The organism is Paenarthrobacter sp. AT5, from assembly GCF_032764245.1.
In the GTDB taxonomy this organism is placed as follows: domain Bacteria; phylum Actinomycetota; class Actinomycetes; order Actinomycetales; family Micrococcaceae; genus Arthrobacter; species Arthrobacter ureafaciens.
Genome location: NZ_CP136441.1, coordinates 4,298,292 through 4,527,394 on the forward strand (window position 1 = coordinate 4,298,292; position 229,103 = coordinate 4,527,394).

Below are 229,103 nucleotides of genomic sequence, written 5' to 3' on the forward strand. Positions count from 1 at the left end.
CAACCAGCGCAGACCTGGGCCGGGTGATCGCAGCAAACCTCATCATCACTTACGACGCTGAATCACACCTCTCCGTGCAGGCAGAAAACCCACTGCGGGTTGCGGCGGCCGCGCGTGCCCGCGGGTTCAATGGGGACAACACGCTCGACATCTTTGCCAGGGACGGCTCCGGTCGCCTGATTCTCTACCCAACCGACGGTAGAGGAAACTGGCAAGCGCCCCAAGTCATCGGCTGGGGATGGAACATCTTCAACTTACTGATGTCCCCCGGCGATTTTGACGGTGACGGAACCGTGGACGTCCTGGCGCGGGACGGCCAAGGCCGCCTCTTCCTCTATCAAGGCAACGGATCCGGCGGCTGGAAGAGAGCACTGCAGGTGGGCCAGGGCTGGGACGTCTTCAAGGAACTTACCACGGCCGGAGACTTCAACGGCGACGGTACCAACGATGTGCTGGCAAAGGACGCGAGCGGCTCCATGTTCCTGTATCCGGGTAACGGTCGGGGCGGGTGGCTGACGCCAGTGCGCATTGGTCAGGGCTGGCAGGACTTGGAGACCGCAGGCGCGGGCCACTTCTTCGGCGACCATAACGTCGTCGTGCTCTCCAAAGACTGGACCGGCTACTTACAGGCACGCAACGGGATCCGGAACGGATGGTTTAACGACTACGGAATCCCCGGAAGCTTTGCAGGTAACATCGGCTGGGGATGGGAAACGGTTGCCCGCTTTGGCAGCGTAGGCGATTTCAATGGCGACGGCGACTACGACGTTTACGGAATTGACCGCAGCGGCAAACTCACGATGTATCTCGGCGACCCGTCCAACGTTCAACGTCGCGGCACTCTTGGTTACCGCTGGAAGGGTTCCGCCGTCGTCGGTTGGGGCTGGGGTGGCTTTACGGCCGTCTTCTAGGCGCTTGCCTGTCCGCCCCTGACTCTCCTGCCCCCTTCACTCTCCCACCGACCACCCCGGTCCTTAGTTCCTGAGGAAATCTTGAAATCTTTCATTTTCGCGGGCCCACGGCGCCGCCGGCTCTCGATGCTCGTTGCCGCCTCCGCCCTTGCCTGCAGTCTCCTGGTTTCCGGCGTGCCTGCCCAGGCTGCCGTGCCTTCCGCGGCCGTACCTACCCGTTACGTCTATGTCTCCACCGCACCGAGACTCGTAGGGGATCCAACGGTAGGCGGGCTCCTGAAAGTCGATATCAAGGCGACGTTCGCCTACGTGTCGCCGGCAGGCGGAACACCCGCCATTTCCTACTTCTGGACCCGGGACGGCGTGGTCATCCCGGGGGCCAACGGCATCACGTACCGGGCTACGGCCGCCGACTTGGGACGAGTGGTCGCCGCCAACCTGACAGTGACTTACGACGCCGAGTCGTCCTTAACTGTTCAAGCCTCCCATCCGCTCCGGGTCGCGGCAGCGCCACGGGCCAGGGGATTCAACGGCGATGGCACACTGGACATATTTGCGCGCGATTCCTTCGGCCGTTTGTTGCTGTACCCCACCGACGGACACGGCAACTGGCAGGCACCCCAAGTCATCGGCTGGGGTTGGAACGGCTTTGACCTTCTGGTCTCACCCGGCGACTTTGACGGTGACGGAACCGTGGACGTTTTAGCGAGGGATGGGCAGGGGCGTCTCTTCCTCTATCAGGGCAACGGATCCGGCGGCTGGAAGAAGGCACTGCAGGTGGGCCAGGGCTGGCAAGGTTTCAAGGAAATTAGCGCCGCCGGCGACTTCAACGGCGATGGAAGCAATGACATCCTCGCGGTGGACTCTGCAGGCAGTCTCTTCCTGTACCCGGGCAATGGCCACGGGGGCTGGCTCCCGCCCCGCTGGATAGGTCAAGGGTGGCAAGACATGGACTCCGTGGGAGCCGGCCACTTCTTTGACTATTCGAGCGTGGTGACTTTGTCGAGGACGTTTTGGGGAGACCTGCAAGCCCGGACGTCGAACCGCAACGGATACTTCGAAGAGTATGGTCTGCCTGGAAGTTACGCGGGCACAATCGGCCGTGGGTGGGATTCGGTGGTGCGATTCGGAATGGCCGGAGACTTCAACGGCGACGGGGATTCGGACATTTACGGAATCGACCGCAGCGGAAGGCTCACGATGTACTTCGGCGACACATCCGACTTCAGCCACTGGGGTATTGCCGGCTTCCGCTGGAAGGGTTCCACCGTGGTCGGTTGGGGATGGGGTGGCTTCACGGCTGTTTTCTAGGCCACGCTCTTGATTTTCACTACAAAGACGGCCCCCAAGAGCCCGATCACTGCTGCGGCCACGTACAGCGAGACATAGCCGCCAAGGTTCTTGACGAAAAGATAGGCGATTGCCGGCGCCAGTACCTGCGGCAGTGAGTTGGCAATATTGACGACGCCAAGGTCCTTTCCGCGGTCGAGGGCTGCGGGGAGGACCTGGGTGATCAGCGCGAAGTCGACTGCCAGGTAGGCTCCAAAGCCGATCCCCAGCACCAAGGCGCCGGAAATCGCCCCGACCCACGTAGGTGCGAAAGCGAGGATCAGCGAGGCCATTGCGATGATGGCTGATGAAGCAATCACCAAAGGCTTCCGCTTGCCCATCCTGTCACTGAGCCTTCCGCCCACAACACTGGTAATGATCACGGTGACCGCATACAGGCCCGTAACCACAAGAACACCGACTTCGGGTTCGATGCCTTCGGTCTCCTTCAGGCGTACTGCGTCCCCCAGGAAGAAGAGCAGGTAGATCGTCACCATGTGATTGCCTGTGCTCACCAGGAACCTGGTCAGCCAAGCCCATGCGAAGTCCGGGTAGCGTTTGGGCGAGACCCAGAAGCCCCGGAGGAATCCCAGCAGCCTGAACGAGGGACGCTCGCCGGCAGGCAGGGGCTGATCGTCGCTCTTGAAGAGATAGAGAACAATGCCGGCCAGCAGCGACGCGGCGCACACCCAGTATCCTGCGGCAAAGTTACCGGCAACGACGGCGGCAATCACCGCGCCGACCAGAATGCCGACCGTCTGGCCCATAGCGGCCAAACCGCCCACCGTTCCCCGCTGTGGAACGGGAACCCTGTCCGGGACAGCTGCAAAAATCGCAGCGTACATGGCGTTCGCCCCCGCCTGCACGAGGCACCACAGCAAGGTCATGACGGCAACATTGGGGGCACCGGCCAAGGCGACCAAAGCCGCAGCGGCAAGGACCGCCCCCATCAGGACCCAGGGAACACGGCGGCCGTAGCGGGAGGTTGTCCGGTCACTGAAGGCGCCGAAGAGCGGGTTGGCAACCAAGGAAACCGCGGCGCCGCATCCGGTTACCAACGCCAGGATTGCTTCCTTCTCCGCAGCGTTGAAATGCTCCGCCTGTTGCCCCAGCAGAACCTGGAGAGGACCGAAGAAAGCGGCGTTGATGCCAAGGTTGACCAGCACCACCCCGGTGACCCACAGTCCCCGGACGCGTTCCACGGGTTCGGCGAGTGCCGTCGTCGTTCTCGATGCTCCGATCAAAGGGTCGGGGACCGGCCCCGGAAGGTCGGACAAACTCATGGCAGGTTCCCCCCTGTTTTAAATGTTTGGATTCAGCCTAGCGCGGGCGGAGGGCGCCAAACCCTGTGCGTCGGCTATATCCACATAGATCCAGTCAACCGTGCCGTCCGCGCGATTCCAGCGTTAGTGTGGCATCACACCCAGAAGGAGAAACCTTGAGCGAGCATCTGAACACGGCCGATCTCTACGACGAGCGCGGCGAGGACCTGGAGTCCATCTCTGTACAGTTTCAAAACTTCGGCGGTGAATCGCACTTCAGCGGACCGGCCCGGACTATCCGGTGCTTTGAGGACAATGCACTCGTCAAGTCCGTGCTTGCTACTCCCGGTGAAGGCGCCGTCCTGGTTGTCGACGGCCAAGGTTCATTGCGTACCGCCCTCATGGGAGACCTGATTGCGGCGAGCGCCGTGGCCAACGGATGGGCCGGCGTCATCATCAACGGGGCAGTCAGGGACCGTGAAGCGCTGGCAACTTTGTCCCTTGGCATCAAGGCCTTGGGGAGCAACCCCAAAAAGAGCGCCAAGACCGGCGTAGGAGAAGTCGACGTTGAGATCGTCATCGACCATGTCCGGATCCAGCCCGGCGTCATGGTGTACAGCGATCCCGACGGCATCCTGGTGGAGCGCTAAGGATTCACGGTTCCGTCCGGCAGTTCTTTCGGGAATCAAACAGGGATTAGGATAGTTACTGAAAGCAACTATCTGTCGCTTCCCGATTTCCTTCTGCTTCCTTGGAGAACCACATGTCCAAATCCGCCTCAGCCAGGGCCGCCGGCGAGGTGCTGACCCACCGTCAGACCCTCACCGTCATGGTGGGACTCATGCTCGGCCTGTTCCTGTCCTCGCTGGATCAGACCATTGTGTCGACGTCCATCTACACCATCGCCAACGATCTTGATGGACTGTCCCTCCAAGCGTGGGCAACTACCGCCTACCTCATCACGTCCACCGTCAGCACTCCCCTGTACGGCAAACTCAGCGACATCTTTGGCCGACGCCCGCTGTATCTGGTTGCCATTGCGATCTTCCTGACAGGGTCGCTGTATGCGGGTTCGGTCCATTCCATGACTGAGCTCGCAATGGCCCGGGGCGTGCAAGGCCTTGGAGCAGGCGGCCTCATGGCCCTGGCTCTCACGATCATCGGAGACATCGTTGCTCTGAAGGACCGGGCCAAGTACCAGGGCTACTTCATGTCCGTATTCGGCATTTCCTCGGTCCTGGGGCCGGTGATCGGCGGCGCCCTGGCCGGTGCAAGCAACATCCTCGGTTTTGACGGTTGGCGCTGGGTCTTTTTCATCAACCTCCCCATCGGCCTTGCCGCGCTGGTTGTGGTCTACATGTTCCTGCACCTGCCGGCCCGGCATGTGAAGCAGAAGATCGACTACTGGGGTGCTGCCACCATCACCCTGGGAATCGTGCCGTTGCTTCTGGTCGCCGAGCAAGGCCGCACCTGGGGTTGGGCCTCGGGCGCCTCCTGGCTCTGCTACGGACTCGGCGTGGTGGGCATCGGAGCCTTCCTGTTCGTCGAAAAGAAGGCCGGCGACTACGCACTCATCCCGCTCCGACTGTTCAGCAACGCCACCTTCGGGCTCTCCTCGCTGCTGAACTTCATCATTGGCATCGGAATGTTCGGTGCCATCGCGATGCTCCCCATGTACCTGCAGCTGGTCAAGGGCCTCACCCCCACCGAAGCCGGTCTCATGATGATCACTTTCACCGTCGGCATCCTGTTCGGGTCCATCAGTGCCGGCCGTACCATCTCGTCCTCCGGCGTCTACCGGGTCTTCCCCATCATGGGGACGGCCATCCTGGCAGGCGCCGCCCTGGCCATGGGCCTGGTCCTGGGCGTCGACACCGGACTCTGGGTACCGGGCCTGATCGCCGTGTTCTTCGGCGTCGGTCTGGGCTTTTGCATGCAGCCCCTGACACTCGCCATGCAGGTCTCCGTGCCACCAAAGGACATGGGCGTGGGAACCTCCACCGCAGCATTCTTCCGCTCCATGGGCGGAGCCGTCGGCACTGCCGTCTTCATCTCCCTGCTCTTCAGCCTGGCCGCCGACAAGATCGCCGATGGCATGAAGACCGCGGTCTCCAACCCCGATTACCAAGCCGTGATGAATGACCCTGCCGTTGCCGGCGACCCCGCCAACGCCAAGCTGTTCGATTTCTTCAAGAACGGCGCAAGCAACGACTCCCTCAATGACACCAGTTGGGTCCACGCCGCCAACAGCACCCTCACCAGGCCCATCACTGAGGGGTTCGCGCAAGCAATTGACGTCGTCATGCTGACGGCGGCGGGCCTGATGGTCATCGCGTTCCTGATCAGCTTCGCCCTGCCCAACAAGAAGCTCACCGACCCCAAGTCGGCCGCCAAGGAAGCAGCCCCGGCTCACTAGGCCTACTTCTTCGATTCATGGGCCCGACCACTCCTTGTGTTCATTTCATTGACGCAAGTAGGGTCAAAAGCCCACTTCAGAGGGGGAATTAACGCCTGAAGACCCAAAAAGGATGACATGTATTCACTTAGTGAATGCATGTCATCCTTTCCTTGTGACTGGAACTTGCCCGATATGACGTGCCACACTGTGTAGCGCGTGTGCACCGGCGTCCCCGTCGGTCAAGCCGATGACGACTGCACCGTGAATCCCAACCACAAGTCCCAAGGGAGAACCATGTCCAACTCCAGCGCTGAAGGCACCCCGCCAGTCTCCCGAAAGGTGGTCGGCCTCGCGGTCGCGGGAGCTGTCGGCGGATTCCTGTTCGGCTTCGACTCGTCCGTTGTGAACGGCGCCGTCGATGCCATGAAGGATGAGTTCGTTCTGACCGAGGCCGTGACCGGTTTTGCGGTTGCCATCGCCCTGCTTGGATGCGCCTTGGGTGCTTATCTGGCCGGCAAAGTCGCCGACCGCTATGGCCGCATCCCGGCCATGAAGATCGGCGCCATCCTCTTCCTGGTGAGCTCCCTTGGAACGGGCCTGGCGTTCAGCGTCTGGGACCTTATCTTCTGGCGCCTCGTGGGCGGGCTCGGCATCGGCCTGGCATCGGTGATCGCCCCCGCTTACATTTCGGAGATCTCGCCCCGCCACGTACGTGGCCGTCTGGCCTCACTCCAACAGCTGGCCATCACCACCGGCATCTTCGCCGCGCTCCTGTCCGACGCACTGCTGGCCAACTCCGCGGGCAGCGCCGCCAACGACTTCTGGCTGGGCATCGAGGCTTGGCGATGGATGTTCATTGCCTGCGCTCTTCCGGCCGCCGTCTATGGCCTGATCGCCTACCGCTTGCCCGAGTCCCCGCGATTCCTTGTGCTGAACGGCAAGGACAAGGAAGCCCGCAAAGTCTTCGACGCCATCATGCCCGGCGAGGACATCGAGCGCCACATCCGCGAGATCCGCGAGGGAATCCAGGAAGACGAACTCTCCAGCAAGAAGGGCTCCCTGCGCGGCAGGGCGTTCGGATTGCAGCCCGTGGTCTGGATCGGCATCATCTTGTCCGTGTTGCAGCAGTTCGTGGGCATCAACGTGATCTTCTACTACTCCACCACGCTGTGGAAGGCTGTCGGCTTCCAGGAGAAGGACTCGCTGACCATCTCAGTGGCAACTTCGGTCACCAACATCCTGGTCACCTTGGTGGCCATCGCCTTGGTGGACCGCGTGGGCCGTCGTCCGATCCTGCTGACGGGCTCCATTGGCATGGCCGTGTCCCTTGGCGTCATGGCGGTCGCGTTTTCCTCTGCAACCGGCACCGGCACGGCCATTTCCCTACCGGGTGGCTGGGGTCCGGCTGCCCTGGTGGCAGCCAACGTCTTCGTGATCAGCTTCGGAGCTTCCTGGGGTCCCTTGGTGTGGGTCCTGCTGGGCGAGATCTTCCCTTCACGCATCCGCGCACGCGCCCTTGGCCTGGCCGCGGCAGCGCAGTGGATTGCCAACTTCGCCATCACGCTGAGTTTTCCTGTCATGGCGGCAGCCTCGCTTCCGCTGACGTACGCCATGTACGCAGCGTTCGCTGCGGCGTCGTTCTTCTTTGTCATGTTCAAGGTGCCGGAGACCAACGGCATGTCCCTTGAGCAGGCGGAAACGCTCTTCGTGCCCAAGGGCGTCCCCGTAACACCGCTGCCCACGGCCGACCAGCCCAAGTAGGTCGCAAAAGTGCGCGTTTTGACGGCTCAAAACGCGCACTGCTGCTACTTAGTTGGGTGCTGGACCAGGTGGGGTTCGTGGGCCTTCAGGTATTTGCGCCCGCCGAACGCCACCAGGATGGCGAACACCATGGCCACGGCGCCGGCGAAGAACGGCACCTGGGGACCGAAATGTTCGCCGAGCTGCGCGGCCGCGAACGGCGCCAGTGCGCCGCCCATCCAGCGGACAAAGTTGTACCCGGCGGAGGCAACGGGTCGCGGTGAATCGGAAACACCCATGGCCAGTTCGGTGTAGATCGTATTGTTGACGCCCAGCAGGGCGCCGGCAGCGATGACAAGCACGACGACGGCCGGCGCCGAGTGCCCCGCGGCCAGTCCCAGCCCGATCAGGTCGAGCATGAGGAAGAACAGCGTTCCGCTGAGGACCTTGACCGCACCGAGGCGATTCTGCAGGACCGGGGCCACAAAAACCGAGAACACTGCAACAGCAACGCCCCAGCCGAAGAACACTCCCCCGATGCCGTACGCGTCCATGCCAAGGATGAACGGGGTGAAGGCCAGGATGGTGAAGAAGCCGTAGTTGTAGAACAGCGCACTGGCGGCGGTGGTGCTGAGACCCTTATGACCGAGCGCAAGGAGCGGATCCCGCAGCCGCGCTTTCTTGGCAGGGGCAGGGGTCTTGGGCAGCAAAGCGATCAGGGCGATGAAAGCGGCAGCCATCAAGACCGCGGTGCCAAAGAAGGGGGCACGCCACTGCCAGCCACCCAACAAGGCACCCAGCAGTGGTCCGAGCGAGATGCCCAGGCCCAGGGCTGCCTCGTAGAGGATGATCGCCGTTCCGGTTCCACCGCTGGCAACGCCAACGATCACCGCCAACGCCGTGGCCACGAACAACGCATTACCCAGTCCCCAGCCGGCACGGAAGCCCACCAGCTGCTCCACACTGCCGGAGAGTCCGGACAGGGAAGCGAACGCCACGATCACCGCGAGGCCAATCAGCAGCGTTTTCTTGCCGCCGATCCGCGAGGACACGTAGCCGCTAATGAGCATGGCCACGGCCGTCACCAGGAAGTAGCTGGTGAACAGAAGGGACACTTCGCTGGTGGAGGCGTCCAGGTTTTCGGCGATCGCGGGAAGAATGGGGTCAACAAGGCCGATACCCATGAAGGCGAATACTGCGGCGAGGGCCGTTGCCCACACTGCCTTGGGCTGTTTGAGGAAAGAAACCTTCTCGGCTTCCAAAGTGTTTTCGGCGCTCGTTGAGGCGTCAGCCAACTGGCGTGACATGTGGTGTGCCCCTTTCGGATTAGTTCTGGAAAGCGTTGTTGATCTTCGTGATCACGGGCAGTGCCGCCGTCAGGTGCCCAAGTTCGTCGTCGCTGAGTTCCTGCAACAGCGTGGCTACCAGCTCGTTCCTGCGCTGGTTGGCAGAGTCGACGGCGGTCATGCCGGCCTGGGTGATGGCGACCTGCACGGCCCGGGAGTCATCGGGGTCCGGCTGCCTGCTGACGAGGCCTGCGCGCTCAAGCTTGATGATTTGTTCGGTGGCGCTGGGGACCTTGATTCCAAGGTTCCGGGCGACGTCTCCGACGCGGAGGCCGCCGTCGGAAATCATGGCCAGCAGGCTGAGCTGCGCAGCCGTGAGCTCCCCTTCAGGGTCCAGCCGGCGGAACATGTATACGCCCAGGCGCAGGGTCTCACGGAATTCCTGCGCCAAGTCGAGGAGCGCGGGATCGAAAGCTTTCGTCATATTTAGGTACCCTAATAGTTAGGATACCTAAATGTCAACAGTGTCCCAACCGGGTCGCAGCTGAGCGCGTTTTCAGCCGTGAGAACGCGCACTAATGCGACCTGGTTGGGTGGGCTAAAGAAGCTTGCCGCGGGTCGCAACTAAGTATTGCTAAGTACCGCTACTCAGTCTTACTATGTACTGGTAGCTAGTAACACTGAGTAGCGAGAGGTCTCCCATGGGAAAGCAAATGACGGAGATGCTCAAGGGGACGCTGGAAGGCATCGTTCTGGCCCTCCTCACCGGACAAGCCGCGTACGGATACGAAATAACCACCAAATTGCGGGCCCGGGGCTTCACCGATATCGCCGAAGGCACTGTGTATGCCTTACTGGTCCGGATCGAACAGAAAGGCCTGGTGGACGTCGAGAAGCGTCCGTCGGAAAAAGGTCCGCCCCGCAAGGTGTACACGCTCAACACCAAGGGCGAGAACGAACTCAAGGAATTTTGGAACACGTGGAGCTTCTTGTCCGAACGGCTCGAAGAACTCCGCAAGGGAGGGAACTGACATGACGGCGAAATGGATCGAAACGGTCACCGGATCACTCGAACAGAAGAAGCAGTACAAGCAGGCGAAATCCCGAATGGACGCGCTTCCCGAGCCGTACCGGACCGTGGCCGCGGCATACAACCGGTACCTGATGTACTACGGCGGCGTGACCGAGGGCGGGACCATGGTCCAGATGTTCACGGACCTCGCCGATCTCTGGGAACGTGCAGCGATCGACGGCGCACCCATCGGCGGGATTGTCGGGGAGGACCCCATCGAGTTCGCTGAAACCTTCGCCCAGGCATACGGGGGGAAGCGCTGGATCGACAAGGAACGCGAGCGGCTCACCAAGGCCGTGGAAGACGCCAGGAAGAAGGAGGCGGAGTCATGACCACACCAGCCCCTGCAATCGTCGTCAAGAATGTCCGGAAGTCCTTCAAGGACACCGATGTTCTTCGAGGCGTCGATTTCGACGTTCCACGCGGGAGCATCTTCGCGTTGTTGGGCTCCAATGGAGCAGGGAAGACCACGCTGGTGAGGATCTTGTCCACGCTGCTCGCAGCGGACGGCGGGAAAGCCGCCGTCGAGGGCTTCGACGTCGGCGCCCAGCCTCATAAGGTTCGCGAAGTCATCAGCCTGACCGGACAGTTCGCTGCCGTCGACGAGATCCTCACAGGCAGGGAGAACCTGGTGCTGGTGGCAAGGTTGCGGCATCTGGAGCACCCGCAACAAGCCGCAGACCAGTTGCTTGCGCGGTTCGGACTCACGGACGCGGGGGCGCGGAAGGTCGCAACCTACTCAGGCGGCATGCGCCGTCGGCTGGATATTGCCATGAGCCTGGTCGGCGAACCTCGGGTCATCTTCCTCGATGAGCCCACCACGGGGCTCGATCCCGAGGCCAGGCTGGAAGTGTGGGACATCGTCAGGAACCTCGCCAGCCAAGGCACTACCGTGCTCCTCACCACCCAGTACCTTGACGAGGCGGAGAACCTCGCGGACAGAATCGCCATCCTGCACGGCGGCCGGATCATCGCCAATGGAACGTTGGCGGAACTCAAGCGCCTCCTTCCGCCGGCCACGGTGGAGTATGTCGAAAAGCAACCCAGCCTCGAGGACATCTTCCTTACGCTGGTGGGACATGGCGAATCAGTGAAGGACAGGTCATGAGCACGCATTTTGTGATGGACACCGCGGTACTGACCGGCCGTTCCATGCGGCACATCTTCCGAAGCATGGACACCATCATCACCACCGCGATCACACCGATCGCTTTGATGCTGCTGTTCGTCTACGTTTTTGGGGGCGCCATCCGCACCGGGACTTCCAACTATGTGAACTACCTCCTGCCCGGCATCATGCTGATCGCCATCGCCTCGGGCATTGCCTACACGGCGGTCCGCCTCTTCACCGATTTGCAGGGCGGAATTTTCGAGCGGTTCCGGTCAATGCCGGTGTCACGGTCGTCGGTACTCTGGGCGCACGTCCTGACGTCCCTCGCGGCGAACGGCCTATCCTTGGTGATCATTGTTGGCGTTGCGCTTCTCATGGGGTTCCGGACATCGGCCACCATCCTTGACTGGCTCGCCGTGGCCGGCATCCTGGCACTTTTCACGCTTGCCCTTACCTGGATCGCCATCATCGCCGGGCTCTCCGCAAAGTCGGTGGACGGTGCGGGGGGATTCTCCTACCCGTTGATCTTCCTGCCCTTCATCAGCTCGGCTTTCGTCCCCACGGACACCATGCCGGGACCTGTCCGCTGGTTCGCGGAAAACCAGCCGGTCACGTCGATCGTCAACACCCTCCAGAACCTGTTCGCGCAGAAGCCCGTGGGATCGGACATTTGGGTGGCACTGGCGTGGTGCCTCGGCATCCTCGCGGTGGCGTACGCCGCTGCTAACGGTATCTACCGACGGAAAAACGGTTAGGGAGGCGAGGGCGTGGTGCTGCCCAAGCGCCACGCCCGCGCTCGATTAAGCCGCCACGACATCCGCCAACCGACCGATTGGTCAATTGCCCACACTTGGCTATAGCTTGGTCAAGCAGATTTGTAACGGCCGTCACCTTTGTGACGGTTCTTCCGAAGGGTTCTTGAACAAACATGTCAGACCAAACAACCACGGGGCAGCGCGCTGCCTCCAGCCGGGACAGCGAACCGCACCTGTCACGCGCGCTCAGCAACCGCCACATTCAGCTCCTCGCTATCGGCGGCGCAATCGGAACCGGCCTGTTCATGGGTTCGGGCAAGACCATCTCCGTAGCCGGCCCTTCCGTCATCTTTGTCTACATGATCATCGGCTTCATGCTCTTCTTCGTGATGCGCGCCATGGGCCAACTCCTGCTGTCCAACCTCAACTACAAGTCCTTCAGCGACTTCGCGGGCGACCTCCTGGGACCCTGGGCGGGCTTCTTCACGGGCTGGACATACTGGTTCTGCTGGGTAGTAACGGGCGTCGCGGACGTCATCGCGATCGCCGGTTACGCCAACGAGCTCTGGCCGGGCATCCAATTGTGGATCCCGGGCCTGGCCACCATCCTCATCCTGCTGCTCCTGAACCTGCCCACTGTCAAAGCTTTCGGCGAGACGGAATTCTGGTTCGCGCTGATCAAGATCGTGGCAATCGTTGCCCTGATCGTTGTTGGCCTCGTGATGATCTTCACCGGCTTCCAGTCGAACGCCGGCACGGCCAGCTTCACCAACCTGTGGAGCCACGGCGGTTTCTTCCCCAAGGAATTCATGGGCTTCGTGGCAGGCTTCCAGATAGCTGTCTTCGCGTTCGTGGGTATCGAACTGGTTGGCACGGCGGCAGCTGAAACCAAGAACCCGGAGCACAACCTCCCCCGCGCCATCAACGCCATTCCGTTGCGCGTCATGCTCTTTTACGTAGGCGCCCTCATCATCCTCATGTCCGTTACCCCGTGGACCGAGTTCAAGGCCGGGCACAGCCCCTTCATCGCGATGTTCTCCTTGGCCGGCCTCGGCATGGCCGCTACCGTGGTGAACCTGGTGGTGCTGACTTCTGCAATGTCCTCGGCCAACTCCGGTATCTACTCAACCTCCCGGATGGTCTTCGGCCTAGCGAACGACGGCGACGCGCCCAAGCTTTTCGGCCACCTCTCCCGCCGCAAAGTACCCCAGAACGCCCTGTTCCTGTCCTGCGTCCTGCTGCTGGCCGGCGTCGTTCTCCTCTACGCCGGCAAGGACGTTGGCGCCGCGTTCGACATGGTGACTACGGTATCCGCGGTCTGCTTCATGTTCGTTTGGTCCATCATCCTGGCCAGCTACCTCGTCTACCGCAAACGCCGCCCCGAGCAGCACGCGGCCTCCCCGTTCAAGATGCCCGGCGGCATCCCCATGGTCTGGGTGGTGTTCGCATTCTTCGCGTTCCTGGTCTGGGCCCTGACGACGCAGCCGGACACGCTCACTGCACTGCTCGTCACGCCGATCTGGTTCGCCGTCCTCGGCATCGCGTACGCCGTCGTCCGCCGGTCACCGCTCCACCAGGCCCGCGTGGCCGAGTGGAAGGCAATGGCTGAGAGGGAAACCGCGGCAGCGCGCTAAGCACTCACGCAATAAAAGCCCGACGTCGGACACCCAGCCGGGGTGCCCGACGTCGGGCTTTGCGCTTTCCCCCTGCTACCGCCGCTCTCTCACATCCCGACGCGTTTTTCGGTTTGCTCTCCCACATCCCGACGCCTTTTCCGGATTGCTCTCCCACATCCCGACGCGTTTCGGGCGATCCTCCCGCACCATGCAGAGTGATGGTGGTTAGCGGGGCTGGGCCGGATTGGTGGGGTCACCCTGCGACGGCGGGTTAACCGGAGGGCCCGACGTCGCAGGGCTCACCGGCGAGCCTGTGCTCGACTGGCTCACCTCGGGCGCGGTGGTTCCGCTTGGCTCCGTTCCACCCTTGAGCGCGTTGAGCCGGCTTTCGAGAATCTGGATGACCGGGAGGCGGTTGCCGTGGGCGCGCTCGTAGTCGAGAAGGAGTTGGATGCCCTCCTGGTCAAGGCCGGAAATCCGCGACGTCAGGGTGCCGTTGGGGATGTGAGAGAGCGTCCCGCCAAACGCGGCGGGAGGTGATAGAGGAACCGCCAAAAACCCGCGGGAGGTGATAGAGCGTGTGGGCCGAGCGCCTCTTGACCAAGAGAAGAGCCCGACGCCGGCACAGGTGAGTGACGGGTCGGGCTCTTCTGTTGGTGATAGAGGAACCGGCGGAAACCGGCGGGAGGTGATAGAGGAACCGGCGGAAACCGGCGGGAAGTGATAGAGGATCAGCGGGCTTGGCGGTCCTCGACGAGTTTCTGCACGGCGGGGAACAGCGGATGCGACGGCTGAAGTTCCGTGACCCGTTCGACGACGGCGGCCGCGTCCAGTTCGGACAGCAGCTTGGCGAGCTCCACGGCTTCGTCGTCCGAGGGTTCGTCGAATCGAAGAGCTGCCGACATCGCCTCGAGCAACGCCAAGGGTGTCACGCCGCGTTCGGCCAGCTCCGCAGCGGGTCCAACGAACCGTTCGTGCCGTCCGAGCTTCCGCAAGGGTGCACGACCAACCCGGACCACGGTATCCGGCAGGTGGGGGTTGGTGAAGCGGGACAGGATCTTCTGCACATACGCTTCCTGCTCCGCTTCCGCAAAGCCGTGCTTGGCCACCAGGAGTTCCTTGGTTTCCTCCAGCACGGCCCGCACCTTTGCCGCGACGGAAGGATCGGCCATGGCATCGGAAATCTTCTCCAGCCCTGCCTGGTACCCGAAGTATGCAGCCGAGGCGTGCCCCGTGTTCACCGTGAAGAGCTTGCGCTCGATGTAGGGACCCAGCTCGTCCACGAAGGTCGCTCCCGGGATGACCGGTGCGTTGCCGCCGAAGGGAGTCCGGTCGATGACCCACTCATAGAAGGTCTCCACGGTGACGTCCAGGCCCTGGCCCGGCGCCTGGTTGGGGACGATCCGGTCCACTGCGGTGTTGGCGAAGACAGCCACGGCGTCCAGGCTGCCTGCGGACTCGTCCCACGCGGAGCGGACCTCCTGCTGCAGGATGTCCGTGGCGTTGATCGCGTTTTCGCAAGCCATCACCTGGAGCGGGGGCATCCCTGCGGGGCGGGCAGCCAGGCCGCGGGCGATCACGGGTGCCACGAACTTGAGGATGTGCGGCCCCACGGCGGTGGTGACCACATCCGCCGTCGAGATTTCCTCCACGACGGCAGCTTCCTCGGTTGCCGAGTTCAGTGCGCGGAAGCCGTCCACGGTCTTGACCGCGGCGTGCTCGCCCACTTCATGCACGTCGTAGCTGTCCGCGCCGGCCAACTGGCTGATGAGCGCGTCCGCGACATCCGCGAACACCACTTCGTAGCCGGCCTCGTGCAGCAAAAGCCCCACGAATCCCCGTCCAATGTTGCCTGCCCCAAAATGGACTGCCTTCACTATGCGTTGACCTTTCCGAACAGCTCCAGGACTTCCTCAACCGTGGTTGCTTCCTCCAAGCGGGCCACCTGGGCCTTGTTGGTGAAGATCTTCGCGATTGAGGACAGGATGTGGAGGTGTTCATTGTTGAGGCCGGCCACACCGACCACGAACTTCACTTGCTTGCCGCCCCAGTCGATGCCTTCGGGGTAGCGGACGATCGAAACAGCCGAGTGCTTGATGTGGTCCTTGGCGTCGTTGGTGCCGTGCGGGATGGCCAGGAAGCTGCCCATGTAGGTGGACACTGATTCCTCGCGTTCGTGCATGGCGTGGACGTAGCTGACATCCACGGCGTCGCGGTCCAGGAGGAGCTGGCCGGCCTCGTCGATGGCAGAGTCACGGTCCTGCGCGGAGCCGTTCAGCTTCACGCTTTCGGCAAGCAGGACGCCCTTACCTTCGACGGCGGTGGCCGGTTCCGCGGCATGCGCACCATGGCTGGTACCCGGAGCAGCGGGAGTGGCAGCTGCGGCAGGCCGGGCACCTGCGGTGGTTTCCGGCGTCGTGCTCTCTGCGACGGCGGCACCGCCTGCCTCTGCGTCGTTGCTGGTCCGCACCAGTTCAACGATCTCGTCATACTTTGGGCTGTTCATGAAGTTGTCCACCGAGTAGTGCACGGCGGATGAGGTCCGCGGCTGTGCCCGTTCGGTGAGGTCCTGGTGCGTGACCACAACGTCGTAAGTGTCGCTCAAGTTGGCGATTGCGGAGTTGGTGACCTTGACGTCCGGGAAGCCGGCTGCCTTGATCTTGTTCCGCAGCACCGAGGCACCCATGGCGCTGGAACCCATGCCGGCGTCGCAAGCGAAGACAATGTTCCGGACGGGACGGGTGAGGACAGTGCCTTCACCGCGGCCGGCGGCGGATTCATCGCCCACCAAGGCGGAGGAAACGGAGCTCTTCTTGCCCTTCATGGCTTCCATGCGGGACGTGGCGGCGCTGAGGTCGTCTTCGCCCTTGTTCTTGGAGGTCCGAAGGATGAGCGATGCGATCAGGAAGGAAACTGCCGTTGCGAGGACCACAGCCAGGATGACGCCCACATAGCTGTCGCGGGAGGTCTGGGCCAGTACGGCAATGATGGAACCCGGAGCTGCGGGAGCAACGAGGCCGGAGTTGGTGATGGCCAGGGTTGCGATGCCGGTCATGCCGCCGCCGATGGCAGCGAGGATCAGGATCGGCTTCATCAGGACGTACGGGAAGTAGATCTCGTGGATACCGCCGAGGAAGTGAATGACGGCAGCACCGGGAGCCGAAGCCTTCGCGGCGCCGCGGCCGAAGAACATGTAAGCCAGCAGGATGCCGAAGCCGGGGCCGGGGTTGGCCTCAAGCAGGAAGAGGATGGACTTGCCCTGGTCCAGGGACTGCTGGATGCCCAAAGGTGTGAGGACACCGTGGTTGATGGCGTTGTTGAGGAAGAGGACCTTGGCCGGCTCGATGAAGATGCTGGTCAGGGGAAGCAGGCCGTTGTTGACGAGGAAGCCCACAACGGCGCCCGCACCTTCAGTGAAGCGCTGGACCACCCAGGACAGACCATAGAAACCGCCGAGGGCCAACGCTGCGCCCCAGATGCCTGCCGAGAAGTTGTTCACCAGCATTTCGAAGCCCGGGCGGATCTTCCCGTCCCACAGGCGGTCGATCTGCTTCATGGTCCAACCGCCCAGCGGGCCCATGATCATGGCACCGATGAACATTGGCGAGTCGGTTCCTGCGATGACACCCATGGTTGCGATGGCACCAACCACACCGCCGCGGACGTCATAGACCATCCGCCCGCCGGTGTAAGCGATCAGGATCGGAAGGAGGTAGGTGACCATCGGGCCGACGATGCCCCCGTTGGGCTCACCCTCGGCGTTGGTGCCGAACCCGCCCAACTCGGCAACGGGGAACCAGCCCTTTTCGATGAACAGGGCCGTGATGAGGCCCCACGCGATGAAGGCTCCGATGTTGGGCATGATCATGCCGGACAGGAAGGTTCCGAATTTTTGGACACCAACGCGAACGCTGGTGCGGGGCTTCGCAACGGTCTCTGTTGCCATGTGAAATCCTAACGTGTTTCCCGCGGCGGCGCGGGGTCAGTCGATATAGATCGAGAGGACAGCTTTAGGAGCTGCTGGAGATGCGGTGAAGCCATTCCAGGAAAAGCTTCAATTCAGAACTGGACAGTTGGTCAGAATGCGAGGCCTGCAGTGCCGCATTCAGGGCGATTGCCGCAACAACCACGGAGGACTTACCGGAGTCCTCCGCTGCGGCGCCACGGGCGGTATCCGTGGAGACGGCGAAGATCATGGAATCCCGGGTCATTGTTGATAGCTCCAGGTTCCGGTCTTCGGCCGGTTCGGCGATAAGCATGAGCGTGACGCCCACATTGGCCGCGAGGATGCTGCGCGCCGCTTCGCGGGGCGGCACATTGATCTGTCCTGAGATGGCGGCCTTGTTCAGCATCTCCTCCAGGAGGGCTTCCGCGTCGGCCACGATGGCCGGGCGGCTCTCCGGGCGAATATTGCCGAACATCACCAAGTACAGATGGGGCTGGGAGAGTCCGAACCTGACGTGGTTGTCCCACATCCGCCTGACGTCCTCCAGTGGTTCCCCGGACGGTGCAAAGTCGCGCTCCTTGGCCACGTACTCTTCGAAACCGGCCGACACGACAGCGTCGAACAAGCCCTCTTTGGTTCCGAAGTGGTGGTAGAGCGTAGGCGCCGTGACACCGGCAAGCTTGGTGATTTGGCGCGTAGAGACCGCTGACCCTTCCGAATTCGCCAGCAATTCGGCAGCTGCGCGAAGCAACCGAATTTTAGGCGGAAGCTGGTCATCGAAACTCATAGCCGCTACCCTAGCACCTATAGCGTTGCTATATGAAGTGGCTCACAGCACAATTTTGTAAGCTCGACTTCAAGGCTCGTGGTGCCGATGCCGCAGGGTCAGATCCAACCAGCAGGAACAGAGGATTCAGTGCAGAATTTCCAAGGAGTAGGGGTAAGCCCTGGACGCATCATTGGTTCCGTTCGGCAGATGCCCAAGCCGGTCAGCGAACCGCCCGCGGGCGAACGGCTCGCAGCGGACGCCAGCGCGGAAGACGCCGTCGCCGGTTTGAAGGCAGCAGCCCAAACCGTCCATGACGAGCTCAAGCGCCGGGCAGACACCGCCAGCGGCGACGGCAAGGCCGTCCTCGAAGCGACGGCACTGATGGCCAAGGACACCATGTTGCTGAAATCGGCCACCAAGCTGATCAATGCAGGAACCTCCCCCGAACGTGCCATCTGGGAAGCCGGCGCCTCCGTCTCCGAAATGCTGCATAATCTGGGCGGCTACATGGCCGAACGCGCCACCGACGTCCTGGATGTCCGTGCCCGCATCGTCGCCGAACTCCGCGGCGTTCCCGCGCCCGGCATCCCCTCCTCGGCAACCCCCTTCATCCTCGTCGCCGAAGACCTCGCCCCCGCCGACACCGCCACACTGGACCCCTCCACAGTGCTGGCCCTGGTCACCTCCGGCGGCGGACCGCAGTCACACACCGCGATTATTGCCCGCTCCCTCGGCCTCCCTGCCGTGGTGGCGGCCCACGGCGTCGACTCCGTACCCGACGGAACCGAAATCTACGTTGACGGCGCCGCGGGCCTCGTCTCCCTGGAACCCTCCGATGAACAGCGCACCGCCGCAATGGCCTGGGCGGAAACCTCGGCAACGCTCGCTTCCTTCGACGGAAACGGCACGACGGCGGACGGACACCTGGTGCCGCTGCTCGCCAACGTCGGAGGTGCCAAGGACGCGGTTGCCGCCGCGGGGCTGGGCGCCCAGGGCGTTGGCCTGTTCCGCACCGAGTTCTGTTTCCTCGAACGCGACACCGAGCCCTCCGTGGACGAACAGGCCGCGGCCTACAAGGCAGTGTTTGACGCGTTCCCCGGCAAGAAGGTTGTGCTTCGCACCCTGGACGCCGGCGCGGACAAGCCCCTGCCCTTCCTCACCGATGCCACGGAACCCAACCCCGCGCTGGGCGTCCGCGGCTACCGGACCGACTTCACCACCCCCGGCGTGCTGGAACGCCAACTCTCCGCAATCGCACAGGCCGCCTCCGAATCAGAAGCCGATGTGTGGGTCATGGCGCCGATGATCTCCACCGCAGCCGAAGCCGGCCGCTTCGCCTCGCTCTGCGCCGCAGCCGGACTGAAAACACCGGGCGTAATGGTGGAAGTGCCCTCGGCAGCGCTCACCGCGGCCACAGTGCTCAGGGAGGTCGCTTTCGCCTCACTCGGCACCAACGACCTCACCCAGTACGCCATGGCAGCCGACCGCCAGCTGGGCCCCTTGGCCGAACTGAACACTCCGTGGCAGCCCGCAGTTCTCCGGTTGGTGCAGCTCACCGTGGAAGGCTCGGCCGCCGAAGCATCCGGCCGGGAAGGCGATCCCAAGCCTGTCGGCGTGTGTGGCGAGGCGGCCGCGGACCCTGCGCTCGCCGTCGTACTCACCGGCCTTGGCGTCAGCACACTGTCCATGACCGCGCGCTCGCTGGCCGCCGTCGGGACTGTCCTGAAGACCGTCACACTGGAACAGGCGCAGGAGCTGGCCCGGCTGGCCCTGTCCGCACCAAGTGCGACGGAAGCCCGCGAGTGGGTGCGCGCCAAGCTCCCGGTACTCGAAGACCTCGGGCTGTAAGTCCAGCCCGACCCGCCGCATCCAGCAAGTTCCGCAAGTTCCCAACCGCAAGGAGAAACCCATGCCCGAACGCACAGCTACCATCGCCAGCAAGTCCGGCCTCCACGCGCGTCCCGCGGCGCTCTTTGCCGAGGCCGCCGGTGAACAGCCCGTGGACGTCACCATCGCCATGCAGGGAGAACCCGCCGAAGACGCCCTCGACGCCGCCAGCATCCTGTCCCTGATGACGCTTGGCGCGGCCAAGGGCGATGTGGTGGTGCTCCGGGCAGAGGGTGAAGGTGCTGACGAGGCACTGGATGCCTTGGTGAAACTGTTGGAAACGGACCTGGACGCCGTCTGACTCTTGGCTTGCCGCCCGATTCGATGGCTCGCTGCGTGTTAGACGGTAGGAAACGTCTAACACGCAGCTAATCGTCGAAACGGGCGAACCGGCATGCAACACCGCCTTGGGGTGCAGCCGCGCTAGGCTTCTGCCATGGCATTGATAGCTCCCCGCGTTACGGCCGGCCTTCCCGCCGATGACGCCCGGAACCTGGCACGCTCGCTCCAGGACAGCAACGACATCACTGTGTTCGTCGATGGCACCGTCCACCGCCTGCCCGATCAGGCGAAGGACGCCGTCGTCGACCTCCTCGCGCGGCTCAGCCGGGGCGAAACCGTGACCGTCAGCAGTGTCGAGGAAATGCTCACCACCTCCCAGGCAGCTGAGCTTGCCGGGATTTCGCACACCTATCTGCGGAATATGACCGACCGCGGCGAAATCCCCGTGGAGTACCGGGGAACCCATCGCCGTATCCGGCAGGCTGCCATCATGGCCTGGCTGGAAAAGCAGAAGCGCAAGGAAGCCGCCGCCAATGCGGCAGAGGAAGCCGCAGGACCTGACGACACGCCGTAGACAGGGCGTGGTGATAAGGATCAAGCAACGATCCCGGCCAAGAGGCGGAGTGCCGCAAACGCCGGGGTTACGCTTATTTGGTGGGAAATTTCAAGGGGTGGCATATCGTGACCGGCGCGGCCGCCATGGCTGTTGCCGCACCCCTTGGCTCGGCCATGGGATTGAACTTCGTGGCCACGTTCATGTTCGCGTGCGTTGTGTTCGTCGCCGTCGCGATGTGGACGGAATCAAAGATCGCCCGACGCCGGGAAGCGGCCAACGCTGCCGACGTTCACCAGAGCGCGGATGAATCAGCCGGGTCTGACGACCCTGCGCGGGAGTAGAACCGGGTGCGAGGACGATTGACACGCCGCACGCCCCTGCGCTCGGAAGACGTCGAAGCCGGCGGGCTTAAGGGTCGCATCCTTTGGACGAACGGAACCCCGCCACCCGGCTCGCAGCCATCGCCCGGCTCCCCGGACAGCCCCGTGTACATCCTGATTCACGGCATCGGCGTCTCACACCGTTACCTTGCGCGTCTCCACGCCGTTCTTGCCGCAGGTTCACCGACGTACTCGTTCGACCTGCCGGGTTTTGCGGGCACGCCCACACCGGACCATCAAGTCACGGCCGAGGAATACGGGGCCTTCATTGCGGAGACGCTGAAAGCGAAAGGCATTACCTCCTACGTGCTGGTGGGCCACTCCATGGGTGTGCAGTTCGCCATCGAGGCTGCGCTTCATGCACCGGAGCAGGCCTCGCACGTGGTTCTGATGGGTCCCGTGGTGGATTCGAAGCACAAGAACGTACGGCGGCAATCGCTGGCCCTCTTCCTGGATGGGCTCCTTCGCGAAAGTCCGTCCTCCAACTGGATCGTCGTCTCCGACTACTTCCTGTGCGGCCCTCGCTGGTACCTCACCGAGCTGCCCGTGATGATGGAGTACCCCACCGAGAAACGACTCGGCCTTGTTGGGAGCCCCGTGCTGATCCTGCGCGGCAGCCGCGACCACGTGGCAGGACCCGAATGGTCGCTGCGGCTCTCCCGCGCTGTTCCCCAGGGCAGGCTGGTGGAGATTCCGGGGGTGGGACATGTGGCCCAACACATGAGGCCGAAGACCGTTGCGGACGCCATCCGGAGCTTCGTCGCCGCAACGTAGGACCGTACGCAGGCATAGCCTCACGACGGCGGCACGCCCCTTGTTGCGTTGGACGGGACACGGTTAGGCTGGCAGGGCAAGCCAAATAGTAAGTTTGCTTAGAAAGGGGTTTGACCATGACCAGCTATGACCCGGAAGACGATCCGCAGACCTTCGGAGTGTCCGGCGCGGCCGAGCCCGACAGCATCCACGAGGACCCGGACATGAGGCAGGACGAAGACCGCGATCCCGCCGCATCAGCGAACCCGGATCCGGACAACGGCAACGTCACAGGGCTTGAACCCGGCGGCGGAGTACCCCCGGGAGAAACGCCTCCAGCGGAAGACAGCATGAGCATGGACCAAGGGCACGAGGAATAGAGCTCCCCTAGTGCAGCTTGAGGATCTCGCCGAGGTTATAGTCGGCCGGCTCCTCCAGCTGTGAGTACGTGCAGCTTTCAGGAGTCCGGTCCGGCCGCCACCTGCGGAATTGCGTGGTGTGCCGGAACCGGTCTCCTTCCATGTAGTCGTACGCCACTTCGATCACCAGCTCGGGCCGCAGAGGAACAAAAGAAAAGTCCTTGCCGGCACTCCAGCGGCTTTGGGCCCCCGGCATCCTCGAACCAACCGCCGCTCCGGTTTCCTGGCTGGCCCACTCTCCCCAGGGGTGGTCCGCGATCTCCACCTGGTACGGTTCCAACTCGGCCACCAGCGCCTTCCGCTTCGCCATGGGGAAGGCGGCCACCACTCCAACGTGGTGGAGTTTGCCGGAATCGTCATAGAGCCCCAGCAGCATCGACCCCACGACGTCCGCCGTCTTGTGCCAACGGAAACCGGCCACCACGCAGTCCGCCGTCCGTTCATGCTTGGTCTTGAACATCACCCGCTTGTTCGGCTGGTAGGTACCGTCGAGCGGTTTGGACAGCACGCCGTCGAGCCCTGCTCCCTCAAGCTGCACGAACCATTCCTGTGCCCGCTCAAGGTCGGTGACCGCAGGCGTCACGTACACGGGCGGCTCGGCATCGGCGAGCGCCTTTTCCAGCGCAGCACGGCGCTCGGAGAACGGCCGGGCAGTGAGGTCTTCGTCCCCGAGGGCCAGGAGGTCGAACCCGACGAAGGAGGACGGCGTCTTCTCTGCAAGCATCCGGACGCGGCTGTCGGCGGGGTGGATGCGCTGCTGCAGTCCTTCGAAGTCGAGCCGGTTGCCGGAAATAAGGATGATCTCGCCATCCACCACGCATTTCTCCGGCAGGTTCTTCTTCAACGCCTCCACCAGCTCAGGGAAGTACCGGGTCATGGGTTTCTCGTTCCGGCTGCCCAGGATGACGTCATCCCCGTCCCTGAAGACGATGGTCCGGAACCCGTCCCATTTGGGTTCGTAGTGCCCAACCTCAGGAATGTTGGGCACGGATTTGGCGAGCATGGGCGAAACGGGTGGCATCACGGGTAGGTCCATAGCTCATGTCTACCGACCGGTAGACGCCGAAAGCTAGTGCTCACCAGGGATATGTGGACGGTGTGTGGCGCGTCCGTCCGTCAGCGCGGGCGCTGCCGGCCCTCATGTACCGTCCGTTACATTAATGTGACTTTACTTCCCTGCTGCTGTAACTTCGTAGGGCGACCCGTATCTCCGCTGGGCCGCTTCCGGGCTGACGCCGAGCTCTGCCGCATCCCGGAATCCCGCCAGACCCGCGGCAGAGACGGGGGACCCAGAGTTCCCGGGCCTGTTCCCCGCAGGCCCTTGGGGTGAAGCCGCCACGTGCGGCCGGACGGCCTCGTCCGAACCCGACAGCTAACCTCGCAGGCGTTGAGAGGCAAACACCATGTCCCCAACCATGGATCAGCCGCGCCGTGCCCAAGGGGACGGCCAGCCCACCAAGCCAACCGGACGCCGTCGGGCCCAGCCCAGCGGTCCGGCCACCGAAATGGAAAGCACGACGGCGGCACCCGCCACCGCAACCGACCCCACCGCTGCGCCCATGACACGAGCGCAGCGTCGGGCGATGGAACGCGAGCGCGCGGCCCAGGCAGTCGTGGCTCCGGAAGCTGCACCGAGTGCAGAGTCCGTCTCCAAAACCCCCGCTGAATCCCCCACCGAAGAGCCGCGCACCGAAGCCATCCCGGTAGTTGCCGCTCCTCCGCGCTCGGAGTCCACTACGCCCGGGCCGCCCACGGCTGCCATCCCCGTGGTGAAGGCCACGCCGGCGGAGCCTGCCGCTGAGGCCGAGCCCGCGACTGCCGCTATTCCGGTGGTTTCGGCGCACGTTGCCGCCGAGGCCGGGACCGCCCAGCCCAAGACGCCGGCCCGGATCGCCGCTGACGCTACAGCCGCCGCCGGACTGGCCAGTCGCAAGACCGCCCGGGGCCAGCACGACGGCGCACGCCCTGCGGCAGGACGAGCCGCTGCAGGACGCAATGCTGCGAAGTCGGCCTTTGGTTCCTTTGCTTCCTCATCCTTCACCAAGGAACCCCACGCCGTCCTGACCAAGGCAGCGTCCGTGAAGACCATGAGCCAGCGCATGGCGGTGGTCGCCGGAGCACTGGGCCTGGTCCTCACGGTGGGAACGGTAAGCCAAGCCATGGACCTGCCGATCTTCGGCCAGGACACCCAAAACCAGGCCAGTGGCGCTAACAATTCCGGCGAAGGCCGGGCAACGGGCTCGGCCACTCCTGGCCCGACGCCGTCCTACTCCACCGCGTCCTCGACGTCGGCCGCTACGACGGATACCGGGCAGTCCGCAGTCGAAGCAGCCTCTCCGGCAGCGGCAGCACCGCCGTCGTCCACTCCGACGCCGCAGGTTTCGTTGGCCGACCCCAAGTGGGTTCCGTCCAACGCCCCTTCGGCCGTGGTTCCGGTACCGGGCGTGACGTCGCCCGTTCCGAGTCAGCCGGCACCGCCGTCGGACAACATCACGGCGCCTTCGCCCAGCACGACGCCTTCAACGACGACGACGCCAACCACCACCCCAACGCCCACGCCGACGACGACGCAGACTTCCAAGCCGCGGCCCAGCGACTCCCCGAAGCCGGGCTCCGACCCTAAGTCCAGCGCACCGACGGAGGCTCCGAGCTTGGACGTGGACGGCCTGCTCGACGCAGCCAAGGGGGTCCTCAAGTGAGCACCCGCATGCCCCGCACCACTACCCACATCGGCTGGCACGGCCGGTACTGCTGCAGCAGCCGGACGGCCACTTTCCGCCATCGGATGGGCCGCTGGAGCCACCAGCGGTTGCGCCGTTTCTGACGGGCGCCGCAAAAAAGCCAAGAAGGCAGGGACCCGGCAAGGGTTCCTGCCTTCTGTTCTGCCACCTGACTGTTCTGCCACCCGGCTCTTCTGCCACCCGGCTCTTCCGCCCCCGGGTCACGTGATTCGCTACCCCAAGAGCCAGGCGACCACCAGCAAGGCCCCCACGCAGAGCAGTGTGGTCAGGAGGATGACGTCGCGCGCAACAACAGTGCCGCGGCCGTACGGGGAAGCGAAAAGGAACACATTCTGTGCCGTGGGAAGCGCACCCATGATGACCAACGCCAGGAGGTGCTGCCCTTCGAGCCCGAAGACGAACCGCCCCAGCGCCCAGACCACCAAGGGCATCCCCACGAGTTTCAGGAGCGTCGCCACCACGGTTTCCACCCGGCCGTCGCCCTTCTGCAGCGGAGCGCGGCCCGCCAAGGACATCCCGAAGGCGAGCAGCACCATGGGAACGGCAGCTCCGGCCAACATATCGATGGGCCGCTGGACCAGTTCCGGAACCTCCCACCGGGTCAACGCCACCACCACACCCAGCGCTGACGCGATGATCATGGGATTCCCCAACGGCTGCAGCACCACCCGCTTCCAGGGAACTTTCGCCCCTCCGACCACACCAAGGATGGTGACATAGAAGGGCGCCAGGACCAGGAGTTGCACCAGCAGGACCGGGGCAACGTGCTGGGCCGTTCCCACCGCGTAGAGGGAAACGGGGATCCCGATGTTGTTGGCATTGGCATAGCTGCTGGCCATGGCTCCCACGGCCGTTTCGGCAACGGGCCGTCGGAAAAAGAGGAAACTCAGCAGGCAGTACAGGAGGCCCATCGCGGCAGCAGACAGAAGGGCCAGCGGGGCGTCGACGCCGAGCGCGGCCCGTATGTCGCTCCCGGCCACCACGGTGAAGAGCAGCGCCGGGTTGGTGATGTAGAAGGCGGTGCGGGTCAGAGCAGCCTGCACTTCCGGGGCGAGCAGTTTGCACCGGACGGCCAGGTAGCCCACGGCAATGACTGCCGAAATGATGAGGATGCCGGAGACGACGCCGCCCACCCCGCCCCCTTTCGCATTGGTAACAGGTCCCGCTTGGAACGGTTTCCCTAGTTACTAATCCTGTGAGAAACCGCTTTCTAACCCTAAGCGTACGGGCAGGGGCTGTCCATCGGAGTTCATCCTGTGGCGCCTTTAGATTCGTGGCCTGAGCGCCCAGCGCCGGGCCTTCAGCGCGGCGTGAAGCTCCAGCCGGATGGCACCACTGAGGGGATCGGCTCCAATGAGTTGGCGGATCCTGCCGAGCCGGTTGTAAATGCTGCTGCGATGCAGATGGAGTTTGGCGGCGACATCCTGCACCGAACCGTCGTTGTCGTAGAGGAGCTCCAGGACGGGCAGGAGCTCACCGTTTCGATCCTGCCCTTCAAGGGTGCTGTAGTGGACGGATCCCGTATCGTCCCAACCGCCGGGCGCCTGCAGGCGGTCGAAGAGTTGATAGACCCCCACCGACCGGCTGTCCACCAGCTCTCCCAGCGACGGTTCGACAGCCGCAGCCTGGGCAGCCACCTTCGACTGCCGGTACGCTCCCGCAAGCTGCCGGATCACCTGTATTGGTTCGCTGATGCCTAGGATGATGCGGTCCACCGAACGGCCGGCACGCTTGGCCAACTCCAGTTGGTAATGCACCAGCACTTGCGCATGAACGGCCCGGCCGCCCGATTCACGGAAGAGGACCACCGAATGCGTCTCGGTCCCGGCGCTGAAGAGGGCAACATCGACGCCGATGGTGGACTGAAGCGCCGCGGAACGGTGGGTCAAGGTAGCGTCCAAAGGATCGACGCCGGACCCGGCACCACCGGCGTCCAGGATGGTCACCACCTGCCAGGGGCCCTTGCCCTGGATCTCCTTCCACCCGGCCACCGCAGCCACCGCGTTGGATTCCCCTCCACAGGCGGAGAGGAACTCTTGCTCCCTCCGGCGGCGGAACTCTGACTCCGCCGTGTTCGAGTCCAGCAGCAAGGCCGCAAGCAGGTCCAACTCGTCACGAACGCCGGGCAGTTGGGTGAGGATCGCCGTCGCACTTTGCTCCTCAAGGTCCTGCTGCACCCACAGGTAACCGACGCGGAAGCCGCGCACCAACAGCGGTACGCAAACGCGCCCCAGCATGCCCAAGTCAGGGTTGGCCGGAATCACAACGGGACGGACCGCCGTCGCGATACCGTGCGAAAGCTGCCAGGCGCTGACGTCGCTGGGCACACGCTTGCTGAGCAGGAAATTCACCCGGACGCGGTCCGCGTGGGACTGGTTGGAACTGTATGCAAGGAGGACACCGTCAAGGTCCTCAAGGGACAATCCCCTGCCCAGCTTTAGCGCTACGCGTTCGACGAGTTGTTCAACGTCCTGCTGCATCAAGAAAGCGTACCAACAGCAGGCGACACTTGACGCTCCGCTTCTCGACAAATGTCGAGCGCAGCCCTTGGTATTCCGCGGAATCCGCAGCCGGATCCACACCAGTCCATGTCACCTGCCTCACAGCCGGACCTATTCTGGAAGCACAGCCCACAGCACGAAATACCGGCCTTAAGAGGCCGCTGACGATGGAGCCCCAGATGATCATTGGCGTCCCCAAGGAAATCAAGAACAACGAATTCCGCGTAGCCATCACGGCCGCCGGCGTGCACGAGTTCCGCACCCACGGCCACACCGTCCTCGTAGAGCGCGGTGCAGGCCTCGGCTCCGGCATCACCGACGAGGAATACTCGATCGCCGGCGCGGAAATCGTCAACGACGCCGACGATGTGTGGGCCCGCGCGGACATGGTCATGAAGGTCAAGGAACCCATCAAGGCGGAATACCACCGCTTCCGCAAGGGCCTGATCCTCTTCACCTACCTGCACCTGGCCGCCGAGCCCGAGCTCACGGCCGAGCTCATCAACTCCGGCGTCACCGCAATCGCCTACGAAACCGTGCAGGAAGGCCGCACCCTCCCGCTGCTCGCCCCGATGTCCGAAGTTGCAGGCCGCCTCTCCGTGGTGGTTGGTGCTTCTTCCCTCATGGCCCCCGCCGGCGGCAAGGGCATCCTCATGGGCGGCGTCCCGGGCGTCCGCCCGGCCAAGGTTGTTGTCCTCGGCGCAGGCGTTGCGGGAACCAACGCCGCTGCCATGGCATTGGGACTTGGTGCTGATGTGACCATCATGGACATCAACATCAACCGGCTGCGTGAACTGGACGCCCTCTATCAGGGCCGCCTGAAGACCGTTGCCTCCAATGCCTACGAGATCGAGAAGTCAGTTGTCGACGCAGATCTGGTCATCGGTTCCGTCCTGATCCCGGGCGCCAAGGCTCCCAAGCTGGTCACCAACGAACTCGTGTCCCGAATGAAGCCGGGCTCGGTTCTGGTGGACATCGCCGTGGACCAGGGCGGTTGCTTCGAGGACACGCACCCCACCACCCACCAGGAACCGACGTACAAGGTCCACAACTCGATCTTCTACTGCGTTGCCAACATGCCTGGCGCTGTTCCGAACACCTCCACGTACGCACTGACCAACGTCACCCTGCGCTACGCAGTTGCCCTGGCCAACCTGGGCGTCAAGGCCGCCTTCGACCGCGACCCCGCCCTCGCAGCCGGCCTCAACATCGCCGCCGGCCACGTGGCTCACCACTCCGTCTCCGAGGCGCACAACCTGCCCCTCGTTGAGGACTGGCACACCCTGGTCTCCGCCTAACGGCTGAGCAAACCCGGGCAAGAAAAACGGCGGGGTGCTGCTTCTACGGAAGCAGTACCCCGCCGTCGTCTGTTCACCCCGCTGCGCCCCTACCGAGATGGCAGTTAATGCCAATGTTTGAGGGGAACATTGGCATTAATTGTCATCTCGCGGGGGGGGGGCTACTTCGCAGGGTTGGGGGCTACTTGGCGGGGTTGGCCGGAGCCTTGGGGACCTCCGGAACAACATGCGTGGGAACCGGCACCGGGATGTCGGACGGTTCAACCTTCGGTGGATCCAGCTTGGGGAGGTTTTCCGGGCTGACGGGCGGGGCGGGTAGCGGGAGTGCATTTCCCGGAACTGCCGGACGGGCGGGTTCCTTGGCCTGTTCGTTGCCGTTGGGTTTCCCGGGTCCGGATGAGGGCGCTGCTGGGGGCGTGGCTCCGCCTCCCGGAACGGTGCCGGCCGATTCTCCGGGGACGCCCGATGCGGGTTGCGGCGAGTGTGAGTCCTGAACGGGGACGCCTGCCGGCTCTTCCTCGTGGGGCGCCTCGGCAGGAGCCTGAGCGGGCGCAAACTGGTCCACTACCGAGCCAATGGCCGCACCCCAGTGCTGGAATGTTCCCGCGATTCCGCCCTCTTGTGCAGCGGCGGCCGTGGCGCCGCCTGCCAGCGAAACCGCCACGGCAAGTCCCGTGAAGGCTGCACGGCGCTTACGACGGCGGAAGGCCAGTTCGTCGCGGACAGCCGGTCTTGGGGTCGTGCCCGGTTCCGTTGCTGCTGCCGCCGACGCATCCGGTGAAGTGTCGACTGCGGTGAGTACCGCCGTCGTGGTTTCCCGCGCGCCTGCACTGCCGGTCATCAGCGCGCGCACAGCGTCCGACGGCGCCGGATTGGTGGCCGCGAGCGAACGAAGCTCCAGCAGTTCGGTGCGGATGTCCGCAGCATCGTCGACGCCGGAATCTGCCAGGAAGCGGTCAACGGAGGCCTCCGGGCGTTGCCGCTGAGGATGGTTGTTCATGCGTGCTCGTTCCTTTGCGGTGTCCGCTGCGCCAATGCTTGTTTCCTCAACGCGGTCAGTGCCCTGCGTTGCAGTTGCTTGATGGCCCCTTGGGACTTGTCCATGATGGACGCTGTTTCTTCGACGGACAGGTCGGCTACCACGCGGAGTGCCAGGACTTCGCGGTAATCGTCGGGGAGTCCTTCCAAGAGGTGGATAGCCCCGAGGCCGCCGACAGCCTGTTCCTCGGCCGAAGGTGCGCTGCGGTGGTCAAGGTCGGCATCGTAGGGGGCCGCGTCAGGGGTGCGCTCCCGCCGGCGGTAGTGATCCACCATCCGCGCATGGGCCATGGAGAACAACAACGACTTTGCCCCTTGCAGGCCGCCCTGAAGCGTGGGGATCCTGGGGTACAGGGCCAGGAACACATCCTGCGTCACGGCCTCCGCATCCTCCACACCCCGGGCCCGAAGGTATCCGAGGACGGGTCCGGAAAAGGTGTTGTAGGCAGCAGTAAAGAGCAGGCCAGGATCGTCCTGGTCTGCCTGGGCATTCTCTTCAACCAAAGGGTTCAGCACCCGCGGATGCCTCCATCCTGCGCAGCGCAGCGACGCGTTACAGCCCCCAAACCGTTGCGGCTGCCGTCCGTTACGTGGCGGGGCTCCGTGCCTGATCGCTCGGATCCGGCAAGAAGCCCCGCCCTTAAACCGTAGCTGCCTGGTGCTTAGCGGACAGAATCGAGGGCTGCACCGGGGCCTGCCGGCAGGTCCGTGGGAACCTGGGAAGGCAGCGCCGGAGCTGCGGGAACCGCAGGCGTGGCGGGAACTGCAGGAGTTGCCGGAACGGACGGCGTGCCGGGAACTGCCGGGGTAGCCGGAACGGCCGGGACTACAGCCGAAACGGAAGCATCGGCGTCGGCGTTTGCTGTGGCGTCAGCCTTCAGTCCCGCGGCCTTGCCGGCGTCCACAACAGCGGCACAGTGGGCCTCAACCTTGGCTTCGCCACCGGCGTCGATGACCAACGATTCGTAGCCGGGGATCTTGGTGTCCGGCTTCAGCCCGCCGTTGACGAACGCGGTGCACAGGCCAAATGCTTCCGGGGTGGCGGCGACGGCGTCGTTCGCAGCGGACTTGGCGGCAGCTACTGCGTCTGCGGCCTTGTCCTGACCGGCGGCCTTCGCCTCTTCGGCCGTAGCCTTGGCGGTCTCGACGGCGTCAGTCGCCTTGGCAGCAGCGGCTTCCGTTGCGTCGGTGGCCTGCTGGGTTGCCTGGCTTGCGGCGGGGGCAGGGGCGCCAACGAGCTCGTGGGCGCTCTGCTGGAGCGCGGTGGGGAGCGCGCCGTTGGCTGCAGCGACGCCGGTTCCACCGGCGGCTACGGCTCCGGCGGCCAGGACGCTCGCGGCGACTTTGCTCGAGGCGATGACAGAGAACAAGGACATTGAAGACCCTCCGAAAGTTTGGGAGATTGCCCCGGCAGCGACGTGTCCGCAGCCGGATGATCAAGGTGCGGACGCGGCCCGCACACCCTCTACATCGCTACGGACCCCGGCGAGGTTACGCATGGGTGAAAAACTTTTTGACGGAGAAGGAAACCCACAGGAGAGAACTGCCCATCGCGCGCCCCTCTGCCGACGGCTAGGCTCGGAGAACGGCCTTGCTGAACTCCTTGTCTGCGGCCGGATAACTTTCAACGCAGGGGGAGCTGTTGTGGGACAAGGTTTGATTGGCGCCGACGTCGCGGATCTTCGGCGGCTGTCCCAAGTGATGGACGCCGAGGCGGACAAGATGGCAGCACTTCAACGGCAACTAACGTCGTTGGTCCATGACGGCCACTACTGGCGCGGGCAGGACGCCGACCGCTTCCGAAGCCAGTGGAACAGCGAGCTCTCCCGGCGCCTTGCAGCGGCCGCCGCGTGCTTGAGGGCCAATGCCAGGACCCTCCGGACGAACGCCACCCAACAGGAGCTGGCCTCACGCGGGGACGCGTTCGTCGCCAGCAGCAGTTACTCCAACTCCAACGGCTTCACCGTTGACCCCGTCACCGTGGGCCCCTTGACGGTCGGCGCGGAGGGGTCTACCGGCGTGGAAGGCAGCAGCGAAGCACATGGCTCGCTCGGTCCCGCCGGAGTGGAATTCGGGGTGTCCGCGGACGGATCGGCAGGCAGTCGGTTCGTCATAACAGGCAGCGGGGAGTTCGGGCCCGTCAAGACCGTAACCACCAACGAAACGTTCGCCGGTGCGCGCGGGAACGGCAGCATCACCGGACACATCCCGTTCGGCTTCAACTTCCTGGATGGCCCGGCCCTTAAGGCCACCGGCGAGGCCTTCGTCGGCATCGAGAACATCACCACCACCAAGAGCGAATTCTTCGACGGCTGGGTCAACAACACCTCCACCGTCCGGGCCATGACAGGCGCCGAGGCCAGCGCGCACGCCAACGCCGGCCCGTTCCTTTTCGGAGGCGGCGGCGAGGCCTTCGCCGGCCAGAAGGTGACCATGACCAATGAGACTGAGTTTGCCGGAGGCCTCTTCGGGGTAGGCCAAGGCGGGGAAATCCGGGGCGGCGCGTGGGCAAGTGCCGGTAGCGCCGAAGTCAGCAGCAGCAAGGCCGACGGCGTTACAGGCTCGGCCGCGAGCGCAGGCGTCGGCGCCGAGTTGACCCAGTCGCAGTACGTGGAGTTCCTGGGGCAGCGGCTCTCAACCTCCGGGACTGTTGCCGCCGGCGCCGGGGAGGGCTACACCTTCAAGGCTTCCATGGACGAAGACGGCTTCACGTTGGGCGTCGGTGCCAAGGTGACCGCGGAACTGGGCCTCGGAGCCGGGGCCGAAGTGAAGATCAGCCCGTCCGGCTTCAAGGATTCAGTCACCGGATTCGTCGAGTTCCTGTCCAAGTAACCACTTCCCAGCGCGAAGGGCACCCATGCCGTCCACACAGCTTTTCCCGTCAACAGCCTTCCCGGCATTCCCTTCCATCGCGGTGGATCCCCCGGAAGGCTGGATGCCCCGGGTGGTGCCTGACGCCGTCGGGGCTTTGATGGGCCCGGCGGTCCCCGGCAGCTACGTCCCGAATGTGGTGATCACGGTGTCCCGCCGCACCCCGGACTATGGATTGAAGGACATCGCAAACTCCGTGGATGCTTTCCTTTCCACCCTCCCGGACGCTGTCCTGCTGGGCACCGAGCCCGTGGTGATCAACGGCAGGGACTGGCACATCAGGGAGGCCCGGTACACACATCCCGATGCCGGTTCCCTGACCCAGTTCACGGCGGTGACAGTGGTTCAGCAGGATGTGGCAACCGACGTCGTCCAACTCACAGGCAGCTGCCGGGCGTCGGATGACAATCAGGACCTCAAAGCGATCTACGCCTTGGTCGCAAGCGCCGAGGTTGGCTAAACGGCCATCTCCCTCGCCTGCTCGATCAACTTCAGCACCTCTACGGAGCCAGCCGGATCCACCGGCGGGGGAAGCACGGAGGCCGCACCGCCGTCGTCGATCTTCTCCGCAAGCAGGCGGTAAAACTCAGGGTAGGCGCCGCGCTCGGTGGGAACAGGAGTTCTTTTGCCGTTGACTTCCAGCGTTCCGTGTTTCGCGGAATCTTCGACGCCGTAGTCAGCGTCCGTGGGCAGGCCGCCTCCCAGCAGGAAGGGTTCCTGCGGGTCGGTTCCGAACTTCACGAAGCCGCCGTCCGTGCCCAGGATACGGAAGCGCGGGCCGTGGAGGTGGCTGTTGAGGTTCAGCGTCACGTGGGTCACGACGCCGGACTCATGGCGGAGGACCAGGAAAACGTCATCGTCCGCCCGTTCCTGCGGCCTGCGGGCCGTGATCTCCGCGTAGTCGACCCGGGCGGGACCAAAGAACTGGACGGCGAGGTCCAGGACATGGGTGCCAAGGTCGAACAGGACGCCTCCCCCGTCTTCCGCCGTGGCGCCGGCTTTCCAGGCCTTGGAGATCTCCGGGGCCCAGCGCTCCATCCCCACCTCGAACCGGGTCACTGAACCCAGCGTCCCGGCGTCGAGCAGTTTCCGCACGGTGAGCGCGTCGCCATCCCAGCGGCGGTTCTGGTACACGGTGAGGACCCGGCCCGCTGTGCGGGCAAGGTCAATGAGTTCCTCGCCTTCGGCGCTGCGCACCGTGAAAGGCTTGTCGACGACGACGTCGAGGCCGGCTTCCAGCGCTGCTTTCGCGAGTGGAAAGTGCGTTGCGGGCGGTGTGCCCAGGACGATGAGGTCCAGATGCCCGGCCGCGTCGAGGATGTCCTGCGGTGTTTGGACCACCGTTGCCTGCGGGTACCTCGTGTGCGCCAGCGCTTGGCGGCCGGGGTCCGACGTGGAAATCATGCTCAGCCGATAAGCAGGGTGGGCCTCGATGAACGGGGCATGGAAGACGCTGCCGGACAACCCAAAGCCGGCAACAGCGGTACGGATCGGTGAGGAAGCCATGTGCCTAGGCTACCGATCCTCTTTCACTTCCCGCCCCCTCCCGGGCCTTCCTCTATCACTTCCCCACCCCTCCCGACGGACGCTCTATCACTTCCCCACCCCTCCCGACGGACGCTCTATCACTTCCCCACCCCTCCCGACGGACGCTCTATCACTTCCCCACCCCTCCCGACGGACGCTCTATCACTTCCCCACCCCTCCTCAGCGACGCTCTATCTGGGCGGGCGCTATCCGGGGAGTCGGTGGGACATCGGGGAGCCGTACACGTTGATGGGCAACGCCGTGCCGGGCAGTTCAGTACGCCTCAAGCCGGTGCGCTGACCGGAAGACAACAACCAGCTCGCTGTCCTCTATTTCGCAAATCACTCGGGGGTCGCGGATCGTCCCGAAGGTCGGAAATGCCCAGCAGACGTCGTCGCCTGATAGCCGGGTCGAGCTTACGGATCTGCTTAGCAGCTGCTGCGGTGAACTCGATTCGATAGACGGTCAACGGTTAGTGCCGTTCTCCTTCAGCATCTCGTCAAGACCGATTCGAGTGCCGTCGTGCTTGGAGAGCCCGCAGGTCCGCCTCATCTTCGGGTAGTTCAAGTCGTTTCAGATCTTGGGCGCCGATCAAAACGGCCGCAACCTTGCCACGACGTGCGACGCTGATGCGCTCGTGCCCGTAGGCAGCGCGGTTGATGGTGTCCGAGATGTACATGATGTACAAAACGCCTTTCCACCCCGGAGCGGGAGCACGTCCTGTGAGGGGATGTGAGAGAAGGATGCCCAAAACGCGGCGGGATGTGGGAGAGCGATCGGTGAAAGGGGGTGGGATGTGAGAGAAGGATGCCCAAAACGCGACGGGATGTGAGAGAGCGATCGGTGAAAGGGGGTGGGATGTGAGAGAGGAACGCATGGGGAAGGCCGGGACTCCTCCGCGGGCCGTGGCACACACCAGCGGCTGCGGGAAATCCCGGCCTTCTTCAGGTCAAGCAGATCGTTCAGATCCTGTCAGATCAAGCAGATCGTTCAGATCCTGTCGAAACTGTCAGATCAAGCAGATCAGTCAGATCAGGCTTGACGGGCTACTTCTTGGCGCCCTTTTCCCAACCGATGGTGGTCCAGTCCGGAACGTTGGACAGGCTCTTGAACAGGGACGGACCGTAGTTGGCCAGGCCCGTACGAACGAACTGGATCTCCGGGCCGTTCAGGACGGTACCCATGGAGAAGTACTTCTCCATGTGCTTCTTCTCTACCTCCATGGCGGCCTTGTTGCGCTCGGCGTCGTCGGCAATGGTTGCAAGACGCTTGATTTCGGCGTCCAGCTCGGCGTCGCCCAGACCGTTCTCGTTGGTGGCGGAGTCGTAGTACTGCTTGACTGCGTCCGTGGCATCCGGGCCAACGGTGTAGCCGGAGATGGTCACATCGAACTCGCGACCGCCAACAACCTTGCCGAAGTCGGCGTCACCGCGCTGGTCGATGGAAACGTCCATGCCCGCAGCCTGGAGCTGCTTCTGCAGGGTCTGCGAAGTGGCGGCGGTGGTGGGGTCGTCACCGAAGTTGGTGATGCTGAAGGCAACCGGAACGCCGTCCTTGGCCATGATGCCCTTGTCGTTCGGGGCGTAACCGGCGTCGGTCAGGACCTTCTTGGCCTGCTCGGCGCCGCCTTCCTTCACGGGGTAGTTGTCCTGGTAGTACTCGGAGAACGGCATGAGCATCATGGAGCCCGAGCTCTCTTCGGACCAGTTCAGGCCGTTGAAGCGGACATCGCGGATGGCCTTGCGGTCGACGGCGGTGAAGATCGCCTTGCGTACTGCGACGTCGGTGAGGGCCGGACGCTTGGCGTTGAGGTTCAGGCCACCTGCGAAGAGGCGCTGGCCACGGCGGACCTCGGAATCCTTGGTGCCTTCGAGCTGCTTGTAACGGCCGAGGGTACGGCCGCTGGTTGCGTCGATTTCGCCGTTCTTGAAAGCTGCGATGGTGGCGCTGGGTTCCATCTGGCGCCAAACGATCTTCTCGAGAACAGGCTTCTGGCCCCACCACTTGTCGTTCGGAACCATGGTGACGGTCTTGGCGGTGGTGTCGTAGTTTTCAACCTTGAACGGGCCGGCCATCCACTCGGGGTGCATCTCACCGGCGAAGCCCTTGTTGAAGATGTCCGGGGTGTTGATGGCCGGGTGGATCAGGCCGAAGAACAGGCCTTCCAGCGGGTAGACCGGCTGGGTGGTGGTGACGATGACTTCCTTGTCATTGGCTCCGGCCTTGACCGAGTCAACAAACGCATAAGCACCGGCGCTTACGATGTCGATCGACGTGTCCTCGCCCTTGAGCATGTTCCACGTGTTCTCGAACGTCTTGACGTCGATCGGCGTGCCGTCGTTCCACGTAGCCTTGTCGTTGATCTTGATGGTGATGGTCTGCTTGCCATCCTTGACTTCGCTCTTGACCTCTTCGCAGAAGTCCTTGTTCGGCTCTGCCTTGCCGTCGAAGTCGAGCTTCCAGCAACCGCCGATGCCGCCACTGTTAATGGAGGCCGTGTTCACCGGGGTCATGAGTGCGGACGTGTCCGCGCTGTTGCCCACGTTGGAGAAGCCGTTGAAATCCGGGCCGATGCTGCCCACGGCCAGGGTGACCGTGCCGCCCTGCTCCAGGTCCTTGGCTTCCTTGGCGTTGACGCTGATCAGCTTGCTGATGTCGCCGCCTGCTTCTTCGGCCTTCTGGGAGGCCGGACCCGACGGCGTTCCCCCGCCGCAGGCGGTCAGCATCAGCGCTGTTGCCAGTGCTACGCCGCCGATCGTCGTGTACTTCTTCATGGTGTGCCCTTCATGTTTACGACTGGAAAATCATTGCGAGTTGAGACCAGGGATTTTTTCAATGCGTCATGTGTCGTCAGGCATGCACCACCAGCATGTCGGCATCTATTTCTCCATCCGGGAAGAAGCATGCAAACTCCTGTTGCCCTTCTGAGGCCAAGGGCGGCTCCAGATTAAGGCACTTCTCCTGTTTGGACGGTGGAAGCGCTGCAAATACGGGGCAGCGAGTCGCAAAATTACATCCCTTGGGGGCGTCCAGGGGGCTGGGCAGGTCACCTTCGAGGATGATGCGTTCGCGGGTGCGTTCCACTTCCGGATCCGGCACGGGAATCGCGGACAGCAGGGCCCTTGTGTACGGGTGCCGGGGGTTGTCGAAGACGTCGTCCACGTCGCCGGTCTCCACGATCTTCCCCAAGTACATGACGGCCACCCGGTTGGAGATGTGCCGGACCACGGAGAGATCGTGTGCCACCATCAGGTAGCTCAGGCCGAGTTCGGCGCGGAGCTGGTCCAGGAGGTTGATCACGCCGGCTTGCACGGAGACATCCAGCGCGGACACCGGCTCGTCCAGGACAACGAGCTTCGGATTGACCGCGAGCGCCCGGGCGATGCCGATGCGCTGCCGCTGGCCACCGGAGAACTGGTTGGGGAACCGGTTCACGTGGTCCGGTTGCAGCCCCACCAGGCGCATGAGTTCCATGATCCGTTTCTTGACCGCCGCCTTGGGCATGCCCAGGTTCTCGAGCGGTTCGGCCAGCACCTCGTACACGGTGAACCGCGGATCCAGGGCTCCGGTGGGATCCTGGAAGACCATCTGCATTTCCTTGCGCATGGCCATCTTGGTCTTGTTGTCCGTGGCGGACTTGTTGCTGACGCCGCCGATCACCACCTCGCCCGTTTGCTCGGGGTGGAACTCCATGATTTCCAGGAGGGTGGTGGTCTTGCCGCAGCCCGATTCCCCCACGATAGAGAGACATTCACCTTCGCGGATGTCGAAGCTCAAGCCGTCCACGGCTTTGACCGTGCCGATCCGGCGCTTGATGAGGGCACCTTTGAGCAGCGGGAAGTGCTTTTTGACGTCCTTGAGTTCCAGGACCTTTTCCCGCTCGACGCGGGGAACGCCGTCGAACTTCGATACCGGAAGCGGGGGCGCCTTGAAGATGCGGTGCGCGTCGGCGTCTCCGGCCAGTTTCTCGGACTTGATGCAGGCTGCCTGGTGGCCCTGGACAACTGCGCCATCGGGCGCCGTCACCGGCCACAGGGTTGGTTCGCCGTCCAGGCATTCCTCGCTGGCCAGCGGGCAGCGGGGGGCGAAGGAGCAACCGGTGACGGGCAACGTGAGGTTGGGCGGCGTCCCTTCGATGGGCACCAGCGACTGTTTGGTGGCGGTATCCACCCGGGGCACTGCCCCCAGGAGACCCAGCGTGTAGGGCATCCGGGGGTTGTAGTAGATGTCCTCCACGGTGCCGGTTTCCACCGGCTTACCCGCGTACATGACCATGATGTCGTCGGCCATGCCCGCTACGACGCCGAGGTCGTGCGTGATCATGACGACGGCGGCCCCGGTTTCCTCTTGCGCGGTGTGAAGGACTTCCAGCACCTGCGCCTGAATGGTGACGTCCAACGCCGTCGTGGGTTCATCGGCGATGAGCACCCGCGGATCGTTGGCGATCGCAATGGCGATCATGACGCGCTGGCGCATACCGCCCGAGAATTCGTGCGGGAAGGCTTTGAGCCGGTCCTTGGGACTCGGGATGCCCACCATCCGCAAAAGTTCGACGGCGCGGGCTTCTTTGGCCTGTTTGCTCATGGTGGGGTTGTGGACCGTGAGCGCCTCGATGATCTGGTTGCCGACCGTGTAGACGGGCGTCAGCGAGGAGAGCGGATCCTGGAACACCATAGCGATGTCATTGCCGCGGTGCTTGCACATGGCTTTGTCGCTCAGGCCCAGGAGTTCCTTGCCTTTGAATCGGACTGACCCGGTGATGTCCGCCGTTTCCGGCAGGAGGCCCATGATCGCCATGGAGGTGACGGACTTGCCCGAACCGGATTCGCCCACGATGCCCAGGGTCTTGCCGGGCATCAGGTCGAAATCAACGCCGCGGACAGCGTGGACAACACCGTTTTCCGAGTTGAAGCGGACGTTCAGGTCGCGGACGCTGAGGACCGCGTCGCCGGGAGCGTAGAGGCCTGCATCGTGGAGCCGTTCCGCGGGACTCTGGGAAATGTTGGTGCTCATTTGCTGGCTCCCTTTGAGCTCTGTGCAGCTTCGACTGCTTTGCCGGAGTTTCGCTTGGTCCGGCCGATGGAACTGGAACTGGGGTCGAAAGCGTCACGGAGGCCGTCGTTCATCATGGCCAGCGAACCCGTCAGGAGGAACATGACCACCAACGGAACCCAGAACATCCACGGGAAGGAGGACACCTGGCCTGTTGCCTGGCCGATCAGGACACCCAGGCTGACGTCCGGGAGCTTGATGCCGATGCCGATGAAGGAGAAAGCTACTTCTGCCAGGACTGCTCCGGTGATGCCACGCGTGAAGTCGAGCACCAGGAGGGAGCCAATGTTGGGGACGAGGTGCCGCCACACAATCCTGCGGGAAGGGACGCCCATGTACCTGGCGGCCTTGACGTAGTCGCGCTGCATGAGGGACATGGACAAGGACCGCACCAAGCGGGCGGTGCCCATCCAGCTGAAGAACAGCAGGACGATGATCAGCAGCAGCCAACTGGGCAGGTTCTTGAGTCCGCCACCGCCGTTGGTGGCGACGGCGACAACCAGGATGGCGGGCATCATGATCAACGCTTCGAGGATGAACAGCATGGTGGCGTCCACTTTGCCCCCGAAGAACGCCATGGTGCAGCCGTAGACGGCGGAGATCAGCACGGAAAGGCCACCAACGATCAATCCGATGAAGATCGAGGTCCTGGTGCCGTCCACGATCAGGGCCAGGAGGTCGATGCCTGCCTGGGTGGTGCCGAAGAAGTGCTCGGGCGACGGCCCCATTCCGATGTTGAGGGGATCGATGGTGTCCTTGTCCCACGGGGTCAGGAACCCGCCAAACAGGGAGAAGAGGAACAGCGCCAGGAAGATCACGAGGCCGGCCACGGCAGTTTTGTTCCGCATGAAACGACGGAAGATGATGCGCGACTTGCCGATCACCACGTCCTGGTCTGCAACGCGGGACTCGTCGATTTCGGCGATGGGATCAATGATGTTGCTCATTACTGGACCCTCACTCGTGGATCGACCAGTGTGGTGGCGAAGTCGGCCAGGATGGCGCCGATCGCGAAGATCACCGACCCGTAGGCCAGGGTTGCCGTGGCGACGTTAACGTCCTGGAGGCCGATCGCCTGGATGCTCCACAGCCCGATGCCGGGCCACGCGAAGATCGCTTCGGCGAAGAAACCGCCCGTGAAGATGGCCGGGATGGTGAACGCGATGCTCTGCGCTACCGGAATGAAGGACACCCGCAACGCGTGTTTGCGGATTGCCTGGTTGCGGGTGAGGCCCTTGGCGCGGGCTGTCCGCACGAAGTCGGCATTGACGTTGTCCAGCAGGTATTGCCGCTGCGCAATCTGGTATCCCGCCCAACCGAAGATGGTCATCGCGAAGGTGGGCACGGCGTAGTGGGCCACAAGGTCAACGAAAGCCGGCCAGCCTGGGTCTATTCCCGGCGTCGAAATTCCCGTCACGAAGAAGATGCGCTCCCCCACCGCCTCGTTGACGCTGATGGCACCCAGCTGCACCAGGAAGTAGGCGATCGGCGCAGGGAGAATGTGGACCAAGTAGCTGTAGGAGGTGATGACCCTGTCCGGGAACTTGTACTGCCGGGCTGCCGAGTAGACGCCCAGCGCAACACCGATGATGAGGGTCAGGATGATGGAGGCGATGAAGAGCCGGGTGGAGACCATCACGCGGTCCGCGAACTCGGCGTTGACGTACGCCCCGTTCGGGCTGCGGCCCCAATCCCAGCGTGTGATGATGCCGCCGAGCCAGTCCACGTAGCGCTGCCACGGGTTGGCATCCGGGTCCAATCCCAGGCCCCTGAACGACGCCGACACCTGTTCCGGAGTGGGCCGCGGAATCCTTTCCTGCTCGAGGAGCGCCGGCTTGAGCGTAGAGACAGCCAGGAAGTATCCCGCGCTGGTGGTCAGGAAGATCATGATCAGGTAGATTCCCGACCGCTTCAGCAGATATTTCAGCATGTCGGGCGGCTGCCCTTGATCGTGGCAAAGCTCAAAGCTGGTCCTTCCGCGGTTACCGGCGGTGGCCGGTGTCAGCTACGAATTGGCGCAGGGATGTGTACCCCCAAACCCCTTCAGTGATCACCGGCCATGTATGGCATGGGTCACATTCACAAGGAAACTACCACAATAACTGCTTCATATTTGGCCCGTTGCGCCCCGTCTTCACGCCTGCAGCCAGATCGTTATGAGCAGACTGCGTCATAAATGGAGGTGCTATGCCACTTACCGGCCCTGCCTTACCGCAGCCGACAGGGCGCGTTCCCTCGCTGAACGTGCCCGGATGCAGCCGTCAGGCTGACGGGACGAGACGGCGGACCAGCTCACCCCAGGAATCGGTGAGCCGCTTGGGCGAGATGCCGTGAACACGCACGTCATTGACGATCCGGTCAGGGTCCAGGGCCGCAATCAAGGCCATCGCCATCACCCAGGGATCGGGAATGCCCGCCTCCCGCAGCAGCATCTCCACGTGCCGGTGCGCGAGGGCGGTGGGTGGAGCTTCGAAACGGTTCCGGGTGGAAGCACCCGCGGCCTTCCACAGGTCACCGTTCTCCAGAATGAAATAAATCCGACCCTCACCGAAGGCAACCAGGCGGTCCCGCGGCGGCGCGCCGGGGCCCAGCGGCGGCGGCCCGAACATGAAGCCGCGCTGGAATTCGGATTCGGAGTCGCTCAGCAAGGTCATCATAAGTCCGGCCCGGCTGCCGAAGCGCCGGAACACCGTCCCTTTGCCCACTTTGGCTTTGCAGGCCAGCGCATCCATGGTGAGCGCTTCAGCGCCAAACTCATCTACCAGCTCGCGTGCGGCGCTCAGCAGGCGCTCCCGGTTGCGCGCGGCGTCTCGCCGTTCGTGCGGCGATTCAGAAGGCACGTCGGGCCGGAGTGGGATGAAGCTCACATGAGTCATTCTAGACCCCGGGAATAGAAAGCGGACCGTGGTCCGTTTAGTATCGGTGAAGGCCCAAAACCTACCAAGGAGACCACAATGACCAAGAGCACCGTCCTCACCCTCGTCGGCAGCCTCCGTGCTGATTCCCACAACAAGAAGCTCGCCGAGGCCATCGCGCTGAACGCTCCGGAGAACGTTGACGTCCAGATCCACGGCTCGCTGGGCAACATCCCGTTCTACAACGAGGACATCGACGTCGAAGGCCAGGTTCCGGCCGAAGCCGCCGCCCTCCGCGAGGCTGCAGCCAATGCTGACACCCTCCTCCTAGTCACCCCCGAGCACAACGGCACCGTCCCCGCATCCCTCAAGAACGCCATCGACTGGCTGTCCCGCCCGTTCGGCGCCGGCGCTCTCGCAGGCAAGCCGACCGCCGTCGTCGGAACCGCTTTTGGCCAGTACGGCGGCGTCTGGGCGCAGGACGAAGCCCGCAAGGCCGTCGGCATCGCCGGCGCCAAGGTCCTCGAAGACGTCAAGCTCGCCGTGCCGGGATCCATGGTCCGCTTCGCCGAACTGCACCCGAAGGACGACGCCGAGGTCGTGGAACAGATCAAGGGCATCTTCGAGCCGCTGACCGCCGTTCAGGATGACGAAGCAGCCGCAGCCTAGTCACTCTTCCTGGTGCCCCCGTTCCGTCCACATCTACCGGACAGGACGGGGGCACTTTGCGTTTAGCGGCACCGTTTTCCACACCGTTCCCGCCCCGCGTGACCGAGTCTTGTCCGAACCGTCACCGTACCGGCATGTTGCCCACCTGCAAGGCGGCCTAACGTTTAAGGACAGGTGAACGGACAGGAGTGTGGGGCTGTCATGCGTGCCGGGCTGGGGCTGCAGAGTACGACGGCGATCGCAGCCGCCTGCCTGTTGTTCAGTACGTGGGTGGCCGGCTGCACGGCGTCGCCTGAGGCGGTTTCGCCTTCCTCCACGCCATTCGTTTCCGCAGCAGGTTCTACCGGTCCGCAGAACCCGGACGAACCCATCAGCAACAGCCTGGCCCCGCCAGTTTCGTCTGCCACACCGCAGCCGGATACCACCCCCAGGAACCTGCCTCCTTCTGGTGATCCCGGCCAGCCCTCAGCCCCCGGCCCGCTTCCGGGATCGGGCGGGGCTGTGTCCAGCGGGGCCGCTACGAGCGGGGCCGGAACGGGCGGCGGCGCGTCGGGCGGGGGCGGAACGGACGCGGTCCCAGGTCCTTCGACCCCGACCGACACCAGCCAAGGCGCCAGCAGCCCGGCCGACCCGGGCACCGCCGTCGAGCCTTCCCCGGGACCATCAGCCAGCCCCTCAGCGGGCGGCGAGGCCGCGCGGGCAGCGGTAGTGCCCCCGCAGGTGGAGCCCGGCCCTGCCGTTTACTACGTGGCCATCAACGACGGCGGTTCCCGCGGTGTGCGGTTCGGCTGCAATGACAGCCTTGTCCCAGTCCGCGGTCCGGCGTCATCCGGCGATCCTTTGACCGTGGCCCTCGGCCGCTTGTTGGGCGCAGGGTTGCCCGTGGACAACGACGCCGCACTCTACGATTCCCTCGCGGCCTCCTCCCTGCACTTCGTCTCCGGTTATGTCAGCGGTTCCACGGTGGTGGTGAACCTGGGCGGGTCCATCCGGCCGGGCGGCGTGTGCGACGTCCCCCGGATCGAAGCGCAGCTCACGCACACCGTGGTGGCTGCCAGCGGTGCAACGCGTGCCGAAATCTACGTCAACGGCATGACCTTGGACGTCGCACTGAGCCTGCGGTGACGTGGGCGGCGGTCATCCGGTGGCAATGGCCAGGACCCGACGGAGCGCCCACGCGACCCTGAGCAACGCCAGCGCGGAAGCGAAGGCAAAGACGAAAACCACGGCTTCCGGGATCCAGAGCCCCCTCGATTCGTCACCTTCGAGGACCACAGTGATAAGGGAAGCGATCAGGAGCAGTCCGAGCCCGGGGATCGCGAACAGGAACACCTCACCGATTTGGCGTCGGTGCGTGGGGGTGAGCTTCTCCAACGGCAGTTCACGTTGGCCGGGCGCTGATTTCTTCCCGAGGACGTTGATCAGCATGGAGACGCTGGTTAGCGTGAGGCCGGCTGTGGCACCGGCCATCGTCGCTAGGGTCTGGAACAGCGTCCGGCGGGCACCGGGTCCGACGCCCTCCAGGATCAGAGGCTGCCGGAACAGCAAAGCAGCAGCCATCCACAGGAGCACCAATATCAAGGCCCAGAGGTAGTCAGCCCTCGGATGGAGGAGGAACCACCGCCACAGGGTTCGACGCCTTCCGCGCCGCTCCACATCAACCTCGTACAAGCTCATGCCCGGCACCCCCTTCCCGGGAATCCGCCGTGACGCTTGGCGTCGACACACCAGCACTGGCGGCTTCTTTCGCAGCCATGGCCTCGCGCACCGCAGCCATCCCACCTGCGATCAGGTCCGGCACCAGGGCAGTGTCAGGCGAGCCCTGGACCTCGGGCAAAGTCCGTGCGAAGAATTCCTCGTTGTCCCGCGCTTGCTTGTTAAGTATGGAAACCGCCTGGGCAACGGATTTGGCGGGATCATTGAAGGCATCCGCATCCACCTCAACGTGCGAGATGAACCGTTCCTTGAGCAGATCGACAACCTCACGATCGCCCGACAGTGAATCTTTGCCCTCGGCCACCACGTAATCGAAATGTTCCACGGATCCCGCGTGCCGGAACTGCTCGATCAATTGATGGATCCGTTCGCGGATGCGCTGTTTGTCTGCGGCCTTGCCGGACCGGCCGACGCTCAGCGAGATCCGGAACGTGCCCTCGGTCATCAGCCTCGACGCGCTGTCCAGGACATCGGCCCACTCGCCTTCCATGAGCTTTCCGGATAAACGCTCGGCCGGCAGCGCGAACTCAAAACGGCTTACTTCCAGCCGGCTGAGAATCTCCTCGACGTCCTCGCGCACCACCGGAACCAGACCGGGATCCAAGCCCAGCATCCCTTCCAGGTACTCCCCCATCCGCGAAGCGCGGGGGCCGTTGCCGCTCGTCAGCACGGCCACGACGTTTCGCTTCAAGAAAGCGAAATAGGTGGTTTCCAGGAGGTGGTCCCCCGGGGCCAACGGCAACGGCTTGCGGCGGCCCGATGGATCCCCGACGCTGGGCAGGTTGGTGTCCCGCACCCGGTCAAGCAGCAGGACCGGATGCGGCGTAAAGGCGACAGCCTGGGCTACCAGGACGGTTCCATCCGGGGACACGTAGTGCCGGTCCGTGCCCGCGTGACGAGCCTGCTGAAGCACTTCAGCCAGCCGGCGCGCCGGAAACGGACGGCTGAGGTCATCGCCGTTCACCTGCGCAATGCGCCAAAACTGGACGCTTCGCCTCGCCATCCATCCTCCTGGTTGCCCGCTATCCGAGCCCGGTTACCGGCTCCTTCTCTTGTTCCAAGCTATTGGTGGGGTCTGACATTAAAGGCGCGTGCCGCCGTCGTTCGCTTGCACTGGCGACGCCCGCATCAGGGCACGTACTTCGGGCCCGCCGCGAACAGCGCGTCCATTTCGTCATGGCTGCGGGTGCCCGCCAGGCAGGACCAGTTGCCGTCGCCCAGAACTTCTGTGGCGACGCGGGCCACCTTGGCATAAGCGGCCTTCGCTGTGTTGCCGCCTATGCTCACGCGCCGTACGCCGGCGTCGTGCAATTCCATGGGCGAAGGCGCGCCGAGCCCGCCCAACGCGTTCAGCGGCGCGGCAATACCTGCGGAAAGCTGGTGCAAAGTGTGGAGATCCAGCACGCCGGGGACGAAGATGCCGTCGGCGCCCGCCTGCAGGTATGACGCCGCGCGTGCGAGCGTCTCCTCGTAAGCGGCATCGGGATAGGCCCCGGACAAGTACGTATCAGTGCGCGCGTTGATGTAGAGCGGGATCCCGCGTTCATCCGCCGCGGCCCGGATCAGGGCGATGCGGCGGGATTGTTCCGCTATATCCGCGAGCGGTTCGGTTCCGGAGTCCTCGATGTTGATTCCGACGGCGCCGGCGTCCAGTACCGCGTTGATGGTGGCGCGGAGTTCGTCGTCAGAACGTCCGTAGCCCGTTTCGATGTCCGCGGTGACCGGCAGGCTTGTCGCCGCCACGACGCGCCCCAGGACCGCCATCGCCAGGCCCCACGGCACGTGGTCGCCGTCCCGGTAGCCCAGACTCCAGGAGATGGCGGAGCTTGAGGTGGCGATCGCCGTCGCACCCGCTTCCTGCACCACCTTGGCCGAGGCTGCGTCCCAGACGTTCACCAAAATCAGCGGCGCGGGACCCGCCTGGTGAAGTTTATGGAACTGCTCGGCCTTGGTCACGGATGCTTGGTGCGAAGTCATGAGTACATTCCAGCCGTTCGGGTTGACTCCGTAAAGCCCCGGCCAGCCGATTGGTTGAAAACAAACGTTGCACTATTGACAACCTTCGGGAGTATCCTGTCAGTGTGACCCACGAAACATTGAATGCCGACACCACTCTTCCCGCCGAAGCAATCGATGCCATTGAACGGGCAGCCACTGCGGCCCATCCGCACGAGGGACTGTTTTCAGCCCGCGCAGCCAACATCAAGCAGTCAGCGGTTCGCGACGTCTTCGACATCTCCATGCAGCCCGGATTGGTCTCCCTCGCCGGCGGCAACCCGTACCTGCAATCGCTTCCGCTGGAAAAGCTGGGACAGACGGCGGCCCGGATCATTTCCGAGGAAGGAATGACCGCACTGCAATACGGCGGCGGGCAAGGCACCGAAGAGCTCCGCCAACAAATCTGCGAAGTCATGGCCGCAGAGGGCATCAACGATGCCCGGCCGGAAAACGTGGTGGTCACCGCCGGTTCACAGTCTGCGCAGGACGTCGCCACCAAAGTGTTCTGCAATCCCGGCGATGTGGTGCTCGTTGAGAATCCGACGTACGTCGGCGCGCTGAACACGTTCGAGGCTTACCAGGTGCAGGTGGAACCGATCGAAATGGACGACGACGGCCTGGTCCCCGAGGTGCTCGAGGCCAGGATCGCTTCGCTTCAGGCTGAGGGCAAGAGCATCAAGTTCCTCTACACCATCCCCAACTTCAACAACCCCTCAGGCATTACGCTGGCCGCAGAGCGGCGCCAGCGGATCGTCGAAATATGCCGCGCGGCGAATATATTGGTTCTCGAGGACAACCCCTATGGCCTGCTCCGCTTTGACGGCCACCCCATCGCACCCATGCGGGCGGCGAACCCGGATGACGTGATCTACCTGGGCTCCTTCTCCAAGATCTTTGCCCCCGGCTTGCGCATCGGCTGGGCCTTGGTCCCCGCCCACCTGCAGCGACGCTTCTACTTGGCTTCCGAGGCCGTCACCCTTTGCCCGCCGCCCCTCAACCAGATGCTCGTTTCCTCCTACATCCGCGAGTTCGACTGGCGCGGCCAGATCGAAACCTACCGGGCGTTGTACGCGGAGCGCTGCCGGGCCCTGCTTTCTGCTTTGGACGAGCACATGCCCGAAGGCCTTACCTGGACCAGGCCTGACGGTGGCTTCTTCGTTTGGGTGACCCTGCCGGAGGGTGTGGACACTTATCCCCTCCTCGGAAAAGCCATCGACGCCGGTGTTGTCTTCATCCCCGGCGCGGCCTTTTCACCCGCGGACGGCCCGTCCAACAAGTTGCGCCTGGCCTTCAGTGCCGTGCCCCCGGATACGATTGCCGAAGGCGTACGCCGTCTGGCACCTGTGCTTGCAGAGGCCATCCAAGCCAGCAATGAAGGAGCAGCGCTATGACCGGAGTAGTCATTGTAGGAGTTGACGGCAGCGAGACCGCCTTGAGGGCGGCGAAAGCGGCCCAGCAGCTGGCCATCGGGCTCGGCGCCAACCTGCGCGTCGTCAGCGCCTTTGACACCAACCGGACCGAGGTTGTGGAAATCGGAACCGATCGATGGATCGTCTCCGACGCCGCCGAAGCCGAGGCAGTAGCCCGGGCCGTGGCCGAGCAACTTGCCGACGACCGGCTGGAAGTAACCTACTCCTCTGCCCGCGGTAAGCCGGGGGAGGCCTTGGTCAAAGAAGCCGAGATCCACGATGCGCGGCTCATTGTGGTGGGCAACCGACGCATGCAGGGCATCGGAAGGGTCCTGGGCAGCGTGGCAAACACGGTGGCGCACACGGCACCGTGTGACGTCTACATCGCCAAGACAGACGCACCGTAAAGCGAGCAGGATCACGCCGCCGGGTGGGCAGTCTCACCCGGCTTTTGGCGTCTTTTGAGGCCGGCGAAAGTTGCAACCGTTATAAAATCGAGATGCCCCCAATGATGTGAGCCACCACTATTCTTTCGATTCCAGGGGATATTCTTGCTTACTTTGCAGCCTCGTCAGCGCGTTGGACACGACATCCTGCTGGCCCGCCACGGCAACAACATCAGCACCATGCATTTCGACCGCAGCAATGACCGCATCATTGCCCTGCTGGACGACGGCTCCTGGGACAGCGCCCCCAACATGATCGCCCCGCAGCTGGACATGCCCGAGACCATCGGCAGCGTCTTCCGCAATGACTGGCGCTTTCTGTCCGTGGCCTGCATCGCCATGCTCACCATCGCGGCCGCTGCCATGGGCGTGAGTATTGAGCTCTCCAACCACATGTCCTCTTCGGACCTTCAAGCATTGCTGGTCAACTACCCGGCGTTCTAAAACCGCAGCACAGACCGTAAAGAGGGCCGGAGGCTTCCCGGGTCCGCTACGCTCCGGAGTATGCCTTCTTCCTGGACTGTCCTGATTGCTGTGCACGCAGTGGCCGCCAGCTATGCACTCATATTTGGAGCCGTCAATCTGCTGCGTCGAACCAAAGGCGGCAGTCTCCATAGGATTGTGGGGCGAATCTGGGTTGTTGCCATGTACATCGTGGTGTTGACCTCATTCGGAATCCGAACCATAGACGGCGGATTCAACTGGCTCCATGCACTCTCAGCTCTGACGTTTGGCACTCTGACCGCAGGGTTGTGGGCTGTAAGAACAGGGAATATTCGGGCCCACCGCAGCTTCATGACGGGTAGCTACTTCGGTCTGATCGGCGCGTTCGTAGGCGTGCTGGCTGTGCCCTCGCGCCGAATCCCCCAGCTTGCCATCCATGAGCTTCCTCTGCTGGGATTGCTGATCCTGGTTCTGCTCGGCACAGCAGCCATGACGGTGCTGGGGCTCGCCCGGCTTCGCAAAGCGCAAAGGCCTCTCGGCGCCGGGTAATCGGGCGCGGGTTCACTAGGGTGGAGGAAAGCCCTCAGGGAGGAACCCGCATGGAAGCTGCTGCCGCCGATCGGCACTATGACCTGGTCATCATCGGCACCGGGTCCGGGAACTCCATCCCGGGTCCGGAGTTCGAAGACCTGTCGATTGCGATCATCGAAGAAGCTTCATTCGGCGGCACCTGCCTCAATGCCGGCTGCATCCCGTCCAAAATGTACGTTCACGTTGCAGACACGGCCCTGGAAATTGCTGAGTCCGGGCGGTTGGGCGTCCTGGCTACGGTCAACTCAGTCGACTGGCCGGGCATCGTAAGCCGTATCTTCCAGACCCGCATCGATCCCATCGCCGCCGCTGGTGAGGAATATCGCCGCGGCCCCAGGACGCCAAACATCGACGTCTATGACCAACACGCCGTCTTCATTGGAGAGCGCACACTGCGCACAGGCCAAGGAACACACGGGAAAACCATCTCCGGTGACCGGATCGTCGTCGCCGCCGGCTCCCGGCCCTCAGTCCCGGAAGTCATCGCCGCCTCGGGCGTGCGCTACCACACCAGCGAAGACATCATGCGGCTGCCCGCACAGCCCAGGTCCGTGGTGATCATCGGCGGGGGTTCCATCGCCATGGAGTTCGCCCACGTCTTCGATGCCCTGGGCACCGACGTCACGATCATCGCCCGCTCGACGCTCCTGCGCCACCTCGACCAGGACCTCCACGACCGTTTCAACTCCTTGGCCGCAGAACGCTTCGACGTCAGGGCGGGGAGAACCACCGTGGGCGTCGAAGAGACAGACCACGGCGTAAAGGTCCGGCTCGACGACGGCTCGACCGCCACCGGGGAGGTACTGCTGGTAGCCACTGGACGGATCCCCAACGGGGACCGGCTGGACCTGTCTTTCGGCGGGATCGAGATGACAGAAGACGGACGCATCAAGGTGGACGAATACGGCCGCTCGACGTCGGCGCCAGGCGTCTGGGCCCTCGGCGACGTTTCGTCCCCCTACATGCTCAAACACGTAGCCAACGCCGAAATGCGCTCAGTCCGGCACAACCTGCTGAACCCCGGAAACCTGAGGAAGCTGCCGCACGACCACGTCCCCGCCGCCACGTTCACCCATCCCCAGATCGCCACCGTCGGCATGACCGAGGACCAGGCCCGCGAACACGGGCACAACGTGACAACCAAAGTCCAGCACTACGGGGACGTCGCCTACGGGTGGGCACTGGAAGACACCACCGGGATCTGCAAACTCATCGCGGACCGCAGCACCGGAAAACTCCTCGGCGCGCACTACATGGGCCCGCAAGCTTCCACCTTGATCCAACAGATGATCACAGTGCTCAGCTTCGACCTCGACGTGCGCGACTTCGCCTCCAAGCAATACTGGATCCACCCTGCGCTGCCCGAAGTCACCGAAAACGCCCTGCTCGGCCTCGAGTTCGACTAACCGGAATATTTTCGTGCCGGGCAAGCCCGGGACGTAGACTGCGACTATGCAGCTTTCAGGTCTTGCCCCAGATAATCTTGTCCGCCTGGATGCACCCCTACAGGATGGTGTGAAGCTGTGAGCGGGGGTCTGATTGCGCTGCTGGATGACGTCGCTGCACTGGCCCGCTTAGCCGCCGCCTCTGTAGATGATGTCGCCGCCGGCGCCGCGAAGGCCGGGGCGAAGGCCGCCGGCGTCGTCATTGACGATGCGGCCGTGACACCGCAGTACGTGTCCGGGGTGGACCCGTCCCGGGAACTGCCCATGATCCGCAGGATCTTCTGGGGGTCGCTGCGAAACAAACTGCTGATCATCCTGCCGGCCCTGCTGCTGATCAGCGCCTTCATACCGGGAATCATTCCTGTGATCCTCCTGCTCGGCGGCACCTACCTCTGCTACGAGGGCGCCGAGAAGGTCTGGCACAAGGTGCGGGGACATGCCGAAGCCGCCGACGCTCCGGCCCCGGACCGCGGGCCGGAAGCCGAGGCCAAAGTCACCCGTGGCGCCATCACCACCGACTTCATCCTTTCCTGCGAAATCATGGTCATCGCCCTGAACGAGGTCGCCGTCGAATCCCTCTGGGTTCGCGCCTTTATTTTGGTCGTCGTGGCCATCATCATCACCGTGGCCGTGTACGGGGCAGTGGCCCTCATCGTCAAAATGGACGACATCGGCCTCCACTTGACCAAGAGAGATGCCCCGGCCACCCAGCGAACCGGGCACCTGCTGGTCGCCGCAATGCCGAAAGTCCTCACCGTGATCACGGTGGTCGGAACGATCGCCATGCTCTGGGTTGGCGGACATATCTTGCTGCAAGCCAGCTACGACCTCGGCTGGCACCTGCCCTATGACCTGGTCCATAAACTCGAATCGCCCGTGGCTGAAATCCCCGCGATAGGCGGCGCCCTTGCGTGGCTGATCAATACTCTGTGTTCGGCGATCCTGGGCATCCTCTGGGGTTCCGGCGTCATGGTCCTGGTGCAGGCCGTCCGGCGTGTATTGCCGTTCGGAAAGAAGAAAAGCACTTCCCACTAAGGACGGAAGCCGTAAGATCAGGCTGTGGCGGCACCTGTGGATGTTCTCGGCCCGATCCTGGAAATGATGACCTGGGTGGGCTTCGTTCCCGGCGTGCCCCTTCTCATCGCGGCGTGGATCATTGCCAAACGCCGGTGCCAGTGGGACTCGGTGGAAGCGACGACGTTCAGCGCCGGAGGATTCACCGGACTCCGCTGGAACCGCCCGGATGGGAGCGAACGGCAGGTGCTTCTTGAAGCCGTCCTGCCTGTGGACGGGCGGAACCCTGTCCAGGTTCACTACGACACCTGCCATCCGACCCGCTGGTCCCTGACCCCTCCCCGGCCCGACCGGACCGTCCTGCTCCTGGGGCTGGTTCTCACTGCCGTTGGTTTGTTGAGCACGATTGGCGGCTTTGTGCTGCTGTTCTTCTAGATTTCGGAGAGCCTGCCGACGCCCGCTCGCATGTGGGGTGGTCGACCGGTACCGGCGAGTCGCATAATCGGTCCATGGGTGAGCGGCTGACCGTGGAACTGGAGGATATCGGGAGTACGTCCTGGTGGGCCGGGATCCTGACGGTCCTGACATCGCAGTACGGCAGCAGACTCCTCCGCTTTGTGGCCCGGTCCAATGGACGCTCCCTTTATACAAGCGACACGTTCACCTCACCGCGCTCCTACCGGGATGGTCCGCCGGAGGAGACATACTCGCCCGGCATGCGACAAGCCCTGGACCGGCTCCTCGAAGACCTCGCAAGGGACGGCTGGGAGCAAACAGGCAAAGGAGAGCATCCGTGGTCTCTTGTCTTCGAGCGGGGCCAAAGGCAGGGCCTGTGACGAAGGCTGGTGACGCACCCGTGGGCTTCCTCCCGCGGTGGATCATCATGGTGGCGGCAGGGGAAGCACTCGGATTCCTGATTCCAGCGAGCATGGGCGCTTGGCTGGGGTTGACCGGAGCCCCGGACACCGTGGTCTACCCGGCCATGATCGCCGCCGGCGCCTGTGAGGGTGCCTTGCTGGGGTACGGGCAGTGGCTGGGCTTCGGCCGCGGGGTGGTTTCGCGGGTTCCTTGGATCGTGGCCACCTCTGCCGGCGCCGCTGTTGCGTGGTCCCTTGGCATGCTCCCGGGCATCCAAGGGGGCTTGGACATCTCCTCACCGCCAACTCTCGCTCTGGTCACCGGTGGTGCGATGCTGTTGCTGGTGACAATTCCATCGCTGCAGTGGCTGGTTCTGCGCCGCGGCGGATCGCAAACCTTGCGCTGGATCCCGGTGAACGCCGGCGCCTGGGCAGCAGGCCTCCTCTGGACAATCGCACCATCGCCGATCGTGGATGAGCGTACGCCCGCCCCGCTCATGATCTCTGTGTACGCAGTGGCCGGGCTCCTCATGGCGGTCACCGTCGCAGCACTCACCGGACCAACGGCACGACGAATCGCGACAGGCCTGGCGCGGTAGAGATGTGCCGCCTATCGAGGGCAATGGACACGCGCGCGGCGCCGACCTCGCTTAAACAAAGCCGGCTGCACCGTTGCCTATGGCAAGTGTGCAGCCGGTTTGCATTCAAGGTCCTGCTTAGTCGAGCAGCAGCGCCGGTTCTTCCAGGATCGCTGCGACGTCAGCCATGAAGCGGGCCGACAAATCGCCGTCCACAACGCGGTGGTCGAACGAACCGCCCAGAGTGGTGATCCAGCGGGGGATCACCTCACCGTCCAGTACCCACGGCTTCTGCTTGATGGTTCCGAAAGCAATGATGGCAACCTCGCCCGGGTTGATGATCGGGGTTCCCGTATCAATACCCAGCGCTCCGATGTTGGTGATGGTCAGGCTTCCGCCCTGCATTTCCGCTGGCTGGGTCTTGCCGGCACGTGCTTTGGTGGCCAGTTCGTTGAGCGCCAAGGCCAGTTCCTTGAGGGAGAGGTCCTGGGCGTCCTTGATGTTGGGCACCATGAGACCACGCGGGGTCGCTGCAGCGATGCCCAGGTTCATGAAGTGCTTGATCTGGATCTCGGCGCCGCCCTTGCCGTCAGCGTCGTCAACCCATGCCGCGTTCACGCTCGGGTTCCGGGCCGCTGCCCAGATGACGGCCTTGGCCAGGATGAGCAGCGGTGAAACCTTGATGCCCTCGAAGTCGCGGGAGGCCTTGAGCCGCTTCACGAACTCCATGGTCCGGCTGGCGTCGACATCCACAAAAATGCTCACATGCGGGGCAGAGAACGCTGAGTCCACCATCGCTTTGGCGGTTGCCTTGCGTACGCCCTTGACGGGTACGCGTTCGATTCTCTGCTCCTGCGGCTTCTTCGAGGCGCCCCAGAACGAATCGGCACCATCCAGCTCGGCATCGCGCTGTGCCTGGTAGCTGACCAAATCCTCCCTGGTCACTTCCCCGCGCTGGCCGGTGGCCACGACGTCGGCAAGGTCGATCCCCAGATCACGGGCGAATTTACGGACCGGCGGCTTCGCCAAGACCCTGTTCACCAGCCCCGTGATGGTTCCGCCGATCACGGCACCGCGCGAGGCCGCCGTTGGGGTTGTTCCCTGAACCGGAGCCGCTTGCTGGGAGGCCGGAGCAGCGGAAGGCACGACGGCGGGGGCCGGGTGCGGCCGCTGCGGCACCGACGGTACGGCTGCTTGGGCGGCGAGGGCAGTCTGGTGGTCCTGGACGGTTCCTTCCGGGCTCTCCGCGACGGGAACAGCCGCCGTTACCGAACGCTTGCGGGGACGGCGCTTGACGGCGTCCGCCTTCGGTCCGGAGCCAACCAAGGGGCCGCCTGCCGGTGCATCACCGCTGTCCGCCGGAAGCTTCCCGTACATGGGTCCGGCGTCCTGTACCGCGGACTGACCTGCGGATGGCTGGCTCTGGTTTGTTGAAGAGGCCGTTTCCCCACCCGCAGCAGGGGCTTGGGGCTGGGGAACTGCTTCGCCGGATTGGCCCTCGGAGACGGCCACGATGGGGGTCCCAACCTCCACGGTGATCCCTTCTTCCACCAAGAGCTCGGTGACCGTGCCGGCGTATGGAGAAGGCAGCTCAACGAGGGACTTGGCCGTCTCGATCTCGCAAAGGACATCGTTGATTGCCACAGTGTCGCCCGGCTTAACCTTCCACGCCACGACCTCGGCCTCGGTGAGGCCCTCGCCAACGTCCGGCAGGTTGAATTTCTTTACAGTCACAGTGGTCCTCGGTTTCCGTGCGCCCTCAGGAGGGGCTGGATCAGTGCAGGGTTAGTAGGCCAGGGAGCGGTCGAGCGCTTCGAGGATCTTGTCGATGTCCGGCAAGTAGTCCTCCTCAACCTTCGCCACCGGGTAGGGCATGTGGAATCCGCCCACGCGAATCACCGGGGCCTCCAGGTGCAGGAACGCCCGCTCGCTGATGCGGGCAGCGATCTCCCCGCCAATGCCGCCGAACGTCGGCGCTTCATGGGCCACGATGAGCCGGCCGGTCTTCTTGACGGAAGCCTCCACCGTGTCAAAGTCCACCGGGGAAATCGAACGCAGGTCCACTACCTCGATGCTTCGGCCATCCTCGGCTGCGGCGTTGGCGGCAGCCAGGGCAACGGGAACCAAGGGCCCGTACGCAACAATCGTGGCGTCCGTTCCCTCCCGGACTACGTGCGCCTTGAAGGGATCCTCCGACAGTCCGGCATCCTCCACATCAACGTCACCCTTGAGCCAGTAGCGGCGCTTCGGCTCGAAGAAAATCACCGGGTCCTGGCATTGGATCGCCTTCTGGATCATCCAGTAGGCGTCGTGCGGGTTGGACGGGGTAATGATGCGCAGGCCTGCAGTGTGCGCAAACAACGCTTCCGGAGACTCGGAGTGGTGCTCAATCGACCCGATTCCTCCGCCGTACGGGATCCGGATAACCACGGGCACCCTCAGCTTTCCCAAGCTGCGGGAATGGATCTTGGCCAACTGCGTGGTGATCTGGTTGAAGGCCGGGAAGACAAAGCCATCGAACTGGATCTCACACACTGGTGAGTAGCCGCGGAGTGCAAGTCCAATAGCTGTGCCCACGATTCCGGACTCGGCAAGCGGGCTGTCCACCACACGGTCCTCGCCGAATTCCTTGATGAGGCCGTCGGTAACCCGGTAGACGCCGCCCAGGTGTCCGATGTCCTCTCCCATGAGCAAGGACTTCGGATTGCTCTTCAGCGATGCGCGGAGGCCTTCGTTGATGGCCTTGGCGATGGTCATTGTTGCCATCAGTTGGATGCCTCCTCTTCGCTTTCAAACCCTGCCGAATACTCTTCGAACCACGCCAGTTCCTCCGCGATCAGCGGGTGCTGCTCTGCGTAGACGTTGGCGAAGGCGTCACGGATATCCGGAACCTCGAGGCCGTGGGTGGTGCTGCGGACGTACTTGGCAAGTTCGTCGCCGTCGGCTTTGACCTGTTCGAAGAAGGCGTCATCCGCGAGCCCTTCCGCGCGGAGGTACTTCTCCAGCCGCTCCAGCGGGTCCTTCTCCCGCCAGGCTGCTTCCTCGGCGGATTCCCGGTATTTGGTGGGATCGTCAGCGGTGGTGTGAGCGCCGACCCGATAGGTGTAGGCCTCGATCAGCACGGGGCCCCGGCCCTCTCTTGCATGTTCCAGCGCCCATTCAGTAACAGCGTGGACCGCAATCACGTCATTGCCGTCAACGCGTATGCCCGGGAAGCCGTATCCCTTGGCCCGGTTGGCGAGGGGAACTTTGGTCTGCACTTCAGTGGGCACCGAGATGGCCCAGTGGTTGTTTTGGCAGAAGAACACCACCGGGGCGTTATAGGAGGCTGCAAAAACCATGGATTCGTGGACGTCGCCCTCGGAGCTGGCGCCGTCACCGAAGTAGGCGATGACTGCCGCTTTGGGGTCAGACGAATCGTGCGCTGCCTTCTGGTCCCGCTGGATGCCCATGGCGTAGCCAACGGCATGCAGGGTCTGGGCGGCGAGAACCAAGGTGTAGAGATGGAAGTTGTTTTCGCGGGGATCCCAACCTCCATTGGAGACACCGCGGAACTGCCTGAGCAGCTCGGAGAGATCGACATTCCGGACCAGCGCGACACCGTGTTCGCGGTACGTGGGAAAAATGTAGTCCTGCGGCTGGCTCGCATGGCCCGAGCCGATCTGGGCAGCTTCCTGGCCCGTGAGCGGAACCCACAAAGCCAATTCACCTTGCCTTTGGAGGGCGGTGGCTTCCTGGTCGAAGCGACGGATCCGTGCCATGTCTGTGTAGAAGACGCGAAGCTTTTCCGGATCTATCCGCTTGGCGTAGTCCGAGAAGATGGAATCGGTGCCGAGCTGTCCGTCCGGGCCCAACAGCTGGACCATGTCTACAGCTTCTTCCGGCGCGACTGCCGCCGACGCCGCCGCCAGAGTCTGGTCAGCCCCGGAGGGCAGTTGTGTCGAGCCCATACAGTCTCCTTGCTAGCCCCCGCCGTTCGCAGTGGCAATTCTGTCGCTGGGATATATGCCCATTCAGGAATGCATTCCTGAATGGGCATATATTTTGGCTTTCGGTCCTTACTTTATAGGCAGTAGGTAGCGGTGGGACATTCGTTAACCGCTAGGAACCCTCCGGCGCCTTTGTATAACCTGCACAGAGCTGGAGGAATCTGCTGTTCGCTTCAACCTCGCCAATGCTTACCCGGACCCCCTCATCTCCGAAGGCGCGCACGGACAACGCCTGTTCCGCAGCCAACGCCGCAAACTCGCCACTGTTCGAGCCCAGGTTCAGCCACACGAAGTTCCCTTGGGCATCCGGAACGAACCATCCGAGCTCCCTGAGCCCGTTGACAACGCGTTCACGTTCATCGACGAGGCTTTGTACCCTTTCCACAACCTGGTCGAAATTCTCCAAGGATGTGACCGCAGCGCGTTCCGCAATTTGCGAGACAGCAAAGGGAGTCGCCGTGACGCGCAGGTGTTGCGTCAGCAGCGGACCGGAAACGCTGTACCCGACGCGCAGACCGGCCAAACCGTGAGCCTTGGAGAACGTCCTCAGCACCACCACATTCGGGTATTTTCGGTAAAGCTTGATGCCGTCGACAGCTTCGGGGTCCCTGACGAACTCCTGATACGCCTCGTCGATGACCACCACGACGTTTGGCGGGACGGACTTGATGAATTGTTCCGTTTCCTCGGCGGTGAGGATCGGTCCCGTGGGATTGTTCGGCGTGCAGAGCAGAATGACTTTCGTGCGGACAGTAACAGCAGCAGCCATTGTCTCCAGGTCATGCCGCCCGTCCTTCAACAAAGGGATCTGGACGCTGGCCGCTCCCGCGAGGCCAACACAGATGGGGTAGGCCTCAAAGGAGCGCCACGCGTAGATCACTTCATCAGGCTTGCCATCGTCGTTTTGACCGGCGAAGGTGGCGAGGATCTGGTTGAGGGCGCCAAGACTGCCTGCCCCTGTGACGACGTCGTCAGCGGGTATGTCGAGGAACTTCGCCAGCGCATTGCGCAGCTTGGTGGCCAGCGGATCCGGGTAGCGGTTGATGTCCGACTGGTCCGCGATTGCCTGCAACACTGCAGGAATTGGGGGCAGCGGGTTTTCATTGGACGACAATTTGTAGCTGGTGAGGCCCTCAATCGCGGCAGGAGGTTTACCCGCCGCGTATTTGGGAAGCCTGCCCACGACCGGTCGAGGGAGTACGCCCTCCGGTACGTTGTCAGAATTAGTCATGGCTTCAAGCCTACTTGCAGGTCATCGACGGTGAAGCGCGATAAGCATTGGTTATTTATTGCCCGCAGCAGTGTCAACACAACGCGGTATGGAAGCATTAGGTGCATGGGTTCCTTCATTGTTCGAGTCATCATCAACGGACTGGCCCTGTGGGTTGCCAGTTGGCTTTTGACAGGCCTGGAGATTTCCACGGCAGCAACGGAGAAGGCGGCAGCAAATGCCGGACTTACCAATAGTGCCGACACGGTGGGAATCGTCCTCGCTTATCTCTTCATAGGACTGATTTTCGGCGTTGTGAATGCCGTGGTCAGGCCGTTGGTCAAGCTCCTGTCCCTCCCGGTGACGATCCTGACTCTCGGTCTCTTCACGATCGTGATCAACGCGGCGATGCTTTACCTCACCGCATGGCTCAGCAGTTTTACGCCGGTGCATCTGACCATCGATTCCTTCTTCTGGACAGCTATCCTCGCCTCGATCATCATCAGCGTGGTGAGCTTGGTTGCCGGTTTGATCCCCGGAACCCGCAACCGATAGAGCATTTCAGGGAAGGCCTATCGAGGCCCGGATCCGGATCTTGACTCCGGGAGATGCGGGATCCGCAGGGCGGACCGTCCGTCAGGGGCAGGAACGGCGACCGGCGCGGGAGCCCGGACCAGCTTGAACCTGGAGACGGCCGCACCTGCACCGGAGCCAACTGCACCGGCAAATACAGCAGTAGACGCCACCAAGGACGGATCTTGACTGGCGGCTGCCAACTCGGCGCCTTCCGCATAATTGTCCAGGTCATGCCCCGGACCCAAGCCGGGGTCCTCTCCTTCAGGCACCCCAACGGGCTTTGTGAGCGTCACCGTAGTTCTGTCCCTTGTCTCGGGATTCGCCTTCCCTTCGCTGCCCGGCACCCAATCCTGGGCGTGCTCGAAGTGAAGCACCGTGATTCCCGGCTCGGGAATTATTTCCCCTGTGGGTGAGCCGGCCGTCAGCACGTACTTGAGGTCGAACTCCGCAAGAAATGCTTTGTTCTGGCTGAGGTTCATGGCATGGACTCCACCCTGGCTGTGCCCGACGGCCACAACGTGGTCTCCACGTGATGCTCCCGCTTCCCGAAGGGCCTCGGCAATGGCCGGCACCACGTATTGGGAGTCATACCCTATGGCCTCAGCAATGCCGGCCTCATCCAATGGGTTAGACCCGCCCATGTTCTCCTGTTCGGGTTCGGTGCCTGGGATCATCACCATCCACGACGGCGCGCCACCGTTGTCCGTCCGGATGACCTCGATTTCGCCGTCCCCACGGGCGTGAATCTCCTGAATCCGCCGGAGCGCCCACGCCATGGACGGATCCACGGACAGCGTCTCCTGGCTAACCGGCTCAATGCCGACAGTCCTGGGCTGCAGAGCTGGAAACATCTTGGGATTCAAGGTCTCGCGCACCGATTCCCTGGCGGTATGCCCCTCGGGGACCACCCTGTTGACTATCTCCTCCGTCACGTCGCGCCCCAACGGCCAGGACCACGTAAATTCGTCGACGCCGACGAAATGGGGCCGTGCCTGCCGTTCTTCCGCGGCTTCGTAGTCGCGGGCGCTGGCACGGACGTCGGCGCTGACTTCCACCAGTTGGCGGCGTACCCGTCCGACGTGTTGCCGGCCGGCTGCCACAGCATCCACGGCAGCGGAGCCGGTGGCAAGTGAATCGTAGAGATACGGCTCCAGCGCTTCTTGGATCCGCTGCGTTTCGTCCTCGATGCCGATCAGCTGTTGCACCAGTCCGTCCATCACCGCGACGCCGCTCAGAAGTTCTTCGAGCTGAAAAGAGATACCTCCGATTCCACCCCTGATTTTGAGGTATCCGTCCTGGGCCGGAGGAGTTGGCTGCGGTGCTGAACCGGCGCCGACAGGTGCTGCATCCGCCACTACTGATCCGCTTTCCGGGAGACACTGGCGCTTTGGGAGTGGCGAAGGATGGCAGCGGCAGCTGCCTCCAGGGACTCCCGCGCACGCTGGAGCTCCGAGGCATGAACTGCCACGGTTGCCCTGTAGGCGCGCCCCGCCGGTGATTGCCAGTCTTCCAACTGGGCCCGGCGCAGGGCGGCAAGTACAGTATCAGCCTGATCCACGCACGCGTTGGCCCGCCAAGCGAGCCTCTGGACTTCATGGCCGCGCGACGCGCACTCCAAGGGATCAAAGGCAGGCGGGGTGGCAGGAGGCATCAAGCCGACGCTCATAGTCCGTTACTCCATTTTGTTGTGGTGGTGATCTGTGGACTTGACGCTACGGAGCCGCTGCGGGGGTCCGGAAGCGGAAACAAGGGCTATGTGGAAAACGCCGTGGGCTTCCACATAGGCGGTGTCACCAACTCGGGACCTCCCGCAGAACATGAAAGAATGGGCACCATGGCTGAATCCCCCCGCGTGTCCCTCGCTTCCGAACCCCTCGCCCTTGGTGCCCTTGATGGCCGCTACCGTGCCGCCGTCGCGCCCCTCGTCGATTACCTGTCCGAGGCGGCCCTGAACCGCGACCGCGTTCACGTCGAAGTTGAGTGGCTCATCCACCTCACCAGCCAGTCGGTACTCCCCGGCGCCGGACCCCTCTCCGACGAGCAGGTAGCCAAGCTCCGGGCCATCGTCACCGGTTTCAATGCCGCATCCGTCAACGAGCTGGCAGAGATCGAAGCCGTCACCGTGCACGACGTCAAGGCGGTCGAGTACTACATTGGCCGGCGCCTTCCCGAAATCGGGATTGAAAACCTTACCGCGATGGTGCACTTCGGTTGCACGTCCGAGGACATCAACAACCTCTCCTACGCTGTAGGCATCAAGGGTGCCGTGGAGGACGTCTGGCTTCCCAATGCCAAGGCTCTGGTGGAGCAGATCCAAGCCATGGCGGAAGCGAACCGTGAGGTTCCCATGCTGTCCCGCACGCATGGCCAGCCTGCCACGCCGACCACCCTCGGCAAGGAACTGGCCGTCATAGCGCACCGCCTGAACCGCCAGCTTGAGCGGATCGCCAAGACCCACTACCTGGGCAAGATCAACGGCGCCACGGGCACGTACGCTGCGCACGTCGCCTCCGTGCCCGGTGCTGACTGGGAAGCAGTCGCGAAGTCGTTCGTGGAGGGCCTGGGACTCACCTGGAACCCCTTGACCACGCAGATCGAAAGCCACGACTGGCAGGCCGAACTCTACGCGGATATTGCACGCTTCAACCGCATTCTCCACAACGTCTGCACGGACATCTGGAGCTACATCTCCATCGGATACTTCCGTCAGATTCCGGTTGCGGGAGCCACCGGCTCTTCAACGATGCCGCACAAGGTCAACCCGATCCGCTTCGAAAACGCAGAAGCCAACTTGGAGATCTCCAACGGCCTCCTTGACACCCTCGGGGCCACCTTGGTGACTTCCCGCTGGCAGCGCGACCTAACCGATTCCTCCTCGCAGCGCAACATCGGCGTCGCTTTCGGCCACTCCCTGCTCGCCATTTCCAACGTAGCCAAGGGCTTGAAGGCGCTTGACGTGGCAGAGGATGTGCTCGCTGCAGACCTGGACACAAACTGGGAAGTCCTGGGCGAAGCGATCCAGATGGTGATGCGCGCAGAAGCCATCGCCGGCGTTGAGGGCATGGAGAACCCGTACGAGCGTCTCAAGGACCTCACCCGCGGCCAGCGCGTGGATGCGGCGCGGATGCAGGAATTTGTTCAGGGCCTGGGGCTCTCTCCCGAGGCCGAAGCCCGTTTGCTGGCTCTCACCCCGGGCAAGTACACGGGTATCGCCAACAAGCTGGTGGATCACCTGAAGTAACTGGCAGTCAGGCGCCGAAGACGGCAGGGCCCGCGCCCCGTCGTCTTCGGTCCTAACGGCACCGAACACCGACACCTACACGTAAGGAGCGGAGCACCATGAAGCTCCTGTTGATCAGGCACGGACAAACCCCAGGCAACGTGGCAGGCCAGCTGGATACTGCGTTCCCGGGACCAGGGCTGACTGAACTCGGTGAACGGCAGGCCGCCGCGCTTCCCCAGGCCCTCAAGGACGAGTCCCTCGAGGGCCTGTATGTTTCCACCCTCCGGCGGACACAGCGCACGGCAGGAGAACTTGCCAGGAACACCGGCCTGGACCCGGAGATGCTGGATGGCGTGCACGAGATCGAAGCCGGCGCCTTGGAAACGAACACGGACCATGAGTCCCACCTGCGGTACATGGGTACGGTCTTTGCCTGGTCCGGCGGTGATCTGGACCTTCGGATGCCCGGCGCCTACACCGGGCACGACTTCTTTGCCCGGTTCGACGCTTCGGTCGAAAAAGTGCTGGCCAACGGACACTCGACGGCGGCAATCGTCAGTCACGGCGCCGCGATCCGTTGCTGGGCCGCTCGCAGGGCCGTGGACATCGACACCAATTTCGCTGAGAGGCATCCCCTGCCCAACACCGGGATCGTTGCGCTCGAAGGCGACCTGAAGACCGGCTGGCGTGTCCTGCACTGGGATCAAATGCCGGTGGGCGGACAGGCTCTCGCGGACAGGACCGCTGAGGATCCCACGGGCGAGGCGCTCTAACGCCCGGCTGAGCAAGCTCAAACCAGCTGGCATTAGTTGTTGTTCTGAGCCCTCCTGGCAACCACAAATGCGAGCTACTTGGGTAGCAGCAGTTCTCCCGGAACTAACGCGGAGGAAACACCGCGGTAACCACTCCTTCCTAGGATTAAGTCGCATCACCACCTCAGCGAAACGCAGCAAAGTGAGGCACACATGCAGACTAATCCCCGGCTCAACATCCGGCAGGTTGCCTGGTCGAACCCCGTTGGCGCCGACCTGCGGGCAGCACAACAAGCAGAATTGGATGCGCGTTTCGGAAGCACGGACCACGAGCCCGGCCCTCCGCCGTCGGAAGCCGACACCGCAGTGTTCGTGGTGGCGTACGAGAAATGTTCCGGCCAGCCCCTCGGCTGCGGTGGACTCAGGATGCTGGATGACACCACGGCCGAAATCAAGCGGCTGTATGTAGTCCCGTACGCCCGGGGATCGAGGGTTGCCAGCTCCATCCTGGCTGCATTGGAAGCGCAGGCACACTCGAGGGGATTCAGCGTCATCACGGCCGAAGCCGGTTCTGCCCAGTCGGATGGGCGAAGTTTCTATGCAAGTTCCGGTTTTGAAGAGATCCCCAACTTCGGCCCCTACGTCGGCGCGGAGGAGTCGCACTGCTATTCCAAACGGATCGACTCCCACAGCGCCTCCCACACGGCCATGGCTTGAGCCGGGGGCCCGGCCAGGCTGCCAAGCCAGACCACGCCCAAAGGAACAGCTCAGGGAACGCAACATCCAGCGTTCGATGCCGCTCTTCGATAATCTCGCTTTATGGAAAAAGCAGACATCACCTTCCGGACCCGCAAATGGGTTCGGCCCGAGGACCTCAACGCCAATGGCACGCTCTTTGGTGGCAGCCTGCTGAAGTGGATCGACGAAGAGGCCGCGATCTACGCCATTCTCCAGCTGGGCAATGGCCGGGCGGTCACCAAGTACATCTCGGAAATCAACTTTGTAAGTTCAGCTGTCCAAGGTGACCTGATCGAAATGGGCCTGACCGCCAAACGCTTCGGCCGGACCTCGCTGACCATGCGTGCTGAAGTGCGCAACATGATCACCCGCCAGAGCATCCTCACGATTGAGGAAATTGTGTTCGTCAACCTGGGACCGGACGGCCGCCCGCAGCCCCACGGCTACACCGAGATCACGTATGACCGCGACCGTATTCCCACCCACCACCTGACCAAGACCCTCGAAGAGGACTGAACCAGCCGCCGTCGAGCGTGAAGACCACTGGCTTAAACGGGTGCCGGCGGCCGCAGAAGTGCGGCCGCCGGCCTATATTTTCCGGCGACGGGAGTGAGTGCCGCCGGAACCTGTGGGGCGCCTTATGGGGGCGCCGGATGACAACGCCGGGTGTCAGCGCCGATCGAAGGTAAGGCCGCCGGGAACCTGGAAGGTTGGCATGAGTTCGAGCATGCCGACGTTGACGTGGCGCGGAGTTTCGATGGCGTAGTCCAGTGCGTTCACGATGTCGTCCGTGGTGAGCGATTCATAGCCTTCGTAGTAGGTCTTCCAGGCTTCTTCCATGGCCTCGGGAGTGCCGCCCATGTTCCGGCCGAAGATCTCGGTTTCCACCCGGCCGGGGCAGATCTCGGTGACGCGGATGCGCTTGCCCACGGTGTCGTTGCGGAGCTGGCGGGAGATCTGGTGCACCGCGGCTTTGGTGGCGTGGTAGACCGTGTGGCCGTAGAAGTTGTACACGCCGGCGATCGAGCTGATGTTGATCACGTGGCCGAGGTCGCGTTCCACCATGCCCGGCAGCACAAGTCGCGTGAGCTGGAGCAGTCCTCGCAGGTTCACGTCCACCAGTTCGTCAATGTCCTGCTCAGATGAGTCCAGGATGTTACCCGGGCGGGACACCCCGGCGCAGTTGACCAGGACATCCACGTTGAGGCCGCTGACAACGTCGGTGAGCGCGGCCGTGTCGGTCAGGTCCAGCACGTGCGGGACGGCTCCGGTGCGGTCGGCCAGTTCAGTCAGGCGGGCTTCGTTGCGGGCAACCGCGTGGACCGTCAGGCCGCGCTTGGCCAGGCGCTCGGCGATCGCCGCACCCATGCCGGTGGAAGCGCCGGTGACAAGGGCGGTGGTGTAGTCAGAAAAGGACATTGGTTCTCCAAAGGTGGGAAGGGGCGGACGCCGCCGTAGGGGCGACCGCCGAGGGGGTAGGGCCGTTTCCGGGCCCTACCCGGCGGAAAGAGGACTGCGCCTAGGCGTCGCGCAGGGGTTCGTGGGCGCGGTCCTTGACCGTGCTGACGGCGATGAGCGTGCCCAAGGCCGTGACCACTGCGTAGAAGGCCGGCATGTAGATGTTGTTCGTGCTGCTGATCAGCCACGTCATCAGCAGCGGTGCGGTGCCGCCGAACAGTGCCGAGGAAATGTTGTAACCCACGCCGTAGGCGGAGTAGCGGACCCGGGTGGGGAACAGTTCGACCAGCAGGATATGGATGACTGCGGTGTGTCCGGCAAAGATGACGGCCATAATGCAGGCACCGAGGATGGCCAGGCCCATCTCACCGGTGGCGATCAGTGCGTAGGACGGGATGCCCAGCACTGCCATGCCGATTGCCGAGCCCGCGATGACCTTCTTGCGGCCGAGCCTGTCGGACAGGGCACCCATGAACGGAATCGCGATGCAGATGACCACCAGGCTGCAGGCCGTGACGAGCAGAGCCTCGCCGATGGTGAAGTTCAACTGCTTACCCTTCAGGAACGTGGGCATGTAGGAGAAGAGGACGTAGTAGCCGGAGCCGTTCATCAGCGGAATGAAGAGGGCCAACAGCATGGCGCGGCGGTGGACCGGGCTGGCGAGGGCTTCCTTGAGGGGGTTCTTGGACAGACCGCCCTCTTCCTTGAGCTTCTCGAAGTTGGGGGTGTCGTTGATGGCCTTGCGGATGTACCAGCCGATGATGCCCATGGGGATGGCGACAAGGAAGGGGATTCGCCACGCGAAGGAACCAAAGCCGCCGCCGTCGATGGCTGCCTGGGTAAGCCACGGCGACATTGCGTAGGCAACCAGGGTGCCGGTGAGGAGTGCGGCGAATGAGGCGATCTGGGCGTATGACGTGATGACGCCGCGCTTGCCTTCAGGAGCGTGCTCAGCGAGGAAGGTCATGGCGCCGGCAGCTTCGCCGCCCACGGAGAAGCCCTGCACCAGGCGCAACAGCACCAACAAGATGGGCGCAGCGATGCCGATCGCTGCATACGGCGGCAGCAAACCAATACCGGCCGTGGCCACGCTGATCAGCATGATCACAAAGACAAGCAGCTTTTGCCTGCCGATCCTGTCCCCGAGGTAGCCGCAAACAATCGCGCCGAGCGGCCGGACGAAGAAGGACACGGCGTAGCCGGCGAACACGAACAACAGCGCATTGTCCGGGTTTCCGGGGGCGAGGAATACCAGGGCCAGTGTTCCCGCCATGAAGGCGAAAATGCCGTTGTCGTACAGTTCCACGAAGATGCCAACACAGCCTGCGGTGACAACCTTGCGGGTTTGGCGGCTGGTGAGCCGCTCACGCTGCCCGGGGGCAGCATTGGTGCTTGCGGTCATGACTTTTCCTTACTGAAATGAGCGTAGCAACGCCTTTGGGGTATTACGACAGGTTCTTTAGCTGCATGCCGCAACTGGTAGGTCCTGCCACTGGGGACGGCATCCGATGCCAAGGAGTCCGAAGACGGTGTTGACGGATTCGCGGAGGGTTTCCAGCTGTGCCCGCGAGCGTCGATGGGCGGCAGTTGCCTCCGCCACTGTGGTTTTCCGGAAGCGGACCTTGTCCCCCGGACGCGCCTGGGCCAGGACATCCAGTCCGGTGCTGGTGACCACGGCGAGCACTGGGTACCCGGCGGTCACGCCGCGCCCCCGGTGCAGGACCAGCAGTTCCTCCCGTGAAGGAACCTCGACGGCGCCAACCGGCACACCGCGGGAAAGCACCTCGCTGTTGGAGGTTCTTTCGGGAAGTTCCCCGCCAAGCCGCAGGCCGATGTGGTTGCTGCGTCCGCTGACGGTGTACTCGGAGGAGAAGAGCAGTTCGCCGGATTCACCGAACTCGGCAACGTCCGGCCCGTCGGTCACGTCGACCGCCAAGTCTGACCCCATGCCGGGCTTTTCAAGACCCAACCTGAAGAGGGGAAGGTCGAAGTAGGGTTGGCGGATGGGGCGTACGCTCCGCCGGGCAGCCAGGCTGCTCCCCTCTTTCAACTGCAGGCCGAAACCAACCACGGTATCCGGTGCCGCGCTCCCGAGCAGGGTTTCCGCCTCGACCGAGCCGTGGATCGCCATGTACGCCCGGAGGCCCCGATGGATTCCGCGGATGGAAACCGATTCGCCGGCGAGGACCGAAACGGGTTCCCATTGGCTCGCGGGTCGGCCGCCGACGGTCAGTGTCAGGGGTGCGCCCGTGACGGCGACCAACAGATCCGTGGTGGCCCTCATGCGGAAGTCCAATGCGGTGATCTCGATCAACGGCGCGTTATCAAGGTTTCCGGCCAGAATGTTGGCAGCACGGGCCGAGTACTGGTCCAAAGCGCCGTTGACCGGCAGGCCATAGCGGGGACCGCGTGTCCGGCCGAGGTCCGTGACAACGGAATTGCCCGGTTGCTGGATGAGAATCTCACCGCTCATGGCTGTGCCTCCCGTGCCAGCGGTTGCAGTTCCTGGCCGGCAAGGAGGGAAAACTCCTCGATGCCGATGCGGCGAAAGCGCAAGACGTCGCCAGGGGTGTAGGGAACCAGGGGCTCACGGCGGATGTTGAGGACTGACAGAGGAGTTTGGCCGATGACGCACCAGCCGCCAGGGGCGACCGCTGGAGCGATGACCGCTTGACGGCCGGCAACTGAGACAGCGCCTGCAGGTACGCTCAGCCGGGGATCCTTCAAACGGGGAACCGGCTTAGGGAAAGCCGGACCGTCCATCATGGGGGAACCTGCGGGCGCTCCCAAGCAGCGGATGGTGTAGGTCTTTTCGATGTGGAGCCGGATGACGTCCTCCGTGGAGATGCCCTGATGCTCGGCAACCTTCTCCAGGTCCGGGCCGAACTCACCGCCGTAAACCACGGGAACATCGAATTCCCGCGGGGCCGCAGTGGACCCGGCAGCGCGTGCCAGTTCACCCAGGCCGAGCCTGACGAAGGCGCGCATCTGGCCAGCGGTTACCATCACGGGATCGAACTCCACCAGGACGGAATCATAGGTGGGCACGGCGGCACGCAGCCCTTCCGCTCCGCAGTCTTCCAGCCAGTCAGCGAGGCGGTGGACGGTCAGCCAGTTGTCGTCGCTGGTTCCGGAAATCGCCACTACACGGAGCGCGGAGTCCCCTGATTCGTAGATCTCCGTGGGAGCCACCGTCAGGACCGCCATGTCAGGCTGCCTTCCGCTTGGCGTCCATGACCTCAGCCAAGGGAGCAATTTGGACACCGGCTGCGACGAGCTCGGAACGAATCAAGCGGGCAAGTTCAACGGCGCCGGGGTTGTCGCCGTGCAGGAGGACGGTGTCAACGTTGATGTCCATGTCCACACCGCTGGCGCAGCGAAGCTTGCCTTCAACCACCATGCGGATGGTTCGATCAACAATCTCGCTGGGGTCGTGGAGTACCGCGCCGGGCTGGCTGCGGGGAACCAGCGTCCCGTCTTCCTGGTATGCGCGATCCACGATGCCGACGATCGCCACGTCCAGGCCGGCCGAACGTGCAGCTGATGCCAGTTCACCTTCCTGGGCAACCACAATCAGTTCGTTGTCCACTTGGGCTGCAGCCTCTGCCACGGCCGATGCATAGTCGGCACGGACAGCCACGAGGTTCCCCAGACGGCCGTGTGGTGCGATGTGGGTGACTTTGGTTCCGTTGAAAGCGGCAAACCCGTTCAAGGCACCCAATTGGTAGAGGACGTCGTTCTGGACTTCGTGGGCGCTGAGTCCCATGTCCCGGCGGCCAAAACCCCTCAGGTCGGGAAAGCTGGGGTGCGCACCGATACCCACCCCGCGGCGGACGCATTCAGCAACGGTGGCTGCCATGATGTCAGGATCACCGGCATGGAACCCGCAAGCGATGTTGGCGCTTGAAACGATCTCCAGGAGTTCGGAATCGTCGCCAATGATATACGCGCCAAATCCTTCTCCGAGATCCGCAACAAGATCAATCATCGGGTTCACGTGGTTCTCTTTCCGTGGGTATAACTTACGAATTTCCGAAAAAGGACAAAAACCCATAAGGGCTCATATTGCATTTCCGGGGAGCGTGGCTGACTTTCGGGTAATCCGAAACCTTTGCCAGAAGTTCTACCAAAAGTCTCGCACCCAGCCACAGCCCCGCACAAAGACCTAATAGCTATCCCGTAATAGCTCTGCGTTATGACGTGTAACACCCGGTCCTGTGACGCGGCTCCCGGCAGTTGCCGGGCGCGGGTGTGGATATATTTGAACGACCAGAAAGGTGGATCCATGGACACGCGGAAGCTCTCATACTTCGTCCAGATTGTTGACTCGGGGAGCATCACCAAGGCTGCGGCGGCCCTCCATGTAGCCCAGCCGGCCCTCAGCCAGCAGGTATCGTCCCTCGAGAATGAGCTGAAGCAGCGCCTGCTGATCCGCAGCAAACAGGGCGTGCAGCCGACCGCCGCGGGCCATACCCTGTACCGCCATGCGCAGTCCATCCTTCGCCTGGTGGAACAGGCGCGGCAAGATGTGGCTACATCGGGCGCAGCTCCCTCAGGCCGGGTGTCCATCGCGATCGCCCCCTACAGCATGGCGTCCAGCCTGACTCCCCGGATCATCAGCGAGGTCAGCCGCCGGTACCCGGACATCGTGGTTCACCTGACCGAAATCTTCGGTGGTGTCCTGAGCGAAGCCATTAAGAACGGGCGCCTGGACATGGCGTTGATCTACGAACCGGGCAAGATCCGCGGCGTCCAGTTCACCACCATGATCGTCGAGGACCTCCACCTGGTGGTGCATCCGGATGTGGACGTCAGCCAGGGCCGGGACACCGTGACGCTAGCAGAGGCGAGCACTGTGGGGCTCTTCCTCCCGGAGAAGAACCACACCCTTCGTCAACTGATCGAGAAGGGCCTGGCTGAACAGGACCTGCCGTTGAAGCTGGTGGGAGAGGTTGAATCCGTTCCGTCGTTGACCAGGCTCATCCAAGCCAATTTGGGAGGCACAGTCCTGCCGAAGTCTGCTGCCGATGCGCTCTTCCCCGATCAGGACTTCCAAGTGCTGCGCATCGTGGAGCCGGCCTTGCAGAGCAAGATCGCGCTGTGCACACCGGACCACGAGCCCCTGTCCGAGGCCGCCTCCGCAGTGCTGCTGGTAGTCAAGGAAATGCTCCACCAACAGCTGATCTCCAAGTACGGGACAGACCCCGTCCAACTGCCCGGGCATCCATAAAAAAGCCTTATCCAGCCAGACATCTTTGGTCTTATTCAAATCCGTTTCAAGTTCCTAACATCGAATTAAGAACAAATTCGATACCAGCCCGGGCTACCGGGCACATTCAAAGGATAAAACGGTGAAAAAGATCAGCACCCTGGGATGGGTATCCAATCCAACGCACGGAGCAGCCACAGCCCGCACCGGATTCCACTGCCCTCGAAATGGTTTCTGGCGCCCGGTGGGCGGAATCGGTGAACCTCTGTTTGTCTTTGAGGGCAGCCTGATGCCCCCGCACGGCGGCAACAGCATCGAATGGCACCTTGTGGACACCCGTCCCGGCCACTCCGGACTCGACTAGAGCCCAGGCGGCCGGCACGCAGGGCACAGACGGCAGGCAACTACGGCGCCACGACCCGCAACTATGCGGGCGGGCGCCTTTCTGCTGCCCGGCACCTCGCGCACCCAAACCGGCCGCCCGCCGTCGTACATCCAACGACGAAAGGACCGGCCGCTTCCAAGGAATGCGGCCGGTCCGTTGCGCTGAGGCGACCAGTGCTGTGGCGACTAGCGCTGAGGCGACTAGTCCTCCACAAGAAGGCCCTTCTGCTTGAGCTTCTCGGTGAGACCGCAGAGCTCAATGGTGTTGCCGCCGTCGTGGTAAAGCTTGATGAGCTCACGCTCGTGGTCATCACGGGCCTGGGACAGGGCGATGACTTCCTCGGCCTCTTCCCGGCGGACCACCACCACGCCGTCGGCGTCACCGCGCAGGATGTCGCCGGGGTATATGATTTCGTCGCCGAAAACCAGCGGGTGGTTGATGGGACCGAGCGTCTCCTTCACGGTGCCCTTGATGCAGACGCTACCGGAGAACACCGGCAAACCAAGTTCGATCAGGTCCTGGGTGTCACGGACGCCGGAGTCGGTGACCATGGCCGCGATGCCCTTGGCCTTCATGGCATTGCCAAGCACATCACCGAACGTGCCCGCCTCGGCCATCTCCTGTGCGCCGACCAGCACGACGTCCCCTGCCTGGGCGTAGTGGATGGCCACTTGCAGCATCAGGTTGTCCTGCGGAGCGCACGCGACAGTGACGGCCGGGCCGCAGAAGGACATGGAGCGGTCGATCGGTTTGATGCGGGAGCTCAGCGCACCGCGGCGGCCCTGTGCCTCGTGGATGGTCGCCGACGAGAACTTGGCCAGGCGGGCTACGACGTCCGCTTCGGGACGCTCGAACTTGGTTTTGACGTGGATCATGGTGTGTTCCTTAGTTTCTAGTTCAGTGCGTTCACGGCGTCGCGGATGGAGTCCACGCCCGCGTTGATGGTCTCCAGCGAGGTGGCGAAGGAGATCCGGAAGTAGGGGCCCAGGCCGTAAGACGAGCCTTGGATCACCGCCACGCGCGCGGCGTCCAGCAGGTAGAGGGTGAAGTCCTGGTCGTTGGCGATCACGCGGCCGTCAGGGGCGGTCTTGCCGATCACCCCGGCGCAGTTCACGTAGGCGTAGAAAGCGCCCTCCGCGGGAGCGACGGACAAGCCGTTGATGGCATTCAAACCCTCGACGGCGGCATCGCGGCGTTTGCGGTAGACCTCCACGCTGTCCCGGACGAAGGACTGGTCCCCGTTCAATGCGGCGGCCGCGGCCGCCTGGCTGATGGACGACGGGCAGGAAGAGGTCTGCGACTGGAGTTTGTTCATCGCTGCGATCAGCGGCGCAGGGCCAACACCGTAGCCGAGGCGCCAGCCGGTCATGGCATAGGCCTTGGAAACGCCGTTCACCAGCAGGATGCGGTCTTTCAAAGCCGGCGCAGCCGTGACCAGGCTGGTGACCCGGCCTTGACCGAAGTAGACCTCATCGTAGATCTCGTCGGTGAGGACGAAGACGTGCGGGTTCTCTTCGAGGACCGCGCCGATGGCCTGGAGTTCCTCACGGGAGTAGACAGCGCCGGTCGGGTTGGACGGAGCGTTGAGGATGAGCCACTTGGTCTTGGGCGTGATTGCCTTGGCGAGCGCCCCCGGAGTGAGCTTGAAGCCTTCTTCCTCCGTGGTCTCGACGATGACCGGGGTGCCGTCGTTGGCAAGGACCATATCCGGGTAGGACACCCAGTACGGCGCCGGGACGATGACCTCGTCACCCGCGTTGAGGGAAGCCATCAGCGCGACATACAGAACCTGCTTGGCGCCGCCACCGATCGTCAGCTGGTTGGCCCCGTACGAGTGGCTGGTGTCCCGCTCGATTTTGCCGAGGATCGCCGCCTGCAATTCGGGGGTGCCGGTAACCGAGGTGTACTTGGTTTCGCCCCTGTTGATGGCTTCAACGGCGGCAGCCTTGATGTGGTCCGGGGTGTCGAAATCCGGCTCACCTACCGTGAGGTCGATGATCTGGACGCCTTCGGCTTTCAGTTCGCGCACACGGGCGGCCGCAGCGACGCTGGCTGAGGCCTTGATGCGGGTAACCCTCGACGCCGGCAGGAACTCGGACATGTCTCCTCCAGGAATGTGGAACTCAGGACGCGCGGATTCGCGTATCTCCTGTTTCGAGACTAGGTACTCGCGGGGTTCTCTGGATAAGACCTAATGTGCGTGGATTCATAAGGGGGACTTATGACGGTCTCCTCGAAGACGCGTGTTTCGGTGCCTGTTCCGGCGGTACGGGCTTCTTCCATGCGCTTTGCTTATGGGTTCACTTGGTATTGGTATTTCCGCGCACCCAGCATCCCTGCCTACATTCGACAGGTCACCGGAGCCCACCCGTCGCAAGGAGAACCCTCATGCCGACCCCGACCATGGCCGGACAGCCGCGCCGCGCCGACCAGCAGGTCAAAGGCCGTTCAGCAACGGGACGGTACACGTACCGCGCAGGCTCCCCCGCGCGAACATCGTCGAACGCCAATGCCGGGCACGCCAAACTGGTTCACGCACTCGGAGTCCACCGCCAGCTCCTCTCCCACGCCGCCAGTTCCATCAGGACACTGACCTCTGCAAGGAATGAGTTGATTGCCCAGGCCGTGGAGGACGGAATATCAATTGCCACTATTGCTGCGGTCATCAGGGAGAACGCCAGGTCTGTCCGTACCATCGCTTTGGCCTATGACGACCTCCACCTGAGCGGGGTCCCCCGCAAACTACAGCTGGAAGCCTTGAAGGCAAAGAACGACGCCCTCAAGGAAGCCGAGCGGCACCGGGACGTTATCCTGGAACGCCGGGAAGCACTGATCTCCATCGCCCTGCGCACCCAGGCCTGCGACGAGTTGGAGCTTGCGTCCCTGACAGGCCTGACGCCGGACCACATTCGCCGTTCCGGCCGCAGCGTAGGACGCCCTGCCTGACCCGGAGGCGTTGAACACCGGGCGTGCGGCGGGTAGAACGGATGAATGAGCGACGTGAATTCATGGATGGACCTGTACCTACGTGCCTGGAGCTCCAACGAGCCCGATGACATCCGGGCCCTTTTCACCGAGGACGCCATCTACAACACCCGCCCGCACGACACCAGCGCCTGGCGGGGACATGATGCGATCGTCAGGGAATGGTCCGGCGACTCATCTGACAAGCCCGAAGACTGGACCTTCGAATGGACGCTCCTTGGCCGCGACGGAGACACCGCCTTCGTCCAAGGCGTCACCACCTACCTCAACGGCGACCCGACCTACGACAACCTGTGGGTCCTCCGTTTCGCCAAGGACGGAAGGGTCCGCGAGTTCACGGAGTGGTACATGGCACGCAAATCCGGCTAGCTAGACGCGCAGGTGCAGATTTTGCTGCATCATTCGCATGGTCATTGTTGAAACCGCGTCAAACACGGGGCCGCTTTCCGCGGGAACGAGGATGATCCAGCAAAAAGTGTTCATCTTGGGCGCAGCCTCCCGTAGGGTACCGGCATGGACATCATCCTGGTTCCCGGTTTCTGGTTGGACGCATCGTCGTGGGATGAGGTGATCCCCGCCCTCGAGGACGCCGGCCACACCGTCCACGCCCTCACGCTTCCTGGCTTGGAATCGGCCGATGCACCTCGCGCGAACATCGGCCTGCGGACCCACATCGACGCCGTCATCCGGACCGTAGACTCCCTGGACGGCAAGGTGGTCCTGGTGGGGCACTCCGGGGGCGGCGCCATCATCCACGCCGTGGTGGACGCAAGGCCCGACCGTGTTGCCCGCGCAATCTACGTGGACAGCGGGCCTCTGGGCGAAGGCGGAGTCATCAACGACGACTTGCCTGCCGAAGGCGACGACATTCCGCTCCCGCCCTGGGAAGGGTTCGAAGAAGCTGACTTGACCGATCTGGACGAAGACCTCCGTACAGCGTTCCGGGCGCGCGCCATTCCCCAACCAAAGGGGGTCGCAATCGAACAGCAGCACCTGCATGACGTGCGTCGTTACGAGGTTCCTGCCACGGTCATCGCCTGCGAGTTTCCATCATCCCTGCTCAACGAGATGATGGATGCAGGGCATCCGTTCACGGAGGAGCTCGCCCGCATAAAGCACGTGGAACTCATCGACCTGCCCACCGGGCACTGGCCCCAATTCACCAAGCCGGCCGAACTGGGGAAGGCGATCCTCACAGCGGTTGAGCGGGCAGCCTAAGCGATCAGGGCTTCGGCCGGGTGTTGGTTGCAGGTCCCTCGGGTGCTGCGCCGCCTTCGTCCGTCCAGTCGCTTCCGGTGGTGTCATCGAGCGCTGGATCGGAGACGACGTCACCTTTGACCGTTGACGTCGTAGCAGGACGGTCCTCCGCACCGTTTGCTTCGTCACCCTTTCCGTCCCGGGTGCCGGGCAGGAAGGCCTCGGCCTTTTCCACCAGTTTCTTTCCCGTCGCGTAGAGGTTGTCCACGATCTCCGGAACAGATTCTTGGACCGTCTCGGCCACATGGTGCACGTTTTCCTGGACCTCGGGGTTCTTCAGTACCTTCTCCGAACCGCCACGAAGGCGACGGTACACCTCCGGCCAGGACTTTGATCCCCAGATGTACCCCACCGCGACACCAGCGGCGAACATTACTTTCCCTTTCATGGGTCCACTCCTTTCGACGTGCAATTTCCTATGACACTAGCGGGTGTGTATCTGCAGTGTCACGCCGGTTTCCGTTGCAGAACCCGGGGAGTGGAGTTAATGGCCATTTGCTGAATTGAAACATTCGACTAAACTTTGTTGCCAACCAGCGGAATCACCGCAGGCAATGAAACATCGCAACCCGAGGAGTTAAAACCATGGGACTGGATGACAAGATCAAGAACGCCGCCGAAAACCTGGGGGGCAAGGCCAAGGAAAAGACCGGCGAGGCAACCGGAGACCGGGACCTCCAGGCCGAGGGTGCAGGCGACCAGGCCTCTGCCAACATCAAGCAGGCGGGCGAGAAGTTGAAGGACGCGGCCAGGGACGCCTTCGGCAAGAAATAGGCTGTCACACCCCGGGAACCGGGGCTTCACCGTCCACTGCCGGACCGCAGAGACCATGCACCACGGGGCTTCGCAACAAAATAGTCAGGTTACTTGCTGTTTTTTCCGGGAGCGGCTAGCGTTGCAAGTGTAGTCCCGTGGTGGACCAGTCGACAGGAGTGCTCTTTGGTTGGGTTTCTAGATTTACAGTAATTCTCACGCCACTCCATTCCCCCATATGTCCGGGGTGAGAAGGAGGCATTTCTTCCACGCCCGGATGTTTGATTTCCCGACCCGATGAACTGAACCGCTTCACAGAGTTCATGGAATCTCCATCAACAAGAAAGTAGGAGCAAAAATGGGTTTCTTTGGTTTTCTTCTCCTAGGCCTTTTGGCAGGCGCAATTGCCAAGCTTATTCTTCCCGGACGCCAAGGCGGCGGCTGGCTGGTGACCCTCCTCTTGGGCGTAGTTGGCGCCCTGTTGGGCGGCTGGATCGGCGGCCTGATCTTCGGTGAGGGACTCACCGAATTCTTCGCCATCCGCACATGGCTTCTGGCTATCGGCGGCTCGATCCTCGTGCTGCTGGTCTACGGCCTGGTAACCGGACGTCGCACGCACCGGACGCACCATGGCTAACGGAACCACACCGAGCTCCGACCCGGAAGACATGGAAGGCCAGTACTCGGAGGGTAACTACGGGGACGCGGGAGCATCACCCGAAGCCCTCAAAGAGGACGCCGGCGGCGACTACACGACTGGTGATTACGCGGAAAAGACCGTCCCGTCTGCGGATGCGGAGCTTGACGAGCGGAACACCGAAGACACCCCGGAGGATCGCCCCTTCTCCTCCGAGCCGGATGACGAAGCTGCAGGCACGGGTCACCCCTAGCGCTGCCCCTGACAAAAACTGAATAAGCAAGAACCCGGACGCACCAGGGGAGCGTCCGGGTTCTTGCTGTGCCTGACATTTTCGGGCACGGATAGTCGGGACGGAGCCCCAACCGGCGCCGTAGGGTGATTTTCGGAATGGAGGATCCCATGCACGAATGGAACAGGGCTATCGAGCTCATCGAGCAGGACTTGGCTGCCGCCGTCGATATGAAGGCTGTGGCGAGGACCGCCCTCACATCCGAGTATCACTTCAGGCGGATGTTCGCGTCCTTGGCCGGGATGCCCGTCTCGGAATACGTGCGCCGACGGCGCCTGACTGCTGCCACCGCTGAAATCATCGCGGGCGCCGGTGTGCTCGATGTTGCCGTCCGGTACGGTTACGGATCCGCCGAGGCATTCAGCCGCGCCTTCAAGGCGTACCACGGGTTGACGCCTTCGGACGCCCGGCGTCCCAACGCCGTCCTCCGTTCCCAACCTCAATTGAGGTTCCACCTGCGTATCGAAGGGAACATAGACATGAAGCACCGCATAGTGAACAAAGCCGCTTTCCGGCTGGTCGGCCGGAAGACCAGGGTTCCGCTCGTCCATGAAGGGCCCAATCCGGCCATCATTGAATTCCAGCGCAGCATCGACCCTGCCGTCACCAAGCGTCTGCTGGAACTGGTGGACACTGAGCCGACAGGCCCGGTCTCCGTGACAGTCAACATCGAGGAGTCCCGCAGCGAAGGCAGTGAACTGGACTATTGGCATGCCGTGGCCACCACGGGGCCGGCACCCGAGGGGTTTGACGTACTCGAGGTACCGGCCGGGCAGTGGGTTGTTTTCGAAACCGAGGGAAAATTTCCCGAAGTCCTGCAGCGCATGTGGGCCGACGCAGCAACGGAATGGTTCCCTGCCAACCCGTACCGATGGGCCCCGGGTCCGGAGCTCTTGAGCGTCAAGGCCCAGCCCGGCGGTACCCATGGCAGCGGGCAGTTGTGGATCCCCGTGGAACCGGAAGGGCAGCCCGCCTAGAACAACGCGAGGACTTCCTCCAAGGGAAGCACCCGCTGCCTGTACTCCCGCGTGAGAATCCGCAACACGGCTTCGGCGGCTTCGGCGTTCTCCGTGGCGATGGCATCTGCGGCATAGATGACGCGGATGTTGTGGGCAAAGGCGTCGGCCGCCGTCTGCGCGATGCAGTTATGCGCGGAAACTCCCGCCAGGACCACGGTGTCCACCTCCCAGTTCCGCAGGCGCATCCACAGGTCTGTTCCCATGAAGGCGCTGTCGCGGGTCTTGACCATCTGGGGGAAGTCGGTTGTGAGCAGGCCGGGAACAAACTCGGCCTGCTCACTGCCCCGGAAAATAAAGCCCTGATCGTCGTCGAGCATGTTCAGGCTCCACGTCGATTTGTCCCGCTCATGCTCGGTTCCAATGAGGAGAACTTTGGCTCCCGCCTCCCGCGCCCCGCTGGTCAGTGAGTTACAGGCAGCCACAACTTCCTCGCGTCTCTGCTTGAGGGCAGGGTCCTCGAAGAAGGCGTTCTGCATGTCAATTACCAGAACAGCGATCATCAGCGCAGTGGCACCTCTCTTGTCGTGGAGTTAAAGGCCCTTGCCGCCCGTGATGGGAAGCACGGCACCTGAAATGTAGGAACCCTCGTCGGAAGCGAGCAGAACGTATGCCGGGGCAAGCTCAGCGGGTTGGCCCGCGCGGCCCAGCGGGGTGTCCTGCCCGAACGACGGGAGCTTGTCCGGCCACTCGGTCGCCGGGATCAAAGGCGTCCAGATGGGACCCGGGGCAACAGCGTTGACGCGGATTCCCTTGGGGCCGAGTTCCTGTGCCATCGCTTTGGTGAAGGCCACCTGCGCCGCCTTGGTCATGGCGTAGTCCACCAGCTGAGCAGACGGGTTAAAGGCCTGGATGGAGGCGGTGACGATGATCGAGTCCCCCGGACGCAGATGCGGAATGGCCGCCTGCGCGGTCCACATCAGGGAGTAAAGGTTGGTCTTGAAGACCCTGTCGAACTCCTCCGTCGGTATGGTCTCAAGCCCCTCGCGGTTCTTCTGGTAGGCCGCGTTAAGGACCACGATGTTGAGCCCGCCGAATTCCTGGACTGTACGTTCCACGATCTCGGTTGCGAATCCTTCGTCACGCGAATCTCCGGGGAGCAGGAGTGCCCGCGCGCCGCACTCACGGATCCATTCCGCCGTCGAACGCGCATCTTCTTCCTCTTCCGGAAGGTAACTGATGGCGACGTTGGCACCCTCTCGCGCGTAGGCGATGGCCACCGCCGCGCCAATGCCGGAATCGCCGCCGGTGATCAACGCCGTCTTGCCTTCAAGCCGGCCGTGGCCGACGTAGCTGGACTCACCGTGATCGGGCTGGGGCTCCAGGGGTTTGGTCAGGCCCGGTTGCTTCTGCTCCTGCTGCGGAAACTCCCCGGAGTGATACCCGCTGCGAGGGTCCTTCGGCGGAGCCGTGAGCTTGTGGTTTCCCTGCTGTTCCGGATCGCTTTGTGTCATGGTCCTGCCCCTTCAGAATCGGTTCACTGGTGCGCGACGCTTAACGTCCCACCCGGCTTGTACCCAGGGTGCCGCACTATGAAACTGCGGCTAGGTCCTCATGGTCTTTGACTTGACCATGAGGAACAGGCCATACGCAATCAGGCCCGCGGCCACGGCGGCAAGGAGGTACGGTCCGTAGGGCTGTTCCTTGAGGGCCTTAAGGCTGCCGTCCAACCCCGTTGACTGCTCGGGCCGGGCGGTAACAGTAGCGATGACCACAAGCAGTCCCACAAGAAGGAGCGCGAACCCCTTGGCGACGTATCCCACCGTTCCCACGGCTACTTGGAATTTCCGTGGTCCTTCGTGCGGCGAAAGGACAAGGTCCTTCTTGAACGACCTCGTGAAACCACGCACCGCGAACACAATGCCGGTGACCATGACGCCGGCTCCCGCAGCTATCAGAAACGCGACGCCCCAGGGAGATTGCATGAGGGTGGCGGTGAGGTCACTGCTGGATTGACGGCTGTTGCGCGCCTGCCCAACGACGAAGGACATGATGGTCACGGCCACAAAAGCGAAGACCGCCGCTTGGCCTGCCTCGGAAAGGCGCTTGGAGAGCTTGGGATGGGACTGGTTGCGGTGGCCGAAGATAGCGTTGGACAACTGCCATAGAGCCAGGGCCGCGCAGGCAGCGAAACAGACCCAGAGCAGCAACGGGCCGAAGGGTTGGGCGGCCAATTCGGCGATGGCACCGGAAACATCCGCTTCGCCGCTGCTTCCAAAGGCCAAGCGCGCGGCGATGACACCGATCAGCACGTGAAGCAACCCGCTCACAGCGAATCCGGACCGCGCCGCAATTTCAAAGGGCCGCGAGTTCGAGGCTTCCTCGGCTGCGTCTGCGGCCTTCCGCATCTCTTCTTTGATGACAAGCCTCCTGATGACTTAGGACTTGAACACCATGGTGCCACCGGAAGCGTGCCGGGGCCACGTGAGTGCTGGCTAGTAGCCGCAGACCGACTGGGGCCAAATGCTCCGGAGGCCGACGCCCAGGGGATTGAACTGCTCGCGGATCGAGGTGACTGCGCGATCTTGACCGTCCACTGGGGCGTGCGTTCCGCCGGCAAGCTGTGCGGCATCCGTGCTTGATGAAGTGACGGTGATCTGGTCGGGCATTTCGGCAGTCCTTCCGGCAGGTTCCGCCAGCTCCTCGGCTGACACTTCAACCATCGGACGGGGTCCTCAAGAACGACGCCGGGTCATCTCAAGATTCGCTCAAGATCGTGGAAGGCCCGACGGCGACCGGCCGCCTGGGTGCGCGGCCGCCGTCGAGCCTCACTCACCGGCTACCACATCGCGTTGTGAAGCGGCGTGACGGTGAGGCTTTCGAGTCGGGCAGTCCCTCCCTCCGAAAACAGGGACAATGTGTTCGCGCCCGCTGCCGGAAACACTTGGTCGGTCAGCGTAGCCAGACCGTCCTGCGCGAAGACCTCCACGGAGGCCCTGTCCACATAGAGCCGCAGCCGAAGCCTGCCGTTGATCAGCTGGACGGGTACGTCATCCACAGAGGCGAAGGCCGGATGGAAACCTTCGTTGCCGGAGGCCGTCCTGTCGATGAAAACGCGACCCGAACTTGTTGCGTAACCAACCTTGGTGGCCTCAGTTGAATTACCCAGGACCTTCAGCCCGAACGCCGATGCCGTCCCCGGGGAGAACTCCGCATCCACCTGCACCACGTCCCCTGAAACGGGAAGGGTGCTGGTCCCCGGAGCGATGTCCTGCGCGGATGCGGTGTAGGCGGCACCTGTGTTCCTTAACGCGTCCACCTCCTGGACCACCTTCTGCGTGAGTCGCGGTCCCTGGGCGGTTTGGGTGAGCTGGACTTCGCGGGGCAACGCCATGGTTCCCCGCCACGTGCTTGTTGGCGTGGACTGCCCGTAGTCCCAGTTGTTCATCCAGCCCACCATGATCCGTTTGCCGTCGGGGGCGTTACTGAAGGAAACGGCTGCGTAGTAGTCCCGGCCCCAGTCCAACCAGTCGTGCTGTTCCGGCCGCGTGATGTCAGAGGCTACGAACTCGTCCGCGAGGATGTGGCCCCAACCGCCACGGTTGTTGTCGACGATCCGGATGGTTGCCTCGCTTCCTTTGTAGGCGCTGACGTCCCAGGCCTTCCATTCCAGATGTTCGGAATTGGAACCGGTGGTGGTTCGAACGGCCTGTCCGTTGACCATGAGATTTACGGTGGTTTCACTGCTTCGCGGTTTTGCCGGCTCCGAACCGAGGACCATGTTGTCCAACGTCAGGTGGCCCCATGCCCCTGTGGCGTTGTCCACAATCCGGATGCGGGCTATTTGACCGTAGTACGGGGTTACATCCCAGTTCTTCCAGTTCATGTCACCCGAATTGCTGCCCGTGGTGCTTCGCACGGGCACGCCGTTGACCAGGAGTTCCACTTGGAGTTGGCCGTCCGTCCGGTTGCCGCCGCCCAGGAGGAACCCGATATTGGTGTTGGTGAGGTAGAACTCCGGGGACGTGATTGTTCCGGTGTTGTTGTCAGCGTTGGGGCCGCCCTCGAACGTGTTGATGCGTTTGCCGATCGCGTACTCACCGCCAACGGTTGACGGGTTTCTGGCTGCCTCAAAGTCTCCGGTCAGCTGCCAACCGGCCGCACTCAGGGTTCCCGGGTAATCGAAGCCGTCGAACAGGAGGTACCCGGGGGGTGGCGTGTTGCCGGGTTGCTCCCCTGCCTGCCGCGGGTGGTTTCCACCACCGGCAAGGAAATTGATGTAGTCCTTGCTGATCGTGAACGGATCGGATTCCAAGGTGCCCGTTGGGACATCTCCCCCGTTGAAGCCGTTCACCAGGCCGGCACCGATCGACCCGGTAACTGTTTGCTGACCTGCCAGAGTTCCGCCGGGCGGGGCTGTCCCCCACGGACCGCCGGGATTGGCGGGATCGTTGCTCACGTTCCATCCGCTGTAGCTTCCTCCGTTGAACCCCGCGAGCAGGGTTCCCGGTGGGGCCACATCCACTGGATCAGTGGTTTCGGAGGTGAATGTTGTGCCGTCGAAGCTGCCTACGAAGTACTGCCCCCCGCTGCCACCAGCCACGGATCCCGGGTTGATGTTGACCACCAGCACCCACTTGATGTTGTTCGGGTTCCCATCCACCGCGAGAGGGAAGAGGTCCGGACACTCCCACTGCCCACCCGTCGCGTTGGCTGGTTCGAAGTCATCCAAGTACGTCCAGCTCTTAAGGTCTGTGCTCTTGTAGAACAAAACCCTGTGCTCGTTGGCTTCCACGGCGGACATCACCCAGTACGAGCCAGCTGCCCCTTGGTACCAGAACACTTTGGGGTCCCGGAAGTCCGTGGTGTTCCTGTTGAGGACAGGATTGCCCGAGTATTTGGTCCAGGTTTGGCCGCTGTCCGTGCTGTAGGCCAGGGACTGGGCCTGCTTGCCGGCCAGCGTGGGGTGGTTGCCGGTGAAGTTGCTGGTGTACACAGCCACCATCGGCGGATTCTGCAACGTCCCGAATCCACTGGTGTTCTGTGAATCAACCACGATTGAACCGGAAAAGATGTCCTCCGTAGCCTGTCCGCTGCCGTTGAAGGTTTGCGGGATTGCGAGTGGCTGCTCGGTCCAGTGCAGCAAATCCGTGGACGTCGCGTGCCCCCAACTCATGTTGCCCCACGTGGTTCCGTAAGGGTTGTACTGGTAGTACATGTGGTAGGTGCCGTTGTAGTAGACCAACCCGTTGGGATCGTTCATCCAGTTCTTGACCGGTGTGTAGTGCAAATAGGGACGGTACTGCTGGGTGGCGGGGTCGGGATCGCTGGCATGCGCCGGGGCGGGCGCGGCAGTCGCGGCCACCACCAAGGTGAATGAAGCAACGACGGCGGCCGCCGCCAACGCCGGCAGTCCACGTTTGGTGCGTCTTGTCATCATTGACAGACCTTCCTTCTCAGCGACGGGTCAGGGGGTTGCCCGGAATGAGTAGGAACTCGTGTAATGCACAAACTCACCCGCACCGCCGCTATCCAGCACCTTGGTCCCGGTGGTGGATCCGTCCAGCACTACCGTGTTCGCCGCTACCGAGGAGATGGTGTTATTGGCAGCGATGTAGTTGTTGGCGCCCGAGGCCACCAGGATGATGGTCGGTTTCTGACCTGAGGGAGTCACCGACCCGGAGGGTACGTCGTAGCTGAAATGGTTCCCTGTGACGGTATTCCCGCTCCCGGCAACATGGACCAGGCCGAACAGGTCATCCAATCCGTTGTTGTAGGGCTTCAGCGGATCAAAAGGCTCCACCTGCCGCAGGAAATGGTTGGCACCAATGAGGTTCTCAGTGCAATTGCCTTCAAAGTTCACCATCCCCGGGTAGAACGCGTGAAACCTGTTGGCCGTGATGGACGAACGAGTGCAGTCCTTGAAATGGACACTGCTCTTCCCGCGGGGAAATACGTTGTTGGCACTGACCAGAAGGCCTATATGGCCCTCGGCGAAAATGGAGAAGCCCACATAGCCGGCGCCGATGAGGTTGTCAGTCACTTTGGATGCCTGCCCCGAGCCCGTGAGTTCGATGCAGCTCCCGCATTCAGCCAGGAAGTTGCCACTGACACTAAGGGCGTCCGTGTCCCGCACCACCAGCCCGTGCTCCAGGTAGACCATTCCCATTCCTTCAACCCGGCAGGAATCATTGGCCGAATCGAAGCGGATACCCGTTTTGCCGTTCACGTACGAGTTCTGGTTCGTACTGAAGGACACACCGTCGAGGCAAAAATTCTGAAAGACAATGGAACTGAGGCGCGGGTCGCCGGTTCGGTAAACCCTGAAAGCTTCAGTGTTGCCGTCCGTGTTTTCGACACGGATTCGGCTGCCGCCGGGGAAGATTTCGTGCCAGCTGGAGGTGTTGCCGGCGTTGTATCGGATGCTGCTGGACGTGAATCCGTGCCCTGAGCCGCGGATGGTGAGGAAGCTGATGTCCACGTTGACACGGGTTTTCAAGGAGTAGTCTCCCGGCGGGATGTAAACCACGGCGCCGGGTTTGGAGGCCTGATTGGTCTGCTGGGACTTCACGTCCGCGATGATGCTGTTGATGATGAGCCCGATGTCGTTATAGGGCGTGGCCGACGGATTCCCGGGGACCGACCAGGTGGTGACGTCGTAGACAGTGGTCATAGCGTGTTCTCCTCACATCGTTGGGGGTACTGCTTTATGGCCGTGCGTTGACTGCTTGTGCGTTGCTTCTGTTGCCTTGATGCCGGGTTTTACAGCATTCCGATAATGGCCCGATGCCCTTGTGCGGCTTGGGTGCTTCCTTGGCTTTGATGCGGATTTGGCGTGTCCGGCTTGTTCTTGGCCAAGGCCTCCTTCGCTGAAAGTACGACGGCGGTTGCGGACAGTGCCGCTGCCGGGAACAACCGGAGGATGCTCCTTCGGCTGAGGGGCTCGGATGGGTTCATGATTCTCCTTTGAACTTGTCGGTTGACTGGGCTTTGTACTGGGACAAGAGGGAGTTAACTGGGCTTGGCGCAACTGTTCGTGGGAAGCAGTGCACCCCTTTACGCCAAGCGCACCCGTTCGTGGAAAGTGCCGCACCACTTCGCGCCAAGCGCTCCCCGGAGTTTGGGTGCACCCGGCGGGTACGGGTGCGCCCCCGGGTAGAGGTGCGCCCCCGGGTAGAGGTGCGCCCCCGGGTAGAGGTGCGTCCAGCGGGTACGGGTGCACACCCCGCCAAAAGTGCAGCCCCGACGCCCCCAGAGCCCAGCCAAAACAGCGGCCGAGCCAGCCAAAATATGCCAAAACGATTTGTCGAGTGGCGTCGATCACTTTATGGCTTAGGAATCCAGGCCGTCAAGTGCCCCGAATTGTTTCGAAGAAGGCTGTTGACACATCGGCGCAACTAGCTCTAATGTCGGTGCCAAGTCGTTTTGGCAAAACGATTTTTCAAGCCAACATCAGCTCCACCATCTCTCTGCAATTTCCGTTCAAGAGAAAGTGAGTCGACAGCGATGTCCACTCGAAAGACCATTTCCAAGCTCGTCTCCCTCGGCGGGCTGTGCACCGCCGTCGCACTCGTTGCCACCGGTTGTGGCGCTGGCGGTGCCGCACCATCGTCCGGCGGATCGGGCGGCTCCAGCACTGTCAACGTGCTGGTGGAAGCCGGCGGCCACGCTGAGCTCACCGGCGTGGCAGAGCAATGCAAGAAGGACGCCGGCGTGGACGTGAACTTCGTCGAACTCCCCTACGACGGCATGTTCAACCGCCTCTCCAGCGAGTTCTCCTCCGGCAATGTCTCCTTCGACGTAGCTGCACTGGACTCCGTGTGGCTCCCCAGCTTCAAGGACGCCGTCCAGCCCATCGATGAGCTCTTCACCGACGAGGCAAAGAAGGACATTTTCCCGGCGCTTGTGAAGGAAGCGAACGTGGACGGCCACTTCATCGGCATGCCGGCCTGGACCAATGCCGAGATCATTCTGTACCGCAAGGACTTGTTCGAGGACGCCAAGAACAAGGCGGATTTCCAAGCCAAGTACGGCTATGAACTGGCAGCACCCAAGACTTGGAAGCAGTACCAGGACATTTCCGAGTTCTTCACCAAGGACGGCATGTTCGGCACGGACGTGAAGGGTGCCGTGGAAACCGAATGGCTGGCACACGTGCTCCAGGCCGGGTCTCCCATGGTGCTGGACGAGAACAACAACGTGGTCATCGACAACGCCGCCCACAAGGAAGCCCTGGACTTCTACGTGAGCCTCACCAAGTCCGCCCCGACCGGTGCTGCACAGGTTGACTGGGCGGCAGCGCAGAACCTGTTCAACCAGGGCAAGACCGCCATGACCCGCTTCTGGGCCCACGCCTACCGCCAGATCCCCGCGGATTCTCCCGTGGCAGGCAAGGTGGGTGCAGCTGCGATGATCGGTGGCAGCGCCGGCGTCGCGGGTGTCCCGGGACCGTGGTACCTGTCGGTTCCCAAGGCCACCAAGAACGCCGAGGCAGCTAAGAAGTTCGTCAAGTGCGCCTACGACTACAACAGCATGGGTATCGACTCCAAGCTGGGCCTGGCAGCACGAATCAGCGCCTTCGAGAAGTACCAGGACCAGCCGGGCTATGAGAGCTTCAAGCCGCTGATCGAGACCCTCAACGCCCCCGCCACGGCAACCCGTCCGGCAACGGCAAAGTGGCAGCAGATCGTGGACACCGTCCTGATTCCGTTGCTGCAGAAGGCCGTGGCCGGAGGCGACACCTCCGCCCTCCTGGCCGACGCCAAGAAGCAGGTCCAGGACCTCCTGAAGTAAAGACTCCGCGGCCGGCACCACAAAGACCGTGCCGGCCGCGGCTCCAACCAGCAGAAAACAACCAGCAGAAAAGAAAACCGTGCGTATCTCCGATCGCCGCTTTGCCCTCTTCCTGATGACGCCCGCGGCCCTGTTCCTGGCCGTGTTCGTCGCCTACCCGCTGTTTCGCCTGGTGGCAGACAGCTTCTTCAAGATCTCGCCGATCGCCGGCGGTCCCCGCGAGTTCGTGGGTTTCCAGAACTACGTCACCGCCTTCGCGTCCGAGGCCTTCACCAGTGCAGGCTGGCGGACCCTCGCCTACACCCTGGTGGTGGTGACCCTCGAGTTCGCGCTCGGGCTCGGCATGGCCTTGCTCTTCACAACGCTCGGCAAGAAGTCACAGATCTGGCGGACCGTCTTCCTTTACCCGTTGATGATCGCGCCGATCGTGGCCGGCCTTCTGTGGAAGTTCCTGATGATCGACAACTTCGGCCTGATCGGAACCCTCCTCCACCAAGCCGGACTCCTGGAAAATCCCAACCAGATCGGCTGGTTGTCCGACCCCAACATCGTCTTGTTTTCGGTAGCGATCCCGGACATCTGGCTCACCACATCGTTCATGTGCCTCGTGCTGTTTGCGGGCCTGCAGAACATACCCGGTGACCTGATCGAAGCCGCCCGCCTCGACGGCGCACGCGCCCCGGCCCTCCTGTTCCGGATCATCATCCCGCTGCTGCGTCCCGTGATCGCCGTGGCACTGGTTGTCCGCGGAATCGACGCCGCCCGGGCTTTCGACACCATCCTCATCCAAACCAACGGCGGCCCGCAGTCGGCCTCCGAAACCATGAGCCTCCTGATCTACCGGACCATGATCCGCTTCGGCGATCCGGGCCTTGCGAGCGCCATGGGCACCATCTACCTCATCGCGATGCTCGCCGTCGCCTTCTTCGCGGTGGCCACCATCTGGCGGCCGGGAAAGGACACCTGATGACCATGGTGAGCGCACCAAGCAAAGCCAGCCCGCCGACGTCGAACCTTCCGGCTTCCCAGCCTCCGCGCAGGCGCCGCGGGGTCAACCGTGAAGGCCTCGAAGCAGGCCGCCGCAGCACCAGGACCATCCTGTGGATACTGCTTGCGGCAGCCATGGTGCTTTACGGTTTCCCGTTCCTCTACTTGTTGTTCACGTCATTCAAGACGCCGATCGACACTATTGCAGTTCCGCCCACCATCCTCCCCAAGGAATGGACGCTGGAGAACTACGTCAATGCTTTGGGCCGTGGCGGTGTGGTGGCGTCGTTCATCAACAGCATCCAGACCGCGGTAATCAGCACCTTGCTTTCACTGGTGCTGGCCATTCCTGCGGCTTACGGCATCACGCGGTACAAAACCCCGAGCGGCCGGGTGTTCATCATGGCCGCCCTGGTGACGCGCATGGTTCCGCCGGTGGCGATCGGCATCCCGTTGGCGTCGATGATGGCCTCGGTGGGACTGGCTGACACTCCCATTGCACTGTCCATTGCGCACACCACCATTTCCCTGCCGCTCTCCATCTGGCTCATGTCCAGCTTCTTCGAAGCCGTGCCGCGGGACCTGGAGGAAGCAGCAACGGTTGACGGCTGCAGCCGGCTGGGTGCGTTGTGGCGGGTGGTGATCCCGGTAGTATCAGGCGGCATTGCAGTGACCGCGATCTTCGCCTTCCTGGCCTCATGGAACGAGTTTCTGTTTGCACTCCTGATGACCGCCATCCGTTCACAAACCACACCGGTAGTGATCGCGAACTTCCAAACCCAGTTCGGGCTCGACTGGGGATCCATGACTGCACTCGCGGCGGTGTACTCGATCCCGGTGATCCTGCTGACACTGTTGCTGCAACGGAAGATCGTCGCGGGCATGACGCTCGGCGCCGTCAAGGGCTGACGCAGTAGCCTACTGATAGCCCCCCCCCAGGGCAAACCGACCATAAGGACGTGGGAGACAGATGAGCAACAAGAACGTGGGCATCAAGGATGTGGCCGTCGCCGCCGGCGTGTCCGTCACGACTGTTTCCCACGTCCTCAACGAGGTTTCCTACGCCAGGGTCAGCCCCGAAACCAGGGACAAGGTGAGGAGCGTTGCCGAAGAGCTCGGCTACGGTCCCAACCGCCTGGCACAAGCGCTTCGCACGCAGCGGACCGGCATGCTTGGCCTGGTGAGTGAGGAAATCGCCACCACCCCGCACGCCGGCCGGATCATCCTCGGTGCGGATGAAGCCGCGAAGGCCCGCGGGTACAACCTGATGATCATCAACACGCCGGGCTCAGCCAGCCTCGAATCGCGGCAAGCCGACGTCCAGGCGTTGTTGGAGCGACGGGTGGACGGCATCCTGTACGCCACCATGTACCACCGCAACGTGGAACTGCCGTCCAACCTCGGCAGCGTCCCGTCGGTCCTGGTTGACTCGGTGGCGACCGCCGGGAACATCGCGGCTGTGATCCCGGACGAAGACGGAGGCGCCCGTGCCGCCGTCGGCGCCCTGTTGGAAGCCGGCCACACGCAGATCGGTTTCATCAACAACACCGATGATGTCCCCGCCACCCGCGAGCGCCTCCATGCCTTCCGTGCCACGCTCAACGAAGCAGGGCTCGACGGCGATGGGGCACCTGTTGAGTCCGAACTCTCCGAAGTGCAGGGCGGCTACGAAGCGACCCTCCGCATCTTGTCGGGCCAAGACAGGCCGACGGCCCTGTTCTGCTACAACGACCGCATGGCGATGGGCGCCTACCGTGCCGCCGCGGAGTTGGGCCTCACCATCCCTGCCGACCTTTCCGTGGTGGGTTTCGACGACCAGGAACTCATCGCCGCCAACCTCTACCCGGGGCTCACAACTGTGGCCCTGCCGCATTACGAGATGGGTGCTTGGGCTGCCGAGCACCTGATTGACGCTATTGAAGGCAAGGCGGACCTCGATCCGCTGGCCCTCCACCCGACCATCCTGGGTTGCCCTCTGGTCCGCCGCGACTCGATCGCGGCTCCCCGGTAAGCCGCCCTTTCCACGTACTTCCAAGAGGAACGCCACACATGTCCACTAGCCTTGATGCCGCACGCCCGGAGACAGCTCCGGACAAAGATTCCGGGTTCCGGCCTGCCATCCATTTCACGGCAAAGGACACTTGGCTCAATGACCCCAACGGCCTGGTTTTCCACGACGGCCTGTACCACCTCTTCTTCCAGAACAATCCCTCCGGCAACGTGTGGGGCAATATGTCCTGGGGGCACGCCACGTCCACGGATCTCCTGCATTGGACGGAGCTTCCGGTGGCTATCGCCTGCGATGAGCGCGAAGACATCTTCTCCGGCAGCGTTGTGGTGGACCACGGCAACACGTCCGGTTTCGGCACGGCTGACGCGCCCGCTTTGGTTGCGATCTATACAAGCGCCTTCAAGCCGGGAACCGAATACAGCGGCACTCAGGCGCAGTCCCTGGCCTACAGCACCGATTCGGGTTTAACCTGGCAAAAGTACGGCGGAAATCCCGTGCTCACCCGCGGCTCAGCCCACTTCCGGGACCCCAAAGTCTTCCGTTACGAAGGCGGGGGTGACGCCTATTGGGTGATGGTCGCCGTCGAAGCCCAACAGCAGAAGGTGGTCCTGTACCGCTCTGACGACCTCACATCATGGGATTTCCTCAGTGAGTTCGGCCCGGCCAATGCCGATGAGGGCGAGTGGGAATGTCCTGACCTCTTTCCGCTGGCACTGGACGGGGACCCGGCGGACACCAGGTGGGTGCTGATCGTCAACGTGAACCCCGGCGCGGTGGCCGGAGGGTCGGGCGGCCAGTACTTTGTGGGACAGTTCGACGGCGTCCGTTTCGTTCCGGACGCAGCTGCCCTCGCCGCCCCTGCCGGGCTGTCCGCCCTGCCCGATGCGGAGGCACGCACCGAGGCGCTGCAGCACTGCCTCTGGTTGGACTGGGGACGCGACTGCTACGCGTCTGTCTCCTTCAGCAATGTTCCGGGAGGCCGGCGCATCATCATCGGATGGATGAGCAACTGGGACTACGCCAACGAGTTGCCCACTTCTCCGTGGCGTTCGGCCATGACACTCCCCCGCGAGCTTCGGCTCGTCACGGTCGAAGGCTCGCCCCGTTTGGTCCAGGAACCAGTCCTGCCCGAACTGCCGGCTGGCAGCGACCTTGAACCCGGGGATCCTCCCTTTAGCCTGCCGGACGCAGAACCGGGAAGCGCGCAGGTGATCGACGCCGAAATGCGGCTCGAAGGCGAAGGCCTGGTGGAGTTTCTGCTGTTCGGCAGCCGAGACGGCGCGCAAGGCACGTACCTTCGTTACGATCCAACCACTGCCCGGCTCACGCTGGACCGCAGGAATTCCGGAAACACCGGCTTCCACCAGAAGTTCCCGTCCGTTGAATCAGCGCCCCTTGAACTGGAAGACGGTCTGCTCAAGTTGCTCATCGTGGCCGATCACTGCTCAGTGGAAGTGTTCGCCCAAGATGGCCGCGTTGTCCTGACGGACCTCGTCTTCCCGGACGTTCGCAGCCTGGAGAACCGGCTCACCCTGACGGACAGCCGGGCAACCCTGCTCAAACTCGCCGTTTCGAAGCTCGCTTAAGGAGGACTCCCGATGCAAAGTACCCGGCCAACCTCTGACCCCAGGAACCCGCTGGAAGTCCTGGTGGTGGGCGAAGCGATCATGGACATCGTTGTTTCAGCCCAAGGGTCCGTGGAACATCCCGGAGGATCACCAACCAATGTTGCCTACGGCTTAGGCCGGTTGGGGGTTGAAACCGCGCTTTTGACGTCGATTGGCGACGACCCCCGGGCGGCTGCCATCGAACAGCACCTCAGCGGTGCCGGCGTGACCCTCCTGCCGGGCTCCCGGCGCCCGGGCCGGACCGCGACGGCAACGGCCACGCTCGCTGACGACGGCTCAGCACACTACGACTTTGATATCCGCTGGACCCTTCCCGGAACGGCTCCGGCCACTTTGCCCAAGATCCTGCACACGGGATCGATTGCCACCTTCCTGGCCCCCGGAGCAGCGGCCGTGAAGGAGTTGCTGCTCCAATCCCATGAGCGCTGCCTGGTGACATATGACCCGAACATCCGCCCGGCCCTCTTGGGAAGCCACGCTGAGGCCAGGAGCATCTTCGAAGAGCTGGTCCCGCTCACCGACGTGGTCAAGCTCAGCGACGAGGATGCGCAGTGGTTGTACCCGGGGGTGCACCTGGACGACGTCCCCGGGCACATCCTCGGACTCGGCGCACGGCTGGTGGCCATCACCGCCGGGTCCCGGGGTTCAGTGCTTGCTACCGCGCAGGCCCACGCTGTGGTTCCCGCTGTCGGGTCCAAAGTGGCAGATACCATCGGCGCGGGCGATTCCTATATGTCGGCTTTGATCCATGGCCTCTTGCATCGCGGAAGCGAAGGTCTCTCAGCGTCAGTGCTGGCTTCGTTGGGTCGGACTGCGGCCAAAGCTGCCGCCATCACAGTCCGCCGGGCGGGCGCCAACCCGCCGACTTTGGCCGAGCTGCACATGGACCTGCCGGAACAGGAAGCGTTGGTCCCGTGATCCACAAAGGCCCAGGAATGACCACGCTCCCAACCCACCACCCCGAGGGGATTCACACCATGTCCAGCAACAACTACTACGACGTCACCACGTGGCCTGTTGGCAACCCTTTCGAGGACGTCGGAGAAGTCATCAACAGCATCATCGCCGACATCAAGCAGCGGCAAACCGCCGCGGACGTGAACGACGGCGGTAAGCCGGGTGCGGTGATCTACCTTCCGCCCGGTGATTATCGCCTGCGCACACAGGTACTGATCGACATAAGCTTCCTCAGGATCCAAGGTTCAGGGCATGGCTTCACGTCATCGAGCATCCGGTTCAACGTGCCGCAGGAAGAATGGTCCGGTTTGCACGAACTGTGGCCCGGGGGCAGCCGGATCCTGGTGGACCTCGCTGCGGGCGACTCTGCGGACGAATCAGAGGGGGCCGCTTTCCTCGTCAAGCGTGAGGGCAGCCCCCGGATCAGTTCCGTTGAGTTCACCGACTTCTGCATCGATGGCCTGCACTTCTCACCGGACGGCTCCGCGCTCCCTGCGGAGAACACGTACGTCAACGGCAAGACCGGCATTCACGTTGCCAGCGCCAATGACTCCTTCCGTGTCAATGGCATGGGGTTCATCTACCTGGAGCATGCCCTTGCCATCCACAAAGCAGATGCGCTTTCCATCCACGACAACTTCATTGCCGAATGCGGGAACTGCATCGAACTGCGGGGGTGGGGACAGGCATCCAAGATCACCAACAACCTGATCGGCGCAGGCTTCAAAGGCCATTCGATCTACGCGGAGAACCATGGCGGCCTCCTGATAACGGCCAACAACGTGTTCCCCCGGGGCGCCAGCAGCGTCCACCTTTCCGGGGTCACCCGCTCAAGCGTCACTAACAACCGCCTGCACTCGTTCTACCCCGGGATGGTGATCCTTGCCGAGGGCAGTTCGGAGAACCTCGTGGCCACCAACCACTTCCTCCGCGATCATGAACCTTGGACGCCCTTCTTCGGGATCGACAACGGCTTGGACGATGACTTTGGACTGCTTAGCGTCCACGGCAACGACAACTCGATCTTCGCGAACCACTTCTCCTTGATCGTGGATTCGGAGAGCATCCGGCCCTCCGGAACAGCCCCCGTGATCATCAAACTCGCCGAGGGTGCGGGCAACATGGTCTCCACCAACCACGTGGCGGCCAAGGATGTCCAGGCCACATCGAGCGAATCCTGCTTTGAAGCGCAGGTGGACGCACTGCTGGCAAGCCGGGCTACGGAAGGACTGCAAGTGACCACCGTCCTGGTCGAATCCGCCTCTGTCCACAACACCGTCCTGGACTCCGGCAGCGAAGCACAGGTGGTGGCCGACCGGACCACCAACGCGGTGAGGGCCACGCCGGGCATCCAATTGACGGCTACACCCGGCATGTAACTGGCAGTAGGGGTTGTTCCCAGCGCTGGGAACAACCCCTACTGCCAGTCAGATGGAGTATTGGCCTTTGATCACAAAGAACGATCCCCGGATCTCTCCTGCCAGCTTGGACTTCTGCCGTGCGAACTTGAAGGTGCCGGCCAGTTCCGCCGGGATCTCCATGCCTTGGGAAAGCTTGAAGCCAACAGCCCGCTTGGATCCCTCCTCAAGTCCGTACAGGACGTTGATGGACAGGCCGGATTCGTAGAAAACGTAGGTCCAGCGAGTGCCCTCCACCTCAAAGAACGTGACCTCCAGGGGCCGCGACTCAATGACAAGGTCCCTTTCTTTGAGGACCCGGTTCACGTAGTCGACGATCTCCGGTGATTCCTCCGCCAGGACCGTGGTGAAGACGTGGTTGTACTTGTTCTTGAAGTACCGCGCTTCGTTGGCCCGCAGCCCTGCGAGCGCTTCCGCGACAGGGGAAGACTCAAGCCCCGCGGTGGAGACGTTCTGGAAGTCGACGGTGTAAGGCATGGCTCCTCCTTCGTGGGTTCCTGTTTGTTGGTTCACCTTATGCCGGTGGTGGCGGGCCTTGCTTCTCCGATCCTGCTCAGCAGCCTCTTGGGTATCATCAGCAGGTAATCCTAAAGAAGCTTGGGGGCCGTATTGATGACGGGTGCACAGGGGCAGCTGGCGTTCACCGATGAAGCCGGCAGGGACACCACCCTGCGTGATACGGACTGGACCCGTCCCTCGATTCGCCGCTCCTGCCCAATGCCGCAGTGGCCGGCGCCCTCCAAAACCTGGTGCGCCTGGCCACCGAACTGTGCGGTGTTCCGTTCGGGGTAGTCAACATCATCAGCGCGGACTCCCAGCACCAGATTGGCGCGTGGGGTGTGGACCGCCGCATCTGCTCGCGCGAAGACTCCATGTGCGCGAAGGTCTTCCACTCGCGGGAGAGGACCGTTGTTCCCGACGCGAGGCAGGATGAGCGGTTCACGGACAATCCCTTCGTCACCGGCGACATCGGTGCGGTGCGGTTCTACGCATCCATTCCACTCGAGACGGAATCCGGCTTTGTGCCCGGCACTCTCTGTGTCTTCTCCGACGAACCCCGGGACCTGACCCCGGATCAACTGCGCATCCTGGACGTGCTGGCAAAGCAGGTGGTGGAACTTCTGGAGTTGCAGCACCGGACCACCCAGCTGGACAGGGCCTATGCCGAGTTGAAGGAGAGCAATGCCAAGCTGGCAAGCTTCGCCGGCCGCGTCAGCCACGACCTCCGCATACCGTTGACCACCATCCTCGGTTACGTGGAACTGGTGGAAGACGACCCCCTGCTCCAATCCGCCGGCTCTGCCGCAAAGTACCTGGAAAGGATCGGAGCCAGTGGCCACCGCATGCTTACGATGCTTGAGGACGTGCTCAGTTATTCGCGGGTGGGCGGCGGAATCCGCCCCGAATACACCCGGCTCTCCGACGTTGCCTGGGACGTCGCCCGTGATTTGAGCATTGACCACCGCGGCATCCTGGAGATAGAAGACGCTGCGGTCTACGCCGATCCCGGACAATTGCGCACGTTGCTCCAAAACCTCCTGAGTAACGCGATGAATTATCGGCGCCCGGACCGCGATCTGCGGATCCGGGTGAGTGGAGTCTCGAACTACCACGGGGCCACGGTTTTTGTTGCGGACAACGGCAAGGGCATCGCCCCGGAGGACCGGGCAAAGGTCTTGGAGCCGCTGGTTCGCCTGCGCCGTCCAGGGGACGGCGCAGGCACCGGACTGGGTTTGGCCACCTGCAGCAGCATCGCAAAAGCGCACGGTGGTGAACTGACCCTCAGCGAAACCCCGGGCGGCGGTACCACGGTGATCGTCAGTTTCCCGGCCGGCTCCTGACACCGGGGAATGGTGAGAGGAACGGTCGCGTGCCGGCCCAGCGAGGAACTAGCTGCGCAGGACCGTACCGAGTGGCTCAGCTGCTGATGTGCCTATGCTGACGCGTGGGTCGAATGCAATTGCTCCCGGCTCGACCGCAATGAGTCCGCCATCCACCGGAATCGTAGCTGCGTTGACGTATGACGCTTGGCTGGAGAGCAGCCAAGCAATGGCATTGGCAATTTCGGCGGATGTTGCCGGCCGTCGACTGGGCACGAAGGCGGTGGCAAGGCCGTACGCTTCTTCACGGTCAACGCCGATTTGCCCGGCGAATTCACCCATTTCCATGTCTGCCATTTCCGTCCGTGTCCAGCCTGGGCAGACGGCGTTTGCCCGGATGCCGAGGGGACCGTAGTCGACGGCTACGGATTGCATCAGCATGGCCAGACCGGCTTTCGTGGCGTCATAGCCTGCGATCCCGGCCGTTGCCCGGAGCGCGGCGGCCGATGCCACTCCAACGATGGCGCCGGCGGAATTGATCAGGTGGGGCAATGCGGCCCTAACCAGGAAGAACGGTCCTGTCAGGTTGGTGCTGACCATGGCATCCCAGTCCTCGGTGGAGAGTTCGCCTGCACCTCCGGGACGCACAATTCCGGCGTTCAAAACGACGCCGTTCAAGCTTCCAAACCGTTCCACAGTTTCTGCCACAAGAGTCTCCATGTCTGTGGCAGATGCGACGTCCGCGGTAACGGCGTGGGCGCCCGTCGCTCCGGCGACCTGGGTGAGAACGTCGCTGCGTCGGCCGCAGATTACTACGTCCCAGCCTTGGCTCCGCAGCGCTGCTGCGGAGGCGGCCCCAATTCCTGTGCCACCGCCGGTGACGATAGCGACGTTGCCCGTCATGATGTCCTCCCGAGGGTGGCTTTGGGATGTTCTTCCCGGAGAAACACGGTTTCCCCTTCAAAGACAGTGCGCCGAACTTCGGTGCTTCCTATGTCACTGGTGTCGAGTGTGAAGATGTCGCGGTCAAGGACGATGAAGTCAGCGGATTTTCCGACTTCCAGTGAGCCGCGCCGCTTGTCCTGGTTGACCGCGCGGGCGCCGCTGAGGGTCATGGCTTCGATCGCGGTGTCCAAGTCGATGGATTCTGCGCCGTGTTGGAGCATGCCTTGGAGCGCCGGGAACAGGTTAGGGTCCGGAGTGATGATCCAGTCGGATCCGACGGTCATGTGGGCCTGGTGCTTGAGGACTGTACTGAAGTGGTAGTAGTCCATGAGGCCGTATTCGGGCACATGCCAGATTGCAGGTGACATTTCGGCGACTACATTGTTCTTCTCCAGCCGGCCATAGTCGTTCGCATCGATGAAACCGGCGTGGGCGATTTCATGTCGTGGGCCGTCGGGTCCGTTGGTTTGGCGGACCAAAGCGATGGTGTCCAGGGCGCGCTTGGTAGAGCCTTCCCCTGCGCAGTGGATTTTCACGGTCAGTCCTGCGGCGTCGAACTCTGTGAGCCGGCTCAGGAACTCGTCTTGTGGGACCAGAATGTTTGACTCGTCCACCGTTCCGTCCTCTGCCAGGTCTGCCTGGGTGAAGTGCGGCGGGAGGGGCGCCCCGTCGAGCCATACCTTCACGAAGTTCGTGTCAACATGTTTGGATGCCCAGTCGGCGCGTGATTCGATCGTGGATTCCAGAACGTCGAGTTTGGCCATGCCAAAACCTTCGTCACGCCAGACGAGGTGGGCGGCGATGTGGATTTTCAAGGCATCGGCATCTTCTAAGGCCTTGAATGCTTTGAGTGCCTGGGGTGAGGCTGATGCTTCCTGGACTGAAGTGATCCCGAATTTGTGGCAGACGGAAATAGCCCAGGCTATGGCGTCGGCGTTGATGGCGGCTGCGTAGTCAGGGATTGCCCTGAGAACGGGCCAACGTGCGTGTTCGACCATTTCACCGGTGAGTGTCCCGGTAGTTTCGTCGCGGATGTAGCGCCCGCCTGGTGGGTCGGTGATGTCCTCTGTGATTCCGGCCAGTTCCAGCGCTTTCGAGTTGGCCAGGCCGTGGTGGATTGTGTAGTCGTAGAGGAAGACCGGCTGGTCGGGGAAGGCTTCATCCAGGAAGGCTTTGTTAACCCCTTCCGGCCCGAAGTCGGGTGGGAAGAAGTCTCCGCCCAGAATCCAGGTGTTCCCGGCGCCATCGCCGGGTCCGCTGCAGTTGCAGGACTTGATGTCCTCGATGGCACGCCGTTGGTTCCCGCCGGGGCTCAGGTGCGGTTCGAATTTGAACTTCAGGCCGCTGAACAGCAGGTGCAGGTGAGCGTCGTGGATTCCAGGCATGACCAGCCGGCCTTCGAGGTCCACAACCTGAGCATCTTTGCTCAGTCGCTGGCGTACTTCGTCGTCTGTTCCTACTGCTTTTATCATCCCGGCCTCAACCAGGATGGCTTGAGCCCAGGGCTGCGCGGAGTTGACCGTGTAGATCTTTCCGTTCACATATGCGGTATCCAAAGATGCTTCCTTCGTTTCATTTGCGATCCCAAGGAGGACACGCAAGGGGGACATACCAATGGTGTTGGGAAGGCCAGTCGGTGTGGTGCACCGACCGGAAGAGTCAGGGCTGTCGCCCGAGAAGACCGTTCGTTGCCGTCCGCCGTGACTGATAGCGGGCAGGGCAGGATCTATACGGCCTCTTTGGCGTAGTCGATGGTTCGTTTCGTTGTGCCGAATACCAGACCCGCAACCATCAGGACGGGAATGAGAATGAGAAGCCACTTCGCTGCGGCGTTGTCGGGTCCGATGAGTGAGTCGTAGTTCTCGATGGTTACGTACCCGATGTAGGAGAGGGCCAACGTTGAAAGGGCGGGTGCGATCCTGGTTGCCCAAAGACTGGAGTTGTCTTTGGCGCGGACGAAAAAGACAACAATGGCTATGGACGTCACGATGAGGATGGTGATGAAGGCCGCTGTTGCCAAGGCACTGAACCAGGCGAACACCACGGTGATCGGGTCCGCGCCGAAGAGCAGGAAGGCGACGACGACGATTCCCACTGCGATGCCGTTGGTTAGGGCTGCGGAGGAGGGGCTTCCGGCCTTGGAGACAGCGGCCAGTCGGGTGGGCAGGACTCCGGCGCGGCTGAGGGCGAAGAGGTAGCGTGCGAACATGTTCATCAGGCCCAGCAGCATGGCGAGGTAACTGGTGACGACAAGGACCTGCATAGCCATGCTCAGGACGTTGCCGCCGCTGTCGGTGGCGAGGTTGAAGATGAACCCGGCCGGGTCATCTGTCGCTGTCTGCTGCACGTTGTCGACGCCGATGGCTCCGCCGATGACCCAAATGGAAAGCGTGTAGAAGATACCTACGAAGGCGATCACGGCATATAGGGCCCGCGGGATGGTCTTGCGGGGGTTGACTGCTTCTTCGGAGAACACGACGGTTGCTTCGAAACTGGTGAAGCACAGGAAAGCGAACAGCAATGCGATGCCGAGGCCGGGGCTGAACAGGTTGTCAGCGGTGAACCCGCTGACAGAGAAGACTTTGGGTCCCTTACTGGCCACCAGCGCGATGACCAGCGCAGCGACAACGAGGGTTTCGCCGATGATGAGAACTGCCAAAAGCCGGATGCTGGCATCGATCCCTCGCATCGTGAGCGCTGTTGTAATGACGAGCAACACGACGATCCACACCAGCGGAGGTACGGAAAGACCTGTGATGCTTTCAAGCAGTTGGCCGGCGAAAACACCGAACTGTGACCAGAGCCCAATCTGCAGGCTCAGGTACATGAGAACCGCCAGTCCGGCACCCGCTGTGGCCCAGGGCGTGCCGAGACCTTTCGCGATGTAGGCAACGAAGCCACCCGCGTTGACGACAAACCGGCTCATGCGCAGGTACCCGACCGAGAATAAAGCGATCAGGAGCGCGGCGATGGCGTAAATAAGTGGGGCGGCGCCCCCTACGGAGGCGAAGACGACCGGCCCGGTACCCACCACGGCCGCCATCGGTGCCGCGGCAGCGATGACGAAAAAGGCGATGGCGAAGACGCCGAGCTTGTTGGAGCGAAGGTGGCCTGGTTGCGATGCGGGAGCGTTGGACGGCGTCGTTGCCGGCAACTCGCTGACGTTATCAATCATGGGATTTCTCTTTCACAAAAGGTGGCCGGAGCCGTTGCCTTGGGTTCCTCAGACGAGGAGCCGGGTTTGGAGTTTCTGGGTAAGTGACCGGGTGATCCCCAGGCCATCTTCCAGATAGGAGTGACGCGATCCCCAGGTGCTTTCGACGCTGTGCCAGGCAGCGTCGAGATAGCTGGGTCGGGCTTCCAACAGCGGTGTGAGGATGGTACGCAGGTGCTTGTCAAGGGGTGGGACATCACCTGCGGCATTTCTGATGAGGTACTGGTTTTCGGGCAGAGAACTCTGGGTATAGTCATTGCGGATTACGGAATCAGGGACACCCAGGGCGGTCAGGAGCATGGCAATGGCCCAGCCGGTCCTGTCTTTTCCTGCAGAACAGTGGACGACCACAGGCAAGCTGCCAGTGGCCAAGGAGTCCAGTAAGTCAGCAAAGACCCCAGGGTTTGCCGCGATGTCGTTTGCGTAGAGTCGATGCATCGCGTCTTCGGCCTCGTCAGCGGTCAAGGTGTCGGCGAGCTCGGCCAGCCGACCTTCCCGGACCGCCGACCAGAGCCCGGCGTCCCTTCCATCGTGCGTTTGGAGGGGCGTCTGGACGCCGTTCCAGACGGGAACATTGCGGTCTTCAACAGCTGCTTCCCAGTCGTTGCGTAGATCAATAAAGCGCAGGCACGCCGCCCGCAGCAGCTGGCGGTCCTGGGTCGTCGCAGACCCAAAGTGTCCGCTCCTGTAAACGAGGCCGTCCGCGACGCGGGATCCGCCACCAGCCCGCAGACCTCCGATGCTCCGGAAATTCCGGACCATCTGCAGGGGCATGCGAGGCTCCGAGCCGCCTGTGACCTGTTTCATACGGCAAAGCTAGACCCTGAATGCATCGTTCGGCAATAGAACATGTTAAATCGATGTTAAACCTCTAGTTCAAAATCTGCACATGATGTTCAATGTTCTTGTGAGTATGGAGGGTGGCTCGGACTACTACTCCAAAGTCTGCACACACTGTTCACTTTTCGAAGTGAGTGTGTAATGATGTGAAGAAGATCACCTTATCCATCCACACTAAGGACGAAAATGAGCGCCGCTGACAAGCCCCTGTCGCTCCGGGAACGGAATCGCATCAGAACCCGTGGAGACATCCTGGACACCACTGCGGAACTTCTGGGTTCGGAAGGCTACGGTGCGACTGCCTTGGAGGTCCTCAGCCAACGGGCGGGAATTTCACGGGGAACGATTTACGCCCACTTCCCGGGGGGACGGGACGAGATTGTCCGCGAGGTCTATCTCCGGATTGCTGATGGAGTCTATGTGCGGGGTATCAGCCTGCGCGATTCCCTCACCGATCCTGCCCAGAGGATCACCGCCTTGGCCTTCGCGTTGGTCGAGGCAACGAAGGAACCCGCGGGCCGTTTCTACGGCGTCATGGGACCCGATCTGGTCGGGGCCCTCTCAGGCGTGCTGGGTTCAACGTCACGCTCATTCGAGGAGCTGATTGCACAGGACTTGAAGCTCGCCCAGGAGGAAGGCACGTTGCCGCAGGACGCACCCACCGGAGCGTTGGCTGCCACCATTACCGGGGCAATCCGGGCCGCCGGGGCGACTGCAGCCGGCAAACCGGAGAACGCCGAGCAGGCTGTGGAGGCTGTCCGGCTGCTCATTGATGGACTTCTCGTACGAGCTACTGTCTGACCCCACGGGGTCGAAAACACCAACGGAGGAACTTGTGTCTGAACAACATTACGATGTCATCGTCATTGGATTGGGCCCCTGGGGCTCATCGGCGGCATGGCATCTGGCGGCCCGCGGCAAGAACGTGCTGGGCCTGGATCGCTTTGCGCCTCCGCACATGCACGGCTCCCACGGCGGGGCGACAAGGCTGGCACGTCAGTCCAGCAGCGCAGGCGCGCAATACACGACGTTTACGAAACGGACCTTTGAACTGTGGGACGAGCTGGCCGCGAAGACCGGGGCACGGCTGCTGGAACGGTCCGGAACGGTGTTCGTCGGCGAACCCGGATCAATGTGGTTCGACAAAACCGTCGCTTCCCTGAGTGCTTCTGACTTCGAATACGACGTCTTGGACGCTGAGACCGCACGCCAGCGGTTCTCTTGGGCCCGCATCAGCGACGATGAAGTCGCTGTGTGGGAGCCAAACGGCACCGTCGCCCTCGTCCAGCCTGCCATCAAGGCACTCCAGTCCGAGGCGCGGCGGTTAGGCGCAATCCTGCGGACAGGGGAGTCCGTTCTGGGCTGGGACGAGACAGCGGCGGGCGTCGTGGTGGACACCGAACGGGGGAAGTACACCGCCGACAAAGTTGTCGTCACCGTCGGCGCCCGGGCGAACCACCTGATGCAGCTGGACCTGCCCTACAAAGTGGACCGTCAAGTGCTCGCCAACTTCCGCCAGGACGGGCCGCCAAAGCCGGCCATCTACTTCGCCAAGCCACCAGGATCGGAGGAAGCACCCTCCTACGGTTGCTCCGAGCCCAACGGCGACTGGAAGTTCTCCGTCCCGGGAAAGGGAAACTGGATCGACCCCGAGGACCTCAGCCAGGACCTTCATCCCGGAGATATCGAACGGATACAGGACATTCTCCGCGACAGACTTCCGGAAATTGCCCCGGACCCGGTGTCCACCACAGTGTGCATGTGGTCCGAAGTCGAGGACGGGCATTGGGTCATCGGCGAGCACCCCCAGTCATCGAATGTCGTGATTGGTACCGGCGATATGGGCCGGGGATTCCGTTACGCAGCGGCCGTCGGTGAAATGCTGGCCGACCACGTGGAAGGCATCGCCCGCCCGGAAACCAACCTCTTCCTGCCCTCACGGTTCGCCACAGCAAAGGCATGAGGAGTGGCCCCCGTTGATGTCCTGACCGCACCGTTACAGAGCTTGTGGGAGCTCGTAGAACAGTGCGAACAGTGCAGCCAGGACGGTCCCCGACAACAACACAGTGCACCTGCATTCCATAATCAAAGGACATCCAACTCTAATGACCATCGTCCCTGATACCGAAATCACCAGCATAGAGGCGGTGCTTTCATCCTCCCCGGAATGGGGCGGCTGCCATATCACTGCCCGTTCCCTCTCCGGCGGCCAAGCACACAAGAACTATCTGGTACAGGCTGGGCAGCGCTGCTGCGTTGTCAAGCTCTGGAACAACTATTGGGAAACAGTAGGCGTTCTTCCGGCAGCGCATGTCGTGCTGGAAAACACGAAGATCGCCGCTGACATCGGCGTCGGCGCGCCGGTGATCACGGTCTCCGCCGAACCTCCGGCGTTGGCTCTGGACTTCGTCGCCGGCGGCCACCCCCGGCTCAACGCTGACGAAGACTCCATAGCCCGCCTTGTACCAGCGCTCCACCGGCTGCACCATTCAGGCCGTCGATTCCTCAACGACATCAATCCCTTCAAACTAGCGAAACAAAGGATGGCGGCGGCAGAAAAACAAGGCATCGACCTGCCCCCGGGAGCCGCTGCCGTTCAAGAGTTGATGGATCGTGTCGAGGCAGCTCTCGCCCTGAACCCTGCCCAATTCGTTCCCTGTCATCTCGACATCTGGGACGCGAACATCATCAAGCAGACCAGCTCCTTGACGTACAACATCATCGACTGGGACCTCGCCGGAAACTCGGACCCCTGCTATGAAATCGGCTTCATTGCCGCTCAAAACGGGTTCGACGACGAAAAAGCACACGCCCTGTTCCAGGCCTACTTCGGAACCAACGATCCCGCGAAAATCGCCCGCGCCCGACTCTTCATGGCGGTGGCCCACTGGTCCAACAGCGGACTATGGATCACCGCCATGGGAAATGCCGAGCCTAACGACGACGCCGACTATGCCGGCGAACTGCGTACCAGCTGGGAAGGACTGATCAAGGAAATCACCGCCCCCGGCTTCCCCGAACTGATCAAGACAGCCGCCACGCCGGCAGCGCTCGTATAAACAACCAAACACCCCATCCGTAACAGCGGCTGATTCCCCATCAGCCTCAACAACTACGCCCAAAAACGGACCCAACCTCAACAGGAGCAATCCATGAGCGACATCACTGAAGAACAAGCACGACAGGTACTCGAAGCAGCGCGGGAAGCCGCACAATCCTCCGAGACCCTGATGAACATCGCCGTCGTGGACGCCGGCGGAAACCTCAAAGCCTTTGCCCGCATGGACGGGGCCTGGCTCGGAAGCATCGACATCGCCATCAAGAAGGCGCGCACGGCCCGGTACTTCGACATGCCCACCGGCAACATCGGTGCCATCTCCCAGCCTGCCGGCCCTCTGTTCAACATCGAAGTCTCCAACGGCGGCCTGATTACCTTTCCAGGCGGCATCCCTTTGACGAAGAACGGTGCCATCATCGGAGCGATCGGCGTCAGCGGCAGCACTGTCGAGAACGATCACCTGGTTGCCACCGCCGGCGTCAACGCCCTCTAGACCGTTGCCGGGTCAGGCCATCGACCGTCCGGCCCGGCAACGCCCCAACCCTTCCGATTCGAATCCGCACCAACGGCCAAGGACAGCAATGACACTCGACACAGCTATAGAAACGGCCCCCGAGGCCATCCTCGAGAAGAGCCTCATGGGACGCCGCGAACGCACCATCGGACGTCACTCGCCCTTGTTCTACGCCACGCCTCTGGAAGTTGTGGCCGGTGAGGGAGTGTGGGTCGAGGACGCCGACGGCAAGCGGTACCTGGACGTCTACAACAACGTTCCCCACGTCGGGCACTCCAACCCCGCTGTCCGGGAAGCAATCACCCACCAGCTCCAGACCGTCAATCTTCACACCCGCTATCTCAACTCCGCCGTGGTTGAGTACGCCGAAAAACTCCTCTCACTTTTCGATCAGCCACTGGAGCGCGTGTTTTTCACCAACAGCGGCTCGGAAGCGAACGAGTTGGCTTTGAGGATCGCAAGGCAGCACACCGGTAACACGGGCATCCTCATTTCAGACCACAGCTACCACGGCAACACCACCACCCTGGCCGAGCTAACCACTGGACTGCACGTCAAAGAACCCCTCGGCGCCCACGTACGCGCCATCCGCATTCCCGACACGGCCGGGCTCACGGCTGCTAAACGAAAGCGTGTCCTGACGGAGGCGCTGCGGGAAGTAGATGCAGCAATAGCCTCCCTCCAAGCAGAAGGCTACGGCGTCTCCGCCATCCTCTACGATCCGCTGTTCTCCACCGAAGGACTGCTCAAAACCCCCGACGGCTACGTCGAAGGGGTCACTGACCGGGTCCGTGCTGCCGGGGGCCTGGTCATCGCTGACGAAGTCCAATCAGGCTTCGGGCGCATCGGCACTCACATGTGGGGCCACCAAGCCTTCGGGACCACGCCCGATCTGGTCACTCTCGGGAAGCCAATGGGCAACGGACATCCCGTAGGCGGCGTCATCACCACGGCGGCCCTGATGGAGGAATTCGGTGAAAACAACACCTACTTCAACACCTTCGCAGGAAATCCCGTCTCCTCGGCAGCAGGCCTTGCCGTCCTTCGCGTCATGGAAGAACGAAGCCTGCTGGAAAACGCCCACCAGCTCGGCAAATACATCGCCGACGAACTCGCTGCTGTAGCCAAGGGAAACCAACGGATCAAAACGGTCCGCGGCAGTGGGCTGTTCTTCGGACTGGAGCTTGTGAACCCTCAGGACTCAACACCGGACCCCGCCAGTACCAAGGCGCTCACTGAAGAGATGCGCTCCCGGGGGGTTCTCATCGGAAAGATCGGTCGCCACGAAAACGTCCTCAAAATGCGTCCGCCGATGGTGTTCGAACGCGAACATGCCGAGTACATGATCGAACAGCTCCGCCTGGCCTTGGAAACCATCGACGGGCTTACTGCATGAATGGATCTCCCGTACAAGCACCGTAACCCAGGACCCAGGAAGGCCTTGGAACACGTTCAGCCAGCAAACAGAAAAACATCCAATCATCTCCACAATTTTTGCATCAGGAGGAACCATGAACACCAACACCCTGCTCACCTCAACATCCGCCCCCACCCTGACCAGCCTTGATCCGGCAACCGGCGAAACCGTAGGAGAAGCACCGGTCCACACCGTCGAGGACCTCCAGCGCGCCATCGACGAGGCCACCGCAGCCCAACCGGCTTGGGCTGCCCTCGGCCACGAGGCCCGCTCGGCGGCGTTGCTGAAGGCGGCCGACGCCGTTGAAGCCAACGCCGAGGAACTGGCCCGGCTCCTATCGCGCGAGCAGGGAAAGCCGCTGAATGGACCGAACGCGCGCTTTGAGGTCGGCGCCTGTGCTGCTTGGCTGCGAGCTGCGGCGGAAACCCCGCTCGAGGTCGAAACCGTCGTGGACGACGGTGAAACCCGCGCCGAACTGCACTACCGTCCCATCGGCGTCGTCGGTGCCATCGGTCCTTGGAACTGGCCGATGATGATCACCGTCTGGCAGATCGCCCCCGCCCTACGGATGGGCAACGCCGTCGTCGTCAAGCCTTCCGAATACACTCCGCTCTCAGTGCTGGCACTGGTCGAAACCATCAACACGGCCCTGCCCGAGAACCTCGTCCCGGTCGTCTCCGGAGGTCGGGACGTCGGCGAAGCCCTGGCATCCCACCCTGCTATCGGCAAGGTCATGTTCACCGGGTCCACCGCAACGGGTAAGGCGATCATCCGGTCCTCCGCAGACACTGTCAAACGCCTCACTCTTGAACTCGGCGGTAACGACGCGGGCATTGTACTCCCCGACGCGGACCCCAAGGCCATCGCCGAAGGCCTCTTCTGGGGAGCCTTCATCAACACCGGCCAAACCTGCGCCGCGCTGAAACGGCTCTACGTGCACGAGGACATCTACGACGCCGTCTGTGACGAGCTGACCAACGTCGCCCAAGCCATGCCCATGGGCGTCGGGTTGGACGAAAACAACGTCCTGGGCCCGCTGCAGAACCGCCAGCAATACGACATCGTTGCCCGGCTGGTGGACGCAGCGAAGGACTCCGGCGCCCGCGTGCTGATCGGCGGTAACCCAGAGACCGGGCAGGCCGGCAATTTCTACCCCACCACCCTCGTGGCAGACATCGACAACGACAACCCACTGGTCGCCGAGGAACAGTTCGGACCCGCCCTCCCGATCATCCGCTACAGCACCATCGACGAAGCAGTGGAAAAGGCCAATGCCCTCGAAGTAGGCCTGGGTGCTTCGGTCTGGTCCTCGGACCTGACCGCGGCCCGCGAAGTCGCATCACGAATCCAGGCCGGCACTGTGTGGATCAACAAGCACGGTGCCGTGGACCCCCGCGTCCCCTTCGGCGGTGCGAAGCAGTCAGGTTACGGACTGGAATTCGGCGTCGAAGGTCTCAAAGCCCTCGGCGTCCCGCAAATCATCAACGGCTAAGCATCAATGCGCTCGGTTGGCGCGGCAGCCTACGCGGCCGCTGCGCCAGCCTCAGCCGCGTCCGCGGCAATGCCGACGCAGCATCTCACTCGCATCAGCCAATTGAATCCCCACGAGGAGGTGGTGAAGAACCCATGAAACACGGCAAGCACCAAGTGGAAGTGACGGATTGGTCAGTTCTGCAGCCCGGCGAGATGGTCGCAGTGACAGGTGATCCGTTCACCCAAGACACGCTCTGCATAGAAGAAACAGCGCCGGAACTCGGCGTGATTTGGGTCCGCAGGAAGACGAGCGGCGACCGGAAGGTACTGAATGCTGGTGATTACCGGATCTGGCGCCTGACCTAAGAGAAATATGACTGGCTCCCGGCACAACCAACGATCCGTCCTGAGTGCAGCAATCGCAGTGTTCAGTCAGCGCGGCTACGACGCCGCCACCATGGACGACATCGCGGACTTCGCCGGCCTTTCACGGCCGGCGCTTTACCACCATGCACCTTCCAAACAAGAGCTGTTGCGCCTTGCCCTCGAACCGCTTCTCTCAGCACTTGAAAGCATCAGACTCCAGCAGCAAGCCCCCCACGGTCCGGCGATCACCCGGCTTGAAGCCGTAGTGCACCAAATGATCAAGATACTCACCGCGCAGGCTCCTTGCGTCACCCTCCTGCTTCACCTGCGAGGCAACACGGACGTGGAACGTGCTGCTGTTTCCCGCCGCGGCGCCATAGACAACCAGCTCGCAGAATTGGTGTCTGAAGCTTGGAACGAAAACTCAATCCGAAGCGAAGTCGAACCTTTTACGGCAGCAAGACTTCTCATTGGCATGATCAACTCCACCGCAGATGGTTATAGGCCCAGCAATGGACCCACCCCACAACATATGGCCGATGAGATCCTCCGGCTCGCCCTCCACGGAATGAGGTCAAGCCACTGACAACCGCAACCAAAGGGGTGCGGCGAGCGCTTGTACGCACCATCTACCACGCCTGGCCAGCTTCCGGAGCCGTCGTCCTGGTCAGGGCCGGAGGTTGCCGGGCAGCGTCTCTGGGTAACGCCGCCCGGGCCCCCGGCGGGACCCGATGCATGCCGCGGCCCCATCCCACAAGGGGAACTGGAGAACCGGGCATCCGTGCGGTCCTGCCGTCATTAGTAAATATGCTTACCTTCACTCGGCACACGAGTAGTTGGTACTCATATTTCCGGCGGACGCGACCTTCAACTACGCGCCCGCCAACAGGCAATCCGCTCCTGAACTGCGCCGATACTTCGGCTTACCCAAGGAAGGAGAGGGGGCTGCTACTTCCCTTCCTTGCCCTTACCGGAATTGGTCTTGTTCTTGCCGCCGCTCTTGACCTCGGCGATGACCTGGCCGTCCAGGGTGGACTCGGGGGCCTTCTTAACCTTCGGGGCCTGCGCCGGGGCTGGTTCTTGCGGTACGTTTGCCGGCGCGGGCTGGACCTGCCCGGTGACAACCTGGGCTTCCTCAGCAACCGGGACCACAACAGCTGCCGGAACAGTGTTGTCCGGGCTGGTGTTGGCCGCTTCCACGGGCACGCTGGTTTGGCGTTCATTCGTTGAGGTGCCGGGATCGGCGGGCCCCGAAGGATCAGCCGAGGTACCGGCAATCGAGCCGCCCTGCAGGAACAGGACCACGGCCAGCGGAATGGCCGCAACACCGGCCGCAACGCCACCAAGGAGCTTCCTTCTAAGCTTGCTGGTGGGCCTCAGGTTTTCCTGCCCACGTCGCGCCGCGGACACTCGCGCCGCGCGGCGTGCCGAAGGAACGCGCGGGGCGGAAGGAACGTGCGGGGTCCGCGCGGCTACCGGCGCACTGGATGCAACCGGCGCAGTCGTCGGAGCGACGGGCGGCAGGACAGCGGTCGCTGCCATGGCGGACAACCGTCGCGGGCTGGTTAGGGCCTGCTCGACGGCGTCTGCCGAGGGCCGCCGCTCCGGGTCCATGTCCGTCATGGCCTCAAGGAGGCTGATAACGGGAGCGGGCAAGTCCTCGGGGACCTGGGGCCTGCGATGCAGCCGGGCCGCCGCGGTTTCCACCGGAGTGCCCGGATATTCGGCTTTACCCGTCAGGCATTCCAGCAGCACCAGGCCCAGAGAGTAGATGTCGCTGGCCGGGGTCAGGTGCAGGCCTTGGGCCTGCTCGGGGCTGAGGTACTGCGCGGTGCCCACCGTGAAGCCGGTGGCGGTGAGCCGGTTGTCCGACATGACCAGGGCTACGCCGAAGTCCGCCAATTTCACCGACTTCGCGTCGCCTGATTCGTCCGAGACCAGGATGTTCGCAGGTTTGATGTCGCGGTGGATCACTCCGTGCTCATGCACCTGTGCCAGGGCGCCGGCCAAGCGCGCACCAATGGCCGCCGTGTCTTCAACGCTGAGCGGAGCGTCGCTGAGCACTGCCCTCAGGTCGCGGCCTTCGGCGAGCTCCATGACGAGGTAGGCCCGTTCTTCATCATTGCGGGTGTCAACGCCGGCGTCGTAAGCCTGAACCAGTCCCGGGTGATCGAATGCGGCCAGGAGCCGCATCTCCGTCTGCTGACGGAGCTTGAACGACTCGTCGCCGGAGCCCGGGAGGAACAGCTTAAGGGCAACTTCCCTGCCAAGCCGAAGATCCTTGGCCCGGTACACCGTGGACATGGCTCCCCTGCCGAGCACGGATCCCAACTCGTAACGGTCATCAACGATGCCACCACTTGATTCGGCCGATTCGGTGCCGCGGGTATCCACGGTCTCGTCTCTCTTGCCCACCAATTGTCACGCCCTTCAGGCGTTCCCGTGCGCGATGGACCCTCAATGTCCATCACCTACCAGGTAACGCCGTCGATCAAACTTTCACGGTAGCCGCGCGGTCCGCTGTGTGGAGCGAATTCCTTGCGGCTCGAGCAACCCTGCATCTGAACAGCATCATCCGGTTCACCAGATTAGTCATCAGGATACTTACTACCTCGGCAAAGGGGCAACCCGGCACATGAATCCGTGTGGCGTACTGAACTGCGGAGCGCCGGGACTTCAGGGCAGAATGGGACGCATGACCCTCACGACTTTCGCCCTCGTACGCCATGGCCAAACCGACTGGAATGCCGAGCGCAGGCTTCAGGGCGCCACGGATATTCCGCTGAATGACGTGGGGCGACAGCAGGCCCGGGACGCCGTCAATGTGCTGTCCGCTTATGAGTGGGACACCATCGTCTCTTCGCCGCTGAGCCGCGCCGCCGAAACCGCGGACTTGATCGCAGAGGGGCTTGGACTGAACATTGCGCGCCGCGTACCGAAACTCATCGAACGCAGCTTTGGCCCCGCAGAGGGGCTTCAGGCCGGGCCGGAACTCGAAGCATTGCGGATCCCGGGAGGATTCCGCGGGGGCGAAAGCGATGACGATGCAGCAGCCCGCGGAATTGACGCACTGAACGATCTCGCCGAGGAATTCGCCGGGCAGCGCGTGTTGGTGGTCAGCCATGGGACATTGATCCGGCTGACCCTCAGCCGTGCCATCGGCCGGAAGCTGGACAGTGTCCACAACGCTGTCTTGAACCTGGCCCACCACCACGCCGTGGACGGCTGGCAGCTGGACTACTACAACGGCGAGCGCCTCGTCGAAGTGGTGGAAAGCTGATTTCCTCCGCGAAATAGACCCCCAGGTTATTGACATAGGCCATGCAGGTTTTTATATGCTCGTGCCAGTCAAGAAGTTGGCCGTCCAAAGTCCAGTGCGCTGGAGGTCTCCTTGGCACCCCTTCTGGCCGATTCCCGTGCAGATAAGCATGCCGCTTCCCACGGGAGCCAAACCCCGCCTCTTGATGAGGTGCGGCCCGGCAGCGCCATCCGGACACTCACGGCCATCGTGACGTTGGCCGCCGATGGATGGTTCGAACTCAGCGTCCTTCAGATACCCGGACTGGTGGTGCACGCGAGCAGGCTCGACCGGGCACCGGAGGCCGTCCGCAAGGCTGCATGCCAATCAACCGGCAGGGCAGCCTGGGAGTTCGACGTCCACGTCCAATGGTGATGGCCGCAGGAGCCAGCAACCTGGGTGGTCACTGTATTTAATGGCAGGTATGCAGCTCTTCACCGTAGGCCACGGCACCACACCCCGAGCCGACTTCGTCGAGCTTCTGCGGTGGGCGGGGGTGGAGTCGCTGGTTGATGTACGGATCGGTCCGGGCAGCCGGAAGCATCCGCACTTTGGCAAGGATTCGATGGAGGCCTGGCTCCCGGAGGCAGGCATCGCCTACCGCTGGGAGAAGGAACTGGGCGGCTTCCGCAAACTCCTCCCGGATTCTCCGGACACCTCGCTCCGCAACGATTCCTTCCGCGCTTACGCCGGATACATGCGGACGCCGGAATTCGAGGCCGCCCTGAAGCAACTCCTGACAGAAGCCGACCGGCAGCGTACCGCCATCATGTGCAGCGAGACAGTGTGGTGGCGCTGCCACCGGCGCCTCATCTCAGATCACTGCACCCTGCTGCACGGGGTGCACGTACGGCACCTCATGCCAGGGCCAAAGCTGGTGGATCACGCGGTCACGTCCGGCGGCCGGGTACTGGACGGACAGCTGAGGTACGACGCCCCCACCGGCTGAGAACGCGGGCTACTTGGCTGCGAGGCGGGCGCGCAACTGTTCGGCGAAGTCCTCGTATGCAGCGGCGATCTCTTCCAAGTCGACCGTGAGGGGGAAGTCGATGACCGGTTGCCGCTCGGCCAGCAGTTCGGCGGTCTCCTCAACCACGGCCTGCTGCTCGAAATCGCCCAGGCCCACCTCGGTAAGGAAATCCGGATTTACCCGGACCACCGATTCGCCGTTCTGCCCCTCCGAGGCCCAGCGCACCAAGTACTCGTCCTCATTCACGCGTTCGAATTCGAATGTCTTCTCCATAAAGAGCAGCCTAGCGGTCACAGCGCACGACGGCGGGGCTGCCGCCGTCGTGCGCTGTTGACCTTCGGCGAGGTCAGACTTCCGGGCGCCTCTCCACAATGGTCTCCGGGGCCGTGCGCCGTTCCACCACCGTGTGGCGTGTCCGGTTGGACATGATGATGGAAATGATGAGGCCCAGCACGCCTACCACCATCAGGATGTAGCCGATCAGCACCTGGTCCATGAAGGGAATCAGCCCCGGTGCCAGGGCGAAGGCCAGGATGGCTCCTATGGCGATCAATGCAATGGAAGAACCTATTCTCATGACGTGCTCCTTCCGCGTCCGGTCGGGCACAGGGGGTAATCCCGACCGTTGGATATAGTCAGAGTACTGATCAATTCCGCTGACGGCTAGGGTTTTGTGTCCTTCTTTGTCCCACGCAGAAACGCCGTGCCGGACCAGGCGAACGGTCCGCCGCACTCGCCCTGTTCCCGGCAAGCGGGTACGGTCAGGCTAAGTCCTGTCCCCGGGAAAGCAAGGAGCCGCCCTATGCCGAAGATCGAGGATTACGCACTGATCGGAGACCTCCATACGGCCGCCTTGGTGGGCCGCAACGGCTCCATCGATTGGATGTGCCTGCCCCGGTTCGACTCGCCGGCCTGCTTCGCCGCTCTGCTGGCGGACAGTGACGCCGGCCGGTGGCTCCTGGCCCCCGCCAACCCGGCCCCAGGCAGTGACGGCAACTGCACGCGCCGCCGGTACCGCGAAGACACGCTGATCCTGGAAACGGAATGGGATGTGGACGGCGGCAGCGTCCGGGTCACGGACTTCATGCCGGTGCGCGACGACGCCGTGGACCTGGTCCGGATTGTCGAGGGCCTCAGCGGCGAAGTGGCCATGACCATGGAACTCGTGCTCCGCTTCGACTACGGACGCGTGGTGCCGTGGGTGCGGAGGCATGGCCAGGGAATCAGCGCCGTAGCGGGTCCGGATTCGGCCTACCTCACCACGCATGCCCCGCTTCGAGGCCACGACAAGCGAACCGTCAGCGAGTTCACCGTCCGGGCCGGGGAACGGATTCCTTTTGTGCTGCGGTGGGCGCCAAGCCACGAACCCGAGCCCCGCCGGATCAATCCCTCCCGGGCCCTGGACACCACCTGTTCGTTCTGGCGCGACTGGATCGACCGGAGCGAGATCACGGGCAAATACAAGGAACCAGTGGAGCGCTCGCTGATTACCTTGAAAGCACTCACTTATGCACCGACGGGCGGGATCGTGGCCGCTGCAACCACGTCCCTTCCCGAACAGCTGGGCGGCTCCCGGAACTGGGACTACCGCTACTGCTGGCTGCGCGACGCTTCCCTGACGTTGCAGTCACTGCTGGCCGCCGGGTACACGGAAGAAGCGGCAGCATGGCGGGACTGGCTGCTCCGCGCGGTGGCCGGGGACCCGGCCGACCTCCAGATTGTCTACGGGCTCGACGGCGCCAGGCGGCTTCCCGAATTCGACCTGCCTTGGCTGCCCGGTTACGAAGGTTCAGCCCCCGTTCGCATCGGCAATGCCGCGGCACCGCAGCTGCAGCTGGACGTCTGGGGCGAGGTCCTGGATGGCCTGGCCCTCACCAGGGCAGCCTCCCCGGCGGGATCGGGGGACAGCTCCTGGGATATCCAGATCGCTTTGATGGAATTCCTCGAAGGAGCCTGGGACCAGCCGGATAACGGGTTATGGGAGATGCGGGGCCCGCGCCGCCACTTCACGCATTCGAAGGTCATGGCATGGGTGGCCGCCGACCGCATGGTCAAGGGCGTCAGGAAGTCCGGGCTGCCCGGACCCGCTGACCGCTGGGCTGCGCTCAGGTCCACCATCCACAAGGAAGTCATGACCGATGGCTTCAATCAGGAGCTGAACACGTTCGTGCAGTCTTACGGCAGCACGGAACTGGACGCGAGCCTGCTTCTCATTCCCCGCGTGGGGTTCCTGCCGCACAACCACCCCCGGGTCGCGGGCACTGTGAAGGCGATCCAGGAACGGCTCACCGAGGACGGCCTGGTGCTGCGCTACAGGACAGAATCCGGGCACGACGGTTTGGAAGGCCACGAAGGCGTGTTCCTGGCGTGCTCGTTCTGGATGGTGGATGCCTTGCTGGGCATCGATCGGAAGGACGAGGCAACGCAGATGTTCGAACGGCTCCTGGACCTGCGCAACGACGTCGGCCTGCTGAGCGAAGAATGGGACCCGCGGACCCAGCGGCATTTGGGAAACACCCCGCAAGCGTTCAGCCACTTCCCGCTCATCCACTCGGCCCTGCAACTACACCATGGCCAGGCCCACGACAGCGACACTCCGTTCACGGAACGGAAGCACGGCCAGCAGGAGTCAATGCCCAAGAACCCGGAACCGTCCAAGGGAAAGAAGTAGCTCCTCACTGATGGCGCAGCGTCAGCTCTCGGTCTTCTGCTCGTCGGGGTCCGGGAGTTCGGCCTTGTGCCTGGCCTCCTCAAGGTGCTGATCCAGCTTCCGCTCCGCATCACGCCGGCGCTGGCCGACGGCCCGCATCTGCTGGGTGGTGGGCGAACCGACGTCGTCACCAGTACCGTAGCCGCGTTCCTCCGAAGGTGCGGCGGGGCGGGACTTCTCCTGGTCATCCATAGGGACATCGTCCCACTGTCAGCCCCGCAGCGACACCACGGGTACCGGGCCTAGCGGACTTCCGGCCACCCCGTGTAGGACTCGGCGAGGTATGCCTTTCCGTGTTCGGAGGAGACCACCGAGCGGAGTTCACCAAGCTGGCGGGCACGATCAAAGTCGTCGGCGCCAGGGACGGTGTGCAGCATCGAGGTCATCCAGTAGGAGAAGTGCTGGGCCTTCCAAACCCTGTCCAGCGCTCGGTCGCTGTAGGAATCCAGCAGTACCGAAGAACCCTTCGAGTAGAAGGAATCGAGGCCTTCAAAGAGCACCTTGACGTCGTTGATGGCCAGGTTGAGTCCCTTGGCACCGGTCGGCGGAACGGTGTGCGCGGCATCGCCGGCCAGGAACAGGTTGCCGTAGCGCATGGGGGTGTGCACGAAGCTGCGGAAAGGCAGGACCATCTTGTCCAGGACAGGGCCTTCCTTGAGCTCAAAGCCGTTGCCGTTGACGCGCTTTCGGAATTCGGACCAGATGCGTTCGTCGTCCCAGTCGGCCACGTTTTCTTTGGGGTCGCACTGGAAGTACATGCGCTGGACGGTTTCCGTGCGCTGCGAGATGAGCGCGAATCCGTGCTCCGAGTTGGCATAGATAAGCTCGTCCGAGCTGCGCGGGGCTTCGGCAAGAATTCCGAACCACGCAAAAGGGTACTCGTGGAAGAACCATTTGCGGTTGGCCTCCGGGATCTGGAAGCGGCAGTGGCTGCGCGAGCCGTCGGCACCCACCAGGAAGTCAGCCTGGATTTCGAACTCCTGGCCATCCGAATCGGTGAACCAGACTTTCGGCCTGCCCTCGAGGTCGGACACGGAGGTGTCCGTGACGCTGTACCGGACGTCGCCGCCGTCGGCCTCACGGCGGGCAGCGAGGTCCATGAAGACGTCGGTCTGCGGGTAGAGCCACACCGACTCGCCAACAAGCTCCTTGAAGTTGATCCGGTGGCTTTCGCCGTTGAAGCGCAACTCAATGCCGTCGTGGCGATCACCCTCGCGCAGCACCCGATCTGACACTCCGGAGTCAACCAACAGGTTGACGGTGCCGTGCTCCAGGATTCCGGCGCGTACCGTTTCCTCGATGTCCTTGCGGCTGCGGATCTCCACCACTACCGATTCGATGCCCTGCTTCGCCAGCAGGTGGGAGAGCATGAGCCCTGCGGGTCCGGCGCCCATGATGGCGACTTGGGTGGTGATGGTGGTGCGTGCCATGATTTCCTCGCTCCGTTGCGGTCCCGGCGATCCCGGGTGAGACTCCCCTCAGTGTGGACCGGGGCGGGTGACAGGCGTTACACGAATTCCGTTGAACGGAATATCCTCACTCGTCAAGGCGCCGGCTGATGCCCCGGGCCGCCGTCTGAAGTGCCGGCACCAGCGCTTGGAGGCGCACCTCCGCAAGGGGCACCACCACGCCCAAAGCAGCGACGGCCCGGCGCTTGCCGTTCATCACGGGGACCGCGATTCCCCACGTGTCCGGATCAACGACGCCCGCGAGTTGGGCATAGCCTTGCCTGGCGCTTTCCGCCAGAAGGTGACGCACGACGTCGGAAGTCACCTTTCCGGAGGGGTCCTCGAAGTGGCGGAGGTACTCCGCCTGCAGTTCGCGGGGCTGGTGGGCCATCAAAGCGAGGCCCGCCGAGGAAATATGGACCGGCATGCGGCCGGCGACCTGCGCCCTGTTCGTTACCGAGCCACGCCTGGACAGGCGCTCAACAAAGAGTGCCTCCCACCCTTCCAGCACAGCCAGGTTCACGTTCTGGTTCAGGACCTGCTGAATGTCCTCCATGAAAGGCATCGCCGCCTGACGCAGCGCGAGGGTTGGCGAATTGCGGTTCACCAGCTCCCACAGCCTCAACCCCAAGCGGACTGTTCCGCCGGGGCCCAGGTCCAACAGGCCATGATCGGACAGTTGCCGGACCAGCCGGTGCGCCGTTGACAGAGGCAAGGAAGCCCGCTCCGCCACCTCCGCCAGCTGGAGCGTCGTGACTCCTTCAGGGAAGGCAGCGATGACCCGGACCACGCGGTCCACCACCGAATCGCCCGACGCCGAGTTGGCCATTTTCCTCCCAAGGTCAGCGGCATCCGCCATGGCTGCCTTCCATTCAATGGTAAAACGTGCGTCACGTAACAGCTCCCGGTGATACAAATCTCATAACCAACCGATCATTCTGACGGTCGGGATCCGACCCATCATGTACCGAGGACGCTATGCCGACGATGACATCTGCCCGCCGCTCACAATGGCCTGTGTGGCTCTGTTGGCTCGCCATGGTCCTGGACGGATTCGACCTCGTGGTCCTGGGCACGGTCATTCCCACGCTCATCAAGACCGGCGAGCTCGGCTTCGACGCTGTTGGCGCCACATTCGCAGCCACCATCTCCCTGGTCGGCGTGGGCCTGGGTGCGCTCTTCATTGCCCCGCTCTCGGACAAGTTCGGGCGCCGCAAACTACTGATCGCTTGCGTGGCAGGTTTCTCCCTCTTCACCTTGGCCGTCGCGTTCGCCCCCAACGTGGCCGTGTTCTCCGTCCTTCGCCTCCTGGCAGGGCTGGGCCTGGGAGCCTGCCTCCCCGCAGCCTTGGCCTACATGAACGACTACGCCCCGGCGGGGTCAGCGGGCAAGTCCACCACGCGCACCATGACCGGCTACCACGTGGGCGCCGTGGCCACTGCCTTGCTGGCCATCCTCATCATTCCCAACTGGCGCCTCATGTTCATCATTGGCGGTGCGGCCGGCCTGGTACTGCTGCCGTTCCTGTGGGCCAAGCTGCCCGAATCCCTCCCCCAAGCAGCCCCCGCTCCGTCCGCTGACGCTGCCAAGGCCCCTGCCGCCGTCGGGCGTTCAACCGAAGAGCCCAAGACCGGCTTTCGCGACCTTCTGCGCAAGCCCTACCCCGTGGTCGCCGTGGGAATCGGGATCGCGTCGTTCATGGGACTGCTGCTGGTTTACGGCCTCAACACATGGCTGCCGCAGCTGATGGCCGCAGCCGGCTATCCGGTCAGCACCGGCCTGACGCTGCTGCTTGTGCTGAACCTTGGGGCCGTTGCCGGGCTGTTCCTGGCAGGTGTCCTGGCTGACAAGCATGGGACAAAGCGGATCGTGCTGCTGTGGTTCGGCTTGTCCGGTGTTCTGCTGGCCATCCTGAGCGTCAAGATCCAGAACGAATTCCTGCTCAATGCAGCCGTGTTCGTTACCGGCGTGTTCGTCTTCAGTTCGCAGGTACTGGTCTATGCGTGGGTGAGCCAGCTGTTCCCGGCCCACCTCCGCGGCACGGGCCTCGGGTTCGCCGCGGGCGTTGGCCGCCTGGGTGCCATTGTTGGCCCGGCCGTGACCGGCACCCTGGTAGCCGCCAATATCGCGTACCCTGCCGGATTCTACGTGTTCGCCGCGGCGGGCCTCCTTGCCCTCGTAGCACTGCTTGTTGTCCCCACGCACATCCACGCGGACAAGAAAGCCGTGCCGGCGGGAGAACGGTAGCCGCCGGCACGGAGACTTACAGGCCCCGCGAACCCGAATCCCAGAGGGTTCGCGGGGCCTGTGCTTTATGGACCGCCGCGGCGAGCAACGCTTCGGCAGCCCTGTCCAGCAGGTGCGGGCGTGCGGCATAGCACTGATCGGTCACCCGCCGGAGGGCTGGAAGGGCTTGGATCGCGTCGCTCAGGCGGTCTCTGCGGATCATCTTTTCCATGGCCGTGCAATGGCGTTCGGTGACGCGGGCGCCCACCATCGACGAGGAAATCTTCAGACTCAGGACCGCTTCGAGGCTGGGCTCGGCCTCGGCTGCGGCCAGTCCCACGTCGATCCGTCCCATCCGCGTTGGCAGCATGGACAGGTAGGTGGAGAGGAAGCGCAGCACGTGAGCGGCGTCGCCCAGTTCTTCAGCCAGCGCCCGCAGCGTGCCCATGTGAAGATGCGCCGGGCCGGATTCAAGCGTTCCAGAGGGAAGTTGCAATGCCGCTGCGGGCTGCATCACAGCGGCATTCAGGGGCGGATGGGAACCGTTGCCATCGGGGGCGGTTCCACTCATGCTGTTGCTCATGGTCCCGCCCCTCCTTCCGTGGCGTCGATAACCGCCTCTTTATGAGTGTGGGTCAGGCTGCTCAGGCTTTCCTGAGGAATTGCTCAAGTCTGGCTCAGGAAATCCCGTCCCTCCCCTCACCCACCCCCGCCCCGGCACCCAACCAGGTCGCATTTGTGCGCGTTTTCAGCACTGAAAACGCGTGTGGAGTCTCATGACTTAATAGACAGTTCTGTCTCATGACTTCGTAGACACTCTGTCTCAGGACATCGTGGACACTTAGCTTGCGGGTTTGCTGCTCTGCATGAGCAAACCCCAACCGGACATCAAGATCCGGCATGCTGTGGCAACGTGGTCCGAGGATTCGCCCAGAGGCGCGGTTACTGCGTTCTGCAGGAAGCACAATGTCTCCCGGGCCTGGTTCTACCGGGTCCGGGCGGCGGCTGCCGAGGTGGGGCCGGTGAAGGCATTGGAGAAAAAGCCCACGATTCCAAGAACCATGCCGGCCCTGACCCCACAGGCGATGATCGAGTTGCTGCTCGGTACCCGGGCGGAACTGCAGGAGAGCGGGCAGGACCACGGTCCGCTTTCTGTCATCGCGAAGCTCTCACGACAAGGCTTCACACCGCCCTCGCGTGCCACCGTGGCCAGGATCTTTTCCCGGGCCGGTGTCGTGATGCCCGAACCGCGGAAGAAGCCTCGAAGCGCCTACAAAAGGTTCGTCTATCCGCAACCCAACGCGTGCTGGCAAATCGACTCGACCGAATGGCAGCTCGCCAGCGGCAAGAAGGTAGCCATCTTCCAACTCATCGATGATCATTCGCGTTTGGCGCTGGCGTCCCTGGTCGCACCCGGCGAAACCAGCGCCGCCGCAATCGCCGTCGTTACCCAGGCCATCGAACGCCACGGAGCACCGCAGAAGTTCCTTTCCGACAACGGCTCGGCACTGAATCCCACCCGCCGCGGCCGCACCGGGGCCCTCGTGGAGTTCCTCAAAGCCAAAGGCATCGAACCGATAACGGGCAAACCCTACAAACCCACCACCCAAGGCAAGAACGAACGCTTCCACCAAACCCTGCACCGATACCTGCACAGGCAACTCCCGGCCCCTTCAATGGCTGCCCTGCAACTGCAGGTCGACGCTTTCGATCTCTACTACAACAACGAACGCGAACATCAAGGCCTACCCGCGGGAACGACGCCCTATGAGGCCTGGAACGCCACCCCGAAAACGCCCCCGCCAACCGTTCCTGAGCAAGTCACGCCCGCAACGGACAGGCAAAGCGCGCACCGAACAGTGAACCGGAACGGGTCCGTGACGATCCTAGGAACCCACTTCAAAATGGGCAAAGAACACACCGGCACCACCGTGCACATCATCTACGACGACACCACCATCATGTTCTTCGGAGCACAAGGCACCGAGATCATCACTCACCCCAGACCTCCGCACGGAACCACCTACGTCGGCAACGGAAAACCCTCAGGAGTCGTCGCAGACCCACAAGGCACCCGCAAGAAACGAACAAAGTACCCGCCCCGCAGAGGCCGACAAACAAAGTCCCAAGACGAAGTGTCCACACAGTCGTGAGACAACAACCGTCCACGAAGTCATGAGACATGAAGTGTCTACAAGGTCATGAGACATGACAAGCACTGAAAACGCGCACAAATGCGACCTAGTTGGGCCGGCGGGCCGGGCATCTGGACGGAACATAAGCATGCTGATAATCCTGTAGGCATGGAACAGCCAAACAGTGGGGATGCTGCGGCCCCCATGAAGGACCGGATCAAGGACATCTGGGGTGCCAGGACTCCCTATGAGAGGGACGGGCAATGGCCCACCCGGGTGGACTACGCCCTGATGGAAGGTGTTGAAGAAGGGGACGTGGACCGTTGGGTCCAGTCTGCGTGCGTCCTGTGCAGCAACGGCTGCGGTTGCGATATTGCCGTCAAGGACGGCGTTATGGTGGGCATCCGCGGCCGGGAAGCGGACGTGATCAACAAGGGCAGGCTGGGGCCGAAGGGACTCTTCGCGAGCTGGCAGGGCGTGGCAAACAAGGACCGCCTGACCAAACCGCTGATCCGCGAAAACGGCCGCCTGGTGGAAACGGACTGGGACACCGCCATGAACCGGATCGTCGAGCGCAGCACGAAACTGCTGAAGGACAAGGGACCGCTCAGCCATGGCTTTTATACCAGTGGCCAGCTCTTCCTCGAGGAGTACTACGCGCTGGGAGTGATCGGGAAGGCCGGTGTGGGCACCCCGCACATGGACGGCAACACCCGGCTCTGCACCGCCACTGCAGCTTCGGCCCTCAAGGAGACCTTCGGCGCGGATGGCCAGCCCGGCGCGTACGAGGACATCGACAGCTGCGACGCGATCTTCCTCTACGGCCACAACATGCCGGAAACCCAAACCGTCCTGTGGGCACGCATCCTGGACCGCCTCTCAGGGCCCAACCCGCCCAAACTGGTGTGTGTAGACCCCCGGAATACGGACGTCGCACGCCACGCAGAGGTACACCTCGCGGTCCGGCCGGGAACCAACCTCGCGTTGATGCACGCTCTCATCCGCGAAGTACTCCATAACAATTGGCACGACCCTTCCTACATCGAAGAGCACACCATGGGCTTCGAGGACCTGAAGGCCACGGTGGAGGAATGGACCCCCGAGGCGGCCGCCGCAGTGTGCGGGGTCAGCGCCCACGACATCCGCAAGGCCGCCCGCATCTTCGGGACCTCTGAACGCGTTCTTTCCACGGTGTTGCAGGGGTTCTACCAGTCCAACCAGGCCACGGCGTCGTCCTGCCAGGTCAACAACCTCCATTTGCTGCGTGGCATGCTGGGCCGCCCGGGAGCCGGGCTGTTGCAGATGAACGGCCAGCCCACCGCGCAGAACAACAGGGAATGCGGGGCCGACGGCGACCTGCCGGGCTTCCGTAACTGGCACAACCCGGACCACATCAACGAACTCGCTGCCCTCTGGAACGTGGACCCGGCGATCATCCCCCACTGGGCACCGCCGACCCACGCCATGCAGATCTTCCGCTACGCCGAACAGGGTTCCATCAACTTCCTGTGGGTCTCGGCCACGAACCCGGCGATTTCGCTGCCCGAATTGCAGCGGATCCGTAAGATCCTGGCCAAGCCGGAACTGTTCCTGGTGGTGCAGGACCTGTACCCGACCGAGACGGCGGAAGTTGCCGACGTCGTACTTCCCGCAGCCGCCTGGGGCGAAAAGACCGGCACCTTCACCAACGCTTCCCGGGTGGTGCACCTTTCGGACAAAGCGGTGGACCCACCGGGCGAAGCGCGCAGCGATCTGGACATTTTCCTCGATTACTCACGTCGGATGGGCTTCACCAACCTCGACGGTCAGCCCCTCCTGACGTGGACCGGCCCCGAGGACGCTTTCGAGGCTTGGAAGGAATGCTCGCGGGGCCGCCCGTGCGACTACACGGGATTGAGCTATGACAAGCTGCGGGGCGGGAGCGGCATCCCTTGGCCCTGCACCGAAGAGCGTCCGGAGGGAACGCAGCGCCTTTACACTGACGGGCAGTTCCCCTCCAATGCAGAGTATTGCGAGAACTTCGGGCACGATCTTCTGACCGGAGCCGAGGTGGAGCCCGAAGCGTACAAAGCAAAGCAGCCCGAGGGCCGCGCCTGGCTCAAGACCACCATGTTCCATCCCCCGCATGAAGAGCCGGACGATGACTATCCGCTGTTGTACTCGACCGGCCGCACGGCCTACCACTTCCACACGCGGACCAAGACGGCCCGGTCCAAGGCCCTGAATTCGGCGGCCCCGCGGATGTGGGTGGAGCTTTCCGTCGACGACGCTGCCAGGTTCCGCATTGCAGAGGGCGACGTCGTCCGGGTCACCTCGCGCCGCGGCGTGGTGGAGGCACCCGCGCGTGTCAGCGGTATCCGGCCCGGAACCATCTTTGCTCCGTTCCACTTCGGATACTGGGACGATCCCCGGGCCGACGGCAACCGGCCCGATGACGATGCTTTCCGCTCGGCCGCCAACGAGCTCACCCTGACGGAGTGGGACCCGATCTCCAAGCAGCCTGTCTTCAAGAACGCGGCAGTAAGAGTCGAGAAGATCCGCGACGGCGCCGGGACGGCCCCCGCGCCAACAACCACAGCGTCACGGCCGGCAGGAGGAGAACAGTGAACCTCAACATCTACCTGGGACTGCTGCACAAGGGTGAGCAAACGCTGGCGGATTCGTTCCGGCAGGTGGCCGAGGGCCACGGGGCCGAACCGGATGTCCATTTCCTCTGCCAGACCCTGGCAAAACAATGCGACCATCACGAGGAACTGCTGGCTCCCTTGGCGGAACGCTACGGCGAGGACGGTTCGGACGACGAACCCGAACGCCTCCACGCCGACGGCTTGTCAGAGACCAGGGGCGGGCCGGTGGGGCTGCTCCGCGACCTGCAGGACCTGTACCTGCTGGCCACCTTGGTGGATGCAACGTGGACGGTGGTTGAGCAAGCGGGTTCTGCGCTCCGGGACAAGGAACTGCTGAGCGCGGTTGAAAAATGCCAAGCGGAGACGCAGCAACAGATCAGTTGGCTGAAGACGCGGATGAAACAGGCCGCGCCGCAGGCATTGCTGGTGGCTGAGTAAGGCCTTCCGCTCCTAAACACCGTCAGTGCGGCAGCAGCCCCAGAACCGGCAACGCAACCGCCGTCGAAATCGCCATGGCGGCGGTGTTGGCAATCACCGGGTGGTAACCGGGAGGCAGTCGCGTGGTGATGCCGCGCGCAACGGGCGGCGCCACTAAGGCTCCCAGCAGCGCCCCGCCGATGATGGACGTCCATGATCCGTTGAAGGCCAGTACTGCCGCCGGGGCCACGGACACCACGGACGCGTACGTAGCTGCCCAACCGCCGTCGCCGAACCACTCCCGCCACAGCACTACTCCGAACGCGGACGTCAGCGCCTGCGCAAAGAGGATCCCGGGAAGCAGGTTCGAGCCGTAGGAGGGCAGGCCCGGGTTCAAGGCGAACGCTGCGCCCACACCCAGGATCACCCCTGCACTGGCGAGTTCGTTGGCAAAGAAGTGCGTTTCAGTGAAGTCCTTCAGGACGCGCCGTGCGGCCCAGAAGGTGTCGCTCTTCCAGGTAGGGCCCGACGCCGGATGGCCGGTTTGCGTAGCCGGCTCCACCCTGCGGAGTTCCACGGCTCGCGGAGCCAGCCACGGAAGCTTCCGCGCGACGGCGAACGACACCGCAGAACCCACAGCCATCGCCAGGACGTTGGCCACCAATGCCGGAAGCCCCAGCGGCGCCGAGACTGTGGGGATCAGCAGGAGGGCAAGCGGGGTTGTGGTGGCCGCGCCGAGCACCGCTCCGGTTAGGCACGGCCACCAGCCGCCCCCGTACACCAGAACCATGGCGGGTGCGACGCAAACGAAAGGAACGAACGTCGGCTGCCATCCGCCGTCGAGCATCCACCCGAAGGCTGCGTTGGACAAGGCGAGGCTCAGCGCAGCAGATGCGAAGACCCAGGGCCATAGGCCGGTTCCGTAGCTCAGCTCCCCTGCCCAGCGTTTCCGACGGCGGCCTGCCCACCATGCGATGACGGCGCCGGTCAGAAGACCTGCTGCGGCCAGATCGGACTTGAAGAACAGTGGCTCGGTCATGTCGCCGAAGAACCAGCGCACGGCATCCAGAGGGGAACCGTCGACGCTGCCGGACCACCCTTCGAAAACCGGGCCGCTGCGGGGCGAAACCTCCGACACCAGGTGTAGGAGGGCGGCAAAGACGCCTACCGCAGCGGCCATGCCGAGGGCTCCAAGAGCGGTGCCGGCCGCAGAAAGTTCGCTCCGCTGTTTCCGAATGGGAGGCGTAGCGGCGGTGGCTGCTGAAGAGAAGGTCATGGCTGCCCTTGGCGTCTTGAAGGTGCTTTTCAGAAGCAGCGTAAACCGGGTGGGCGGGGCGTGATCTTGCGCGCGGATTGTGACCGGTGACCGAGACCATCCCGGAAGACCCCGGGCATGCAAAAAGGCCCCGCCCCGTCTGCGAAAACAGACGGCGCGGGACCTTCAGGCTCAGGACGCTAGGCCCGCTTGCGGGTGAGCAGTCCCCAGATGATGAGGACGATCAGTGCACCGCCGATAGCGAGCAACCACGTGGAAAGCGACCAGAACTCGTTGATGCCCACGTTGAACAGGACGCTGCCGATCCATCCACCGAGGACGGCACCAACGATTCCGAGCAGGAGAGTCGCAAGAATACCGCCGCCCTGCTTGCCAGGCTTGATGGCCTTGGCAATGGCACCGGCGATCAGGCCCAGAATGATCCATCCAAAGATTCCCATTTTTCTTCTTTCTCTAGTGCTTTGGTCCTTCCCGGCGTCCACGTGCGCGCCTGGGAGGACCTTGGTTTAGCCCTGCCAGCGGAGCCGCCGGAACATGCCGGCGACTTGCTTTGCAGACGGCCTACCGGCCGGATCGGGGTCTGTCATGGCATGCAATGCCATGGACCAGCGCCGCCGCACCGTACCGGGAACTCGGGGTTCGCTCAGAGTCCTGGCAACCATGGACTCCAGCGGGGGGCCCGGGAATGCCTTGGTGCCCGTGAGGCACTCAAGGGTCACCAATCCCAGGGAATAGATGTCACTTGCCGCGGTGGGAACTTCTCCGCACACCGCTTCGGGACTCATGTAGTGGGGCGTCCCGGAGGACGAACTCCTTGCCGTGTGTGCCGGACTGATCGCGACACCGAAATCAGTCAGCATGGCGGGACCAGTTCCAGCGTGACCCGGGACCATGATGTTGCCGGGCTTGACGTCGTTGTGCACAATCCCGCGTCGGTGCAGGTATGCCAGGGCGTTTGCAATATCGGTCATCCAAGCAGCTGTCGTGCCGGAGCCTGCGGGCGCTGCCCGGAGGACGGCGCGCAGGTCCTGCCCGTTCACCAAGTCCATCACCACATAGTGGTGGGGCTCGCCGTCGGCGATGAGACTGCCCGAATCGCGGAGACGCACAATGTTCTTGTTCCGCAACCGCTTGTGGATTTCGAGTTCGCGTTCGAAAGCTCCACCACGGACCCGGCCCGTTTCGCGGAAGACCTTCACGGCCACCACCGAACCTGCACGGGCGTCCAAAGCCTCGTAGACGTGGGCCTCGGAGCCACCTCCAAGCCATCGTCCCAGGCTGTACCGGCCACCCAGCAAGCTGTCATGACCGCTTGCCACCGGCACATTCGAGCCCATCGCTTCGTGATGCAGGCTCGACGGCAGGGTGCCCGATCCCAGAGGACCGGCTGCAGGAATGATGGCTGTCATTTGGAGACACCGTTCACGGGATCCGTGGCCTCAATGTCCATCCGGAACCCGCTTTCGCAGGACATTTCGTTTGCGGGAGCTTCCTCCCTTGCAACGACTGTCATGTCATCTCCCACAATCTAGAATAAGTATCTTGGATATCTAGTTATATGTGTACTTACTACTTAAGTCCAGCCGGGTGGTCAATGTTGGTCAATCCCATCGATCGCTTCCCGCATTCGCTTCAGGAAGTCGACCACCACCACGGCCTCGCCACGACTGAGGGACGCCGCGACGTCCATCATTCGCCGGTGCATGCCGCTGAGAGTCTTGCGAACCTCCTCGTCAGAGTCCGACGTCGGCCTCAGTACCAAGGCGCGACGATCAGTCGGGTGGGGCTCGCGCACGACGTGACCCGACTTCACCATGCGGTCCACCAGGCTGGTCATGGAGGCGGAGGTGATCCCCAGCCGCGTGGCGAGTTCCTTGGGTCCGACCATCCTGCCCGCGCGCTCGTATTCCAGGAGGTAGCGCAAAGCCAGAAGATCCGTTTCGCCCATGCCCATGGAGGAGCGGGTTCGCCGACGCATGGCGGCCTCAGCCGAACGATAATCCCGCAGGGCATTCAGGACTTCGACGGCAACAGTTTCATTGCCGTACCAATATCCTTCCTTCACGACATCCGCAGTCATGACCATTCCTTCGTTAGACGAGTAGCTTGTCTGTCTAAGTACTATGGTACTACTAAGTAAACTTATGAAATGACGAGCATACAGGTTCGGGTCGGGTGCGCCCAGCAGACCTCAGGCGTGCTGCCGATCTGGTGGCGCTACGAGCGCAACCGCCGCCAGGCTGCCGGGGCCACCACGACGGCTACGCCAATGACGGCGCCGATCACTGTCTCCACGATCCGGTCCCGCAGCAGCAGGCCCGGGTCCACCGGGGCAGCCAAGAGGGTGGCGATCAACGCCAACGGCGTGACGAAGATCTGCGCCACAAAATACTGCCGCGCGATGAAAAGTTCGGCGCCGAACTGGCATGCGGCGATCACCAGGACCATCCCCCACGGCGCCGGATTCAGCCAGAGGATGGCGGCCATCAGCAGCAGGCCGATCACTGTGCCGGCGATTCTTTGGAAACCCCGGCTGATCCTGTGGCGCGTCGAGTGCCCCACCAATGGAACGACGGCCGCAACCATCGCCCAGTAACTGTGGCCAAAACCGAGCTTCTCCCCTACCAAAGTGGCAATGGTTCCGGCGAGTCCCGCGGCCACCAGGTAGCCGCCGCCTTCGAGCCAGATCGCGCGGCGTTCCAGAGCGGTGTGACGGATGCGGGGCGGCCGCTTCCAAGGAGTTCGATGGCTCTTGACGATGCGGGACGACATGCCGATCAGCAGGCTAAGGAGCGTGGTCAGCACGGCCACAAGCATCGCTTCCCACAGCGGCGGCTGCGCGGGGATGGAGGCAATCGCGGCGAAGGCGAAGATGTGAAAGAGAGAGCCGCCGGGGCGAAGCCGCCAAGCTGCCACCACAACGGAGCAGAGGCCGGCAACCAAGGTGGTCGCAGCCGTCAGGAGCCACGAATACGCGGTTCCATCGACCCCCAGAGTCTGCGCGACCCGGGCCGTCAGGGTGGCGAAAAGGATGACCAAAAGCATGAAGCTTCCGGCCCGGAGTTGGCTACGGAAGCGCACGCTATGCGGCTCATTGCGCCCATAGATGCCCGTGAACGCACCGAACGACGCGAACACGGCCAAGTCCAGCCGCCCCAGCAGCGTCAGCGTAATGAGGGGAACGAACACGCCTACAGCGCAACGGATGGCCGGGTGATGGTCCTTGTTCGACGGGCCCATCGTGAACATTTCCGCTACAGCCTTCAAAGAGCGGCTCGCCTTTCGTCGCAGGATCAAAAACGTACGACGGCGGCACTGGCGTCCGCTTCCTAGGTTACGCCCGGGCGGTTGGTCACCTCGCGTTAGGCAGGCGGATAGTGGGCGTAGTCACGGACGTTGCGCTTGGACGAACCTCACCGGTCCCGGAAACCATAGAGGGTGCCGGGATTGAGAAACTGACGCCCCCACAGGAGACGCCTGTCGGCGCTGGTGAGCCTTCCGAAGTCCGCAGCCTCTGCCCAGTGCTCACGAATGGCGTCTTCGATTCGGGCAACGATACTGCTTGCTTGGTCCTTGGTCAGGTCATAGAGGCTGCGGGCGGCGATCAGGTCAGATAGGTTGTTCCGCTTTGTCCCATTCCTGTCATATGCAATGGCCTGCGAAGCCGTCTCTCCGCTATGCCGCATTGGTGAAAGGTCATAGGCGGGGCTGAGCCTCGCCACAGATCCATCCCAGAGCGCCGCGTGGTTCCGAAGATGGTCGTCGGAGTTGGAGATTGACATGTTGAATGCGATGCGTGCGAAGAGTTCGGAGGCGGTGCCCTCGGGCGCGCCGTTGTTTCGAAGAGCGTCCAGAAACTCTACATAGCTGCCGCTGCGCGCCTGTAGCTCGTCCAAGCCGGTCAGGGTCAGGGCGCTTGCCGCAAGGATGCGACCGCCGTCCTGCGTGCGGTCGAATCGTTCAACTAGCAGGACGCTCCGACCGAGGACGCTTTCGACGCGAGTACGCGCAACGTTAAGCCCAGCCTTCCCGGCGAGGAACATGCTCGCTGACTCCGCGCCCACCACGGGAAAGTGGTCATTGGACGCACTGAACTTCGCTATGTATTCGCGGCCAGATTGGTGGATGACGGACTTCGGGCGTGCCCCACCCATCGCTGTACCACTCAGGAGAGCTCGCTCGAGTTCGAACGGCAAATCCTCCCCTGCGTCGACGAGGTCTGCGGCGTTCAGAAGGGTTTCCAGCGGAGCGGGAGCCGCAGCACGGGGGACGTAGTCAATAACTGATCTCTGGAAATCGATAGCGCCGAAGCGGTTGGACCCGGAGTTCAAAAGATATGTGCGCTCGTCAAGGTCACCGGTGTCGGCGTCGTCCCCGCGGTCACCGGTAACTTGGTACTGAACGACGCGCCGCCCCCACGCATCTGGTGAAGCGTCGCGCAGAGCACCAGGCAGTCCCATCGACCCTGTGGGCCCAAACGTTTGCTCGGATAGCGGGAGGGTCGGCGCCAGGGATACGGCGTTGGGTCGCTCCAAGTACCGCCGACCGTAGTCGAAGAAAAACTGGCCAGGCGCACCCTCTCGAAGACGGCCGGCGGGCACCGGCGTGTCCGCCTTGGGTAGCCAAACCCACACGTAGATGTCAGAAGTCGAGGCCATCGTCGTTGCCCCTTCGCTTCTTGTCGACACGTGCGGGAAGCAACGCGAGCCGTTCTTCGCCTCGTCGGCGGAGCGCAATGAGTTGGCTTGGGTCGTCGACCCCGAAGAGTGGCACGCCAACGATCGATGCAACGTTGAATACGTTGCCGATGCTGCTCGCAGCGCTTCCGCGCTCGATGGCCGCTAGAGTTTTCCGCGTAATGCCTGCTGTGCCAGCGAGGTGTTCGGCCGTCATCCCTCGTGCAGCGCGTGCCATCCGAATTTGCTGCCCTAGCACGACAATAGCGTCCTCGGCCGCGCGGGTAAGACCCAGTTCTCGACGTCCCATGGGTAATAGTTTACCCGCAACAGGTAGTTATGCGTAAACTATTATCCATTTGCTGCTTCCGGCTAGGCGTGGGCGGGAGCCCGGGAGCTTGCAATTTGGCTGCTAGAAACGGGACGCAGTTCCGGTGACCGCAGCGGTGGAGAGCGGGTTGCCGTCAGTGTCGGTGATGTTGCCGGCCGGCGTAAAGCTTGCGAAGACCGCCGGATCTGACTGGACGGTGTTGCCACCGGAAACGCCGGAGCCCAAGGTGATGACTACCCGATTACCGCTCCAAGTCATGGACGAAAAGTTCGGTGTTGTTCCGTTTCCATTGCCGCTTCCCGAAAAGCTGAGAGCTGTTGAGGTGTACCCGGCACCGAGGTTAACGCTGCCCAGATTGAGGGCACATCCGGTGAGTGACACACTGAGGACGTTATTCGGACTGACGTTAACAGTGACCTGGTTGTTTCCGTTCACGGTGAATGACCCGGTGACCGGCCACGTGTTACAGACGGTTTTCCCATTGATGACGTCCGAGAACGTGATGGTTACCGTGTCTCCCTTTTCGATCTTGCCCGCAACGCCGCCTGCGACATTCGCCAGCTCAACGTTGGCAACGGTGGGCGGGGTCGACTTCTTCTTTGACGTCGCTGTGCCTGCGCCGCCAGTGTTCCCGGCGGCGTCCGTAGCCTTGGCCGAGAAAGTGATGGTGCCGTCCGTGAACCTGCTGACGTCCACTGGTGCAGCGGTCCAGCCTCCAGCGCTATTGGCAATGATGGTCTGTGAGAAGGATGAGGCACCGGCACCACTGACAGTGAGCGTCACGGTGGAATTGGCCTCAGCCGTGCCGCCGACCGGCACGTTCCCTACGTTGAGGGAGTTCACCAAGGCGGGCGCCGTCACTGTGGGCGCGGCCGGAGGCGTGGTGTCCGTGACGGGGGTCGTCCCCGCGCTCCTCGCACTCTCCTGCCCCTGCCACAGAGCAAGCATGGGCGTGACGGTGTAGTACCAAGTCCCTGCGGGAACATTGGCCTCCACACAGGCCAGGGACGTGACAGTCCCGGCGCACGCACCTGTGGCAGGCACACGGTTTCCGCCGCTCGCAGCGCCGTAGCGCGCAATGCTGTAGCCGGTCACGGACCTGCCTGCCGCCGTCGTACTGGCCGCCCAGGTGACAGACACGTTGGTGCCGGTCACGCTGGTGGACGGCTTTGAGCCCTGCGCCAGCGCGTCGGACTTGGCCGCAGCGCCATTGCTGCTGACCGAGCTCCAGAATGCGCTTGCCGCAGGACCGCTCCAGGAAACCAGAAGAATGCCCAACGCCACCACGAGAAGGCGGTTCCAGCCGCCCATGCTGACTCGGTCGGAACGACGATGCCGGTTCACTTCCGCACCTCCAGCGTGACGGGGATGGTGAATTGCGCGCCTTGGCAGGCGGAGGGTGATGCCGTGCTCATGCTTGCAGCACCGGGCAGGGTGAGAAGTAGGGAAGTGTTTGCAGCGATTGCCGTGGACGTCATTTGGGCCGGCGTGAACGTTACGCCTGTTGGGGCGCAGCCCGGGTGTGCGGCGTCGGCGGTGATGGGTCCGCTGGCGGTCACGCTGTGGATAGCGACGCCGTGCGGGTTCGGGTTGGTGATGCGGAGGACGACGTCGGCCGATCCGCCCGGCACGAGGCTGCTTTGCAGGGTATCGCCCGGGACGAGTGCGTCCACCGTGACTGTCTGCATGGTGCCGTTGGTGGCCGATCCACTGCCCAAACCGGCAGCGGTCCAGTAGGCATAAGCCGAACCCACGCCGCCCAAGAGGCAGAGAGCCGTGGTGGCGGCTGCTGTTCGGGCGAGCCTGCCTGGACGGGCTGGCGTGCCCTTACGAATCCGGTCCATGCGGGAGATGTTCATGTCAGTTTCCCTGTCCCATCCCCGAGTACGTGAAGTGGAGGGTGGCGCCTTTGCAACCGTCCTGAAGCAGCTGGGTGTCCAGCATCCTGATGTGCGGCCACTTGCTTTGGGCTATGCCCAACCCGGAGAGGCTGCTGGAGCCGGCCGGGGCCGTGAACGGATAGGTGCCGCTGAACTGGGTCAGCGCGTAATCCGCCGTGGTGCACGGCAAGTTCGCCGCCACAGCCTGCGGGGTACGGACCACCTGGCTGATCGCGACCGACAAATTACTCACAGCGATGCTCTTGCCGGTGGGGTTGGAAATCTGCAGCTCGATCGGCTGGGAAGAACCCGGCGACAGCGGACCGTTGACGGTGCCGGTCACCCCGAAGTTCCGCTTGACCTCCTGAACATTCAACTGCGCTGATGCCGTGGATTGCATCCCCCCGCCGGTCCCGGTGATGGTGAAGTCGGTCTTACCTGCCGGGGTACTGGGTGCCGTTGCTATGGTCAGCGTCGCCTGGGCGGTGCTGCCGGAAACGAGGTTCACCGACGACGGCGACCACGCGGCTGTTGCTCCTGCCGGCAAGCCCACGACGCCGAACGCCACCGGACCAGCGAAGCCTCCCTTGGAGGCGGCGGACGCCGTGTAGGTGACAGCCAGCCCTTGGTCCGTACTCCGGCTCGACGGCGACAAGGTCACCGCGATTCCCTTGGCTTCCTTGCCCGGGGTGCCTTGTCCGTTTGACTGTCCGTTGCTAGCCGCCAAGGCCGTGACAGGTACCAATGCCACCAGCACGGCGAGGATCACGGCACGGAGCGGCATTCCACCTCGGAGGAATGGGCTGCGGCGCTCTTGCGTGGGGTCCATGGAAGAAGCTCTTTTCGGACGGGCCGGGTGTTGCGGAACTGGGGGCAGGCAACTGGCCGGGGACCGCCGTCGTTGGTCAGTCCCCGGCCTGAGGCCGCTACTCGCTGGTGACGCTGACCGTCACTACTGCGCCTTTGCAGGCGTCCTGGTTCTCGGTTGCGCTGTCGTTGAAGGTCAGGGTGCCGGCGCCGACGGACGTGCCAGTAGTCTTGGCAAGCACTCGTACGTTGCCTGTGTCGGCTGTGACTTCGAACCACGCTGCTTCGCAGCCGGGGACGTTGGTGCTGACTTCCGCCGCCAGGTCGCCGACCACGGTGCTTGACGTTGTGGAATTGTCGGCGGTGTATGCCACGGGAACGGAGTTGCCCGGCGCGAGCCCGCCGTCGAACGTGGCGTGGAGTGTCACGGTGCCCCCGCCGGCCGAGTTTGTGGCGGTGCCGTTGCCGGAGCCCGTCGTGGTCCAGTAGGCGTATGCCGCACCGCCGCCGACGGCGACCAGGGCAACACCTGCAACGGCAGCGGTGATACGGCTCTTATTGGAAAGCTTGCGCATGATTTGGCTCCTTGGTTCATCTGCAGTCCGGGGAGCCGCGTCGCAACCCCCACCATCCGGTTCCTTTGCCCGGATGAAGCGATGTCCCCAATAGTTCAGGTTGCTTCCCATGCGGTGCCACACTCGGATGTACGCCTGTTTTTCGCCTGAACGATGGTTCAGGAATACGTTGGTTTGCGCGGCGAGTACTCGGTTTTTTGACTGACGACTACTTGGTTCGCGGGGTATTTTGGCCCTGCCGGACGCGTGGGCTTCTTGTTGATCATGGCCGGAATTCGTTGCCATCTTGGGAATTTTCGCGATTCATGGGACATGCGCGCGGGCAAAAGCCTGGGCGCCGGATGAGGGCGCGCTTTAGCGATGGCTATTTATCTGACCTGCGGCCTCGTTTCGGGCGACTGCTCACGCGACTGCGCCAACATTGTGCGAGCCTTGAGCCAAAACTGCGCTGGTGTTCGAGGAATGCGGCGCTGGGCTCAACGTGCAAGCAGCCGATCCGGCGGGCGGTAGCCAAACGGCCCTGAACCCAGCAAGCACCGATTCACCCGCCTTCGGTATCTGGCACACCGGTTGTGGACATCGCTAGAACGGGCGGAAGGGGAACACCTTGCCGAGGCTGGTTCATCGGGGAAGCCGCTACTGGATGAGGGCACCCTACTGGTCGCGATTCGAGAGGACCGGGCGAAGAAGTTACATCCGCAGCCGATGCGGCCCTCATGGAGGGTGCCCGCGGAGCCTGAGGGATAGCCGAAGTGGGGACCTGATATGCCCCGCTGCGGGGATCTGATCTCCGGTGAGATTGATTGGGCCCCCGTTAGCAGTCCAGCGTCTATGCGATAGCTAATTGGTTTTCTTGCGTCCAGGTTTCCCAGTAGCGTTTCGGCGTCATGCCGTCCAGGGATCCGTGGGGCCGTTCATGATTGTAGATAGTCTTCCATTCCTCGGCCAAATACTTCGCTTCGGCCATGGTGTCCATGATCTCTCCGGAGAGTTGTTCCCTTCTGAATTGGGCGTTGAAGGATTCGATGAAGCCGTTCTGCCAAGGTGAGCCCGGGTCGATGAAGGCGGTGTCGACTCCGGCGGTATCGCACCAGTCGATCAGTGCGGCGGCGGTGAATTCGGGGCCGTTGTCACACCTGAGGTATGTCGGTGCGGTGCCGGTTTCGGCGATGATGTTCTCCAGCACCGCGACCACGTCAGTGGCTTTGAACGACCTTCGCGGGATGACGGCCAGCGCCGTGCGGGTGTATTCATCGATGACGTTGAGGAACCGGATGTGCCGGCCGCAGGAGGTCACGTCGGATTGGAAGTCGAAGCTGACCACGTGCATCGGATACTGGGCTGTGAGGCGTTTCTGTTCCCCGGCGCCGGGCCCGGTGCGGCGCTTCTTCCGGGCTCTGGGTTTGCAGGTCAGGCCTTCGTCGCGCCAGAGCCTGCGGATGCGCTTCCTGTTCAGCGCTACCCCGTCCCACGCCGGCTGGGCCAGCAGGTGCCAGCGGGCCTTCCGCCAGCCCCACGCCGGGTGCTTCATTGCGATGGCACGCAGCTCCGAGCGGAGCTGCGCCTCTTCGAAGCCCATGTCGGGTTTCTTTTTGCGGAACGCGGACCGGTTCTGCCCCAAGACCTTGCAGGCGAAGCGTTCGGATGCCCCGAACTTCTCCACCGCCATGCGCACGGCACGGCGACGTGGTTCGGGGCTCAGAATTTTCCCTTCGCCACCTCGTTCAGGATGTCGATCGCCAGTTCCTTCTCCGCCAGCAACCGCTTGAGCCGGGCGTTCTCCTTCTCCAGCTCCTTGGTCCGCTTGGACGCTTCGGCGTTCTTCTCAGACCCGTACTGGTTCAGCCAGCGGTACCAAGTCGCCTCGGTGACCTGGAGCTCCTTGACGACCTCGACCATCGGACGGCCATCGTTGAGCATCTTTTGGCCCTGCCGGACCTTGGCGATGACCTGCTCCGGGGTGTGTCTGCGTGCCATGATTCGTGAATTACCTCCTGTGTCCATTCTCGGACACGAAACTCACACAAACACTGGACTACTCTCCGGGGACCCAACCAAGATGACTAACCCGGCCGCAGAGGTGTGCCCCCTGTATCCGAAGGTTCGGGCTCGCCTGCATAGACTCCCGAGGGGCCGGCACCAACGTACCGCAAACGTTCACTTTCCGAGGCAAGTCCCAGGACACGGAACTGACCGCATGCGTGCCTTCATCTCTGGTCGACGAGGTGTAGCGTTTACGGCCCCTTCACCGTGCATTTCATCGTGCGGGTCTTACGAACATGGCCTCGACCCTAAAGTCGGCATGCTCCGCCGGCGCGGTTATCGACCGGCTTACGGGCGGTTGTCGGAGGCACCGTCTATCGTGAGTGGTGAGCTCCTCCTGACCGAGGGTGAGCCGGATACGCACGAGGAGAACCTCATTGAACAGCCCGAGTGACAATCGCGCCGTATTCGTCGTGCACGGACGCAACGAGATGCTCCGCAAGTCGATGTTTGATTTCCTGCGGAGCATCAACTTGTCGCCGCTGGAGTGGACAACCGCCGTTGAACTTACCGGCGAGGGCTCGCCCTACATCGGGCAGGTGCTCGATGCGGCCTTCGATCACGCGACTGCTGTCGTTGTCCTTATGACACCCGACGAGGTGGCATATCTCCTGCCCCGCTACGGTCATGGCGAGAACGATCAAGAAACACAGCCCGCACCGCAGGCCCGCCCCAACGTGCTGTTCGAAGCTGGCATGGCCCTGGGCCGGGATGCTAAACGAACCGTGCTCGTGGAAGTAGGCGAAGTCCGTCCGTTCAGTGATGTTGCTGGACGCCACGCGATCCGACTCTCAAATTCTCCAGCCAGTCGTCAGGCGCTGGCGAATCGGCTCCGAACGGCAGGCTGCGCTGTCGACCTTAACGGTACGGACTGGCATACTACGGGCGACTTCACCGCACCCCCACCACCAGGCGACGGTCTCCCCCTCGGGCGTCGCTTGCCGAGCAGCGCTTCGGCGAGGAAGGTCATCGACTTCGACCTCAAGTACTTCAATAAGGGCGGCAACCGCATCGACAAGCTTCAGGTGATCAACCGAGGAACAGAGACCGCCTACGACGTCGCCGTGACCGTGCCCGAGAACGCAGCCCTTGATCTGCGCTCGACCGATGTCGGTCCTATCGCGAAGATCCCGGGTGGTGGCCGCTCTGTAACCGTGGACGTCTTCAACACGGGGCGCATGCTGGGCGGTTCGCGACAGGACAACGCCTTCGACGTCTCCATTACAGCCCGTACCGAGAGCGGCGAGCAGGTAACCCAAGAAGTGTTCCTCGATCTGAATGGATAATGACGATGGATGAAGAGATCCGAGTTCCCGTGAGCCTGCCACTCGACAGCGACGGCTTCCTGCGCCGCGAGTGTCCGACCTGCGAAGAGGAGTTCAAGTGGTTCAGCCACGCCGAAGGCGATGACGACGCCGAGCCGGACTCCCAATACTTTTGTCCGCTATGCGGTGTACCCGCAGGTCTCGATTCCTGGTGGACGCCGGCGCAACTTGAGTACGGCTTCGGGAGTGCCGGCGGGGCGCTCGATCAGGCAATGAAGGACGCCCTCACGGACGCATTCAAGGGCATCAAGGGCATGAAATTTGAGCCGAACTCATCATTCAGCCTAGACATCGAGACACCGGATCCACTCATTGAGCCCGACGACATGGTCATAGTCGAGCCGCCCTGCCATCCCAATGAACCGCTCAAGGTCCCCGAAGCTTCCACAGAACGCGTGTTCTGTTTAATCTGCGGTGCACAGTTCGCAGCCTAGTCCGGAAACATCTTGAGGACCGTGCTGTAAATATGGACTACTGAGGTCAACAGGTAGAAAGCTACGCAGCTTCCTCGCTGCCTGCCGACAAGTTGTCAAAGTACCCGACAGCCGCGTTTACTGTTGTTGGCATGGCACTGACACGCAAAGACCGATTCAATATGAAAACCCAACTCCTTGAGGGGCTGGGAACGCTGGAGTGGGACCCCACCCGTGTCAATGTTCTGCTGCGTGAGTTCGAACTCCAACCATTCACTGGCCAGTTCGATCACCCCTCGCTGGATGAAATAATCGCGGACGTAACTGATGAGAAACTAACCGAGCTCTATTCCGTTGTCATGGGTGTCGACATCGACGCGGTGGTCGACGTCGTGGAATCAGTTGCAGGCGATGGGGTTTGGAAGCCTGACTATGCGCGGGTCTTCCTGTCCCACTCTGCCAAACACAAAAAGTTCGTAGGGGAGGTTGCAGACGAACTCGCTCTCGTCGGCATCCACGGTTTCGTTGCTCACGACACCATGGCTTTCAGCAAACCCTGGCAATCCCAAATCGAGCAATCTCTCCGATCTATGCAAGCATTCGTTGCCATCATCCATCCCGAGTTCAATTCCAGCCCCTGGTGTCAGCAAGAAGTTGGTTGGGCACGGGGCCGCAGAGTGCCGTTCTACGCCATTCGATACGGCACCGACCCGGCCGGGTTTATCGGGCGAGATCAGTGGCCAAGCGCCACGAATCAAACGCCTGCACAGGTAGCCACCATCATCAGCAGTTGGGTCTCGGCGCTCCCAGAACTGGGTGCAGCCGTCACTGAAGGGCTCTTTGAGTCGCTTCGCACGGCCCCCAGCTTCATCGATGCGGGCACAGCCCGCCAAGCGGATCGTCGCTCTCGGATCTCTGACAGCTGATCAATGGAAACGCCTTGACGCCACGTACTGGAGCAATGACCAGGTATACGGCGGGGCACTGCCCTCGAACGCACTCGAGCCTTTCTACAGGGAGAACCAGCGGCAGTGGCCACCCGCGAAACCCTAGTCGACGCCCATTGCCTGATGGCCTACTAACGAACGGTGGAAGTATCAGCAGCACGGTAATGGATCGGCTAACGGACACACTGAGCATAGTGGCCAGAGTCTGGCCTTTGAAGGCTGGCCCCCTTGGGCGACCCACGCATGCAGGTATGTTGTTGCAATGCGAAAGCGAAGCGGCGATGGCCAGGGAATAGATGACAGGATCTTCATCGAACGCGGGACGACCGATGTAGCGACAGGGTTGTTGTCCCCATGAGGGACGACATCGTATGCCCAAGGTGCAGGCAAGACTGGGTCAAACCATTCCGAATTGTAAAGACGGGCGATCTCTTTCAGCGCTGTGTTGAATGCGACGCGGTTTGGTCCATCGGAATTGAACCTAATCTGAGATCCTTTGGGACCTTCGACACTTTCATGACGGTGCGTGGTTTGTCGGAAGGCGAGGACGAAATCGAGGAAGTCCAGTGACGCAGCGGGGAGGGGAAGGAGTGAGCAACGACGGGCAAATCAGCGTCGAACTCAGCGAAGACGAGGCGTTGGTACTCTTTGACTGGCTGGCCCGATTCAACAAGCGCAAGGATCTTGATCTTGCTGACCAAGCCGAGCGGCGCATCTTGTGGGACTTTGAATGCTCGCTGGAATCTGTACTGATTCAGCCATTCTCAGAGGACTACGCCTTACTGCTGGCTGAGGCTCGAAGCCGTCTCGTGGACCCGAGTCAATCGTGACCTGTGTGTGGCAACAACCGTGGGGAAGACAGCGCAGGAGCGATGGTGGGTGCTGGCGAGCTTGAACGAGCACTCCTGCCTTGTAAGGAACGGATGTCCGGTAAAGGATCCTCTAGCGGACGCTCCCATTCTAGACAAAGAGTGAGCCATCTTGAGGCGCAGCACGAACAAGATACCGCCCCGGTGACGGTGCCGAAACATAGGGCCTTCACCATGCTGGAATGGGAATGAGCTCCCCGTTGATGAGGATCTCTGGACTCTTGATGCTTATTCCGGCTTCTTCTGACCACAGCATGAATTCGATGGCCCAGAGCGCAGATGCGTGGTCATAGGCTGCTTCAACCTGTGTGACCTCCGCATAAGACCATGGCCCCGGGATGCTGCTGTAAAAGTGGCAGTCCACGATGTGGCGACAAACCACATCGTGGGTACTAACACCCTCCGCCTCAACCACTTCCACTCGCAGTTCACAGGTCTGTATGACGGGGTCAAGGGCAAGGCACGTGAGGATGCCACCCCACATAGCATTGATGCTCTTCACTTTTTCACTTTCTCAATGATTCCGAGAATCTCATCCAAAGAGTTTTGGGAGATATCAATATGTGTTTCCCCATGAATCTTTGAGGCCTTTCCGTGCACATCGAACGCCTCCTTACTAGGGATGCTTACACGATAGAAGCGAAGGGTACGCTCACCACCTTCTTCCATCACTCGAACAACCACGTCGCGGGAACCATTGGGGACGTTTATGGTGTAGCCACTCTTATTAGTCTTGAGGACTCCACCCGTCGCTTTTGCTACGTCCTCCGCCAGTTGGCCTGCTTTGGGAATGGCTCCAGCCGCGCGCCGAGTTTCGCCCCATTAACAGCTTTTCCGGTTGCTCCTCCACCGTCACGCATGTTCATGCAAAGGGCCAAGTGATCATCTGATATAGCGCGGATCGGCTGGTCCGGGTCCAGCGGACAGAAAAATTCGCCCGCTGAAGTTAGGGCGGCGAAAACACTTCCCGACATGTCCTCTGCCAGAAACAGGCACGGAGGGTCGACGAATGAATAGCCCTCGCTGCTTGGCCAGGCCACTCCGCAGCCAGCGTCGACGACCGACTGCGGAACAGGCCGAGGCGGTCTATTGACCGTCCAGATCGGCGAGTACGCAACCGTGTGGGCCATGAACTTCTGGGCGTTCTTGGGCAGGACCGAATCCATGGCTTCGTCGTCTTCAATGACTTCCCGGCGTGCGGCCGTTTCCACCTCGGTCGAGCCTCCTGCCGGGGCCTTGCCGTCCTTCCGCAGTCCTCGGGCCTTCCAGTCTGAAACGGCGAACCGAGTCACCTATTAGTCATCGATCCAGTAGGAGGCTGTTGGATTCATTTGGCGGGCCAGCGCCCAGTGAGCCTCCCACTGATTGTCTAGCCATCCATCCTCGCCCACGAAGAAAATTCCCTTCAAGTATGACTCAGCAATTGTATCCAACATGTGCCGCACAGAATCGTATTGTTTCTCATGTTCTATGTCCTCGAAGGTAAAATGGTATATGGGCTGCTGCCCTAAATGTGAGAGATCCACAAAAGAGTAGCCACTGCCTCCATCTGCCATGATAGGGAACCATGCCGGATTTTCATCGAGCTCATTTACGAATTGATCATAGATGGCCAGCGACTCATCGATTGTTGGAAAGTAGAAGCCAGGAACAAGATGTAGATCGTTAAGCGCCGGGTCCCCGTCCCAACTTGTTCCATCATGCCATCTATATAGCGAAAGAACATTGGAGTCAGCCTGCAGGCCGCGTGGAAAGAGTCTTCTCTGCACTTCATCGGTACTTATTCCGGGGCGCAACCGTCTCCAAGCGGGCACGTTTAAGTCATGAAGATACCTATCGATCAGTTCCGTTGACTCATCAATAGAGCGTGTCATGGAATAAACCTTACATTGAATCGACCGCCGTCACGTATACCGGAGTCACGGTAGAACTTAGAAAGTATCTGTCCTTGATATTGGTTCTCTTTCTGAGGAACTGCCATCATGTATGCCCCGTATCCACCTTCGTAGGTCGATGCGAATGGATACTCATCCCATTGCATTCTGGGGCCAGCGGATGCCCCGCCGAGACCCTTCTTCGCTTGATATCGATTCTGTTCGATTTTGGCCTTTCCCTCCATCCGAGTCAACTGCAAAGGAGCCCCTCCTGCCACGGCATTATTGAAGTTCTGCTCAATGGTTGGTGCCAGGCTTCTCTGGAAATAGACCGTCGGTATATCTTCGGGTTGAAGACCATCTGACCGATCTCCTGCATTATTGTCCGTATCTTCAACCGGACTTCCATCCAAGGTGCGACCAGCAACAATCACTCCTTGGCCTGCACCGGAAGCGACTTGGCAAACATAGAAGTTTCCTGTGGCACAGCTTCCCATAATGATGGCTCTAAGCGAGTACGCGGCGCCTTCAGCGGGACCATCAGCCCCCAAGTTCGCCGCATCACGCGCCCGGGGGAAGTAGTTACCGTCTATGTAAGGGGCAACTGAGTTCCAGTTACTCGCGAAGTTCGAACCCGGCGAGGCCGCGACTTGTGCCTGCAGAGGTTCGGCTGGCCCTACGATTCGGCCAGGATTCCCATGCTTGGCCTGCAAGTCGGCCGCAGATCCGGGTACGGTTCCTGACGATCCGTCCGCTTCGCAGTCACATGTGGGCCTGAGTCCTGTGGGGTCGGAGGTGTTGATGACGTTGCCGAAGGCGTAGGTGTAGGGAGTGAATCCGCGGTGGTCTTCGGTGCTGAGGATCGGGTCTGGGGACGTGAAGATGCCAAGCACGGGATCCAGTTCCCGCGCACCGAGGTGGGTGAGGGAGCTTGCAGTGTCGTCGAGTCCGGCGATGTAGCCGTTGACTGCGCCGAACCCTGTCGCGTTGGCTGCGTTGCTTCCTGTTCCTGCGGTCGTATTGGCCGCCGCGGTGAATGATGCGTTGCCTGATGCTGTGCCGTTGGAACCTCGGGCCAGGCCCAGGGGATCGGTTCGTCGCACCAATGTGGTGATGTTGGTGGTGCTCGCGGTGGTGTTGGGCAGCGTCATGGTTTGGGCGGTGTTGAAGCTGTCACCGATGATGAAGGCCAGTTTCGTGGTGCCGGCGCCTGCGGTTGTGCGTTGGCCCACGACTTTCCCGGCAAAGGTGTAGGTCTTGGTCGCGGTCTTGGCGCCTGTTGCCTTGTTGTGGTGGGCGGTGATGCTACTCAGGGTCACCGTGGTTCCGGTTCCGTCCGTGATACCGACGAGGTTCCCGGCTGCGTCGTAGTATCTGGCGCCCATGTCATCGGCGATGCTGGTTCCCGCCGCAGGGGGTGTCCCTGCGGCGGCATTCGGGTTCGGGTTGCTCGGGATCGTACTGATGCCCGTAGTGGTGTCCAGGCGACCGTCCAAGGTGTAGGTCAGGGTCTGTCCTGCGCGGCTGGTCAAGCGGCCGGCCGCATCCCAGGTCAGGGACCATGTGGTCGGGGTGCCTCCGGCGGGCGTGGATACAACGGTCTGGGGGCGGTGAGCTCCTGCTGTTCCTGGTGTGGGGTAGGTGTAGTCCTCGGTCACTGACAGGGTGCCGTTGGAGGCGAAGCGCTTGACCTGGGACCGGTCGCCGGCGGCGGTGTAGGTGTAGGTCTGCGCATAGGGGGCGGGCCCACCCAGCCCTGGGACTGTGGTGGCGGTTGATGCCGGCGCGGTGCCGCAGGTAGTGTTCGCCGGCGTCCAGACGGCCTTGATGCGGTCGGCGTGGTCGTAGCTGTAGCACTGGGAATCTGCCGGTGATGAGGGCCTGGAGGTGTAGGCCTGCTCGCGTTCGGTGATTCTGCCGAGCGGGTCGTAGGTGTAGCGGGTGGTACCGAGGTCCGTATCCGTCAGGAAGCCCACAAGCTTGTTGGTGGCTGCGGTGTCAGTAAGCCGGCCGGTGGCGGCATCCCAGTTGTAGGTGATCTTGTTGGTGCCTGTGGTGTTGGCGCCGCTGGTGAAGTTGCTGTCGTACTGGGAGTACGAGGCGATCTGGTTCAACCGGTTGTATGTGGCTCCGCCGACGATGTAGTTCGATCCTGAACGGACTTCGTAGGGGTTGTCGTAGGTGTTGTAGACGTTGGTGACGGATTCGGCGGGAAGACCGGCTATGGCGGGTGTTCCGGAGACGTTCGTCTTACCGGTCAGGGTGGTCGTGTTCGTGAACGTGTACGAGGTCGATCCGAACCCTGTGAGGTCCGACGGCAGCGTCGTCACTGTGGTTCCCGGCGTATAGGCCAGGTCGAACCCGCTGAACGTCGTGGTCACCGGCTGGTCGAAGCCGGCACCGTTGTTCCTTGTTGAGCTGGCCAGGACGCCTAGGTTGTTTGGTAGGTCGTAGGTGTTGGTGATGAGGGTCTTCTCGGTGCCACCGGCAGCGGTAACGGTTTGCTTGGTGATGCGGTCGAGCACGTCATAGCTGTACTTGGTGACAGTGCTCAATTCGTCAGTCCGGGATGCTACGCGCCCGGCCGCGTCGTAGGCCGTGGAACTTGTTCCGGTGTCAGGGTCTTCGCTGCTGACTTGTCGGCCGGCTGGGTCGTAGTCCCAGGTCCAGAGGTTGTAGCCATCCCCCATTCGGCTGAGTTGGCCCAGCGCGTCGTACACGTAGGAGCTGACGTCGGCGGTCCCCGTGGCGGTGGTGCCGTGATACGTCTTGCGGGTCTGGAGTTTGCCGTCGGTATTGACCACTGTGGTGACCGGCGACTTGGTGAATCCGCTGTCGTTGGTCACCGAGGCTGTGGTGGTGTCGAGGCCGTAGTAGGTGTATTGGGTCTTCCACAGCTCGTCGTTGTCCCAGGCCATTGCGCGTTCGGCTGTGACACGGCCATAGGCGTCATAGTCGAAGAGCGTCGAAGACGGCACGGCAATGGATGGGGTGACCAGCACGCCGTCAGGGGCCGATGAAACAAAGTACGGGTTGCGTACCAGGTCTTTGTTGCCGGCCGAGTTGTACGTGATGTCGGTGACTATTGAGCCGCTTCCCGGTGACTGCGCTTGTGTTTGCCGGGGACGTCCCATGCCGTCGTAGATCGTGAAGCTCTTGGTCGTCTGGCCATATCCATTGGTGATTGTCTTCTGTACCCACGACGGGCTTGTCTGCGAAACGCTGTAATCCGTCGTTATGGATGGCGTAGTCGCGTTGCTGCTCTGTGGGCGGCGGACGTCCCAGGATTTGATTTCACGACCGGACGGGTCGTACTTCGCGCTCGTCTCGTGGCCGTTCTGGTCGACCGTCTTCAGAACATTTCCGCGGATTGCGTCCAGGGTAGTGATCGTGGGCCAGTTTGCAGCGTTCCTGACCGTAACCTGCGTGACAGGTCCTGTGGCCGGCAGGTATTCGGTTTTCGTCACACGGGTTGTTCCGGTGCTGGTGTCTGTCGACTGGGTTGGTCGGCCGAGAGCGTCGTAGGCCGTTGTCGGACCGTTCTGCCATACCGTGGCCGTTCCGCCGGATGCAGCAGTGGCAGTATCTATGCGGGTCTTGTTGCCCTTGGTTGGAGCGACGTGACCGGGGGTTCCTGGGTCAGCGGAGGTGGAGGTGTCGTAGAGTGTCCTGGTGGACTTCAACAACGTGACGCCGGGGGTGTCGCAAACGGATGAATAAGTGGAGGTAACGGCGGGCAACGACAGGATGTTCAGCGCCGGGTTGTCGGCGTAGCTGATGGTGGTGCAGTTGTCGTCGGCGAGGGTTCCCAGCTCGCCGTCATCGCTGACGGCAGCAACGCGTCCGAGCGGGTCGTAGCTGTTGGACGTTTTGGTCTTCCGCCACCCGTTGCCCTGGCCCGAGGCCATCTGGGTTTGAGTCCAAGCGGTGCCTGTGAAGTAGGCCTTCACCGAGCCCAGAGCTGTGGTTGACGTGGCAGTGGGGGCGGTTGAATTCCACGGGTAGGTGATGGTGCCGGTCATATAGGTTCCGCCGGTTCCCCGGTAGCTGCGTTTTTCGAAGACCCTGCCAGCGAACCAAGGTGAGTCGCGGACGCTGGCTGTCACACCGTCCGAGGATGTGAGCGTGACCGAGCGCATGGCCCCCGAGGTGTTGGCTGGTGTTCCGTCATTGCCGCGGAAGTAGGTGGTCAACGTGTAGGGATTGTTGGTCTGGACAGGGTCGTTGCCGGTGATGGTCTTGATCTGGGACCAGCCCCCGAATACCGACCAGGTCTTCTTTGAGCCGCCCGTGCTGGTGTCGATTTTCGGGCCCGCGTACTTCCACACCGGGGTGCCTTCGTAGGTGTACCGGGTCATGACAGGGGTGCTGCCGTCAACGCCCATGCTGGGCGTGGTGGTCACCTGCTCGACCGGGTAAACGTTGAAGTACGACATCATCGCGGGCTGCACGATGGGTTCCGTCGGCACCCACCACTGTGGGAAGCACATCTTCGTGTTGTTCTCCGGAACGATGTCGCCGGTGCCGTTTTGATTGACGTCTTCCTCGGTGCAATCGGACTGTTTGTATTCAACGGTGGTGGTCGCGCCGGTGCTGTTCCGGATCCAGTCCAGGCGGATACGATTCATCGTTGCCTGGCCGGAACGGACATCCCAGACCCGGTTCTTCTTGCCGTGGCCATCAAAGAGTGTTGGCGGGTCTGTCACCCAGGAAGTGATGCCGGTTGACGTGGTGTCGGCGCCGGAGTGTGTGATCGACTTGAACCACAACGCCGGACGGGCACCAACCGCGTCATAAGGATCTGGCATGCTGTGCTGCAGGTACCAATAGTCGGTGTTTCCGTAGCTGGTGCCGTTGACGAGCGTCTGGGACAAAACCGTCCAGAGCCGGTAGTGCGTGTAGAAGGTCGGGGCCTGCACGGTGCATCCCGAAGCGGTCGAGCAGTTGAATTCCTCGTAGGGAACATCGTTGCCGGCTGAGCAGTCGCTGCCCTGTTCGCAGCGGCCTGTATAGCCGAAGTTGACGATCATCGGAGCTTTGGAGGTGAGCTCGGCACCTGCGCGCATACCGTAATCCACCCGTGCGAGCCTGCTGGCCCGCACATAAATATGCGTGGGGCCGGTACCGGCAGCAGTGGAGTAATAGTTCATGTCCTGGGTGTAGTAAAACGCCTGGGAGTTCCCATGAACATCCACGACGTAATCAAGGTTCCAGGCATAAGCCTGCTGACACATCGCCGGAGCGATGTCCCAGCAGGCCTGCTGGGAGTTCGCTGCCCGGACAGGAACGTAATCGGTGGAATTGGTGTTCTGGGTCGTGCTGCTCCACCCGGGAAGCCGGTTCACTCCGAAGTAGTACTGGGTTCCTTCGGGGTCGGTCAGGCGCCAGTAATCTCCGGCACGTGTGCCGTTAGAGGCACCCGTAAGGTACTCCAAGCGGCTGCCATCGTCGTTTTGCAGACGATACTTCAGCTTGGGATCGGTCTGCGTTGCGTCTTCAACGATCAGCCCTGAACGGCTACCGAAAGAAATGGTGAACTGTCTGCCGTCTGCGTTCCCGCACAAGTCCCAGGTCTTGGTGCCGGCCGGAAGCTGGTCCCGGCAGGAACCAAACTTCTGCCTGATCGATCCCGTGCCGGACAACTGCCAGCCATCACCCACGACTGAAGCCTGGGTGTTGGTCGAACTGGTCAACCCATCCAAGGTAGTCGAATCATAAGACAGGCCCAGTGATGGGGTCTTGCCAGCGGGGGCACTACGGATCGGGAAGGGGTAATTCCAGGTGAATCCGCCGGTCTGGCCCGTCGTCCCCCACGAACCTGACCCAACCCCGGGCACGGCAGTGAAGTTTGATGTGCCGTTGCCACTTGATGGAACCGTCGCCATCATCGGAACACGGGCAGGTTGCTTGCTCTGCAGTGCCACGGTATTGGCGGTCAGGCTCTCACCAATGGCCGTGTCGATGGGTGCCGGGGCGGCCGTTGCGTCCACCCCTGACGGAACAGGTGCCGGTGGTGGCTGTTCGGTCCACCTTTCGACAGGAACTGGGTCCACGTCACGGGCTGTATTCTCTGCCGCCGGGGTAGCAGCTGGCGGTAGTTCGGGCAGGACGCTGAACGCGCTGCCACTGACGATCAAGGCACCCGAGAGCGCCCCGGTAAGAAGGGCCTTCAGCGGCAGGGCAAGGTATCTGGGGGTTTTCATTGGAGCAGGCCCTCTTTATCGTTGGTGCCGCCGGTGTTCACGAAGGCCTTTTGGATGGTGGAGAACTGGGTGTCAGTGAGGATTTCCTGGGTGAGGATCGGCCGGTAGATCTTGCCGTTGAACTGCTGGGCGCCTCCGATGCTCTGGCCGACGATGACCTTCTGCGTCGACGCTGCCGGGAGGATGTTCTGCTGGGATGCTGCAATCACCCAGTCCGAAATCGAACCGCCCACCTGCGAGCTCAGTCGAAGCTGCCGGTTGATCTTGTCGTAAACGGCTGTGACATACGACCACTGACCAACAGGAAGTGTGCCGCTGTCTTCGTTGACGATGTGGCTCGAATTGGTTCCGGTCCACGCCTGGAGGCGCACGGATCCCCATTCGCCAATCTCAAGAGCCGCGCCGGGAGTGGACCCGGCGAGCTGAGTGATCAGGGAACGGATCGATTGAACTGTTCCTCCGCCCACGCTCGTGGGACAAACCCACGCAGCGACGCTGAAGTCCCCCGAGGTGTCCACAGCCCGGGCAGCAGTTTCAGCTTTCCCTGCACCGGGATTGAACTGCAGCGCCCTGGCGTTCCTGGAAGCCACAAGTACGGTCTCCTCCACGCAGGAGCCTTGCGGTACCCGCTGCACCGCAAGATTGTCCCCGTCAGCGTGGATGTCGACCCACTTCGCGTTGCCGGTCGGGGCCAAACCCACGACCGTCTTGGTCAGGACGGGCTCCGCTACGGTCAAAGTCGCAGTTTTGGCGGCACCGCTCTGATAGTCCTGGTCGTCCGGATCGGTCCCGGTAACGTTGCCCGCTGCGTCGAAAGCCCACACCGATAGGACCGTCTTTTGGTTGACCGCACCGATATTGATCACCATGCTGTCACCGTCAGGGCAGACAATAACGAATTCCTTCGCCGGCGGGGACTGGCAGTTCACATTAGTCGGGGGCGTGACAGCTGTTTCCTTGCTCACGGCGTAAATAAACCCATCAGCACGCAGAACCCTGCCGTCGACATAGTTGTTGCTGATCTTGAACGGATACACCGCATCACCAGGGGCATTGGCGTTGTCGCTGTAACTCGTGACGCCGGTGGTTTGATTCGTGGTCACCGTGTACGCGGCCCCGGCCACCGGTTCAATCTTGGGCGCTGTGGGTGCTGTCAGATCGACCGAGAACGGGAAAGTCATCAGCGGTGATATCCCGCCCCAATCGTCATAGCTCCTGGCCTCAAAGACGTAGTCACCCTCGGTCAACGCGGCCCAGGAGCCCCAGTCCATGGTTTCCGCGTGCCACTGGGGCGAGGTGTTCTCGACAACACCGCTGAAGATGCTCCCACCGCCTGATGCCCGGCGAACGCTGTAAACCACCTTGATTTCAGCGCCGTCCAGGTCGATGTCACCGACCATAGCGGTCAGTTTCGGCTTCGTGACACGGGTCACGTACTTGGACGTTGCTCCCCACGGAGTGCCGGTCCAGCGGCCGGACTGGATCGAGTGAATCGCCGGACCTGTTGGGTTGCGGTTATAGTCGACCCGGATGGCACCGGAATTTGCGAACCGTTTCCACGCCAACCCGCTCGTATCCAGCTCATTGTCCGCGGCGAGCATGATCGTCCACTTCGAGGAGTTCAGCAGAATATTCTCGGCGGCGAGAAGATCGAACCCAACCATTCCTGCCGGGCACGCCGAGCTGTAACCCTTGGCGACATTGCCACCGTCAGTACGCACCTTCAACTGGGGCTGGTTGTTCCACGTCGTGCCCGTACCGACTTCACCGGTGATCCAGGAAGCCACGCCTGTGGGCGTGCAGGACGATGACCACGTTTCCAGGACTTCGAACCGGGCATTGATCAAGTTCGCCGTCGCGTCGAACGTTTTACCCTCGAACTGGAAGTACGAACGTGCCAAGTGGGTGACGCCATCCGGTGCCCAGTAGCTCGGTAGATAACCCACGTTCATGGTCTGATCCGTGAACTGGCCATTCCAGTACGAGGTATTCGGGTAAGCGGTGTCCACGAAGACATACGAGGTCCGGGGCGTGTTCCACATAGATCGGATACTGCAAGTCAGGCGTGCTCAGGATCGCCTCCATCCCAAACACCTGGGTCTGCTTGCCGGCCTCTTGTCCAAGGCTGAACGTGAATGGACGCGTCAGGCCCGGAGTTCCAGGATCCAACGCAGAAGCGCCGGGCTGGGAGGAATCCCACCACTGCCCACCACTCATGTGCAGCTCCACCTGCCCCGTGTCACTTCCCGTGGCTGTCAGCGTCCCTCCCTCAGCCTCCGAAACAGTTGCGTTCCCCGCATCCAAATACAAACGCATTTCCACCACACGAGGATCCCTGGCAGCCTCCGCCGACCCGATCTTCAACACCTGCGAGACACCGGTCTGGTGGGCGATCTGGACCAGGTCCACGCCGGGCAGCACCTGCCGGTACGTCGCGACATTGGACTCAATCACCGGCTCCGGAAGCGTGCCGAACGGCCAAGACTGAGCGATCGAGTGACCCTCGTTATCGTCAATCGTTGCCATCGCACTGGAACCGCCAGCGCCCAGGGTCACGTCGACAGGAATCTGCTCTGGCTTGATCACAGTTTTACCGTCTTCGACGGTCCTGACGAGATCTGTCGAGATATCCACCCAGCCCTCACTGGTCTCCATACGGACCGGGGCGGTGTTCAAGGTCCGGGTAAACGTTCCGTCGGGATTGGCAACAGTAAGATCCGTCGGGGTCGTGGCATCATCGACCACAACCTTCTCCCTGGAAGCCTTAGCCTCGGCCTGGGCGGCACGCTCAGAACCAGGAGCTGCTGTTGATGCTTCCGGGCTCGGCTCAGCCGCTGGCGAGGTCTCAGCATGCTGGACCGCGGGAACGGAATAAGCAGCCGGCGCAGACAGGCCCGCCAGGAGTAGCGAGAGAGCCAGCACAGGCGCGGAGGCACGACAAAGAAAGGCAGCAGAAGAAGCCACAGCATCACTTTCTGGAGCAAAGTCACTCGACAGAGGGATGCGTCAGTTGCCGTCAGAAACCCCCAATTCGACTAGCGAATGGAGACTAACCCGTCATTAAGGGTTTTGCCAAGGAAAATCCAGTCAACACTAAGAAACTTGTGAAATGTGACGGAAACCGCATCTGGCATTTCATGTGAAATGGCTGCGCACCAAGGTCAGCGGGTATATCAGGATCGCCACTCTTGGGGCGACACATGCCCTTGATAATGTGAGTGGGATGGATCTGGCAAGGTGGACCCATGACCCTACGCATCCGACTCATCACCATCGGTGACTGTGAAGCTCTGGCCGAACTGCAGGTAAGCAAACGCGATTTCTTGTCCCCGTGGGACCCTGCCCGCGGCGATGACTACTTCACGGTGGAGGGACAGCGCGCGGACGTCGAGGCCGCTTTGGCACGCCACGAGCGCGGCGAGTCGATGCCTTGGGTCATTTGAATGACGACGGCAGGGTAGCTGGGTGCCTGACACTCAGCAGCATCATCCGCGGCCCGTTCCAGTCGTGCAGCATGGGTACTGGCTGTCAAAGGATCAGACAGGCAAAGGCCTGGCGACGGAGGCGGTCCGTGCAGCAGTCGCCTACGCCTACGCCTACAACGAGCTGAAACTCCATCGAGTGTAAGCCGAGACGCTGATTGAAAATGTCGCTTCCCGGAACGTTCTCGGCAGGACAGGCTTTCAGCAATACGGGCTCGCTCCGAAGTATTTGAAGATCGCCGGCCGGTGGCAAGACCACCTTATGTTTCAGCACTTGAACGACAGCGCCCAGTAGAGAACCGCCGGGGATTCTTCAGTCTTTGATTAGAGCGGCCAGCCGTGGTGGGATTGGCTGGACCGACGGGGGCATCGCATGAACTGGTATGAGTCAAATAGGCATTTGATGCCCGGACGGGACGATTTAGCCTGGCTGGTTTCCCGATCCGACGAAGTCTCTTTCACGGGGTGTGACGCTTCGGGCTGGGAGGACAGTACCTGGGTTCTCCATGCTTTCTACGAACTTCCGTTCAACGCAGCACTCCCAACGCACGATGAATTGCGGAAGGCGCGAGTTGCCTCCGGTGAGGAAGAACAACTGATCATTGGTGGGGTCAACCTTGACGACCTGACTACTTCGACCGGCGGCGGGCTGGGCTACCAGCGAAGACCAGCAGCAGAGTGGCAGCGGCGCACCTGGTCCGAAATGATGGCTTGCTTCCCGCAAGACTGGCCAGCGGGCGGTCCTGCCCCCTGCTTCCGATGGTTTCCCGTACGAGACGTTCCCGCCAATATCGGACTGCCCACTGAAGGTTCCATGGCAGAGGAAGACTTCGGGGAGCTTATAAAGGTGCTCTGCCGCCATGTGCCGACACCGGCATGTTCCTTATATTTTGTCGACGTTTTCAGCTTCGCCGACCCGCGGGAAGCACCCGTTTACGAGGTGGATCTGGGGGATCTCCCTTCGCTCCTTCGGGGTGTGAGCGAAGACAAGCAGGTCTTCACCCCGGCGAACATCTGGCCAGCCGATAGATCCTGGCTTGTCTACACCGACTATGACCTGTGGGCTACGAAGGTGAGCGGAAGCAGCAAGCTAATCAACGAACTCCGTGCCCACCCGCTGCTGGAAACCCTCGACTGGGCACCTTCTGAAGCCCCGTGATTACTGCCCGGTAAAGGATCCCTTGCGGGCACCTTGAAGCGTCGATTATGTCTCGCAAACCTTCAGCGAGATAGGCCACGCGCCGATCCCCGCGACGTCTCCCTGGGGGCGCTCCCCTTCTACCAATCCGGCTGACCCACGTGCCAATCACTTCAGGCACTGTGCCGTCTCACGACCGTGCCCTACTGCGGCAACGCCTCGAGCGAATTAAACGAGTACAACTGAACTCCCTCAACACCCGGCCGGGCAGCCAGCTCCTGAATCAGGGCGTCGGGTGCGTACCTTTCGCCCAGGATGAGCTTGCGGGCAAGAGGTCCTTTGCGGCTCAGGAACTTGAGCGAGGCGCCCACTCCGATCCTGCTTGCCAGGGAGATGAGCTTCGTTTTCGGAACCGCACCAGCAACTCCGGCGTGGACGGGAAGGGTCACACCCTCCGTGCGGAGCAGGGCGACGTAATTGTGGATGGTCTCCGCCGAGAAGCACATCTGGGTGACGATCTTGCCGGCAAACTCCTGCTTCTCCAGCAGCGCGTCCATCAGCTGCAGCCCGTTGATAGACGGGTGGCCTTCCGGGTAGCCCGCGACGCCCACCGACATCGACCCGCCGCTCAGTTCCGCAATGTCACGCACAAGTTCGACGCCGGTGGAGTAGACGCCCGCTGCTCGCGGGGCGTCACCTCCGATCGCAAACACTTCCGTGATTCCTCCCGCCGCGCAATCACCGAGGATTCCCGACAAGTGCTCCCGGCTTTCCACGCACTTGGCGGCGATATGCGGAACGGCCTCAAAGCCCAGCTCGCTCAGCTTAATCGCCGTCCTCACGGTGGACTCGACTCCGTGGTGGGGAAGGCAGGTGATGCTGACCGTCGAACCGGCCGGCAGCGCACTGTTGACCACGTCAACGATGCCCTCAGTGGGGATGATTTCAACGCGGGTGGCAAGCACGGTGAGTCCTTTGCTGGCTGCTGATCAGTTAGCCGTGGGCGGCGAGGATGGTGGAGGCTTCCTGGCGGGTGGTGCCGGAGGATTCGATGTGGGCCAGGGCTTCGGGGATGGCCCATCCTTTCTTTCGCATCGCGGTGGCCCAGAGCCGTCCGGCGCGGTAGGAGGAGCGGACCAGGGGCCCGGACATGACGCCGAGGAAGCCGATCTCTTCGGCCTCGTGCTGGAGGTCCACGAATTCCTGGGGCTTGACCCACCGGTCCACGGGCAGGTGCCGCTCGGAGGGGCGCAGGTACTGGGTGATGGTGATCAGGTCACACCCGGCATCGTGGAGGTCCCGGAGGGCTTCGGAGATTTCCTCGCGGGTCTCGCCCATGCCCAGGATCAGGTTGGACTTGGTCACCATGCCCAGATCCCGGCCTTGGGTGATCACGTCCAGGGAGCGCTCGTACCGGAACGCCGGACGGATCCGCTTGAAAATCCGGGGCACGGTCTCGACGTTGTGCGCGAACACCTCGGGCTTGGACTCGCAAATCGCGGCGATGTGTTCGGGTTTGCCGGAGAAGTCCGGGATCAGCAGTTCCACCCCGGTGCCGGGGTTCAGTTCGTGGATCTTCCGGACCGTTTCGGCGTACAGCCACACGCCCTCGTCCTCGAGGTCATCACGGGCCACGCCGGTCACGGTCGCGTAGCGCAGCTGCATCGACTGCACACTCCGGGCCACCTTTGTGGGTTCGAACCGGTCCAGCGGGGAGGGTTTGCCGGTATCGATCTGGCAGAAATCACAGCGCCGCGTGCATTCGGACCCGCCGATCAGGAACGTCGCTTCCTTATCTTCCCAGCACTCGAAAATGTTCGGGCACCCGGCCTCCTCACACACCGTGTGCAGGCCTTCCTTCTTCACCAGGTTCTTCAACCCAACAAACTCAGGGCCCATCTGGACCTTCGCCTTGATCCACTCAGGCTTACGCTCAACCGGGACCGCCGCGTTACGCTGCTCAACGCGCAGCAACTTACGGCCTTCAGGTGCCAGGGTCATGGAATTTCCTTTGTGATCGATTTTCAGCATTCGACGACGTTGACGGCGAGGCCGCCCATCGCGGTTTCTTTGTATTTGTGGGACATGTCCTTGCCCGTCTCACGCATGGTCACGATGACTTCATCAAGGGAAACCCGGTGCGTGCCATCACCCCACAACGCCATCTTCGCGGCGTTGATCGCCTTCGCCGCCGCGATCGCGTTCCGCTCAATACACGGAATCTGCACCAACCCCCCGATCGGATCACACGTCAACCCCAAATTGTGCTCCATCGCGATCTCCGCAGCGTTCTCCACCTGAGCCGGGGAACCACCCATCACCTCAGCCAACCCCGCAGCAGCCATCGACGACGCCGAACCCACCTCACCCTGACACCCAACCTCCGCACCGGAAATCGAGGCCTGCTCCTTATACAACACACCCACCGCACCGGCAGCGAGCAAGAACCGCACCACCACATCATCCCGGTCCGCCTGCGTGGCCTGATCCATCCCCGGGGCATAATGCAACGCGTAATACAACACCGCAGGAATGATCCCGGCAGCACCATTGGTCGGAGCAGTGACCACCCGCCCACCGGAAGCGTTCTCCTCATTGACCGCCAACGCGATCAGGTTCACCCACTCCTGCCAATACTTCGGATCGTTCCGGTCCTTGTCCTCCTTCAACAACCGCTCCAACCAATCAGGAGCACGACGGCGGACCCTCAGTCCCCCGGGCAGCACACCCTCGCGCTTGAGCGACGTTTCAACACAGGCCTCCATCACCGACCAGATATGCAGCAAACCCTCCCGGATCTCCTCCTCGGACCGGGACGCCCGCTCATTGACCAGCATGATGTCGCTGATCCCCAGGCCCTTGGACGAGCACCGGCCCAGCAACTCCGCAGCGGTCCGGAACGGCAACGGCAACTCCGCCTTGGACTCCTCCAACTCAGCCCGCGCCGCGTCCTCCTCGCCCTCACGAACAATGAACCCGCCACCCACCGAGAAAAACGTCGCCTCCCTCAGCACGTTCCCCCCGGCATCGGTAACAGCGAACTTCATCCCGTTCGTATGCCGCGGCAACACCGTCAACGGATGCAACACCATATCCCCCACCGCATACGGCAACAGCACACCCCCGCCCGAAGCCCCGGCCAGGTTCAGCATGCCCGTCTCCGCGATCGCAGCAAGACGCTCCTCCACCTCATCAGGCAGGATCAACTCCGGCTCAAACCCCTCCAAACCCAGCAACGTAGCCGTAAAAGTGCCATGACCCTTACCCGTCGCAGCCAAAGAACCGTAAAGGTCTACCCGCAACCCCGCCACCGAAGACAGCACACCGGATTCACGAAGCTCCCGCGCAAACACCGCCCCCGCCCGCATCGGACCCACCGTATGCGAACTCGACGGACCAATACCCACGGAGAACAAATCGAAAACACCAACAGCCATGGCCGGGACCTTTCGGGGTCGAAGAAAAAACAATGGGAATCAAAACAAAAGGTGGGAGCTGGGCCAAGTCCGAGCCAAGGCCGGCCCAGCCCCCGTGGAGGTCCAGTACAAACCTCCAACCCGGTGTAAATGTGCAGCATCCGTTCCCAGCAAATGCCACACCCGGGAGATCAATGTGGGCCACCGCGCCCTGTCGGGGCCCGCGTCCTCTGCGGCCTCGGTCGCAGTTGCACCCGCTGAGCGGATGCGATGCTCCCTTAGACGGCCGCTGCCGGACCCCGCCCCCAAATAGGTCGCTTCGAACCAGCCCGTTTCGGGGGTTCGCTGCGCAGTGTGCCGAGGGCACGGCACACTGCGCAGCTAGACCACGAATCGGACGTGGGGCCCGCCGGGTGCCACTAGCTCAGCCGAGGTTCGCAACCCCCGGATAGAGCGGGTGCGCCTCAGCCAGGACCTCGACGCGGTGACGCAGGCCCGAAAGGTCCGCCTCGGCGTCGGCGGTCAATGCCTCGGCGATGATGTCCGCAACCTCGCGGAAGGCCGCTTCGCCGAACCCGCGCGTGGCCAGGGCAGGCGTGCCGATGCGCAACCCGGAGGTGACCATCGGAGGGCGGGGGTCGAACGGCACAGCGTTGCGATTGACGGTGATGTCGATCGCGGCGAGGCGGTCTTCGGCTTGCTGGCCGTCGAGTTCGCAGTTGCGCAGGTCTACCAGGACCAGATGAACGTCGGTGCCGCCGGAAACTACAGAAATCCCAGCAGCAGCGACGTCGGACTGCACCAGGCGTTCGGCCAGGATCCGGGCGCCGGCCAGGACGCGTGACTGCCGCTCACGGAATTCCTCGGAAGCAGCGATCTTGAACGCCACAGCCTTGCCTGCGATCACGTGTTCCAGGGGGCCACCCTGCTGTCCGGGGAAGACAGCTGAGTTGATCTTCTTGGCGACGTCGGCATCGTTGGAGAGGATGATGCCACCGCGGGGACCGGCGAGGGTCTTGTGCGTGGTGGAGGTGGTGACGTGGGCGTGCGGCACCGGCGAGGGGTGCAGGCCAGCGGCAACCAAACCGGCGAAGTGGGCCATGTCCACCATCAGGTAAGCGCCAACGGAATCAGCGATCCGGCGGAACTCTGCGAAGTCCAGCTGCCGCGCGTATGCGGACCAGCCGGCCACGATCAGAGCAGGCTTGTGTTCCTGGGCCAGGCGCTCCACCTCGGCCATGTCCACGGTGTGGGTGTCTTCGCGGACGCCATAGGGCACCACGTTGTACAGCTTGCCGGAGAAGTTGATCCGCATGCCGTGCGTGAGGTGACCGCCGTGGGCGAGGTTGAGGCCCATGATGGTGTCGCCCGGCTTGATAAGGGCGTGCATCACGGACGCATTTGCCTGCGCACCGGAGTGCGGCTGCACGTTCGCGTACTCGGCCCCGAACAGCGACTTGATACGGTCGATCGCGAGCTGCTCGATCACATCCACGTGCTCGCAGCCACCGTAGTAGCGCTTGCCCGGGTAGCCCTCGGCGTACTTGTTGGTCAGAACCGAGCCCTGCGCCTGCATCACAGCAACGGCGGTGTGGTTCTCGGACGCGATCATTTCCAGGCCACCGCGCTGGCGGCCCAGTTCGTCGTCGATCTTCGCCGCGATCTCAGGGTCCAGCGACGCGAGGTCGGCGTCCAACGACGGCGATACGACCTGTTCGAATTCAGTCACGGATACAGGGGTCACAGTTCGCCTCCGTTGGCTGCTGCGTACTCTTCGCCCGTCATGAGCGGCCCTTCGTCCGTGGCGGCAACCTTGAACAGCCAGCCGGCACCGTAGGGATCGTTATTGATGAGTGCGGGATCATCGACCACAGCGTCGTTGATCTTGGTCACCTCACCGGTAACGGGCGAGTACAGGTCGGAAACGGACTTGGTGGATTCCACCTCGCCGCAGGTCTCGCCTGCGGTCACCGTAGAGCCAACCTCGGGCAGGTCCACGTAAACAATGTCGCCCAGGGCGTCGGCGGCCACGGCGGAGATGCCGATGCCTACCGGTCCGCCGCCATCTGCAGCAACCCATTCATGTTCAGCCGAGTACTTCAGCCCGGCAACAACTTTGCTCATCTCAAAATCCTTCTCTTGTGACTACTTGGAACGCTTGTAGAACGGCAGCGCCACAACTTCGAATGGCTCGGCCTTGCCGCGCAGGTCCACCTCAACTGTGGTACCCGGAGCGGAATGCTCGACGTCGACATACGCCAACGCCACCGGGTAACCGAGTGTTGGGCTCGGCTGGCCGGAGGTCACCTCACCGATGAGGGTGCCGTCCTTCAGAACCGAATAATGCGCGCGGGCTGCACGACGGCCGGTGCCCTTGAGGCCGACCAGCTTCTGACCGATAGTGGATCCAACACCCGCAGCCTTGATGGCGGCCAGTGCTTCTTTCCCCACAAAATCGCTTTCCTTGGACAACGCCACAACCGGGCCGAGTCCGGCTGCGTAGGCGTTGACGTGGCGGGAGAGCTCGTTGCCGTAGAGGGGCATGCCCGCTTCAAGGCGGAGGGAGTCGCGGGCTGCGAGGCCCGCCGGAATGAGGCCGTGGCCTTCCCCGGCTTCAAGCAACGCTTCCCACAGCTCAGCGGCATCCTGGTTGGGAACGTAGATCTCGAACCCGTCCTCGCCCGTGTAGCCAGTGCGGGCCAACAGCAGCTCGTCGCCGGCGATGGAAACCTCGACGGCGGCGTAGTACTTCAGTTCCGTGACCAGCGAGTGCTGCTCCGCGGGGACCAGCTTGAGCAGGATTGCCTCGGCGTTCGGTCCCTGAACGGCGACCAGGGACGTCTCAGCGGAGGCGTCCTCAACAACGACGTCGAAACCGGCGGCGCGCTCCAGCAGGGCAGCGGCCACCACGGCAGCGTTGCCGGCGTTCGGAACCACGAGGAACTTATCCGCAGACCTGCGGTAAGTGATCAAGTCATCGATGATTCCGCCGTCGGCATCGCAGATCAGCGAGTACTTCGCTTTGCCTTCTGCCACCGCGGACATCTTGCCAACCAGCGCGTAGTCCAGGAACGCGGCGGCCTGCGGCCCGGTGACCCAGACTTCACCCATGTGGGAGAGGTCGAACAGGCCCGCGGCGTTGCGGACGGCGTGGTGCTCGGCCAGCTCGGATTCGTACTTGAGGGGCATCTGCCAACCGCCAAAATCCGTGAAGGAGGCGCCGGCCTTTTTATGCTGCTCGTAGAGAGCGGTGTAGTTCTCAGACATGTCAGGGTCCTTTAGTTCGCAAGCTCTGCTGTGTTTTCCTCGAACGCTTCGAGGGGCGGGCACGAGCAAACGAGGTTGCGGTCGCCCGCAGCACCGTCAATCCGGCCAACCGGCGGGAAGTACTTGTCCTGCTTGAGGCTCGGCACCGGGAAGGCTGCCTGCTCACGCGGGTAGTTGCGCTCCCAGGATGAACTCACGACGGCGGCTGCCGTGTGCGGTGCGTTGCGAAGCGGGGAGTCCTCCACGGAGAAGTCTCCGCTGGCTACCTGTTCGATTTCGGCCCGGATGGTGATCATGGCTTCGATGAAGCGGTCGATCTCGGCCAGGTCCTCGGACTCTGTGGGCTCAACCATGAGGGTGCCGGCCACCGGGAACGCCAGGGTGGGGGCGTGGAAGCCGAAGTCGATGAGGCGCTTGGCCACGTCCTCGGCGGTCACGCCGGTGCGGGCGGTCAGTTCACGGAGATCCAGGATGCATTCGTGGGCAACCAGTCCACCTTCGCCCGTGTAAAGGACAGGGAAATGCTCGTTCAAGCGGGAAGCTACGTAGTTGGCAGCCAGCAGGGCGGACTTGGTTGCTTCGGTCAGTCCTTCGCCGCCCATGAGCTTCACGTAAGCCCAGGAGATGGGGAGCACGCCGGCCGAACCGAAACGGGAAGCCGAGATGGCAACGCCATGCCCTTCCTCATGCGCTGCCTTATTGGCATCGCCCGGCATGAACGGGGCCAGGTGCGCCTTCGCAGCAACGGGGCCGACGCCCGGCCCGCCACCGCCGTGGGGGATGCAGAAGGTCTTGTGCAGGTTCAGGTGGGACACGTCGCCGCCGAACTTGCCCGGCTGGGCCAAGCCCACCAAGGCGTTCAAGTTCGCGCCATCGACGTACACTTGGCCACCGGCTTCGTGCACTGCCTCGCACACCTCAACAACGTCGGCGTCGTAAACACCGTGCGTGGACGGGTAGGTGATCATAATGGCCGACAAGACGTCACGGTTCGCCTCGATCTTGGCCTTGAGATCCTCGTGGTCGATGGTGCCATCGGACGCCGTGGCAACCACCACAACCTTCATGCCCGCGAGCACGGCGGACGCTGCGTTGGTCCCGTGAGCCGAAGCAGGGATGAGGCAGACGTTGCGCTGCTGGTCTCCGCGGGAGTGGTGGTAGCCGCGGATCGCCAGCAGGCCGGCAAGCTCACCCTGGGACCCCGCGTTCGGCTGGATGGAGACCTGGTCGTAACCCGTGATCTCCGTCAGGTCAGCTTCCAGGCCAGAGATCAGCTCACGCCAGCCCTCAGTCTGGGAATCCGGAGCGAACGGGTGGATGGAGGCGAACTCGGGCCAGGAAATGGCTTCCATCTCCGCCGTGGCGTTCAGCTTCATGGTGCACGAACCCAGCGGGATCATGGTGCGGTCCAGCGCCAGGTCCCGGTCGGACAGCTTGCGGATATAGCGCAACAGCTGCGTCTCGGAACAGTGCGTGCTGAACACGGGGTGCTGCAGGAAGTCGGAGGTGCGGAGCACGTCCGAGGCCAGTTCGAACCCTGCCGCGTCCCCGACCGGACCAGCGCCGAAGGCGACGGCAACCGCGGAGAGGACCTCCGGCGTCGTGGTTTCATCAACGGAAACACCCACGGTGTCCTCGTCGATGCGGCGGAGGTTGATGCCACGTGCTTCGGCGGCACCGATCACCTTGCTTGCCTTGCCCGGGACGCGGACGGTGAGGGTGTCGAAGAACGAATCAGAGACGAGTTCGCGGCCGGCCTTCTGCAGTGCCGTGGCCAGAACGCGAGCGTGGCCGTGCACAGTCTCGGCGATCGCCTTGAGTCCGTCCGGACCGTGGTACACCGCGTACATCGAGGCAACGATCGCGAGCAGGGCCTGTGCCGTGCAGATGTTGGACGTGGCCTTTTCGCGGCGGATGTGCTGCTCGCGGGTCTGCAGGGCGAGGCGGTAGGCGGGAACGCCGGCGTTGTCCTTGGACACACCAACGATGCGGCCCGGGAGGGTGCGCTCCATGCCCTGGCGGACGGCCATGTAAGCGGCGTGCGGGCCACCGAAGAACAGCGGAACGCCGAAGCGCTGCGCGGTTCCGACGGCGATGTCCGCACCCTGCTCGCCCGGGGGCGTGATGAGGGTAAGCGCCAGCAGGTCGGCGGCAACGGTGACCAGTGCACCGCGCTCTTTCGCGGAAGCGATCACTGGGGCGTGGTTGAAAACCCGGCCCGAGACGCCGGGCTGCTGGAGGACGACGCCGTTGATGTCGCCGTCGGGCAGTCCTGCGGAGAGGTCCGCAACCTCCACCTCGAAGCCGAGCGCTTCTGCGCGGCCCTTCACGATCGCAATGGTCTGCGGGAAGAGATCGGCGTCCAGGACGGTCTTGCCGTCCTTCGCGGTCTTGTCCTTGTTGGCGCGGCGCATGAGCAGCACGGCCTCGGCCACGGCGGTGGCTTCGTCAAGGAGGGAAGCGTTGGCGATCGGAAGGCCAGTGAGGTCCTGGACCATGGTCTGGAAGTTCAGGAGTGCTTCGAGGCGGCCCTGGGAAATTTCGGGCTGGTACGGAGTGTAGGCGGTGTACCAGGCCGGGGACTCAAGGATGTTGCGGCGGATCACCGGGGGCGTGATGGTGTCGTAGTAGCCCTGGCCGATCATCTGGACGGCAGTCTTGTTTTTGGCCGCGAGCTTGCGGAGTTCGGCCAGGACCTGGGTCTCGCTGAGGGCCTTTTGCAGGGTCAGCGGCGAGGACTGGCGGATGGAATCGGGGACCGCAACGTCAACCAGGCCATCAACGGAGTCGTAGCCGATGGCCTTGAGCATGGTGTCGATATCAGCCTGGCGGCGGGCGCCGATATGCCGGTCCGCGAACGCGGTTGGGGAGGATTGAACAGTCAAGAGGAACTCCAGGATTCAGGCGCCCGCTGAGCGCCATGGTGAATATGGGTTCCTCCCCGCTCTGTATTGGACCTGAGAGATTCCGCGGACTTGGTTGTCCACTTGCACCGTCGGTGAGCCCGGTTGCCCGGACTGCTTTCCAGAGTTGCCTCGCCGCGGCGGTACATGGGCCTGAGAGATTCCTGGGGAGGATTTGCTCCTACGGCGCCTGACTGGATGTACCCGGCAGGACTCTCCCGCCGCAGATCAAAAGCGTGTGCGCCACCTCGGTGACACGCTTCACACCATAGCGGGTGATCGTGAAGAAAGGCAAGACGCGCAGGTCAGGGCGGTTGGGAAGTGCTAGAGCGTCCCCCGCAGGGCGGCGGGAAGTGATAGAGCGTCCGAAGGTCCGTTGCTCTATCACTTCCCCTCCCCTTTTCCGGGTTGCTCCAAGGCTTCACATTTCGGAACCGCGCGCAAATCCATTTGAGTTAGGTTAGGCATACCTTCTATCTTGCCTTGGTGAGTATTCAGCCGGATTTGGCCGGAGTCTCCTTTGCCGCCCATTTGGCATCGTTTGGAGACCGGCCCGCAGTACACCTCGGAACAGACACAGTGAGCTACGCCCAACTGGCCTGCCGAGTCCAGGAGATGGCGGCGTCGTTTGGCAGCGCCCGCCGCCTTGTCGCCCTCGAGGCCGACAACACTTTGTCGTCGTTGACGGTGTACCTGGCAGCCCTCTCGTCGGGCCATCCGCTGCTCATCCTTCCCTCCGGCGGAGGCCCTGCCGTTGAGTCGCTGCTGGCGGCTTACGAGCCGGATCTCATTGCGCGCTCCGTCGACGGTGGAATAACCCTTGAAGAACGCCGCTCCGGGAGCAAGCACGATCTCCATCCCGAACTCGCCCTGCTGCTGAGCACGTCGGGCTCAACCGGATCACCCAAACTGGTCCGCATCTCCGCAGCATCGGTGCAGGCGAATGCGCAGGCCATTGCGCAGTACCTGCATCTCCGTCCGGCGGACACGGCGGCCACCACGCTTCCCCTGTCCTACTGCTACGGCATGAGCGTCGTGAACAGCCACCTCCTGGTGGGTGCCTCAATTGCCCTCACGGATCTGTCCGTGGTTGATCCGTGCTTCTGGGAGCTGATGCGGTCGCGGTCTGTCACGTCTTTCGCCGCGGTTCCCTACACCTTTGACCTGCTCGAACGCGTGGGCTTCGAAACCATGGAGCTACCCAGCCTTCGGTACATCACCCAGGCGGGCGGACGCCTGGACCCTGCCCGCGTGCGCCGTTATGCGCAGCTCGGCCAGGAGCGCGGCTGGGACCTCTTTGTGATGTACGGCCAGACCGAAGCGACAGCACGGATGGCGTACCTCCCCCCGGATGAGGCGGCCGAGAACCCCCACGCCATAGGGGTCCCCATTCCCGGAGGATCCTTCCGGCTGGAGCCCGTGCCCGGCCTGGATGAGAGCGAGCTCGTCTACTCCGGGCCGAACGTCATGCTGGGTTACGCCGAGCAGCCATCGGACCTCGCCCGGGGACGGGACATCACCGAGCTCCGCACGGGCGACCTCGCACGCAGGGGGCCGGGAGGCTTGTACCAGATCGTCGGGCGGCGGAGTCGCTTCGTGAAGATCGTGGGGCTGCGCGTTGACCTGGGACGGGTCGAAAAGATCCTGGCCGACTACGGCGTCACGGCAGCAGTTGCCGGGTCCGACAGTGGCCTCGTGGCCGCCGTCGAAGGCAAGCATGAACTCTCCATTCTCGCGAAGACCGTGGCGCAGGACCTTGGCATACCCCGGGCGGCGTTGACCCTCTGCTCAGTCGACTCGATTCCACGGCTGGTCAACGGAAAAACGGATTACCCTGCCGTCCTCGCCTTGGCATCGCAGGAGCCGCAAAGGAACCCGGAGCTTCCATCCGCAAAAGCCTGCGATGACCCCAAGACCATTTTTGCCGATGTTCTTGAGCGGACCGACGTCAAGGAAACGGACACGTTCGTCTCATTGGGCGGCGATTCGCTCTCCTACGTAGCCGCGTCGGTCCGGCTGGAAAGTGCCTTGGGCTACCTTCCCGACGGGTGGCACCTGATGCCGGTGTGCGAACTGACTCCCAAAGAACCGGAAGCGAAGCCAGCAGGGCCCAACAAGGCGGGACCCAACCCACAGCCGGGGACGGCGCCGCAGCGTCGCAGGTTGATTGCCCGCATGGAGACCGGGATCGTCCTGCGGGCAGTGGCCATCATCTTCATCGTTTCCACCCATGTGGGCCTCTTCGACTGGGAAGGGACGGCCCACGTCCTGATAGCGGTGGCTGGATACAACTTTGCCCGGTTCCAACTGTCGGGCCCACGCCGGGAACGGCTCAAACGGCAACTGAAGGCGGTGGCACGGATCGCCCTGCCCAGCATGGCGGTGATCGGCGTGGCCTTCGCCACCACGGACGACTACGGTTGGCACAACATTTTCCTGCTCAACACGTTGGTGGGGCCCCAAGGCTGGACCGACATGTCGCGCTTCTGGTTCATTGAGATCCTGGTGCATATCCTGGTGGGCCTGGCGGCGCTGCTGGCCATCCCCGCCCTGGACAGGGCACAGCGCAGGTGGCCGTGGCTGCTTCCACTCAGCCTCGCAGCGATTGACCTGCTCCAACGCTTCGACGTGATCGAACTCCCCTACCCCGGGCAGGGGCCCGTCCTGTGGCTCTTCGCCTTCGGCTGGGCCGCCGCTTTGTCCAAGACGTGGTGGCAACGCTCGGCCATGACCCTCGTGGCGCTGCTGACCATTCCGGGATCATTCTCCAGCGAACCCCGCAGCGCCACGGTCCTGGTGGGGTTCCTCATCCTGCTCTGGATAACCACCCTGCCTGTGCCGCGAGGCCTTCACCGGATCACTGCGCTGCTGGCCACGTCTTCCATGTACATCTACGTGACGCATTGGCTCGTTTATCCGCTGTTCGCCGAGGCCAGCCTCGGCCTGGCAGTTGCGGCGTCGCTGGCCGGTGGCATCGCCTACTGGGCGTTTGCCACGAGGGCCATGGGTGCCGCCGAAAGGTGGCTTGGCCGCCGTCGACCTTCACGCGCCTCCACCGCGGAGGCCGTCGCGTGACATCGCCCTGATACTTGCGGGTGGTAGTTTGTTCTCTGCTTTGAGCGATGAGCACCGACTGATCAGAGGACATGACATGTTTAAGGGTTTCAAGGACTTCATTCTCCGCGGCAACGTGATCGAGCTGGCGATCGCCGTCGTCATTGGCAGCGCCTTCACCGCACTGGTGGGCGCGTTCACCAACAACATCATCAACCCGGTGATCGCAGCGGCCGGCGGCGTCAACGCCGATGGCCTGGGCTTCCGGATTTGGCCTGACAACGAGGCCACCTTCGTGAACCTGGGGGCCGTCCTGACCGCTCTGGTGACGTTCCTGATCACCGCTGCCGTGGTCTATTTCATCTTCGTGGCGCCCATGAACAAGATCAACTCCATGGTCAAGGACCGCCTGTCCACCGAGGAGCCCGAGGAAGAGCCGCTGCCTGCCGACACTGCCCTGCTGGCCGAGATCCGCGACCTGCTCAAGGAAGCAAACGGCCGCGGGAACCGCGACCTGGACAGCGACCCCATCCGCTAAAGAGCAAAGCACGACGGCGGCCCGGCAGCTGGCATACCCAGGTCGGGTTAAGCCCAAATCACCAGAAGGGCCGGTATCCCAGGCGGCCCAGTACCGCTGACCCACCTACACCGAGATCCCGCCGAGTACCTCAACGAAAAACCCGGTGAACCTACCAAGGTTCGCCGGGTTTTCGCATGTCGGAGGCGGAGCCGCAGCGATCGATAACCACTGAGCCATCCACCGCAGCAACCCTCAGTCACAATCCGTCGGAAGACTGGGTATACCAAACCTCTTGACAGTGGTCCCCGCCACACCTAACTTTGATTTTGGGATCCCAAAACGGGATCCCAAAAGATCCACCACCGGCTGCGGGCACGTTCCACCGAAGAGCAGGCACCGCAACAGTTGCCGCCGGTAAGGGTCACGCCGCAGCGATATCCCGCACCGGCTCACCCCAAAGACATTCCCCATCCCGTCGACTCCTACTGAAGGAGAAGCTGTGTCTATCGAAAACGCCCAACTGGCAACCCAGGACACCGACCAAAAGCCCGGCAAGGACGGCGTGCAGCGACGCACGAACGTCCGCTGGAAGCTCTTTATCCTCTTGTTGGTCCTGGTTGCGGTCAATTACATCGACCGTGGTTCCATCTCCGTAGCCCTCCCCATCATCCAAAAAGAATTCAACCTCGCCCCTGAACTCGTGGGCCTGCTGCTATCGGCGTTCTTCTGGACGTACGCCCTCATGCAAATCCCCGTGGGCTGGCTGATTGACAGGTTCGGCCCCCGCAAAGTTGTCACCGCATCGTGCGTCGGCTGGGGTGCTGCCACGGCCGCATCCGGCCTTGCCGGCGGATTCCTCAGCATGTTCATCGCCCGTTTGGGCATCGGCGTCACCGAGGCCGGCGTCATGCCGGCCGGCGGCAAGCTCAATGCCATCTGGATGCACAGGAAGGAACGTGGCCGCGGCGCCACCATCCTCGACGCCGGAGCTCCCCTGGGTGCCGGTCTGGGCGGCATCCTCATCACCTGGCTGATCGCCTCCACCGGCAGCTGGCGGATGTCCTTCATCATCGCCGGCGGAGCCACCGTCCTCATGGGCCTGGCCGTCTGGTGGTACATCCGTGACAACCCCCGCCAGCACAAGGGCGTGAACGATGCCGAAGCCAGCTACATCGAAGAATCCCACGCCGAGGAAGACGCCGAGGCCGCCCGTGAAGGGGCACAGGGCAAGCGCGCCCTCCTGCCTTACCTGAAGTTCCGCTCCTTCTGGGCCATGTGCTTCGGCTGGCTCGGCTTCAACGGAGTGTTCTACGGCCTGCTGACGTGGGGTCCGCTGTACCTGGCACAGGCAAAGGGCTTTGACCTGAAGACCATCGGCTGGTCCACGTTCGTGATCTTCGGCGCGGGCTTCGTCGGCGAGATCCTCGGCGGCGCCATTGCGGACAAGTGGCGGGCCTCCGGCGCTTCGGCCAACAAAGTCATGCGCACCCTGCTGGGTATCTCCAGCCTCGTCGTAGTCGGCGGCCTGGTTGGCGTGACGATCGTCCCGGACCCGATCACCGCCGTCGTCCTCCTCTCCGCAGTCCTGTTCTTCCTCCGCTGGGTGGGCCTCTTCTGGTCCATCCCGTCCATCCTTGGCGGCCGTACCAATGCCGGCGTGCTGGGTGGAGCGATGAACTTCAGCGGCAACATTGCCGGGTTCGTCACCCCGATTGTGGTAGGCCTGATTGTCGGGGCCACCGGCTCCTACACCTGGGCACTGCTGTACTTTGTTGGATCCGCTGTGGTCATGGGCATCTCCGTCCTGGCCCTCGATTACAACAAGCGGCTCCCGGTCTGACTCGCACTCACCGGGCCGGCCGGAGGGTCCTGAACCACCCAATGGCCGGGCACCGCCGGGACCGGGCGCATTGCCTCACACATCACGAAATGGAGCTCACATGCTGACCGCAGAAGACACGAACAACACGGACCGCCCCCTCCGGGAATCCGTGCGTGACACGCTCCGTTCCAGGATTTTCGAAGGGCATTATGCGCCCGGTACCCGGCTGGTGGAGCGGGACCTTGCTGCCGAATTCAACGTTTCCCGGCTCCCCATCCGCGAGGCGCTCCGGATGCTCCGTCAAGAAGGCCTGATCCGCGACCGTGCAGGGCGCGGCAGCGAGGTCAGCGGACTCAGCGCGAAGGACGTGGAAGACCTCTTCGACGTCCGGCAATCCCTCGAAGTCCTCGCCTGCCGACTGGCTGCCAAGCGCGCCACCGCAGAAGACCTCCGTCAGCTCGAAGGCCTGCTCGACCAAGCCGAAAAGTTCCTCGCGAAAGGCTCCATCCTGGAAGCCCACCGCGCCAACAGCGAATTCCACGATGCCATCACCCGCATCGCCAACAACGACTTTCTCCGCTCCGCGCTGGAACCCCTCCAAGGCCGCATGCACTGGCTGTTCCGTCACGTCAGCGACCTGCCCGAACTCATCCGCGAGCACCGCGAACTCTACGCAGCCATCGCCAGCGGCGACCCTGACCGCGCGGCCCACCAGTCGGCGTCGCACGTCAGCAAGTACCGCGACCAGTTCCCGGAGGAAACCGGCGCGGGCGTGCCCGAACCCAGAAAACTACGGAAGAAGCCATGAAACTCCTGGTCATCAACCCCAACATCAGCGACGACGTCACGGCGCTCATTGAGGCAGAAGCCCTGCGTTCAGCCAGCGAGGGCACCGAGCTGGTGGTCCGGACCGCCGGGCACGGCGTCGAGTACATCGAGACGCGCTTTGAATCCCTGATTGCCGCCGGCGCGGTCGCAGAGCTGATTGCCGAATACACGCACGACGACGGCAGTCCAGCTTCGGACGCACGCTCAGGTTCCGCCATTGACGGCGTCGTCGTGGCCGCCTTTGGCGATCCCGGCATGCCGGCCCTGAAGGAACTGGTGGACATCCCCGTCATCGGGATCACGGAAGCGGCCCTGTGCGCCGCGGCCCTGCAAGGCCAGCGCTTCTCCATCATCGCTATCTCCGACCGCATCCAGGCCTGGTACCGCGATTGCGTGGAACGCTTCGGTTTCGGCGGCCGCCTCGCGTCCATCCGTTCCATCAACCAATCCCTCAATTCCATCGGTTCGGTCCAGGCAGACTTCAAAGAAACCCTGCTGGCACTAAGCCGGCAGGCCGCCGCTGAGGACGGAGCCGACGTTGTGATCCTCGCCGGCGCCCCGCTTGCCGGGCTGGCCCGCGGCCTGGAAGGCCAAATCCCCGTCCCGGTGGTAGACGGCATCTCGGCAGGCATCCGCATGGCCGAGGCCGTGGTCTCCCTCAAGTCCGGCACCCACCGGGGTGGCTCCTTCGCGGCCCCGCCGGTCAAAGCGCGCCGCGGCCTCTCCCCTCACCTCGACGCCGCCATGACCGCCGCGCAAGCAGCGCACCTGTCGGCCACGTCCTAAGAACCCTTCAGAACAGGAGGACGAAGATGTCCCAACTCCCAGACCTCGTAATCGCCAACGGCACGGTGGTGAACAGTTTCGGGCGGCAGTCCGCCCACGTCATCGTCGACGGCGGAAAAGTCACCGCGCTGCTCGATGCCACCGAACCCGTACCCGCAGCGGCCCGCACCGTAGATGCTGCAGGCATGCTGGTGATTCCCGGCGGCGTGGACGGGCACTGCCACGTCGCACAGGTCACCGGCCGCTTCCGGACGCTGGACGACTACGCCACCACCTCCACCGCAGCACTGTGGGGCGGAACCACCACCATCATCGATTTCGGCATCCCCCGCGACGCCCAGGAAACACCACTCGAGGCAGTGCTCAACAAGAAACGCCTCGCCCAGGAGTCCCGCTGCGACGTTGCCCTGCACGGCTCCGTGATCGCCTGGGATGAGACCGTACCGTGGCAGCTCGAACAACTCGCCGCCGAGGGCGTCCGGTCAGTGAAGATGTATACCACCAACCGCGGCACCACCATGGCGGACAACGACACCATCCTGAAGGTCATGCGCGAAATGGTGCGCCTGGACGGCCTCACGTACATCCACGCCGAGCACGACGCGATCATCACCGACTGCACCGAGCAGCACGCCTCCGACGGCCTGATCGGGATCGAGCACCTGCACCGCACACGGCCCGAACTCGCCGAAGAAATCTCCGTCAAGGAAACCCTCGCGATGGCCGAGTACACCGGAGCCCCCGTCTACTTCGTCCACCAGTCCACGCCCGGCGCAGTGGACCTGGTGACCGCCGCCCGCGAGCGCGGACAGGAGGCTTACTCGGAGACGTGCCCGCACTACGTCACCCTGGATGAGAGCGTGTACGGATCCACGTTCCCCGAGTGGTATGCCTGCTGCCCGCCTATGCGCAATGCCGAAACCGTTGCTGCCCTGAAGGAACGCCTCGCCTCCGGTGCCATCCATACGGTCTCCTCGGACCACTCCTGCTACGACCTCTCCCAAAAACGCGAGCGCACGGACGACATCCGCTTCATGCCTCACGGCCTGCCCGGCGTCGAGACCCGGATGCCCGTGGCCTTCACGGCCATGGTCACCGAGTCAGGCGGCTCCGTGGAGGACTTCGTGGAGGTCTTCTCCGCCGGCCCCGCGCGCATCAACGCGCTCCCTCGAAAAGGCGCCGTCGTTGAAGGCTTCGACGCCGACCTGGTGATCTTCGATCCCGCCGCACAGCGAACCGTCGACGGCGGTGCGCTGCACATGGGGACCGATTTCTCGCCTTTCGAAGGGAAGACGCTGAACGGCTGGCCCGCCGTCGTGGTTTCTGCCGGTCGCGTGGTCCTGGATGGCGCCGGCTTCCACGATCCCGGAGCCGCGGGCCGCTTCATCGCCCGCAACGGCTTCACCGAACACCGTTCCCTTTCTGCACCTGTTTCCGCTTCCGTTTAGGAGACCCCCATGCCTTCACTTGACCGCCCTACCCGCATCGGCATGATCGTGCCGTCCTCCAACACCTGCCTGGAACCGCAGACCTACCGGATCCTTGGCGACCGCCGGGACGTGACCATTCATTCCACCCGGATCCCTGTTACCCGTATTGCGCTGGATGATTCCTCGGACAAGCAGTTCGATTCGTCCGTGATGCGGGCTGCCGCTGAACTGCTGGCCACCGCAAACGTTGATGTCATTGCCTGGAACGGGACATCGGGATCCTGGCTCGGTGCCGCGCATGACCACGCCATGGTCCGGGAGATCACCGAAGCCACCGGCATCCCGGCCACGACCTCGACGCTGGCCTACCTTTCCGCCTTTTCCGAATTCGGGACCGAGCGGATCGGGCTGTTCACGCCCTACACTCCGGATGTGAATGATGCCGTGGTCGCTTCGTACGCCCGCGAGGGGATCAAGACCATCGACCACCGCCACCTGGACCTGAGCGACAACGAATCGTTCGCACGGGTGACGGACGACGAGATGCTGCCGGGTTCACTTGAGTTGGCAGCATCCCATCCTGATGCGTTGGTGTACCTGTGCACCAACCTGTACGGCGCCGACATCACGGCGGAGGTGGAGGCCCGCACCGGAGTACCCGTTCTCGATTCCGTGGCGGTGACCCTCTGGCACGCGCTGAAGCTGGCCGGAGCCCCGCTCCTGGACTCCAAGTGGGGGAAGTTGCTGGCGGGCTGACGCCCTCGGGGCGGCGTTCCGCAGGCTCATCGAGAGCACTGGCCGTTTCAGCCTGCCCGGTGAAGGATCCCTCACCGGGCAGGCTGTCTTCTATGAGGGCCTGGGTGTTAGGTCAGCCGCACCCTGAGGGCAAGGGCCACCTCATCAGCGGGACCACATATCTCGGGCGTAGACAGTTGGAATAGTGCATCCGCCAAGAAATCGCGATCCTCGGGATTCAGTGCAATATCTTCTCGGCCCTGCAGTTCCTCAGCCCACACACAAAGATCATCTGCGCTAATCTTCCCGGCCCAAAATTCATCAAGTGCATGGCCGATATCCCGAGCAAAGGCAGTGGCGAGCTCTTCCTGCGATGGCCATTCAAAAGTCGACAATCGAGCCAAGGCCTCCTGCAACGGGCACCGCAACTGGATGAGGTCATATACTGCCTCTCGTCTTTGTACCTGCGACACTAAGTAAGTTCCTCCTTCAGTCGAGCAATCGCGGAAACTAATCCGAACTGGCTAGAAGTCTGTCACGCTATCCGACGTCCGTTTGAGGATCCCTTACCGAACGAGTTGACCGTGAGTGAACGGCGCCTTAGAAGTAGCCTTGGCTGGAGCCGTTACCGCATGTTGAAGCCACTGCAGCGACCGGAGGGCACCAGGGTACAGACCATGGTGATTCGACGGGAGTTGGTGGAAATGTGGTCGCCACTTCCGTGGGAACGGCTCTGTTTCAGGATGACAGGGGATGGATGCATGAAGGCTGTAGATGAATCCGCACGATGGCGCGTGCTCCTCTTGGCGGGCAGTGGAACTGAGCTTCTGCCCGGCCATCGCTTTGCGCTTAAGGGACTGCCTTCCGAACCGGCGCCTGTGGATGTCGAACTCTGGACGCGCTTCGAGGACCAGAAGGCTCGATAAAGGGCTTCTCGGCCAGTTGCTCCAATCCTTCCTAGCCTCCCCAGAGTCGGCCCGTCTCAGCCGAGCGATCGGACAGTACCACGCTGCGCTCCAATACTGGAACACCAGGGGCCAAGCTTTCGCACTAGCCCACGCCTACATGGCTCTCGAGGCTCTTGCGCCTGCCGCCGAGCGGGCCCAACAGGAGGCTCTCGGCTTCGAGTCTCGCGAGGACCATGCGCAGCACAGAGGGATCGATGTGACGCGTTCGAACTGGATCGAGATGCTCCTAGCGAGAGTGCGACGAGACGTCATCTGCCAAGGAGATATAGACACTTACGACGCGGCACGAAGGGCAAGCGACGGACTAGAGCACGGGAGCATAGCAGTGTCAGAGTACCGAGCGAGTGCCAATCTCCACGCCCGAAAGCTCCTTGATTATGTTCGAGCAGGGGTACTGAACCTTCTCGTTCTTGAAGCAGAAACGCACTCTGGGCTGTTGACCAAGAAACTGGTCGACACAAGCCCGCTTTGGATTGAGATGAGGGGACATCTCATAGGCCAAGTGATGGACCCAGAGGGGATGGGAGAACCACCGAATTCGTTCCCCGTTATGGAATGGCGAGTGTCTCTCGATGACGTCAAACGCGTCGAAGACGACCGTTTAGAGGTAAGTCCGCGGATCGAACTGACGATGCATTTTGCGGAAGGTGTTCAGTTTGTGCCAGCCGAGCATAGGCTCGGTTTCGGGCTGAATAGTGCTGACGCCTTCAATGTTCGCTGGGGGATGCAGGACACGGCCGAGGAGAGCGAAGACCCGTCGGGACGGGACTGACACACGAAACGTGGCGTCCTGCCATCGGTTTTTGCACGGCCAGAAGCCTCGAGGCATTTTCGTCCAGTCTGAGGATCCTCTACCGGGCGTTGTTACAACCCAGCTAGAAGGTTAGGTGAAGGACTCGGGGACTGGACCCAACAGAGGTTGCGCATCCGCAGCATTGCGGTAGGACGGCTCCCAGGGCAACCGTCCGGTGGAGTCACTCCAGATTGCTTGTAGAGCCTCTACTTTGCCGTACACTTCTGCCACCGCCGTCAGCCCTGTGACGTTTTCTGCCGAGATGAAAGCGATGGGAGCTGGCGGTTCGGTGAGGTCGGTGGTGATGCTTCCCGGGCTGAAGCGCCGACATGACGTACCGCCCACCCGTGTTCTTCGATCAACGACAGCAGTTGATTGAAGACAGGTCATTGCTGTCCTTAAGTTTCACGGACTCAATCTAGCAACGCCGTGGAAGCTGTGTCGTCAATCGGCAGCGGTGTCGATTGACGACACCGCTGCACGCCCGGATGGGGATCCCTTAGCGGGGCAGGGTTAGGGGTCAAGGATCGGCGCCCAGTACGCGACGTAGTCACCGCCGGGCGAGCACACAATCAGTAAGTCTCGGGGTCCTCTGAATTGCCATGCCTCGTAAAGAGGGTGCGGCGAAACCGTCAGCGTCGCCTGGCCAAGGGCGAGACGTAACGTACCATCGTTGCCGATCGTGGCTTCCGATACCGTCGTCGAGGTCAGAGGTAAGAGGACTTTACCTGCCTCTGTCGTCAGTGGCTCGCCGGTCCACCGTATTTCGCCAGCTTCGAGGGTGAATTCCGTCTCGATAGTGATCTCGAAGTCGTTTCCTAATTCCAGGTGGACTCCGTAGTCTAGGCGGAATTTTGCAAGTTGGTACCCGAGGACAGCCTGGATGAGATCATTGGCGATTGTGATTTCCTGCTCGTCCCTTCTTCCGTGGATGCCTCCGGCTTCGGCTCGGATGAACGGCCCGTCGTCGGTCATTTTGCCTCGCGTGATTGATCGTTTCCGGAACGCCCTTTGCTTGCTGGACAAGGGGCCTTTATGGAGCCTCGGGGGCAGGACAGCTAGCACGGTAGCAGGAATATGCCTCCCGGTACCCGCCGTAGTCCAAGCGACATATTTGTCCGGGTAAGGATCCCCAACCGTGCAGGGACAGGCACTAGGCGAGTTCATACCCGGAAGAATTATCCCATTAGTGACTCCAATAATCCGCTCTTGGATTAAGGGATCGCGCAAGCTCCCACCATGCCTCATCGTCCGTTTCAAGCCAACGTTCCTCCAGGAAGAAGACTTCCTGGTCATAAGCCTCAGCAATCGTTCCAAGCATGTCGCTTACGGACAGGAACTGCATTCTATGGACGTCTTGTTCGAAACGGAAGTTGAATATGGGCTGGACATCTTCCGTCGAGCAATCAATAAACGAGAAATCTCCTCCACCATTAGTCAAGATAGGCAGCCACGAGGGGCTGACATTGAGTTCATCCATCTTCTCGAAAGTTCTGAATGCCTCGTCGATACTCATGAGATAGAAGCCCGGAAGGAGATGGGCGTCATCCAAGACAACGCCTGGAGCAACGTTTGTTCCGTTATGCCAGCCATACAGTGCAGCGAGCTCCCTGCCGAGTCGCAGACCATGTGCCCCGAAACGGCGACGAGCCTCTTCAGCGTCCGCTCCAGGATTTAGCAGCTGAACTGTCGGGCGCTGAAGCCGCACCAAGTGTTCGTCAATGGTGCTCATGGCTTCCGTCATTGGTTTCATCATAGAATGAACCTAACTCGATCCCTGAGCGCACAGTCGCTCGGATGCCCCTCCCGCCGGAGGAAGTCCGATAGCATTGCTCGAAAAGTTGGACTTGTCACCAAGAATCTTCGGAAAGCAGTGCTCCATGATGGTTGGAAAACCTTCCCGCCCTGGGTAGTGGCGGCGGGGTGAGTTGAAACCCAGATTACTTTTGCTGGGAGCAATCCTTGGGGTAGCTGGATCGGCCGTCTATTTCCTCAGTTTGGGGTGGGGAAAACCAATCAAATTGGGTGAGCCCCTATGGGCTCTGTTCGCCTTTTTCTTTATCAGCTTGGCGACAGCGGCGCTCGGGCTTCTCGTTGCCGGGGTCGTGGATGTCTTTGAGAGCGTAGTGCCGGAATCGTCATCGCGATCGAGGCGTGCGCTGTCTACTGGTGCCGTTGCAATGATGGCTTCATCTATCGCGACCTTTGCCTTCTTCGCTGTTCTTCCCCTAGTACTGCATGCTGATCGCTGGGCGACGGCTGCTGTCACAGGGATTCTCGGAGGTGCCGCATTCGGCGCGCTGTTCTTCTGGCGCTCCGACCCACGAGGCCTGACCGCTGAAACAGCGCCCGAATAGGGGACCCTAAGCGGTCACGGAAACGAATTTGTCTAAGAGCGGTCCGATGCCAGGGTCAGCACCCTTCGAAAACAGCTCAACCCTGCAACTTCTCGCACGGAGGCAGCGGCAGCTGGAATCCCTGCCGGCTGCCGGTGACCGCTTAATCATTTGGGGCCCATGGGTACGTCTCGTTGACTAGGCGGTCGCGAGGTAGACCATACCTGCAAAGCCCACGACGGCTGCGGCGACTTTTGACCGCATTAGTTGGTTTGTGGGTGTTGAACTGGATCCGTCGGGAAGCCAGGACCACCTGTCGACTCCGGCTTGTTACGTGATGATGACGTGATTGTGTTTCCGCGAAGTGGTCAATTTCCTTTGTTGGAAACCTTTATAGGTTGTATTTCTGCAACCCACCGAAGTCAAGGCTGGAACTATAAGGTGCCTTCCTGTGTGTTGACTGGATTTTCCTTGGCAAAACCCTTAAACCCGGGTTAGTCTCCTTTCGCTAGTCGAATTGGGGGTTTCTGACGGCAACTGACGCATCCCTCTGTCGAGTGACTTTGCTCCAGAAAGTGATGCTGTGGCTTCTTCTGCTGCCTTCCTTCGTCGCGCCTGCGTTCCTGTGCTGACGGTTTCGTTGCTTCTTGCCGGTCTTGCTGTGCCCGCTGCTGTTGCCGGTCCTGGTGTTCAACCGGTCGAGACGGCACCCACGCTGGAACCGGAAACCGGCGGCCCCGTCGCGGAGCCAGGGTCAGAAGCAGCTGCGCAGGCGGAGGCGAAAGCGTCGGGAGAGAAGGTGGTTGTTGATTCCGCGACCACCCCGACGGATCTGACGGTCGCGAACCCGAACGGAACGTTCACGCGTTCTATCTCGACGTTGCCGGTGAGGATGGAAACCAGCGGGGGATGGGTGGATATTTCCACTGATCTGGTCAGGACCGTTGAGGACGGTAAGACCGTGATCAAACCGGAACAGGTACCTGTTGATGTGACGATCGGTGCCGGTGGTTCCAATGACATGGCGAGGATTGATGATCAGAAGGGTCACTCGATCACGCAGTCGTGGCCGTTCGGAAACTTGCCTGAACCTGTGCTTGACGGGGATACGGCCACGTACAGGCAGGTGTTGCCTGGGGTTGATCTGGTGCAGATCGCGCACCAGACCGGTGTTTCGCAGGTCTTGAAGATCGAATCCGTCGAGGCGGCCCGGGATCCGCGCGTGGTCCAGATGCGCCTGTTCTTGGATGCTGACAACGCGGAGCTTGGCCAGTCACCGGAAGGCACGTTGACGGCTACTGGTGATGACTCGCGGGAGATTGAACTCCGGACTACGGGTGGTCAGTGGTGGGATTCCTCTCAGGAGGGAGCATCGGCGACGGACCCGGGTACGACGGGCCTGACGAGGCCGTTTAGGTTGAGTCTTGGCCAGGACGGGGACAAGCAGACCCAGGTGTTCGGTATGTCTGAGATTCTGGATACCCCTGGTTTGCAGTACCCACTCTACATAGACCCTTTGTGGCATCAGGACCGCACCTCGTACGTGTTCGTGTGAGGTGTGTCAAGAATGTGAGACAGCCGGGTAGTTTCTTTTCGGTCAGGCAGCAGCGGACAGCGGCTGCCTTTTTGGTGCGAAGTTGGCCATTGCCGTCGCTGGCGGGAGACCCTTGTTGTTGGTGTGAGGCCTCCAGCGGTTGTAGAACACTTCGATGTAACGCATCGTGGCCCGTCTGGCGTCTTGGCGGGTCGCGAAGCTGTGATGGTGATAGAACTCGTTCTTCAGGGATGAAAACAGCGATTCGGCCACGGCGTTATCCCAACACACCCCGGTAGCGCCCATCGATTGACGGATCTTGTTTCCGGCGCACCAAGCGCCCATTTCGCGGGACGTGTACTGCGTCCCGCGATCGCTGTGAAAGATGGCGTTCGGGGTCAGGTGGCCGCGGTCTCTGGCCATCCTCAGGGCCCCGGTAACCAACGAGGCGCGCATGTGGTCCGCCATGGCCCAACCGACGACCATCCTGGTGCACAGGTCAATGACGGTGGCCAGATACAGCCAGCCCTCACCGGTCCGCAAGTAGGTAATATCGCCCACCAAACGGGTGCCCGGGGCATCTGCCGTGAAATCCCGGCCGATGAGGTCCGCGAAGACCTTGTCCGGATCCGAGGCTATGGTGGTGCGCTTGAAGGCGCGCATCCGCTTTGCCGCCCATCCGTTCTCAGCCATGATCCCCGCCACGGTGCCCACCGACACCTCGATGCCGGCGGCAACAAGTTTGGTATGCACCATGCGGTGACCGAAGATCCCGTCCGAGGAATCGAAGACGGTCCTCACCTGGTCCGTCAGTTCCCGGTGACGGGCCGCGGTCGGTGTCTCCTCAGCGTCACGCCACCGGTAGTACGAGGCCCGCGGAAGCCCCAACTGCCGGCACATCCAGGCCACCGGAAAGTCGGCGTTCTCCTCCTGAACAACGCGGTAGAGATCTTCTACCGCTGTTCTTTGGCGAAGAACGCCGAAACTTTTTTCAGGAAATCATTCTCCCGCTCGAGCTCCCGCAGCCGGGCCTCCATGGCTTTGAATTTCACCGGATCTACCGGGTCATCGGGCTTGCCACCGCTTTCCTGATCAGCCTCACGGGCCAACCGAATCCACCGCTTCAGAGCAGTCAACGAGATCCCGAGATCAGCAGCAACGGCAGGCAACGGACGGCCCGAAGACGCCGCCAAAGCGACGGCATCGGCCTTGAACTCATCGGAATAGGTAGGTCGAGCAGACATGAGCACAATCCTTTCAAACTGTGTCTCACATCAGTAGTACACCTCAGTGGATACGGCGTACCCGAATACCTCGTATTGGAATGGCCAGTTCACTGACTCGACGGTGAACGTCGGATACTTGCCGGCGTATTGGGCCCCGGACGGGGTGCAGCATCTGGCCCGGACGTATTACCAGTTCGAGGGCAAACCGTTTGATGCATCGGCGGCGATCATCACAGCCCGGTTGAGCGCTGTGGAGACGTGGGCGTCCTCGTGCACTCCGACGGGTGTAGCCTCCTGGATCACCGGGATCGTGAGCCCGAGCACGACGTGGAACAACCAGCCGTCGTTGACGATGCGCACCGATATCGCTTCGGTCGCAAAGGGTTACAGTTCTGCGTGCCCGGCCGGGACGGTCGGTTTTGACTTGATGGCGGGTAAGAACATTCTGTTGAACTCGACCAAGTGGACGATCATGCTCGCCGCCGACAATGAGCTCGACAGCAATGGCCTGGGGTGGAAGCGGTTCACTAACGGGGCCACCATCGATGTGGATTACAACCGCAACCCGTACGGTCCGGCGATTGATTCGGTCGAGGCGGGCCGGTGGACTGATGTGCCGCGGCAATCCAAGTACATCACTCGGATCAACAAGCCCAAATTGTCCGTTTTCGCCGGCGACCCCGACTGGAACGGCGGCAATATCGAGGTTGATTTCAGTGTCCGCCCGGCTGCTGGGGGCGCGAACGTTTTCACGGGTGCCGTCTACAACACGTCCCCGACATGGAAATCGGTGGCCCTTGACTGGGGAAGCACTCCGGCGCTGGCCGAAGGCGATTACATCCTCGAGGCCAGAGCTTTGGACATATGGGGCGGGATCTCCCCGCTGATGAGCTTCCCCTTTAGCGTGGACACCACTGCTCCCCAGCCGCCGGTGGTGACTTCTAAGAGCACCAACCTGTCGCCCTACAACGCTGCCGTGGCTGACTACACGGACATGTACCACGAGCCGGGTAAGGTTCCGTATCAGTTCGAAATTTCGAATTCCTTTACCAGCGGCCGTGAGATGCGGGCCAGTGGATTTATCTATGCGGTCAGTGAGCTTCAGCAGGTTGCTCCGCCGGCGACGGTCACCTGTCAGACTCCGCCGACGGAGGAATTCATCGTCCTGTGCCCTGAAACGCCCAAGGTGTTGATCAACATCGGCTCGGTCAGCAAGACGTCGTATCTGTCGGTGTGGGCGTTCGACGCTGCCGGAAACGTCAGCGGTGAAACCTACCGCAAGAGCAATCCGAAGACAGTGTCCCTTACGGTCCTGGAACCGGACCCCGTGCGTACCGTGGAGCAGCTGACGTTGTTCGGCGGGGCGGCGTGGAAGGACATCGTCACCACCCAGGCCTACGGCGAGCAACGCAAACCCACCGGAACGTGCGGGACCGCCGACGCGACGGGCACGACAAACGCCAAGGCACTGCAGCTCGGCGCTGGGGCGAAGGCTGAGTACCCGAGCCGTGCCGTGGACACGGCGGAGAACTTCAGCATGTCTGCCTGGGTGTGCCCAACCAGCCTGAATGGTTCGATCCAGTCGCTGATCACCCAACTCGCCGGATCCACCCCGGGCGCGGCGCTGGAGATCGATGAGTTCACGGGCGCGGCTCGCTTGCAGGCCTGGACCGGGGCGAGTTCCAGTCACATCGTTAAGGGCGACCCGTTCGTAGCTGGTGGTTGGCGGTACGTCACAGCCGTGTACGACAAGATCAACCGTCAGCTCCGACTCAGCCTGACGTCGGCAACCACTGTCACAACGTGGGTGGTAGCCGCGTCCCAGAACAGCATCGTCAGCGCCGGACCCACCCAAAAAGTCATCATCGGCCAGAGCATGACCGGGACCCAGCAGTTCACCGGCAAGATCTACCGACCCATGCTCACCCAGGGCATGTTGACCACCGCACAGTTCGACAGTGTGCAGGACGCCTTCATGAACCCCGACGATACCGAAAAGACAGGACTGCTCAAATGAGAACAGCCAAAATTTGGGAAGTCCCTGCCAAGGTTCTTATGACCGCGACCCTGTCGGCGGCGTTGATCGTCTCCGGTTCCGGGTTCACCACCGCCCCGGAGACGGAACCGGTACCTGCGGCGTTCACGCCCACCGCTCCGGATACCGGGACCCCGGTCCCGGTCCAACGCTGGAGTGAACCGGAACCGGCCAACGACGCTAAAGCTGGTGTTGAGGAGACTGCGGCCGTGTCGGCCGCTGACAGCGTTCTCGGCGAAACACCGACCGCGGCCACGGTGGGGCAGAAGACCGGGCGGGTGCCGATGACCGATTCGGTGCCGACGAGCTCGAACGGCACCTCGAATTTCACCGGTCTGCCCGGGGTGGGAGCGGGCACGTGGGGCACCACCGGGCAGACCGGCGGGTTCACCTGGAACTACCCGTTCCCGATCCGTAACGCCCCTGCCGGGAAAACCCCGGCCTTGGGGTTGGCGTATGACTCGACCATCCTGGATGGTTTGACCAGTTCGACGAACACCCAGGCCTCGGTCGTCGGTGACGGCTGGACTCTGGCCGGTGCGGGCACGATTCGTCAGAACTTCGGCGCCTGCAGGGACCAGCTTCCTGCCGGGACCCCGACGTGGGATTTGTGCGGTAACCCGGGTGGGCAGCAGTTCAGCATTTCGTTCGGCAGCCGCACCGGACTCATCGTCCAGGACGCCAACCAGACGGACCCGAAGCTGAAATACCGGCTCCAAAACGATGACGGCAGCCGGGTGGAGTATCTCACGGGTGCCTCCAACGGCACCTTCGCCGGTGACTACTGGAAAATCACCGATCCTGAGGGTACCCAGTACTTCTTCGGCGTGAACCATCTGCCGGGATGGAGCTCCGCCACGCAGAACACCAACTCCACCGATTACGTGCCGGTCCGGGCTGCCACCAACACCCAGCCCTGCAAGGAACTGTTCTCCGTGCAGGATTTCTGCCAGCAGGCATACGCCTGGAACCTGGACTACATCGTGGACGTGCACGGTAACTCCCAGGCGTTCTACTACACGCAGGATACGAACTACTATCACACCAAGGCCGGGACCGGCCCGACGTATTCCTATGTCCGGGCCAGCCGTCTGGCCCGTGTGGAATACGGTATGCGGGCCGGCAGTGAGCTGACTGCCAAGGCGCCCATGGTCGTGCACCTGGGTTACACCGGACGCTGCGAACAAGGCACCAGCTGTGCCACCGGCAACGATGTGCCTTACGAGCAGTTTAACTGCCCCACCGCGACGAACTGCCCCGTGCAGGCGCCGACGTTCTACACTCACTACCGTCTCTGGACCGTGATCTCGCAGACCTTGGTCGGTTCCAGCTACGGCAACGCCGATGTTTGGACGCTCGGCCACAGCATGCCCAACCCAGGCGACGGGACCAGGCCCGCACTGTGGCTGCTGTCGGTCATCCATCAAGGCGCTGACACCACCACGACCGGGACCACATCCTGGGTTACCGACCCGGCCACGACCTTTGACGGGCACGGCATGTACAACCGTGTCCAGGACATCCGCTCAGGCCAGTCCTCGATGAACCGCATCCGGCTGGACAAGATCAACAACAGCACCGGAGGCCACACCGACGTGGCGTACATGCCGGCCGAGTGCACCAAGGAAGACATCACCGGCGGCAGCGCCGACGGGAAAGCCGATATCGTGCCGGAGACGAACACGAAACGGTGCTTCCCGCAGTACTGGGTCCCGACGGACCCGATCGTTGAGGAAGAACGCCTGTCGTACTTCAATATCTACCCGGTGGCCAAGGTCACGACGTATTCCAGTTCCGGCAATGACGGCAGCACGCCGATGCAGACCACCTATGACTACATCGGCACGCCGTTGTGGAAGTACGCCGGTCCCACGTACGACACCTCCACCGCCGGGTCCAAGAAGACCTGGTCAGTGCTCGGTGGTTGGTCCCAGGTCAAGGTCACTACGGGCAACGACCCTGTCACGGCCAACAACCCCTACACAATCAGTACCTACCTCCGTGGCGGTCACGGCACCCCGGCCAACACCTCCGGCGGTATGCGCTCCATAACTGTCACTTCATCCGATGGTGTGACAGCCTCGGTTCCTGACTGGCCGTGGTTCGCCGGCCGGGTCTTGGAGAAGCGCAGCTACAAAGGCAGCGGAGGCACATACCTTTCCGGCACGGTCACCAAACCCTGGATGGGACCGAACCCGACTGCGACCTCCACCGCGGCTCTCGGGTCGGTGAAGGCGTACTTCACCGGAACGGAGTTCACTCAAACCCAGATCGCTTCCGGTCAAGGCAACGGCTGGCGCAAGACCAAAACCACCAACACGTACGACAGCCGTGGCAGGATCATGGCCGTCAGCGACGACGGTGAATTCGGTACCCTCGCCGATGACAGTTGCACCACCACCTGAGGTGTACTACTGATGTGAGACACAGTTTGAAAGGATTGTGCTCATGTCTGCTCGACCTACCTATTCCGATGAGTTCAAGGCCGATGCCGTCGCTTTGGCGGCGTCTTCGGGCCGTCCGTTGCCTGCCGTTGCTGCTGATCTCGGGATCTCGTTGACTGCTCTGAAGCGGTGGATTCGGTTGGCCCGTGAGGCTGATCAGGAAAGCGGTGGCAAGCCCGATGACCCGGTAGATCCGGTGAAATTCAAAGCCATGGAGGCCCGGCTGCGGGAGCTCGAGCGGGAGAATGATTTCCTGAAAAAAGTTTCGGCGTTCTTCGCCAAAGAACAGCGGTAGAAGATCTCTACCGCGTTGTTCAGGAGGAGAACGCCGACTTTCCGGTGGCCTGGATGTGCCGGCAGTTGGGGCTTCCGCGGGCCTCGTACTACCGGTGGCGTGACGCTGAGGAGACACCGACCGCGGCCCGTCACCGGGAACTGACGGACCAGGTGAGGACCGTCTTCGATTCCTCGGACGGGATCTTCGGTCACCGCATGGTGCATACCAAACTTGTTGCCGCCGGCATCGAGGTGTCGGTGGGCACCGTGGCGGGGATCATGGCTGAGAACGGATGGGCGGCAAAGCGGATGCGCGCCTTCAAGCGCACCACCATAGCCTCGGATCCGGACAAGGTCTTCGCGGACCTCATCGGCCGGGATTTCACGGCAGATGCCCCGGGCACCCGTTTGGTGGGCGATATTACCTACTTGCGGACCGGTGAGGGCTGGCTGTATCTGGCCACCGTCATTGACCTGTGCACCAGGATGGTCGTCGGTTGGGCCATGGCGGACCACATGCGCGCCTCGTTGGTTACCGGGGCCCTGAGGATGGCCAGAGACCGCGGCCACCTGACCCCGAACGCCATCTTTCACAGCGATCGCGGGACGCAGTACACGTCCCGCGAAATGGGCGCTTGGTGCGCCGGAAACAAGATCCGTCAATCGATGGGCGCTACCGGGGTGTGTTGGGATAACGCCGTGGCCGAATCGCTGTTTTCATCCCTGAAGAACGAGTTCTATCACCATCACAGCTTCGCGACCCGCCAAGACGCCAGACGGGCCACGATGCGTTACATCGAAGTGTTCTACAACCGCTGGAGGCCTCACACCAACAACAAGGGTCTCCCGCCAGCGACGGCAATGGCCAACTTCGCACCAAAAAGGCAGCCGCTGTCCGCTGCTGCCTGACCGAAAAGAAACTACCCGGCTGTCTCACATTCTTGACACACCTCAACCCTCTACGCGGAGAACGCGGCGCTGAACATCCTGTCCCTGCCCGCAGTGACGTCAACCTTCTCCGCGGTGTGCAACACCCCCGGGGTGAGCCTGCTGAAGTCCACCCGGACCCTGTACGACGGATCAACCTCCGCCGAGCCCGGAACCAGCGGGTACGTAGCTCCCACCAAGGGCGACAAGACCCGCGTTGACGCCGCCACCGCTGTATCAGCCGGTACCGCCACGGCATGGCAGGCCGGCCCGACCACTGTCTACGACGCCCTGGGCCGGCCCACGAAGTCCACGGACAACAGCACCGGCACAGCCCGGGTCACGACCACCACATACGCCCCGGCCACCGGGCCAGTCACCACGGTCACGAGCAAAAACGCGGCGCAATGGGCAACACCAACGGTCACCACGCTGGATGCGATCCGCGGCAACACACTAAAAACCGTGGACCCGAACAATCACGAAACCAGCGCCAAATACGACCCCTCCGGACGTGAGATCGCCTCATGGGACATCCGCCGCCCCCAGGCCAGCTACCCGATTCCCACCGTGGCGACCAGCTACAACGTCTCTGCGACCAGTCCGTCCTGGGTGAAGAGAACGGTCCTGAGCGGTAACCAGGACCCCAAGCACAGCTACACCATCTACGACGGCATGGGACGGGTCAGGCAAACCCAGGCACAGTCACCGGGCGGCGGGTCCATCGTCACCGACACGACCTACAACTCCGCCGGGCAAAAAGACCTCGAACGCAACGCCTACTTCGTCAACTCCGCCCCGGACGGTGTCCTCGTCACACCCACGATCGCGGTGCCTTCCTCAACCCTGTACGAATACGAGGCCGGGGGCCGGGTCGCTACCGTGCGGGCCATGGCCTGGGACAACGACGAAATCTCCAAGACCCAATACACCTACGCTGGCGTCGACACCACCACCGTCACCGTTACCGACGACACAGGATTCACAACATCACCTGTCCGCACAGTGGTCAACACTGACGGGAAACTACAGACCCGCACCCGCTACCAAGGCACCACAGCAACAGGTTCAGCCGATGTCAGCTCCTACATCTATGACGTGTTCGGGCAACTCACCGGCATGGGCGACGGAGCCAACCTCTGGTCCTGGGCCTACGATCCGGCCGGACGCCAGATCAGCAGCGAAGACCCCGACACCGGCACCGCCACCACGACCTACGACGCTGCGGGCAGGGTCGCATCCCGGACCAATGAGCTCAACACTGTCACCAAATACACCTACGACGTCCTGGACCGCGTCACCAAGCAAACCGTCACAGCCGCCGGCGGAACCGAAAAGACCTTGATCACCAACACTTATGACGGGTCCAACACGCTGGGCGTGCTCTCCAGCTCCACCAGGAACAACGGCGCCGCCTTCAACCAGCCAGTGACCACCACCTTCACCGGCTTCGACCTGGCCTACACCCCGGGAACCACCACCACCACCCTCCCGGCAGGGTTGGAAAACTTCACCGGCTCCTACACCTTCACGAACACCACCACCTACACCGGCAAAACCGACGTTGCCGGAACCCCGGCCATTGCCGGGCTACCGGCCGAATCCGTCGGGTACGGCTGGGACGGGTTCGACAACCCGACAGAGATTGTCGGCAGCGGCAACAAATACGCCGGCAACGGCATGTACAACCACCTGGGGCAGCTGACCAAATACACCCAAGCCGACAGCAACTACTCCTCCGGAGCCAACACGACCGGCAGCATCGACGTGACCCTCACCTGGGACGCAACAACCGGACGGCTGAACAAAACCCAGGCCACCAACCACCTCGGCGTCAACTCCCCGGACCTAGGCACCACCAGCTACAAATACGACCCGGCCGGGCGGATCACCTCACGCCAACAGGCCTACACCTCACGCCCGTCCTCACCGACCGACAACCAGTGCTACACCTACGACCACGCCGACCGGATCAAAGCCGTCTGGACCCCGGCAACCACAACCTGCGGCACCGCCCCAACCCCCGTGGCCGCAAGCGTGACAGGGCTCGGCGGCCCTGCACCCTACGCCCAGACCTACACCTACACCGCAGCCGGTGACCGGTCCCAGGTCAAACGCTTCGGATCCAACGGCACCCTCGCCGTCACCGAAACCTACGCCTACCCCACACCCGGAACCGTTGGACCCCACCGGGTCCAGTCCGTCACCGGGTCCACCCCCACACCGCAGACCTTCACATGGGACGCGGCAGGGCGGATGACGGGCCGTTCCGGGCAAACCATCACCTACACCCTCGACGGTAAAATCGACACCACCACCGGAACCAGCACTGTCCCGGCCAACCCGAACCCCAATGCCACAGCCGGCACACCCCCAGCACCAACAACCGGTGCCGGGAGCACCGGGGCACGGTACTACGACGCCGCCGGGAATCTCGTCGGGATCATCGACGGAACCGGGACCACCATCACCCTGGGCAGCATCACCGCCCACCACAACGCAGCAACAGGTGCCAAGACAGCGACCAAGACCTACACCTTTTCCGGTAAAGTCGTCGCCCAACGCACCGCCACCAGTGCCGGCACCAAAGTCGCGTTCATCATCGGCGACAACATCAACACCGCCCAAACCATGGCACTGCCCAACACCACCGTCGGAACCGGGGCCGTCACCCTTGTCCGCCGCACCGACCCGCTCGGCCTCGCCCGCGGCGCCAACAGCACCGGAACCGGCACCGCAGCCTTCACCAACGCAGCAGCCGCCACTTCCGGGACAGGAACCAACGCCGCCAGTGCCACAGGGTTCAGCGCCGTCAACGGCTACATCGCCGGACTCGACGACAGCATCAGCTCCCTCACCCACGTCGGAGCCAGGGACATGGACCCCGTCCTCGGCGTATTTACCGCGCCAGACCCCATCCTCACGACAGAAGACCAACGGGGGTTCACCCCGTACACGTATGCCTTCGGCATGGTCATTAACACCTCAGATCCAAGCGGGTTGAGGCCAAGTTGTGGATGCACTGAGGAAACAGGAATCTCCTACCCGTCTTCATCTAATACACCACTACTCGGAAACGCACCTGTCTCCTCCTCACCTTCGGTGCCATCGTGGCTCAAGGTAACCAGCCCGGCTCCCTCGTCTTCTCCGGGAAACATTGACGACTGGGCCTTCAAGACCGACTTTGGTGCTGGATATGGCGGACCGACAAAGTCAGATTTCCGGAAGCTCGGCATAGGAACATGGGAAGGATTCGCGATCATAGCTGGAGGCCCCCTAGGCGTTCTGGCTTGCATACCAGGGTTTGGAGCGTGCCTAACAGGAGGACTTGTCGGCACGGGACTGCAGGCGGCCGGAAACGCGGCCGATAACGGTGGGGAACTCGACGAGGACGCCCAGCTGCAAGCAGAAATCGGGGCCGCAGCTTCGCTCATACCCGGTGGAGGGGCTGCGAAAGGAGCAGCTAGAGGTGCCCTAAAGGGAGGATCCTCCAATTCCCTGAAAGCGGCTATGGAGGCACTTTCCCCTGAAATTCGTGCCAATGTTGATGACGCGATTTCTCGAGCAGCCACCGGAAAAGTCCGCTTTCCTGGTCACGACGGCAAACCTTACGAAAATAGACTGGGCCAGCTGCCCGAAGGGACGTATACAGAATGGACTGCAGCTCCCGCTGGAGCAAGGCGCGGACCGGATCGAATAATCATCGAAGGATCCGAGAAGAACCCCAACGCCATCTATTATTGGGACCATGTGAATGCACCCATTCAGATCAGGTAGGACCATGAAGATTGATGACATCAGCAAAAAGTATGCCGTTCACCTGGGCGTCACCGGTTCCCTACGCGACCGTCTCAAAGCCGATGCCCATCTACACGGGATGATGGTCTTTGAACTGGATTTGTCGGGGCTCTCTGATGAGACGGCCCTATGTGCCTACCTCGAAGCAAAGTTTAGGTATCCATATAGGACCGTGGGACTCGATGCCGCCATTGACTTAATCTCAGACCTTGAGTGGTTCGGGAACAGGAAGGGTTACTTAGTGATTGTTCGTGGGGCCACCGAAACATCGCCCATCGCTGGCGACTTTATATCCATGTTTCCAAATATCCTTGATCGGTGGCGAACTCAAGACGTCCCCTTCGTCATTGTGGTAGAGGAAAAGGGCGAGCGTCTACTGGCAGCTTTGGCAGGTGCCAATGAGTTTATGGAGAGGGCTGGCCGCCTCCCTTGGGCTCAACCTGGAATTGGTCCCGTTGATGTTGTCGTGCATCCTTGATGTCACTACCTGAGCGTCAGGTTTGGATCTCTCAGCCCCGATTCCTCTCCCGGGATAATGATTTTGGCGTCTCTAACGGCTTCAGTGGTGAGATTTCCTAAGCGGTAATGAAGGCATTCACTCTCGGAGCAGCCTGTTCTCGCGCCAGCTGTTACGCCAGGCGAGGCCCGTTGGCTGCATTGCCCGCTCGGGGATCCTCTACCTGTCGCGAATCCCGAACGAGAGATCCAGACGTCCGGGTCAGCTTTCCTCAACATTCAACAACGACTCGTCAAACCAGACATCTTCGTGCCCAGGCGTCAAGAGGAATCGCCACCCTGCGGGCAAGGCAAGAGAGGGAACGACTTCAGAACACCGTGTCGTCAGATGCTCGACGTACAACGGAACGAAGAAGTCATCCGCCGTTCCTAGGTCTTCACCGCGCCAGATGAACCAGCCACTCTACCCAGCCGCGGCTGCATGCCGCAGACCGTTAAGTGGATAAACATGAGGCGACCACACGTTTTTGGACACTCCCCTTTCACGCCCTGCAACGGTGGTGTAGGGACAGCCCCGAATCTGGCGGTCAGCCGCATCTGGGCGGAGAGGATCGAATCGTGCATATGTAACATCATCACCTAAGAAAGCGCACAAGTCCCTGTCAGTTGAAGAATCCTGTAGCGTGCAGCTGGTCCTGATCTTTGCGGCGGGGTGATATGGGAGCAAGTGGTTATGAGTGCCCCGCTGGAAGTTCCAAGGCTTGAAGACCTGAGTGACGTCGGGGTTGGTATCGAGACGTCTGATCAGCCTTGGGTGGTCGACCTGTTGGCGTGGGCGAACGACGGCAGTACCGTAACGCTTACCTTGGACGAGATCGCTGGGTCAGCGAGCATCCGCTGGATCCACGGTGACGAGGTGCGCCTTGTTCTTGAGCGAGAGACCGTGAAGGTCAGTGTCCGGGGCGAGCGCGGCGTGATTGAGTTCCACGTTTGGTCCCGCTGGGGAGGAATGGCCGGCGAGTTGATCGTGAGGGTGGGCGAGCACGCTTCGGTCCATGACACACTTCTACGTGCATGAAAGCCCGTCTTTGTTCGGTCGGGGATCGACTAAAGGGCGCTAATCACTATTGTCGTCCAAAGCGTTTCTGCTGGCTGGAGGCGTAGATGGGGGTGAAGTAGACGCCATACTCGCTATCGTCCGCGAACTCGGATAGGTCCAGATCGCCGCTTGTCTCGAACTCTGACCACAGCTCTTCCCCCAACAGATTCCCTTGGCGTTGGACCGCGGCCGCAACACCAAGGGAAGTCAAGGCGAGGGTGTTTCATTGAGTGTGTAAGGGTCCGGTCTCTAACTAGGGTGTGACCTGCGGTTTCACCCCTGAAAGGACGGGCCCTCTTGGCCGAAATCAGTATGACCACTAACCCCCTTGAAGGCGTTTTGAGCGCCGATCAGATCGACGCGCTCGTCACGGCTGCGGAGGACCTCGGAGAGGGCCGCAACGGTGTTGAGGAACTCCTTGCCCGGATGACCCGCGCGGTCCTGGAACGGGCCCTGGAAACGGAGATGAGCGACCACCTCGGCTACGAGTCCGGGGACCCCGCAGGGCAGGGCACGGGCAACTCCCGCAACGGCAAGACAACCAAGAGCGTTCAGACCCTCCAGGGGCCTGTGCAGGTCACAGTGCCACGGGACCGGAACAGCTCCTTCGAACCGGTCATCGTGCCCAAGCGGGCCCGCCGGTTGGGCAAGGTCGAGGACATGATCCTGTCACTCTACGCCCGCGGGATGAGCACCCGGGATATCGGTTCCCACCTCGATGAAATCTACGGGACCAAGGTCTCCGCCGCGACGATTTCGAGGGTGACGGACGTGATTGCCGATGAGGTCGCCCAGTGGCAGAACCGGCCGCTGGAGTCCGTGTATCCGATCGTCTACATCGACGCGATCTGGCTGAAAATCCGGGACGGCGGCGTGGTGGTGAACAAGGCCTGCCACGTGGCCGTGGGCGTTGACGTGGAGGGCCGCAAGCAGGTCCTGGGCCTGTGGCTGGGCACCAGCGAAGGGGCGAAGTTCTGGGCCAACGTGCTCACCGAAATCCGCAACCGCGGAGCCGCCGACATCCTGATCCTGTGCTGTGACGGGCTCACCGGGCTGCCGGCAGCGGTGAACAGCATCTACCCCCAGACCGTCGTGCAGACCTGCGTCGTGCACCTGCTGCGCTCGGCCATGAAATACGCCTCCTACGGCGCCCGCAAAGCCATGGCCCGGGACATGCGCCCGATCTACACCGCACCGACCGTGCAGGCGGCCGAACTGGCAATGGAGGCCTTCGCGGAAACCTGGCAGGCCACGGCTCCCGGGGCGGTGCTGGCCTGGCGGAACGCCTGGGAAGACTTCACCCCGTTCCTGGCCTTCACCCCGGAGATCCGCAAAGCCATCTACACCACGAACCAGATCGAATCGATCAACTACCAGCTGCGGAAGATCACCAAAACGCGGGGCTCATTTCCTTCCGACGAGGCCGCGATCAAGCTGGTCTACCTCGGGATCAGAAACATCGAAACGACCCGCGGCGGTGAACTCGGAACCGGCACCCAAGGCTGGCACCAGGCACTGAACGCTTTCGCCGTTCAATTCCCCAACCGACTTCCGATCTGACCACCCGGCAGACCGGACAACCGACCGGTCCCTTACACAGAAAACTTGACACCCCCGTCAAGGCATGAAGGAGATCGCTAAAAAGCCAAACCCAGTCATCGCGACCAGGTACGCCGCAACTTTCGAAGCCCGAAGCTGGTACTCGTGGGACTTGAATTTAGTTGTCTCCGGCAGCCAGGACCAACCATCCTTGCCGACCCGTGCGAGCCGTTGCCTCAGAAGGTAGAGCATCACTCCGCTCACAACGAGGAAGGCTCCAACCAGCGCTAGAAACGGTGAACTCATCATTAACCTGACCACGGTGGCCGGAAGATGAGCGTAAGCCCAACAATGACCACACCACTTATGATCAACAAGATAGAGAAGAACACACCAAGTTGTTCGAACCCACTCACTCGACCAGCTTCTGGCTCGTCCGGACGGTTGAGCATCTGGTCAGTGATAAATAGTTGGCGGCTGGCAATCCATTTCCGAAAGACGACCCAGACCAGGCCAACGATTATGAACACCAGGCCCAGCGTCATCTTCCCCCCTCTACGGTTCTCCGAATCATCCTAGATTGCTCGAAGCCGTACTCCACGGACGTCGCCATCGCACATGCAGGAGAGCAGAACCCGGCGTCTTGAAGCTGCGGACAGACCTTCTCGGATGCGATCGCCGTCCGCTCAAGGATCCGGAACCGGGCAGTCGAGCACAAGCATCTGCTAGGCAGTTACCCGTGGCCGGATTATCAAACTCGCCACCCCCATGGTTGCTTCTACTATTCGCGAACTAGAACGTGGCCACGGCGTTTGCTTTCTTGGAAAGCGTCACGCAACTCACGCTCCACTACCTCGTTCAGATTGGCCGGCACCTTGCACCCAGCGCCGTCTCCGGCGCCGTACCCTTGACCAGCATCGGGGGTGCAACGAAGCTCAGGTGGTACTTGGCGCTCAATGCTCACGCAAAGTTCGTGTTGGTGACCTCTCTTGCAGCTGAAAATAACGCGAACTCGTCGATCCGGTGCGCTCATTGTTGCCCCCTATAGATTCAACCGGCCCTTTGCACGGTATTAGGAAGGTATCGCCAGCCCCTGACATTTTGAGGGCTAGGGCGCCTAAGGGGTGGACCAATAGCGCGCCCGTAAGCCGGTCGTTCACCGGCCGCTCCGTCACCGCCCTTCGGCTCTCCGAGCTTCCAAGTGTTTCCGCCATTCTCGGATTCCCGTATACCCCGCCCGAATTAATGCCCGGTGAAGGGCCCTAAAAGCTACAGTCCGAGGCTCGCACCGGAGTACCGGTTCTCGATTCCGTGGCGGTTAGCCTCTGGCACGCTTTGAAGCTGGCCGGGGCGCCGCTCCTGGACCCCAAGTGCGGGAAGTAGCTGGCGGGCGGTTACCCTCTGGCATGCCCTGAAGCTAGCCGGGGCGTCCGGGCTCAGTCCTTGTCGATCAGGTCCAGGAGCTTGCCGAGGGCGTCCGGGCTCAGTCCTTGTCGATCAGGTCCAGGAGCTAGCCGGGACGTCCGGGTCAGTCCTTGTCGATCAGGTCCAAGAGCTTTCCCAGGGCGTCCCGGATGTCGTCGTAGTCGTTCTGGCCGGCACGGCTTTCGGCTGAGATGACGCCGCAGCGATGGATCTTCTTGAAGTCGCCGACGGGGAATTTGTAGTGCCCCTTCTGGTCGTCCGGATGGTCGTCGTCCACGCCGAGGTACCACTTGCCGTACTCAGCGAAGTCGTGCTTTTCGAGGAACGAGTTTTCTTCCTTGGTTGAGGGCGCGTGCTCGCTCCAGTCGTCCCGCTCGTCCTTGGCCACTTTGCCTTCCTTGATCAACTTCTTGGCGTGGTCCAAGGCCTTCTTGTTGAGCTTCACTGCCATCGTCCGGGCTCCTTATCAATACGCGGGTTGTTTACAGTGCCTTCACGGCGCCCAGCACTTTGGTCAGGGAATCCTTGGCGTCCCCGAACAGCAGCGTGGTTTGTGGCTCGTAGAGAAGGTCATTCTCGATGCCCGCGAAGCCGGGCCGCATGGATCTCTTGAGGAACACCACTTGCCGGGCATCGGCCACTTCCAGGATGGGCATCCCGTAGATCGGCGAACCGGCGGTGGTCTTGGCTGCAGGATTCACCACGTCATTGGCTCCGACCACCAAGGCCACGTCCGCGGTTTTGAATTCCGAGTTGATGTCTCCCATTTCCTTCAGGGACTCGTAAGGCACGTTCGCCTCCGCGAGCAGCACGTTCATGTGCCCGGGCATGCGACCGGCCACGGGATGGATCGCGAAGTCAACCTCCGTCCCGCGGGATTCCAGGGCCGAGGCAAGCTCTGCCGCCGTGTGCTGGCCCTGCGCTACGGCCAATCCGTAGCCGGGCACGATGATCACCCGTTGTGCGTAGCCGAGGAGCACCGCCACGTCTTCTGCGCTGGAAGAACGCACCGGCCGTTCGCTCACGGCCGTGGACCCCGCCGTCGAACCTCCCTTGAAGGCGCCGAACATGATGCCGGCGACGCTGCGTCCCATGGCCGCGGCCATGGCGCGGGTCAGGATGGTGCCGGATGCCCCCACCAAGGTTCCCGCCACCAGGAGCAACACGTTCCCCAAGACCAGGCCGGAGGCAGCAACCGCCAAGCCCGTGAAAGCGTTCAAGAGCGAAATGACGATCGGAACATCGGCACCGCCCACCGGAAGGACCAGCAGCACGCCCGCAACCAGCCCCAGTACCAGGAGCACCACGGCCAAGCCAATGGAACCACCAAGAATCACCACTACGCCGACGGCTACGGCAGCCAGCAACACCACGGCCATCAACACCGGCAGGCCAGGGAAGGTGACGGGCCGTGTGGTCATGAGTCCCTGCAGCTTCGCGAACGTCACGGCGGAACCGGCAAAGGACACCGCCCCCACCAACAACGTGAACACAATCGCCAAGCGCACCCACGGATCATCCGTGTGCGGCAGCTCCAGCAATGCCACCAGGGCTGCCGCGCCGCCGCCCACGCCGTTGAAAAGGGCCACGAGTTGCGGCATCTGGGTCATCTGGACGCGCCGGGCAACCGGCGCGGCGATGCCGGATCCCACCACGATCGCGCCCAGGATCCACGGGCTGTTGTCCAGCTTCACCGATAGGAACACCGTCACTACTGCCAGCAGGGCGCCGAAAGCGCCGATGAGGTTGCCGCGGCGGGCCGTCTTCGGCGAGCTCAAGCCCTTCAGCGCGAGGATGAAACAGGCAGCCGCAGCAAGGTACAGGAGGGCAGTCCAGGTGGGGTCGAGGAGCGTCATGGCCGCTGCTCCCCTGCTCCGCCGCTACCGGAACGACCTGCGCTGCCGGCAGCGTCAGTGTCCGACGGCGGCCGCTGCCTTCCGCGGAACATCTCCAGCATGCGGTCGGTTACCACGAAGCCGCCCACGAGGTTGGCCGTGGCAAGCACAACCGCCAAGAGGGCAACCGCCAGGACCCAGGGGTCCGAAGCCTGCCCGGCCACGATGATGGCTCCAACAAGGATGATGCCGTGGATGGCGTTGGCCCCGGACATCAACGGGGTGTGCAGGGTGCTGGAAACCTTGGATACCACTTCGAATCCGACGAACACCGCCAGCACGGTGATCGTCAGCAGGCTCATACCGTCCATCAACGCGCTCCTTCTGTTCCAAGTGCCGCGAGGGCCTCCGCCGTTGGACCGTGCCGGATGGCGCCGTCGTGGGTCAGGCAGGTTCCGGCCACCACCTCGTCGTCGAAGTCCGGGGCCACCGATCCGTCGCGGGTCATGAGGGCCAGAATGTTGGCCACGTTCTTGGCGTAGAGCCGCGAAGCATCGGCCGGCATGGCTGAGGCGGCGTCCTTAATGCCCACCAGCGTGACCTCACCCTGCCCGTCGGCGGTGGGTATATGCAGGTCCTGCCCGGGAATCACGCCCTCCACATTGCCTCCGGACTCCGCAGCCAAGTCCACCACCACGGACCCCGGGCGCATGCCTTGCACCATCTCGCGGGTTACCAGCATGGGCGCACGCCTCCCGGGCACAGCAGCGGTGGTGATGAGGACATCGGCCTGCGCCACATGGGGTGCCAGCAACGCCCTCTGCAACGCACCCCGATCAGCGCTGAGCTCACGTGCATACCCGCCGGACGCCTCCGCCGTTTCGAGGTCCAGTTTGATGAACGTTCCACCCATGGAAGCCACCTCATCGGCCGAGGCGGGCCGGATGTCGTTGGCCGAGACGCGTGCTCCCAACCGCTTTGCCGTGCCAATGGCCTGCAACCCGGCAACACCCGCGCCCAACACCAGCACGCGGGCGGGCGGGATGGTCCCTGCCGCAGTCATATATAGGGGGAAGAAGCGCGGCAAACGCATCGCAGCTTCAAGCACGCAGCGGTATCCGGCCACCAACGCCTGCGATGTCAGTGCATCCATGGACTGGGCCCGCGAGATGCGTGGAACCAGTTCCAAGGCGAAGGAGGTGATGCCGCCGGCGGCGAGCGCCCGTACGGTAGGCAACTCCGACGACGGCGACCCCAGCCCCACGGTGACGGCACCACGACGGAGGGCTCCCGCCGTCGTCGGATCCATGGGACGCACGTGGCAGTAAACATCAAGTGCCCCGAGGTCCAGGGACGGGACCACGGTGGCGCCTGCGGCTTGGTAGTCGGCGTCACTATGGCCGGAGGCCTGCCCCGCGCCGGACTCGATGGACACCTCCAGGCCGAGGCCGATCAATTGCTTGACTGTTTCCGGTGTTGCCGCCACCCGCCGCTCGCCGTCGAGCGTTTCGCGTGCAATGCCTGCTCTCACCGCCACCCCTCTCCGGAGCCGTCCAGACCATGATTGCCACGAGTCTATGACCGCAAGGCGTCTGGCGGGAGTAGGGGGCTGCGCTATGTGCGCAACTCAACTAGGGTCGGACGTGAGCTGGGGCAACCAGCCTCCGCACGTCGACGAGCCGGTTCCGGCCGTGCCGTCGGAAAGGAACGCCGCCATGGATTCATTCAAGATCGGTTATTTCGTCGGAAGCCTCTCAAGTACCTCCATCAACCGCACGCTCTCCAAGGCCCTCATCAGCGTCTCTCCGCCCGAACTCGAGTTCCATGAGATCGCCATCAAGGACCTCCCGCTGTACAGCTCTGACTACGACAACGACTTTCCGCCTGCAGGCCGCGCGCTCAAGGACGCCATCGCGGCGTCGGACGGCATCCTCTTCATCTCCCCCGAATACAACCGTTCCATCCCCGGCGCTTTGAAGAACGCCATTGACTGGGGGTCACGGCCGTGGGGGACCAACTCGTTCGCCCGGAAGCCCACGGGCATCATCGGCGCTTCCCCGGGCGGCATTGGTACTGCGGTGATGCAGTCCTCCATGCGAAGCGTCCTCAGCTTCCTGGACGCGCCGCAGTTGAACGCACCTGAGGCGTACATCCGGTTTGTGGCAGACGCGTACGACGACGACGGCTCGGTTAAGGACGAAGGTACCGCCGCGCTTTTGCGCCACTATATGGAGGAGTACAGCGCGTTTGTCCAGCGTGTCCTGGCCGCCAACGCTCCCGGCCACATCGGCGACCGTGAGCCCGATGCTGACAAACTGAACCGCTAGGGAAAGAAAAGGGCCGCACATGTTCGGGTGTGCGGCCCACATTTCACTATTTAGTCAGTATGCTTATTAGTGTGAAGGTCCTCGGACACGCCCCTACCCAGGAGAAACGATGCTTCGTAGATTAGCCTCGACCACTTTCGCGCTCACCCTACTGTTCGGTTCCCTGCTGTCTGCCGGCGCCGCCAATGCCGCCGGGCCGGTTTCCGGCCACGTCAGCAGCAACGTTTCGGCAACCAGCACCAGCCCCTCACCCGAGCCGACCAACCCCTCCGGCCCCTCGACCCAGACGCCAACCAACCCCGGACCGTCACAGGGCGCCTCTGAAACCCCGAATCCTGCCGGCAGCGGCCCGGCCAACCCCGGCACCGGTGAATCGGATCCGCAGGAAGAGAACCGCACCAACGTCATTCCGTGGATCCTCGGAGCGGCAGCCCTGATCATCATCATTCTGGTGATTGTGTGGGCCATGCGCGGACGCGGCCGGAACAAGGAAGTACAGGACGAGCAGCGCTAACGCGCCAGTTTCCCGATCGCACTGCTTTCGAGATTCTCCAGGAGGTGCCGCGGATTGTCATAGACTTCCGCGGCACCTGCGTCCCGCAGTTCACCTTCGCTGATGCCGCCACAGGTCAACGCGATGGCAGGGATGCCAATGCTCCCTGCGGCCTTCACGTCCCATACGGCGTCGCCAACGAACACGACATCTTCAGGCCTGAGCCCAAGCTTGTCCAGGCAGGCCAGCAGAATGTCCGGCTCCGGCTTGCTTGCCTCGGCGTCATTGGAGCTCGTCCAGGCATCGATCGACGTTCCCGCGTCCAGCACCTTGCGGCTCACGTCCAAGTCACGTTGCTGCGCCGAGGAAGCCAGACCTACGGCCAGACCGGCGTCGGAACACGCCGCCAAGAGGTCACGGGCTGCCTCGAAAGCGCGAAGGGACGGCCAGAACGTCGAGAACACGGCACCGTGCGCCGACTTCAGCTCCTCTTCCAATTCATCCGTGCAGTCGGGGACCAGATGCCGGACCAGCTTGTCGCCGCCCATGCCCACGCAGCGGTGAATGTCGGCAATCTGTACGTCGAGGCCCTCGCGCCTGAACGCCTGCCACCACGCGAATGCATGGAAATAGCTTGAGTCGATCAGCGTCCCGTCAACGTCAAACAGGACACCCCGCTTCTTGGATTCGGCCACGTCAGCCCACCTCCACCTGCGCAGGAGCGGGGCCGGCGAGCGTCCGGTCCATCATGAATTCTTCCGACTCCAGGAGCGCGTAACGATCCGCCGAACCCTGCCGCAGCAGGCCCGTGCCGGCTACTTCCCGAAGCGCTTCCACAGCCCTCACAGCTTCCCTCTTTGAGGAGTAGCGCTTGGACAGTCCCATGAGGGTGTCCTCACCGTCCACCATCAGCACGCGGTAACCCCCATCGGGAGCGTCAACCAATTCCAGATGTCCCGCCAACCCAAACCTCCTCGTTCTGATGCCTCCGCTTAGTAAGTTTACTTATTATATAGCTGCTCTCGCCGCCTCATGAAACGCACGACGGCGGACGGCCGGCTTACGCTCCCGCCGGCACTTGCGAAGGCCGGGACCAAGAATTGTGATGGCCGTTCTGAGGACTTGGAAAAGGAACACTAAACCGAGTCACGAATCCGGTTGGGCCATACAAGAAGGATGGCTGCTTCCCCGGGAACGCCCGCGCATGGTGTTCCCGGGGAGGCAGCTGACCTGTTTGCAGCGCATACCGAGGAGTCACATGTCCACCAAGATTTCCAAATGGCCCGCCGGGACGCCCATGTGGGTAGACCTGTCAGTCGACGATGTGGAGGCTGCCAAAACCTTCTACACCGGCCTGTTCGGGTGGGACTACCTTTCCGCCGACGATGAGGCAGGGTATCTCCTGGCTCAGCTCAATGGCCATGCCATTGCGGGCCTCGGCCCCAAGGATGATCCGGCCATGCCTTCCGCATGGACCACTTTCATGGCCTCCGACGACGTCAATGCCACCGCTGAGCGGATCCGTGAGTCCGGCGGCCAGGTGCTGATGGCGCCGTTCGACGTCATGGATTCCGGCAGGATGGCCATCGCCGCGGACACCACCGGAGCCGTCTTCGGCGTGTGGCAGGCCGGAAACCACATCGGCGCTGAACGCGTGAATGAACACGGCTCATTGTGCTGGAACGAACTCCACACCTCCGACTACGCGGAGGCCCGGGCCTTCTACGCGGGCGTCTTCGGTTTCAATTACCACGAGGTCACAGGAGCGGACATGGTTTACGCCACCTGCCTCCGGGACTCCGACCGCCGGGAAGTGGCCGGTATTCACCACGACACCCAAATCCCGCAGAGCGACCCCGCGTACTGGCTCACCTGGTTCGCCAGCGATGACGTCGCATCGACGGCTGCGCGGGCACAAGAACTCGGTGCAACACTGTTGGTCCCCGTGTCCGATACACCCTTTGGCCGGATGGTCATCGTTGAAGCACCGCAAGGAGACGTCTTCGGAGTTATCGCCGTGGCGCCAGCCAACGACTGAGTGACGGCACGCGGTGGCCGGGGCTGGGCCGTGACCACCGCCTGACATGAAAAGCCCGACGGCGGCAGCACCGCCGTCGGGCTTTTCAGCAGGCTGCTAGCCGACCGACTGGGCTTCCGCTTGGGAGTGCAGGGACCAGGACGACCAGTCGAGGGGATGCACCGACGGGCGGCCGAGCAGGTAACCCTGAGCCGCGGCAACGTTGAGGGCGGTTGCTTCCTGCAGCTCCCCGGCCGTTTCGATGCCTTGGGCCACCACGGAGGACCCCAGTTCCCGGGCAAGCGCAACAACCGCGCGGGCGCGGATGCGTTGCCCTTCAGAGTTGTCAATGCCTTCGATCAGGTGGCGGTCCAGTTTGAGGATGTCCGGACGAAGTTCCTCGATCTTGTCCATGGAAACAAAACCCGCACCGGATGCGCTGACTGCGAGGCGCAGTCCACGGCGGCGCAACGGACCCAATCCATGGTCATCGTCCCAGCCGTCGGCCAACTCCAGGCTGCCCGTCAGCTCAATAACGATCCTGTCCGGCGCCAAGCCGGCCCCTTCCAGGAGCTTCCGCACCCGCGGGTCCGCTGCCGTTTCCGGGGTGAGGTTGAAAGCTACGAACATGGTGTCCGGGAAGTCCTCTGCGGCCGCCAAGGAGCAGGACAGCGCCGCGATCTCCAGGTCTGTACCAAGACCTGCCGCCGAAGCTTCACGGAACCACACATCGGCCGCGGCGCCATCCTGCTCAACAAACCGGATCAGGGCTTCGACGCCGATCACTTCACCGGACGGCAAGGCGTGGATGGGTTGGAAGGCTGTTAGCAGCAACTTGTCCCGCAGCACCGATTGGATGCGCTTGCGCACCTCCGTATCCACCGGAATGGTGACCGTCTGTGGAGCCTCGGCGGATTCACGGTTCAGGCTCATGGAGTCTTGATGGGCAGCGGGAGCCTCGGCGGTCTCCGGCTGGGTTCGCGTCACGATCAAGTGCTCCAGGAGGACGCCCTTGGGATCATCGGGATGTTGCGTGAACCGCTCCTCGAGGTTCCTCCGGCTCTGCTGACTCCGGGGATCCGTTTCGGCGAGGATGGACTCAATGATTTCCAACGCCTGCTGCCGGACGCGGGTGTCGTCCGCAGCAGGGACAGGCTTACCGGCGCGATCATTCGGCGGCCCTTCCAAGGCACCGCCGGGGGGAAGAGAGAGCCCACTTCTAGACATCGACTTTTCCTTCAATGTTAATTTGTGCCGACTGCGCCCAGTACACAATCGGCTCAGCTTCGTCCACGAGCACCTCCCAGCGGCGCACGGAACAAAGCAGCCCAGTCGTGCGTCAGCGCAACCAGGCTTGTGAGGAATCCTACAAGAGACCCATGGCAACCATGAAGACCGTTTGCAGGGTTGTTACCTAACTGAGTGCTGTCTGTTGAATTCACGCCTGAAGAGGGAGCATGGCCCTATGGGAACCGTCACCGAATATCTGCAGACCGTCACCGACCCTCACCGCTCCCTGCTGCAGCGGATCGTGGAAATTGCCCGTGAATTGGCGCCCGACGCGGAAGAAGGCACGAGCCACGGCATGCCTGCTTTGCTCGTGGACGGCAAGGGCTTAGTCAGCGTCCTGGAAACCAAGAAACACCTTGCGCTTTACCCGTTCAGCGGCCAGATCCTGCCGGAAATGTCCGAGGAACTCGGCGGATACTCCTGGTCTCCCGGGACCCTGCGCTTCTCGGAGGACAATCCCCTCCCCGATTCCCTGGTGCGGCGGATCCTGGAAACCCGGCTGGCGGCGATCCGGAAGTAGCGCGTCAGTGCTTCGCTGACACATCCTGGGAGATCACCTTGGCAGTGGCAACCACGGCTTCCCGGACGGAATCCAAGTACGCCTCCGGGTCCGGCTGGGACGCAACCGCCTGGGCTTGCAGGGACACGTTGATGGCCGCCACGTTGTCGCCGTTGTTGTGGTTCCACACGGGGGCCGCGACGGACATCAGCCCGATTTCGAGTTCCTGGTCAAGCAGGCACCAGCCTTGCTGGCGGACGCGCTCGACGGCGGCCCTCAAGTCAGCCGCATCGGTGATGGTTCGCGCCGTGAGCGGCTTGAGCTCCGCCGTCGAAAGGTACGACTCAAGTTTGGCCTGCGGAAGCCCGGCCAGAAGGACTCGGCCCATCGACGTCGCATAGGCCGGAAAGCGGGTGCCCACCGTAATTCCGACATTCATGATGCGCTTGGTGGCCACGCGGGCAACGTAGAAGATGTCGTGGCCATCAAGGACGGCGGCCGACGTGGACTCCCCCAGTTGCACACTGAGTTGCTCCAGATGCGGCTGCGCCAACTGCGGCAAGGACAGCGCCGACAGGTAGGAGTACCCCAGTTGCAAAACCTTGGCTGTCAGCGCGAACGTCTTGCCGTTGGTGCGGACGTAGCCGAGCTCCACCAGGGTGTAGAGGAACCGCCGGGCCGTGGCACGGGTCAGGTCGGTACGCGCCGCGACTTCGCTCAGAGTCATGACCGGGTTGTTCGCGTCGAACGCCCGGATGACAGCGAGCCCGCGGGCCAGCGACTGGACGTACTGGTCGCTGGCTTGCGGGGCAACTGCGGAGTCGGTCATGGTCATCAATCCTAGTTGCGCTGAAGCCGGGGCCTACTCCGCCCGTTTCAGGGGCAGGGGTACCAGTTCCTGGATTTCTTCGAAGGTGCAGCCGAAGGTTTCGCGGACGGTGACGCCGTCGGGTCCTGTGAGGAACACTGCCTTGTCGGTGTACACGCGGGTGACGCAGCCGACGCCCGTGAGGGGGTAGGTGCACTGCTCCACGAGTTTTGAGGCACCGTCGCGGGTCAGGAGCGTCATCATCACGAACACATCCTTGGCGCCTGTCGCGAGGTCCATGGCACCTCCGACGGCGGGGATCGCGTCGGGCGCGCCGGTGTGCCAGTTGGCCAGGTCACCGGTGGCGGAGACCTGGAACGCGCCCAGGACGCAGATGTCCAGGTGGCCGCCGCGCATGATCGCGAACGAATCGGCGTGGTGGAAGTACGAGGCACCGGCCAGTTCCGTGACGGGGATCTTGCCGGCGTTGATCAAGTCACCATCGATCTGATCGCCAACCGCCTCCGGGCCCATGCCCAGCATCCCGTTCTCCGTGTGGAGCGTGATGTTCTGGTCCTCGGTGAGGTAGTTGGAGACGAGCGTGGGCTGGCCGATGCCCAGGTTCACGAACGAGCCCGAGGCGATGTCGCGGGCCACCAACTGGGCGAGCTCGTCACGGCCCAGCGGCTTCTCCGAGGTTTGGATGCTTGTTTGCGTGCCCATGCTCAGGCCACCTTTCCGTTCGATGCTGCAGAACCAACGCGGACCACGCTGTTGACGTAGATCCCCGGGGTCACCACGTTTTCCGGATCCAACGCACCCGTAGGCACAATCTCGGAGACCTGAACGATGGTGTGCTTGGCCGCGGCTGCCATGATCGGGCCGAAGTTCCGGGCCGTCTTGCGGTACACGAGGTTGCCCTTGCCGTCAGCCTTCAACGCCTTGATCAGGGCGACGTCGGCGTGAATCGACGTCTCGAACACCTGCCACTTGCCGTCCAGGAACCTGCTTTCCTTGCCCTCGGCCAGCATGGTGCCGAATCCGGTGGGTGTGAAGAACCCGCCGATCCCGGCCCCGGCGGCACGGATGCGTTCGGCCAGGTTCCCCTGCGGCACCAGCTCCAGCTCGATCTCACCGGCGTGGTACTTCGCGTCGAAGTGCCACGAATCGGACTGCCGCGGGAAGGAACAAATCATCTTCCGCACCCGGCCTTCCTTGATCAGCAACGCCAAGCCCTGGTCGCCCTGGCCGGCGTTGTTGTTCACCACGGTCAGGTCCTTCGCGCCGCAGTCCATCAGCGCATCGATCAGTTCGAACGGCTGCCCGGCGTTGCCGAACCCGCCGATCATCACCGTGGAACCGTCCTTGATCCCGGCCACGGCCTCGCCAACAGTGTCAATGAAATTCAACATCGTCTTAACCCTTTACAGAACCAGTTACGTTTTCCAGCACCACGGCCAGGCCTTGGCCAACGCCGATGCAGATCGCCGCGACGCCCCACCGCTGCCCGGAGGCCTGCAGCGACCGCGCCAAAGTACCCAGGATGCGGGTACCGGAAGCACCCAGCGGGTGGCCCATCGCGATCGCGCCGCCGTGGCGGTTCACGATCGAGGGGTCGATCCCCCACGCGTCGACGCACGCCAGCGACTGCGCGGCGAACGCTTCATTAAGTTCGACGGCGCCAACTTGGTCCCAGCCAATGCCCGCCTTCGCGAGGGCCTTGTTCGCGGCCTCTACCGGGGCGTACCCGAAGAACTGGGGATCGTTGCCGTGCGCGCCACGGCCGGCGATGCGGGCCAACGGCTCCAACCCCAGAATCCCAGCAGCAGCCTCCGACCCGATCCACGCAGCCGAAGCACCATCAGACAAAGGCGAGGCGTTCCCGGCGGTGACCGTGCCGCCGTCGGGCCCTGAACCTTCGGGACGGAACACCGTCTTCAACCCGGCCAGCTTCTCCGCCGAAGAACCTGCACGGATACCCTCGTCCCGGACCAGGTCCGTGCCCGGAACCGCGGTGACCAGGTTGTCGTAGAAGCCCTCGTTCCACGCAGCGTCGGCCAGGTTGTGCGAGTCAGCCGCGAACTGATCCTGCCGTTCGCGCGTGATCCCGTACTTCTCCCGCAGTCGTTCGGTGGCCTCGCCCAGGGAGATGGTCCAGTCCTTGTTCATCGCGGGGTTCACCAAACGCCAACCCAACGTGGTGGACGCCAAGGTCATGTCCCCGGCCGGGTAGGGCTTGGACGTCTTCGGCAAAACCCAGGGCGCACGGGACATGGACTCCGCGCCGCCCACCAGCATCAGCTCGGCGTCCCCGGCGTTGATCTGCCGCGATGCGATGATCGCCGCATCCAACGACGATCCACAGAGCCGGTTCACCGTTGTGCCCGGAATCGAGACCGGCAGCCCGGCCAGCAGCGTAGCCATGCGGGCAACGTTGCGGTTTTCCTCACCCGCGCCGTTCGCGTTGCCGAACACCACCTCGTCGATCCGCTCCGGATCCAGCCCGGGAGCACGCCTGACCGATTCCCGGACCACGTGCGCAGCCAAATCATCAGGACGGACGGCAGCAAGTCCGGAGCCGAACTTGCCAAACGGCGTGCGCACGGCGTCGTACACAAAAGCCTGGTTCATGAGTTTTCCTTCGTTTCGTGGTACCCAACTGGGTCGCATTTGTGCGCGTTTTGAGGGGTCTAAACGCGCACTAATGCGACCTAGTTGGGTGAGTTCGGGGAGTTGGGGGCGGGGGCGGCGTCAATGTCCGCGAAGACCTTCTGGGCCGTCTTGAACGCCGAGTTGGCCGACGGGACGCTGCAATAAATGGCGGTCTGGAGCAGGATTTCCTTGATCTCGTCCCTGCTCAGGCCGTTGTTAAGGGCTGCCCGGATGTGCATGGCCAGTTCCTCCCAGTGACCGTGCGCCACCAACGCCGTGAGGGTGACGGCGGAACGCATCTGCCGGCTCAGTCCCGGCCGCGTCCAAATTCCACCCCAGGCGATCCTGGTGATCATGTCCTGGTAGTCCTCGGTAAAGGAGTCGATGCCGGCGTTTGCCCGGTCCACGTGCGCGTCACCCAGCACTTCGCGCCTGACTACCATGCCGGCGTCGTAGATTTCCTGGCCTGTTGCGCCGGGCTGCACGGCACCGTAGCGGGAAGCGTCGCCGCTCCGTTCAGGGTTTACAGCGTTCACAGTCCGTTCTCCTTCATGAAGTTCCGCATCAAACCGGCCACAACGTCGGGTGCCTCGGCAGGCGCCAGGTGCGCGACGCCGTCGAGCGCTTCGGCCACCGCAAAAGTGCCACCCGCCTTGATCCCGGCCACCACTTCCTCCGCGAACGACGGCGGCGCCACGGAATCCTCGACGCCGGCAATCGCCTGCGTGGGGACAGTGATGCTGCCGAGCTGCTCCCGGACGTCAAAGGCGGCAAGGGCTTCGCAGCAGAACGCGTAGCCGAAGCGGTCGGCGTCGCGGAGGGCGTGCAGGAGGCGGCTGCTGACATCCGGGCGTCGATCCATGAAACCAGCGGCGAACCAGCGCTCGGCCGAACCCTGGATCATCACCGGCGTGCCCAGGGACCGCACGGTTTCCGCGCGTTCCAGCCAGCCCTCCGGCGTGCCCAGCTTGGCGCCGGTGCACTGCACCGAGAGGCTCCGCAGGCGGTCGCCGTGCTTGATGCCTAGCTGCAGGCCTGTGGCCCCGCCCAGCGAGACGCCCGCGTAGTGGAACCGGACGCCCGGAGAAACAGAGTCAACAAGATCGACGACGGCGTCAGCCAGTTCCGCAACGTCGAAACCTTCGGTGGCGGTCGGCGACATGCCGTGGCCGGGGAGGTCCCAGCCGATGACGTCGTACTCGTCGCCGAGCAGCGCGGCGGCCTCGGTCCACAGCACGGTGGAGGTACCCAGCGACGGGCCCACCACCAGGAGCGGCTTGGATCCCGGTTCGCGCTGCGGGGTGAGCAGCACGGCCTTGACGATTGGCTTAGCCACGGGTGGTTCCCTTCGTTGAAGCAATGAATTCCGGGTAGGCAGCAATGATGCGACGGCTGATCTCCACTGCCTCACCGAGGTAGCTCGCGGGATCCAGCAAGGCATCCAGGTCTGCGTCGGGCAGCGTTGCAGGCGGGACCGCCTCGCGCAGGAGCTTGCGGTACGTATCTGCCTGCTGCGAAGCCGGCGCCAGGAGCGTTTGATCGACGACGGTCTGCAGCTTCTGCTTTCCGTCCTCGCCGAGCAGAGGCGCGACGGCGGCAGACACACCTTCGCTGAGGAGCAGCGGACCCGAGATCTCCAGGTTCCTGCGCATGGCCTCGGGGAACACCCGCAGGCCTTCAGTCAGCTCCCGAAGGTGTCCGGCAGCAGCCAGCGCCAGCGCGAGCAAACGACGCAAGGCCGGCCATTCCGCATGCCAGGCGCCGTCGGGCCGCTCGTCATTGAAGGTCGCGGCGGCCAGGTGAAGTTGTGAAGCCAGTGCCGGAGCCTGCAATGCTGCGCTGCGGATCAGGACGGAGAGGACGGGGTTCTGCTTTTGCGGCATGGCCGAGGAAACGCCACGTCCGGCGGCCAGGGGCTCACCGAGCTCCCCTACCTCGGGGCGGCTCAGGAACAGCAGGTCGGCGGCGATCTTGCCGAAGGCATCCAGCAGGGAAGCCAGGGAGTCCCCAAGGGAGGTCACAGCCAAACGGTTGGTGTGCCAGGGCGCGGTTGCCGGAACAAGCCCGAGTCTCAGGGCGAGTGAATCCGCGAGGGTGAACGGCGTCGCCGAAGAACCCGCCGTCAGCTTGGAGCCCGATGCCAGCGTTCCGCCCGCCCCGCCGAACTGAACCGGCAACTCCAGCGACTCCAGGCGACGGGCAGCAGCCGCCACCGCGTTGAACCACTGCGCGGCCTTGAGCCCGAACGTGTACGGGAGCGCATGCTGCGTCAGGCTCCTGCCCACGCACAGCGTGTCCGCATGCTGTGCCGCCAAGGCGGCGAGCGCCGTCGTCGTGCCCTTGACCTCAACCAGCAGCGCCGAAACGGTGCGGCCGGCCAGCAGCATGAGCGCGGAATCGAGCACGTCCTGGCTGGTCAGCGAGGTGTGGACGGCCTTGGCCGCGCCGACGCCGTCGGTGTCCAGGCTGCGCACGCGTGCGCGGAGTTCGCCGAGCAGCGGGATCACCGGGTTGCCGCCGCCTTGGGCACGTTCTGCGATGGCGGCGATGTCATAGTGACCTGGATCGGCGGCCTCGGCCACCACAGCTGCCGACCCTTCCGGGGCCAGCCCGGACTCCTCAAGAACGGCTGCCCAGGCAGCTTCGACGTCGAGGATCGCCGCGATCACGGCGCGGTCGCCCGTCAGTGCCGTCACCGCAGGCGAGGCCGTGACGGGGCTGAGGAGGCCGAAGTCGCCGTCGGTCATGAGGTTGCCAAATCCCCGGAAGCCAAATCCAGCGAACCGTCCTGCTGGAAGTCCAGGAACACAGTCTCGCCCTCGCCCTGCAACCGGATGTCCCAGGTGAGTCCGCCGTCGGGGTCACGGCGGGCGATGAGGGTCTTGCGGCGCTCGGGATCCAGGGAGCTCAGCAGCGGATCGTTGGCCAGGGCTTCCTCGTTGTCGGGGAGGTAGACGCGGGTGAAGAGGCGGTTCATGAGGCCGCGGGCGAACACTGCCACGGAGATGAACGGCGCCGCTCCCGGCTTCAGCGGCCCGGGGTTGACGGTGGTGAAGGTGTAGACGCCGGAGTTGCCTACCGAACCGCGGCCCCAACCGGTGAACGTGTAGCCGTCGCGGACCAGGGAGCCCGTGCGCTGGACGATGTTGCCAGCGGAGTCGGGCTGCCAGATTTCGAGGATGGCGTCCGGGATGGTGTTGCCTGCGCCGTCGTACACGGTGCCTTGGAGCCGGATGCTGCCGGGGCTGCCCGGCGCAAGGAGCTCGTTGTCTTTGTTGAAGGGCAGGGCGTAGCCGTAGAAGGGTCCCACCGTCTGGCCCGGTGTGGGTGTCAGCTTGCTCATGTGCTTACTCCTCGTCGCCGGCGTCGCCGTATGCTTCGTTTTCGGTCCAGGTCCGCTTGGAACCGGTCAGGATGATGTCCCACTTGTAGCCGAGTGCCCATTCGGGGCTGGTCAACTCGTGGTCGTAGGTGGCCACCAGGCGGTCCCGGGCGTCCTGGTCCACGATCGACTGGTAGATGGGGTCCAACGGGAAGAGCTGGTCGCCCGGGAAGTACATCTGGGTGACGATGCGCTGCGTGAACTCGGAGCCGAACATGGAGAAGTGGATGTGGGCCGGGCGCCATGCGTTGAGGTGGTTTTTCCACGGGTACGCGCCGGGCTTGATGGTGGTGAAGGAGTAGGAGCCGTCGGCACCGGTGATGCAACGTCCGACGCCGGTGAAGTTGGGGTCGAGCGGGGCGGGGTGCTGGTCACGCTTGTGGATGTAGCGGCCGGCGGCGTTCGCCTGCCAGATTTCCACGAGCTGGCCCGCAACCGGGCGGCCGTCGCCGTCCAGGACGCGGCCGGAGACGATGATGCGTTCGCCTTGGGGTTCGCCGTTGTGCTGGATGGTCAGGTCCGACTCCAGCGCGTGCACGTCCTGGTGACCGAAAGCGGGCGAGTAGAGCTCGATCGTTTCCGGGTCGGCATGGTGCAGGCTCTTGGTGGGGTGGCGCAGGATGCTGCTGCGGTACGGAGCATAGTCCAGGCGCGGCATGGTCTCAGGAGCCTTGCCGTTCTTCAGGGCCTCGGCGTACTTGTCGCCGATCGCTTTGATCTCGGCACTGAGGTCCGCCTGCGTCTCCACCTTTCCGGCGTCGTGGGCGGCGTGTGGCCCGGCCGGCGGCACGAGTTCCTCTGATTCAAGAGCTTGCGCGGTGTTGTCTTGCGGCACAACCGGCTCCTTTCTGTGGCTTCGTTGTCAACTTCGTTGTCAGGGTGCAGGCAGCTATGCCCGGTGGAGTGAGTCATATTGGACGGCGTGGCGGACTGGTGCGTTCGGGGCTCCGTAACCGTCGTAGTTGCCCCGGCGCTCCACCATTTCGAAGAACACGCTGCCCACGGTGGCGGTGTAGAAGTGGAGGAATTCACCGTTGGCGTCCCGGTCATACAGGAGGTTGAGCTCCTTGAGGGTGGCCAGGAAACCCGGTTCAAGATCAAACCGCGCGTCCAGGTCCTCGTAGTAGTTGGCTGGAATCTGCAGGAACTCAAGGCCGCGTTCCCGTGCTGACCGGGCTGTTGCCACGAGGTCATCCACGGCGAAGGCGATGTGTTCCTGGTAAGTCTTTGGCGCTGACGCCTGCTGCACGGGCGCCAGGTTCAGCACCAGCCGGACCGCGCCGTTGCTGGCCTGCATCACTTGCGAGCGCACCAAGCCGCTGGGGCTGGGGACCTCGGCGAACGGCTGCGGTTCCAGGGCGAGGGCGCTGGTGTAGAAAAGGACAGCTTCGTCGAAGTGCTGCCAAGGCTGAGCGAGGTTTACGTGGTCAATGACTGCTGTTCGGGCAGCCCGCGAGTGCTCCAGCCCTTCGCCGAATTCCTGTGTCCATGCCGCTGTGCCGTCTGGGCTGCCTTGGCAGAGGAAGATCTCGGTGGAGTCCGGGGCGGAGATACCCTGGAACACTTCTTCGTCGGCCTGGACCTTGCGGGACACCACTGGCGCCTTGAGTTGCTGGGCGCGGGCGGAGGCAATCACTGGGGAGTCGACGTCGAACCCCAAAGCGGCGATAGCCGGTTCCGTGTGCAAGGCCGCTTGCTCGTTGATGATCACGCGGGCCTGGCCCATGGTCCAGAGTTGGACGTCCTTGGTGCGGTGCCGGCCCTCGAACTCGAAGCCAAGCTGGCCCAGGAGTTTTTCCAGCTGCGCGGTGTCGTCGGCCTTGACCTCGGCGAAGTTGAACCCGGCGGGCTCGTTCACCTTGGGCAGGGTGGCCAGTTCCATGGGATAACGACGGCGGCCGGCGGCTTTTTGTTCGGATGTCCCGGCGGCGGCGGTTTCTGCGGAGGTGCCCGCCAGCCACTTGGCGCTCTGCTCCTCCAACCAGATGAGTGAGCGCATGGCATCCACGGCCGTGCGCTCCACGTCCGACTGGCGGAACACGTCATTGAACACCTCCAGGGACACCGGTCCCGTGTAGCCTGCCCGGACAACGTGGCCCATGAACTTGGCGAGTTCGAACTGGCCCTCCCCGGGGAAAACCCGGTAGTGGCGGCTCCAGGACAGCACGTCCATGGAGAGCTTGGGGGCGTCGGCCACCTGGACAAAGAAGATCTTGTCCGTGTTGATGTCCTCGATGGGCGCGGTGTCCCAGTCGCGGGAAAGGATGTGGAACGAGTCCAGGCACGTGCCCAGGTTGGGGTGGTCCACTGCCTCCACCAGGCGGTAGGCGTGCTCGTAGTCGTTGACGTGCTTGCCCCATGCCAGGGCCTCGTAGGCCACCTTGACGCCGTGGTCTCCCGCCAGTGCGGCAAGCAGTGCGAGCTGCTCTGCCCGCAGTTGGTCATCGTCGATCGTGGCCGTAGCTACGTTGGAGCAGACCAGGATGGTGTCCATGCCCAGGCGCGCCATGAGCTTGAACTTGGCCTCGGCCCGCTTGAGGTTGGCTTTCAGCAGGTCCGGAGCGACGCCGTCGAAATCGCGGAAAGGCTGGTAGAGGTCCAGGCCCAAGCCGAGGTCGGCGGCCATCTTGCGGATATCTTCAGGACTGAGCGGCGACGTGACCAGGTCCTGCTCAAAGATCTCGATGCCGTCGAAGCCCGCAATGGCGCAGGCCTGCATCTTCTCTTTCAGTGTGCCGGACAGGCAGACGGTGGCGATCCCTGTGCGCATCAGTGGGCCGCCTTCACGAGTGCCGACTCTTCGGTGGCGATGAGCTCAAGGAAATGTTCACGCATGCGGTCGCGGTCGGCGTCTTTTCCGGTGAAGAGCTTGAATGCGTCCGCCGCCTGGCCGACTGCCATCCGGCCGCCGTCGAGCACGTCGCAACCCTTGGCGCGCGCTTCGCGGACCAGCTGCGTTTCGATAGGGCGATAGACGATGTCCGCCACCCAGTGGCGGGGTTCCAGCAGCTCGATGTCGAGCGGCAGTCCGGGATGGGCTGCCATGCCGATCGGGGTGCAGTGGACCAGGCCGTCGGCGAGGGGCATGATGTTTTTCAGGTCGGCCGGCGTGTGCGCGGTGACATTTGCGACCGGGAAAAGTCCGCTGAGCTCAGTGGCACGCTCGGCCGCGCGGTTGGCGTCCATGTCCACAAGGTCCAGATGCTTGACGCCGGCTTTGAGGAGTGCATAGGCGACGGCGGACCCGGCACCTCCCGCGCCCAACTGGACGACGCGGTCCAGCTTCGCTGCCGGCAGTCCGTCGGTGAGCGCCGAACCGAAGCCGGAGAAGTCCGTGTTGTGGCCGATGAAGCGGCCGTCCCGGATCAGGACGGTGTTGACGGCACCCAGGCGATCGGCGTCGTCGGACACTTCATCAAGGTGCTGCAGCACCAGCTGCTTGCACGGGTGCGTGATGTTGAGGCCGTTGAAGCCCATGCGGCCGGCGGCTGTGAGGAGATCCCCGACGGCGGTTGCCGGCAACGCGAGATCCAGAAGGTCGATGGGGCGGTACAGCAAGCGAAGGCCCTGCACATCGGCCTCGCGTTCATGCATGGGCGGAGTCAGCGACGGCATGACGCCTTCGCCTATCAGGCCCACCAAAACGGATTCGGCTCGGTTGCTCATCCTCAAGCTCCTTTTACTTCGGCACCGCGGACTTTGGATTTTCTGGGTCCACGGAGCCGGGTGATATCGAGATTACTACAAATGTTCATATTCCGCACGTATGTTCTTATAGCGAACATTTCCAGCGTGCACACCCAACTAGGTCGCAGTTAAGCGCGTTTAGAGGGGTCAAAACGCGCACTAATGCGACCTAGTTGGGTGGGGGTAGGTGGGTGGGGTCGGTGGGGTTGGCATGGGCGGGGTGGGGTGGGTTAGCGCTGGGGTAGGCGGGCCGCCAGCTCGGCTGCGGCCTCCTGCAAGGTAGGGACGTGTGAAACCAGCTCCTCCATGGTCATTCGGAAGACCGGCACAGCGACGGCCACGGAAGCGAATGCGTTGCCCTGGGCGTTGAGGACGGGGACTGCGACTGCGCGCATACCGATCTCGTTCTCTTCATCCATGACCGCGTAGCCCTGGCGCCGGACCTGCTCGATCTCCTCGCGGAATTTGTCGCGGTCCGTGATGGAGCGTTCCGTCAGCGGATCCAAGGGAAGTTCTTCCAGGAGCCGCTTCCGCTCAACCTCCTCCTCGAAGGCAACGATCGCCTTGCCCACGGAGGTGGTGTGCAACGCGCCGAGATGCCCGGGATCACTGGTTACGCGGAAAGTCTTGGGCCCGTCCACCTTATTGACCGTCAAGTGGTGGTCTCCATCGCGAACCGAGAGGATAGTGGCCTCATGGGTGCGTTCGGTGACCCGCTGCAGGACCGGGAGCGCCGTGGCCGCGAAGCCATGGTGGTTGGAAACGCGCTGCCCCAGCTGGAACACGCGCAGTCCAAGATGGTAGCGACGCCCGTCCGGCTCATAGTCCACAAAGCCGTCGCGGGTGAGCGAACCCAGCAGCCGATACGTGGTGCTGAACGGCAACTCGGCCGCCCTGGCCAGATCTGCGGCGCTCGCCCCCTTCGGCTCGTCACCCAGCAGAACAAGCAGGCTCAGCGCCTTGCCCACCATGTCCGTTTTTGTGCCCTCTTTCACATTCATGGTTCGATGCTCTCATATGGTGAGAGCTATTTCTAGATAGTGGTGACATCTCTTGACAAGTGACCGCTCTCACAGCCAGTATTGCTGTATTGCACAAGTAGCTCTCACCATGTGGTTACTTTTGGGACGATCCGGCCGCACCTAGCCCTCGATCTCCCGCAGAAGCTTGATCCGCGACATCGTCGTCACAGAAGGAACTCCCATGAGCCAAACAATGCCGTCAGCGACGCCCGGCACTGAAACCACCACCGGCACTCCCAAGAAAGCGGCCCTCGCCAGCTTCCTTGGCAGCGCGGTGGAGTACTACGACTTCTTTATCTTCGGTTCGGCAGCGGCGCTGATCTTCCCGCATGTGTTCTTCCCGGACGCCGACGCCAACGCAGCCATCATGTCTTTCGCCACCTTCGGCTTCGCTTACGTTGCCCGCCCGGTGGGAGCGATCATCCTGGGCCACTTCGGGGACAGGATCGGCCGTCAGAAAGTCCTCATGTTCACCCTGGTGCTTATGGGTGCCGCAACCTTCGTGATCGGATGCCTTCCTGACTTCAAGACCATCGGCTGGTGGGCCCCGGTCCTGCTGGTGCTGGCACGGCTGGCCCAAGGCCTTTCGGCCGCAGGCGAGCAAGCCGGCGCTTCGTCGATGACCCTTGAGCACGCTCCGGACAACCGGCGTTCCTTCTTCACCTCCTGGACCCTCACGGGCACCCAGGGCGGTCAGATCCTTGCCGCCCTCGTCTTCATCCCCGTGGTGGCCCTCCCGGACGAGATCAAGTACGGCATCGGCTGGCGCATCCCGTTCTGGCTCAGCGCGGTTGTTGTGATCGTGGCCTACTTCATCCGCCGCACCCTGCACGAGCCCCCGGCCTTCGCAGAAGCCAAGAAGCACAACCAGATCGCCAAGCTTCCCGTGGCCGACCTCCTGAAGCTGCACTGGCGCGACGTCCTGCGCGTTGTGTGCTGCGCGTTCATCGCTGCGGTGAGCACCGTGTTCGGCACCCTGGCCATCAAGTACGCACAGGATGTGGCCCATGTAAGCAGCACCATCACGCTGTGGCTCGTGGTGGTAGCCAACGTCGTTGCCCTGGGTACGCAGCCGCTCTTCGGCACCCTGGCTGACAAGATTGGCCGGAAGCCCGTCTTCATCTACGGCGCTATTGCCAGTGCCATCATGACTCCCGTTTTCCTTCTGACGCTCGAATCCGGAAACGTCCCCCTGATGTTCCTGGTGTCAGTCGTCTTCTTCTCATTCGGTTACGCCGCAGCGAACGCCGTCTGGCCTTCCTTCTACGGTGAAATGTTCAGCACCAAGGTTCGGTTCTCCGGCTTGGCCATCGGCACGCAGCTCGGCTTCCTCATGGCAGGTTTCGCCCCGGCAATCGTCACGGCCATGGGCGGCACCAAGGCCGGCGGCTGGGTACAGATCTCCATCTTCAGCGGAATCATTTGTGCCATTGCCGCAGTCTCCGCCCTGACTGCCCGCGAATCAGCGAAGGTACCAACCGCGGAACTGGGCCTGCGCAAGTAGACCGCCCCAAAAAACGTTCGCCTCCCGGTTCACGAAGAACCGGGGGCGAACGTTTTCTGTGTACTCCTACAGGGGATTCAGTTTCACCGGCTGGAACTTACCCCCACCGGTCCCGGCGTACAGGAGCAAAGTTCCGTCACCGGCTACTCCCACCACCGACGGGTTCCCGGTACCCGTGAAGCCATTGCCCAGAGCGGCGATGCTGGAGAACATGTTCCAGCCGGATCCCAGGTTCACCCGGGAAAGGAAGCCACCCGAACCGTTGCCCGGGTAGAGCCACAATCCCCCGTCGGAAGCACGGCCCAGCAAGTCTTCGCGGCCGTCGCCGTTGAAGTCCCCTGCCTGGAGGACCAGGTTGAACATGTTCCATCCGGTGCCGATCTGCTTCCGCGCAAGGAAACCACCGGCGCCGTCACCCGGATAGAGCCACAACACGCCGTCCGCAGTCTGCCCAACGATGTCGGCTTTACCGTCACCGGAGAAGTCGGCCGGCGCCAGCAGCTGCGTGAAACCCTGCCAGCCCATCCCGATCTGCCGACGGGCAAGGAACTTCCCCTTGCCATCGGTCGGGTAGAGCCAGAGCGTCCCGTCAGGGGCCCGGCCCACCAAATCCGGCCGTGAATCGCCGTCGAAATCTCCGGCACTGAGGATGGTGTCGAACATGTTCCAGCCCGACCCCACCTGCACCCGCGGCAGGAAAGCGCCTGAACCGTTGCCCGGATAGAGCCACAGCGCGCCGTCCTTGCTCCGCGCCAGGACGTCCGCCACGCGGTCGCCGTTGAAGTCGCCCGCTTCCCACACCTGGTCGAAGGCGGTCCAACCGGTGCCGATCGCCAGACGATCGGCGAAGCCGCTGCCGTCACCCGGGTAGATCGTCATGGCGCCGCCCGCGGCCGCGGCCAGCACATCGTCGGACTTGTCCCTTGTCAGGTCCTCGCCACCGATCAGGTCGCCCGCGCTGTTCCAACCACTTCCGACGGCGGCACGCGGCAAGAAGCCACCCTTGCCGTTGCCGGGGTAGACATAGAGGGTACCGTCGCCGGCGCGGGCAAGAAGCCCTGCCGATCCGCCGCCGAATGAACCCGCCGGCGCGAGAGTGTTGAAGACATCCCAGCCCTGGCCCAGCAGCACCTGGCTTTGGAATCCGCCGAAACCGTCCCCCGGGTACAACCAGAGACGCCCGTCCGGGCTGGAGGCGATAACGTCGGCGCGGCCGTCCCCGGAGAAATCACCCGGTGCTACCAGTTGGGTGAATCCTTGCCAGCCGAATCCCACTTGGTTCCGGGAGAGGAAGCCGCCCTTTCCGTTGCCCGGGTAGAGCCAGAGCCCGCCGTCGCTGGTCCGGGCGAGGACGTCAGCGAAACCGTCACCGTTGAAGTCCGCAGTGCCGAAAACCGCGTTGAAAATGCCCCAACCGGAACCGATCTGGACAGGATCGGCGAGCCGGTTTCCCGGCAGGCCGCGGAACAGCAAGAGGGAACCGTCGGCCTCACGGGAGATGACATCGGCGAGCTTGTCGCCGTCGAAGTCGCCGGCCGAGAACCGCATCCGGGTCTTGAGCTTCGGATCGGCGTTGATGGTGACCGTTGCCGACGTGGCAGAAACGGAATCGATGGTCACCTGGGTGCCGGTATGGGTGGTGAAGGTCCTGCCCGCCGGCCACGAGTGGTTCTTGGCGTACCAGGGCTCGGTGAACGGAACCGTTGACGGCATGAGGATCAGCGACGACGCAATGGTCGCCCCGCCGCGTTGGACAATCTTGACGCCCTTGTTGCCCTCTTGGCCCGGGTTCTTCAAATACGAGTCATAACCCACCGGTTGCCGAAGTTCGAGGTAGTACACCTCTTTACTGACGGGATCGGTGAATTTGATGGCACGCTGGGCGTCGGTTCCGCCCCACGGTTTGAGGGTGTAGCTCTTCACACCACCCGCGACTCCGACGTCGCGGATTTCATCGCCCCGGCCGAGCCCCGCATAGTCCCAGAACGACGAGCTGATCACAGGCTGGTTGTACTGCGCCGCGCCCATGATGTCCGTGGTGTCGCCGTATTCGCGGATGTAGCAGGAAGGATCGGTGAACCTGCCGCTGCTGTCCGTTCCCACATCTGGAACGCCGCTGCCGCACTGCAGCGCATCGGCGTGCATCAAACCGATGACGTGGCCGAACTCGTGGCTCATCACGTTGTTGGAGAAGCTGCTCAGCTGTGGCAACAGGACCCTGCCGCTGTAGCTGCCGCTGCTGTAGCCGGCGCCGAGCGCGTTGCCTGACAGGGTGGATGAGGGAATGAAGATCACCAGCGCGGTGTACGGGCTGGCCTGCCACTTCAACTCACTGGTGATGGTGGACATGATGACGCTGTAGTGGTCAGTGGACCGCGCCTTGGACTGGAATCCGGACACCTTGCTGTCCACGGTCATCGACAAGCGATTGTTGGTCATCGCCTTCCAGTAACTGCTGGTCGAGGCCACCACCTGCTCGGCACCGGCCATGGAAACGGTGTTCGAATTGTCCGCCAGCTTCGCCGTTACCAGACGGACGCGGATATCGCCGCTGGGACCCGTGGCGGCCACGCCGTCCCGCAGGAGGGCTTCGACGTCGGAAGGTCCTTGTGCGGCCTGCGCACCTGCGCGCGGGTCGCTGGACCGGGTGCCACCGCTTTGGGGGGCACCGCTTTGGGGGGCACCGCTTTGGGGGGCACCGCCCAACGGCGTCTCAAACACGTGGTCCGAATGGGGCGTCCCCTCGACGAACTTTACGTTCGGATTGTCCGGCGAGGGCAGCGGAACGGCCGTTGCCGGGGCTTGGGCAAAAATGAGGCTGGAGGCGAAAGCCAGCAGGCCGGTGGACACGGCAATTGACCGCTGCAAGAAACCCATCAAAATCTCCCAGAGATGGAGCCTTTGGTTCCCGTGAGTCTCAAGAACCGACATCAGGGTACAGCGGCAGGCTTGCGGGCCTGCGGAAGAGGCGGCCAACCGTCGGCGCGTCTTACCGCCGCGGGCAGGTCCCGGCGTCGAGCGTGTCCGGAAACCCGGGCAGCGCGCAATGCTTACCGGGCCCTAACCATGCGGAAATACTGCGGCAACAATGCCCCGCCACACTGGAATGGCCGGCAAGCGCAGGCACCAGTTCCAGCTCCAGCCAGGAGGACACCATGCTGAAGGAAGCCAAATCCCGAACAACACGTATTCGCGCTATCAGCCAGCTCCATCGTGGAGACGAAATCGAGGCCCGACTGTCCGTTGGACCCGCTTACGATGACGTGGTCATTCGCCGCGGTCGGGTCCAGGAAACAGCCCCTGGAATCGGCGTCGTGTGGATCATGGACCACGCCTCCGGGATGAGGAAAGCCATCAATACCGACGAATGCAGTGTTTGGCGCGTCGCCTGAGCGACCCCGCACCAGAGCAGAACCCCGGCGCCACACCCGTGCCCGTTCAGCCGCCGGCCACGGATTGGATAATCAACACCTCCTGGCCGCCCGCTACCTCCGTATCAAGCCCCTTGAGCCGCCGGACCTCGTCACCGTTCACGTAAATATTCACGAAACGGCGGAGTGCACCGGTTTCATCACGCAAACGCCGGGCAAGGACCGGGTACTCACCGGTCACAGAGTCCAGCAACTGTCCAACGGTCACGGCCCCGTCGGCGGACGCAGTCAGGTAGGACTGTCCGCCGACGAGTGGCTGCAGGACACCGGGAAGCACGACCGTTATGTCAGCCACCATCGGCCCTAACCGGGTACCGGGTCACTGGTGGGACTTTCAGGATTGCCGTCCACTTGGGCGGCTGTATCGACGATCACTGCTGCTTCCGCCAGGACGTTGGCTTCTGCTGCCGCCAAGGGCGTTTCCAAGCCCGCCGGGTTTCCAACCACGACGGCGGCCCTCACGCAGAGCACGTCCGGCAGGTGCGAGATCACTTCGGTGAAGGTGCCGCCCTCGTCAGCACTCGCATAGACCGATCCGCCGCGGGTTCCGAAGTACACGCCGACGGGTTCGGCTGTATCCACGGCGGCGGCGTCACGCAGCACTGCGTTGTATTCGTGGTCCGGGAGCCCGGCGTGAAGCTCGGTCCAGGAGTCGCCGGCATCGTCCGTGCGGTGGACACTCAGTTTGCTGTCCGGCGGGATACGTTCGCCGTCCGCCTTCAGGGGAATGACCCAGGCCGTACCCTCGCGGCGGGGGTGCGTCAGCATGACGAAGCCGAAGTCAGCGGGCAGGCCCTCCGCGATCGAGCTCCAGTTCTCCCCGTTGTCGTCCGTCCGGTACACGCCGTGATGGTTCTGGGCGTAGAGCCGCCCCTCCACCGTGGCATCGGCCGCGATCTTGTGGACACACTGACCGAACTCCGGGTTGGGATCGGGCATGAAATAGGCCGAGATTCCCTTGTTCCGGGGCTCCCAGGAGGTGCCGCCGTCCAGCGAGGTATAGACGCCGCCCGTGCTCATGGCGATGTGTACTTGCTCGCCGCTGGGATCCACCACGATCGAGTGGGCCGCCGCACCTCCGTAACCGGCACCCCATTCACTGCGGTGGGGGTGGTCCCAAAGTCCGCGGTTCAGCTCGAAGTGTTCGCCGCCGTCGGTGGATTTCCACACGGAAATGGGCTCGCAACCTGCCCAGACGACGCCGGGGCGGGAATCGGCGTCGGGATATATCTGCCAAATGCGTTCCAGGGCGGCGTCGGTGCCGTCCGGAAACTTAATGGCGCCGTGCTCTGGTTCGGTCCACGTCGCGCCCAGATCGTCCGAGTGCGCCACGGTGGGCCCCCAGTGTTCGGAGCGGACGCCGACCATGATCCGTGTTTTGCCGTCCCGCGTATCTATCCCGATGCTCGGTATCTCGCTCATCAGGAAGTGCGGGCCGGAGAAGGACCAATCTATGCGGTCCGGACTGGTCGCCAGCCACAGACCCTTCTTGGTCCCGATCGCCAAGACATAACTCTCTGCGGTATTTGGGGTTGCCATGATCCCCATCGAACCATCGTGGGATAGGGAGGGCAATGGGTTCTTGGTGGCTATGTGGACAACAACGTGACTCTGACATCAGGCAGCGGAAGAGATTCGCATCACTTTCCAGCACCTCCGCGCACTACCTATTCGTGAAGGTGTGTTGCAACCGGGCAACCCTTCTGCTCTCTGGCAAGCGCGCCATTGAACTGAGTCTCTTTAGATTGGGGAATCTATGAAAAGGCTAGGCAGCATCGCGTTGGCATCAACGCTCGCGGTTGGCAACACATTGATCGGCAGTCAAGCTGCCAAGGCAACTAGGTTGCTCCATGGGCAACTAGTTCGACTGTTCGGGGGGAATGGTTAACACATGGCTATTGATTCAGGACAAAATTCTGAGAGTTTAGTCAGCGCCCAAAACGCGGGATAAAGGCTTTCACAAAAGCTACACTGATAGCTATCTTGCTTGGCGGCACGCTCGGATTCAGCGCAGGCGCCGCATACGCCACGAATACGCAAAGTCTTATAGGCCAGTTCTCGACTGGTGGGAGGACATACCAAACGTTGGCCGCGCTTGATACAACGTGGGACGGCGGTCGTGGGAGTGCAGCATCTTTTATTTATGCCCAAGGAGGTGACGTCCCCGTCGGCTGGATGTACGCACGCGGCCGTGCCTTTATTGGCGGAAACTTCTGCGATGAGGGATGGGAGGCTTACAACGGCATAGTCGCCCACCAACTTGATAACGGTGTATGGCTTTCATGCGGCTACGGGGCCTACCAGTCCTATGGAGTCGTCGGCGCTTGGAACGGCAACAGCTACAACTACTACTACACTTACCGGACACCAGCCGCATACGGGGGGCTCTAGGCATGAAATCATTTACTAAGCACCGCAGGGCCTTCGGGGTCGCGGCCACTACCGTCGCTATTGCAATCGGCGGTGTAGTTGGGTTTGCCATCACCACGGCAAACGCCGGAGCACCTACCGTCCTAATCGAAAAAGGAGACAAGGTGGACTTCCCCAAGAACGCTCGAGGTGAAACCTTCGGGTCAGCAATGGATGCGCGAACACCGGCCGACGAACCAGATCTCATAAGTGCCATTGGGGACGACGGAAAGATCGGATATCTAAAGAAGGCTGACCTGGATCAGGGAACCCCTAACTCGCCGGAAGAAGCCATTCAGATGCAGAATGCTCGGAAGGACGGCTCTGGACGGGTTTTGAAACTCTACGCCGAAGATGGTACGACCGTCATCGGTCAACGCACAGTAGGCAAGGCCGCACCCTAGGTCAGGTCCAAACAGACGAATCCGTTTGACGTAGGCAGCCGCCCTTCTGCAGCAGGGTGGCTGCTTCGTTTTGCCTGCATTAGGCGTGGGTCGCATCGCGTTCAGTGGTGGCTGCAGTGGAAGCCAGGCCCCGATGCGGACCCGGTTCTGTTCGCACGTCATTCTTGAGATGCGGAGCCGCGCACCTCTTCCACCGGAAGATCGAAACGGAGGGCGCGGACGCGACTGGAGGGTTTACAAAGAAGTCTTTGCAAAGGTATCTTTGCATTACCGCAAAACCCTTATCCGAAAGAAGGTGGGTCCCTTGTTTGAGCGAGTCCGACTCCTGTTCACCCACACCAGCGCTCCGCTTGAAGAGCCCGCCACCCGGTTCAATGGAGCCCGCCTCGAGCAGATGCGTGACGATGTGTACGTCTTCATGCACCAGATCGGCCCACGGCAATAAACCTCCGCAGCAGCAACCGCGCGCACAGGCCGGGCGCGGCTGCGGTCCACGGTTCTCTCGTAGGCTGTAGTCCATGAGCGAAGACCACCAGACGCCGTCGCCGGAGGAACCCGCAACTGCTGAGGCCACCGCCGACAGGACAGTTGACTTCGTCTCCCTGAAGGCCTTGGCACACCCATTGCGGATTCAGTTGCTCGAAGTGCTTTCCAGCTACGGCGCCCAGACAGCCAGCAGCATCGCCCAGCGACTGGGCGAGTCAAGCGGTGCCACGAGCTACCACCTGCGCCAGCTCGCCAAGCACGGGTTCGTGCGGGAAGTGGCCGGCAAAGGCACTGCCCGGGAACGCTGGTGGGAAAGGCCGCCCGGATCGCTCACCATTTCGACGCCGGATCTCGCCTCGAACCCGGCCAGCCGGGAAGTAGCGCGGCTGGTCAACCACGAGATGGGAGTTCAACGGGCCAAGGTGCTGGAAGACTTCCTGGACCAGTCCCTGGACGTACTCCCCACGGAATGGACCGAGGCCAGCATGATTGCCACGCTCCACACCCACCTGACGTGCGGGCAGTTGGCAGAGCTCACCAAGGAAACGGAGATGTTCCTGCGTTCGCGGTTGGACAAGTACCGAGGGCAGCAGGGAGAACCGGGCACACGACCGGTGCAGATCCAGTTCAACGCGTTCCCCATCGTGGACCCGCGCCGACCCACCGACGGCAACCAATCGCCGTCGTTATCCACATAAGGCGTAGTACACCGAAATACGACGCAGTGTGTCAGACCCCCGCCCGTAGTCTGTTCATATGGCCCGTTTTGCGCTCGATATTGATGCTGTCCCCCGCCCTGCCCGTTCCCAGTCGCTGCTGGATGCTGTGAACCACCGCGTGGTGATCGCCGACGGCGCCATGGGCACCATGCTGCAGGGCCGGGACCTTTCACTGGAGACCGACTTCCAAAACCTGGAAGGCTGCAACGAAATCCTCAACGACACGCGTCCGGATGTCATCGGAGACATCCACGACGCCTACTTCGCAGTGGGCATCGATGCAGTGGAAACCAACACCTTTGGCGCAAACTGGTCCAACCTGTCGGACTACGGCATTGATGACCGCATCGAGGAACTGGCCAGGAAAGGCGCCCTGATCGCCCGCGAGCGCGCCGAGGCAGCAGAGGCCAAGGACGGCCGCGAGCGCTGGGTCCTTGGTTCCATGGGGCCGGGCACCAAGCTCCCCAGCCTTGGCCACACCACTTACGACTACCTGAAGCAGACCTTCGCGTTGCAGGCGGAAGGCCTGATCGACGGCGGCGCGGATGCATTCCTGATCGAAACCAGCCAGGACCTCCTGCAGACCAAAGCTGCCGTGAATGGTTGCAAGCAGGCGATTGTTTCCCGTGGTGTCCGGCTCCCGATTTTCGTCGAAGTAACGGTCGAGACCACGGGCACCATGCTGATGGGTTCGGAAATCGGCGCTGCCCTGACCGCGCTGGAGCCGCTGGGCGTGGACGCCATCGGCCTCAACTGCGCCACCGGCCCGGACGAGATGAGCGAGCACCTCCGGCACCTGTCCAAGCAGTCCTCGGTGGCTATCGCCTGCATGCCCAACGCCGGCCTGCCGATCCTGGGGGCGAACGGCGCGCATTACCCGCTCTCCCCGGCGGAACTCGCCACAGCGCACGAGCAGTTCGTGCGTGAATTTGGCCTTGGCCTGGTGGGCGGCTGTTGCGGTACGACGCCGGAGCACCTGGCCGCCGTCGTCGAACGTCTTGAACCCTTCCGCACTATCAGCAACGCCCCCGACGCCGGCGCGGCGGCCGGGAACGGCGACGGCCCCGCGCGGGTGCCCAGCGAACGCGAACCGGGCGTCGCATCCCTGTACCACCACGTGCCCTTTGACCAGGAGTCGGCGTACCTGGCCATCGGCGAGCGCACCAACGCCAACGGCTCCAAGGCGTTCCGCCAAGCCATGCTGGAAGAGCGCTGGGATGACTGCGTGGATATCGCCCGCGAGCAAGTACGCGTCGGTGCGCATTTGCTGGACGTATGCGTCGACTACGTTGGCCGGGATGGCGTTTCGGATATCCAGGAAGTGGTGTCCCGCTTCGCTTCGGCTTCCACGCTTCCCTTGGTCATTGACTCCACCGAACCGCCGGTCCTGAAGGCAGGGCTGGAGCTCATCGGCGGACGCCCGGTGGTCAACTCCGTCAACTACGAGGACGGCGACGGTCCCGAAAGCCGCTTTGCCCGCATCATGCCCCTCGTGAAGGAACACGGTACGGCCGTGATCGCGTTGACCATTGACGAGCAGGGCCAGGCACGGACCACCGAGGGCAAGGTGTCCATCGCTTCCCGCCTGGTTGATTCCTTGGTGGCTGAGTGGGGCATGCGGGTTGAAGACATCATTGTGGACGCCCTGACCTTCCCCATCGCCACGGGCCAGGAGGAAACCCGCCGCGACGGCATCGAAACCATCGAGGCCATTCGACAAATCACCACCAAGTACCCGGGCATCCAGACCACGCTCGGCGTCTCCAACGTCTCCTTTGGCCTGAACCCGGCGGCGCGAATGGTGCTCAACTCGGTGTTCCTGCACGAGGCCGTACAGGCCGGCCTCACCAGCGGCATCATTGACGCCGCGAAGATCGTGCCTCCCGCCTCGCTGCCTGAAGAGCAGCGCAAGGTTGCGCTTGATCTCGTGTGGGACCGCCGCGAGTACGACGCCGATGGAAACGTCACGTACGATCCCCTGGCCACCATGCTGGACCTGTTCGCGGGCGTCGACAGCGCAGCACTTAAGGACCAGCGCGCGGCGGAGCTTGCCGCCCTGCCCACCGGCGAACGCCTGCAGCGGCGCATTATCGACGGTGAGGGCAAGGGACTCGAGGAGGACCTGGACCTGGCACGCAGCGAAGGCATGACGGCCCTGGGCATCATCAACGACCAACTGCTTGAGGGCATGAAGGTGGTTGGCGAACGCTTCGGTGCCGGTGAGATGCAGTTGCCGTTCGTGCTTCAGTCCGCCGAGGTCATGAAGAACGCGGTTGCCCTGTTGGAGCCGCACATGGAGAAGTCGGATTCCTCGGGTAAGGGCACCATGGTGATCGCCACGGTCCGCGGCGATGTGCACGATATCGGCAAGAACCTGGTGGACATCATCCTCACCAACAACGGCTACAAAGTGGTGAACATCGGTATCAAGCAAGGCATTGCCGAGATCATTGCCGCCGCTGAGGAGCACGACGCCGACGTGATCGGCATGTCCGGGCTGCTGGTGAAGTCCACCGTGGTGATGAAGGAGAACCTCGCCGAGCTCCAGTCGCGTGGCCTTGCGAAGAAGTGGCCCATCATCCTTGGTGGCGCAGCGTTGACCCGTGCTTATGTTGAGCAGGACCTGGCGGAGCAGTTCGAAGGAACCGTCCGGTACGCCAAGGATGCGTTCGAGGGACTCTCGCTCATGGAGCCGCTGGTGCAGGTGGCCCGCGGCGCCGACCCGGATTCGGTGGGCCTTCCTCCGTTGAAGAAACGCATCCACAAGGGCGGGGCGAAGTTCACGGTGACTGAACCGGAGGCAATGCCCGGCCGGTCCGACGTCGTCGCGGACAACCCCGTTCCGACGCCGCCGTTCTGGGGCACCCGCATTGTTCGCGGCGTGGCCCTGCACGACTACGCCGCGTTGCTCGATGAGCGCGCCACGTTCATGGGCCAGTGGGGCCTGAAGCCGGGCCGGGGCGAGGACGGCGCCTCCTACGACGAGCTGGTGGAACTTGAGGGGCGTCCCCGCCTCCGGTATTGGCTGGACCGGATCCTCGGCGAAGGAATGCTGGATGCTTCGGTGGCCTATGGCTACTTCCCGGTGGTGGCCGAAGGCGAGCAGGTAGTGGTGCTGCACCACGGAGAGGACTCCGACGGCGTCCTCGGGACCCCGGGCCTCCTTGCCCCCGACGGAGGCTCAGGCGGTGCAGTGGGCTCCGAGCGGTTGCGTTTCGACTTCCCGCGCCAGCGCCGCGACCGGCACCTGTGCCTGGCCGACTTTGTGCGTTCCCGGGAGTCCGGCCAGATCGACGTCCTGCCCGTGCAGTTGGTGACCGCGGGCGCGAAGATCGAGGAGTTCACCTCCAAGATGTTCGCGGCCAACCAATACCGCGACTACTACGAACTCAACGGGCTGGTCATGCAGCTTACCGAGGCGCTGGCTGAGTTCTGGCATGCGCGGATCCGGTCCGAACTGGGCTTTGCCTCCGAGGAGCCGAAGGACAAGGCCGGGTACTTCAAGCTGGATTACCGCGGCGCACGGTTCTCGCTGGGCTACCCCGCCTGCCCGGATATGGAAGACCGCCGGAAGGTGACGGAGCTGTTGAAGCCCGAGCGGATGGGTGTGGTCCTTAGCGATGAGCTGATGCTGCACCCCGAGCAATCCACGGACGCGTTCGTGTTCCACCACCCGGAGGCGAAGTACTTCAAGGTGTGATGTGCTCCAGGACCTGACCCACGATCAGCTCCGGGCTGTTGTTGATCCCGACCGAAATGTGGCGTTCATCCGCTTCCGGGGCTTCGAGGGTTTCCAGCTGGGAAGCCAGCAACGTGGCAGGCATGTACTCGTGAACCCGGGCGTTGATCCGCTCGCTGATGGTTCCGGCACTGCCGGTGAGATGGACAAACACGGCGTCCGGCGCATAGGAGCGAAGGAAGTCCCTGTACGTGCGCTTCAGTGCTGAGCAGGCCACTACTCCAGGCCCGCCCGCTGCGGAGCTTGCCAAAGCCTTCCCGATTTCGGCCAGCCAGGGCCAGCGATCATCGTCCGTCAGCGGGATCCCCTCCCCCATCTTCACTTTGTTGGCTTCCGGGTGGTAGTCATCGCCGTCCGCAAACGTGACGCCCAGGTGGGCTCCGAGCAGCGCACCGATGGTGGACTTGCCGCAGCCTGAAACCCCCATGATGACGAGGGGCGGAATATGGTTGCCCACGTTGTTGGGACGGGCCGGGGAATTGTTGGGACGGGCCGGGGAATCCATAGGAACCTTTCTTGATGCAGCCGGGTGAATCAGCGCAACGCCTTGCGCAGTCCCATGACCCGTTCAACAATGACCACCACGGCCAGGGAGATCAGGATGAGGATGACGGACAGGGCGGCGACGGCGGCGTCCGCTGAGTTTTCCACGTACCTCAGGACCTGAACGGGCAGCGTGGGTAGGCCCGACTCCGCAACGAACAGGGAAATCACGGCCTCATCGAAGGAGACGATGAAAGCAATGACGCCGCCCGCAATCACTCCCGGCTGGATGATGGGCAACGTGACCCTGCGGAACACGGTCCAGGAGTTGGCTCCCAGGATCCGGGCTGCGGCTTCACAGGACGTGTCCGTGGTGGCGAGGCTCATCAGCGTGGTCCTGATGACGAACGGAATAGTAATCGCAATGTGGCCGATGATGATGCCCGCGTAGGTGTTGGTGAGCTTGAGCGGCCCGAACAGGAGGACCATTCCGAGGGCGAGCACAATGCTCGGGATGAGCAGGGGTGACAAGAAGAACGATTGAACCGCGGCCTTCGCTTTGAACTCGAACCTGTCCAACGCCAAGGCCGCCGGCACGCCGAGTGCCAGAACAATGACGGTCACGATGACTGCGACGATGAGGCTGATCCTCATGCCGTTCATGAACGTGCTCTCCTCGGGGAGCATCTCATACCACTTGAAAGTGAAACCCTCCGGTGGGAAAGAAAGGTACTGGTTCGAGGCGAACGAGACAACGAAGACGATCAGCAACGGTGCCAACAGGAACAAGTACAGCAGGAACACAAGGATGCCGAAGGCAGGCTTGGCCGGGTTGAAGCGTGGCTTGAAAAGGCGGGCCTCGGACATGGCTAACCTCCGATTTTCTTGGTGAGGCGTTGATAAACGGCGATGATGAGGCCGAACAAAACCAGCAGGATCACAGAGAGCGCTGCAGCGAAGGGCCAGTTCAGCAACCCTGTGGTCTGGTCGTAGATTTCGGTAGCGAGGACCTGGACACTTCCACCGCCCAGCAGTCGCGGCGTAATGAAGGTGCTGATGGAGAGCACGAAGACCAGCAGGAATGCGGTGAGGATCCCGGGCAGGCTCAGTGGCAAAGTCACCCTGGTGAAGACCTTGAACTTGCTGGCCCCCAACGAGCCGGCCGCTTCCTCAAGCTGCGGGCTGAGTCGCCCGAAGCCGGAGATCATGGCCAGGATGGCGTAGGGCATGAAGATCTCAACGAGGCCGATGGTCACGCCGGTCATGTTGTTGGTCAGTTTCAAGGGGGTGTCGATGAGGCCCCAGTCGGCAAGGGTGGAGTTCACCAGGCCGTTGGTCCCAAGAATGACCATCCACCCGTACGTCCGGACGACGGCAGACGTCAGCAGCGGAGCGATGGCTATGGCAATGAGCAAGCCGCGCCATTTGCTGGTACTGCGCGCGAGGAACAGCGCCACCGGGTAGGAGACGATGACGCACAGCACGCCGACCGTGACACCCATCTGGAACGTGTCCAGGGTGACGCGCCAGTAGTAAGGGTCCGTGAGGGGCTGGATGTACGTGTCGAGGGTGAAGGTCTCCTCGATGACGCCGTCAGGTGCTCCCTTGTTGAAGGACATCCGGACCATGTAGGCGAGCGGGAAAACGAAGCTCACCACGAGGCCGAGGAGTCCGGGCAGCAGCAGTGCGAGGTAGGTCCGCCTGTTCCGCTTGGTGGTTGCCTGCTCCAGTTCCCCTTCTGCCGCGCCTAGCCTTGGCCGCTGCAATGGTTCTTTGAGCGTGGTCATGATGCGGAGCTTTCCGGGGCTTCGGGCAGAAGGTAGGCATCCTGGGCATCCCAGGACAGGTAAGCCGCGTCTCCGAGCCTGGGCAGCTTTCCGCTGGAGGTCAGGAGCTGGGCATTGAGCGTGCGGTCTGCGACCCTGACGCCCACCGAGAGGGCATCTCCGGTGTAGCTGATCCGCTCGATAATGCCCGGGATGGCATCAGTGGCACCATGCTCCGTGCCAACCCTGAGCCGATGCGGACGAATAACAAGTTCGCGGGTTGAGCCGGCCATGCCCGGAGCTCCCACGGCACCGAACTGTCCCAGGCCTTCCACGTCCACCTTGTAGTGGATTTCACCGTCGGCAGCCGAACCCATCTCAGCTACCACCCTCGCCTTCAGGAAGTTGGCCTGGCCAATGAAGTTTGCAACAAACCGCGTCCGGGGCCGTTCGTACACTTCGGTGGGCGATCCGAACTGTTCAATCAGGCCACCATTCATGACGGCAATGCGGTCGGCCATGTCCAGGGCCTCGTCCTGGTCATGGGTGACAAAGAGTGTTGTGGCCCGTGTCCGTTGCTGGATGGAGCGAATCTCGGTGCGCATTGTTTCGCGCAGCTTGGCGTCGAGGTTGGACAACGGCTCGTCAAGGAGAAGCAAGGTGGGTTCCACCACCAGGGCCCTCGCCAGGGCGATGCGCTGCTGCTGTCCGCCGGAGAGCTCCTTCGGCTGCCGTTTGGCCAGATGGCCCAGTTGGACCATGTCCAAGGCGCTGGCAACACGCTTCTGCTGCTCGGACTTGGACACCTGCCGCATCTGAAGGCCGAAACCGACGTTCTGTTCTACGTTCATGTGCGGGAACAGGGCGTAGGACTGGAACACCATGCCCATCCCGCGCTTGTTGACCGGGGTGTGGGTTATTTCCTTGCCGTCCACCACGATCGATCCCGCTGTGGGATCCATTAGCCCGGCGACCATGCGCAAAGTGGTCGTCTTACCGCATCCCGACGGGCCGAGGAGCGCCACCAGGTGCCCCTCTTCCACCTCCATGTTCAGGCGGTCGACGGCCGGATCAAGGCCGGCTGCGTATCTCTTGGTCAGATCCACGATCGACAATTTGGATTCAATCATTTTCAGTTCTCCTGAAGCGAAGTTGGTCGAGGGGCGCGCTGCCGGGCGCTACTTGGTGATGATCTGGCGCTTCCAGGTGTCGGTCCACTTGTCACGGGCCGAGGACAGGAACTGGACATCGAGGGGAACGATGTTGAGCGAACCATCAGTGGGGACCACGCGATCCTTCACCTCGGCCGGAAGTTCGGCGTTGGTCACGGACGGTGCGTAGAAGAGAGCCTTAGCGAAAGCCGTCTGGGCTTCGGGCGACAAGGCGTAGTTGATGAACGTTTCAGCGGCCGCCTTGTTGGGGGCGTCCTTCACCAGGTTGACGGTGTTGATCTGGTAGACCGTGCCTTCCTTCGGGAAAGTCACGCCCATCTTCTTGTTGCTCTGGTCGCTGTAGAACTGGCCGCGTGCGTTCTGGCCAAGGCCAAGAACGGTCTGTCCGGTGATGACGTTCTGGTATTCGTCCGGGTTGGGTGCGAACGTCTGGACGCCAGGGGCCATCTCCTTCAGCTTCGCGACTGCCTTGTCGATGCTTTGGGTGTAGTCCTCCCCTTCCATCTTCGAGGTGATCGCCGTCAGGGAGAGACCGAGCAGGGACGGAGGAGCGTTGACGTTGATCCTGCCTGCGTATGCCGGGTCCCAGAGCACATCCCAGCTCTCAGGAGCCTTGGGGAACGTGGCCGTGTCGTACAAGAGCCCGACGGCGTCCAGCATGACGACGGGACCGAAACCGCTCTTGTCCTGGAACTTCTCAGGAACATTGGCAAGGTTGGGGACTGCCGATTCATCGATCTTGTCGAACAGGCCCTGGGTGTTGCCTGTGGTGGACACGGAGTTGTCCATGATCGCCACGTCGGTTGCGGGATCGTTCTTCTGACCCTGCAACGCGCTCAGCATCTCCGCAGATGACCGCTTCGACGAGTAATTGATCTTGATGTCCGGGTACTTGGCCTTGAAGGGTTCGATCACGGCTGCGTTGTACTGGTCCTGCCAAACACCCGCGTAGGCGATGAGGTTGATTTCCCCCGACGTGGCGCTGGAGTTGCTGGTGCCGGCGCTCCCTGAACCACCTCCGCACCCGGTGAGAACGAGTGTGGCCGCGGCTGCCGCCGCCAGCACCACTTTGCCTTTACTGAACAGATTCATTAATTGACTCTTTCCATGTGGAGGAAGAATTTGACGTCGTCAGCAAATGTCTTCCGAGGGTGCAGGGAAATGTTTATTTCTATTGGGGTAGAAAAGGGAAAATATTGATAAGGATGTGTTCCCGGCTCTCAACCTAATGCTGGAGATATGCATCACACAAAGACCTATTGAGTATCCCTCCATAGCTTTCCCTTATGACGCCCGGCACCCACGACGCCGCCATGACCGGCCTGTTGGCAAAGCACCCGAGCGGGTCATCTGATTTGCTTATGCAGCTATCAGGATTTGATCTTGGTCATGAGCCGCCCCGGAACCTAACGTGGTCTCGCAGAAGGCAGAAAGCCTTAACGAGTTCGGGATTGCGATTGGGAGGCTAACGTGAAGAAGGTCCGCATTTTTCCCGACGAATCACGGAGCGGCGCGCCGCTATTGGCAGCCAGGACAGGATCCCACTGCCCAGCCAATGGATTCTGGCTGCCGGAGGGCAGCAGCGGACAGCCGATCTTCGTTTTCGAGGGCAGTGTTATGCCTGCCAGCGAAACGGGCGCCGCGGTTTGGCACCTTCAGACATCGGCAGAGACGGGGCGGGCGGCACCCTGAGCTTCCGCAGCCGCTCCGGACTGGCCGCTCAGCGGCTTCGCGCGCCTCAGCGCCGCAAGCACCGCGCGTCCCACCAACGCGATACCCACGATCGTGGTGACTGCGCGCAGGGTGTCCCATCCCGCCGTCGAAGTGATGAACGAATACAGCAGGAAGCTACTGAGGTTGGCGGACAGCGGGGCGCCCGGTACGTAGGAGATGCCCGTCCCAGCGCCCACCGCGAAAGGCCAGAACCACAGGTTGGTCAGCAAACCGAACACGTACGACGCCACAACGCCGTAAGCGCACAGCATCCACAGCTCGGCCTTGCCGCGCACGTTCCGGGGCAGGAGGCCGGCCCCGGCACCGACCCAGGCGCACGCGAAGATCTGGAACGGCGACCACGGACCAATACCGCTCCACAGGGCACTTGAAACAGCGATCGTCACAGCGCCCAGCAGCATGCCAAAGCGGGCACCGAAGGCGCGGCCGGCCAGGATCAGCAGGATGAAGACCGCTTCAACGCCCCCGACGCCGGTGCTCGCCACCCGGATTGCGGAACCAACCGCTGCAAGGACTCCGAGCAGCGCTACTGTGTGCGCCGAGCGGACGGAGCCGTCGAGGGACACGACAATGG

General features: G+C 62.7%; 220 protein-coding genes, 3 pseudogenes and 2 riboswitches (2 of these 225 cut by a window edge). Of the genes and pseudogenes, 105 read left to right on the top strand and 118 right to left on the bottom strand.

The features are described 5' to 3' along the window. Positions 1-911, top strand: the 3' portion of a protein-coding gene (locus tag RI444_RS19975) for an FG-GAP-like repeat-containing protein (RefSeq protein ID WP_242703195.1). 199 nt of this gene lie to the left of the window's left edge; 911 of the gene's 1,110 nt are visible here — the last part of the coding sequence; the start codon falls outside the window, past its left edge; it ends in the stop codon at positions 909-911. 81 nt (positions 912-992) lie between these two features. Then, complete coding sequence (locus tag RI444_RS19980; RefSeq protein WP_242703194.1) at positions 993-2,222, top strand: FG-GAP-like repeat-containing protein; 1,230 nt, start codon at positions 993-995, stop codon at positions 2,220-2,222. On the opposite strand, the gene RI444_RS19985 is transcribed toward RI444_RS19980, so the two are convergent. Further along, positions 2,219-3,523, bottom strand: a complete 1,305-nt coding sequence (locus tag RI444_RS19985) for an MFS transporter (RefSeq protein ID WP_062098381.1) — start codon at positions 3,521-3,523, stop codon at positions 2,219-2,221. The genes RI444_RS19980 and RI444_RS19985 overlap by 4 nt on opposite strands. Positions 3,524-3,678: 155 nt before the next feature. On the opposite strand from RI444_RS19985, the gene rraA reads away from it, so the two are divergent. The 3 genes from rraA to RI444_RS20000 all read left to right on the top strand — a co-directional run bounded on the left by rraA (position 3,679) and on the right by RI444_RS20000 (position 7,661). Next, a complete protein-coding gene (gene rraA, locus RI444_RS19990) occupies positions 3,679-4,152 on the top strand; it encodes a ribonuclease E activity regulator RraA (RefSeq protein WP_062098383.1) in 474 nt (157 codons plus the stop codon). Between the two features lie 113 nt (positions 4,153-4,265). Then, positions 4,266-5,918, top strand: coding sequence for an MDR family MFS transporter (locus tag RI444_RS19995; RefSeq protein ID WP_207605418.1), 1,653 nt, complete (start codon positions 4,266-4,268; stop codon positions 5,916-5,918). A 276-nt stretch (positions 5,919-6,194) separates the two neighbouring features. Then, on the top strand, positions 6,195-7,661 hold the full coding sequence (locus tag RI444_RS20000) for a sugar porter family MFS transporter (protein WP_207605417.1): 1,467 nt from the start codon (positions 6,195-6,197) through the stop codon (positions 7,659-7,661). Between the two features lie 44 nt (positions 7,662-7,705). Here RI444_RS20000 and RI444_RS20005 read toward each other — a convergent pair whose 3' ends face one another. Beyond that, on the bottom strand, positions 7,706-8,947 hold the full coding sequence (locus tag RI444_RS20005; protein ID WP_207605416.1) for an MFS transporter: 1,242 nt from the start codon (positions 8,945-8,947) through the stop codon (positions 7,706-7,708). A gap of 19 nt (positions 8,948-8,966) precedes the next feature. Next, the gene (locus tag RI444_RS20010; protein WP_021473907.1) at positions 8,967-9,410 is read right to left on the bottom strand and encodes a MarR family winged helix-turn-helix transcriptional regulator; all 444 of its coding nucleotides are present in this window, start codon (positions 9,408-9,410) and stop codon (positions 8,967-8,969) included. 217 nt (positions 9,411-9,627) lie between these two features. On the opposite strand from RI444_RS20010, the gene RI444_RS20015 reads away from it, so the two are divergent. From RI444_RS20015 to cycA, 5 genes are all read left to right on the top strand, one after another. Next, complete coding sequence (locus RI444_RS20015; protein ID WP_031217003.1) at positions 9,628-9,957, top strand: PadR family transcriptional regulator; 330 nt, start codon at positions 9,628-9,630, stop codon at positions 9,955-9,957. 1 nt (position 9,958) lies between these two features. Further along, complete coding sequence (locus tag RI444_RS20020) at positions 9,959-10,330, top strand: DUF1048 domain-containing protein (RefSeq protein WP_207605415.1); 372 nt, start codon at positions 9,959-9,961, stop codon at positions 10,328-10,330. Beyond that, positions 10,327-11,106 carry an ABC transporter ATP-binding protein gene (locus tag RI444_RS20025; protein ID WP_207605414.1) on the top strand — a complete coding sequence of 260 codons (780 nt, stop codon included), beginning with the start codon at positions 10,327-10,329 and terminating at the stop codon, positions 11,104-11,106. The genes RI444_RS20020 and RI444_RS20025 overlap by 4 nt, the downstream gene beginning before the upstream one ends. Continuing rightward, positions 11,103-11,864: an ABC transporter permease gene (locus tag RI444_RS20030; protein WP_062098392.1), complete on the top strand. Its 762-nt coding sequence runs from the start codon at positions 11,103-11,105 to the stop codon at positions 11,862-11,864. The genes RI444_RS20025 and RI444_RS20030 overlap by 4 nt, the downstream gene beginning before the upstream one ends. Before the next feature lie 173 nt (positions 11,865-12,037). Then, the gene (gene cycA, locus RI444_RS20035) at positions 12,038-13,498 is read left to right on the top strand and encodes a D-serine/D-alanine/glycine transporter (protein WP_021473902.1); all 1,461 of its coding nucleotides are present in this window, start codon (positions 12,038-12,040) and stop codon (positions 13,496-13,498) included. A gap of 207 nt (positions 13,499-13,705) precedes the next feature. On the opposite strand, the gene RI444_RS20040 is transcribed toward cycA, so the two are convergent. From RI444_RS20040 to RI444_RS20055, 4 genes are all read right to left on the bottom strand, one after another. Further along, positions 13,706-14,035 (bottom strand): hypothetical protein, encoded by a 330-nt coding sequence (locus RI444_RS20040; protein WP_207605413.1) that lies wholly within the window; start codon positions 14,033-14,035, stop codon positions 13,706-13,708. Positions 14,036-14,211: 176 nt separating this feature from the next. Continuing rightward, positions 14,212-15,357, bottom strand: coding sequence for a mannitol-1-phosphate 5-dehydrogenase (locus RI444_RS20045; RefSeq protein ID WP_069696230.1), 1,146 nt, complete (start codon positions 15,355-15,357; stop codon positions 14,212-14,214). Then, positions 15,357-17,426: a PTS mannitol transporter subunit IICBA gene (locus RI444_RS20050; protein WP_021473032.1), complete on the bottom strand. Its 2,070-nt coding sequence runs from the start codon at positions 17,424-17,426 to the stop codon at positions 15,357-15,359. Before RI444_RS20050 ends, RI444_RS20045 begins: the two co-directional genes overlap by 1 nt. Before the next feature lie 64 nt (positions 17,427-17,490). Further along, positions 17,491-18,213, bottom strand: a complete 723-nt coding sequence (locus tag RI444_RS20055; RefSeq protein ID WP_021473031.1) for a TetR/AcrR family transcriptional regulator — start codon at positions 18,211-18,213, stop codon at positions 17,491-17,493. Positions 18,214-18,342: 129 nt separating this feature from the next. Here RI444_RS20055 and ptsP point away from each other — a divergent pair, with 129 nt between their 5' ends. The 6 genes from ptsP (at position 18,343) to RI444_RS20085 (ending at position 22,433) form a co-directional block, all read left to right on the top strand. Beyond that, positions 18,343-20,043 (top strand): phosphoenolpyruvate--protein phosphotransferase, encoded by a 1,701-nt coding sequence (gene ptsP, locus RI444_RS20060; RefSeq protein WP_207605412.1) that lies wholly within the window; start codon positions 18,343-18,345, stop codon positions 20,041-20,043. A 61-nt stretch (positions 20,044-20,104) separates the two neighbouring features. Beyond that, positions 20,105-20,383 (top strand): HPr family phosphocarrier protein, encoded by a 279-nt coding sequence (locus tag RI444_RS20065; RefSeq protein WP_062098398.1) that lies wholly within the window; start codon positions 20,105-20,107, stop codon positions 20,381-20,383. A 135-nt stretch (positions 20,384-20,518) separates the two neighbouring features. Next, positions 20,519-20,938, top strand: a complete 420-nt coding sequence (locus RI444_RS20070) for a helix-turn-helix domain-containing protein (RefSeq protein WP_021473028.1) — start codon at positions 20,519-20,521, stop codon at positions 20,936-20,938. Positions 20,939-21,018: 80 nt separating this feature from the next. Next, a complete protein-coding gene (locus tag RI444_RS20075; RefSeq protein WP_207605411.1) occupies positions 21,019-21,261 on the top strand; it encodes a hypothetical protein in 243 nt (80 codons plus the stop codon). An 18-nt stretch (positions 21,262-21,279) separates the two neighbouring features. Continuing rightward, a complete protein-coding gene (locus RI444_RS20080) occupies positions 21,280-22,074 on the top strand; it encodes an alpha/beta fold hydrolase (protein ID WP_242703193.1) in 795 nt (264 codons plus the stop codon). 116 nt (positions 22,075-22,190) lie between these two features. Beyond that, positions 22,191-22,433: a DUF6480 family protein gene (locus RI444_RS20085; RefSeq protein ID WP_021473025.1), complete on the top strand. Its 243-nt coding sequence runs from the start codon at positions 22,191-22,193 to the stop codon at positions 22,431-22,433. A gap of 7 nt (positions 22,434-22,440) precedes the next feature. On the opposite strand, the gene RI444_RS20090 is transcribed toward RI444_RS20085, so the two are convergent. Continuing rightward, entirely contained in the window at positions 22,441-23,508 is a 1,068-nt protein-coding gene (locus RI444_RS20090) for an ATP-dependent DNA ligase (RefSeq protein WP_062098401.1), read from the bottom strand. Between the two features lie 215 nt (positions 23,509-23,723). Further along, positions 23,724-23,871: riboswitch (cyclic di-AMP (ydaO/yuaA leader) on the top strand. 4 nt (positions 23,872-23,875) lie between these two features. Between RI444_RS20090 and RI444_RS20095 the strand changes: the two genes are divergently transcribed. Further along, on the top strand, positions 23,876-25,171 hold the full coding sequence (locus RI444_RS20095) for a hypothetical protein (RefSeq protein ID WP_207605410.1): 1,296 nt from the start codon (positions 23,876-23,878) through the stop codon (positions 25,169-25,171). Here the strand turns inward: RI444_RS20095 and RI444_RS20100 are convergent. From RI444_RS20100 to RI444_RS20110, 3 genes are all read right to left on the bottom strand, one after another. Beyond that, a complete protein-coding gene (locus tag RI444_RS20100; RefSeq protein WP_139126881.1) occupies positions 25,164-25,361 on the bottom strand; it encodes a hypothetical protein in 198 nt (65 codons plus the stop codon). The two genes, RI444_RS20095 and RI444_RS20100, sit on opposite strands and share 8 nt — an antisense overlap. Before the next feature lie 64 nt (positions 25,362-25,425). After that, positions 25,426-26,346 carry an AEC family transporter gene (locus tag RI444_RS20105; protein WP_207605409.1) on the bottom strand — a complete coding sequence of 307 codons (921 nt, stop codon included), beginning with the start codon at positions 26,344-26,346 and terminating at the stop codon, positions 25,426-25,428. Positions 26,347-26,478: 132 nt separating this feature from the next. Next, positions 26,479-27,693: a PucR family transcriptional regulator gene (locus tag RI444_RS20110; RefSeq protein WP_241650887.1), complete on the bottom strand. Its 1,215-nt coding sequence runs from the start codon at positions 27,691-27,693 to the stop codon at positions 26,479-26,481. 200 nt (positions 27,694-27,893) lie between these two features. Here RI444_RS20110 and ald point away from each other — a divergent pair, with 200 nt between their 5' ends. Further along, the gene (gene ald, locus RI444_RS20115; protein WP_021473020.1) at positions 27,894-29,012 is read left to right on the top strand and encodes an alanine dehydrogenase; all 1,119 of its coding nucleotides are present in this window, start codon (positions 27,894-27,896) and stop codon (positions 29,010-29,012) included. Between the two features lie 181 nt (positions 29,013-29,193). On the opposite strand, the gene RI444_RS20120 is transcribed toward ald, so the two are convergent. The 3 genes from RI444_RS20120 to RI444_RS20130 all read right to left on the bottom strand — a co-directional run bounded on the left by RI444_RS20120 (position 29,194) and on the right by RI444_RS20130 (position 31,426). Further along, positions 29,194-30,012, bottom strand: coding sequence for a hypothetical protein (locus RI444_RS20120; protein ID WP_207605408.1), 819 nt, complete (start codon positions 30,010-30,012; stop codon positions 29,194-29,196). Next, positions 30,009-30,566: an RNA polymerase sigma factor gene (locus RI444_RS20125; protein WP_021473018.1), complete on the bottom strand. Its 558-nt coding sequence runs from the start codon at positions 30,564-30,566 to the stop codon at positions 30,009-30,011. Before RI444_RS20125 ends, RI444_RS20120 begins: the two co-directional genes overlap by 4 nt. A gap of 146 nt (positions 30,567-30,712) precedes the next feature. Further along, positions 30,713-31,426 (bottom strand): hypothetical protein, encoded by a 714-nt coding sequence (locus tag RI444_RS20130; protein WP_207605407.1) that lies wholly within the window; start codon positions 31,424-31,426, stop codon positions 30,713-30,715. 268 nt (positions 31,427-31,694) lie between these two features. On the opposite strand from RI444_RS20130, the gene RI444_RS20135 reads away from it, so the two are divergent. Together RI444_RS20135 and RI444_RS20140 are read left to right on the top strand one after the other, a co-directional pair. After that, positions 31,695-32,882: a hypothetical protein gene (locus RI444_RS20135; protein WP_021473016.1), complete on the top strand. Its 1,188-nt coding sequence runs from the start codon at positions 31,695-31,697 to the stop codon at positions 32,880-32,882. Between the two features lie 25 nt (positions 32,883-32,907). Further along, on the top strand, positions 32,908-33,381 hold the full coding sequence (locus RI444_RS20140; RefSeq protein ID WP_021473015.1) for a hypothetical protein: 474 nt from the start codon (positions 32,908-32,910) through the stop codon (positions 33,379-33,381). Here the strand turns inward: RI444_RS20140 and RI444_RS20145 are convergent. The 7 genes from RI444_RS20145 to RI444_RS20175 form a co-directional block, all read right to left on the bottom strand. Further along, positions 33,378-34,427 carry a Gfo/Idh/MocA family oxidoreductase gene (locus tag RI444_RS20145; RefSeq protein WP_021473014.1) on the bottom strand — a complete coding sequence of 350 codons (1,050 nt, stop codon included), beginning with the start codon at positions 34,425-34,427 and terminating at the stop codon, positions 33,378-33,380. The genes RI444_RS20140 and RI444_RS20145 overlap by 4 nt on opposite strands. Before the next feature lie 520 nt (positions 34,428-34,947). After that, complete coding sequence (locus RI444_RS20150; protein ID WP_069696251.1) at positions 34,948-35,127, bottom strand: type II toxin-antitoxin system prevent-host-death family antitoxin; 180 nt, start codon at positions 35,125-35,127, stop codon at positions 34,948-34,950. A gap of 367 nt (positions 35,128-35,494) precedes the next feature. Continuing rightward, positions 35,495-37,222: an ABC transporter family substrate-binding protein gene (locus RI444_RS20155; protein ID WP_021473012.1), complete on the bottom strand. Its 1,728-nt coding sequence runs from the start codon at positions 37,220-37,222 to the stop codon at positions 35,495-35,497. Between the two features lie 76 nt (positions 37,223-37,298). Next, positions 37,299-39,461 (bottom strand): ABC transporter ATP-binding protein, encoded by a 2,163-nt coding sequence (locus RI444_RS20160; protein WP_021473011.1) that lies wholly within the window; start codon positions 39,459-39,461, stop codon positions 37,299-37,301. Beyond that, the gene (locus RI444_RS20165; RefSeq protein WP_207605406.1) at positions 39,458-40,447 is read right to left on the bottom strand and encodes an ABC transporter permease; all 990 of its coding nucleotides are present in this window, start codon (positions 40,445-40,447) and stop codon (positions 39,458-39,460) included. Before RI444_RS20165 ends, RI444_RS20160 begins: the two co-directional genes overlap by 4 nt. Beyond that, positions 40,447-41,430 carry an ABC transporter permease gene (locus tag RI444_RS20170; RefSeq protein ID WP_021473009.1) on the bottom strand — a complete coding sequence of 328 codons (984 nt, stop codon included), beginning with the start codon at positions 41,428-41,430 and terminating at the stop codon, positions 40,447-40,449. Before RI444_RS20170 ends, RI444_RS20165 begins: the two co-directional genes overlap by 1 nt. Before the next feature lie 331 nt (positions 41,431-41,761). Further along, entirely contained in the window at positions 41,762-42,367 is a 606-nt protein-coding gene (locus RI444_RS20175; RefSeq protein WP_021473008.1) for a TetR/AcrR family transcriptional regulator, read from the bottom strand. 87 nt (positions 42,368-42,454) lie between these two features. On the opposite strand from RI444_RS20175, the gene RI444_RS20180 reads away from it, so the two are divergent. Together RI444_RS20180 and RI444_RS20185 are read left to right on the top strand one after the other, a co-directional pair. Then, positions 42,455-43,024, top strand: a complete 570-nt coding sequence (locus RI444_RS20180) for an NAD(P)H-dependent oxidoreductase (protein WP_207605405.1) — start codon at positions 42,455-42,457, stop codon at positions 43,022-43,024. Between the two features lie 174 nt (positions 43,025-43,198). Continuing rightward, positions 43,199-44,149, top strand: a complete 951-nt coding sequence (locus RI444_RS20185; protein WP_316963845.1) for a hypothetical protein — start codon at positions 43,199-43,201, stop codon at positions 44,147-44,149. Between the two features lie 12 nt (positions 44,150-44,161). Here the strand turns inward: RI444_RS20185 and RI444_RS20190 are convergent, their stop codons facing one another. From RI444_RS20190 to RI444_RS20200, 3 genes are all read right to left on the bottom strand, one after another. Next, complete coding sequence (locus RI444_RS20190; protein ID WP_062098427.1) at positions 44,162-44,701, bottom strand: hypothetical protein; 540 nt, start codon at positions 44,699-44,701, stop codon at positions 44,162-44,164. Further along, positions 44,682-45,743, bottom strand: a complete 1,062-nt coding sequence (locus RI444_RS20195) for a hypothetical protein (RefSeq protein WP_242703192.1) — start codon at positions 45,741-45,743, stop codon at positions 44,682-44,684. The genes RI444_RS20190 and RI444_RS20195 overlap by 20 nt, the downstream gene beginning before the upstream one ends. 125 nt (positions 45,744-45,868) lie before the next feature. After that, complete coding sequence (locus tag RI444_RS20200) at positions 45,869-46,717, bottom strand: isocitrate lyase/phosphoenolpyruvate mutase family protein (protein WP_021473003.1); 849 nt, start codon at positions 46,715-46,717, stop codon at positions 45,869-45,871. 104 nt (positions 46,718-46,821) lie between these two features. Between RI444_RS20200 and RI444_RS20205 the strand changes: the two genes are divergently transcribed. From RI444_RS20205 to RI444_RS20245, 9 genes are all read left to right on the top strand, one after another. Continuing rightward, positions 46,822-48,129 (top strand): PLP-dependent aminotransferase family protein, encoded by a 1,308-nt coding sequence (locus tag RI444_RS20205; RefSeq protein ID WP_062098433.1) that lies wholly within the window; start codon positions 46,822-46,824, stop codon positions 48,127-48,129. Next, entirely contained in the window at positions 48,126-48,554 is a 429-nt protein-coding gene (locus tag RI444_RS20210; RefSeq protein WP_021473001.1) for a universal stress protein, read from the top strand. Before RI444_RS20205 ends, RI444_RS20210 begins: the two co-directional genes overlap by 4 nt. 144 nt (positions 48,555-48,698) lie before the next feature. Beyond that, complete coding sequence (locus RI444_RS20215) at positions 48,699-49,037, top strand: hypothetical protein (RefSeq protein WP_021473000.1); 339 nt, start codon at positions 48,699-48,701, stop codon at positions 49,035-49,037. Positions 49,038-49,097: 60 nt separating this feature from the next. Next, a complete protein-coding gene (locus tag RI444_RS20220) occupies positions 49,098-49,586 on the top strand; it encodes a DUF2306 domain-containing protein (RefSeq protein WP_062098435.1) in 489 nt (162 codons plus the stop codon). A gap of 50 nt (positions 49,587-49,636) precedes the next feature. Continuing rightward, positions 49,637-51,034 (top strand): mycothione reductase, encoded by a 1,398-nt coding sequence (gene mtr / locus RI444_RS20225; RefSeq protein WP_021472999.1) that lies wholly within the window; start codon positions 49,637-49,639, stop codon positions 51,032-51,034. Positions 51,035-51,151: 117 nt separating this feature from the next. Further along, positions 51,152-52,108, top strand: coding sequence for a DUF808 domain-containing protein (locus tag RI444_RS20230; RefSeq protein WP_166185979.1), 957 nt, complete (start codon positions 51,152-51,154; stop codon positions 52,106-52,108). Positions 52,109-52,132: 24 nt separating this feature from the next. Then, positions 52,133-52,522 (top strand): hypothetical protein, encoded by a 390-nt coding sequence (locus RI444_RS20235; RefSeq protein WP_179012712.1) that lies wholly within the window; start codon positions 52,133-52,135, stop codon positions 52,520-52,522. Positions 52,523-52,596: 74 nt separating this feature from the next. Then, positions 52,597-52,923: a hypothetical protein gene (locus RI444_RS20240; protein WP_021472996.1), complete on the top strand. Its 327-nt coding sequence runs from the start codon at positions 52,597-52,599 to the stop codon at positions 52,921-52,923. Further along, complete coding sequence (locus RI444_RS20245) at positions 52,920-53,543, top strand: hypothetical protein (RefSeq protein ID WP_207605403.1); 624 nt, start codon at positions 52,920-52,922, stop codon at positions 53,541-53,543. The genes RI444_RS20240 and RI444_RS20245 overlap by 4 nt, the downstream gene beginning before the upstream one ends. A 117-nt stretch (positions 53,544-53,660) precedes the next feature. On the opposite strand, the gene RI444_RS20250 is transcribed toward RI444_RS20245, so the two are convergent. The 4 genes from RI444_RS20250 to RI444_RS20265 form a co-directional block, all read right to left on the bottom strand. Further along, positions 53,661-55,256, bottom strand: a complete 1,596-nt coding sequence (locus RI444_RS20250) for a dihydrolipoamide acetyltransferase family protein (protein ID WP_207605402.1) — start codon at positions 55,254-55,256, stop codon at positions 53,661-53,663. Positions 55,257-55,307: 51 nt separating this feature from the next. Continuing rightward, positions 55,308-56,288 (bottom strand): alpha-ketoacid dehydrogenase subunit beta, encoded by a 981-nt coding sequence (locus RI444_RS20255; protein ID WP_021472993.1) that lies wholly within the window; start codon positions 56,286-56,288, stop codon positions 55,308-55,310. Continuing rightward, positions 56,288-57,472, bottom strand: a complete 1,185-nt coding sequence (pdhA, locus tag RI444_RS20260) for a pyruvate dehydrogenase (acetyl-transferring) E1 component subunit alpha (RefSeq protein WP_062098446.1) — start codon at positions 57,470-57,472, stop codon at positions 56,288-56,290. Before pdhA ends, RI444_RS20255 begins: the two co-directional genes overlap by 1 nt. Before the next feature lie 151 nt (positions 57,473-57,623). Continuing rightward, positions 57,624-58,742: a histidinol-phosphate transaminase gene (locus RI444_RS20265; protein ID WP_062098448.1), complete on the bottom strand. Its 1,119-nt coding sequence runs from the start codon at positions 58,740-58,742 to the stop codon at positions 57,624-57,626. 105 nt (positions 58,743-58,847) lie between these two features. Between RI444_RS20265 and RI444_RS20270 the strand changes: the two genes are divergently transcribed. Next, entirely contained in the window at positions 58,848-59,276 is a 429-nt protein-coding gene (locus RI444_RS20270) for a phage holin family protein (RefSeq protein ID WP_021472990.1), read from the top strand. 17 nt (positions 59,277-59,293) lie between these two features. Here RI444_RS20270 and RI444_RS20275 read toward each other — a convergent pair whose 3' ends face one another. Beyond that, a complete protein-coding gene (locus tag RI444_RS20275) occupies positions 59,294-60,652 on the bottom strand; it encodes a hypothetical protein (RefSeq protein WP_207605401.1) in 1,359 nt (452 codons plus the stop codon). Further along, the gene (locus tag RI444_RS20280) at positions 60,652-60,963 is read right to left on the bottom strand and encodes a hypothetical protein (protein ID WP_062098452.1); all 312 of its coding nucleotides are present in this window, start codon (positions 60,961-60,963) and stop codon (positions 60,652-60,654) included. The genes RI444_RS20275 and RI444_RS20280 overlap by 1 nt, the downstream gene beginning before the upstream one ends. A gap of 168 nt (positions 60,964-61,131) precedes the next feature. Here RI444_RS20280 and purB point away from each other — a divergent pair, with 168 nt between their 5' ends. From purB to RI444_RS20300, 4 genes are all read left to right on the top strand, one after another. Continuing rightward, entirely contained in the window at positions 61,132-62,538 is a 1,407-nt protein-coding gene (gene purB, locus RI444_RS20285) for an adenylosuccinate lyase (RefSeq protein ID WP_166185986.1), read from the top strand. A 98-nt stretch (positions 62,539-62,636) separates the two neighbouring features. Continuing rightward, the gene (locus tag RI444_RS20290; protein ID WP_069696212.1) at positions 62,637-63,293 is read left to right on the top strand and encodes a histidine phosphatase family protein; all 657 of its coding nucleotides are present in this window, start codon (positions 62,637-62,639) and stop codon (positions 63,291-63,293) included. Positions 63,294-63,485: 192 nt separating this feature from the next. After that, positions 63,486-63,989, top strand: coding sequence for a GNAT family N-acetyltransferase (locus RI444_RS20295; protein ID WP_021472985.1), 504 nt, complete (start codon positions 63,486-63,488; stop codon positions 63,987-63,989). Between the two features lie 102 nt (positions 63,990-64,091). Further along, positions 64,092-64,526, top strand: a complete 435-nt coding sequence (locus tag RI444_RS20300) for an acyl-CoA thioesterase (RefSeq protein ID WP_021472984.1) — start codon at positions 64,092-64,094, stop codon at positions 64,524-64,526. A gap of 153 nt (positions 64,527-64,679) precedes the next feature. Here the strand turns inward: RI444_RS20300 and RI444_RS20305 are convergent, their stop codons facing one another. The 5 genes from RI444_RS20305 to RI444_RS20325 form a co-directional block, all read right to left on the bottom strand. Continuing rightward, entirely contained in the window at positions 64,680-65,429 is a 750-nt protein-coding gene (locus RI444_RS20305; protein ID WP_021472983.1) for an SDR family oxidoreductase, read from the bottom strand. Between the two features lie 100 nt (positions 65,430-65,529). After that, positions 65,530-66,870 carry an MFS transporter gene (locus RI444_RS20310; RefSeq protein ID WP_021472982.1) on the bottom strand — a complete coding sequence of 447 codons (1,341 nt, stop codon included), beginning with the start codon at positions 66,868-66,870 and terminating at the stop codon, positions 65,530-65,532. Positions 66,871-66,927: 57 nt separating this feature from the next. Beyond that, positions 66,928-67,941 carry a biotin-dependent carboxyltransferase family protein gene (locus RI444_RS20315; RefSeq protein WP_207605400.1) on the bottom strand — a complete coding sequence of 338 codons (1,014 nt, stop codon included), beginning with the start codon at positions 67,939-67,941 and terminating at the stop codon, positions 66,928-66,930. Continuing rightward, positions 67,938-68,675, bottom strand: coding sequence for a 5-oxoprolinase subunit B family protein (locus RI444_RS20320; protein WP_179012716.1), 738 nt, complete (start codon positions 68,673-68,675; stop codon positions 67,938-67,940). Before RI444_RS20320 ends, RI444_RS20315 begins: the two co-directional genes overlap by 4 nt. A 1-nt stretch (position 68,676) precedes the next feature. Continuing rightward, entirely contained in the window at positions 68,677-69,465 is a 789-nt protein-coding gene (locus RI444_RS20325; RefSeq protein ID WP_192551638.1) for a LamB/YcsF family protein, read from the bottom strand. A 288-nt stretch (positions 69,466-69,753) separates the two neighbouring features. On the opposite strand from RI444_RS20325, the gene RI444_RS20330 reads away from it, so the two are divergent. Both RI444_RS20330 and RI444_RS20335 read left to right on the top strand, forming a co-directional pair. Continuing rightward, positions 69,754-70,698: a LysR substrate-binding domain-containing protein gene (locus tag RI444_RS20330; RefSeq protein ID WP_021472978.1), complete on the top strand. Its 945-nt coding sequence runs from the start codon at positions 69,754-69,756 to the stop codon at positions 70,696-70,698. Positions 70,699-70,819: 121 nt separating this feature from the next. Continuing rightward, positions 70,820-71,041 (top strand): hypothetical protein, encoded by a 222-nt coding sequence (locus RI444_RS20335; protein WP_021472977.1) that lies wholly within the window; start codon positions 70,820-70,822, stop codon positions 71,039-71,041. 221 nt (positions 71,042-71,262) lie between these two features. Here the strand turns inward: RI444_RS20335 and RI444_RS20340 are convergent, their stop codons facing one another. After that, positions 71,263-71,937, bottom strand: a complete 675-nt coding sequence (locus tag RI444_RS20340) for a 4-carboxy-4-hydroxy-2-oxoadipate aldolase/oxaloacetate decarboxylase (RefSeq protein WP_021472976.1) — start codon at positions 71,935-71,937, stop codon at positions 71,263-71,265. A 17-nt stretch (positions 71,938-71,954) separates the two neighbouring features. Next, entirely contained in the window at positions 71,955-73,163 is a 1,209-nt protein-coding gene (locus RI444_RS20345) for an aspartate transaminase (RefSeq protein WP_021472975.1), read from the bottom strand. Between the two features lie 287 nt (positions 73,164-73,450). Here RI444_RS20345 and RI444_RS20350 point away from each other — a divergent pair, with 287 nt between their 5' ends. The 3 genes from RI444_RS20350 to RI444_RS20360 all read left to right on the top strand — a co-directional run bounded on the left by RI444_RS20350 (position 73,451) and on the right by RI444_RS20360 (position 75,265). Further along, positions 73,451-74,008: a hypothetical protein gene (locus tag RI444_RS20350; RefSeq protein ID WP_021472974.1), complete on the top strand. Its 558-nt coding sequence runs from the start codon at positions 73,451-73,453 to the stop codon at positions 74,006-74,008. Positions 74,009-74,053: 45 nt separating this feature from the next. Beyond that, positions 74,054-74,416, top strand: coding sequence for a nuclear transport factor 2 family protein (locus tag RI444_RS20355; RefSeq protein WP_021472973.1), 363 nt, complete (start codon positions 74,054-74,056; stop codon positions 74,414-74,416). 144 nt (positions 74,417-74,560) lie between these two features. Then, entirely contained in the window at positions 74,561-75,265 is a 705-nt protein-coding gene (locus tag RI444_RS20360) for an alpha/beta fold hydrolase (RefSeq protein WP_021472971.1), read from the top strand. Between the two features lie 4 nt (positions 75,266-75,269). On the opposite strand, the gene RI444_RS20365 is transcribed toward RI444_RS20360, so the two are convergent. Next, on the bottom strand, positions 75,270-75,692 hold the full coding sequence (locus tag RI444_RS20365) for a hypothetical protein (RefSeq protein ID WP_031216712.1): 423 nt from the start codon (positions 75,690-75,692) through the stop codon (positions 75,270-75,272). 197 nt (positions 75,693-75,889) lie between these two features. Between RI444_RS20365 and RI444_RS20370 the strand changes: the two genes are divergently transcribed. The 4 genes from RI444_RS20370 (at position 75,890) to RI444_RS20385 (ending at position 77,963) form a co-directional block, all read left to right on the top strand. Then, entirely contained in the window at positions 75,890-76,078 is a 189-nt protein-coding gene (locus tag RI444_RS20370) for a CsbD family protein (RefSeq protein ID WP_021472969.1), read from the top strand. Between the two features lie 337 nt (positions 76,079-76,415). Then, the gene (locus RI444_RS20375; RefSeq protein ID WP_021472968.1) at positions 76,416-76,694 is read left to right on the top strand and encodes a GlsB/YeaQ/YmgE family stress response membrane protein; all 279 of its coding nucleotides are present in this window, start codon (positions 76,416-76,418) and stop codon (positions 76,692-76,694) included. After that, complete coding sequence (locus RI444_RS20380) at positions 76,687-76,947, top strand: hypothetical protein (protein ID WP_021472967.1); 261 nt, start codon at positions 76,687-76,689, stop codon at positions 76,945-76,947. Before RI444_RS20375 ends, RI444_RS20380 begins: the two co-directional genes overlap by 8 nt. A gap of 149 nt (positions 76,948-77,096) precedes the next feature. Then, positions 77,097-77,963, top strand: coding sequence for an AraC family transcriptional regulator (locus RI444_RS20385; protein ID WP_062099387.1), 867 nt, complete (start codon positions 77,097-77,099; stop codon positions 77,961-77,963). Here RI444_RS20385 and RI444_RS20390 read toward each other — a convergent pair. From RI444_RS20390 to RI444_RS20420, 7 genes are all read right to left on the bottom strand, one after another. Further along, the gene (locus RI444_RS20390) at positions 77,960-78,505 is read right to left on the bottom strand and encodes a cysteine hydrolase family protein (RefSeq protein ID WP_021472965.1); all 546 of its coding nucleotides are present in this window, start codon (positions 78,503-78,505) and stop codon (positions 77,960-77,962) included. The two genes, RI444_RS20385 and RI444_RS20390, sit on opposite strands and share 4 nt — an antisense overlap. A gap of 30 nt (positions 78,506-78,535) precedes the next feature. Beyond that, a complete protein-coding gene (locus tag RI444_RS20395; RefSeq protein WP_207605399.1) occupies positions 78,536-79,456 on the bottom strand; it encodes an SDR family oxidoreductase in 921 nt (306 codons plus the stop codon). 90 nt (positions 79,457-79,546) lie between these two features. Then, on the bottom strand, positions 79,547-80,350 hold the full coding sequence (locus RI444_RS20400) for a DUF1206 domain-containing protein (protein ID WP_021472963.1): 804 nt from the start codon (positions 80,348-80,350) through the stop codon (positions 79,547-79,549). An 87-nt stretch (positions 80,351-80,437) separates the two neighbouring features. Beyond that, positions 80,438-80,665: a hypothetical protein gene (locus RI444_RS20405; RefSeq protein ID WP_021472962.1), complete on the bottom strand. Its 228-nt coding sequence runs from the start codon at positions 80,663-80,665 to the stop codon at positions 80,438-80,440. Positions 80,666-80,781: 116 nt separating this feature from the next. Continuing rightward, the gene (locus tag RI444_RS20410; RefSeq protein ID WP_207605851.1) at positions 80,782-83,379 is read right to left on the bottom strand and encodes a GH32 C-terminal domain-containing protein; all 2,598 of its coding nucleotides are present in this window, start codon (positions 83,377-83,379) and stop codon (positions 80,782-80,784) included. Positions 83,380-83,409: 30 nt separating this feature from the next. Further along, complete coding sequence (locus tag RI444_RS20415) at positions 83,410-84,615, bottom strand: NosD domain-containing protein (RefSeq protein ID WP_179012724.1); 1,206 nt, start codon at positions 84,613-84,615, stop codon at positions 83,410-83,412. A gap of 89 nt (positions 84,616-84,704) precedes the next feature. Beyond that, positions 84,705-84,899: a hypothetical protein gene (locus tag RI444_RS20420; protein WP_193592595.1), complete on the bottom strand. Its 195-nt coding sequence runs from the start codon at positions 84,897-84,899 to the stop codon at positions 84,705-84,707. Positions 84,900-85,448: 549 nt separating this feature from the next. Between RI444_RS20420 and RI444_RS20425 the strand changes: the two genes are divergently transcribed. From RI444_RS20425 to RI444_RS20455, 7 genes are all read left to right on the top strand, one after another. After that, positions 85,449-86,735 carry an ABC transporter substrate-binding protein gene (locus RI444_RS20425; RefSeq protein WP_207605398.1) on the top strand — a complete coding sequence of 429 codons (1,287 nt, stop codon included), beginning with the start codon at positions 85,449-85,451 and terminating at the stop codon, positions 86,733-86,735. Positions 86,736-86,814: 79 nt separating this feature from the next. Next, positions 86,815-87,702 (top strand): carbohydrate ABC transporter permease, encoded by an 888-nt coding sequence (locus RI444_RS20430; protein WP_021472957.1) that lies wholly within the window; start codon positions 86,815-86,817, stop codon positions 87,700-87,702. Between the two features lie 5 nt (positions 87,703-87,707). Continuing rightward, a complete protein-coding gene (locus RI444_RS20435; protein ID WP_207605850.1) occupies positions 87,708-88,631 on the top strand; it encodes a carbohydrate ABC transporter permease in 924 nt (307 codons plus the stop codon). 61 nt (positions 88,632-88,692) lie between these two features. After that, positions 88,693-89,733, top strand: a complete 1,041-nt coding sequence (locus RI444_RS20440; protein WP_069696197.1) for a LacI family DNA-binding transcriptional regulator — start codon at positions 88,693-88,695, stop codon at positions 89,731-89,733. 38 nt (positions 89,734-89,771) lie between these two features. Beyond that, positions 89,772-91,319, top strand: coding sequence for a glycoside hydrolase family 32 protein (locus RI444_RS20445; RefSeq protein WP_207605397.1), 1,548 nt, complete (start codon positions 89,772-89,774; stop codon positions 91,317-91,319). Positions 91,320-91,331: 12 nt separating this feature from the next. Beyond that, positions 91,332-92,279, top strand: coding sequence for a carbohydrate kinase family protein (locus RI444_RS20450; RefSeq protein WP_062098482.1), 948 nt, complete (start codon positions 91,332-91,334; stop codon positions 92,277-92,279). Positions 92,280-92,338: 59 nt separating this feature from the next. Further along, positions 92,339-93,697: a NosD domain-containing protein gene (locus tag RI444_RS20455; RefSeq protein WP_207605849.1), complete on the top strand. Its 1,359-nt coding sequence runs from the start codon at positions 92,339-92,341 to the stop codon at positions 93,695-93,697. Between the two features lie 48 nt (positions 93,698-93,745). Here RI444_RS20455 and RI444_RS20460 read toward each other — a convergent pair whose 3' ends face one another. After that, positions 93,746-94,213, bottom strand: coding sequence for a phage tail protein (locus RI444_RS20460; RefSeq protein WP_207605396.1), 468 nt, complete (start codon positions 94,211-94,213; stop codon positions 93,746-93,748). Between the two features lie 135 nt (positions 94,214-94,348). Here RI444_RS20460 and RI444_RS20465 point away from each other — a divergent pair. Beyond that, positions 94,349-95,577, top strand: a pseudogene (locus tag RI444_RS20465) (ATP-binding protein). A gap of 48 nt (positions 95,578-95,625) precedes the next feature. Here RI444_RS20465 and RI444_RS20470 read toward each other — a convergent pair. From RI444_RS20470 to RI444_RS20485, 4 genes are all read right to left on the bottom strand, one after another. Then, the gene (locus tag RI444_RS20470; RefSeq protein WP_207605395.1) at positions 95,626-96,459 is read right to left on the bottom strand and encodes an SDR family NAD(P)-dependent oxidoreductase; all 834 of its coding nucleotides are present in this window, start codon (positions 96,457-96,459) and stop codon (positions 95,626-95,628) included. Next, positions 96,456-98,057, bottom strand: a complete 1,602-nt coding sequence (locus RI444_RS20475) for an amidohydrolase (RefSeq protein ID WP_207605394.1) — start codon at positions 98,055-98,057, stop codon at positions 96,456-96,458. The genes RI444_RS20470 and RI444_RS20475 overlap by 4 nt, the downstream gene beginning before the upstream one ends. A 170-nt stretch (positions 98,058-98,227) precedes the next feature. Continuing rightward, positions 98,228-99,676 (bottom strand): APC family permease, encoded by a 1,449-nt coding sequence (locus tag RI444_RS20480; RefSeq protein WP_179012734.1) that lies wholly within the window; start codon positions 99,674-99,676, stop codon positions 98,228-98,230. A gap of 48 nt (positions 99,677-99,724) precedes the next feature. After that, the gene (locus RI444_RS20485) at positions 99,725-100,522 is read right to left on the bottom strand and encodes a tyrosine-protein phosphatase (protein WP_207605393.1); all 798 of its coding nucleotides are present in this window, start codon (positions 100,520-100,522) and stop codon (positions 99,725-99,727) included. A 219-nt stretch (positions 100,523-100,741) separates the two neighbouring features. On the opposite strand from RI444_RS20485, the gene RI444_RS20490 reads away from it, so the two are divergent. From RI444_RS20490 to RI444_RS20525, 8 genes are all read left to right on the top strand, one after another. Further along, entirely contained in the window at positions 100,742-101,356 is a 615-nt protein-coding gene (locus RI444_RS20490) for a TetR/AcrR family transcriptional regulator (protein WP_179012736.1), read from the top strand. 34 nt (positions 101,357-101,390) lie between these two features. Then, a complete protein-coding gene (gene solA, locus RI444_RS20495) occupies positions 101,391-102,518 on the top strand; it encodes an N-methyl-L-tryptophan oxidase (RefSeq protein WP_242703191.1) in 1,128 nt (375 codons plus the stop codon). Between the two features lie 142 nt (positions 102,519-102,660). Beyond that, positions 102,661-103,614 carry a phosphotransferase gene (locus tag RI444_RS20500; RefSeq protein WP_179012738.1) on the top strand — a complete coding sequence of 318 codons (954 nt, stop codon included), beginning with the start codon at positions 102,661-102,663 and terminating at the stop codon, positions 103,612-103,614. 93 nt (positions 103,615-103,707) lie between these two features. Continuing rightward, the gene (locus tag RI444_RS20505) at positions 103,708-104,106 is read left to right on the top strand and encodes a GlcG/HbpS family heme-binding protein (protein WP_179012739.1); all 399 of its coding nucleotides are present in this window, start codon (positions 103,708-103,710) and stop codon (positions 104,104-104,106) included. 88 nt (positions 104,107-104,194) lie between these two features. Next, positions 104,195-105,523: an aspartate aminotransferase family protein gene (locus tag RI444_RS20510; protein ID WP_316963847.1), complete on the top strand. Its 1,329-nt coding sequence runs from the start codon at positions 104,195-104,197 to the stop codon at positions 105,521-105,523. Between the two features lie 115 nt (positions 105,524-105,638). Continuing rightward, the gene (locus RI444_RS20515) at positions 105,639-107,036 is read left to right on the top strand and encodes an aldehyde dehydrogenase family protein (RefSeq protein ID WP_207605389.1); all 1,398 of its coding nucleotides are present in this window, start codon (positions 105,639-105,641) and stop codon (positions 107,034-107,036) included. Between the two features lie 134 nt (positions 107,037-107,170). Beyond that, positions 107,171-107,383, top strand: a complete 213-nt coding sequence (locus tag RI444_RS20520) for a hypothetical protein (protein ID WP_179012742.1) — start codon at positions 107,171-107,173, stop codon at positions 107,381-107,383. A gap of 91 nt (positions 107,384-107,474) precedes the next feature. Next, positions 107,475-107,969, top strand: a complete 495-nt coding sequence (locus tag RI444_RS20525) for a TetR/AcrR family transcriptional regulator (RefSeq protein ID WP_316963848.1) — start codon at positions 107,475-107,477, stop codon at positions 107,967-107,969. 362 nt (positions 107,970-108,331) lie between these two features. Here the strand turns inward: RI444_RS20525 and RI444_RS20530 are convergent, their stop codons facing one another. Further along, positions 108,332-109,798, bottom strand: coding sequence for a serine/threonine-protein kinase (locus RI444_RS20530; protein WP_242703190.1), 1,467 nt, complete (start codon positions 109,796-109,798; stop codon positions 108,332-108,334). Positions 109,799-110,069: 271 nt separating this feature from the next. On the opposite strand from RI444_RS20530, the gene RI444_RS20535 reads away from it, so the two are divergent. The 3 genes from RI444_RS20535 to RI444_RS20545 all read left to right on the top strand — a co-directional run bounded on the left by RI444_RS20535 (position 110,070) and on the right by RI444_RS20545 (position 111,630). After that, entirely contained in the window at positions 110,070-110,663 is a 594-nt protein-coding gene (locus RI444_RS20535) for a histidine phosphatase family protein (protein WP_062098484.1), read from the top strand. Between the two features lie 111 nt (positions 110,664-110,774). Beyond that, positions 110,775-111,056, top strand: coding sequence for a hypothetical protein (locus RI444_RS20540; protein WP_062098486.1), 282 nt, complete (start codon positions 110,775-110,777; stop codon positions 111,054-111,056). Between the two features lie 49 nt (positions 111,057-111,105). Then, the gene (locus RI444_RS20545; protein ID WP_200769301.1) at positions 111,106-111,630 is read left to right on the top strand and encodes a DUF488 family protein; all 525 of its coding nucleotides are present in this window, start codon (positions 111,106-111,108) and stop codon (positions 111,628-111,630) included. Between the two features lie 9 nt (positions 111,631-111,639). On the opposite strand, the gene RI444_RS20550 is transcribed toward RI444_RS20545, so the two are convergent. Continuing rightward, positions 111,640-111,924 carry a hypothetical protein gene (locus RI444_RS20550; RefSeq protein ID WP_069696193.1) on the bottom strand — a complete coding sequence of 95 codons (285 nt, stop codon included), beginning with the start codon at positions 111,922-111,924 and terminating at the stop codon, positions 111,640-111,642. Positions 111,925-111,997: 73 nt separating this feature from the next. Continuing rightward, positions 111,998-112,228: a DUF6458 family protein gene (locus RI444_RS20555; RefSeq protein WP_021472945.1), complete on the bottom strand. Its 231-nt coding sequence runs from the start codon at positions 112,226-112,228 to the stop codon at positions 111,998-112,000. Positions 112,229-112,453: 225 nt separating this feature from the next. Here RI444_RS20555 and RI444_RS20560 point away from each other — a divergent pair, with 225 nt between their 5' ends. Then, entirely contained in the window at positions 112,454-114,322 is a 1,869-nt protein-coding gene (locus RI444_RS20560) for a glycoside hydrolase family 15 protein (protein WP_021472944.1), read from the top strand. Between the two features lie 21 nt (positions 114,323-114,343). On the opposite strand, the gene RI444_RS20565 is transcribed toward RI444_RS20560, so the two are convergent. The 3 genes from RI444_RS20565 to RI444_RS20575 all read right to left on the bottom strand — a co-directional run bounded on the left by RI444_RS20565 (position 114,344) and on the right by RI444_RS20575 (position 116,638). Beyond that, complete coding sequence (locus tag RI444_RS20565; RefSeq protein WP_062098494.1) at positions 114,344-114,553, bottom strand: hypothetical protein; 210 nt, start codon at positions 114,551-114,553, stop codon at positions 114,344-114,346. Between the two features lie 50 nt (positions 114,554-114,603). Beyond that, complete coding sequence (locus tag RI444_RS20570) at positions 114,604-115,791, bottom strand: 4-hydroxybenzoate 3-monooxygenase (protein WP_207605388.1); 1,188 nt, start codon at positions 115,789-115,791, stop codon at positions 114,604-114,606. A gap of 106 nt (positions 115,792-115,897) precedes the next feature. Then, positions 115,898-116,638 (bottom strand): IclR family transcriptional regulator, encoded by a 741-nt coding sequence (locus tag RI444_RS20575; protein WP_031216704.1) that lies wholly within the window; start codon positions 116,636-116,638, stop codon positions 115,898-115,900. 149 nt (positions 116,639-116,787) lie between these two features. On the opposite strand from RI444_RS20575, the gene RI444_RS20580 reads away from it, so the two are divergent. Further along, a complete protein-coding gene (locus RI444_RS20580) occupies positions 116,788-118,056 on the top strand; it encodes an MFS transporter (protein ID WP_071416695.1) in 1,269 nt (422 codons plus the stop codon). Positions 118,057-118,072: 16 nt separating this feature from the next. Here the strand turns inward: RI444_RS20580 and RI444_RS20585 are convergent, their stop codons facing one another. Then, positions 118,073-118,618, bottom strand: coding sequence for an Hpt domain-containing protein (locus RI444_RS20585; protein ID WP_207605387.1), 546 nt, complete (start codon positions 118,616-118,618; stop codon positions 118,073-118,075). Between the two features lie 283 nt (positions 118,619-118,901). Between RI444_RS20585 and RI444_RS20590 the strand changes: the two genes are divergently transcribed. From RI444_RS20590 to RI444_RS20600, 3 genes are all read left to right on the top strand, one after another. Continuing rightward, complete coding sequence (locus RI444_RS20590) at positions 118,902-120,188, top strand: DDE-type integrase/transposase/recombinase (protein WP_062095146.1); 1,287 nt, start codon at positions 118,902-118,904, stop codon at positions 120,186-120,188. Between the two features lie 186 nt (positions 120,189-120,374). After that, entirely contained in the window at positions 120,375-122,777 is a 2,403-nt protein-coding gene (locus RI444_RS20595) for a molybdopterin oxidoreductase family protein (RefSeq protein ID WP_207605847.1), read from the top strand. Further along, positions 122,774-123,235, top strand: a complete 462-nt coding sequence (locus RI444_RS20600) for a hypothetical protein (protein ID WP_021472938.1) — start codon at positions 122,774-122,776, stop codon at positions 123,233-123,235. The genes RI444_RS20595 and RI444_RS20600 overlap by 4 nt, the downstream gene beginning before the upstream one ends. Positions 123,236-123,257: 22 nt before the next feature. Here RI444_RS20600 and RI444_RS20605 read toward each other — a convergent pair whose 3' ends face one another. The 12 genes from RI444_RS20605 to RI444_RS20660 all read right to left on the bottom strand — a co-directional run bounded on the left by RI444_RS20605 (position 123,258) and on the right by RI444_RS20660 (position 134,736). Next, entirely contained in the window at positions 123,258-124,490 is a 1,233-nt protein-coding gene (locus RI444_RS20605) for a hypothetical protein (protein ID WP_207605385.1), read from the bottom strand. A 179-nt stretch (positions 124,491-124,669) separates the two neighbouring features. After that, a complete protein-coding gene (locus RI444_RS20610; protein ID WP_021472936.1) occupies positions 124,670-124,930 on the bottom strand; it encodes a GlsB/YeaQ/YmgE family stress response membrane protein in 261 nt (86 codons plus the stop codon). Positions 124,931-124,996: 66 nt separating this feature from the next. Continuing rightward, positions 124,997-125,899: a serine/threonine-protein kinase gene (locus tag RI444_RS20615; RefSeq protein ID WP_207605384.1), complete on the bottom strand. Its 903-nt coding sequence runs from the start codon at positions 125,897-125,899 to the stop codon at positions 124,997-124,999. A 182-nt stretch (positions 125,900-126,081) separates the two neighbouring features. After that, positions 126,082-126,570 (bottom strand): MarR family winged helix-turn-helix transcriptional regulator, encoded by a 489-nt coding sequence (locus tag RI444_RS20620; RefSeq protein ID WP_021472933.1) that lies wholly within the window; start codon positions 126,568-126,570, stop codon positions 126,082-126,084. A 137-nt stretch (positions 126,571-126,707) separates the two neighbouring features. Continuing rightward, positions 126,708-127,757, bottom strand: coding sequence for an FUSC family protein (locus tag RI444_RS20625; protein WP_242703189.1), 1,050 nt, complete (start codon positions 127,755-127,757; stop codon positions 126,708-126,710). 146 nt (positions 127,758-127,903) lie between these two features. Continuing rightward, a complete protein-coding gene (locus tag RI444_RS20630; RefSeq protein WP_207605383.1) occupies positions 127,904-129,148 on the bottom strand; it encodes a type II toxin-antitoxin system HipA family toxin in 1,245 nt (414 codons plus the stop codon). Continuing rightward, a complete protein-coding gene (locus RI444_RS20635; RefSeq protein ID WP_197521505.1) occupies positions 129,132-129,404 on the bottom strand; it encodes a helix-turn-helix transcriptional regulator in 273 nt (90 codons plus the stop codon). The genes RI444_RS20630 and RI444_RS20635 overlap by 17 nt, the downstream gene beginning before the upstream one ends. A gap of 174 nt (positions 129,405-129,578) precedes the next feature. Then, positions 129,579-130,841, bottom strand: a complete 1,263-nt coding sequence (locus RI444_RS20640; protein ID WP_242703188.1) for an Ig-like domain-containing protein — start codon at positions 130,839-130,841, stop codon at positions 129,579-129,581. After that, positions 130,838-131,356, bottom strand: coding sequence for a hypothetical protein (locus RI444_RS20645; protein WP_242703187.1), 519 nt, complete (start codon positions 131,354-131,356; stop codon positions 130,838-130,840). The genes RI444_RS20640 and RI444_RS20645 overlap by 4 nt, the downstream gene beginning before the upstream one ends. A 1-nt stretch (position 131,357) precedes the next feature. Next, positions 131,358-132,206 carry a hypothetical protein gene (locus RI444_RS20650; protein ID WP_207605382.1) on the bottom strand — a complete coding sequence of 283 codons (849 nt, stop codon included), beginning with the start codon at positions 132,204-132,206 and terminating at the stop codon, positions 131,358-131,360. A 97-nt stretch (positions 132,207-132,303) separates the two neighbouring features. Beyond that, positions 132,304-132,759: a hypothetical protein gene (locus RI444_RS20655; RefSeq protein WP_207605381.1), complete on the bottom strand. Its 456-nt coding sequence runs from the start codon at positions 132,757-132,759 to the stop codon at positions 132,304-132,306. 829 nt (positions 132,760-133,588) lie between these two features. Continuing rightward, a protein-coding gene (locus tag RI444_RS20660) for an IS3 family transposase (RefSeq protein WP_156784043.1) occupies positions 133,589-134,736 on the bottom strand; the annotation gives its coding sequence in 2 pieces (ribosomal slippage) (positions 133,589-134,463 and positions 134,463-134,736; 1,149 coding nt in all). Positions 134,737-135,179: 443 nt separating this feature from the next. On the opposite strand from RI444_RS20660, the gene RI444_RS20665 reads away from it, so the two are divergent. The 4 genes from RI444_RS20665 (at position 135,180) to RI444_RS20680 (ending at position 138,317) form a co-directional block, all read left to right on the top strand. Further along, entirely contained in the window at positions 135,180-136,088 is a 909-nt protein-coding gene (locus RI444_RS20665; protein ID WP_021472924.1) for a TIR domain-containing protein, read from the top strand. A 5-nt stretch (positions 136,089-136,093) separates the two neighbouring features. Further along, a complete protein-coding gene (locus tag RI444_RS20670) occupies positions 136,094-136,561 on the top strand; it encodes a hypothetical protein (RefSeq protein WP_031216697.1) in 468 nt (155 codons plus the stop codon). A 131-nt stretch (positions 136,562-136,692) separates the two neighbouring features. After that, on the top strand, positions 136,693-137,466 hold the full coding sequence (locus RI444_RS20675) for a toll/interleukin-1 receptor domain-containing protein (protein WP_207605380.1): 774 nt from the start codon (positions 136,693-136,695) through the stop codon (positions 137,464-137,466). 611 nt (positions 137,467-138,077) lie between these two features. Further along, entirely contained in the window at positions 138,078-138,317 is a 240-nt protein-coding gene (locus RI444_RS20680; protein ID WP_031216694.1) for a hypothetical protein, read from the top strand. A 208-nt stretch (positions 138,318-138,525) separates the two neighbouring features. Here RI444_RS20680 and RI444_RS20685 read toward each other — a convergent pair whose 3' ends face one another. The 6 genes from RI444_RS20685 to RI444_RS20710 form a co-directional block, all read right to left on the bottom strand. Next, positions 138,526-138,858, bottom strand: coding sequence for a hypothetical protein (locus tag RI444_RS20685; protein WP_207605379.1), 333 nt, complete (start codon positions 138,856-138,858; stop codon positions 138,526-138,528). A gap of 256 nt (positions 138,859-139,114) precedes the next feature. Then, a complete protein-coding gene (locus tag RI444_RS20690) occupies positions 139,115-139,567 on the bottom strand; it encodes a hypothetical protein (protein WP_242703186.1) in 453 nt (150 codons plus the stop codon). Positions 139,568-139,651: 84 nt separating this feature from the next. Further along, positions 139,652-140,230: a hypothetical protein gene (locus RI444_RS20695; RefSeq protein ID WP_139770721.1), complete on the bottom strand. Its 579-nt coding sequence runs from the start codon at positions 140,228-140,230 to the stop codon at positions 139,652-139,654. Continuing rightward, positions 140,227-146,433 carry a NucA/NucB deoxyribonuclease domain-containing protein gene (locus tag RI444_RS20700; RefSeq protein WP_207605378.1) on the bottom strand — a complete coding sequence of 2,069 codons (6,207 nt, stop codon included), beginning with the start codon at positions 146,431-146,433 and terminating at the stop codon, positions 140,227-140,229. Before RI444_RS20700 ends, RI444_RS20695 begins: the two co-directional genes overlap by 4 nt. Further along, positions 146,430-148,334 (bottom strand): LamG-like jellyroll fold domain-containing protein, encoded by a 1,905-nt coding sequence (locus RI444_RS20705; protein ID WP_316963849.1) that lies wholly within the window; start codon positions 148,332-148,334, stop codon positions 146,430-146,432. The genes RI444_RS20700 and RI444_RS20705 overlap by 4 nt, the downstream gene beginning before the upstream one ends. Then, positions 148,303-149,178 carry a hypothetical protein gene (locus tag RI444_RS20710; protein WP_207605376.1) on the bottom strand — a complete coding sequence of 292 codons (876 nt, stop codon included), beginning with the start codon at positions 149,176-149,178 and terminating at the stop codon, positions 148,303-148,305. Before RI444_RS20710 ends, RI444_RS20705 begins: the two co-directional genes overlap by 32 nt. A 500-nt stretch (positions 149,179-149,678) precedes the next feature. On the opposite strand from RI444_RS20710, the gene RI444_RS20715 reads away from it, so the two are divergent. The 3 genes from RI444_RS20715 to RI444_RS20725 all read left to right on the top strand — a co-directional run bounded on the left by RI444_RS20715 (position 149,679) and on the right by RI444_RS20725 (position 151,074). After that, positions 149,679-149,876, top strand: coding sequence for a hypothetical protein (locus tag RI444_RS20715; RefSeq protein WP_021472913.1), 198 nt, complete (start codon positions 149,679-149,681; stop codon positions 149,874-149,876). A gap of 64 nt (positions 149,877-149,940) precedes the next feature. After that, positions 149,941-150,060, top strand: coding sequence for a GNAT family N-acetyltransferase (locus RI444_RS20720; protein WP_228145632.1), 120 nt, complete (start codon positions 149,941-149,943; stop codon positions 150,058-150,060). A gap of 669 nt (positions 150,061-150,729) precedes the next feature. Beyond that, positions 150,730-151,074 carry a hypothetical protein gene (locus RI444_RS20725; protein ID WP_139770722.1) on the top strand — a complete coding sequence of 115 codons (345 nt, stop codon included), beginning with the start codon at positions 150,730-150,732 and terminating at the stop codon, positions 151,072-151,074. A 182-nt stretch (positions 151,075-151,256) separates the two neighbouring features. On the opposite strand, the gene RI444_RS20730 is transcribed toward RI444_RS20725, so the two are convergent. The 7 genes from RI444_RS20730 to gcvP form a co-directional block, all read right to left on the bottom strand. After that, positions 151,257-152,018 (bottom strand): methylenetetrahydrofolate reductase, encoded by a 762-nt coding sequence (locus RI444_RS20730; protein ID WP_021472911.1) that lies wholly within the window; start codon positions 152,016-152,018, stop codon positions 151,257-151,259. 28 nt (positions 152,019-152,046) lie between these two features. Next, a complete protein-coding gene (lipA, locus tag RI444_RS20735; RefSeq protein WP_182264011.1) occupies positions 152,047-153,054 on the bottom strand; it encodes a lipoyl synthase in 1,008 nt (335 codons plus the stop codon). Positions 153,055-153,077: 23 nt separating this feature from the next. Then, complete coding sequence (locus RI444_RS20740; RefSeq protein WP_207605375.1) at positions 153,078-154,490, bottom strand: L-serine ammonia-lyase; 1,413 nt, start codon at positions 154,488-154,490, stop codon at positions 153,078-153,080. A 403-nt stretch (positions 154,491-154,893) separates the two neighbouring features. Further along, a complete protein-coding gene (gene glyA, locus RI444_RS20745) occupies positions 154,894-156,213 on the bottom strand; it encodes a serine hydroxymethyltransferase (RefSeq protein WP_276514969.1) in 1,320 nt (439 codons plus the stop codon). Further along, positions 156,210-156,593, bottom strand: a complete 384-nt coding sequence (gene gcvH, locus RI444_RS20750) for a glycine cleavage system protein GcvH (protein WP_207605374.1) — start codon at positions 156,591-156,593, stop codon at positions 156,210-156,212. The genes glyA and gcvH overlap by 4 nt, the downstream gene beginning before the upstream one ends. Before the next feature lie 21 nt (positions 156,594-156,614). Continuing rightward, the gene (gcvT, locus tag RI444_RS20755; RefSeq protein WP_207605373.1) at positions 156,615-157,736 is read right to left on the bottom strand and encodes a glycine cleavage system aminomethyltransferase GcvT; all 1,122 of its coding nucleotides are present in this window, start codon (positions 157,734-157,736) and stop codon (positions 156,615-156,617) included. Between the two features lie 11 nt (positions 157,737-157,747). Further along, complete coding sequence (gcvP, locus tag RI444_RS20760) at positions 157,748-160,621, bottom strand: aminomethyl-transferring glycine dehydrogenase (RefSeq protein ID WP_207605372.1); 2,874 nt, start codon at positions 160,619-160,621, stop codon at positions 157,748-157,750. A gap of 149 nt (positions 160,622-160,770) precedes the next feature. Then, positions 160,771-160,870, bottom strand: a riboswitch (glycine riboswitch). A 255-nt stretch (positions 160,871-161,125) separates the two neighbouring features. Here gcvP and RI444_RS20765 point away from each other — a divergent pair. The 7 genes from RI444_RS20765 to RI444_RS20795 all read left to right on the top strand — a co-directional run bounded on the left by RI444_RS20765 (position 161,126) and on the right by RI444_RS20795 (position 169,835). Next, a complete protein-coding gene (locus RI444_RS20765) occupies positions 161,126-163,714 on the top strand; it encodes an AMP-binding protein (RefSeq protein ID WP_207605371.1) in 2,589 nt (862 codons plus the stop codon). A 76-nt stretch (positions 163,715-163,790) separates the two neighbouring features. After that, the gene (gene mscL, locus RI444_RS20770; RefSeq protein WP_021474482.1) at positions 163,791-164,231 is read left to right on the top strand and encodes a large conductance mechanosensitive channel protein MscL; all 441 of its coding nucleotides are present in this window, start codon (positions 163,791-163,793) and stop codon (positions 164,229-164,231) included. A gap of 481 nt (positions 164,232-164,712) precedes the next feature. Further along, positions 164,713-166,053 carry an MFS transporter gene (locus RI444_RS20775; RefSeq protein WP_242703185.1) on the top strand — a complete coding sequence of 447 codons (1,341 nt, stop codon included), beginning with the start codon at positions 164,713-164,715 and terminating at the stop codon, positions 166,051-166,053. 100 nt (positions 166,054-166,153) lie between these two features. Continuing rightward, positions 166,154-166,843 (top strand): GntR family transcriptional regulator, encoded by a 690-nt coding sequence (locus RI444_RS20780; protein ID WP_021474480.1) that lies wholly within the window; start codon positions 166,154-166,156, stop codon positions 166,841-166,843. Next, positions 166,840-167,649, top strand: a complete 810-nt coding sequence (locus RI444_RS20785) for an aspartate/glutamate racemase family protein (protein ID WP_021474479.1) — start codon at positions 166,840-166,842, stop codon at positions 167,647-167,649. Before RI444_RS20780 ends, RI444_RS20785 begins: the two co-directional genes overlap by 4 nt. A 26-nt stretch (positions 167,650-167,675) precedes the next feature. Continuing rightward, positions 167,676-169,097, top strand: coding sequence for an amidohydrolase family protein (locus RI444_RS20790; RefSeq protein ID WP_021474478.1), 1,422 nt, complete (start codon positions 167,676-167,678; stop codon positions 169,095-169,097). 9 nt (positions 169,098-169,106) lie between these two features. Continuing rightward, positions 169,107-169,835 (top strand): aspartate/glutamate racemase family protein, encoded by a 729-nt coding sequence (locus RI444_RS20795; RefSeq protein WP_021474477.1) that lies wholly within the window; start codon positions 169,107-169,109, stop codon positions 169,833-169,835. Positions 169,836-169,942: 107 nt separating this feature from the next. Here the strand turns inward: RI444_RS20795 and RI444_RS20800 are convergent, their stop codons facing one another. Further along, the gene (locus tag RI444_RS20800) at positions 169,943-170,287 is read right to left on the bottom strand and encodes a hypothetical protein (RefSeq protein ID WP_021474476.1); all 345 of its coding nucleotides are present in this window, start codon (positions 170,285-170,287) and stop codon (positions 169,943-169,945) included. A 288-nt stretch (positions 170,288-170,575) separates the two neighbouring features. Here RI444_RS20800 and RI444_RS20805 point away from each other — a divergent pair, with 288 nt between their 5' ends. Both RI444_RS20805 and RI444_RS20810 read left to right on the top strand, forming a co-directional pair. Then, the gene (locus RI444_RS20805; protein ID WP_156784028.1) at positions 170,576-170,740 is read left to right on the top strand and encodes a hypothetical protein; all 165 of its coding nucleotides are present in this window, start codon (positions 170,576-170,578) and stop codon (positions 170,738-170,740) included. A gap of 139 nt (positions 170,741-170,879) precedes the next feature. Next, positions 170,880-171,554, top strand: coding sequence for a hypothetical protein (locus RI444_RS20810; protein ID WP_128397123.1), 675 nt, complete (start codon positions 170,880-170,882; stop codon positions 171,552-171,554). A 111-nt stretch (positions 171,555-171,665) separates the two neighbouring features. On the opposite strand, the gene RI444_RS23130 is transcribed toward RI444_RS20810, so the two are convergent. The 3 genes from RI444_RS23130 to RI444_RS20820 all read right to left on the bottom strand — a co-directional run bounded on the left by RI444_RS23130 (position 171,666) and on the right by RI444_RS20820 (position 173,319). Continuing rightward, positions 171,666-171,965 (bottom strand): DUF4262 domain-containing protein, encoded by a 300-nt coding sequence (locus RI444_RS23130; protein ID WP_128397124.1) that lies wholly within the window; start codon positions 171,963-171,965, stop codon positions 171,666-171,668. Positions 171,966-172,088: 123 nt separating this feature from the next. Next, complete coding sequence (locus RI444_RS20815) at positions 172,089-172,550, bottom strand: DUF6188 family protein (protein WP_021474472.1); 462 nt, start codon at positions 172,548-172,550, stop codon at positions 172,089-172,091. A gap of 211 nt (positions 172,551-172,761) precedes the next feature. Next, the gene (locus tag RI444_RS20820; RefSeq protein ID WP_021474471.1) at positions 172,762-173,319 is read right to left on the bottom strand and encodes an SMI1/KNR4 family protein; all 558 of its coding nucleotides are present in this window, start codon (positions 173,317-173,319) and stop codon (positions 172,762-172,764) included. 202 nt (positions 173,320-173,521) lie between these two features. Here RI444_RS20820 and RI444_RS20825 point away from each other — a divergent pair, with 202 nt between their 5' ends. Together RI444_RS20825 and RI444_RS20830 are read left to right on the top strand one after the other, a co-directional pair. Continuing rightward, positions 173,522-173,932 (top strand): hypothetical protein, encoded by a 411-nt coding sequence (locus tag RI444_RS20825; RefSeq protein WP_021474470.1) that lies wholly within the window; start codon positions 173,522-173,524, stop codon positions 173,930-173,932. Positions 173,933-174,494: 562 nt separating this feature from the next. Then, a complete protein-coding gene (locus tag RI444_RS20830) occupies positions 174,495-175,466 on the top strand; it encodes a hypothetical protein (protein WP_207605370.1) in 972 nt (323 codons plus the stop codon). A gap of 42 nt (positions 175,467-175,508) precedes the next feature. Here the strand turns inward: RI444_RS20830 and RI444_RS20835 are convergent. After that, positions 175,509-176,363, bottom strand: a pseudogene (locus RI444_RS20835) (IS3 family transposase); the annotation flags it as partial. Positions 176,364-176,398: 35 nt separating this feature from the next. Next, the gene (locus RI444_RS20840) at positions 176,399-176,689 is read right to left on the bottom strand and encodes a transposase (RefSeq protein WP_062098648.1); all 291 of its coding nucleotides are present in this window, start codon (positions 176,687-176,689) and stop codon (positions 176,399-176,401) included. A gap of 46 nt (positions 176,690-176,735) precedes the next feature. On the opposite strand from RI444_RS20840, the gene RI444_RS20845 reads away from it, so the two are divergent. The 7 genes and pseudogenes from RI444_RS20845 (at position 176,736) to RI444_RS20875 (ending at position 187,685) form a co-directional block, all read left to right on the top strand. Further along, positions 176,736-178,688 (top strand): LamG-like jellyroll fold domain-containing protein, encoded by a 1,953-nt coding sequence (locus RI444_RS20845; RefSeq protein ID WP_207605369.1) that lies wholly within the window; start codon positions 176,736-176,738, stop codon positions 178,686-178,688. Next, on the top strand, positions 178,685-181,111 hold the full coding sequence (locus RI444_RS20850; RefSeq protein WP_207605368.1) for a hypothetical protein: 2,427 nt from the start codon (positions 178,685-178,687) through the stop codon (positions 181,109-181,111). Before RI444_RS20845 ends, RI444_RS20850 begins: the two co-directional genes overlap by 4 nt. Before the next feature lie 43 nt (positions 181,112-181,154). Further along, on the top strand, positions 181,155-181,445 hold the full coding sequence (locus tag RI444_RS20855; protein WP_062098648.1) for a transposase: 291 nt from the start codon (positions 181,155-181,157) through the stop codon (positions 181,443-181,445). 35 nt (positions 181,446-181,480) lie between these two features. Then, positions 181,481-182,335 (top strand): annotated as a pseudogene (locus RI444_RS20860) (IS3 family transposase); the annotation flags it as partial. A gap of 132 nt (positions 182,336-182,467) precedes the next feature. Beyond that, positions 182,468-186,130: a ribonuclease domain-containing protein gene (locus RI444_RS20865; protein ID WP_207605367.1), complete on the top strand. Its 3,663-nt coding sequence runs from the start codon at positions 182,468-182,470 to the stop codon at positions 186,128-186,130. A 4-nt stretch (positions 186,131-186,134) separates the two neighbouring features. Then, entirely contained in the window at positions 186,135-186,629 is a 495-nt protein-coding gene (locus RI444_RS20870) for a hypothetical protein (RefSeq protein ID WP_021474466.1), read from the top strand. Between the two features lie 711 nt (positions 186,630-187,340). Beyond that, positions 187,341-187,685, top strand: a complete 345-nt coding sequence (locus RI444_RS20875; RefSeq protein WP_021474465.1) for a hypothetical protein — start codon at positions 187,341-187,343, stop codon at positions 187,683-187,685. 46 nt (positions 187,686-187,731) lie between these two features. Here RI444_RS20875 and RI444_RS20880 read toward each other — a convergent pair whose 3' ends face one another. Further along, a complete protein-coding gene (locus RI444_RS20880; protein ID WP_062098561.1) occupies positions 187,732-187,917 on the bottom strand; it encodes a hypothetical protein in 186 nt (61 codons plus the stop codon). A 101-nt stretch (positions 187,918-188,018) separates the two neighbouring features. Between RI444_RS20880 and RI444_RS20885 the strand changes: the two genes are divergently transcribed. Continuing rightward, positions 188,019-189,266 (top strand): IS256 family transposase, encoded by a 1,248-nt coding sequence (locus tag RI444_RS20885; protein ID WP_192551635.1) that lies wholly within the window; start codon positions 188,019-188,021, stop codon positions 189,264-189,266. Between the two features lie 287 nt (positions 189,267-189,553). Here the strand turns inward: RI444_RS20885 and RI444_RS20890 are convergent, their stop codons facing one another. The 5 genes from RI444_RS20890 to RI444_RS20910 all read right to left on the bottom strand — a co-directional run bounded on the left by RI444_RS20890 (position 189,554) and on the right by RI444_RS20910 (position 194,036). Beyond that, positions 189,554-189,790: a hypothetical protein gene (locus tag RI444_RS20890; RefSeq protein ID WP_021474664.1), complete on the bottom strand. Its 237-nt coding sequence runs from the start codon at positions 189,788-189,790 to the stop codon at positions 189,554-189,556. A 983-nt stretch (positions 189,791-190,773) separates the two neighbouring features. Further along, the gene (locus tag RI444_RS20895) at positions 190,774-191,121 is read right to left on the bottom strand and encodes a hypothetical protein (protein ID WP_062098566.1); all 348 of its coding nucleotides are present in this window, start codon (positions 191,119-191,121) and stop codon (positions 190,774-190,776) included. A 31-nt stretch (positions 191,122-191,152) separates the two neighbouring features. After that, positions 191,153-192,526 (bottom strand): NAD(P)(+) transhydrogenase (Re/Si-specific) subunit beta, encoded by a 1,374-nt coding sequence (locus RI444_RS20900; protein ID WP_207605366.1) that lies wholly within the window; start codon positions 192,524-192,526, stop codon positions 191,153-191,155. After that, the gene (locus RI444_RS20905) at positions 192,523-192,876 is read right to left on the bottom strand and encodes an NAD(P) transhydrogenase subunit alpha (protein WP_207605365.1); all 354 of its coding nucleotides are present in this window, start codon (positions 192,874-192,876) and stop codon (positions 192,523-192,525) included. The genes RI444_RS20900 and RI444_RS20905 overlap by 4 nt, the downstream gene beginning before the upstream one ends. Then, positions 192,876-194,036 carry a Re/Si-specific NAD(P)(+) transhydrogenase subunit alpha gene (locus RI444_RS20910; RefSeq protein ID WP_207605364.1) on the bottom strand — a complete coding sequence of 387 codons (1,161 nt, stop codon included), beginning with the start codon at positions 194,034-194,036 and terminating at the stop codon, positions 192,876-192,878. Before RI444_RS20910 ends, RI444_RS20905 begins: the two co-directional genes overlap by 1 nt. A gap of 184 nt (positions 194,037-194,220) precedes the next feature. Here RI444_RS20910 and RI444_RS20915 point away from each other — a divergent pair, with 184 nt between their 5' ends. Continuing rightward, positions 194,221-194,832, top strand: a complete 612-nt coding sequence (locus RI444_RS20915; RefSeq protein WP_207605363.1) for an NADPH-dependent FMN reductase — start codon at positions 194,221-194,223, stop codon at positions 194,830-194,832. Positions 194,833-194,941: 109 nt separating this feature from the next. Beyond that, positions 194,942-195,346: a hypothetical protein gene (locus tag RI444_RS20920; protein WP_179012979.1), complete on the top strand. Its 405-nt coding sequence runs from the start codon at positions 194,942-194,944 to the stop codon at positions 195,344-195,346. Here RI444_RS20920 and RI444_RS20925 read toward each other — a convergent pair. Together RI444_RS20925 and RI444_RS20930 are read right to left on the bottom strand one after the other, a co-directional pair. Continuing rightward, entirely contained in the window at positions 195,343-196,020 is a 678-nt protein-coding gene (locus RI444_RS20925; RefSeq protein WP_179012978.1) for an HAD family hydrolase, read from the bottom strand. The genes RI444_RS20920 and RI444_RS20925 overlap by 4 nt on opposite strands. 1 nt (position 196,021) lies before the next feature. Continuing rightward, on the bottom strand, positions 196,022-196,288 hold the full coding sequence (locus tag RI444_RS20930; RefSeq protein ID WP_021474656.1) for a hypothetical protein: 267 nt from the start codon (positions 196,286-196,288) through the stop codon (positions 196,022-196,024). A gap of 295 nt (positions 196,289-196,583) precedes the next feature. On the opposite strand from RI444_RS20930, the gene RI444_RS20935 reads away from it, so the two are divergent. Next, positions 196,584-197,363, top strand: coding sequence for a VOC family protein (locus tag RI444_RS20935; RefSeq protein ID WP_021474655.1), 780 nt, complete (start codon positions 196,584-196,586; stop codon positions 197,361-197,363). A 96-nt stretch (positions 197,364-197,459) separates the two neighbouring features. On the opposite strand, the gene RI444_RS20940 is transcribed toward RI444_RS20935, so the two are convergent. Beyond that, positions 197,460-198,569, bottom strand: coding sequence for an EAL domain-containing protein (locus RI444_RS20940; protein WP_062098574.1), 1,110 nt, complete (start codon positions 198,567-198,569; stop codon positions 197,460-197,462). 238 nt (positions 198,570-198,807) lie between these two features. Here RI444_RS20940 and RI444_RS20945 point away from each other — a divergent pair, with 238 nt between their 5' ends. Beyond that, positions 198,808-199,152, top strand: a complete 345-nt coding sequence (locus tag RI444_RS20945) for an iron chaperone (protein WP_207605362.1) — start codon at positions 198,808-198,810, stop codon at positions 199,150-199,152. 4 nt (positions 199,153-199,156) lie between these two features. Here RI444_RS20945 and RI444_RS20950 read toward each other — a convergent pair whose 3' ends face one another. From RI444_RS20950 to RI444_RS21005, 12 genes are all read right to left on the bottom strand, one after another. Continuing rightward, positions 199,157-199,960 (bottom strand): IclR family transcriptional regulator C-terminal domain-containing protein, encoded by an 804-nt coding sequence (locus RI444_RS20950; protein ID WP_179012976.1) that lies wholly within the window; start codon positions 199,958-199,960, stop codon positions 199,157-199,159. A gap of 33 nt (positions 199,961-199,993) precedes the next feature. Continuing rightward, a complete protein-coding gene (locus RI444_RS20955; RefSeq protein WP_179012975.1) occupies positions 199,994-200,662 on the bottom strand; it encodes a 3-oxoacid CoA-transferase subunit B in 669 nt (222 codons plus the stop codon). A 2-nt stretch (positions 200,663-200,664) separates the two neighbouring features. Then, on the bottom strand, positions 200,665-201,351 hold the full coding sequence (locus tag RI444_RS20960) for a 3-oxoacid CoA-transferase subunit A (protein WP_207605361.1): 687 nt from the start codon (positions 201,349-201,351) through the stop codon (positions 200,665-200,667). Positions 201,352-201,355: 4 nt separating this feature from the next. After that, a complete protein-coding gene (locus tag RI444_RS20965) occupies positions 201,356-202,570 on the bottom strand; it encodes a thiolase family protein (RefSeq protein WP_207605360.1) in 1,215 nt (404 codons plus the stop codon). An 80-nt stretch (positions 202,571-202,650) separates the two neighbouring features. Then, positions 202,651-203,127, bottom strand: a complete 477-nt coding sequence (gene pcaC / locus RI444_RS20970) for a 4-carboxymuconolactone decarboxylase (RefSeq protein ID WP_207605359.1) — start codon at positions 203,125-203,127, stop codon at positions 202,651-202,653. Further along, positions 203,124-203,927: an alpha/beta fold hydrolase gene (locus tag RI444_RS20975; protein WP_179012973.1), complete on the bottom strand. Its 804-nt coding sequence runs from the start codon at positions 203,925-203,927 to the stop codon at positions 203,124-203,126. Before RI444_RS20975 ends, pcaC begins: the two co-directional genes overlap by 4 nt. Then, on the bottom strand, positions 203,920-205,338 hold the full coding sequence (locus RI444_RS20980) for a lyase family protein (RefSeq protein WP_207605358.1): 1,419 nt from the start codon (positions 205,336-205,338) through the stop codon (positions 203,920-203,922). Before RI444_RS20980 ends, RI444_RS20975 begins: the two co-directional genes overlap by 8 nt. Beyond that, positions 205,335-205,934 carry a protocatechuate 3,4-dioxygenase subunit alpha gene (gene pcaG / locus RI444_RS20985; RefSeq protein WP_021474645.1) on the bottom strand — a complete coding sequence of 200 codons (600 nt, stop codon included), beginning with the start codon at positions 205,932-205,934 and terminating at the stop codon, positions 205,335-205,337. The genes RI444_RS20980 and pcaG overlap by 4 nt, the downstream gene beginning before the upstream one ends. A 4-nt stretch (positions 205,935-205,938) precedes the next feature. Beyond that, the gene (pcaH, locus tag RI444_RS20990; RefSeq protein WP_207605357.1) at positions 205,939-206,808 is read right to left on the bottom strand and encodes a protocatechuate 3,4-dioxygenase subunit beta; all 870 of its coding nucleotides are present in this window, start codon (positions 206,806-206,808) and stop codon (positions 205,939-205,941) included. Between the two features lie 54 nt (positions 206,809-206,862). Then, entirely contained in the window at positions 206,863-208,743 is a 1,881-nt protein-coding gene (locus RI444_RS20995; protein WP_207605356.1) for a bifunctional sugar phosphate isomerase/epimerase/4-hydroxyphenylpyruvate dioxygenase family protein, read from the bottom strand. Then, positions 208,743-209,639: a shikimate dehydrogenase gene (locus tag RI444_RS21000; protein ID WP_069696386.1), complete on the bottom strand. Its 897-nt coding sequence runs from the start codon at positions 209,637-209,639 to the stop codon at positions 208,743-208,745. The genes RI444_RS20995 and RI444_RS21000 overlap by 1 nt, the downstream gene beginning before the upstream one ends. A 251-nt stretch (positions 209,640-209,890) precedes the next feature. Next, positions 209,891-210,661: an IclR family transcriptional regulator gene (locus RI444_RS21005; RefSeq protein WP_179011419.1), complete on the bottom strand. Its 771-nt coding sequence runs from the start codon at positions 210,659-210,661 to the stop codon at positions 209,891-209,893. 202 nt (positions 210,662-210,863) lie between these two features. Between RI444_RS21005 and RI444_RS21010 the strand changes: the two genes are divergently transcribed. Beyond that, a complete protein-coding gene (locus tag RI444_RS21010; RefSeq protein WP_069696385.1) occupies positions 210,864-212,186 on the top strand; it encodes an MFS transporter in 1,323 nt (440 codons plus the stop codon). 66 nt (positions 212,187-212,252) lie between these two features. Here the strand turns inward: RI444_RS21010 and RI444_RS21015 are convergent, their stop codons facing one another. After that, complete coding sequence (locus RI444_RS21015; protein WP_207605355.1) at positions 212,253-215,063, bottom strand: FG-GAP repeat domain-containing protein; 2,811 nt, start codon at positions 215,061-215,063, stop codon at positions 212,253-212,255. 278 nt (positions 215,064-215,341) lie between these two features. Here RI444_RS21015 and RI444_RS21020 point away from each other — a divergent pair, with 278 nt between their 5' ends. Beyond that, complete coding sequence (locus RI444_RS21020) at positions 215,342-215,578, top strand: hypothetical protein (RefSeq protein WP_062098596.1); 237 nt, start codon at positions 215,342-215,344, stop codon at positions 215,576-215,578. Between the two features lie 46 nt (positions 215,579-215,624). Here RI444_RS21020 and RI444_RS21025 read toward each other — a convergent pair whose 3' ends face one another. Then, a complete protein-coding gene (locus RI444_RS21025; protein ID WP_207605841.1) occupies positions 215,625-215,912 on the bottom strand; it encodes a MoaD/ThiS family protein in 288 nt (95 codons plus the stop codon). Between the two features lie 8 nt (positions 215,913-215,920). Continuing rightward, positions 215,921-217,165, bottom strand: coding sequence for a WD40/YVTN/BNR-like repeat-containing protein (locus RI444_RS21030; RefSeq protein WP_242703184.1), 1,245 nt, complete (start codon positions 217,163-217,165; stop codon positions 215,921-215,923). Positions 217,166-218,010: 845 nt separating this feature from the next. Here RI444_RS21030 and RI444_RS21035 point away from each other — a divergent pair. The 4 genes from RI444_RS21035 (at position 218,011) to metH (ending at position 223,335) form a co-directional block, all read left to right on the top strand. Beyond that, positions 218,011-218,430 carry a hypothetical protein gene (locus RI444_RS21035; protein ID WP_062098600.1) on the top strand — a complete coding sequence of 140 codons (420 nt, stop codon included), beginning with the start codon at positions 218,011-218,013 and terminating at the stop codon, positions 218,428-218,430. Positions 218,431-218,734: 304 nt separating this feature from the next. Further along, positions 218,735-218,875 carry a hypothetical protein gene (locus RI444_RS21040; protein WP_164888670.1) on the top strand — a complete coding sequence of 47 codons (141 nt, stop codon included), beginning with the start codon at positions 218,735-218,737 and terminating at the stop codon, positions 218,873-218,875. 73 nt (positions 218,876-218,948) lie between these two features. Beyond that, entirely contained in the window at positions 218,949-219,614 is a 666-nt protein-coding gene (locus RI444_RS21045) for an ArsR/SmtB family transcription factor (RefSeq protein ID WP_062098604.1), read from the top strand. A 58-nt stretch (positions 219,615-219,672) separates the two neighbouring features. Beyond that, entirely contained in the window at positions 219,673-223,335 is a 3,663-nt protein-coding gene (gene metH / locus RI444_RS21050) for a methionine synthase (protein ID WP_316963850.1), read from the top strand. Here metH and RI444_RS21055 read toward each other — a convergent pair. The 6 genes from RI444_RS21055 to RI444_RS21080 all read right to left on the bottom strand — a co-directional run. Then, the gene (locus RI444_RS21055; protein WP_242703183.1) at positions 223,325-223,879 is read right to left on the bottom strand and encodes a gluconokinase; all 555 of its coding nucleotides are present in this window, start codon (positions 223,877-223,879) and stop codon (positions 223,325-223,327) included. The two genes, metH and RI444_RS21055, sit on opposite strands and share 11 nt — an antisense overlap. A gap of 29 nt (positions 223,880-223,908) precedes the next feature. Continuing rightward, positions 223,909-224,724 (bottom strand): ABC transporter permease, encoded by an 816-nt coding sequence (locus RI444_RS21060; RefSeq protein ID WP_021474502.1) that lies wholly within the window; start codon positions 224,722-224,724, stop codon positions 223,909-223,911. A gap of 2 nt (positions 224,725-224,726) precedes the next feature. Then, positions 224,727-225,644: an ABC transporter permease gene (locus tag RI444_RS21065; protein WP_021474503.1), complete on the bottom strand. Its 918-nt coding sequence runs from the start codon at positions 225,642-225,644 to the stop codon at positions 224,727-224,729. Then, a complete protein-coding gene (locus tag RI444_RS21070; RefSeq protein ID WP_021474504.1) occupies positions 225,641-226,753 on the bottom strand; it encodes an ABC transporter ATP-binding protein in 1,113 nt (370 codons plus the stop codon). Before RI444_RS21070 ends, RI444_RS21065 begins: the two co-directional genes overlap by 4 nt. 48 nt (positions 226,754-226,801) lie before the next feature. Next, positions 226,802-227,887: an ABC transporter substrate-binding protein gene (locus tag RI444_RS21075; RefSeq protein WP_021474505.1), complete on the bottom strand. Its 1,086-nt coding sequence runs from the start codon at positions 227,885-227,887 to the stop codon at positions 226,802-226,804. A gap of 563 nt (positions 227,888-228,450) precedes the next feature. Then, positions 228,451-229,103 carry the 3' end of an ATP-binding cassette domain-containing protein gene (locus RI444_RS21080; RefSeq protein WP_179011411.1) on the bottom strand. The gene runs 2,242 nt beyond the window's last position, so 653 of the gene's 2,895 nt are visible here — the last part of the coding sequence; the start codon falls outside the window, past its right edge — the gene reads right to left on this strand; its stop codon occupies positions 228,451-228,453.

What these genes read in the sequence shown, in the direction of transcription:
- RI444_RS19985 (WP_062098381.1), bottom strand. Translation starts at nt 3,523, where the DNA reads ATGAGTTTGTCCGACCTTCCGGGGCCGGTCCCCGACCCTTTGATCGGA.
- RI444_RS19995 (WP_207605418.1), top strand. Translation starts at nt 4,266, where the DNA reads ATGTCCAAATCCGCCTCAGCCAGGGCCGCCGGCGAGGTGCTGACCCAC.
- RI444_RS20000 (WP_207605417.1), top strand. Translation starts at nt 6,195, where the DNA reads ATGTCCAACTCCAGCGCTGAAGGCACCCCGCCAGTCTCCCGAAAGGTG.
- RI444_RS20005 (WP_207605416.1), bottom strand. Translation starts at nt 8,947, where the DNA reads ATGTCACGCCAGTTGGCTGACGCCTCAACGAGCGCCGAAAACACTTTG.
- RI444_RS20010 (WP_021473907.1), bottom strand. Translation starts at nt 9,410, where the DNA reads ATGACGAAAGCTTTCGATCCCGCGCTCCTCGACTTGGCGCAGGAATTC.
- RI444_RS20015 (WP_031217003.1), top strand. Translation starts at nt 9,628, where the DNA reads ATGGGAAAGCAAATGACGGAGATGCTCAAGGGGACGCTGGAAGGCATC.
- RI444_RS20020 (WP_207605415.1), top strand. Translation starts at nt 9,959, where the DNA reads ATGACGGCGAAATGGATCGAAACGGTCACCGGATCACTCGAACAGAAG.
- RI444_RS20025 (WP_207605414.1), top strand. Translation starts at nt 10,327, where the DNA reads ATGACCACACCAGCCCCTGCAATCGTCGTCAAGAATGTCCGGAAGTCC.
- RI444_RS20030 (WP_062098392.1), top strand. Translation starts at nt 11,103, where the DNA reads ATGAGCACGCATTTTGTGATGGACACCGCGGTACTGACCGGCCGTTCC.
- cycA (WP_021473902.1), top strand. Translation starts at nt 12,038, where the DNA reads ATGTCAGACCAAACAACCACGGGGCAGCGCGCTGCCTCCAGCCGGGAC.
- RI444_RS20050 (WP_021473032.1), bottom strand. Translation starts at nt 17,426, where the DNA reads ATGGCAACAGAGACCGTTGCGAAGCCCCGCACCAGCGTTCGCGTTGGT.
- RI444_RS20055 (WP_021473031.1), bottom strand. Translation starts at nt 18,213, where the DNA reads ATGAGTTTCGATGACCAGCTTCCGCCTAAAATTCGGTTGCTTCGCGCA.
- RI444_RS20065 (WP_062098398.1), top strand. Translation starts at nt 20,105, where the DNA reads ATGCCCGAACGCACAGCTACCATCGCCAGCAAGTCCGGCCTCCACGCG.
- RI444_RS20070 (WP_021473028.1), top strand. Translation starts at nt 20,519, where the DNA reads ATGGCATTGATAGCTCCCCGCGTTACGGCCGGCCTTCCCGCCGATGAC.
- RI444_RS20085 (WP_021473025.1), top strand. Translation starts at nt 22,191, where the DNA reads ATGACCAGCTATGACCCGGAAGACGATCCGCAGACCTTCGGAGTGTCC.
- RI444_RS20090 (WP_062098401.1), bottom strand. Translation starts at nt 23,508, where the DNA reads ATGGACCTACCCGTGATGCCACCCGTTTCGCCCATGCTCGCCAAATCC.
- RI444_RS20095 (WP_207605410.1), top strand. Translation starts at nt 23,876, where the DNA reads ATGTCCCCAACCATGGATCAGCCGCGCCGTGCCCAAGGGGACGGCCAG.
- RI444_RS20110 (WP_241650887.1), bottom strand. Translation starts at nt 27,693, where the DNA reads ATGCAGCAGGACGTTGAACAACTCGTCGAACGCGTAGCGCTAAAGCTG.
- ald (WP_021473020.1), top strand. Translation starts at nt 27,894, where the DNA reads ATGATCATTGGCGTCCCCAAGGAAATCAAGAACAACGAATTCCGCGTA.
- RI444_RS20120 (WP_207605408.1), bottom strand. Translation starts at nt 30,012, where the DNA reads ATGAACAACCATCCTCAGCGGCAACGCCCGGAGGCCTCCGTTGACCGC.
- RI444_RS20130 (WP_207605407.1), bottom strand. Translation starts at nt 31,426, where the DNA reads ATGTCCTTGTTCTCTGTCATCGCCTCGAGCAAAGTCGCCGCGAGCGTC.
- RI444_RS20140 (WP_021473015.1), top strand. Translation starts at nt 32,908, where the DNA reads ATGCCGTCCACACAGCTTTTCCCGTCAACAGCCTTCCCGGCATTCCCT.
- RI444_RS20145 (WP_021473014.1), bottom strand. Translation starts at nt 34,427, where the DNA reads ATGGCTTCCTCACCGATCCGTACCGCTGTTGCCGGCTTTGGGTTGTCC.
- RI444_RS20150 (WP_069696251.1), bottom strand. Translation starts at nt 35,127, where the DNA reads ATGTACATCTCGGACACCATCAACCGCGCTGCCTACGGGCACGAGCGC.
- RI444_RS20155 (WP_021473012.1), bottom strand. Translation starts at nt 37,222, where the DNA reads ATGAAGAAGTACACGACGATCGGCGGCGTAGCACTGGCAACAGCGCTG.
- RI444_RS20160 (WP_021473011.1), bottom strand. Translation starts at nt 39,461, where the DNA reads ATGAGCACCAACATTTCCCAGAGTCCCGCGGAACGGCTCCACGATGCA.
- RI444_RS20165 (WP_207605406.1), bottom strand. Translation starts at nt 40,447, where the DNA reads ATGAGCAACATCATTGATCCCATCGCCGAAATCGACGAGTCCCGCGTT.
- RI444_RS20170 (WP_021473009.1), bottom strand. Translation starts at nt 41,430, where the DNA reads ATGCTGAAATATCTGCTGAAGCGGTCGGGAATCTACCTGATCATGATC.
- RI444_RS20180 (WP_207605405.1), top strand. Translation starts at nt 42,455, where the DNA reads ATGACCAAGAGCACCGTCCTCACCCTCGTCGGCAGCCTCCGTGCTGAT.
- RI444_RS20190 (WP_062098427.1), bottom strand. Translation starts at nt 44,701, where the DNA reads ATGAGCTTGTACGAGGTTGATGTGGAGCGGCGCGGAAGGCGTCGAACC.
- RI444_RS20195 (WP_242703192.1), bottom strand. Translation starts at nt 45,743, where the DNA reads ATGGCGAGGCGAAGCGTCCAGTTTTGGCGCATTGCGCAGGTGAACGGC.
- RI444_RS20200 (WP_021473003.1), bottom strand. Translation starts at nt 46,717, where the DNA reads ATGACTTCGCACCAAGCATCCGTGACCAAGGCCGAGCAGTTCCATAAA.
- RI444_RS20210 (WP_021473001.1), top strand. Translation starts at nt 48,126, where the DNA reads ATGACCGGAGTAGTCATTGTAGGAGTTGACGGCAGCGAGACCGCCTTG.
- RI444_RS20220 (WP_062098435.1), top strand. Translation starts at nt 49,098, where the DNA reads ATGCCTTCTTCCTGGACTGTCCTGATTGCTGTGCACGCAGTGGCCGCC.
- mtr (WP_021472999.1), top strand. Translation starts at nt 49,637, where the DNA reads ATGGAAGCTGCTGCCGCCGATCGGCACTATGACCTGGTCATCATCGGC.
- RI444_RS20240 (WP_021472996.1), top strand. Translation starts at nt 52,597, where the DNA reads ATGGGTGAGCGGCTGACCGTGGAACTGGAGGATATCGGGAGTACGTCC.
- RI444_RS20255 (WP_021472993.1), bottom strand. Translation starts at nt 56,288, where the DNA reads ATGGCAACAATGACCATCGCCAAGGCCATCAACGAAGGCCTCCGCGCA.
- pdhA (WP_062098446.1), bottom strand. Translation starts at nt 57,472, where the DNA reads ATGGGCTCGACACAACTGCCCTCCGGGGCTGACCAGACTCTGGCGGCG.
- RI444_RS20265 (WP_062098448.1), bottom strand. Translation starts at nt 58,742, where the DNA reads ATGACTAATTCTGACAACGTACCGGAGGGCGTACTCCCTCGACCGGTC.
- RI444_RS20270 (WP_021472990.1), top strand. Translation starts at nt 58,848, where the DNA reads ATGGGTTCCTTCATTGTTCGAGTCATCATCAACGGACTGGCCCTGTGG.
- RI444_RS20280 (WP_062098452.1), bottom strand. Translation starts at nt 60,963, where the DNA reads ATGAGCGTCGGCTTGATGCCTCCTGCCACCCCGCCTGCCTTTGATCCC.
- purB (WP_166185986.1), top strand. Translation starts at nt 61,132, where the DNA reads ATGGCTGAATCCCCCCGCGTGTCCCTCGCTTCCGAACCCCTCGCCCTT.
- RI444_RS20290 (WP_069696212.1), top strand. Translation starts at nt 62,637, where the DNA reads ATGAAGCTCCTGTTGATCAGGCACGGACAAACCCCAGGCAACGTGGCA.
- RI444_RS20295 (WP_021472985.1), top strand. Translation starts at nt 63,486, where the DNA reads ATGCAGACTAATCCCCGGCTCAACATCCGGCAGGTTGCCTGGTCGAAC.
- RI444_RS20300 (WP_021472984.1), top strand. Translation starts at nt 64,092, where the DNA reads ATGGAAAAAGCAGACATCACCTTCCGGACCCGCAAATGGGTTCGGCCC.
- RI444_RS20305 (WP_021472983.1), bottom strand. Translation starts at nt 65,429, where the DNA reads ATGTCCTTTTCTGACTACACCACCGCCCTTGTCACCGGCGCTTCCACC.
- RI444_RS20310 (WP_021472982.1), bottom strand. Translation starts at nt 66,870, where the DNA reads ATGACCGCAAGCACCAATGCTGCCCCCGGGCAGCGTGAGCGGCTCACC.
- RI444_RS20315 (WP_207605400.1), bottom strand. Translation starts at nt 67,941, where the DNA reads ATGAGCGGTGAGATTCTCATCCAGCAACCGGGCAATTCCGTTGTCACG.
- RI444_RS20320 (WP_179012716.1), bottom strand. Translation starts at nt 68,675, where the DNA reads ATGGCGGTCCTGACGGTGGCTCCCACGGAGATCTACGAATCAGGGGAC.
- RI444_RS20330 (WP_021472978.1), top strand. Translation starts at nt 69,754, where the DNA reads ATGGACACGCGGAAGCTCTCATACTTCGTCCAGATTGTTGACTCGGGG.
- RI444_RS20340 (WP_021472976.1), bottom strand. Translation starts at nt 71,937, where the DNA reads ATGATCCACGTCAAAACCAAGTTCGAGCGTCCCGAAGCGGACGTCGTA.
- RI444_RS20345 (WP_021472975.1), bottom strand. Translation starts at nt 73,163, where the DNA reads ATGTCCGAGTTCCTGCCGGCGTCGAGGGTTACCCGCATCAAGGCCTCA.
- RI444_RS20350 (WP_021472974.1), top strand. Translation starts at nt 73,451, where the DNA reads ATGCCGACCCCGACCATGGCCGGACAGCCGCGCCGCGCCGACCAGCAG.
- RI444_RS20355 (WP_021472973.1), top strand. Translation starts at nt 74,054, where the DNA reads ATGAGCGACGTGAATTCATGGATGGACCTGTACCTACGTGCCTGGAGC.
- RI444_RS20360 (WP_021472971.1), top strand. Translation starts at nt 74,561, where the DNA reads ATGGACATCATCCTGGTTCCCGGTTTCTGGTTGGACGCATCGTCGTGG.
- RI444_RS20365 (WP_031216712.1), bottom strand. Translation starts at nt 75,692, where the DNA reads ATGAAAGGGAAAGTAATGTTCGCCGCTGGTGTCGCGGTGGGGTACATC.
- RI444_RS20370 (WP_021472969.1), top strand. Translation starts at nt 75,890, where the DNA reads ATGGGACTGGATGACAAGATCAAGAACGCCGCCGAAAACCTGGGGGGC.
- RI444_RS20375 (WP_021472968.1), top strand. Translation starts at nt 76,416, where the DNA reads ATGGGTTTCTTTGGTTTTCTTCTCCTAGGCCTTTTGGCAGGCGCAATT.
- RI444_RS20380 (WP_021472967.1), top strand. Translation starts at nt 76,687, where the DNA reads ATGGCTAACGGAACCACACCGAGCTCCGACCCGGAAGACATGGAAGGC.
- RI444_RS20385 (WP_062099387.1), top strand. Translation starts at nt 77,097, where the DNA reads ATGCACGAATGGAACAGGGCTATCGAGCTCATCGAGCAGGACTTGGCT.
- RI444_RS20390 (WP_021472965.1), bottom strand. Translation starts at nt 78,505, where the DNA reads ATGATCGCTGTTCTGGTAATTGACATGCAGAACGCCTTCTTCGAGGAC.
- RI444_RS20395 (WP_207605399.1), bottom strand. Translation starts at nt 79,456, where the DNA reads ATGACACAAAGCGATCCGGAACAGCAGGGAAACCACAAGCTCACGGCT.
- RI444_RS20400 (WP_021472963.1), bottom strand. Translation starts at nt 80,350, where the DNA reads ATGCGGAAGGCCGCAGACGCAGCCGAGGAAGCCTCGAACTCGCGGCCC.
- RI444_RS20405 (WP_021472962.1), bottom strand. Translation starts at nt 80,665, where the DNA reads ATGGTTGAAGTGTCAGCCGAGGAGCTGGCGGAACCTGCCGGAAGGACT.
- RI444_RS20410 (WP_207605851.1), bottom strand. Translation starts at nt 83,379, where the DNA reads ATGACAAGACGCACCAAACGTGGACTGCCGGCGTTGGCGGCGGCCGCC.
- RI444_RS20415 (WP_179012724.1), bottom strand. Translation starts at nt 84,615, where the DNA reads ATGACCACTGTCTACGACGTCACCACCTGGTCGGTCCCCGGGAATCCG.
- RI444_RS20420 (WP_193592595.1), bottom strand. Translation starts at nt 84,899, where the DNA reads ATGAACCCATCCGAGCCCCTCAGCCGAAGGAGCATCCTCCGGTTGTTC.
- RI444_RS20425 (WP_207605398.1), top strand. Translation starts at nt 85,449, where the DNA reads ATGTCCACTCGAAAGACCATTTCCAAGCTCGTCTCCCTCGGCGGGCTG.
- RI444_RS20435 (WP_207605850.1), top strand. Translation starts at nt 87,708, where the DNA reads ATGGTGAGCGCACCAAGCAAAGCCAGCCCGCCGACGTCGAACCTTCCG.
- RI444_RS20440 (WP_069696197.1), top strand. Translation starts at nt 88,693, where the DNA reads ATGAGCAACAAGAACGTGGGCATCAAGGATGTGGCCGTCGCCGCCGGC.
- RI444_RS20445 (WP_207605397.1), top strand. Translation starts at nt 89,772, where the DNA reads ATGTCCACTAGCCTTGATGCCGCACGCCCGGAGACAGCTCCGGACAAA.
- RI444_RS20450 (WP_062098482.1), top strand. Translation starts at nt 91,332, where the DNA reads ATGCAAAGTACCCGGCCAACCTCTGACCCCAGGAACCCGCTGGAAGTC.
- RI444_RS20455 (WP_207605849.1), top strand. Translation starts at nt 92,339, where the DNA reads ATGTCCAGCAACAACTACTACGACGTCACCACGTGGCCTGTTGGCAAC.
- RI444_RS20460 (WP_207605396.1), bottom strand. Translation starts at nt 94,213, where the DNA reads ATGCCTTACACCGTCGACTTCCAGAACGTCTCCACCGCGGGGCTTGAG.
- RI444_RS20470 (WP_207605395.1), bottom strand. Translation starts at nt 96,459, where the DNA reads ATGACGGGCAACGTCGCTATCGTCACCGGCGGTGGCACAGGAATTGGG.
- RI444_RS20480 (WP_179012734.1), bottom strand. Translation starts at nt 99,676, where the DNA reads ATGATTGATAACGTCAGCGAGTTGCCGGCAACGACGCCGTCCAACGCT.
- RI444_RS20485 (WP_207605393.1), bottom strand. Translation starts at nt 100,522, where the DNA reads ATGAAACAGGTCACAGGCGGCTCGGAGCCTCGCATGCCCCTGCAGATG.
- RI444_RS20490 (WP_179012736.1), top strand. Translation starts at nt 100,742, where the DNA reads ATGAGCGCCGCTGACAAGCCCCTGTCGCTCCGGGAACGGAATCGCATC.
- RI444_RS20500 (WP_179012738.1), top strand. Translation starts at nt 102,661, where the DNA reads ATGACCATCGTCCCTGATACCGAAATCACCAGCATAGAGGCGGTGCTT.
- RI444_RS20505 (WP_179012739.1), top strand. Translation starts at nt 103,708, where the DNA reads ATGAGCGACATCACTGAAGAACAAGCACGACAGGTACTCGAAGCAGCG.
- RI444_RS20510 (WP_316963847.1), top strand. Translation starts at nt 104,195, where the DNA reads ATGACACTCGACACAGCTATAGAAACGGCCCCCGAGGCCATCCTCGAG.
- RI444_RS20515 (WP_207605389.1), top strand. Translation starts at nt 105,639, where the DNA reads ATGAACACCAACACCCTGCTCACCTCAACATCCGCCCCCACCCTGACC.
- RI444_RS20520 (WP_179012742.1), top strand. Translation starts at nt 107,171, where the DNA reads ATGAAACACGGCAAGCACCAAGTGGAAGTGACGGATTGGTCAGTTCTG.
- RI444_RS20525 (WP_316963848.1), top strand. Translation starts at nt 107,475, where the DNA reads ATGGACGACATCGCGGACTTCGCCGGCCTTTCACGGCCGGCGCTTTAC.
- RI444_RS20535 (WP_062098484.1), top strand. Translation starts at nt 110,070, where the DNA reads ATGGGACGCATGACCCTCACGACTTTCGCCCTCGTACGCCATGGCCAA.
- RI444_RS20545 (WP_200769301.1), top strand. Translation starts at nt 111,106, where the DNA reads ATGCAGCTCTTCACCGTAGGCCACGGCACCACACCCCGAGCCGACTTC.
- RI444_RS20550 (WP_069696193.1), bottom strand. Translation starts at nt 111,924, where the DNA reads ATGGAGAAGACATTCGAATTCGAACGCGTGAATGAGGACGAGTACTTG.
- RI444_RS20555 (WP_021472945.1), bottom strand. Translation starts at nt 112,228, where the DNA reads ATGAGAATAGGTTCTTCCATTGCATTGATCGCCATAGGAGCCATCCTG.
- RI444_RS20560 (WP_021472944.1), top strand. Translation starts at nt 112,454, where the DNA reads ATGCCGAAGATCGAGGATTACGCACTGATCGGAGACCTCCATACGGCC.
- RI444_RS20565 (WP_062098494.1), bottom strand. Translation starts at nt 114,553, where the DNA reads ATGGATGACCAGGAGAAGTCCCGCCCCGCCGCACCTTCGGAGGAACGC.
- RI444_RS20570 (WP_207605388.1), bottom strand. Translation starts at nt 115,791, where the DNA reads ATGGCACGCACCACCATCACCACCCAAGTCGCCATCATGGGCGCCGGA.
- RI444_RS20575 (WP_031216704.1), bottom strand. Translation starts at nt 116,638, where the DNA reads ATGGCCAACTCGGCGTCGGGCGATTCGGTGGTGGACCGCGTGGTCCGG.
- RI444_RS20580 (WP_071416695.1), top strand. Translation starts at nt 116,788, where the DNA reads ATGCCGACGATGACATCTGCCCGCCGCTCACAATGGCCTGTGTGGCTC.
- RI444_RS20585 (WP_207605387.1), bottom strand. Translation starts at nt 118,618, where the DNA reads ATGAGCAACAGCATGAGTGGAACCGCCCCCGATGGCAACGGTTCCCAT.
- RI444_RS20590 (WP_062095146.1), top strand. Translation starts at nt 118,902, where the DNA reads ATGAGCAAACCCCAACCGGACATCAAGATCCGGCATGCTGTGGCAACG.
- RI444_RS20595 (WP_207605847.1), top strand. Translation starts at nt 120,375, where the DNA reads ATGAAGGACCGGATCAAGGACATCTGGGGTGCCAGGACTCCCTATGAG.
- RI444_RS20605 (WP_207605385.1), bottom strand. Translation starts at nt 124,490, where the DNA reads ATGACCTTCTCTTCAGCAGCCACCGCCGCTACGCCTCCCATTCGGAAA.
- RI444_RS20610 (WP_021472936.1), bottom strand. Translation starts at nt 124,930, where the DNA reads ATGGGAATCTTTGGATGGATCATTCTGGGCCTGATCGCCGGTGCCATT.
- RI444_RS20615 (WP_207605384.1), bottom strand. Translation starts at nt 125,899, where the DNA reads ATGACAGCCATCATTCCTGCAGCCGGTCCTCTGGGATCGGGCACCCTG.
- RI444_RS20620 (WP_021472933.1), bottom strand. Translation starts at nt 126,570, where the DNA reads ATGACTGCGGATGTCGTGAAGGAAGGATATTGGTACGGCAATGAAACT.
- RI444_RS20630 (WP_207605383.1), bottom strand. Translation starts at nt 129,148, where the DNA reads ATGGCCTCGACTTCTGACATCTACGTGTGGGTTTGGCTACCCAAGGCG.
- RI444_RS20635 (WP_197521505.1), bottom strand. Translation starts at nt 129,404, where the DNA reads ATGGCACGCGCTGCACGAGGGATGACGGCCGAACACCTCGCTGGCACA.
- RI444_RS20645 (WP_242703187.1), bottom strand. Translation starts at nt 131,356, where the DNA reads ATGAACATCTCCCGCATGGACCGGATTCGTAAGGGCACGCCAGCCCGT.
- RI444_RS20650 (WP_207605382.1), bottom strand. Translation starts at nt 132,206, where the DNA reads ATGGACCCCACGCAAGAGCGCCGCAGCCCATTCCTCCGAGGTGGAATG.
- RI444_RS20655 (WP_207605381.1), bottom strand. Translation starts at nt 132,759, where the DNA reads ATGCGCAAGCTTTCCAATAAGAGCCGTATCACCGCTGCCGTTGCAGGT.
- RI444_RS20670 (WP_031216697.1), top strand. Translation starts at nt 136,094, where the DNA reads ATGGATGAAGAGATCCGAGTTCCCGTGAGCCTGCCACTCGACAGCGAC.
- RI444_RS20675 (WP_207605380.1), top strand. Translation starts at nt 136,693, where the DNA reads ATGGCACTGACACGCAAAGACCGATTCAATATGAAAACCCAACTCCTT.
- RI444_RS20695 (WP_139770721.1), bottom strand. Translation starts at nt 140,230, where the DNA reads ATGACACGCTCTATTGATGAGTCAACGGAACTGATCGATAGGTATCTT.
- RI444_RS20700 (WP_207605378.1), bottom strand. Translation starts at nt 146,433, where the DNA reads ATGAAAACCCCCAGATACCTTGCCCTGCCGCTGAAGGCCCTTCTTACC.
- RI444_RS20715 (WP_021472913.1), top strand. Translation starts at nt 149,679, where the DNA reads ATGACCCTACGCATCCGACTCATCACCATCGGTGACTGTGAAGCTCTG.
- RI444_RS20725 (WP_139770722.1), top strand. Translation starts at nt 150,730, where the DNA reads ATGGCAGAGGAAGACTTCGGGGAGCTTATAAAGGTGCTCTGCCGCCAT.
- lipA (WP_182264011.1), bottom strand. Translation starts at nt 153,054, where the DNA reads ATGACCCTGGCACCTGAAGGCCGTAAGTTGCTGCGCGTTGAGCAGCGT.
- RI444_RS20740 (WP_207605375.1), bottom strand. Translation starts at nt 154,490, where the DNA reads ATGGCTGTTGGTGTTTTCGATTTGTTCTCCGTGGGTATTGGTCCGTCG.
- gcvH (WP_207605374.1), bottom strand. Translation starts at nt 156,593, where the DNA reads ATGAGCAAAGTTGTTGCCGGGCTGAAGTACTCGGCTGAACATGAATGG.
- gcvT (WP_207605373.1), bottom strand. Translation starts at nt 157,736, where the DNA reads ATGTCTGAGAACTACACCGCTCTCTACGAGCAGCATAAAAAGGCCGGC.
- mscL (WP_021474482.1), top strand. Translation starts at nt 163,791, where the DNA reads ATGTTTAAGGGTTTCAAGGACTTCATTCTCCGCGGCAACGTGATCGAG.
- RI444_RS20780 (WP_021474480.1), top strand. Translation starts at nt 166,154, where the DNA reads ATGCTGACCGCAGAAGACACGAACAACACGGACCGCCCCCTCCGGGAA.
- RI444_RS20785 (WP_021474479.1), top strand. Translation starts at nt 166,840, where the DNA reads ATGAAACTCCTGGTCATCAACCCCAACATCAGCGACGACGTCACGGCG.
- RI444_RS20790 (WP_021474478.1), top strand. Translation starts at nt 167,676, where the DNA reads ATGTCCCAACTCCCAGACCTCGTAATCGCCAACGGCACGGTGGTGAAC.
- RI444_RS20795 (WP_021474477.1), top strand. Translation starts at nt 169,107, where the DNA reads ATGCCTTCACTTGACCGCCCTACCCGCATCGGCATGATCGTGCCGTCC.
- RI444_RS20805 (WP_156784028.1), top strand. Translation starts at nt 170,576, where the DNA reads ATGAAGGCTGTAGATGAATCCGCACGATGGCGCGTGCTCCTCTTGGCG.
- RI444_RS20810 (WP_128397123.1), top strand. Translation starts at nt 170,880, where the DNA reads ATGGCTCTCGAGGCTCTTGCGCCTGCCGCCGAGCGGGCCCAACAGGAG.
- RI444_RS23130 (WP_128397124.1), bottom strand. Translation starts at nt 171,965, where the DNA reads ATGACCTGTCTTCAATCAACTGCTGTCGTTGATCGAAGAACACGGGTG.
- RI444_RS20815 (WP_021474472.1), bottom strand. Translation starts at nt 172,550, where the DNA reads ATGACCGACGACGGGCCGTTCATCCGAGCCGAAGCCGGAGGCATCCAC.
- RI444_RS20820 (WP_021474471.1), bottom strand. Translation starts at nt 173,319, where the DNA reads ATGACGGAAGCCATGAGCACCATTGACGAACACTTGGTGCGGCTTCAG.
- RI444_RS20840 (WP_062098648.1), bottom strand. Translation starts at nt 176,689, where the DNA reads ATGTCTGCTCGACCTACCTATTCCGATGAGTTCAAGGCCGATGCCGTC.
- RI444_RS20850 (WP_207605368.1), top strand. Translation starts at nt 178,685, where the DNA reads ATGAGAACAGCCAAAATTTGGGAAGTCCCTGCCAAGGTTCTTATGACC.
- RI444_RS20855 (WP_062098648.1), top strand. Translation starts at nt 181,155, where the DNA reads ATGTCTGCTCGACCTACCTATTCCGATGAGTTCAAGGCCGATGCCGTC.
- RI444_RS20870 (WP_021474466.1), top strand. Translation starts at nt 186,135, where the DNA reads ATGAAGATTGATGACATCAGCAAAAAGTATGCCGTTCACCTGGGCGTC.
- RI444_RS20875 (WP_021474465.1), top strand. Translation starts at nt 187,341, where the DNA reads ATGAGTGCCCCGCTGGAAGTTCCAAGGCTTGAAGACCTGAGTGACGTC.
- RI444_RS20885 (WP_192551635.1), top strand. Translation starts at nt 188,019, where the DNA reads ATGACCACTAACCCCCTTGAAGGCGTTTTGAGCGCCGATCAGATCGAC.
- RI444_RS20890 (WP_021474664.1), bottom strand. Translation starts at nt 189,790, where the DNA reads ATGACGCTGGGCCTGGTGTTCATAATCGTTGGCCTGGTCTGGGTCGTC.
- RI444_RS20895 (WP_062098566.1), bottom strand. Translation starts at nt 191,121, where the DNA reads ATGGCAGTGAAGCTCAACAAGAAGGCCTTGGACCACGCCAAGAAGTTG.
- RI444_RS20900 (WP_207605366.1), bottom strand. Translation starts at nt 192,526, where the DNA reads ATGACGCTCCTCGACCCCACCTGGACTGCCCTCCTGTACCTTGCTGCG.
- RI444_RS20905 (WP_207605365.1), bottom strand. Translation starts at nt 192,876, where the DNA reads ATGGACGGTATGAGCCTGCTGACGATCACCGTGCTGGCGGTGTTCGTC.
- RI444_RS20915 (WP_207605363.1), top strand. Translation starts at nt 194,221, where the DNA reads ATGGATTCATTCAAGATCGGTTATTTCGTCGGAAGCCTCTCAAGTACC.
- RI444_RS20920 (WP_179012979.1), top strand. Translation starts at nt 194,942, where the DNA reads ATGCTTCGTAGATTAGCCTCGACCACTTTCGCGCTCACCCTACTGTTC.
- RI444_RS20935 (WP_021474655.1), top strand. Translation starts at nt 196,584, where the DNA reads ATGTCCACCAAGATTTCCAAATGGCCCGCCGGGACGCCCATGTGGGTA.
- RI444_RS20940 (WP_062098574.1), bottom strand. Translation starts at nt 198,569, where the DNA reads ATGTCTAGAAGTGGGCTCTCTCTTCCCCCCGGCGGTGCCTTGGAAGGG.
- RI444_RS20945 (WP_207605362.1), top strand. Translation starts at nt 198,808, where the DNA reads ATGGGAACCGTCACCGAATATCTGCAGACCGTCACCGACCCTCACCGC.
- RI444_RS20950 (WP_179012976.1), bottom strand. Translation starts at nt 199,960, where the DNA reads ATGACCGACTCCGCAGTTGCCCCGCAAGCCAGCGACCAGTACGTCCAG.
- RI444_RS20955 (WP_179012975.1), bottom strand. Translation starts at nt 200,662, where the DNA reads ATGGGCACGCAAACAAGCATCCAAACCTCGGAGAAGCCGCTGGGCCGT.
- RI444_RS20960 (WP_207605361.1), bottom strand. Translation starts at nt 201,351, where the DNA reads ATGTTGAATTTCATTGACACTGTTGGCGAGGCCGTGGCCGGGATCAAG.
- RI444_RS20965 (WP_207605360.1), bottom strand. Translation starts at nt 202,570, where the DNA reads ATGAACCAGGCTTTTGTGTACGACGCCGTGCGCACGCCGTTTGGCAAG.
- RI444_RS20980 (WP_207605358.1), bottom strand. Translation starts at nt 205,338, where the DNA reads ATGACCGACGGCGACTTCGGCCTCCTCAGCCCCGTCACGGCCTCGCCT.
- pcaG (WP_021474645.1), bottom strand. Translation starts at nt 205,934, where the DNA reads ATGAGCAAGCTGACACCCACACCGGGCCAGACGGTGGGACCCTTCTAC.
- RI444_RS20995 (WP_207605356.1), bottom strand. Translation starts at nt 208,743, where the DNA reads ATGCGCACAGGGATCGCCACCGTCTGCCTGTCCGGCACACTGAAAGAG.
- RI444_RS21000 (WP_069696386.1), bottom strand. Translation starts at nt 209,639, where the DNA reads ATGAGCAACCGAGCCGAATCCGTTTTGGTGGGCCTGATAGGCGAAGGC.
- RI444_RS21005 (WP_179011419.1), bottom strand. Translation starts at nt 210,661, where the DNA reads ATGAATGTGAAAGAGGGCACAAAAACGGACATGGTGGGCAAGGCGCTG.
- RI444_RS21010 (WP_069696385.1), top strand. Translation starts at nt 210,864, where the DNA reads ATGAGCCAAACAATGCCGTCAGCGACGCCCGGCACTGAAACCACCACC.
- RI444_RS21015 (WP_207605355.1), bottom strand. Translation starts at nt 215,063, where the DNA reads ATGGGTTTCTTGCAGCGGTCAATTGCCGTGTCCACCGGCCTGCTGGCT.
- RI444_RS21020 (WP_062098596.1), top strand. Translation starts at nt 215,342, where the DNA reads ATGCTGAAGGAAGCCAAATCCCGAACAACACGTATTCGCGCTATCAGC.
- RI444_RS21030 (WP_242703184.1), bottom strand. Translation starts at nt 217,165, where the DNA reads ATGGGGATCATGGCAACCCCAAATACCGCAGAGAGTTATGTCTTGGCG.
- RI444_RS21035 (WP_062098600.1), top strand. Translation starts at nt 218,011, where the DNA reads ATGAAATCATTTACTAAGCACCGCAGGGCCTTCGGGGTCGCGGCCACT.
- RI444_RS21045 (WP_062098604.1), top strand. Translation starts at nt 218,949, where the DNA reads ATGAGCGAAGACCACCAGACGCCGTCGCCGGAGGAACCCGCAACTGCT.
- metH (WP_316963850.1), top strand. Translation starts at nt 219,673, where the DNA reads ATGGCCCGTTTTGCGCTCGATATTGATGCTGTCCCCCGCCCTGCCCGT.
- RI444_RS21055 (WP_242703183.1), bottom strand. Translation starts at nt 223,879, where the DNA reads ATGGATTCCCCGGCCCGTCCCAACAATTCCCCGGCCCGTCCCAACAAC.
- RI444_RS21060 (WP_021474502.1), bottom strand. Translation starts at nt 224,724, where the DNA reads ATGTCCGAGGCCCGCCTTTTCAAGCCACGCTTCAACCCGGCCAAGCCT.
- RI444_RS21065 (WP_021474503.1), bottom strand. Translation starts at nt 225,644, where the DNA reads ATGACCACGCTCAAAGAACCATTGCAGCGGCCAAGGCTAGGCGCGGCA.
- RI444_RS21070 (WP_021474504.1), bottom strand. Translation starts at nt 226,753, where the DNA reads ATGATTGAATCCAAATTGTCGATCGTGGATCTGACCAAGAGATACGCA.
- RI444_RS21075 (WP_021474505.1), bottom strand. Translation starts at nt 227,887, where the DNA reads ATGAATCTGTTCAGTAAAGGCAAAGTGGTGCTGGCGGCGGCAGCCGCG.